The 227,470-nt window shown below is 70.0% G+C and carries 194 protein-coding genes, 2 tRNA genes, 10 pseudogenes and 1 riboswitch (1 of these 207 cut by a window edge); of the genes and pseudogenes, 93 read left to right on the forward strand and 113 right to left on the reverse strand.

Annotated features, from left to right (window positions below; all coding sequences use genetic code 11):
* From ACZ32T_RS20060 to ACZ32T_RS20070, 3 genes are all read left to right on the forward strand, one after another.
* Positions 1–237 (forward strand): hypothetical protein (locus tag ACZ32T_RS20060; RefSeq protein ID WP_467368057.1); only part of this gene is annotated, 237 nt, incomplete at its 5' end.
* A 252-nt stretch (positions 238–489) separates the two neighbouring features.
* Positions 490–1,389 (forward strand): alpha/beta fold hydrolase, encoded by a 900-nt coding sequence (locus tag ACZ32T_RS20065; protein WP_467368542.1) that lies wholly within the window; start codon positions 490–492, stop codon positions 1,387–1,389.
* A 24-nt stretch (positions 1,390–1,413) separates the two neighbouring features.
* On the forward strand, positions 1,414–2,289 hold the full coding sequence (locus ACZ32T_RS20070) for a Vgb family protein (protein WP_467368059.1): 876 nt from the start codon (positions 1,414–1,416) through the stop codon (positions 2,287–2,289).
* A 2-nt stretch (positions 2,290–2,291) separates the two neighbouring features.
* Here ACZ32T_RS20070 and ACZ32T_RS20075 read toward each other — a convergent pair whose 3' ends face one another.
* The 3 genes from ACZ32T_RS20075 to ACZ32T_RS20085 form a co-directional block, all read right to left on the reverse strand.
* Positions 2,292–2,762 carry a hypothetical protein gene (locus tag ACZ32T_RS20075; RefSeq protein WP_467368061.1) on the reverse strand — a complete coding sequence of 157 codons (471 nt, stop codon included), beginning with the start codon at positions 2,760–2,762 and terminating at the stop codon, positions 2,292–2,294.
* Between the two features lie 278 nt (positions 2,763–3,040).
* Positions 3,041–3,685: a LysE family translocator gene (locus tag ACZ32T_RS20080; protein ID WP_467273630.1), complete on the reverse strand. Its 645-nt coding sequence runs from the start codon at positions 3,683–3,685 to the stop codon at positions 3,041–3,043.
* Positions 3,686–4,228: 543 nt separating this feature from the next.
* Positions 4,229–4,894, reverse strand: a complete 666-nt coding sequence (locus ACZ32T_RS20085; protein WP_467368063.1) for a hypothetical protein — start codon at positions 4,892–4,894, stop codon at positions 4,229–4,231.
* 656 nt (positions 4,895–5,550) lie between these two features.
* Here ACZ32T_RS20085 and ACZ32T_RS20090 point away from each other — a divergent pair.
* The 3 genes from ACZ32T_RS20090 to ACZ32T_RS20100 all read left to right on the forward strand — a co-directional run bounded on the left by ACZ32T_RS20090 (position 5,551) and on the right by ACZ32T_RS20100 (position 10,014).
* Entirely contained in the window at positions 5,551–6,390 is an 840-nt protein-coding gene (locus tag ACZ32T_RS20090) for an SDR family oxidoreductase (RefSeq protein ID WP_467368065.1), read from the forward strand.
* A 111-nt stretch (positions 6,391–6,501) separates the two neighbouring features.
* On the forward strand, positions 6,502–8,076 hold the full coding sequence (locus ACZ32T_RS20095) for a hypothetical protein (protein WP_467368067.1): 1,575 nt from the start codon (positions 6,502–6,504) through the stop codon (positions 8,074–8,076).
* A gap of 372 nt (positions 8,077–8,448) precedes the next feature.
* On the forward strand, positions 8,449–10,014 hold the full coding sequence (locus tag ACZ32T_RS20100) for an MFS transporter (RefSeq protein ID WP_467368069.1): 1,566 nt from the start codon (positions 8,449–8,451) through the stop codon (positions 10,012–10,014).
* A gap of 179 nt (positions 10,015–10,193) precedes the next feature.
* Here the strand turns inward: ACZ32T_RS20100 and ACZ32T_RS20105 are convergent, their stop codons facing one another.
* From ACZ32T_RS20105 to ACZ32T_RS20115, 3 genes are all read right to left on the reverse strand, one after another.
* Entirely contained in the window at positions 10,194–11,003 is an 810-nt protein-coding gene (locus tag ACZ32T_RS20105) for a hypothetical protein (RefSeq protein ID WP_467273639.1), read from the reverse strand.
* 77 nt (positions 11,004–11,080) lie between these two features.
* Positions 11,081–11,728: an RNA polymerase sigma factor gene (locus ACZ32T_RS20110; RefSeq protein WP_467273641.1), complete on the reverse strand. Its 648-nt coding sequence runs from the start codon at positions 11,726–11,728 to the stop codon at positions 11,081–11,083.
* A 124-nt stretch (positions 11,729–11,852) separates the two neighbouring features.
* The gene (locus ACZ32T_RS20115; protein WP_467273643.1) at positions 11,853–12,812 is read right to left on the reverse strand and encodes a DUF1152 domain-containing protein; all 960 of its coding nucleotides are present in this window, start codon (positions 12,810–12,812) and stop codon (positions 11,853–11,855) included.
* A gap of 29 nt (positions 12,813–12,841) precedes the next feature.
* On the opposite strand from ACZ32T_RS20115, the pseudogene ACZ32T_RS20120 reads away from it, so the two are divergent.
* Positions 12,842–13,051 (forward strand): annotated as a pseudogene (locus ACZ32T_RS20120) (macro domain-containing protein); the annotation flags it as partial.
* A gap of 4 nt (positions 13,052–13,055) precedes the next feature.
* Here the strand turns inward: ACZ32T_RS20120 and ACZ32T_RS20125 are convergent.
* Positions 13,056–14,066, reverse strand: coding sequence for an NADP-dependent oxidoreductase (locus tag ACZ32T_RS20125; RefSeq protein WP_467273648.1), 1,011 nt, complete (start codon positions 14,064–14,066; stop codon positions 13,056–13,058).
* Between the two features lie 113 nt (positions 14,067–14,179).
* Here ACZ32T_RS20125 and ACZ32T_RS20130 point away from each other — a divergent pair, with 113 nt between their 5' ends.
* Positions 14,180–14,767, forward strand: a complete 588-nt coding sequence (locus ACZ32T_RS20130) for a TetR/AcrR family transcriptional regulator (protein WP_467273650.1) — start codon at positions 14,180–14,182, stop codon at positions 14,765–14,767.
* A 76-nt stretch (positions 14,768–14,843) separates the two neighbouring features.
* On the opposite strand, the pseudogene ACZ32T_RS20135 reads toward ACZ32T_RS20130, so the two are convergent.
* A pseudogene (locus ACZ32T_RS20135) lies at positions 14,844–15,738 on the reverse strand (purine-cytosine permease family protein); the annotation flags it as partial.
* 374 nt (positions 15,739–16,112) lie between these two features.
* Complete coding sequence (locus tag ACZ32T_RS20140; protein ID WP_467273652.1) at positions 16,113–16,964, reverse strand: sulfurtransferase; 852 nt, start codon at positions 16,962–16,964, stop codon at positions 16,113–16,115.
* Between the two features lie 410 nt (positions 16,965–17,374).
* Between ACZ32T_RS20140 and ACZ32T_RS20145 the strand changes: the two genes are divergently transcribed.
* Both ACZ32T_RS20145 and ACZ32T_RS20150 read left to right on the forward strand, forming a co-directional pair.
* A complete protein-coding gene (locus tag ACZ32T_RS20145; protein WP_467273654.1) occupies positions 17,375–18,394 on the forward strand; it encodes a helix-turn-helix domain-containing protein in 1,020 nt (339 codons plus the stop codon).
* A 124-nt stretch (positions 18,395–18,518) separates the two neighbouring features.
* Complete coding sequence (locus tag ACZ32T_RS20150) at positions 18,519–19,004, forward strand: rhodanese-like domain-containing protein (RefSeq protein ID WP_467368544.1); 486 nt, start codon at positions 18,519–18,521, stop codon at positions 19,002–19,004.
* Positions 19,005–19,187: 183 nt separating this feature from the next.
* On the opposite strand, the gene ACZ32T_RS20155 is transcribed toward ACZ32T_RS20150, so the two are convergent.
* The 5 genes from ACZ32T_RS20155 to ACZ32T_RS20175 form a co-directional block, all read right to left on the reverse strand.
* A complete protein-coding gene (locus ACZ32T_RS20155) occupies positions 19,188–20,090 on the reverse strand; it encodes an RNA polymerase sigma-70 factor (protein ID WP_467368071.1) in 903 nt (300 codons plus the stop codon).
* A gap of 57 nt (positions 20,091–20,147) precedes the next feature.
* On the reverse strand, positions 20,148–20,516 hold the full coding sequence (locus tag ACZ32T_RS20160) for a DUF1801 domain-containing protein (RefSeq protein WP_467273660.1): 369 nt from the start codon (positions 20,514–20,516) through the stop codon (positions 20,148–20,150).
* Positions 20,517–20,615: 99 nt separating this feature from the next.
* Complete coding sequence (locus ACZ32T_RS20165; RefSeq protein WP_467273661.1) at positions 20,616–21,089, reverse strand: carboxymuconolactone decarboxylase family protein; 474 nt, start codon at positions 21,087–21,089, stop codon at positions 20,616–20,618.
* A 92-nt stretch (positions 21,090–21,181) separates the two neighbouring features.
* Positions 21,182–21,919 (reverse strand): SDR family oxidoreductase, encoded by a 738-nt coding sequence (locus tag ACZ32T_RS20170; RefSeq protein WP_467273663.1) that lies wholly within the window; start codon positions 21,917–21,919, stop codon positions 21,182–21,184.
* A 103-nt stretch (positions 21,920–22,022) separates the two neighbouring features.
* Entirely contained in the window at positions 22,023–22,766 is a 744-nt protein-coding gene (locus tag ACZ32T_RS20175; protein WP_467273665.1) for a LamG-like jellyroll fold domain-containing protein, read from the reverse strand.
* A gap of 285 nt (positions 22,767–23,051) precedes the next feature.
* Between ACZ32T_RS20175 and ACZ32T_RS20180 the strand changes: the two genes are divergently transcribed.
* Together ACZ32T_RS20180 and ACZ32T_RS20185 are read left to right on the forward strand one after the other, a co-directional pair.
* Positions 23,052–23,549, forward strand: a complete 498-nt coding sequence (locus ACZ32T_RS20180; protein WP_467368546.1) for a cupin domain-containing protein — start codon at positions 23,052–23,054, stop codon at positions 23,547–23,549.
* A 106-nt stretch (positions 23,550–23,655) separates the two neighbouring features.
* On the forward strand, positions 23,656–24,099 hold the full coding sequence (locus tag ACZ32T_RS20185) for an SRPBCC family protein (RefSeq protein ID WP_356716878.1): 444 nt from the start codon (positions 23,656–23,658) through the stop codon (positions 24,097–24,099).
* Between the two features lie 104 nt (positions 24,100–24,203).
* On the opposite strand, the gene ACZ32T_RS20190 is transcribed toward ACZ32T_RS20185, so the two are convergent.
* Complete coding sequence (locus ACZ32T_RS20190; RefSeq protein ID WP_467368073.1) at positions 24,204–24,515, reverse strand: hypothetical protein; 312 nt, start codon at positions 24,513–24,515, stop codon at positions 24,204–24,206.
* Positions 24,516–24,683: 168 nt separating this feature from the next.
* On the opposite strand from ACZ32T_RS20190, the gene ACZ32T_RS20195 reads away from it, so the two are divergent.
* The 8 genes from ACZ32T_RS20195 to ACZ32T_RS20230 all read left to right on the forward strand — a co-directional run bounded on the left by ACZ32T_RS20195 (position 24,684) and on the right by ACZ32T_RS20230 (position 31,663).
* Positions 24,684–26,480: an ABC transporter ATP-binding protein gene (locus tag ACZ32T_RS20195; RefSeq protein ID WP_467368075.1), complete on the forward strand. Its 1,797-nt coding sequence runs from the start codon at positions 24,684–24,686 to the stop codon at positions 26,478–26,480.
* A 71-nt stretch (positions 26,481–26,551) separates the two neighbouring features.
* Positions 26,552–26,845: an ArsR/SmtB family transcription factor gene (locus ACZ32T_RS20200; protein ID WP_467273136.1), complete on the forward strand. Its 294-nt coding sequence runs from the start codon at positions 26,552–26,554 to the stop codon at positions 26,843–26,845.
* Complete coding sequence (locus ACZ32T_RS20205) at positions 26,842–27,231, forward strand: VOC family protein (RefSeq protein ID WP_467368077.1); 390 nt, start codon at positions 26,842–26,844, stop codon at positions 27,229–27,231. Before ACZ32T_RS20200 ends, ACZ32T_RS20205 begins: the two co-directional genes overlap by 4 nt.
* A gap of 409 nt (positions 27,232–27,640) precedes the next feature.
* Positions 27,641–29,683 (forward strand): sensor histidine kinase, encoded by a 2,043-nt coding sequence (locus ACZ32T_RS20210; protein WP_467368079.1) that lies wholly within the window; start codon positions 27,641–27,643, stop codon positions 29,681–29,683.
* Positions 29,684–29,690: 7 nt separating this feature from the next.
* Entirely contained in the window at positions 29,691–30,125 is a 435-nt protein-coding gene (locus ACZ32T_RS20215) for a roadblock/LC7 domain-containing protein (RefSeq protein WP_014152748.1), read from the forward strand.
* A 2-nt stretch (positions 30,126–30,127) separates the two neighbouring features.
* Positions 30,128–30,499 carry a DUF742 domain-containing protein gene (locus ACZ32T_RS20220; protein ID WP_467368081.1) on the forward strand — a complete coding sequence of 124 codons (372 nt, stop codon included), beginning with the start codon at positions 30,128–30,130 and terminating at the stop codon, positions 30,497–30,499.
* Positions 30,477–31,088 carry a GTP-binding protein gene (locus ACZ32T_RS20225; RefSeq protein ID WP_467273140.1) on the forward strand — a complete coding sequence of 204 codons (612 nt, stop codon included), beginning with the start codon at positions 30,477–30,479 and terminating at the stop codon, positions 31,086–31,088. The genes ACZ32T_RS20220 and ACZ32T_RS20225 overlap by 23 nt, the downstream gene beginning before the upstream one ends.
* Entirely contained in the window at positions 31,085–31,663 is a 579-nt protein-coding gene (locus ACZ32T_RS20230) for a GAF domain-containing protein (RefSeq protein WP_467273141.1), read from the forward strand. The genes ACZ32T_RS20225 and ACZ32T_RS20230 overlap by 4 nt, the downstream gene beginning before the upstream one ends.
* Positions 31,664–31,679: 16 nt before the next feature.
* Here the strand turns inward: ACZ32T_RS20230 and ACZ32T_RS20235 are convergent, their stop codons facing one another.
* Both ACZ32T_RS20235 and ACZ32T_RS20240 read right to left on the reverse strand, forming a co-directional pair.
* Positions 31,680–32,405 (reverse strand): TetR/AcrR family transcriptional regulator, encoded by a 726-nt coding sequence (locus tag ACZ32T_RS20235; protein ID WP_467273142.1) that lies wholly within the window; start codon positions 32,403–32,405, stop codon positions 31,680–31,682.
* 188 nt (positions 32,406–32,593) lie between these two features.
* The gene (locus ACZ32T_RS20240; protein WP_467368083.1) at positions 32,594–33,028 is read right to left on the reverse strand and encodes a TetR/AcrR family transcriptional regulator; all 435 of its coding nucleotides are present in this window, start codon (positions 33,026–33,028) and stop codon (positions 32,594–32,596) included.
* A gap of 23 nt (positions 33,029–33,051) precedes the next feature.
* On the opposite strand from ACZ32T_RS20240, the gene ACZ32T_RS20245 reads away from it, so the two are divergent.
* The 3 genes from ACZ32T_RS20245 (at position 33,052) to ACZ32T_RS20255 (ending at position 34,908) form a co-directional block, all read left to right on the forward strand.
* On the forward strand, positions 33,052–33,999 hold the full coding sequence (locus ACZ32T_RS20245) for an NAD-dependent epimerase/dehydratase family protein (RefSeq protein WP_467368085.1): 948 nt from the start codon (positions 33,052–33,054) through the stop codon (positions 33,997–33,999).
* A 112-nt stretch (positions 34,000–34,111) separates the two neighbouring features.
* Positions 34,112–34,185: transfer RNA gene (locus ACZ32T_RS20250), tRNA-Pro, on the forward strand.
* A gap of 297 nt (positions 34,186–34,482) precedes the next feature.
* Entirely contained in the window at positions 34,483–34,908 is a 426-nt protein-coding gene (locus ACZ32T_RS20255) for a hypothetical protein (RefSeq protein WP_467368087.1), read from the forward strand.
* A 233-nt stretch (positions 34,909–35,141) separates the two neighbouring features.
* Here the strand turns inward: ACZ32T_RS20255 and ACZ32T_RS20260 are convergent, their stop codons facing one another.
* The 4 genes from ACZ32T_RS20260 to ACZ32T_RS20275 form a co-directional block, all read right to left on the reverse strand.
* On the reverse strand, positions 35,142–36,368 hold the full coding sequence (locus ACZ32T_RS20260; protein ID WP_467368089.1) for an NAD(P)/FAD-dependent oxidoreductase: 1,227 nt from the start codon (positions 36,366–36,368) through the stop codon (positions 35,142–35,144).
* Positions 36,365–36,571 carry a ferredoxin gene (locus ACZ32T_RS20265; protein ID WP_467368091.1) on the reverse strand — a complete coding sequence of 69 codons (207 nt, stop codon included), beginning with the start codon at positions 36,569–36,571 and terminating at the stop codon, positions 36,365–36,367. The genes ACZ32T_RS20260 and ACZ32T_RS20265 overlap by 4 nt, the downstream gene beginning before the upstream one ends.
* Positions 36,572–36,614: 43 nt before the next feature.
* Complete coding sequence (locus ACZ32T_RS20270; RefSeq protein ID WP_467368094.1) at positions 36,615–37,535, reverse strand: pyridoxamine 5'-phosphate oxidase family protein; 921 nt, start codon at positions 37,533–37,535, stop codon at positions 36,615–36,617.
* A gap of 90 nt (positions 37,536–37,625) precedes the next feature.
* Positions 37,626–38,081: a VOC family protein gene (locus tag ACZ32T_RS20275; protein ID WP_467368096.1), complete on the reverse strand. Its 456-nt coding sequence runs from the start codon at positions 38,079–38,081 to the stop codon at positions 37,626–37,628.
* Between the two features lie 153 nt (positions 38,082–38,234).
* On the opposite strand from ACZ32T_RS20275, the gene ACZ32T_RS20280 reads away from it, so the two are divergent.
* The 6 genes and pseudogenes from ACZ32T_RS20280 to ACZ32T_RS20305 all read left to right on the forward strand — a co-directional run bounded on the left by ACZ32T_RS20280 (position 38,235) and on the right by ACZ32T_RS20305 (position 45,548).
* Complete coding sequence (locus tag ACZ32T_RS20280; RefSeq protein WP_467368098.1) at positions 38,235–38,819, forward strand: CGNR zinc finger domain-containing protein; 585 nt, start codon at positions 38,235–38,237, stop codon at positions 38,817–38,819.
* A gap of 387 nt (positions 38,820–39,206) precedes the next feature.
* Positions 39,207–39,431: pseudogene (locus tag ACZ32T_RS20285) on the forward strand (substrate-binding domain-containing protein); the annotation flags it as partial.
* A 297-nt stretch (positions 39,432–39,728) separates the two neighbouring features.
* Complete coding sequence (locus ACZ32T_RS20290) at positions 39,729–40,862, forward strand: glycoside hydrolase family 12 protein (RefSeq protein WP_467368100.1); 1,134 nt, start codon at positions 39,729–39,731, stop codon at positions 40,860–40,862.
* Between the two features lie 249 nt (positions 40,863–41,111).
* Complete coding sequence (locus tag ACZ32T_RS20295) at positions 41,112–42,218, forward strand: lytic polysaccharide monooxygenase auxiliary activity family 9 protein (protein WP_467368102.1); 1,107 nt, start codon at positions 41,112–41,114, stop codon at positions 42,216–42,218.
* A gap of 352 nt (positions 42,219–42,570) precedes the next feature.
* Positions 42,571–45,060: a molybdopterin oxidoreductase family protein gene (locus ACZ32T_RS20300; RefSeq protein ID WP_467368104.1), complete on the forward strand. Its 2,490-nt coding sequence runs from the start codon at positions 42,571–42,573 to the stop codon at positions 45,058–45,060.
* Positions 45,057–45,548: a hypothetical protein gene (locus tag ACZ32T_RS20305; protein WP_467368106.1), complete on the forward strand. Its 492-nt coding sequence runs from the start codon at positions 45,057–45,059 to the stop codon at positions 45,546–45,548. The genes ACZ32T_RS20300 and ACZ32T_RS20305 overlap by 4 nt, the downstream gene beginning before the upstream one ends.
* A gap of 69 nt (positions 45,549–45,617) precedes the next feature.
* Here ACZ32T_RS20305 and ACZ32T_RS20310 read toward each other — a convergent pair whose 3' ends face one another.
* The 3 genes from ACZ32T_RS20310 to ACZ32T_RS20320 all read right to left on the reverse strand — a co-directional run bounded on the left by ACZ32T_RS20310 (position 45,618) and on the right by ACZ32T_RS20320 (position 48,227).
* On the reverse strand, positions 45,618–46,508 hold the full coding sequence (locus ACZ32T_RS20310) for a DUF2510 domain-containing protein (protein ID WP_467368108.1): 891 nt from the start codon (positions 46,506–46,508) through the stop codon (positions 45,618–45,620).
* Positions 46,509–46,599: 91 nt separating this feature from the next.
* Positions 46,600–47,271 carry a response regulator gene (locus ACZ32T_RS20315; RefSeq protein ID WP_467368110.1) on the reverse strand — a complete coding sequence of 224 codons (672 nt, stop codon included), beginning with the start codon at positions 47,269–47,271 and terminating at the stop codon, positions 46,600–46,602.
* 2 nt (positions 47,272–47,273) lie between these two features.
* Entirely contained in the window at positions 47,274–48,227 is a 954-nt protein-coding gene (locus ACZ32T_RS20320) for a HAMP domain-containing sensor histidine kinase (protein ID WP_467368112.1), read from the reverse strand.
* 245 nt (positions 48,228–48,472) lie between these two features.
* Between ACZ32T_RS20320 and ACZ32T_RS20325 the strand changes: the two genes are divergently transcribed.
* Together ACZ32T_RS20325 and ACZ32T_RS20330 are read left to right on the forward strand one after the other, a co-directional pair.
* A complete protein-coding gene (locus tag ACZ32T_RS20325; protein WP_467368114.1) occupies positions 48,473–48,760 on the forward strand; it encodes a hypothetical protein in 288 nt (95 codons plus the stop codon).
* 142 nt (positions 48,761–48,902) lie between these two features.
* Positions 48,903–49,700, forward strand: coding sequence for a FadR/GntR family transcriptional regulator (locus tag ACZ32T_RS20330; RefSeq protein WP_467368117.1), 798 nt, complete (start codon positions 48,903–48,905; stop codon positions 49,698–49,700).
* Between the two features lie 14 nt (positions 49,701–49,714).
* On the opposite strand, the pseudogene ACZ32T_RS20335 reads toward ACZ32T_RS20330, so the two are convergent.
* Positions 49,715–51,402, reverse strand: a pseudogene (locus tag ACZ32T_RS20335) (L-lactate permease).
* 187 nt (positions 51,403–51,589) lie between these two features.
* Here ACZ32T_RS20335 and ACZ32T_RS20340 point away from each other — a divergent pair.
* The 3 genes from ACZ32T_RS20340 to ACZ32T_RS20350 are packed head-to-tail and all read left to right on the forward strand — an operon-like array spanning position 51,590 to position 54,536.
* Positions 51,590–52,357 carry a (Fe-S)-binding protein gene (locus ACZ32T_RS20340; RefSeq protein ID WP_467368119.1) on the forward strand — a complete coding sequence of 256 codons (768 nt, stop codon included), beginning with the start codon at positions 51,590–51,592 and terminating at the stop codon, positions 52,355–52,357.
* Complete coding sequence (locus ACZ32T_RS20345; RefSeq protein WP_467368121.1) at positions 52,354–53,904, forward strand: lactate utilization protein B; 1,551 nt, start codon at positions 52,354–52,356, stop codon at positions 53,902–53,904. Before ACZ32T_RS20340 ends, ACZ32T_RS20345 begins: the two co-directional genes overlap by 4 nt.
* On the forward strand, positions 53,901–54,536 hold the full coding sequence (locus ACZ32T_RS20350) for a LutC/YkgG family protein (RefSeq protein ID WP_467368123.1): 636 nt from the start codon (positions 53,901–53,903) through the stop codon (positions 54,534–54,536). The genes ACZ32T_RS20345 and ACZ32T_RS20350 overlap by 4 nt, the downstream gene beginning before the upstream one ends.
* 158 nt (positions 54,537–54,694) lie before the next feature.
* Here ACZ32T_RS20350 and ACZ32T_RS20355 read toward each other — a convergent pair whose 3' ends face one another.
* From ACZ32T_RS20355 to ACZ32T_RS20385, 7 genes are all read right to left on the reverse strand, one after another.
* Positions 54,695–55,357, reverse strand: coding sequence for a fascin domain-containing protein (locus tag ACZ32T_RS20355; protein ID WP_467368548.1), 663 nt, complete (start codon positions 55,355–55,357; stop codon positions 54,695–54,697).
* Between the two features lie 383 nt (positions 55,358–55,740).
* On the reverse strand, positions 55,741–57,633 hold the full coding sequence (locus ACZ32T_RS20360; protein ID WP_467368125.1) for a DUF2264 domain-containing protein: 1,893 nt from the start codon (positions 57,631–57,633) through the stop codon (positions 55,741–55,743).
* Positions 57,630–58,658, reverse strand: coding sequence for a hydroxyacid dehydrogenase (locus ACZ32T_RS20365; RefSeq protein ID WP_467368127.1), 1,029 nt, complete (start codon positions 58,656–58,658; stop codon positions 57,630–57,632). Before ACZ32T_RS20365 ends, ACZ32T_RS20360 begins: the two co-directional genes overlap by 4 nt.
* A 37-nt stretch (positions 58,659–58,695) precedes the next feature.
* Positions 58,696–59,571 carry a carbohydrate ABC transporter permease gene (locus ACZ32T_RS20370; RefSeq protein ID WP_467368129.1) on the reverse strand — a complete coding sequence of 292 codons (876 nt, stop codon included), beginning with the start codon at positions 59,569–59,571 and terminating at the stop codon, positions 58,696–58,698.
* Positions 59,568–60,569 carry a carbohydrate ABC transporter permease gene (locus ACZ32T_RS20375; RefSeq protein WP_467368131.1) on the reverse strand — a complete coding sequence of 334 codons (1,002 nt, stop codon included), beginning with the start codon at positions 60,567–60,569 and terminating at the stop codon, positions 59,568–59,570. The genes ACZ32T_RS20370 and ACZ32T_RS20375 overlap by 4 nt, the downstream gene beginning before the upstream one ends.
* A 47-nt stretch (positions 60,570–60,616) precedes the next feature.
* Positions 60,617–61,984 (reverse strand): ABC transporter substrate-binding protein, encoded by a 1,368-nt coding sequence (locus tag ACZ32T_RS20380; RefSeq protein ID WP_467368133.1) that lies wholly within the window; start codon positions 61,982–61,984, stop codon positions 60,617–60,619.
* 101 nt (positions 61,985–62,085) lie between these two features.
* On the reverse strand, positions 62,086–63,207 hold the full coding sequence (locus tag ACZ32T_RS20385) for a substrate-binding domain-containing protein (protein ID WP_467368135.1): 1,122 nt from the start codon (positions 63,205–63,207) through the stop codon (positions 62,086–62,088).
* Positions 63,208–63,353: 146 nt separating this feature from the next.
* On the opposite strand from ACZ32T_RS20385, the gene ACZ32T_RS20390 reads away from it, so the two are divergent.
* Positions 63,354–64,124: a sulfite exporter TauE/SafE family protein gene (locus ACZ32T_RS20390; RefSeq protein WP_467368138.1), complete on the forward strand. Its 771-nt coding sequence runs from the start codon at positions 63,354–63,356 to the stop codon at positions 64,122–64,124.
* Between the two features lie 22 nt (positions 64,125–64,146).
* On the opposite strand, the gene ACZ32T_RS20395 is transcribed toward ACZ32T_RS20390, so the two are convergent.
* Positions 64,147–65,676: an amino acid permease gene (locus ACZ32T_RS20395; RefSeq protein ID WP_467368140.1), complete on the reverse strand. Its 1,530-nt coding sequence runs from the start codon at positions 65,674–65,676 to the stop codon at positions 64,147–64,149.
* A gap of 78 nt (positions 65,677–65,754) precedes the next feature.
* Complete coding sequence (locus ACZ32T_RS20400) at positions 65,755–66,738, reverse strand: hypothetical protein (protein ID WP_467368142.1); 984 nt, start codon at positions 66,736–66,738, stop codon at positions 65,755–65,757.
* Positions 66,739–67,113: 375 nt separating this feature from the next.
* Between ACZ32T_RS20400 and ACZ32T_RS20405 the strand changes: the two genes are divergently transcribed.
* Genes ACZ32T_RS20405 through ACZ32T_RS20415 form a run of 3 tightly spaced genes read left to right on the forward strand, consistent with a single transcriptional unit; the run spans position 67,114 to position 71,260 of the window.
* The gene (locus tag ACZ32T_RS20405; RefSeq protein ID WP_467368145.1) at positions 67,114–68,547 is read left to right on the forward strand and encodes an FGGY family carbohydrate kinase; all 1,434 of its coding nucleotides are present in this window, start codon (positions 67,114–67,116) and stop codon (positions 68,545–68,547) included.
* Positions 68,544–69,965, forward strand: a complete 1,422-nt coding sequence (locus tag ACZ32T_RS20410; RefSeq protein ID WP_467368147.1) for an FAD-dependent oxidoreductase — start codon at positions 68,544–68,546, stop codon at positions 69,963–69,965. The genes ACZ32T_RS20405 and ACZ32T_RS20410 overlap by 4 nt, the downstream gene beginning before the upstream one ends.
* Positions 69,962–71,260, forward strand: coding sequence for an FAD-dependent oxidoreductase (locus ACZ32T_RS20415; protein ID WP_467368149.1), 1,299 nt, complete (start codon positions 69,962–69,964; stop codon positions 71,258–71,260). The genes ACZ32T_RS20410 and ACZ32T_RS20415 overlap by 4 nt, the downstream gene beginning before the upstream one ends.
* On the opposite strand, the gene ACZ32T_RS20420 is transcribed toward ACZ32T_RS20415, so the two are convergent.
* From ACZ32T_RS20420 to ACZ32T_RS20430, 3 genes are all read right to left on the reverse strand, one after another.
* The gene (locus ACZ32T_RS20420) at positions 71,250–71,609 is read right to left on the reverse strand and encodes a hypothetical protein (RefSeq protein ID WP_467368151.1); all 360 of its coding nucleotides are present in this window, start codon (positions 71,607–71,609) and stop codon (positions 71,250–71,252) included. The genes ACZ32T_RS20415 and ACZ32T_RS20420 overlap by 11 nt on opposite strands.
* Positions 71,610–71,670: 61 nt before the next feature.
* The gene (locus ACZ32T_RS20425; RefSeq protein WP_356715627.1) at positions 71,671–72,093 is read right to left on the reverse strand and encodes a DUF350 domain-containing protein; all 423 of its coding nucleotides are present in this window, start codon (positions 72,091–72,093) and stop codon (positions 71,671–71,673) included.
* 105 nt (positions 72,094–72,198) lie between these two features.
* Positions 72,199–72,741: a DUF309 domain-containing protein gene (locus tag ACZ32T_RS20430; RefSeq protein ID WP_467368154.1), complete on the reverse strand. Its 543-nt coding sequence runs from the start codon at positions 72,739–72,741 to the stop codon at positions 72,199–72,201.
* Between the two features lie 107 nt (positions 72,742–72,848).
* Between ACZ32T_RS20430 and ACZ32T_RS20435 the strand changes: the two genes are divergently transcribed.
* Both ACZ32T_RS20435 and ACZ32T_RS20440 read left to right on the forward strand, forming a co-directional pair.
* Positions 72,849–75,503: an ATP-binding protein gene (locus ACZ32T_RS20435; RefSeq protein ID WP_467368156.1), complete on the forward strand. Its 2,655-nt coding sequence runs from the start codon at positions 72,849–72,851 to the stop codon at positions 75,501–75,503.
* A gap of 48 nt (positions 75,504–75,551) precedes the next feature.
* Positions 75,552–75,625: transfer RNA gene (locus ACZ32T_RS20440), tRNA-Pro, on the forward strand.
* 118 nt (positions 75,626–75,743) lie between these two features.
* On the opposite strand, the gene ACZ32T_RS20445 is transcribed toward ACZ32T_RS20440, so the two are convergent.
* The 5 genes and pseudogenes from ACZ32T_RS20445 to ACZ32T_RS20465 all read right to left on the reverse strand — a co-directional run bounded on the left by ACZ32T_RS20445 (position 75,744) and on the right by ACZ32T_RS20465 (position 82,042).
* On the reverse strand, positions 75,744–76,961 hold the full coding sequence (locus ACZ32T_RS20445; RefSeq protein ID WP_364945889.1) for a site-specific integrase: 1,218 nt from the start codon (positions 76,959–76,961) through the stop codon (positions 75,744–75,746).
* Positions 76,961–77,293, reverse strand: coding sequence for a helix-turn-helix transcriptional regulator (locus ACZ32T_RS20450; RefSeq protein WP_386304306.1), 333 nt, complete (start codon positions 77,291–77,293; stop codon positions 76,961–76,963). The genes ACZ32T_RS20445 and ACZ32T_RS20450 overlap by 1 nt, the downstream gene beginning before the upstream one ends.
* Positions 77,294–77,997: 704 nt before the next feature.
* A pseudogene (locus tag ACZ32T_RS20455) lies at positions 77,998–79,213 on the reverse strand (IS256 family transposase).
* Positions 79,214–79,472: 259 nt separating this feature from the next.
* Positions 79,473–80,492: an alpha/beta hydrolase gene (locus ACZ32T_RS20460; RefSeq protein WP_467266942.1), complete on the reverse strand. Its 1,020-nt coding sequence runs from the start codon at positions 80,490–80,492 to the stop codon at positions 79,473–79,475.
* The gene (locus ACZ32T_RS20465; RefSeq protein ID WP_467266944.1) at positions 80,489–82,042 is read right to left on the reverse strand and encodes a flavin-containing monooxygenase; all 1,554 of its coding nucleotides are present in this window, start codon (positions 82,040–82,042) and stop codon (positions 80,489–80,491) included. The genes ACZ32T_RS20460 and ACZ32T_RS20465 overlap by 4 nt, the downstream gene beginning before the upstream one ends.
* A 101-nt stretch (positions 82,043–82,143) precedes the next feature.
* Here ACZ32T_RS20465 and ACZ32T_RS20470 point away from each other — a divergent pair, with 101 nt between their 5' ends.
* Positions 82,144–83,184 carry an AraC family transcriptional regulator gene (locus tag ACZ32T_RS20470; protein WP_467266946.1) on the forward strand — a complete coding sequence of 347 codons (1,041 nt, stop codon included), beginning with the start codon at positions 82,144–82,146 and terminating at the stop codon, positions 83,182–83,184.
* Positions 83,185–83,196: 12 nt separating this feature from the next.
* Here the strand turns inward: ACZ32T_RS20470 and ACZ32T_RS20475 are convergent, their stop codons facing one another.
* The 4 genes from ACZ32T_RS20475 to ACZ32T_RS20490 all read right to left on the reverse strand — a co-directional run bounded on the left by ACZ32T_RS20475 (position 83,197) and on the right by ACZ32T_RS20490 (position 89,990).
* Complete coding sequence (locus tag ACZ32T_RS20475; protein ID WP_467266948.1) at positions 83,197–84,084, reverse strand: SDR family NAD(P)-dependent oxidoreductase; 888 nt, start codon at positions 84,082–84,084, stop codon at positions 83,197–83,199.
* 619 nt (positions 84,085–84,703) lie between these two features.
* The gene (locus ACZ32T_RS20480; RefSeq protein WP_467266950.1) at positions 84,704–85,384 is read right to left on the reverse strand and encodes an SDR family NAD(P)-dependent oxidoreductase; all 681 of its coding nucleotides are present in this window, start codon (positions 85,382–85,384) and stop codon (positions 84,704–84,706) included.
* 66 nt (positions 85,385–85,450) lie between these two features.
* On the reverse strand, positions 85,451–88,291 hold the full coding sequence (locus ACZ32T_RS20485; protein ID WP_467368158.1) for an FAD-binding and (Fe-S)-binding domain-containing protein: 2,841 nt from the start codon (positions 88,289–88,291) through the stop codon (positions 85,451–85,453).
* Entirely contained in the window at positions 88,278–89,990 is a 1,713-nt protein-coding gene (locus ACZ32T_RS20490; RefSeq protein ID WP_467266953.1) for an IlvD/Edd family dehydratase, read from the reverse strand. Before ACZ32T_RS20490 ends, ACZ32T_RS20485 begins: the two co-directional genes overlap by 14 nt.
* Before the next feature lie 49 nt (positions 89,991–90,039).
* On the opposite strand from ACZ32T_RS20490, the gene ACZ32T_RS20495 reads away from it, so the two are divergent.
* The 6 genes from ACZ32T_RS20495 to ACZ32T_RS20520 all read left to right on the forward strand — a co-directional run bounded on the left by ACZ32T_RS20495 (position 90,040) and on the right by ACZ32T_RS20520 (position 97,497).
* Positions 90,040–90,870 (forward strand): IclR family transcriptional regulator, encoded by an 831-nt coding sequence (locus tag ACZ32T_RS20495; protein WP_467266955.1) that lies wholly within the window; start codon positions 90,040–90,042, stop codon positions 90,868–90,870.
* The gene (locus ACZ32T_RS20500; RefSeq protein WP_467368160.1) at positions 90,867–91,754 is read left to right on the forward strand and encodes an SMP-30/gluconolactonase/LRE family protein; all 888 of its coding nucleotides are present in this window, start codon (positions 90,867–90,869) and stop codon (positions 91,752–91,754) included. The genes ACZ32T_RS20495 and ACZ32T_RS20500 overlap by 4 nt, the downstream gene beginning before the upstream one ends.
* A 27-nt stretch (positions 91,755–91,781) precedes the next feature.
* Positions 91,782–92,642, forward strand: coding sequence for a fumarylacetoacetate hydrolase family protein (locus ACZ32T_RS20505; protein WP_467266959.1), 861 nt, complete (start codon positions 91,782–91,784; stop codon positions 92,640–92,642).
* Positions 92,639–93,673 carry a zinc-dependent alcohol dehydrogenase gene (locus ACZ32T_RS20510; RefSeq protein ID WP_467266961.1) on the forward strand — a complete coding sequence of 345 codons (1,035 nt, stop codon included), beginning with the start codon at positions 92,639–92,641 and terminating at the stop codon, positions 93,671–93,673. Before ACZ32T_RS20505 ends, ACZ32T_RS20510 begins: the two co-directional genes overlap by 4 nt.
* Positions 93,674–94,456: 783 nt before the next feature.
* Positions 94,457–95,071 (forward strand): TetR/AcrR family transcriptional regulator, encoded by a 615-nt coding sequence (locus ACZ32T_RS20515; protein WP_467266962.1) that lies wholly within the window; start codon positions 94,457–94,459, stop codon positions 95,069–95,071.
* A 197-nt stretch (positions 95,072–95,268) separates the two neighbouring features.
* Positions 95,269–97,497 carry an MMPL family transporter gene (locus tag ACZ32T_RS20520; RefSeq protein WP_467368162.1) on the forward strand — a complete coding sequence of 743 codons (2,229 nt, stop codon included), beginning with the start codon at positions 95,269–95,271 and terminating at the stop codon, positions 97,495–97,497.
* 801 nt (positions 97,498–98,298) lie between these two features.
* On the opposite strand, the gene ACZ32T_RS20525 is transcribed toward ACZ32T_RS20520, so the two are convergent.
* Positions 98,299–98,922 (reverse strand): GDSL-type esterase/lipase family protein, encoded by a 624-nt coding sequence (locus ACZ32T_RS20525; protein ID WP_467266966.1) that lies wholly within the window; start codon positions 98,920–98,922, stop codon positions 98,299–98,301.
* 369 nt (positions 98,923–99,291) lie between these two features.
* Complete coding sequence (locus ACZ32T_RS20530) at positions 99,292–100,077, reverse strand: IclR family transcriptional regulator (RefSeq protein WP_467266967.1); 786 nt, start codon at positions 100,075–100,077, stop codon at positions 99,292–99,294.
* Between the two features lie 347 nt (positions 100,078–100,424).
* On the opposite strand from ACZ32T_RS20530, the gene ACZ32T_RS20535 reads away from it, so the two are divergent.
* Positions 100,425–102,926 carry a glycoside hydrolase family 2 TIM barrel-domain containing protein gene (locus tag ACZ32T_RS20535; protein WP_467266969.1) on the forward strand — a complete coding sequence of 834 codons (2,502 nt, stop codon included), beginning with the start codon at positions 100,425–100,427 and terminating at the stop codon, positions 102,924–102,926.
* Between the two features lie 915 nt (positions 102,927–103,841).
* On the opposite strand, the gene ACZ32T_RS20540 is transcribed toward ACZ32T_RS20535, so the two are convergent.
* From ACZ32T_RS20540 to ACZ32T_RS20575, 8 genes are all read right to left on the reverse strand, one after another.
* The gene (locus tag ACZ32T_RS20540; protein ID WP_467368164.1) at positions 103,842–106,019 is read right to left on the reverse strand and encodes a DUF6351 family protein; all 2,178 of its coding nucleotides are present in this window, start codon (positions 106,017–106,019) and stop codon (positions 103,842–103,844) included.
* A 473-nt stretch (positions 106,020–106,492) separates the two neighbouring features.
* Positions 106,493–107,077, reverse strand: a complete 585-nt coding sequence (locus ACZ32T_RS20545; RefSeq protein WP_467266974.1) for a TetR/AcrR family transcriptional regulator — start codon at positions 107,075–107,077, stop codon at positions 106,493–106,495.
* A 108-nt stretch (positions 107,078–107,185) separates the two neighbouring features.
* Positions 107,186–108,463 carry a glycoside hydrolase family 1 protein gene (locus ACZ32T_RS20550; RefSeq protein ID WP_467266975.1) on the reverse strand — a complete coding sequence of 426 codons (1,278 nt, stop codon included), beginning with the start codon at positions 108,461–108,463 and terminating at the stop codon, positions 107,186–107,188.
* Between the two features lie 63 nt (positions 108,464–108,526).
* Positions 108,527–109,840, reverse strand: a complete 1,314-nt coding sequence (locus ACZ32T_RS20555; protein WP_467266977.1) for a glycoside hydrolase family 1 protein — start codon at positions 109,838–109,840, stop codon at positions 108,527–108,529.
* A gap of 79 nt (positions 109,841–109,919) precedes the next feature.
* Positions 109,920–110,981: an alpha/beta hydrolase gene (locus ACZ32T_RS20560; RefSeq protein WP_467368165.1), complete on the reverse strand. Its 1,062-nt coding sequence runs from the start codon at positions 110,979–110,981 to the stop codon at positions 109,920–109,922.
* Positions 110,982–111,054: 73 nt separating this feature from the next.
* A complete protein-coding gene (locus tag ACZ32T_RS20565; RefSeq protein WP_467368167.1) occupies positions 111,055–113,547 on the reverse strand; it encodes a glycoside hydrolase family 78 protein in 2,493 nt (830 codons plus the stop codon).
* A 40-nt stretch (positions 113,548–113,587) separates the two neighbouring features.
* Complete coding sequence (locus ACZ32T_RS20570; RefSeq protein ID WP_467266982.1) at positions 113,588–114,880, reverse strand: MFS transporter; 1,293 nt, start codon at positions 114,878–114,880, stop codon at positions 113,588–113,590.
* Positions 114,877–115,644, reverse strand: a complete 768-nt coding sequence (locus tag ACZ32T_RS20575) for a GDSL-type esterase/lipase family protein (RefSeq protein ID WP_467266984.1) — start codon at positions 115,642–115,644, stop codon at positions 114,877–114,879. The genes ACZ32T_RS20570 and ACZ32T_RS20575 overlap by 4 nt, the downstream gene beginning before the upstream one ends.
* Positions 115,645–115,869: 225 nt before the next feature.
* Here ACZ32T_RS20575 and ACZ32T_RS20580 point away from each other — a divergent pair, with 225 nt between their 5' ends.
* The gene (locus ACZ32T_RS20580; protein ID WP_467266987.1) at positions 115,870–116,307 is read left to right on the forward strand and encodes an ABC transporter permease subunit; all 438 of its coding nucleotides are present in this window, start codon (positions 115,870–115,872) and stop codon (positions 116,305–116,307) included.
* Positions 116,308–116,484: 177 nt separating this feature from the next.
* On the opposite strand, the gene ACZ32T_RS20585 is transcribed toward ACZ32T_RS20580, so the two are convergent.
* Positions 116,485–117,261, reverse strand: coding sequence for a FadR/GntR family transcriptional regulator (locus ACZ32T_RS20585; protein WP_467266988.1), 777 nt, complete (start codon positions 117,259–117,261; stop codon positions 116,485–116,487).
* Positions 117,262–117,366: 105 nt separating this feature from the next.
* On the opposite strand from ACZ32T_RS20585, the gene ACZ32T_RS20590 reads away from it, so the two are divergent.
* The 7 genes and pseudogenes from ACZ32T_RS20590 to ACZ32T_RS20620 form a co-directional block, all read left to right on the forward strand.
* Positions 117,367–117,567, forward strand: coding sequence for a hypothetical protein (locus ACZ32T_RS20590; protein WP_467266991.1), 201 nt, complete (start codon positions 117,367–117,369; stop codon positions 117,565–117,567).
* The gene (locus ACZ32T_RS20595; protein WP_467368169.1) at positions 117,564–117,770 is read left to right on the forward strand and encodes an SDR family NAD(P)-dependent oxidoreductase; all 207 of its coding nucleotides are present in this window, start codon (positions 117,564–117,566) and stop codon (positions 117,768–117,770) included. The genes ACZ32T_RS20590 and ACZ32T_RS20595 overlap by 4 nt, the downstream gene beginning before the upstream one ends.
* Positions 117,760–118,251, forward strand: coding sequence for an SMP-30/gluconolactonase/LRE family protein (locus tag ACZ32T_RS20600; protein ID WP_467368171.1), 492 nt, complete (start codon positions 117,760–117,762; stop codon positions 118,249–118,251). Before ACZ32T_RS20595 ends, ACZ32T_RS20600 begins: the two co-directional genes overlap by 11 nt.
* Before the next feature lie 188 nt (positions 118,252–118,439).
* The gene (locus tag ACZ32T_RS20605) at positions 118,440–118,739 is read left to right on the forward strand and encodes a hypothetical protein (RefSeq protein WP_467266997.1); all 300 of its coding nucleotides are present in this window, start codon (positions 118,440–118,442) and stop codon (positions 118,737–118,739) included.
* Between the two features lie 223 nt (positions 118,740–118,962).
* Entirely contained in the window at positions 118,963–120,720 is a 1,758-nt protein-coding gene (locus tag ACZ32T_RS20610; RefSeq protein WP_467266999.1) for a CocE/NonD family hydrolase, read from the forward strand.
* A gap of 33 nt (positions 120,721–120,753) precedes the next feature.
* A pseudogene (locus ACZ32T_RS20615) lies at positions 120,754–120,957 on the forward strand (transposase); the annotation flags it as partial.
* Positions 120,958–121,046: 89 nt separating this feature from the next.
* Positions 121,047–121,198: pseudogene (locus tag ACZ32T_RS20620) on the forward strand (IS5/IS1182 family transposase); the annotation flags it as partial.
* Between the two features lie 166 nt (positions 121,199–121,364).
* Here ACZ32T_RS20620 and ACZ32T_RS20625 read toward each other — a convergent pair.
* Positions 121,365–122,486 (reverse strand): annotated as a pseudogene (locus ACZ32T_RS20625) (IS630 family transposase).
* A gap of 87 nt (positions 122,487–122,573) precedes the next feature.
* Here ACZ32T_RS20625 and ACZ32T_RS20630 point away from each other — a divergent pair.
* On the forward strand, positions 122,574–123,092 hold the full coding sequence (locus tag ACZ32T_RS20630) for a proline dehydrogenase (RefSeq protein ID WP_467368173.1): 519 nt from the start codon (positions 122,574–122,576) through the stop codon (positions 123,090–123,092).
* Positions 123,093–123,292: 200 nt separating this feature from the next.
* On the opposite strand, the gene ACZ32T_RS20635 is transcribed toward ACZ32T_RS20630, so the two are convergent.
* Together ACZ32T_RS20635 and ACZ32T_RS20640 are read right to left on the reverse strand one after the other, a co-directional pair.
* Positions 123,293–125,959, reverse strand: a complete 2,667-nt coding sequence (locus tag ACZ32T_RS20635; RefSeq protein ID WP_467368175.1) for a family 78 glycoside hydrolase catalytic domain — start codon at positions 125,957–125,959, stop codon at positions 123,293–123,295.
* Entirely contained in the window at positions 125,956–126,405 is a 450-nt protein-coding gene (locus ACZ32T_RS20640) for a glycosyl hydrolase 2 galactose-binding domain-containing protein (protein ID WP_467368177.1), read from the reverse strand. The genes ACZ32T_RS20635 and ACZ32T_RS20640 overlap by 4 nt, the downstream gene beginning before the upstream one ends.
* A gap of 302 nt (positions 126,406–126,707) precedes the next feature.
* On the opposite strand from ACZ32T_RS20640, the gene ACZ32T_RS20645 reads away from it, so the two are divergent.
* Positions 126,708–127,967, forward strand: a complete 1,260-nt coding sequence (locus ACZ32T_RS20645; RefSeq protein WP_467368179.1) for an alpha/beta hydrolase — start codon at positions 126,708–126,710, stop codon at positions 127,965–127,967.
* Between the two features lie 386 nt (positions 127,968–128,353).
* On the opposite strand, the gene ACZ32T_RS20650 is transcribed toward ACZ32T_RS20645, so the two are convergent.
* The gene (locus ACZ32T_RS20650) at positions 128,354–129,979 is read right to left on the reverse strand and encodes an ISAzo13 family transposase (protein ID WP_328723344.1); all 1,626 of its coding nucleotides are present in this window, start codon (positions 129,977–129,979) and stop codon (positions 128,354–128,356) included.
* A gap of 99 nt (positions 129,980–130,078) precedes the next feature.
* Between ACZ32T_RS20650 and ACZ32T_RS20655 the strand changes: the two are divergent.
* Positions 130,079–130,384 (forward strand): annotated as a pseudogene (locus ACZ32T_RS20655) (helix-turn-helix domain-containing protein); the annotation flags it as partial.
* 256 nt (positions 130,385–130,640) lie between these two features.
* Here the strand turns inward: ACZ32T_RS20655 and ACZ32T_RS20660 are convergent.
* From ACZ32T_RS20660 to ACZ32T_RS20680, 5 genes are all read right to left on the reverse strand, one after another.
* Entirely contained in the window at positions 130,641–133,058 is a 2,418-nt protein-coding gene (locus ACZ32T_RS20660; protein WP_467368183.1) for a hypothetical protein, read from the reverse strand.
* 152 nt (positions 133,059–133,210) lie between these two features.
* Positions 133,211–133,852 (reverse strand): hypothetical protein, encoded by a 642-nt coding sequence (locus tag ACZ32T_RS20665; RefSeq protein WP_467368185.1) that lies wholly within the window; start codon positions 133,850–133,852, stop codon positions 133,211–133,213.
* A 33-nt stretch (positions 133,853–133,885) separates the two neighbouring features.
* A complete protein-coding gene (locus ACZ32T_RS20670) occupies positions 133,886–134,533 on the reverse strand; it encodes a hypothetical protein (RefSeq protein WP_467368187.1) in 648 nt (215 codons plus the stop codon).
* A gap of 506 nt (positions 134,534–135,039) precedes the next feature.
* Entirely contained in the window at positions 135,040–137,097 is a 2,058-nt protein-coding gene (locus tag ACZ32T_RS20675) for a serine/threonine protein kinase (RefSeq protein ID WP_467368189.1), read from the reverse strand.
* Positions 137,098–137,649: 552 nt separating this feature from the next.
* Positions 137,650–138,945 (reverse strand): MFS transporter, encoded by a 1,296-nt coding sequence (locus ACZ32T_RS20680; protein ID WP_467368191.1) that lies wholly within the window; start codon positions 138,943–138,945, stop codon positions 137,650–137,652.
* A 452-nt stretch (positions 138,946–139,397) separates the two neighbouring features.
* On the opposite strand from ACZ32T_RS20680, the gene dacB reads away from it, so the two are divergent.
* The gene (gene dacB / locus ACZ32T_RS20685) at positions 139,398–140,678 is read left to right on the forward strand and encodes a D-alanyl-D-alanine carboxypeptidase/D-alanyl-D-alanine endopeptidase (RefSeq protein ID WP_467368193.1); all 1,281 of its coding nucleotides are present in this window, start codon (positions 139,398–139,400) and stop codon (positions 140,676–140,678) included.
* Between the two features lie 157 nt (positions 140,679–140,835).
* Positions 140,836–141,369: a GNAT family N-acetyltransferase gene (locus tag ACZ32T_RS20690; RefSeq protein WP_467368195.1), complete on the forward strand. Its 534-nt coding sequence runs from the start codon at positions 140,836–140,838 to the stop codon at positions 141,367–141,369.
* A gap of 139 nt (positions 141,370–141,508) precedes the next feature.
* Here ACZ32T_RS20690 and ACZ32T_RS20695 read toward each other — a convergent pair whose 3' ends face one another.
* Complete coding sequence (locus tag ACZ32T_RS20695) at positions 141,509–142,075, reverse strand: DJ-1/PfpI/YhbO family deglycase/protease (protein WP_467368197.1); 567 nt, start codon at positions 142,073–142,075, stop codon at positions 141,509–141,511.
* Between the two features lie 113 nt (positions 142,076–142,188).
* On the reverse strand, positions 142,189–142,650 hold the full coding sequence (locus ACZ32T_RS20700) for a DUF5709 domain-containing protein (protein WP_467368199.1): 462 nt from the start codon (positions 142,648–142,650) through the stop codon (positions 142,189–142,191).
* Between the two features lie 337 nt (positions 142,651–142,987).
* Here ACZ32T_RS20700 and ACZ32T_RS20705 point away from each other — a divergent pair, with 337 nt between their 5' ends.
* The 6 genes from ACZ32T_RS20705 to ACZ32T_RS20730 all read left to right on the forward strand — a co-directional run bounded on the left by ACZ32T_RS20705 (position 142,988) and on the right by ACZ32T_RS20730 (position 151,640).
* Positions 142,988–143,614 (forward strand): alpha-ketoglutarate-dependent dioxygenase AlkB, encoded by a 627-nt coding sequence (locus ACZ32T_RS20705; protein WP_467368201.1) that lies wholly within the window; start codon positions 142,988–142,990, stop codon positions 143,612–143,614.
* A 113-nt stretch (positions 143,615–143,727) separates the two neighbouring features.
* On the forward strand, positions 143,728–145,044 hold the full coding sequence (locus tag ACZ32T_RS20710) for an ATP-grasp domain-containing protein (protein WP_467267046.1): 1,317 nt from the start codon (positions 143,728–143,730) through the stop codon (positions 145,042–145,044).
* A gap of 39 nt (positions 145,045–145,083) precedes the next feature.
* Positions 145,084–147,114 carry a CocE/NonD family hydrolase gene (locus ACZ32T_RS20715; protein WP_467368203.1) on the forward strand — a complete coding sequence of 677 codons (2,031 nt, stop codon included), beginning with the start codon at positions 145,084–145,086 and terminating at the stop codon, positions 147,112–147,114.
* 180 nt (positions 147,115–147,294) lie between these two features.
* The gene (locus ACZ32T_RS20720; RefSeq protein ID WP_467368205.1) at positions 147,295–149,508 is read left to right on the forward strand and encodes a catalase; all 2,214 of its coding nucleotides are present in this window, start codon (positions 147,295–147,297) and stop codon (positions 149,506–149,508) included.
* A 131-nt stretch (positions 149,509–149,639) separates the two neighbouring features.
* Complete coding sequence (fes, locus tag ACZ32T_RS20725) at positions 149,640–150,908, forward strand: enterochelin esterase (protein WP_467267053.1); 1,269 nt, start codon at positions 149,640–149,642, stop codon at positions 150,906–150,908.
* A gap of 75 nt (positions 150,909–150,983) precedes the next feature.
* Positions 150,984–151,640, forward strand: a complete 657-nt coding sequence (locus ACZ32T_RS20730) for a maleylpyruvate isomerase family mycothiol-dependent enzyme (RefSeq protein ID WP_467267054.1) — start codon at positions 150,984–150,986, stop codon at positions 151,638–151,640.
* A gap of 10 nt (positions 151,641–151,650) precedes the next feature.
* Here ACZ32T_RS20730 and ACZ32T_RS20735 read toward each other — a convergent pair whose 3' ends face one another.
* Both ACZ32T_RS20735 and ACZ32T_RS20740 read right to left on the reverse strand, forming a co-directional pair.
* Positions 151,651–152,430 carry a hypothetical protein gene (locus ACZ32T_RS20735; RefSeq protein ID WP_467368207.1) on the reverse strand — a complete coding sequence of 260 codons (780 nt, stop codon included), beginning with the start codon at positions 152,428–152,430 and terminating at the stop codon, positions 151,651–151,653.
* A 137-nt stretch (positions 152,431–152,567) separates the two neighbouring features.
* Positions 152,568–153,029: a MarR family winged helix-turn-helix transcriptional regulator gene (locus ACZ32T_RS20740; RefSeq protein WP_467267058.1), complete on the reverse strand. Its 462-nt coding sequence runs from the start codon at positions 153,027–153,029 to the stop codon at positions 152,568–152,570.
* 90 nt (positions 153,030–153,119) lie between these two features.
* On the opposite strand from ACZ32T_RS20740, the gene ACZ32T_RS20745 reads away from it, so the two are divergent.
* The gene (locus ACZ32T_RS20745) at positions 153,120–153,491 is read left to right on the forward strand and encodes a VOC family protein (RefSeq protein ID WP_467267060.1); all 372 of its coding nucleotides are present in this window, start codon (positions 153,120–153,122) and stop codon (positions 153,489–153,491) included.
* A gap of 24 nt (positions 153,492–153,515) precedes the next feature.
* Here ACZ32T_RS20745 and ACZ32T_RS20750 read toward each other — a convergent pair whose 3' ends face one another.
* The 8 genes from ACZ32T_RS20750 to ACZ32T_RS20785 all read right to left on the reverse strand — a co-directional run bounded on the left by ACZ32T_RS20750 (position 153,516) and on the right by ACZ32T_RS20785 (position 163,226).
* On the reverse strand, positions 153,516–153,704 hold the full coding sequence (locus ACZ32T_RS20750; protein WP_467267062.1) for an MbtH family NRPS accessory protein: 189 nt from the start codon (positions 153,702–153,704) through the stop codon (positions 153,516–153,518).
* Positions 153,701–157,639: an amino acid adenylation domain-containing protein gene (locus ACZ32T_RS20755; protein ID WP_467368209.1), complete on the reverse strand. Its 3,939-nt coding sequence runs from the start codon at positions 157,637–157,639 to the stop codon at positions 153,701–153,703. The genes ACZ32T_RS20750 and ACZ32T_RS20755 overlap by 4 nt, the downstream gene beginning before the upstream one ends.
* Positions 157,636–157,863, reverse strand: a complete 228-nt coding sequence (locus tag ACZ32T_RS20760) for a phosphopantetheine-binding protein (RefSeq protein ID WP_393762582.1) — start codon at positions 157,861–157,863, stop codon at positions 157,636–157,638. The genes ACZ32T_RS20755 and ACZ32T_RS20760 overlap by 4 nt, the downstream gene beginning before the upstream one ends.
* A 5-nt stretch (positions 157,864–157,868) precedes the next feature.
* Entirely contained in the window at positions 157,869–158,501 is a 633-nt protein-coding gene (locus ACZ32T_RS20765; RefSeq protein ID WP_467368211.1) for an isochorismatase family protein, read from the reverse strand.
* Between the two features lie 47 nt (positions 158,502–158,548).
* Positions 158,549–160,198: a (2,3-dihydroxybenzoyl)adenylate synthase gene (locus ACZ32T_RS20770; protein ID WP_467368213.1), complete on the reverse strand. Its 1,650-nt coding sequence runs from the start codon at positions 160,196–160,198 to the stop codon at positions 158,549–158,551.
* Positions 160,195–161,394, reverse strand: a complete 1,200-nt coding sequence (locus ACZ32T_RS20775; RefSeq protein ID WP_467368215.1) for an isochorismate synthase — start codon at positions 161,392–161,394, stop codon at positions 160,195–160,197. Before ACZ32T_RS20775 ends, ACZ32T_RS20770 begins: the two co-directional genes overlap by 4 nt.
* A gap of 63 nt (positions 161,395–161,457) precedes the next feature.
* A complete protein-coding gene (locus ACZ32T_RS20780) occupies positions 161,458–162,246 on the reverse strand; it encodes a 2,3-dihydro-2,3-dihydroxybenzoate dehydrogenase (RefSeq protein ID WP_467267072.1) in 789 nt (262 codons plus the stop codon).
* Entirely contained in the window at positions 162,243–163,226 is a 984-nt protein-coding gene (locus tag ACZ32T_RS20785) for an ABC transporter substrate-binding protein (protein ID WP_467368217.1), read from the reverse strand. Before ACZ32T_RS20785 ends, ACZ32T_RS20780 begins: the two co-directional genes overlap by 4 nt.
* Positions 163,227–163,386: 160 nt before the next feature.
* On the opposite strand from ACZ32T_RS20785, the gene ACZ32T_RS20790 reads away from it, so the two are divergent.
* Genes ACZ32T_RS20790 through ACZ32T_RS20800 form a run of 3 tightly spaced genes read left to right on the forward strand, consistent with a single transcriptional unit; the run spans position 163,387 to position 166,375 of the window.
* Entirely contained in the window at positions 163,387–164,472 is a 1,086-nt protein-coding gene (locus tag ACZ32T_RS20790; RefSeq protein ID WP_467368219.1) for a FecCD family ABC transporter permease, read from the forward strand.
* Positions 164,473–164,495: 23 nt separating this feature from the next.
* Positions 164,496–165,551, forward strand: a complete 1,056-nt coding sequence (locus ACZ32T_RS20795) for a FecCD family ABC transporter permease (protein WP_467368221.1) — start codon at positions 164,496–164,498, stop codon at positions 165,549–165,551.
* Positions 165,552–165,559: 8 nt separating this feature from the next.
* Positions 165,560–166,375 (forward strand): ABC transporter ATP-binding protein, encoded by an 816-nt coding sequence (locus tag ACZ32T_RS20800; protein ID WP_467368224.1) that lies wholly within the window; start codon positions 165,560–165,562, stop codon positions 166,373–166,375.
* A gap of 41 nt (positions 166,376–166,416) precedes the next feature.
* Here the strand turns inward: ACZ32T_RS20800 and ACZ32T_RS20805 are convergent, their stop codons facing one another.
* From ACZ32T_RS20805 to ACZ32T_RS20815, 3 genes are read right to left on the reverse strand one after another with little or no spacing between them, the layout of a single operon-like run.
* Positions 166,417–167,775, reverse strand: a complete 1,359-nt coding sequence (locus ACZ32T_RS20805) for an MFS transporter (protein ID WP_467267081.1) — start codon at positions 167,773–167,775, stop codon at positions 166,417–166,419.
* Positions 167,776–167,819: 44 nt separating this feature from the next.
* Positions 167,820–168,740, reverse strand: coding sequence for an amidohydrolase family protein (locus ACZ32T_RS20810; RefSeq protein ID WP_467368226.1), 921 nt, complete (start codon positions 168,738–168,740; stop codon positions 167,820–167,822).
* A 58-nt stretch (positions 168,741–168,798) separates the two neighbouring features.
* Positions 168,799–169,824, reverse strand: coding sequence for an amidohydrolase family protein (locus tag ACZ32T_RS20815; protein ID WP_467368228.1), 1,026 nt, complete (start codon positions 169,822–169,824; stop codon positions 168,799–168,801).
* Positions 169,825–170,004: 180 nt separating this feature from the next.
* Between ACZ32T_RS20815 and ACZ32T_RS20820 the strand changes: the two genes are divergently transcribed.
* Positions 170,005–170,712, forward strand: a complete 708-nt coding sequence (locus tag ACZ32T_RS20820) for a GntR family transcriptional regulator (RefSeq protein ID WP_467368550.1) — start codon at positions 170,005–170,007, stop codon at positions 170,710–170,712.
* 40 nt (positions 170,713–170,752) lie between these two features.
* Here ACZ32T_RS20820 and ACZ32T_RS20825 read toward each other — a convergent pair whose 3' ends face one another.
* The 5 genes from ACZ32T_RS20825 to ACZ32T_RS20845 all read right to left on the reverse strand — a co-directional run bounded on the left by ACZ32T_RS20825 (position 170,753) and on the right by ACZ32T_RS20845 (position 174,621).
* Positions 170,753–171,247 (reverse strand): FBP domain-containing protein, encoded by a 495-nt coding sequence (locus ACZ32T_RS20825; RefSeq protein ID WP_467368229.1) that lies wholly within the window; start codon positions 171,245–171,247, stop codon positions 170,753–170,755.
* A 50-nt stretch (positions 171,248–171,297) separates the two neighbouring features.
* Positions 171,298–171,798 carry a nucleotide triphosphate diphosphatase NUDT15 gene (locus tag ACZ32T_RS20830; RefSeq protein ID WP_467267089.1) on the reverse strand — a complete coding sequence of 167 codons (501 nt, stop codon included), beginning with the start codon at positions 171,796–171,798 and terminating at the stop codon, positions 171,298–171,300.
* Positions 171,799–171,862: 64 nt separating this feature from the next.
* Complete coding sequence (locus tag ACZ32T_RS20835) at positions 171,863–172,762, reverse strand: diacylglycerol kinase catalytic domain-containing protein (protein ID WP_467368231.1); 900 nt, start codon at positions 172,760–172,762, stop codon at positions 171,863–171,865.
* Positions 172,759–173,766, reverse strand: coding sequence for an SPFH domain-containing protein (locus tag ACZ32T_RS20840; RefSeq protein WP_467267093.1), 1,008 nt, complete (start codon positions 173,764–173,766; stop codon positions 172,759–172,761). Before ACZ32T_RS20840 ends, ACZ32T_RS20835 begins: the two co-directional genes overlap by 4 nt.
* 207 nt (positions 173,767–173,973) lie before the next feature.
* A complete protein-coding gene (locus ACZ32T_RS20845) occupies positions 173,974–174,621 on the reverse strand; it encodes a TetR/AcrR family transcriptional regulator (RefSeq protein ID WP_467368233.1) in 648 nt (215 codons plus the stop codon).
* Between the two features lie 166 nt (positions 174,622–174,787).
* Here ACZ32T_RS20845 and ACZ32T_RS20850 point away from each other — a divergent pair, with 166 nt between their 5' ends.
* Together ACZ32T_RS20850 and ACZ32T_RS20855 are read left to right on the forward strand one after the other, a co-directional pair.
* Positions 174,788–175,600, forward strand: coding sequence for a phosphatase PAP2 family protein (locus tag ACZ32T_RS20850; protein WP_467267095.1), 813 nt, complete (start codon positions 174,788–174,790; stop codon positions 175,598–175,600).
* Positions 175,597–176,592: a DMT family transporter gene (locus ACZ32T_RS20855; protein ID WP_467368235.1), complete on the forward strand. Its 996-nt coding sequence runs from the start codon at positions 175,597–175,599 to the stop codon at positions 176,590–176,592. The genes ACZ32T_RS20850 and ACZ32T_RS20855 overlap by 4 nt, the downstream gene beginning before the upstream one ends.
* A 433-nt stretch (positions 176,593–177,025) precedes the next feature.
* On the opposite strand, the gene ACZ32T_RS20860 is transcribed toward ACZ32T_RS20855, so the two are convergent.
* Together ACZ32T_RS20860 and ACZ32T_RS20865 are read right to left on the reverse strand one after the other, a co-directional pair.
* Complete coding sequence (locus ACZ32T_RS20860) at positions 177,026–177,622, reverse strand: PadR family transcriptional regulator (RefSeq protein ID WP_467368238.1); 597 nt, start codon at positions 177,620–177,622, stop codon at positions 177,026–177,028.
* Between the two features lie 34 nt (positions 177,623–177,656).
* On the reverse strand, positions 177,657–179,672 hold the full coding sequence (locus ACZ32T_RS20865) for an oxidoreductase (RefSeq protein WP_467368552.1): 2,016 nt from the start codon (positions 179,670–179,672) through the stop codon (positions 177,657–177,659).
* 207 nt (positions 179,673–179,879) lie between these two features.
* Between ACZ32T_RS20865 and ACZ32T_RS20870 the strand changes: the two genes are divergently transcribed.
* Positions 179,880–180,416, forward strand: a complete 537-nt coding sequence (locus ACZ32T_RS20870; RefSeq protein WP_467267104.1) for a DoxX family protein — start codon at positions 179,880–179,882, stop codon at positions 180,414–180,416.
* A gap of 42 nt (positions 180,417–180,458) precedes the next feature.
* Positions 180,459–181,307 (forward strand): DUF1206 domain-containing protein, encoded by an 849-nt coding sequence (locus ACZ32T_RS20875; protein WP_467368240.1) that lies wholly within the window; start codon positions 180,459–180,461, stop codon positions 181,305–181,307.
* An 18-nt stretch (positions 181,308–181,325) separates the two neighbouring features.
* Here ACZ32T_RS20875 and ACZ32T_RS20880 read toward each other — a convergent pair whose 3' ends face one another.
* The 3 genes from ACZ32T_RS20880 to ACZ32T_RS20890 form a co-directional block, all read right to left on the reverse strand.
* Complete coding sequence (locus ACZ32T_RS20880; protein ID WP_467368242.1) at positions 181,326–182,705, reverse strand: cryptochrome/photolyase family protein; 1,380 nt, start codon at positions 182,703–182,705, stop codon at positions 181,326–181,328.
* Complete coding sequence (locus tag ACZ32T_RS20885) at positions 182,702–184,213, reverse strand: SDR family oxidoreductase (RefSeq protein WP_467368244.1); 1,512 nt, start codon at positions 184,211–184,213, stop codon at positions 182,702–182,704. The genes ACZ32T_RS20880 and ACZ32T_RS20885 overlap by 4 nt, the downstream gene beginning before the upstream one ends.
* Positions 184,214–184,321: 108 nt before the next feature.
* Entirely contained in the window at positions 184,322–184,561 is a 240-nt protein-coding gene (locus ACZ32T_RS20890; protein WP_467267111.1) for a twin-arginine translocase TatA/TatE family subunit, read from the reverse strand.
* 341 nt (positions 184,562–184,902) lie between these two features.
* Between ACZ32T_RS20890 and ACZ32T_RS20895 the strand changes: the two genes are divergently transcribed.
* From ACZ32T_RS20895 to ACZ32T_RS20915, 5 genes are all read left to right on the forward strand, one after another.
* Positions 184,903–185,397, forward strand: coding sequence for a MarR family winged helix-turn-helix transcriptional regulator (locus ACZ32T_RS20895; RefSeq protein WP_467267113.1), 495 nt, complete (start codon positions 184,903–184,905; stop codon positions 185,395–185,397).
* Between the two features lie 95 nt (positions 185,398–185,492).
* On the forward strand, positions 185,493–187,625 hold the full coding sequence (locus tag ACZ32T_RS20900; RefSeq protein WP_467368246.1) for an MMPL family transporter: 2,133 nt from the start codon (positions 185,493–185,495) through the stop codon (positions 187,623–187,625).
* Between the two features lie 87 nt (positions 187,626–187,712).
* The gene (locus ACZ32T_RS20905) at positions 187,713–188,381 is read left to right on the forward strand and encodes a TetR family transcriptional regulator (protein ID WP_467267115.1); all 669 of its coding nucleotides are present in this window, start codon (positions 187,713–187,715) and stop codon (positions 188,379–188,381) included.
* Complete coding sequence (locus ACZ32T_RS20910) at positions 188,378–189,154, forward strand: SDR family NAD(P)-dependent oxidoreductase (protein ID WP_467267116.1); 777 nt, start codon at positions 188,378–188,380, stop codon at positions 189,152–189,154. The genes ACZ32T_RS20905 and ACZ32T_RS20910 overlap by 4 nt, the downstream gene beginning before the upstream one ends.
* 64 nt (positions 189,155–189,218) lie before the next feature.
* The gene (locus ACZ32T_RS20915; protein ID WP_467267117.1) at positions 189,219–190,259 is read left to right on the forward strand and encodes an NAD(P)-dependent alcohol dehydrogenase; all 1,041 of its coding nucleotides are present in this window, start codon (positions 189,219–189,221) and stop codon (positions 190,257–190,259) included.
* A 59-nt stretch (positions 190,260–190,318) separates the two neighbouring features.
* Here ACZ32T_RS20915 and ACZ32T_RS20920 read toward each other — a convergent pair whose 3' ends face one another.
* Positions 190,319–191,803, reverse strand: coding sequence for a SulP family inorganic anion transporter (locus tag ACZ32T_RS20920; RefSeq protein ID WP_467368248.1), 1,485 nt, complete (start codon positions 191,801–191,803; stop codon positions 190,319–190,321).
* 260 nt (positions 191,804–192,063) lie between these two features.
* Entirely contained in the window at positions 192,064–192,456 is a 393-nt protein-coding gene (locus tag ACZ32T_RS20925) for a hypothetical protein (protein WP_467267119.1), read from the reverse strand.
* Between the two features lie 729 nt (positions 192,457–193,185).
* Here ACZ32T_RS20925 and ACZ32T_RS20930 point away from each other — a divergent pair.
* Together ACZ32T_RS20930 and ACZ32T_RS20935 are read left to right on the forward strand one after the other, a co-directional pair.
* Positions 193,186–194,382 carry an AAA family ATPase gene (locus ACZ32T_RS20930; RefSeq protein WP_467267120.1) on the forward strand — a complete coding sequence of 399 codons (1,197 nt, stop codon included), beginning with the start codon at positions 193,186–193,188 and terminating at the stop codon, positions 194,380–194,382.
* A 19-nt stretch (positions 194,383–194,401) separates the two neighbouring features.
* Positions 194,402–196,024 (forward strand): VWA domain-containing protein, encoded by a 1,623-nt coding sequence (locus ACZ32T_RS20935; protein WP_467368250.1) that lies wholly within the window; start codon positions 194,402–194,404, stop codon positions 196,022–196,024.
* Between the two features lie 4 nt (positions 196,025–196,028).
* Here ACZ32T_RS20935 and ACZ32T_RS20940 read toward each other — a convergent pair whose 3' ends face one another.
* From ACZ32T_RS20940 to ACZ32T_RS20975, 8 genes are all read right to left on the reverse strand, one after another.
* Positions 196,029–196,895, reverse strand: a complete 867-nt coding sequence (locus tag ACZ32T_RS20940; RefSeq protein WP_467368252.1) for an energy-coupling factor ABC transporter ATP-binding protein — start codon at positions 196,893–196,895, stop codon at positions 196,029–196,031.
* The gene (cbiQ, locus tag ACZ32T_RS20945) at positions 196,892–197,641 is read right to left on the reverse strand and encodes a cobalt ECF transporter T component CbiQ (protein WP_467368254.1); all 750 of its coding nucleotides are present in this window, start codon (positions 197,639–197,641) and stop codon (positions 196,892–196,894) included. The genes ACZ32T_RS20940 and cbiQ overlap by 4 nt, the downstream gene beginning before the upstream one ends.
* A gap of 6 nt (positions 197,642–197,647) precedes the next feature.
* Positions 197,648–197,998 carry an energy-coupling factor ABC transporter substrate-binding protein gene (locus ACZ32T_RS20950; protein ID WP_467267126.1) on the reverse strand — a complete coding sequence of 117 codons (351 nt, stop codon included), beginning with the start codon at positions 197,996–197,998 and terminating at the stop codon, positions 197,648–197,650.
* Entirely contained in the window at positions 197,995–198,705 is a 711-nt protein-coding gene (locus ACZ32T_RS20955; RefSeq protein WP_467267127.1) for an energy-coupling factor ABC transporter permease, read from the reverse strand. The genes ACZ32T_RS20950 and ACZ32T_RS20955 overlap by 4 nt, the downstream gene beginning before the upstream one ends.
* Before the next feature lie 30 nt (positions 198,706–198,735).
* Positions 198,736–198,918: riboswitch (cobalamin riboswitch) on the reverse strand.
* Positions 198,919–198,972: 54 nt separating this feature from the next.
* The gene (locus ACZ32T_RS20960; RefSeq protein WP_467368257.1) at positions 198,973–200,313 is read right to left on the reverse strand and encodes a protein kinase domain-containing protein; all 1,341 of its coding nucleotides are present in this window, start codon (positions 200,311–200,313) and stop codon (positions 198,973–198,975) included.
* A complete protein-coding gene (locus ACZ32T_RS20965) occupies positions 200,310–201,047 on the reverse strand; it encodes an FHA domain-containing protein (RefSeq protein ID WP_467267131.1) in 738 nt (245 codons plus the stop codon). Before ACZ32T_RS20965 ends, ACZ32T_RS20960 begins: the two co-directional genes overlap by 4 nt.
* 146 nt (positions 201,048–201,193) lie before the next feature.
* Positions 201,194–202,216, reverse strand: coding sequence for an ABC transporter permease (locus tag ACZ32T_RS20970; protein WP_467368259.1), 1,023 nt, complete (start codon positions 202,214–202,216; stop codon positions 201,194–201,196).
* On the reverse strand, positions 202,213–203,199 hold the full coding sequence (locus ACZ32T_RS20975) for an ABC transporter ATP-binding protein (protein WP_467267136.1): 987 nt from the start codon (positions 203,197–203,199) through the stop codon (positions 202,213–202,215). The genes ACZ32T_RS20970 and ACZ32T_RS20975 overlap by 4 nt, the downstream gene beginning before the upstream one ends.
* A 165-nt stretch (positions 203,200–203,364) precedes the next feature.
* On the opposite strand from ACZ32T_RS20975, the gene ACZ32T_RS20980 reads away from it, so the two are divergent.
* The 3 genes from ACZ32T_RS20980 (at position 203,365) to ACZ32T_RS20990 (ending at position 207,781) form a co-directional block, all read left to right on the forward strand.
* Positions 203,365–204,564: a sensor histidine kinase gene (locus ACZ32T_RS20980; RefSeq protein WP_467267138.1), complete on the forward strand. Its 1,200-nt coding sequence runs from the start codon at positions 203,365–203,367 to the stop codon at positions 204,562–204,564.
* Positions 204,561–205,217, forward strand: coding sequence for a response regulator (locus ACZ32T_RS20985; protein WP_467267140.1), 657 nt, complete (start codon positions 204,561–204,563; stop codon positions 205,215–205,217). The genes ACZ32T_RS20980 and ACZ32T_RS20985 overlap by 4 nt, the downstream gene beginning before the upstream one ends.
* A gap of 161 nt (positions 205,218–205,378) precedes the next feature.
* Positions 205,379–207,781, forward strand: coding sequence for a beta-N-acetylglucosaminidase domain-containing protein (locus tag ACZ32T_RS20990; RefSeq protein ID WP_467368261.1), 2,403 nt, complete (start codon positions 205,379–205,381; stop codon positions 207,779–207,781).
* Positions 207,782–208,035: 254 nt separating this feature from the next.
* Here ACZ32T_RS20990 and ACZ32T_RS20995 read toward each other — a convergent pair whose 3' ends face one another.
* From ACZ32T_RS20995 to ACZ32T_RS21030, 8 genes are all read right to left on the reverse strand, one after another.
* Positions 208,036–209,226, reverse strand: a complete 1,191-nt coding sequence (locus ACZ32T_RS20995) for a hypothetical protein (protein ID WP_467368554.1) — start codon at positions 209,224–209,226, stop codon at positions 208,036–208,038.
* A gap of 73 nt (positions 209,227–209,299) precedes the next feature.
* Positions 209,300–210,334, reverse strand: coding sequence for a 2-hydroxyacid dehydrogenase (locus ACZ32T_RS21000; RefSeq protein ID WP_467368263.1), 1,035 nt, complete (start codon positions 210,332–210,334; stop codon positions 209,300–209,302).
* Positions 210,331–210,954 (reverse strand): histidine phosphatase family protein, encoded by a 624-nt coding sequence (locus tag ACZ32T_RS21005; RefSeq protein WP_467368265.1) that lies wholly within the window; start codon positions 210,952–210,954, stop codon positions 210,331–210,333. The genes ACZ32T_RS21000 and ACZ32T_RS21005 overlap by 4 nt, the downstream gene beginning before the upstream one ends.
* On the reverse strand, positions 210,951–212,447 hold the full coding sequence (locus tag ACZ32T_RS21010; protein WP_467368267.1) for an FGGY-family carbohydrate kinase: 1,497 nt from the start codon (positions 212,445–212,447) through the stop codon (positions 210,951–210,953). Before ACZ32T_RS21010 ends, ACZ32T_RS21005 begins: the two co-directional genes overlap by 4 nt.
* Complete coding sequence (locus tag ACZ32T_RS21015; protein ID WP_467368269.1) at positions 212,444–213,955, reverse strand: FGGY family carbohydrate kinase; 1,512 nt, start codon at positions 213,953–213,955, stop codon at positions 212,444–212,446. The genes ACZ32T_RS21010 and ACZ32T_RS21015 overlap by 4 nt, the downstream gene beginning before the upstream one ends.
* Positions 213,956–213,958: 3 nt before the next feature.
* A complete protein-coding gene (locus ACZ32T_RS21020; RefSeq protein WP_467368271.1) occupies positions 213,959–215,209 on the reverse strand; it encodes a sugar ABC transporter permease in 1,251 nt (416 codons plus the stop codon).
* Complete coding sequence (locus tag ACZ32T_RS21025) at positions 215,206–216,054, reverse strand: ATP-binding cassette domain-containing protein (RefSeq protein WP_467267153.1); 849 nt, start codon at positions 216,052–216,054, stop codon at positions 215,206–215,208. The genes ACZ32T_RS21020 and ACZ32T_RS21025 overlap by 4 nt, the downstream gene beginning before the upstream one ends.
* Positions 216,055–216,087: 33 nt before the next feature.
* A complete protein-coding gene (locus ACZ32T_RS21030; protein ID WP_467368273.1) occupies positions 216,088–217,155 on the reverse strand; it encodes an ABC transporter substrate-binding protein in 1,068 nt (355 codons plus the stop codon).
* Between the two features lie 270 nt (positions 217,156–217,425).
* On the opposite strand from ACZ32T_RS21030, the gene ACZ32T_RS21035 reads away from it, so the two are divergent.
* Entirely contained in the window at positions 217,426–218,208 is a 783-nt protein-coding gene (locus ACZ32T_RS21035; RefSeq protein WP_467368275.1) for a DeoR/GlpR family DNA-binding transcription regulator, read from the forward strand.
* Positions 218,209–218,416: 208 nt separating this feature from the next.
* Here ACZ32T_RS21035 and ACZ32T_RS21040 read toward each other — a convergent pair.
* Positions 218,417–218,615 (reverse strand): annotated as a pseudogene (locus ACZ32T_RS21040) (FAD-dependent monooxygenase); the annotation flags it as partial.
* Between the two features lie 157 nt (positions 218,616–218,772).
* Positions 218,773–219,291 carry a lytic polysaccharide monooxygenase auxiliary activity family 9 protein gene (locus ACZ32T_RS21045; protein WP_467368277.1) on the reverse strand — a complete coding sequence of 173 codons (519 nt, stop codon included), beginning with the start codon at positions 219,289–219,291 and terminating at the stop codon, positions 218,773–218,775.
* A 492-nt stretch (positions 219,292–219,783) separates the two neighbouring features.
* Between ACZ32T_RS21045 and ACZ32T_RS21050 the strand changes: the two genes are divergently transcribed.
* A complete protein-coding gene (locus tag ACZ32T_RS21050; RefSeq protein ID WP_467267158.1) occupies positions 219,784–220,341 on the forward strand; it encodes a DUF2165 domain-containing protein in 558 nt (185 codons plus the stop codon).
* A 389-nt stretch (positions 220,342–220,730) separates the two neighbouring features.
* On the opposite strand, the gene ACZ32T_RS21055 is transcribed toward ACZ32T_RS21050, so the two are convergent.
* Positions 220,731–220,991 (reverse strand): hypothetical protein, encoded by a 261-nt coding sequence (locus ACZ32T_RS21055; protein ID WP_467267160.1) that lies wholly within the window; start codon positions 220,989–220,991, stop codon positions 220,731–220,733.
* 196 nt (positions 220,992–221,187) lie between these two features.
* Here ACZ32T_RS21055 and ACZ32T_RS21060 point away from each other — a divergent pair, with 196 nt between their 5' ends.
* On the forward strand, positions 221,188–221,556 hold the full coding sequence (locus tag ACZ32T_RS21060; RefSeq protein WP_467368279.1) for a hypothetical protein: 369 nt from the start codon (positions 221,188–221,190) through the stop codon (positions 221,554–221,556).
* A 227-nt stretch (positions 221,557–221,783) separates the two neighbouring features.
* On the opposite strand, the gene ACZ32T_RS21065 is transcribed toward ACZ32T_RS21060, so the two are convergent.
* Entirely contained in the window at positions 221,784–223,412 is a 1,629-nt protein-coding gene (locus tag ACZ32T_RS21065; protein ID WP_467368281.1) for a chitobiase/beta-hexosaminidase C-terminal domain-containing protein, read from the reverse strand.
* Positions 223,413–223,754: 342 nt separating this feature from the next.
* Between ACZ32T_RS21065 and ACZ32T_RS21070 the strand changes: the two genes are divergently transcribed.
* The 4 genes from ACZ32T_RS21070 to ACZ32T_RS21085 form a co-directional block, all read left to right on the forward strand.
* On the forward strand, positions 223,755–224,519 hold the full coding sequence (locus ACZ32T_RS21070) for a GntR family transcriptional regulator (protein ID WP_467368283.1): 765 nt from the start codon (positions 223,755–223,757) through the stop codon (positions 224,517–224,519).
* A 135-nt stretch (positions 224,520–224,654) separates the two neighbouring features.
* Positions 224,655–225,779 carry a TIGR03364 family FAD-dependent oxidoreductase gene (locus tag ACZ32T_RS21075; RefSeq protein WP_467368285.1) on the forward strand — a complete coding sequence of 375 codons (1,125 nt, stop codon included), beginning with the start codon at positions 224,655–224,657 and terminating at the stop codon, positions 225,777–225,779.
* Positions 225,776–226,483, forward strand: a complete 708-nt coding sequence (locus ACZ32T_RS21080) for a phosphonatase-like hydrolase (protein WP_467267169.1) — start codon at positions 225,776–225,778, stop codon at positions 226,481–226,483. The genes ACZ32T_RS21075 and ACZ32T_RS21080 overlap by 4 nt, the downstream gene beginning before the upstream one ends.
* Positions 226,480–227,470: the 5' portion of an ABC transporter ATP-binding protein gene (locus tag ACZ32T_RS21085; RefSeq protein WP_467368287.1), read on the forward strand. 107 nt of this gene lie beyond the right edge of the window; 991 of the gene's 1,098 nt are visible here — the first part of the coding sequence; it begins with the start codon at positions 226,480–226,482; its stop codon lies beyond the right edge, outside the window. Before ACZ32T_RS21080 ends, ACZ32T_RS21085 begins: the two co-directional genes overlap by 4 nt.

Here is a 227,470-nt window from a genome sequence, read left to right on the forward strand (position 1 = left end):
CTCGCTCCGCACCCGTGGTCGGAGCCCGGGGAGTGGATGCAGGACGCTGCCGACGAGGTGGGGCAGGGGGTGGCGTTCCCCCGTCCGGGCGAGCCCTTCGATCCGGCGGGGGATCTTCCCTCGGAAGCTTGGTGGCGAGCGGTGTCGGCGCCGATCGCGCAGCCGTGGCGTCGCCCGGTGGTGGCGGATGCGGCACAGGTGCACCGGGAGGAAGTCGACCTCGCGGGCGAGCGGTGACAAGGAGCGAGGGGGGATCTCGAGCAGCTTGCTCCGTTGTTTGGCGACGGGCCGCGCGAGGAGCGGAACGGTCTGTGGGCGGCTGACGAAGGGCGCGCTCGCTACGGCAGGGGCTCTGTCGCGGTACTTACGGTATCCACTGCGGCAGGAGCGTGGTGTGCTCTCGGCGGCCTGAAGGCTTCCTCACCCCGCGTCGGCCTCCTCTGAGAAAAGCGGTTGCGCTTGTCGGCTTCTGGTTGTCAGGGTGCGGGGGTGATCGGAACGGATATCGAACTCCCCGTCGTGGACGGGGTCCTCTCGGGTGTGGACTTCGGAGGCCACGGTCAGGGGGTGCTGCTTGTCCACGGCAGCGGACACAACGCCGCGGCCTGGGCGGATGTGGCGTTCCGGCTGGTGAGCGAGTGTCATCCGATCGCCATCGACCTGCGTGGCCATGGCCAGACCCGGCTCGACTCCACCGGCCCCGAGCAATACTGGCGAGACATCGGTGGCGTCGTCACCGCGCTGGGCTGGGACCGCCCCGTGCTGGTGGGCCATTCCACCGGCGGGTACGCGGTGACGGCTGCCACTGCCGGTGGCCTCGTGGAACCGGCCGCCCTGTGCATCGTGGACGGCGTGGTGCTCGATGACCGTAACGCGTCACTGGCCGAGCATGCCGCTGCGCGGACCGCCGAGGCGGCGGACCGTTTGCGGACGATGTTCCGCTACGGCTGGGAAGCGAACGACGATCAGATGCACGCCTATGTCGAGCAGTGCGGGCGGGAGGCCGGAGGGGACTGGCTCAACGCCGGAGCACGGCACGAACTCGTCGAGGAGGTCACGCGGCGCTCCTTCCTGTACGGCGGCCACCGGTGGGTACGGCGACCGGCCATCGAGGAGATCGTGACCGTCACCGCCGTGGAACCCGATGCGGAAGTCTTCCCGAGCATCGGGGTGTACGACCGCGTCACCTGTCCGATGACGATCGTGCTGGCCGACAATGGTTTCTACGCCTCGCGGCGCGACGAAGTGCGTGCCGTCGTCGATGCCGTCCCCGGCCGCCGACTGATCGATATCAGCTCGAACCACAACATCCCCATGACCCGGCCTGCTGACCTTGCCGCGATCATTCTCGACCTGGTGCGGGACCGAGCCGCGGCATCGATCGATTGATTCCCACCCCTCCAAGGAGTTGCTGTGGCCGTAAGCGAGATGTCCGTCGCAGACAAGGGCGCTGGGCCGTACGGCATCACGGCCGGCCCTGACGGCGCACTGTGGCTCACCTTCGTGCACAGCGGCCGCATCGCGCGCCTCACCCTCGGCGGCGAACTCGACGAATACCCCCTGGAATCGCCCGAGTGTCGCCCTACGGTCATCACCCCCGGGCCCGACGGAGCACTGTGGTTCTCCCGGACCCAGGACCACCGGATCGGCCGCATCACCGCCGACGGTGACGCGGAGTCCTTTCCCGTGCCCACGCCCGACAGCGGGCCCTTCGGGATCACCGCCGGTCCGGACGACGCGATGTGGTTCACGGAGATGAACACCGACCGGATCGGCCGCATCACCAGCACGGGAGAGATCACCGAGTTCGTCCTTCCCTGTACGGGCGCCTATCCCTCGGCGATCACCGCAGGTCCTGACGGGGCCCTGTGGTTCACCCTCAACCAGGCGAACGCCATCGGCCGCATGACTGTCCACGGAGACACCGTCATCCACCCGCTCCCCACCCCGAGCGCCGCACCCGTGGGCATCACCAGCGACGGCACCGCCTTGTGGTTCGTCGAGATCGCGGCGGGCCAGATCGGCAGGATCTCGGTGGACGGCGCGGTCAAGGAGTTCCCGCTCCCTGACCGCACGGCCAAACCGCACGCCATCGTCGCGGCCTCCACCGGTGACTGCTGGTTCACCGAATGGGGAGCCAACAGCATTGGCCACATCACCGGTAGCGGCAAGATCACCGAGTACGGCCTGCCGTCACCGTCGTCCGAGCCGCACGGCATCACCCTGGGGCCCGACGGCGCTCTTTGGGCGGCCCTCGAAGCGGGAAGCGTCGCGCGGCTTGAACCGTAGCCTCAGGACGAAGAACCTCCCACTCCGGAGCACCGCGCCCACGTTTCGAGCACGCGGGACAGCTTGGGCACCGTGTCGTTGAGCAGGGTCAGCTCGGCCGTCATCTGCTCGCGCAGCTCGACGACGAGCACCCCGGCGTCCAGCGGCTTGCGCAGTTCCCGGTAGTTCTCCTCCCGCCTCGCCTCGCAATCCTGCGGCAGGTCCTCGTTCGGATAACGCCACTTGTCGGCGCCGATCACCCAGATCTCCTTGCACTTGAACTGAGCGCGCAGGGCCTGGAAGATGTCGACCTCGTAGACCATGCGCATCACGCGGCGCCGGCCCAACTTGTCGGTGCGGTGCACGGCCTCTGCCCAGTCCCCGCCCACGGCCTTGGGGCCGGGACCGTCTCGCCAAGGGGGGTAGGTGGTGTTCCCGGCGTTCGCATACCGGGCCACCGGCGCCGTGAGGACACCACGGATGGTCAGAATCATCAGTCGTGCGACACGACGGCGGCCGCACCCGGCACCCTTGTGGGTGAGTACGGCATGAACGCGGTCAGTGCGGCATCCCGAACCGCACGAGGGCCGGGCAGGCCGGAGCGAAAGGCACAGAAGGCGGTCCGGGAGATCTTCGGCTCACACGCCCGTTTGACGCTGTGGCCCGCCTGCTTCCCCGCCTTGAGGAACGGGTGCACCGTCACCGGCTCTCCTTCGCGAAGAAGGCTGTGGCCCGATCGAGGACGTCGACATCCTAGCTCCGGCCACCAGTTTCAGGCCGAGCCAGGCGTACGCGTCAGGGCCGTGCGCAGCGCGAAGAACCCGAGCAAGCCGCCTGACGCGAACCGCTGAGCGGTCATCACGCGGGGTCGAGCGGCCAAGTACCCCGACACCCGTGCTGCGCCCAGCATGATCAAAGCATTCACAGTGATCCCCACGATGATCTGCACACCGCCGAGCTGCAGCAGTTGTGCCCAGTCCGGGCCTGCCTGAGCGTCCATGAACTGGGGCAGAAGAGCCGCGTACATGAGAGCGATCTTTGGGTTGAGCAGGTTGGTCAGGAGTCCCATCGAGAACAGCCGGAGGTCAGAGGCCGGAGGTAGGCCTTTGGCCAGAGCGAACGGCGACCGGCCACCGGGCTTGAGCATGTCCCAGGCCAAATAGGCCAGGTAGGCGGCCCCCGCGAGCTTGACCACCGTGAACGCCAGCGGGACGGCCGCGAACAAGGCAGACAGACCTGCGGCCGCGGCCAGGAGGTAGCACAAGAATCCCACGGCGGTCCCACTCAGGCTGACCAGGCCCGCTCTGCGGCCTTGGGTGATCGCGCGAGAGGCGAGGTGGATCATGTTCGGTCCCGGGGTCAGGGCCATGCCCAGTTCCACCAAGGCCACTCCCCCCACCGCAGCCAGACTGATCAACCGTCAACTCCTGATCCCCTGCCGGTACCTGGCACCCGGAGTTGGACGCGGTGCTCCGCTCCGACGGGCGACTGCGATGCATCGGCAGTGCCTGCAACGCCTGCTTCAGCATATGGCCCTGCGGTTGGGTATCTGCGCGCCCGGCCTGCACCAGTCCACGACCTCGACGACCGAGCCGGATTGCCGACATGTGCCGGCGATCCTGCGATGACGTTGAGGCCGGCACGTGACCACCCCGATGGATCCCGCCGCCAGCCCGGCATGCGGCTTCACACCGGGTGACGACCCGGCACCGAGACCGGGGCGAACGCCCCGTTTGGCGACAGGCGTTGGAGCGGCGAAGCGCTGAATCGGGATGGTTCGCTGCTCCTGGGGCGCTATCCCAGTAGCACCACGGCAAGTGCTGCTCCCGCTCATCAGCCGAGCGCCGTACCTGGCCACCGAGGCAAGGACGGCGCTCAGTCACGACACGGCTGTGATTGAGCGCGACAGGTGGCCCGTCCGGCGAACTGGATGCTCGGACCCGCAGGCGCCCCCGAGCGGTCAGCCGCCGTGGAGGCCCCACTCGTCGAGGCCGCCGTAGATGTGAGCTTCAAGGCATTGAGGTGCGTCAAGACCGACGGCCTCGCCGCGGTACAGGGCGATGAGTGAGTCCGTGCCCCGCCACCAGGTGTCAGTCACGCCCTGCACTTCAGGCACTTGCTCGTACCCGTCGAGGCCAAGGGAGGCGACGGCCTTGCCGGTGATCCTCGTGATGGTCTTGGCCCAGCGTCTTGCGTGGGTGGCCAGCGCCAGCGATTCCACCCAGCCGTCCGTACTGGTATGCAGCGGTGCCCAACGGGACCCGTGGATCCCGAAATCGCCACGAGGGCCGATCATGAATCCATAGGCCATGGACACCCGGCACTCCCCGGCCGGAATCCACCAGCCCTCCGAGGCCGAGCCTTCGGGAACGTCCGCGTCCAGGACACGCGGGCCGCTCTCATAGAACGGGGCCGGAGGCAGCGCGAGACCGCCCCAGCGATCTTGAAAGGCTTCAGCACGGTCGATCTCCGCGACCGGGATCCCGTGCGTGATCCAGGCATCGCGGTGGCGCCCGATTTCCTGGCGAGAAACGCGAATGCCCTCCACCTCCACGAACCTCTTGGCTCTCCGGGTCAAACCGGCAGGCGCGACCGGGATCGGCGATATGGGAGGGGTGGCGGGCATGAAACCGGAGTCTAGTGGCGGGCCCGGCCGTGCCGCCGTCGGCACCCCCGCCTGCTTTCATCCACATGACGAAGAGCCGTCCGACCTGCGGGGAGGCCGGTGACCCTGCCCTGATCGGCGATCTGGGGTCGGCCGAACCAGTTCGGGGTGCCGGTCAAGAAGCCGTACAGGTCGCTGGGCCTGAGATGGTTGGCGCGTGCCGGGCGGCGGATGTGGGAGTCGACGGTTCGCCGAGTCGCGGACGGACCTGGACCGGGAGCCGATCCAGCCGCTCAGCGGGTGCGTCGGATGTGCCGTTCATCGCCGTTGGGTGCAGCTCCTCACAAGGGATAGGCTGGGCGGTGCATTTGCCTGACCGGCGGGGCTGAGGACCGCATTGATCGTCGAAGCAGGGTTCACCGGCCCGTGAACCGCGGAATACTGCCTCCGTGGCCACAGCCCCCCGAACCCAGCCTTCGGGCCAGATGGCTGCGCGCCGGCACCGCGGCTGCTTCGGCACCGCGGCTGCGCCGGCCGGGGGAAGCCGCTCCGGCGAATGGCCCAACAGGTGCCCGCCAGGTACGGCACCGTACCCCTACGGTGGTTGCCTGAGACCCGCTTGCCGGGGCGATCGGCAGGGCGGGGGCCGCAGTCGCACAGCGAGGAGACAGGGCATCATGGATTCCCACGTCGAGGCAGTGCGGGGCGCTCTGCCGTCCGGCTTGCTCGAAGGCCAGACAGCACTCGTGACCGGTGCCAACTCCGGTATCGGCAAGGCCACCGCCATCGCGCTGGGCCGGGCGGGCGCCGATGTCGCGGTGAACTACGTGAGTGACCGGGACGCCGCCGAGCAAGTGGTCGAGGAGATCACGTCGTTCGGGGTGCGTGCGGTGGCCTACGAGGCGGACGTGTCGCAGGAGCCCCATGTGGTCGCGATGACGGACCGTGCGGTCCAGGATCTCGGGACCCTCGACATCCTGGTCGCCAACGCGGGTCTGCAGCGTGATGCCGAGCTCACCGAGATGACTCTCGCCCAGTGGCAGAAGGTTCTCGACGTCAACCTCACGGGTCAGTTCCTGTGCGCCCGGGAGGCGGTCAAGGAGTTCCGCCGGCGTGGGGTGGTCCCGGAGGTGTCCCGGGCGGCCGGGAAGATCATTTGCATGAGCTCCGTCCACCAGCTCATCCCGTGGGCGGGGCACGTGAACTACGCCTCGTCCAAGGGTGGCGTGCAGATGATGACGCGGACCCTGGCCCAGGAGCTCGCACCGGAGAAGATCCGGGTGAACGCCGTTGCCCCGGGGGCGATCAGGACTCCCATCAACCGCGGTGCCTGGGAGACGCCGGCGGCCCGCGAGGACCTGCTGCGACTGATCCCCTACGACCGGATCGGAGACCCCGAGGACGTCGCCCACGCCGTCGTGCTGCTCGCGTCCGACCTCATGGACTACGTCGTGGGGACAACCCTCTACGTCGATGGCGGGATGACGCTCTTCCCCGGGTTCGCCACCGGCGGCTGACGTCGGAAGGCATCCCGCAGCGTCCGTGCGGAGTTTCCCCGTCACACCCCTCCTGTTGGCCGGGCCCGGCTACCTTCGCCTCGCCCGGTCCGGTACAGGAGAGGTACATCCATGAGCACCCCGATCCACGGCACCTCGGCCCGGCAGTCCGCAGCCGTCCTGCCGGCGGCCCGGCATCGTCGGACGGGGAGCCGGACCGCGATCACGTCCGCGCGCTCGACGGAGCACGCCCTCCTCGACATGCAGTCCCGCGCCGGTAACCGGGCCGCGACCGCGGTGGTGCAGCGCGCCCGGGAAACCGGGAAGGGGAAGGCGGCGGAGAACGGGAGCGCGCCCGCCGGAGCGAAGAAGAACTACCGCGACCGGATCGCCGGGCTCCTCGACAGGTTCAAGAAGAACCTGGAGCCCATGGACACCTTCATCAAGGGCTTCCAGACCCCCACCAACGCGGCCTTCACCCAGCAGGCCGCCGCCGCGGCCAACGAGGGTCTCAAGCACTCCGCCGCCGCTTCGGGCACCTCCGCAGCGTCGGGGAACCTCCTCACGGAGTCCGCCGGCGCCGTGGTCAGCGGGATGGACGCGTACAAGAACATGAAGGACGCCAGGAAGCACGAGACCGGGGCCGGTCACCACACGGCGAACAAGAAGGCCAAGACCAAGGGGGCCGACGCCGTCGTCGGCGCCGCCGGCTCGGGGAGCTACAGCGCCGCCATCGCCAAGGAGGTGACCAAGCTCCAGAAGGCGTCGGACGCCGCGGTGGCGTCCGAGGCGAGCGGTATCGCCAGTGCCGCCGTCGGCGGGATCAAGGGCATGCGGTCCGCCTTCCGCGTCGGGGGAGCGGCCCGCAAGTACAGGCAGGTCAAGGAGCTGGGGGATCCCCACCTCGTCCACGCCGGGTCACTGGCCCGGCTCAACGAGTCGAGGGAGCAGGCCAACTGGGCCGCGGCGGAGGCTTACGTCGCGCTGGACGCCTACTGGAAGCAGGCGGGCGAGGGAGGGCTCGAGTTCGTCTCCGAGGCCGTCGACGCCGCCTGGGAGGCGATGGGCGAAGCCCGTGACGCCGCGGAGACCCTCCAGCGCGCCGAGAAGGACGTGGAGAAGCTCAGCACGGCGCAGGGGTACGCGAAGAAGAAGCAGCTGACCAAGATCGGCAAGGAGACGGTCAGCGGCGGAGGTGAGTCGGCCAAGGCCGCGGCCGGCATCGTGACGGCGGTCGCGGCGGGAACAGCCGGGCTCGCGAGCAACCCGGTCGGATGGGGCCTCGCGGGGGCCGGGGCCGGCCTGGTCCTCGGCGTCACCATGTACAAGGCGCTCCGCGCCGCCACGAAGCGCTACGAGGAGGTCCGCCACCCGGAGCGCTGGGGGCCGGAGGGCGGGACTCCGGAGGAGGCCGCGTCCCGGAAGGAGTCGCTGCAACACGCCCTGAAGTTCTGGAAGAAGGTGTCGAAGGGCGAACGCCAGGCCATGGCACGCGAGATCTACTCCCTGGCGGCAGGTCCCGGCATCGCGGGGAGCGGGAGCACGACGGCCGAGATGCGGGAGTCCGCCAGGGCCCTGCTCATCGCACTCAAGTCCGGCCCGGCCCAGCACAAGCTTGAGCCTGAAGCGTGGGCCGAGACACTCGACGACCCGGCGAAGACCGCGGGCTGGATCCAGGAGATTGCGGAGCAACTGGCCTCGGGCTGACCGGTAGGCACACGGCGGCAGCCATCACCTCGTGCGACGCGCCGCCCGTCCGAGGCGAGCACGGCGAACCGGGCCCAGGCCGAGCACGAGATCGTCGTGGACGTCCTCTCGGCGGGTCTGCGTCACCCCCTGAGGGCTGCTCACCGGAGGGCATGAAATCCGCCCGGTCGAAACCCTCCGGAAGTCATAAAACCTGCCACTCGTGCATTCGTCGGAGGGCACAAAATTATTCAGTCCGCAAATCCGGCAGAGGGCATACAGTCCTTCCGTGCGCAACGATATCGACAATAAAAATTCGAGCTTGACGGCGTCGTCCGGTCTGCTTATGGTCCAGTCGTTCAGGTTTCCGCCGAGCGATATCCGAAGGTGTTCATGACCGCGCCTCCAGCGTTGCCGAAGTTTAGGCAGCAGCTAATTCTTTCCTTTCTCATGGTGTGTTCGCTGCTGATCTGGCTGGACAACACCGTCCTGAGTGCCACGCTGGAGACCCTCGCGGATCCGGTCCGTGGGCTGGGGGCCGACCCCGGTCAGCTGCAATGGGCGACCGGTTCGTACACCCTGGCCTTCGCCACATTGATGTTCACCGCGGGCACGCTGGGCGATCGCTACGGTCACCGGACCGTATTCTCCGGCGGGCTGGTGATCTTCGCCGGGTCCTCGCTGTGGGCGGCGTACGCGAGCGATGCGAGCCAGCTCATTGCCGCTCGAGCGGTGATGGGGGTAGGCAGCGCGCTGATCACACCCGCCATGTTGGCCATCCTCATGTGGACCTTCACCGGCCCCGCACGGGCCGCCGCGATCGGTATCTTCTCGACGTCGGCCGGTGTCGGAATGGCCGTCGGGCCGGTGCTGGCGGGATTTCTCCTCGATCGTTTCCGGTGGGGCTCGGTCTTTCTGATCAATGTCCCGGTCGCGGTATTGGCGTTGGTCGGGCTCGCCGTGCTGGTCCCGAATTTCCGCAGTCGCACGCCGCGGCCGCTGGACCCCGCTGGGATGGTGTTGTCCATCGGTGGGCTCGTGGCGTTGGCCTACGGGCTGATCCGGGCGGGGCAGGTGGCTGCGTGGAGTCGTACGGATGTCTGGGCGCCGATCGTTGTCGGTCTCGTCCTGCTGGCCGCTTTCGTACTCGCCGAACTACGTGCCGAGGTGCCCGGCTTCGACCCCCGACTGCTCGCGCGACGCACATTCGGTGGCGGCAACGTGGCGCTCGGACTGCTGCTCTTCGCGGTGGCCGCCATCACCTTCTACAACGCGTTCTACCTGCAAGGCGCACTCGACTTCTCACCGATGCAGGCGGGTCTGGCCAATATCCCGACCGCGTTCGGCGCTCTCGCGGGGGCGCCCCTCGGCTCGCGCCTGGTGCGCCGCCTGTCGCTACGCCTTGTCACCGTGCCGGCGTTGGCCGTGGCAGCGCTGACCATGGGCGGGTACGGATTCCTCGGACTGCACACTCCACTCGTCCGGTTCGAGATCCTGTTGTTGGTACAGGGTCTCTCGATCGGGATGGTGATCGGCCCCGTCACCGCGGCGTTGATCAGCAACCTGCCGTTGGAACAGGCCGGTGCGGGATCGGCCGTCACCAACACCGTGCGACAGACCGGCAGCGTCATCGGGATCGCGGTAGGCGGCACGATCATGTCGATCGAGTACCGGCGTGCGATCGAACCTTCGCTGGAGGGTGTGCCCGGCCCGGTGCGGGATCAGGCACGCATTTCCGCCGAACAGGCCCGCCACGTGGCCGCCGCTGCCGACCGGCCCGCCCTTTCCCGCGCCGCTGATGATGCCTTCATCCACGCCATGCACGTGGGCGCGGGCTGGATCGCGGGCATCGCGTTCATCGGAGCAGTCGTGCTGCTGATCACCTTGCCCGCTGTCGGAAAGAAGAAGGTTCCGGTACCGAGGTGGGATCACGAACAGGAGGCCCCCAGCTCCGTCTGAACCGAACCTGTGGAGTGACTCCGCCCATGAACGAAGTCATGGGCGGAGTCGTACGGCATCGGCCCGCTCACGGTGCGTCCCTCGCCGCGCGCGGCGCCACGCTCACGAGGACGGGGGCGGTGGCTGATCCACCGCGGAACACGAGACCGTCGGCGGTCCGCACCGGGCGAAAGGCGGGCTTATCGCTCGTCGCTGAACTGCGGATCCTTCTTCTGGTTGTAGACCTCCTCGCCGGATGCGTCGTAGGCATGGACGTAGGGGCTGGGGCCCGCGTAGTGCGGGTCGGGGTCGTCCGTGGAGAGAGCCGCCGCGTAGACGAACGCGCCACCTGCCATGGCTGCCGGGTACTGCTTCGGGTCGTCGCCGTAGCTGATGGTGATCTTGACGATGTCGGAGGTGTAGTGCCCGGCGCCCAGCATGAGGTATTTCCCCTTGCCGGCCGGTTCGCGGATGGAGTCGAAGTACGCGATCGTGCGACCGGTGCCCCACAGACGATCGTTGATGAACGTGGGCGGGGAGTTGGGAGTGGTGCCCTTGTCGCCCTTCGCCTGGCACTGCACGTATTGACCGGTGGAGTCGACGGCGACGACCACGCCGTCGGAGTCCTGCGAGGTGATGGGGGTGCGGACCGCGACCACCGGTTCGAATCGCGATGCGTCCGAACCCAGGCAGGAGGCAAGGATCCTGGTGGCGGTCCCGGCGTCGATCGGGGTCGTCGTCCCGCTGGTGATGGTGGACGCATCCGCGCCGGCACTCGCGTCGGCCGAGGACGACGCCGAGCGGGTTGCCTCCGGCGCGCTCGGACTCGGTGGCGCTGCGGCGCTCGTCGGGTTGCCGGCGGGGCCGGCGAGAAGAGGCTCGGCGTCCCCGATCCCGTTGAACACGGCCACGGCTGCCACGCTCATCCCGGCAACGCCGGTGGCGACGCCCAGCGGCACTCCCCACCTGCGTCGCAGTGAAGCACGGTTGTTCTCCGGGCCGATCTTCATCAGTAGCTCCTCTCGGGTCCGCCGGTGGTCCGGCAGATCACGATCGGAAGGAGCCGCAGGAATGCCTTGCGTGCGATTCATCGTGCGACCTCTTCCGCGTTGACGGGACTCCTGGAACTGAACGACTCCGGAACCGCAGCCGGGCCGACGAGGTCGGCCCCCAGCCGCCGCCGCGCCCGGTGCAGTCTGGACTTCACCGTCCCGACCGCCACCCCCAGCGCTGCGGCGGCCGCCTGCTGATCCAGGCCCGACCACACGCAGAGCTCGACGACGTCTCGTTCGTGACGCGGAAGCCGGGCCATCGCCCGGTGGATCTCCGACATGCGACGCTCGTCGTCGACCAGTCCGGCGACGCGGTCCGCGTGGTCGCCCGCCGGCTCGTCATGCGAGACGAGCCGGCGGAGCAACGCCTCGGCCCGCCTGAGCCGCCGCCTGGTGTTCGATACCAGGCCGTCGGCGATGCCCAGCAGCCATGGCAGGGCCGAGTCGCGGTCCAGTACCGTCTCCGATCGCCTGCGCCAGGCGTGCAGGAACACGGTCGAGGTGAGGTCCTCAGCTTCGGACCAGTCGGCCGTGCGCCGGAACAGATGGTTGTAGACGGTCTTCCCGTGGCGGTCGAAGATTCGGCCGAAAGCCTCCTGGTCGCCGTTGACGGCCCTCGCCCACAGTGCGCGGTCGGACATCCCTCCGACCGGTACGGCGGGATCAGCGTCGTTCAGTTCCATGCTCTATACGTGTCCGGCACCCGGCCCAAGGTTCCCGCCGGGCGATCTCCGTTCGCACCGGCCGACCGGGCCGCGGCCGGCGCCGTCGGCAACGGCTTCCGCAAGCGCGTCCGCACGTCATGCCTCAGTGCGGGAAGCTGCGGGGCGGGCGGGTCACCATGGATTCGCGGAACTCGGCTATGCGTGAATGCACTTGGCGCATCAGAAAGGTGTCCTCGATCCGGTCCAGGTACAGACAGCGGGCAGCCAGGCCCGGGAGGTCGAAGGCGAAGTACAGGGACATCAGCGGGTTCACGAACAGCTCGCTGTCCCGGGTGCGATCGGTGAACCGGACATCTCCGAACGAGCCGCGCACGGCCGCCGCGATCGAACCGTTCACGATGCTCGGGTGGTGTGGAGTGTGATGCTGAGCGTGCTCCACCGCCTCAAGGTAGAGAGCGCCCTCGCGGGTGGCGCGCGGGATCGAGAACGCACCGAGGTACGCGCCGTCGCGCTCCAGCGCGGCGATGTTCTCCAGTACCTGGGAGTGGTTGACACCGTGGTACGCGTCCACACCGAAGCCGACCGACACGACCAGACGCGTCGGTACGTCGTCCAGCGCGGCCAGCGCGGCCACGCTGGCCAGGTCCTCCTCGGGAGTGCCCAGACCGGCTTCGTCACCGCACATCAGGATGTCCGTGCCGCCGTCGACCAGCACCACTGCGTCGATCCGGTGCAGCTCGACCAGCGCCCGGTAGGCGGCGCGCAGCGGACGCACCCCGGTCTGGGGGAAGGCGTACACGGTGGACGGGTAATCGTGCTGACGCAGCCACTGGGCAAGGGTCCGCTCCGGGAAGTAGCTCTGGTGCGGAGCGGAGCCGGGAGTGACGGCGGCCAGGTCGGGGGCGGCCCAGTCGTCGGCCGGAAGACCTTCGAGTGCGCTGAAGGAGAGGTTCGCGAGGTACACCTGCTTGCCCTGATGGAGGAGGGAGAGAGCCAACGGCAGGCCGGAGTAGATGTCGAAGCCGCCTCCCGCGCCCGCGACGAGGATCCGTTCGGCATCGGCGAGCCGGGTGAAGAGCGGGTTCGAGTGCAGGGACGTCATGTCGGTCATTGTCCCGGGCCCGGCACGGCTGCTACAGCCGGGTGGCCTCGGAGCTCGGAGCCCGGACGGTCGCCTTTCCGGCCGTCTCGACGGGCGTCTACGGTTGGCCGCTCGACGACGGGGCCCGGATCGCCGTGCGTACGGTCCGGGAGGCAGCGCTCCCCCCGATCACCGAGGGCCGGTTCGTACTGTTCGACGACGAGGCGTACGCCCGCTTCGACCAGGTGCTGACGGAGTAGGCCGTCAGTCGACGGTGAGCACGATCTTGCCCTGGATGTGTCCCTGGGCGGCGCGTTCGTGCGCGGCCTGGGCGTCCGCCAGCGGGAACGTGCTGTCGATCGCGACGCGGACCGTGCCCTTGTCGAGCAGTCGTCCCAGCTCGGCGAGCTGGGCGCCGTTCGAGCGGACCTGGGTGCCCGTGACCGTGACGCCCAGCCTGGCGGTCTCCTCCTCGTCGAACTCACCGAAGAACACCGGGAACTGGGAGCCGCCGCGCTTGAGTGTGCGCAGGAGGCGGCTGCTGTGCGGGCCTCCGACGGTGTCGAGGACGAGGTCCACGTCGCGTACGGACTCCTCGGGACGGCCCCTGGTGTAGTCGATGAACTCGTCGGCACCGAGCTCGCCCAGGAACGATTCATGGGCGCCCGACGCCACGGCGATGACACGCGCGCCCTTCCACTTCGCCAGCTGCAGCGCCAAGTGCCCCACGCCGCCCGCCGCGCCGTTGATCAGCACCGTGACGCCGGCGTCGAGCGGCACCGGGCGATGCCGCGCCGCCTGGAAGGGCGAGGGGTGATCGTGGCCGAGCTCGATCAGGAACTGCCACGCGGTGAGCCCGGCCATCGGCGTCCCCGCCGCGTGCACGTGATCGATACCGGCCGGCTTGAGTGCGAGGTCCGACGCGGGGGCGGCCACGTACTCGGCGTACGTGCTGCCGTCGAAGCTGGGGAAGCGGAGAAGCCCGAAGACCTCGTCGCCGACGGAGAAGCCGTCCACATCCGCGGCGACGGCCTCGACGACACCCGACAGGTCCGTCCCCGGGATCACGGGCAGCTCGAACTTCGGCCTCGTCTCCGGAGGCAGGTCCGACATTCCGTCGCGCAGGTACCAGTCGGGCGGATTGACGCCGACCGCGTGCACACGGACGAGCACCTCGCCGGGCCCCGGCGCGGGAATCGGCACCTCGTCGTAACGCAGTACTCCGGGGCCGCCGTGCTCGTGGAGCCGGATCGCCCTCATCGTCTGTGTCGGCATCGTCTTCTCCTCTGCCCGCGCTGCGGGATAGGCTTATCCGGATCAGCGATCCGCATAACCGGATCACTGGTACGAATATATGGACCACTGATCCGAATAGTCAAGGGGAACAGATGCGGGCCGACGCCAGGAAGAACCGCGACCACCTGCTCGCAGTGGCGGGCGCCGCCATAGCCGAGCAAGGCGTCGACGTGTCCCTGCGCGACATCGCGCGGAGGGCGGATGTCGGGCTTGCGACGCTGCTGCGTCACTTCCCGACCCGGGAGGCCCTGCTCGACGCCCTGCTCCGGACCAGCTTCGACGAACTGACGGCCCAGGCGGCCCGGCTGGAGACATCGAGCTCGTCGGCGGACGCTCTCGTGTCGTGGCTGCGCGACTGCGTCGCGTGGACGACCGAGTACCGGGGCGTGACCGTGCTGATGGCGGCCGCCATCGAGGACACCGAGTCCGCCCTTCACGCCGCGTGCGTCACCCTGCGCGCGGCCGGCGCACGGCTCCTCGCCCGCGCCCAGGCCGCGGGCGTGGCACGGACCGACATCGACGGCGCCGACTTGTTCGCGCTGGTGGCGGCGCTCGCCTGGCTCGGCGATCAGCCCTCGCTCGCGCCGCGCGCGGACCGCCTCTTCGGGGTCGTCGCGAGCGCGATCCTGACGGGCGTGGGGAGCGGCGAGGCAGGGGAGGAACGAGGCGCCCGCAGCTGACGGGCCGGCGACCGGCGGCTTCCGGGCTCAGTGCTCGTGCGGAGAGGCCGGCGTGTACCGCGTCTCCTCCGGGGCATGGGTCGTGTTTCCCGGCGGGCCAGCAGCCAGTACAGAACCGCCGGGACCACCAGGCCCACGATCCAGGAGATGTCCGCGCCGCCCAGCGGATCCACCAGCGGCCCCGTGCAGAAGTGCGTGACGAGGAACGGGAGCTGGGCGAGGATCCCCACCACGTAGACCGCGAGGGCGTCCCAGCGCCAGGCGCCGTAGCGCCCCTCGGGGTCGGACAGCGCCGGTATGTCGTACCGCTCCCGGGAGATCAGGTAGTAGTCGACCAGGTTGATCGCCGACCACGGCGTGAAGAACGTCAGCAGGAACAGCAGGAAGTCCTTGAAGGACGTCAGGAAGCTGTCCTTGCCCAGGAGAGCCACCACCGTCCCCGCCACCATGATGAGCGCGATGTACGCGGCCCTGCCGCCCTGCGCCAGCGTCTTCCGGCCGCGGAACCCGCTGATGCCGGTCACCATCGACATGAAGCCCCCGTAGGTGTTCAGCACGTTGATGGTCAACTTGCCGAGTGCGATCTCGAAGTACAGGAACGACGCGATCAGCCCCGTGCCGCCCAGGGCGGCCACGTAGCCGACCTGGTTCGCGAGGAAGGCCTCGCCCGCGCTCGCCGCCACGAGCACACCGAACGTCATCGACCACTGCGAGCCGACGGCCGACCCCGAGAGGGTCCACCAGAACGTGGCCCGCCCCGACGTCGTACGCGGCAGATGGCGCGAGTAGTCCGCGACGTACGGCCCGAAGGCGAGTTGCCAAGATGCCGCGAGTGACACGGCGAGCAGGAACACCGGCAGGTCGAAGTGCGCGTCACCGAGCGGCGCCGACAGGTCCGCCCGGTCCAGGAGGCGGATGCCCAGGTAGACGAACGCGAGGGCGCAGACCACGCTCGCCACCCGTCCCAGGACTTGGACCGCGGCAAACGAGAAGTAGTGTCCTCATGTCCACCGTCCCGCCCGAGGCTCCGCACCTGACCGTCGAGCAGATCTTGGCCTCGCCCGTCCGCGCCGGCGCGTCGAGCTCGCCGGACGGCACCAGAATCGCCTACCTGGCACCGTGGCGTGACCGGCTCGACGTGTGGGTGGAGGGCATCGACTCCGACGAGCGGGCGCGTTGCGTCACGGCCGACGACAACCGCAGTGCGCACGTCTACCACTGGACGGACGATCCGCGGTGGCTGCTCTTCGAGCAGGACGGCGACAGGGACGAGAACCGGCACGTCTGCCGCGTCGACTTGGAGAACCCGGAGGCCGGGGCGGTAGACCTCACCCCCTTGGAAGTCTCAGCGAGCGGGCCCAGTCTCTACCGGGCGCGACTGGTCACGGCTGTAGGCGGACCAGCCGCCGACGAAGAGTCGGCCGTGGCCGAGACCTGTGTACTCGAGGGTCAGGAGGTTATGACAGGCCGTCACTCCTGAGCCGCAGTAGGAGACGACCTTCGACGCGTGGTCCTGGTCCACTCCGGCAGCGGCGAAGTTGTCCCGGATCTTGTGCAAAGGCAGGAGGCGTCCCTGGCCGTCCAGGTTCTCCCGGCAGGGGACGTTCACCGCACCGGGGACGTGGCCCGGTCGCGGGTCGACCGGGTCCTGCTCTCCGACGAAACGGTCGCGGTTGCGGGCGTCGACCGTCAGGACGTCCGGACCCACTACCTCATCGGCCTGCACCAGAACATCCGCCGGCCAGGGGCACACCGAGAAGTCGCCGTCGGCGCGCGCCGGTTCGTCCGCTGTCAGTGAGGCGGGATGTGTTTTGACGTAGGCGGAGAGTCCGCCGTCGAGGATCGCCGCTCGACGCCCGGTGGTCCGGAGCATCCACACCAGACGGGCGGCGATGACCCCGCCCTGGTCGTCGTAGGCAACGACGATGTCGCTGTCATTGATCCCCAGGGCGCGCATGCCCTCGGCGAACACCTCCGGTGATGGCAAGGGGTTCCGGCCGTCCATCAGCGTGGCGGGCCCCGTCAGCCAGAGGTCGAGGTCCACAAACACCGCGCCCGGCAGGTGTCCTCCTTCGTACGCTGCTCGCCCGGAACGGCCGTCCAGATACCACCTCGTGTCTGCCAGGACCACCCGCCCCGGCAAGTCGTCCAGCTCTTCAACCCGCGCGAACGGCGGGACATCCAAGAGTTCGCTCATGGCGCGACCCTATCCATCTGTCCAGAATGTGAATCAAATGGTTTCGCATCATGAGACTCCAGGCATCCTTCCGCCTGGTGCGGCCCGCAGGTCGGAAGGGTAGGTAGGGAGATCCGCAGGCAGGTCTGAGGCGAACCAGAGCGAAATGTGACCCTTCTCGGCGAGCGCCATCACCCCTTTGACAGACACCACCGAAGCGCAAACTGAACGGCCTCGGAGCTAGCGGGGGCCGCGCAGGTGGACCTCGGGCACTCGCGCGATTTCACGCGCGGTCCCGCTTCGTCATCGGTCGGTTCCTCACCCCGTGACGGCCCCGGCCGGTCCCGGGCCCCGTCTCCGAGCCCAAGTCGCCCCCTACGGCCGCCCCGCGTCCATCATGGCTGGATCTTGATGGTTGTTAAGATCCAGCCATGGCGCAAGCGCACGTGGTGGCTGTACTGGCCTTCGATGGAATGGCGCCCTTCGAGCTGGGCGTGGTGGTGGAGGTCTTCGGCCTGTCCCGCCCCGAGCTGGGAGACCTGCCCTGGTACGAGCTGCGGGTGTGCGCCGAGGAACCCGGCCGGGATCTGCGGACGGTCGGCGGGTTCACGCTGCGCGCCGAGCACGGGCTCGATGCGCTGACCACGGCGGACACGGTGATCGTGCCGGGGGTGGCCAAGGTTGGGGCGGAGGTCTCGCCCGCCCTCGTGGAAGCGCTGCTGCGGGCCCATGCCAGGGGAGCGCGCATGGTGTCGATCTGTTCGGGGGCGTTCGCGCTGGCCGCGTCCGGCCTGCTGGAGGGGCGGCGCGCCGCCACCCACTGGCGCTATGCCCGCGCGCTCGCCGAGCGGCATCCCGGGATCGAGGTCGATCCCGACGTGCTGTACGTCGACAACGGCGATGTCCTCACCAGCGCGGGCAGCGCGGCCGGTATCGACCTGTGCCTCTACCTGGTCCGGGCCGATCACGGTGCGGCCGTGGCCAACACGGTGGCGCGCCGCTTCGTCGTCCCTCCGCACCGCGAGGGAGGTCAGGCCCAGTTCATCGAAGCGGCGGTGGGAGAGATCGGTGCAGAGGACGACGGCGTCACGCAGAGCATGGACTGGGCGCTGCGCCATCTGCGCACACCCCTGTCCGTGTCCGCCCTGGCCCAGGCCGCGTGTATGTCGGAGCGCTCGTACTTGAGGCACTTCACCCGCCGCAACGGCGTGAGTCCCATGCGCTGGGTCATCGCCCAGCGGATAGCCGCCAGTCTGCCGCTGCTCGAGTCCGGTGAGGGCACCGTGGACGAGGTCGCCGCCGCGGTCGGCTTCGACAGCACCGGGACGTACCGGCACCACTTCACCCGTCAGATGCACACGACGCCGACGGCCTACCGCAAGACGTTCACCCGCGTCCCGAGCACGCATGACGGTCACTCCGTACGACCTGCACGACTGGCGGAATCTTGATGGCTGGAGGCGTTTACGCCACTCGTGGGCCGGGCCCAGGGATCGGAAGATGGAGACATCGCCGACCGGGGAGACCCGGCACGGCCCACCGGCCGTCCCGACCAGCAAGAACAAGAGGCCCTCCATGTCCGCCACCGCTCCCGCCGAGATCACCAGCGCCGTCCTGAGCGTGCCCGCAGCCGCCCCGGCCGAGGGCGCCGCCCACTACGCCGCCCGCCTCGCCTTCGAGGCGGATGTCTCCGACGTCCACGCCGATCTGGCATCCGGCGCCCACGGGGTCGTGGTGGTCGACACCCGCAGCAGTGCTGCCTGGGACCAGGGACACATCCCTGGCGCCCTCCACATGCCCACCGCACAGATTGCCGACCTGGCACCGCAGCTGATCGACCCGGCCCAGACCGTGGTCACCTACTGCTGGGGCCCCGGCTGCAACGGCGCGACCCGCGCGGCGCTGGCCTTCGCCCGCCTCGGCTACCAGGTCAAGGAAATGCTCGGCGGCTTCGAGTACTGGGCACGCGAGGGCTTCGCCTACGACTCCGCCGCCGGCTCCGAGCAGCGCCCCGTCGACGATCTGACCGCCCCGCGCTCGGGCATCTCCTGCGCCTGCTGAGGACTCCGCACGGCCGGACCGACTGCTGTCCGCCGATGCCGCCTGCACGACCGGCGCCGTTCTGCGCGTCACCGTGGTGAGGTCGGCCGGCCTCGGCCCCGGAACGGGCCGGGATCAGTGCTCGGTCGGCACCCGCCCGACCGGGTCGGCGAGCCGAGGACCAGGCCCGCTTCGGAGCCCGGCTCAGCTGTCCAGGGAATCCACGTACGGAGACAGCTTGGCGGGGTTCATCACCCACATGATGTGTTCGATGCCTCGCGCGGACACGTCGATGGACAGGAGCGTCACCGCTTCCCCGCCGGCCGAGACAAGGACGGCCGGCCTGCCGTTCGCCTCGACCCAGCGGATGTCCGCCTCGGGCCAGAAACGCGGGGCGAAGGCGGCAAGGTACTTGGAGACGTGCGTGCGGCCGATGACCGGGATCCTGGAGGCCCCGCGCACTCCACCGCCGTCGGAGTAGCTGACGACGTCCGCCGTGAGCACGTCCTCGAGCACCGACAGGCTGCCCGTCCGCGCCGCGGCCAGGAACACGTGCAGCAGCCGCCGGTGCTCGTCGGGGCCGACGGGCTCCCTGCGTTCAGCCGACAGGTGCTTCCGTGCACGGCTCACAAGCTGGCGCGTATTGGCTTCACTCGTCTCCAGGATGTCCGCGATGCGTCTGTACGGATAGTCGAAGGCCTCCCTCAGCACGTAGGCAGCCCGTTCGACGGGGTTCAGCTTCTCCAGGAGGAACAGAACGGCCAGGTCGAGCGCCTCGGCCCGCTCCGCGCCCAGCTGCGGATCGGCACTCGTGTCGACCGGCTCGGGAAGCCAGGGCCCGGTGTAGGACTCACGGCGGACCCTGGCGGACCGGGCGAGGTTGATCGCCAGACGGGTGGTGACCGTAGCGAGGAAGGCCGCCGGTTCGCGGATCTCGGTGCGGTCGGCCTTCTGCCACCGCAGCCAGGCCTCCTGGACGATGTCCTCGGCTTCCGCGGTACTGCCTAGGACGCGGTAAGCGATGCCGAAGAGCTGAGGACGTGCTCCTGTGAACTCCCTGGTCGCGCGGTCGAGGTCCAGGGAATCGGGGTCATCCGCCGAGCGCATGGGCATCCTCCAACTCTGCCGCGCCGTGCCACGAGTCGTCGCGTCGGGCCGCGGCCCTCAGCAGACCGGGCCCGGGGGAGCCGCCGCGGTGGCCCTCAGCAGGTCGCGCACCAGGTCGAAGTCGATGCTTGCGGGCCTGCGGAACCTCAGACAGCCCCTGCCCATGTCCTGCCCGGCCAGCCGCTCCTCGAACGCCTCCCTGACGTCGCTCCGCATGAGGTAGAGGGAGATGTACTGCTTCTGACTGGCGAAGGCGATCTCCGCGGTGCCGCCCCGCCCGTACGCGGGCATGCCGTACGCCACGACCTCGTCGAATCCCTCGAGCTCCGCACCGCACAACTGCCGCAGCCTGCCCAGGGCGTCCCTGCGTTCCGCAGGGACCTCGGTCAGGTACCCGTCGACGTCTTCCGCCGTGCTCCTCACCATGAGCCGAGCCTACTCGGCCGGCAGACGCTGATCCTGACGGCTGGACCCTCCCCCGCCGGGTGGAGCCGGCGGGGGAGGGTCCCGTACGGACCGGGCAGGTCAGCCGAACTGGCCGGGCCGGTAGTCGCCGGCGGGCTGCTGATTGATGACGTTGATGCGGTTGTAGGCGTTGATGACGGCGACGAGGGAGATCAAGGCGATCAACTGGTCCTCGTCGAAGTGCTTGGCGGCGTCCGCCCAGGCCTCGTCGGTGACGCCGCCTGCCGCGTCGGCGATGCGGGTGCCCTGCTCCGCGAGTTCCAGGGCCGCGCGCTCGGCCTCGGTGAAGACCTTGGCCTCCCGCCAGGCGGCCACCAGGTTGAGACGCTGCACGGTCTCCCCGGCGTGCGCGGCGTCCTTGGTGTGCATGTCGGTGCAGAAGCCGCAGCCGTTGATCTGACTGGCGCGAATCTTCACCAACTCCTGGACGGCGTGGGGAAGCGTCGAGTCCGCCACCGTCCTGTTGGCCGAGTTGATGTGCTTCAGCACCTTGCCCGCGAGGGGATGGCCGAAGTAGTTGAGACGTGATTCCACGATGGGTCTCCTAGCCGTGTTGCGGATACACACAGCTGACCGGGAAGACCTCCGAAGTGTGACAGGACGCGGGGTGTGACGTGCGTCTCTCCTCAGCCTGCCGCCAGCCAGTCCGCGTACCGGGTGGGGGCGAGCGCGGCGTCGTCCTTGCCGGTGAGGACGTCTCCGTGAACCACGGCGAACATGCCGGCGGCGTCGTCCGTGGTGACCGTCCGGCTGTCCGAACCGGCCGCGAGAGTGATCCTCCCGAGTTCGTCGAGGGGGAAGACCTCGGGGCCCGCGATGTTGTGAATGCCCCGCAGCGGAGCGCCCACGGCGACGTCGGCGACCGCGTCGGCCACGTCCTGCGCGGCGATCGGCTGGATCGGGGTCACGGGCAGCCGGACGGTGTCACCGTCGGCCGTCCAGCTCATGACGGAGTCGATGAACTCCATGAACTGTGTGGCGCGGACGATGGAGTACGGGATCGGCCCCGCTACGAGGATCTCCTCCTGGAGAGCCTTCGCGCGGTAGTAGTCCAGTTCGGGTACCTGGTCCACGCCGACGATGGACAGTACGACGAAGTGGCGCACCGCGGCCTTCTGCCCGGCGCTCAGCAGATTGTCCATCGACTGCCGGAAGAAAGCCGGTGCGGCCTCGTCGAAGGTCGGGGAGTTGGTCAGGTCGACGATGGCGTCGGCGCCGGTCAACGCCTTCTCCAGGCCCTCGCCGGTGACGACGTCCACGCCTGTGGACTTCGAGTGCGGCACCGCCTCGTGCCCGTCGGCCTTCAGCTTCCTGACGACCTTCGATCCGATCAGCCCCGTGCCGCCGATCACTGCGATCCTCATGACGGGCCCTTCTGCCGGAGGACGTTCTCGCACCTGCTGCGATGCACCGATCCACTGAAACACGCCCGCCTCCGGACCGCACTCGCTCACCCCCGGCCGACGGTCAGCCGGCCGTCATGGCCGCATGGTGTTCCGCGAGACGTTCTCCGGACACTTCCCTCGGGTAGACGGCGACCTTGCCGACACCACCGAGGAAGAAGGAGCGCAGGGCCGCACTCCCGATGCGCAGGGGCGAGGTGGTGTTGCCCGGGACGATGTCGTAGTCGGCCAGCGCGTCCTGATCCCTCAGCCGCCCGTCCCGGTAGATCCTGGTGTGCCCCGGAGGCTCGGCGGGGCCGTCCGGGGCGGTGGTGATGACGAGGGCGTAATGGATCCACTCCCCGGGCCGGAGCGGGTCCTGGAAGTACGAGCCCGCGCCCAGTCCGCCGGGCGGATTGAAGGCGTAACCGGAGACGCGGTTGGCGCGCCCCTCGGTGTTGTCCGCTGAGTAGACGCGCGCGACCCATTCGCACTGGTTGACCGTGGCGTAGGTGAGCTTGCCCAGCCAGTGGACGTAGCCGGACCCTTCGGTGCGGGGGAACACCAGCACGTCCGGGCGCAGCCAGGCCTCGATGGTCAGTGCTCCCGTGGTGGAGACCGACAGGGCGTCGCTGTCCGGGACTTCGATGTACTGGTCGGTGGTGCCGTCGAACAGGGTGGCCGGGTCGCCGTTGGGCAGATGAGTGTGGCCGGGGGAGCCGCGGTACTCCGCAACTTGTCCGCCTGGGGACACCTCGGTGCCGGCTCCTCCGAGTCTCAGGAACAGCACCGGGTCGTCGACAAGGATCATCTGGTCGTAGCTGCTCACGAGCACCCTCCTTGCGTGTCCGTCGCGCGGTGGCGCCGGGCACTGGGAAATCGGCGGCGAACCGTCCCACTTTAAGGAGGTGAGGACCGCGGCGGTAACGGCGCTCGCGCCGACGTCACGAGGCGAGCGGAGTGCGCCGGAGCGTGGCCCGAGCCCGACGCGCCGTGCGCCGGGCACGATCGGGGCGACCGGCCGGAACTGATCGCGGACAAGCAGGATTGGCCCATGCCCTTCGTACCCAAGTGGCTCTCGGTACTGGGCATGTACGGCCATAGAGTCGTGCTCATGACCGAGAACAGGACCACCTTCCCCCCGGTACTCACCCGCCACGCTGACGCCGAGACCTGCGTCGACCCGAGCAGCACGATGCGGCTGCTCGGCGAGGGCCGCCGCACGGACGGGGGCTTCACGAGCTACCGGTCGACCTTCGCCGAAGGCGCTGTGGGGGCACCCGCCCACTTCCACACCAAGGCGACGGAACTGTTCTTCGTGCTCGGTGGTGCCCTGCGCGTGCTCGTAGGCGAAGAGGTGACTGTCCTGCGGGAAGGGGACTTCCTGTCCGTACCGCCCCACACCCCGCACGCGTTCGCCGCTGCCCCCGGCTTCACAGCGGACGTCCTGTTCGTGTTCGACCGGCACATGGACCGCTTCGCGTACCTGCGTCTGCTCGGCAGGGTCATGCGGGGGGAGGCGGACCCGAAGGAGATAGCGGAGTCGGCCGAGCGCTTCGACAACCACTACGTGGAAAGTGCCGCCTGGCGGGACGCGCTGAAGGTCGGGTGAGTACGGCCGGTGCGACCGGGAAGGCGGAGGTGCATGCGTACGCCGGCGGCCATCGGGCAGCCGGCAGCGCACGGAGTCACCGAGTAGAAAAAGGAGCTGTTCCACCATGTCCTCCTCCCTCGTGGAAACCGTCGACATCAAGGCGCCGGTCAGCGTTACCTGGGCTCTGTGGAGCGACGTGACGCAGTGGCCGAAGTTCCTGAGCCACGTTCGACGGGTGGATCCGATGGACGAGCGCCGGTTCTCCTGGCAGCTGTCCCTGCCTGGCGCCGACAAGAGCTTCGTCGCTGAGCTCACCGAGGTCGTCCCGCAGGACCGGATCGCCTGGAAGACGATCGAGGGGGTGCACCACGCGGGTGTGGTCACCTTCCACCGGCTCGACGACACCTCCAGCCGGGTCGCCCTGCAGATCGAGTACGACCCCAACGGGTTCGTCGAGCACCTGGGCGCACTGACGAATCTCGACTCGGCACTGGCCAACTACGACCTGGGCGAGTTCCAGAAGCTGGCCGAGTCCACGGCCGCGGGCGACGGTCCACGGGGGCTGTGACCACGGTCCTCGTGTGGTCCGCCGCAGACGGGAGCCGCCCGTGCGCACATCCGTGGTGCGCGCGGGCGGCTCCCGTCCGTGGCCGTCGCGGGCCTGACCGGCGGTCAGCGTCGTGGCGGAGCGGAGGAACCCGGCTTACCGGCCATCACCTGTTCCCCGCCGGTGCCAGTGCCCGTGCCGGTGTCCGTATCCGGTGCGTGCGGTGCCCCGTCCTCAGGGCCGGGCGCCGCCGCCTGCTCGCGGGCCGCAGCCGCCTGGCGCGCGGTACGCAGCGGTGACTGGGTCCACTCGGCGAACCACCACACGCCGGCCACCACACACGCCCACACGAGGCCGCCCAGTACGGCGCTCGGCCACGGCGCCTGCTCGGCCCAACGCTCCACGCCGGTCAGCACCGACCAGCCGACGAGCAGCACGGTCAGAACTCGTACACGCCTATATCTGAACATCCACGCCCGGTACCCGGTCGGCGGGCGGATACGCAGGGTGACCCCGAAAGATTTCCGCCGGTCAGGCCGACGTCCTCCGTCTCTTCCCGTGGAACGGGGGTTGTCGGCAGCGGTCGGAACAGGTGGGATGATTGCATGAAGAAAGCGCTTTCATCGCTCTCCGCCGAACCCCTGGCGTCCTTCGACCACCTGGATCACCGCTACCGCGGCGAGAACCCGGTCCGCACCCTCGGCCATCTCTTCCGACCCGACCGCGGCAAGCTGGTCCTCGCGGGCGCCATCTTCGTCGTGAAGCACAGCCCCATCTGGCTGCTGCCACTGATCACCGCGACCGTCCTCGACGTGGTCGTCCAGCACGGCCCCGAATCGGGGATCTGGAAGTCCACCGGAGTCCTGCTGTTCATCCTCGTGATCAACTACCCGCTGCACCAGTGGTACGTACGCCTGCTCGGAGGCAGCATCCGCCGCATGGGCACGACCCTGCGCTCGGCGCTCTGCCGTCGTATGCAGCAGCTCTCCGTCGGCTATCACGCACGGGTCAGTTCGAGCGTCCTCCAGGCCAAGGTCGTCCGCGACGTCGAAGCCGTGGAACAGATGGTCCAGCAGAGCTCCGACATGGGCCTCGGTGCCGTCGTCACGCTGATCGGCGGACTCGTCGTCATCGGCGTACGGGTACCCGAGTTCCTGCCCCTCTTCCTCGTCGTGGTGCCCGCGGCCGGCTTCCTCGTGATGAAACTGCGCAGCAGACTGCGCAGCCACAACGAGTCCTTCCGCCGTGAGGTCGAACACCTCTCCTCCCGCGTCGGGGAGATGACCACGCTGATCCCCATCACCCGTGCCCACGGACTGGAGCGGACCGCGCTCGGCCGGGTCGACGGGTCGCTGCGCCAGGTGTTCGCGGCCGGGCTGCGCCTGGACATGATCAACGGCCGTTTCGGATCGCTGGCCTGGGTCATCCTCAACACGCTCGGTGTCCTGTGCCTTTCGGGCTCGGCCCTGGTCGCCTACCACGGCTGGATGCCCATCACCGCCGGCGACGTGGTGATGCTCAGTGCCTTCTTCACCGTGCTGACCGGCTCCGTGACGACCCTGCTGGGCCTGGCTCCGGTCCTCACCAAGGGCCTGGAGTCGGTGCGTTCGGCGGGTGAGGTGCTGCAGGCGCCCGACCTGGAGAACAACGCCGGCAAGGCACGCGTCGAGAGCGTCGTGGGCCGCATCGACTTCGAGGACGCCGGGTTCGCGTACGAGGACGGGGAGCCGGCGGTCGACGGGTTCACCCTCTCCGCACGGCCGGGTGAGACCATCGCGCTCGTGGGGGCCTCGGGCGCGGGCAAGTCCACGGTGCTCAACCTGCTCATCGGGTTCATCAGGCCCACCTCGGGCCGCATCCTGCTGGACGGGACCGACATGGCCGGACTCGACCTCCGGACCTACCGGCGGTTCCTTTCGGTGGTGCCCCAGGAGTCGATCCTCTTCGAAGGCAGCATCCGCGACAACGTCACGTACGGAATGGGGGACACGGACGAGGAGATGCTGATACGCGCCCTCCGGGACGCCAACGCGCTGGAGTTCGTGAACGGTCTGCCGCGTGGTCTGGACACGGTCATCGGGGAGCGCGGCGCGCAGCTGTCGGGTGGTCAGAAGCAGCGGCTCGCCATCGCCCGGGCGCTGATCCGTGACCCGAGGGTGCTGGTGCTCGACGAGGCGACCTCGGCGCTCGACAACCGTTCCGAAGCCCTCGTGCAGGAGGCGCTCGCCAGGCTCGTGCACGGCAGGACCGTCTTCGTCGTCGCCCACCGGCTCTCCACCATCCGGGGTGCCGACCGCATCGTGGCCATGGAGGGCGGCAGGATCGCCGAGGTGGGGACGCACGAGGAGCTGCTGAGCACGGACGGGGTGTACGCGGGGCTCCAGCCCGCCCACCCGGGGTGAGGGGCCGCCGCAGGACTTCGCGCCGGGATCCGGGTTGATAGGCAAGTCGATACTTGCCTATGGTGGTGGTCATGGCGGAGGATGTCTTCAAGGCCCTGGCCGACCCCACCCGTCGGCGCATTCTCGACGAGCTGACGGAACGCGACGGCCAGACCCTGTTCGAGATCTGCGCGCGGCTGGTGACCAGGCACGGTCTCGGGCTGTCCCGCCAGGCGGTCAGCCAGCATCTGGCCGTGCTGGAATCCGCAGGGCTCGTCCTTGTGCGCCGCCAGGGCCGCTACAAGTTCCATGACCTGAACACCGAGCCCCTCGAGCACATCGTGACCCGGTGGCTCAGGCCCGACACGCCGGAGAGCACCGCATGAAGATCCATCTGACCAGCGTCTTCGTCGATGACCAGGAGAAGGCCCTGCGCTTCTACACGGAGGCGCTGGGCTTCGTGAAGAAGGCCGACGTCCCGCTCGGGGCGGACCGGTGGCTGACCGTCGTCTCGCCGGAGGATCCCGACGGCACGGAACTGCTGCTGGAGCCCGACGGCCACCCCGCGGCGAAGCCGTACAAGGACGCGCTGGTCAAGGACGGGATCCCGGCCACCTCCTTCGCCGTGGACGACGTGCACGCGGAGTTCGACCGGCTGCGCGGGCTCGGTGTGCGCTTCACCCAGGACCCGCTGGAGATGGGCCCGGTCACCACGGCGGTGCTGGATGACACCTGCGGCAACCTGATCCAGATCGTCCACAGCGCGCAGTAGTCCTGCGGCGGGCGCGGGCGGCCCGCCCGCGCCCGCCGCCGGCATATGCAAGAGGAGCGGTGTGCCCCGGAGGTTCCGGGGCACACCGCTCTTCGCGCGTACGGGACCCGGCGTGGCGGCCCCGCGCGCGTTCGCACATGAGGCCGACATGCGGCCACCCGTACGAAGTCGGTGGTGGAGGGATTCGGCTGCCCGTGCGAGGCGTCATACCAGAGCGGGACGCCTGACGGGCAACTTCGACAACTGCACGTCGAGCACGGGTGATTGGCGACTACCGTGTGTGTCCGGTGATCAACGGTGGGCTCATATCGGTCGAGCCTGCCCCGACCGTTGACCCGGGCCTGACCGACCACCGTAGGTGTCACCACACGAATGCCGATTCCTGGTGCCCCACGTACCGAGGACGATGATGTCTCAACTTCGCGCACCCAACGCGCGACCGGAACGCCGCGAAGGTGGACGGCACGGCCGTCCGGGTGGCCGTTCGCACTCGGCCGGGAGCCGGCCGCGCGCCACCCAGCCCGTTCCCGACAGCCGCCTGCGACCACAGCTGCTGCGCACCGCCCTCCTGCCGACCGTGGCCGCCGTGCTCAGCGGAGCGGCGGCCGTCATCTTCACCATCCGGGCCTCCGGGGTGCGCCCCTCCGGCAGCCTCCTCGCGGCACTCGGAGGATCCGGAGCACTCGCTGTTGCAGCCGTGGCCGCGGCCTTCCTCGGCTCCGGCCGTGTCGCCACCGGCGTGCTCGACCGCGCTCTTGCCCTCCGGCGCACCGGCGCCCAGCACCAGGCCGAGCTCAAGCGCGTCGTGGAACAGCTGCGCGACGGTGAGCCCCTGCCCGCCCGCCGACCGACCCCGGCCGCGGCCGACGACGCGGACGTCTTCGATCTCCTCGCCCACGAGATGGGCCGCTCGCAGGACGAGGCGGTGGCGGCGGTCGTCGAGGCCTCGCAGCTGTTCCGCGGCAACGGCAACGAACACAAGGTCGAGGTCTTCGTCAACCTCGCCCGGCGGCTGCAGTCCCTCGTGCACCGGGAGATCCAGATCCTCGACGAGCTGGAGCACGAGGTCGAGGACCCCGACCTGCTCAAGGGCCTCTTCCACGTGGACCATCTCGCCACCCGCATCCGCAGGCACGCCGAGAACCTCGCCGTGCTCGGCGGCGCCGTCTCACGGCGGCAGTGGAGCAATCCCGTGACCATGACCGAGGTGCTGCGGTCGGCGATCGCCGAGGTCGAGCAGTACCCCCGGGTGAAGCTGGTCCCGCCGATCGACGGCACCCTGCGCGGACACGCGGTAGCCGACGTGATCCACCTCCTCGCCGAACTCGTCGAGAACGCCACGGTGTTCTCAGCCCCGCACACCCAGGTCCTGCTGCGCGCCCAGCGCGTCACCGCCGGGCTGGCGCTGGAGGTGGAGGACCGGGGACTCGGCATGCCCGGCCCCGAGCAGAAGCGGATGAACAGCCTGCTCGCCGACCCCGACCAGGTCAACGTCGCGCATCTGTTGCAGGACGGGCGGATCGGACTGTTCGTCGTCGCCTCCCTGGCCCGGAGACACGGCATCGCCGTACGTCTGCAGAGCAACATCTACGGCGGCACGCAGGCGGTGCTCGTGCTGCCGGAGATCCTCCTGGGCATCGACATCGACGCCACGACACCGACCGGGGCCACGGGGGCCGGGACGACGGCGGCCCCGCCGTCCGGAGTCCGCGACTCATCGCCCGTCCCACCGCAGGCCACGGCCCAGCCTCCGCCGCGGCTGGACCGGACCCCGGGGGAGGGGCCGCCGTTGCCGCTGCGAGCCGAGCGGGTCGACCGGCCGAACCTCGCGGCGTCCCCGCCGGGTGTCCGGCCCGTCGAGACCGCCGTGCCCGCACCGTCGGGTGAGCCGGCGCCCGCCGCCGGGACCGCCCCCGCGGCCGTACCCGCCGCCCCGTCCGCCGCCCCCGCCCCGTCCGCCGCCCCCGCCCCGTCTGCCGCCCCCGCCCCGTCCGCCGGGTCGGTCGCTTTCGTCCGGGCCGCCGCGGACACCGGTGCCCCCGAGGCGCCCCCGGCTTCCTCGGACCGTCCCCAGCTCCCCAGGCGAAGCAACCAGGAGCACATGGTCCCGCAGCTCAGGGAGGCTCCGGTGCCCCGCGCCGAGGCCGGGAACGCCCTGCACGACCCCGGCCTGATGGCCGCCTTCCGGCGCGGGGTCGACCTGGCGGAGGCCCAGACCGCCGAGGAACAGCAACCGTCGGACGCATTCGCCGCACCGGACGCCGAGCCCGCCGCCCCCGCCCCCGGCCCCGCCCTGGCCGTCGGGGCCCAGCGCTCCCACGGCCTCGCCCCGCTGCCGTTCCGCTCCCCGGCGACCCACGCGACAGCCGGTGCCGAGCGGATGGACCCGGGGCGCCGCGGACCGCGGACGCCCGAACCGGACCCCCTAACTGAAAACATGTTCAAGGAGTAGATGAACCATGACGAGCGAAATGCCGTCCGGTCAGGTCTCGGACCTCGACTGGCTGTTGAGCGGCCTGGTCCAACGCGTGCCCTACACGCGCAGCGCCGTCCTCCTCTCGGCGGACGGCCTGGTGAAATCGGTACACGGCATGGACGCCGACAGCGCCGATCACATGGCCGCCCTGGCCGCGGGCCTGTACTCACTCGGCCGCAGCGCCGGTGCCAGATTCGGTGACAACGGTGACGTGCGGCAGGTCGTGGTCGAGCTCGACTCGACGCTCCTGTTCGTCTCCACCGCCGGCTCCGGCACCTGTCTCGCCGTCCTCGCGGGCCGCGAGGCGGACGCCGCCGTCCTGGGGTACGAGATGGCCATGCTGGTCAAGAGCGTGCGCCCGTACCTGATGACGCCGCTCCGGCAGCCGGCCGGAGCGCCGTTCACCCCGGGGCTGTGAGGATGCCGGCCCCGCAGGACGGGCCGTTGCTCGACGACGCGGCAGGCCGGCTCATCCGCCCGTACACCGTGAGCAACGGCCGGACCAGGCCGACCACCGTGCTCGACCTGCTCTCCCTGGTGATGGCCACGGGGAGCCTGCCCCAGGCCCACCTCGGTCCTGAGCACACCGTGGCCCTGGAGCTCTGCGGCGGGCCCACGTCCGTGGCGGAGATCGCCGCCCACCTGCGACTGCCCGCCGTCATCACCAAGGTCCTCCTGTCCGACCTGGTCGACTGCGGAGCGGTCACCGCGCACGCCCCCGCGTTCCATGACATGCCAACCGACCGATCCCTGCTGGAGGCAGTGCTCGATGGTCTACGACGACAGCTCTGACAGCTCCGAATACTTTCCCGTGGCCCTCAAGATCCTGGTCGCGGGCGGTTTCGGCGTCGGCAAAACGACGTTCGTGGGCGCCGTCAGTGAGATCGCACCGCTGAGTACCGAGGAGCTCCTGACGCAGGTCAGCGCGGCGACCGACAGCCTCGAGGGCATCGAGTCCAAGTCGGCGACCACCGTGGCCATGGACTTCGGCCGGATCACGCTGTCCGAGCAGCACGTGCTCTACCTCTTCGGTACCCCGGGGCAGGAGCGCTTCTGGTTCATGTGGGACGAGCTGTCCAAGGGCGCCCTGGGAGCGGTCGTGCTCGCCGACACACGCCGACTGGCCGAATGCTTCCCGGCCGTCGACTTCTTCGAGCGGCGCGGTATCGGATTCATCGTCGCGGTCAACGAGTTCGACGGTGCCTACCGTTACGAACCGGAAGAGGTGCGGGCGGCTCTCGATCTCGGCCCGGCGGTGCCGGTCGTCCTCTGCGACGCCAGGATCGCCAGCTCGGGAACGGGGGCGCTGGTCACACTCGTCCAGCACCTCATCAACGCCACCGCACCGGCGCCGCTCTCGGGCTTCGGAGCCCATCCGTGATCCCGTACGGGACGGGCCGGCCGCTGCTCACCCCCGTCGACCAGGACGGGGCGCGCAGGAGCGCACGGCTGCGGAGGCTCGGTCTGGGGGAGCGCGCCGACGCCTCGTTCGACAGCTTCGACGCCTTCGCCGACCGGGTGGCGGAGGTCACCGCGACGCCGTTCTCGATAGTCAACTTCATCGACGAGAACCGGCAGTTCTTCGCGGGGCTGCACACCCCGGCCGGCATCCGGGGCGGAGCGGACCTGGGCGCGGTCGCCGCGGCCGGAAACGGCGGCCGGTACCTGGCCAGGGACCACGGCTACTGCCCGCACGTGCTCGTGCGGCGCAAGGCCCTCGTGCTGGACGACGTCTGCGACTATCCGCGGTTCGCGGGCAATCCGGTGGTCGACGACATAGGCATCCGCTCCTACCTCGGCGCCCCGCTCATCGACCGTACGGGCATCGCGCTCGGCACCGTCTGCGCCGTCGATACCGTGCCGCGGGCCTGGGGCCGGGCCGGACTCGACGCCATCAAGCTGCTGGCCCGGGAATTCGCCGTACAGATCGAACGCCGGGAGGTCTCGCCCCCCTGACGCCGGATGCGGACGCTCAGTCCAGTGCGAAGGCGTCCGCGAGCAGGTGCAGTTGTGCGGCGAGGAGGGTGTCGCCGCTGTGCCCCATCCCGGTGAACTGCCCCGCCGTCTCCAGCCCCACGGAGCCGTGCAGCTGCGCCCATACGAGTACGGCGCCCGCCAGACCGCACGCCGCGCGGCGCGTGTCCGAAGCCGTGTGCGGGGCGTACCGGGCGACCCACTCGCCGACACCTGTGTCGGCCGTGAGCCAGGCCTCCATCTCGCTCACCAGGGCGGACGCGCTCGGCCCAGGTGACCCGGCCGCGAAGAGCGGCAGGAACGGGCCGAGCACAGCCCGGGCGCGGTCCCGGGTGTCGCCGGGGGCGACATAGCCCGGCACGGGGGCGCCCTGGATCAGCAGGTAGCGGTGCGGCTCCGCCGCCGCCCAGGCACGGTAGGCGCCGCCCAGAGCCTGCAGCCGGGCACGCGGGCTCCGCCCCGCCTCCTCCGCTGCGCCCGCCGCATCGGCGACCGCCGTGGCCGCGTCGTCGTAGGCGTCCCTGATCAGCGCGCTCAGCAGATCGTCGCGGCCCGCGAAATACCGGTAGAGCGCCGGCCCCGACAGGCCCATCTCCTTGGCGACCCGGGTCAGCGCGAGGGCGCCGGCTCCCGACTCGGCCAGCTGCCGCAGCGCCGTGTCCTTGATCTCCGACCGGGTCTGCTCCCGGTAGCGGGCACGGGGGCCCTCCTGGCCTCGGACCATCGGGGGACTCCTCTGCTCGCTCTGCTCGACGCCCACGACCGCTAGACGCGATCACTTCCGTTACGAAGCGTAACAAGGATGAGGCCACCCCTGCGTGCGGGTGATGCCGTCCATCAGCAGGTCGAGCAGTCGCTCGGCCTGTGCGCGCTGGCGTGCGGTCCCGGCGTTGAGGGTGACGCCCGCGAGGCTCATGAGGACAGGAGTGTGTCGGCCATGCCGTGCTTGGTGGCGACGTGGTCCGGCACCTCGGACATCCGGACGCGCAGTGCCTGGACGGCGGGCAGCTCGCCCAGGAGACCCGACGTCCGGGCGGAGGGGCGGACCGTCTCGTAGCGGTAGGTGGCGTCGACCAGCTGCTCGCGGGTCGGGAAGCGCCGGTACAGCGTGGCGATCCCGACGCCCGGGTCCTTCGCGATCTGCTTCAGGACCGCATCGACCGCGTCGTGGTGCCCGGTACGGCTCTCAACCCGGAGGGCGCGGGCTACGGAGCCGCGGTCCTGGCCATCCGAAGCGTCGCCGCGGCGGGCGGAAGTGAGCGTGGCTGCCCAGGGTTGTGGGGGCGCATTGCTACGACTCGTCGCGAGAGTTACAGTCTCTAACAGAAGTGAGGGGTCATAACCCAACGCTGAGTCGAAGGAGCACACCCATGCCCACCGCACCCGCTCTCCACACCGTCCTCGGCGCCGGGCCGGCCGGCACCGCCCTGGCCCGGGAGCTCGCCACCCGAGGCCACCAGGTCCGCCTCGTCGACCGGAACGGGCAGGGTCCTGAAATCAAGGGCGTCGGCCGCTTCGCGGCGGACGTGTCCACCCCCGAAGGCGCCCGCCAGGCCGTCGAGGGGGCGGCTGTCGTGTACCACTGCGTCAACGTCGCTTATCACCTCCAGGTCGAGGTGATGCCCCGCATACAGAAGGCCGTCCTCGCGGCGACCGAGGCGACCGGCGCGCGTCTCGTCGTCCTCGACACGCTCTACCCGTACGGAGAGACGCACGGTGCGGTGATGACCGAGGACACTCCGTGGAACGCGACGAGTGGCAAGGGCGTGATGCGCGCGGAGCTCGACGCGCGGTACCTCGCCGCGCACGCCGAGGGGCGGGTCCGCGCCGTGCTGGGCCGCTCTGCCGACTTCGTCGGGCCGGGAGTGCTCAACTCCACACTGGGCGGCGCCGTCTTCCCCGCGGCGCTCACCGGCGGCCGGGTCCCGGCCCTCGGAGACATCGACCTGCCGCACAGCTACACGTACATCGCCGATGTCGCGACCGGACTCGCCACCCTCGGCGAGGAGCCGTCCGGCGACGGACGCGTCTGGCACCTGCCCACGGCTCCGGCGCTCACCACGCGCCAGATCTTCGCGATGATCGAGGAGCGGGTCGGCCGGCCCCTGGACCTCACGGTCGTCGCCGAGCCGCGCCCGTTCGGACCCTTCGACGAGGTCTTCATGGCCGCGTACGCCGAGATGTTCTACCAGCACACCGAAGGCCAGACCGTCGACTCCTCCGCCATCGAGAAGGCCTACGGACTGTCGCCCACTCCGCTCTCCGACACCCTGGACGCCACCCTCGCCTGGTACCGGGCGTTCCTGGCCTCGCGCTGAGAGCAGTGGGCCGCCGGCGCCGGGGCCGGAAACGGGTTCGTGAGCACCGGTGCAAGTGCGGTATTGTTCTCATGCGCGTTCGGCCAGGGGAAACCCCAGGTCAGGCGGGCATCGGGACGTGGCGCAGCTTGGTAGCGCACTTGACTGGGGGTCAAGGGGTCGCAGGTTCAAATCCTGTCGTCCCGACTGGAGACAGTCGTAGGTCAGGGCCGGTTTCGGAGCAATCCGAAACCGGCCCTGACTCGTTTCTGGGGACCAGCTGGGGACCAGCCTCCTTGGCCGGCGTCAGCGGGTCATGACGACCGGGCCCGGCAGCGAACGCGGTGCGCGTAGCACGCTGTGCCGGCTGCCGCGATCTTGCGTACGTCCGGATGTCGGTAGCGCTGTGTGGTCATCAGGGATCCGTGGCCGGCCGTCCAGCGAAGGCCGTGCAACTGAACCCCGGCATCGGCGAACCATGTCAGTCCCGTCTGCCAGGCCTGGATGGAACTCGCCGAACTCTGCCAGAACGCCGACTTCCGTACCGCTGCACGGCGCATGGCTGAGGAACAGGCGGAAGCGTCTTCCCAGCAGGACGTCGGCAGCCTGCACGGCGGTCTCAACCAAGCCATGCGTGAACGAATCGACGAAGCCGTCTCCGCCGGCGTCCTTCCCCCGTCCTTCAAGACCGCACCCCTGGCCGACTCACTGGGCGGCCTCGCCGGCCACGCATTCGCGTGTGCCGGCGACGGCGATCTGCGCCGTTGGCTCCTCGCCCGCCTACAGATGACCGTTGCCCCACATGCCAAGCGCTACTGGCAGCTCCTGGCGACGATCAATGGATGGCCTGCATCACCGACACTCACTCCCGTTCACACCTGGTTCCCCACCGTCCTCAGCGGTGCTTCTGCTGAGGCGGCGACGTCTTGAGCTCTGGAGGGCATCGCACGAAGTACGACGGTCTGCAGATCCTTGGTGGGGCTCTCGTCGTCCTTGGAGGACAGGGCGCGATCCGCCAGCTCGTCGACCACGCCGACTCCGGCCTGCTCAGCTGGCTGCCAGGAGGATTCGCGGCCGGCATCACCATCTACGTCGTTGCCGCCGCCATCGCGCCTGGTCCTCCCGGCGCGTCCACCGGGCCGCCGCCTTCACGGCGCCCGGTGTCACACGGCGGTGAGATGCGCACGGGACGCTTCTGCCAGCGATCGGCGGTAGGCCGCGAGACGGGATGTCCGGCCGACCGTCAGGGCTCCGACCAGGCGTCCCGCCCGGTGGTAACTGGCTTCCAACCGCCGGGTGGAAAGGTCCAGCTCGTGGATCTTCACCGTGTCGGCGACGGCGGGGAGGCCCACGGAACGGATCCGGACGCCGTGCAGGTCGGACCAGAAGGACGGGACCTCGTCGAAGGCCGGGCTCTCCGCACCGCGCAGCAGGGTGCGCGCCGCCGTCGCCGCCTGATCCACCGCGTTGGTCCAGTGGCCGAGCGCCAGGGCGGCTCCGCCCGCCAGCGGCTGCGGCGCCCTGGCGACGTCTCCCGCGACGACGACGCCGGGCACGGGCGTGCCATCCAGGGCCAAGGCCAGCAGGCGGGTGTCGCAGTGCACGCCGCCGTCGGTGCGCAGGCCGGACTCCGTCAGCCAGTCGGTGGCGGGCAGGGCGCCCAGGGCCAGCACCGCGGTATCGGCGGCGACCTCGGTCCCGTCGGCCAGCAGCGCCCCGGAGAGGCCGCCATCGCCGGCGGTCCGGAATTCCGTCACCGTCGTGCCGGCCCGCAGGTGGATGCCCGCCTCCCGGTGCAGTACGCCGATGAACGCCCCCACCTCGGGACCGACGGCGCGCTCCAGCGGGACGGCTTCCCTCTCCACGAGCGTGACGTCGAGGCCGCGGGCCCGGCCGGCCGCGGCGATCTCGCCGCCGAGGAAGCCCGCGCCGACGACGAGCAGGGAGCGGCTCCGCGCGAGCGCGCCGCGGAGCCGGGTGGCGTCGTCGTGGCCGCGCAAGGTGAACACGCCCTTCGCCGGAGCCGGCGGACCGGCGGTACGACGGGCGGTGGCACCGGTGGCGATCACAAGACCGTCGTACGGCAGTCGCGTCCCGTCCGAGAACGCGACGGTCCTGGCCCGGACGTCGAGCGCGACCGCGGTCCGTCCAAGGAGCCAGCGGGCGCGAAGTTCGTCGGACAGCGGGATTTTCGTCGCCGGCGGATCGCCTTCGGCGGTGAGGAACCCCTTGGACAGCGGGGGGCGGTCGTAAGGGGCGAGGCGTTCGTTCCCGGCGACGGTCAGCGTTCCGGTGAAGCCTTCCGCCCGCAGTGTCTCCGCTGCTCTGACGCCGGCCAGGGAGGCGCCGACGATCAGGATGTCCCGGGGGTGGGGAGGGGCGGTGGTCACGAGGCGGCCGCCGAGAGGGAGCCGATGGTGATCGCGCGGACGGGGCAGGCGGTGGCGGCCCTCTTCACCTTCTCGCGCAGCGCGTCGTCGGGGGCGGCGTCGTGGACGAGGTATTCCTCGTCGTCGAAAGAGAAGACCTCGGGCGCCGCGAAGACGCACTGCCCGTGGCTCTCACACAGGTTCATGTCCACGGAGATCTGCATAGGGGCTCCTGCGATGGTCGGAAGTGAGGGGCACGGCGCGCGCTCAGGCGGCCGGCGGGTTGAAACGGGAGTAGGCGGGCGCGGTCCACCGCAGCGGGGAGAGGGCCGTGATCTCCCGTACGCCCGTGACGGCGAACTCGACGATCCGCTGGGCGCCGGGGATCGCGGCGGTTGCCTGTGCGTCCCAGACCGTGCGGGCGCTGCCGGTGACGTGCAGGGTGGTCCCCGTGTCCCAGCCGGGTACGAGGAGGCCTGCGGACGCGTTGCGTTCCAGGTTGCCGAGAGTCAGGAACATGGCATTGCCCGCGTAGTCGGGCCAGAACAGCAAGGTCGGGGAGAGGACGCGGACGAAACCGGGGTTGCCTCCCCGGTGGGAGGCGTCGGCGTCGCCCCGCTCCGAGGCGGTGGCGACGAAGAAGGTGTCCGCCTCGCGCAGCGTCCGCTGCTGGTCGGGGCTCAGTTCGGTGCCGTCGGTGACGGTGCGCTCGGCGGTCCGGTCGTCCGGCGCGAGCGTGCGGTGGTCGCGTTTCTGGATGTACTTGGGGCAGTTGGCGACCACCTGGTCGACGGTGACGTGCAACTGGTCACCGGTGCGGACGGCTCGTCCGTTGACACGCATCCTGCGGCGGGTGGCCGGTTCGATCGCGATCATGCCGATCCGGGCGGGGGCGTCGGCCCCGGCTTCGGTGAGTGGTCCGGCCAGCGGGTCCTCGGGGGGTGGCAACGCGCCGATGGTCAAGACGTCGCCCGCCGCTTCGAGGAAGCCGGGCGGGCCGGTGAGCTGGGTGGCCCAGATCCGGCCGTCGCGGTCCTTGCCGCCGATCACGATCATCGGCTGCTGGGCCAGGAAGCCCGCCGCCACGTCGGGAACGGTGTTCACGATGGCTCCGCGAGAGAGCTCCGCCTGCCGGGCGAGGCCGGCTCGCCCCTGCACGGTGATCTCGCCGCTGTGGTAAGCGATCACGGCATGTCCTTCCGGCTGTGGACCCGTGCGCACTCCGTGGGACGTGGCGTACGCGCGGGGGCGGGTGGTGGCTTCTCCGTTCCGCGGTATCTAGAAGAAGCCGCAGGTGGGGGCACCGGCGGTCGGGGCGGCGGACGGGTCGGCCCCGGTGGGCGCGTAGATCTCCAGGCGGGTGCCGTCGGGGTCGGTGAAGAAGATGCCGCCGGAGGCTCCGCTCTCGCCGTGCGGCACGACGCCCTGGTAGGTGAACTCCGCGCCCAGCGTGCGCAGGACCTCTTCCGTCGCCCTGACCTCCTCGATCGTGTCGACCTGGAAGGAGAGGTGGTGCAGGCCGGGCAGGTCGGTCGCGAAGGTGCCCTCGCTCTGCTGCCAGAGGGTCACGAGGAGCCGCCCACCCCGGCCGAGGAAGGCCCAGCGCCGACCGTCCTCCTTGCCTTCGGCCAGTACCTCGAAGTCGAAGACCTCGCGGTAGAAGGCGAGCGAACGGTCCAGATCGGTGACGTTGAGACCGATGTGGCCGGTCTGCAGGTTCTCCGCCTTGCTCATGACTTCCCCGGTTTCGTAGGGGCTGCGAGCGCTCTCGCAACCGTTGAAAGTGACTTTAATGGTTAGAGACAATCAAGGTCAACCGTTGATCTCCACTTGGCCGGTTAGTATCGACATGGCAACTCCGACTGCCGGCGACGGAAGGACCCAGCCATGCCGCATCCCATCGGCACCGACCCGCGGCCGCTCACCGGAGAACCGCTCGCGCTCGATCTGCTCAACACCCGCTGGATCGACGCCGACGGGCATCACGACCTGCTCGGCTCCGTCGACGGGCTCGGCGTCTGGCTGGCAGGTGCTTCCGTGCGGGCGGCGACCGGTCCCTTCACCCCGGCGGCGGACCACGCCACCCTCGACCCGTTGCTGCAGACCCGCACGGCGCTCGACACCCTGGTCCTGCGAAAGGACCCGCCCCCGGCGCGGGCCGCGGCTGCGCTCAACGAAGTCCTAGGAGCCGGCCGGATACGCTGGCGCCTCGGAGCCGCCGGAACGCCCGAGTCCGTGGTCGAGCTGACGCACCCGGCGTGGGCGCCCGCCTGGTACGCGGCCGAGAACTGGCTGCAGTTGGTGGCCGAGCGGCCGGACCGGATCCGCCCCTGCGCGAACGAGGCGTGCGTGCTGCACTTCTACGATGTGTCCAAGAACGGCACCCGCCGCTGGTGCTCCATGGCCGGGTGCGGCAACCGGGCGAAGGCGCAGCGCCACTACGCGCGCCGCAGCACTGATCGGCAGCACTGAAGATGCCCTGGCCGTCGGCACCGCCGCCAACGACACCGTGGCGGTCAGGGTGCATGTCCTCGCACATCAGCCGCACGACGACAGCGACGACTTCGACCACGTCGTCGAGGCAAGCCTCCGCAGGCCCTCGGGACGGCTCATCGTGATGGGCTGCACCGACTGCCTCGACGACGCGGCACGATTCGACGTGCCCGCAGGTTGGACCCGAGCCCGGGCCTCTCGCCGGAACCTGGCCGCTGCCGTCCGAATCAGACGAGGAGTCCGAGGCGACCGAGGAAGTCCGTCCGCAGACCTGGCCGGCTCCGTTCTCCGCGCCGCACATCATCAAGCGATGGCCCCAGCCGGAATAGCCTCAGCCTCCGACCGGCCACTTTGTCCCCACCGTGCCGTCGCACACCACAACGGGTGCCCGCGGACGTGGCGGTGGTCGGCTTCGACGACTTCGAGCCGGCCGAGCAGACGAAACCGCCGCTGACGACCGGCCGCCAGCAGATGGAGGAGATCGGCCGGTTCACGGAGCGGCGGCTGCTGCTGCTGGAGGAGATGGACCAGCCGGAGGTCGCCTGGCGTCATGTGATCCTGCGGATCCGGCGGGTGGCGCGCGAGTCGGCCTGGGCCGCCCTCGCGCACCCGGCCGCCGGCCAGCGGACCGGCCCGGTGCGGACGTGCCAGAGGTCCCCAGCGCGCCCCATCGGGAGCGCTCCCGAAGTCGCACGGCTCAACCCCTGCCCCTGACCTGCCCCTCCGGAATCCGTTTGCCGCATTCCGCCCCGATGGGTTGTCAGGGCACACCGACGCTCCTACAGTCCCCTACGAACCAGCGGGTGGGAGCGCTCCCAGCGGAAGGCGGCTGGGCGCTCCCGATTCCCTGATCGCCCCACCCGGTCATCCCTCCTGGAGAGGCCCCGCATGCGAGCGTCACCGCACCGCCCCAGAACCTCACGCAGCCTGCTCGGCGCGCTGCTCCTCGCTCTCGCCACCGTGGCGGCCGTCCTGGCCGCCGCTCCGGCGGCCCACGCGGACACCCTGGTCTGCGAGGAGTACGGTTCGACGACGATCCAGGGCCGCTACGTGGTCCAGAACAACCGCTGGGGCACCAGCGCCCCCCAGTGCGTCACCGCTACCGACAGCGGCTTCAGGGTGACCCGGGCCGACGGCTCCGTCCCCACGAACGGCGCCCCGAAATCCTATCCCTCGGTCTTCAACGGCTGTCACTACACCAACTGTTCGCCCGGAAGTAATCTCCCGGCGCAGGTCAGCGGTATCGCCAGCGCTCCCAGCAGCATCTCCTACGGCTATGTCGGCGACGCCGTGTACAACGCGTCGTACGACATCTGGCTGGACCCCACACCCAAGAAGGACGGGGTGAACCGCACCGAGATCATGATCTGGTTCAACAAGGTCGGCCCGATCCAGCCGATCGGCTCGCAGGTCGGCACCGCCTCCGTAGGAGGGCGCACCTGGCAGGTGTGGACGGGCAGCAACGGCTCCAACGACGTCATCTCCTTCGTCGCCCCGTCGGCCGTCTCCAGCTGGAGCTTCGACGTCATGGACTTCGTCCGGAACACCGTCTCCCGCGGCATGGCCCAGAACAACTGGTATCTCACGAGTGTCCAGGCCGGCTTCGAGCCGTGGCAGAACGGTGCCGGGCTCGCGGTGAACTCCTTCTCGTCGGCTGTGAACCTCGGGACTCCGGGCACCGGCGATCCGGGTGGGCCCGGGGACCCGGTGACGGCCTGCAAGGTGACCTACGCGACGAACGTCTGGACCGGCGGCTTCACCGCCGACGTCACGGTCGCCAACACCGGTGTGACGCCCGTCGACTCCTGGAAGCTGTCCTTCACCCTGCCCTCCGGGCAACGCGTCACCAACGCGTGGAACGCCACCGTCAGCGGGGCGTCCGGAGCGGTGACGGCGACCGGCCTCGCGCACAGCGCCCGGATAGCGGCCGGCTCCAGCCAGACGTTCGGTTTCCAGGGGACCTACAGCGGCACATTCTCGCAGCCGTCTGCATTCAGCCTCAACGGTGCCCGCTGCGCCTGAATCCAGCGCACGACGACGGCCCGCCCCACTCACCTCCCCGCACGTACGGGGCGGGCCCCGCGCTCCCCGCCCGCCTTGCCGCAGAGCCGCCTCGGACCCAGCGCCTCCCCGGGCCGCGCACGGCACTTTCAGATCCCTCGCTCATCAAGGCGGGCGCCGTCTCCGCCGAGCGAGGGTTCCCTCACCGGACGGTGACGGAAGGAGACAGGCGCAATCGGAAGAAGTCCCCACACAGGCACAGGAGACACCATGGCTCGACGCAAGAGACAACTTGTTTCCCTGGCGGCGGTGTTCGCGACCCTGCTCGGCGGAATCGCCCTGGCACTGCTGGGCCAGGGCAACGCGCAGGCTCACGGCGTGACGATGACGCCGGGCTCGCGTACCTACCTCTGCTGGCTGGACGCCAAGACCAGCACCGGCGCCCTGGACCCGACCAACCCGGCGTGCGAGGCCGCGCTCAGCGAGAGCGGCTCGACGGCGCTGTACAACTGGTTCGCCGTGCTCGACTCCAACGCGGGTGGACGAGGGGCCGGTTACGTCCCGGACGGAAAGCTGTGCAGCGCCGGTGACCGGTCGCCGTACAACTTCACCGGATACAACGCCGCCCGCTCCGACTGGCCCCGCACGCACCTGACGGCCGGCCGGACGATCCAGGTCAAGCACAGCAACTGGGCCGCGCACCCGGGCTCCTTCCGGGTGTACCTGTCCAAGCCCGGCTACTCACCCAGCACGGAGCTGGGCTGGGACGACCTGGACCTGATCGAGACCGTCACCAACCCGCCCCAGACGGGCTCCCCGGGCACGGACGGCGGCCACTACTACTGGGATCTGGACCTGCCCTCGGGCCGCTCGGGTGACGCGGTGATGTTCATCCAGTGGGTGCGCTCGGACAGCCAGGAGAACTTCTTCTCCTGCTCCGACGTCGTCTTCGACGGCGGCAACGGCGAGGTCACCGGCATCCGGGGCTCGGGCAGCACCCCGGACCCGACGCCCACGCCGGACCCCACGCCGACCCCGGACCCGACCCCCACGCCGACCGACCCGCACAGCGGGTGCATGGCCGTCTACCGCGTGACCAACTACTGGAGCGGTGGATTCCAGGGGTCCGTCGAGGTCATGAACCACGGCACGACGGCGCGTGACGGCTGGGCGGTGGAGTGGACACCCGGCGCCGGAGCCAAGATCAGCAGCGTATGGAACGGTGCGCTGACCACTGGGTCCGACGGCACGGTCACGGTCAGGAGTCTCGACTACAACCGGTCCATCCCACCGGACGGCAGCGTCACCTTCGGATTCACAGCGACATCGGCCGGCAACAACCTCCCGGTCGGCTCGATCGGCTGCGTCAACCCGTAGCCGCTGACAGAGGCAGCGCCGGCTCCCGCATCTCGGGGAGCCTGCGCTGTCCTGCTTCCCTGCTGACTGGCCCACCGTGGCGGCGGCCGGCGGGTGACACCGCCGCTACCACCGGACCATGTGCGTGAAGCTCCGCTGGACCCCGTAGACCAGGGCCGGTTTCAGGCAGATCCGGAGCCGGCCCTTGGTCGTTCCAAGGGAGAGCGGCGCGGACGAAACACGAGGCAGCGCCGGCCGGTGCCCGCGTGCCCGGGCCACTGCGGGCTGACGTGGAGCCGTTAGAGGAAGCCCGTTGCGGGTACCGATGAGCGGTCGGTGCAACCGGCGCCGCAAGCGCTGACGGGTGGTACGCATGGAACATTCGGTCGACCGGATCGCACAGCCGTGGGGCGGCCGCACTCCGTACGCCCGTGGCCAGGCGTGGCCGCCGCGCGTGGACACGCACCTGGCGGAGGGTGTGGAGCCAGGGAGCGTGGAGCGGTGGGTCCAGGCCGCTTCGATCCTGCACTCCGACGGTGACGCCATGGACATCGCGGTCAAGGACGGCCGGATGGTGGGGGTGCGCGGCCGGGTGGTGGACCGGGTCAATCGCGGCCGGCTGGGGCCGAAGGACGTGTTCGGCTGGCAGGCCAACGCCTCACCGGACCGCCTGACCAAGCCGCTGGTCCGTCGCGACGGGCGGTTGGTCGAGACGGACTGGGACACCGCGATGGAGCTGGTGGCCACGCGCTCGCGCGACCTGCTCCGGGAGCGCGGCCCCGGGTCGATCGGCTTCTACACCTCGGGCCAGCTGTTCCTGGAGGAGTACTACACGCTGGCCGTCGCGGCCCGTGCCGGTATCGGCACGAATCATCTCGACGGGAACACGCGCCTCTGTACGTCGACCGCGGCCGAGGCTCTCAAGGAGTCCTTCGGCTGTGACGGTCAGCCCGGTACGTACGACGACATCGACCACGCGGACGTGATCGCGCTGTTCGGTCACAACCTCGCCGAGACCCAGCCCGTGCAGTGGATGCGCGTCCTCGACCGGCTGGCGGGAGGTGATCCGCCCCGTCTGGTGTGTGTGGATCCCCGGCCCACCCGGGTCGCGCGTGCGGCCACCGTGCACCTGGCCCCACGGGTCGGGACGAACGTCGCACTGCTCAACGCCCTCCTGCACGAGGTCATCCGCACCGACCGCGTCGACCACGACTACGTCGAGGCCCACACCGTCGGTTTCGACGAGCTGGCCAGGACGGTCGAGGAGTGCACCCCCGAGTGGGCGTCGCGCGTCTGCGACGTACCGGCCGCGCGGATCGTGGAGGCGGCCGAGGTGCTCGGCACGGCCGACAGGCTCCTGTCCACCGTCCTGCAGGGTGTCTACCAGTCCCACCAGGCCACGGCCGCCGCGGTGCAGATCAACAACCTTCATCTGCTCCGCGGCATGCTGGGACGGCCGGGCGCCGGCGTGCTGCAGATGAACGGTCAGCCCACCGCTCAGAACACCCGGGAATGCGGCGCCGACGGCGACCTCCCCGGGTTCCGCAACTGGCAGAACGACCAGCACGTGGCCGACCTCGCCAAGGTCTGGAACGTCGAGACCACGACGATCCCGCACTACGCCCCGCCCACCCACGCCATGCAGATGTTCCGCTACGCGGAACAGGGCTCGATCCGCATGCTGTGGATCAGCGGCACCAATCCGGCCGTCTCCCTGCCCGAGCTGTCGCGCATCCGCTCCGTCCTCTCGCAGGACCGGCTGTTCGTCGTGGTCCAGGACCTGTTCCTCACGGAGACCGCACAGCTGGCGGACGTGGTCCTGCCGGCGGCGACATGGGGTGAGAAGACCGGCACCTTCACCAACGCGGACCGCACCGTGCACCTGTCCGACAAGGCGGTGGAACCGCCGGGCGAAGCGAGGCCGGACCTGGACATCTTCCTCGACTACGCCGAGCGCATGGACTTCCGGGACAAGGACGGCGCACCGCTGATCACCTGGAGCGACCCGGAGTCCGCCTTCGAGGCGTGGAAACGCTGCAGTGCCGGCCGCCCCTGCGACTACACCGGCCTCACCTACGGCGGACTCCGCGGCGGCAGCGGCATCCAGTGGCCGTGCACCGAGCAGGTGCCGGAGGGAACCCCCCGCCTGTACACCCAGGGCGTCACCTGGGCGGAACCGGACGTGTGCGAGACCTACGGCAAGGACCTCCTCACCGGCGCGTCCGTCCCGGAAGCCGAGTACCGCTCCTCCAACCCCGACGGCAAGGCGATGCTCAGAGCCGCCGAGTTCGTCCCGCCGCACGAGGCACCGAGCGACGCCTATCCCTTCCAGCTGACCACCGGGCGCACCCTCTACCACTTCCACACCCGCACCAAGACGGGCCGCGCCCCTCAGCTGAACGCGGCGGCGCCCGACGTGTGGGTGGAGATCTCCTCCTCCGACGCGACAGCCCATGGACTCGGCGAGGGCGACCTCGTGGAAGTCACCAGCCCACGAGGTGTCCTGCGAGGACGGCTGAGAACGACCGACATCCGGCCCGGCCTGCTGTTCGTCCCCTTCCACTACGGCTACTGGGACACGGACTCCGGCTCGGGTCCGGACGACAGGACCCCGCCGCGTGCGGCGAACGAGACGACCGTCACCGACTGGGACCCGGTCTCCAAGCAGCCGCTGTTCAAGACGGCCGCGGCTGCGGTGACCCTTCTCGAGAAGAGTGCGGGGCGCACTGCCCCCGCCCCCACGACCACCGCGTCGGCACCTTCGCGCAGGGGCAGCGTCAGACCCACCGAAGGCGGTGTCGCGGCGCGGGTCCGGGAGACGACCGGCATGTACGGGGACGACACCGACGGAGGCGCACAGTGAACGGAATCACCCTCACCCTGCGTGCGCTGCACCACGGAGAGCGGCAACTGGCCAGGGAACTGGTCGTCGTCGCCGAACGCCACAGCACCGAACACGAGGTCCACCACGTGGCGAAGGACCTGGTCACCTGGTCCGACGAGCACTGCGCCCGCCTGGCGGAGACAGCCGGCCACTACGGTCTGACTCTCGACGCTCCTGCGCACCGGTCCGCCTCGGGCCTCATGCCGACGATCCGCGGGAAATCCGCCGAAGCCATGGGCCATCGGCCCGAACCCGGTCTTCTCCTGCTCGAAGACCTCCGGGACCTGCACCTCGGCGCAGCCGGGAACTCGCTGTACTGGGAGATGCTCGCCCAAGCCGGACAGGCAGCGAAGGACACGCGGCTGCTGAACCTGGCAACGGCCTGCCACCCCCGCACGCTGCGTCAGATGCGCTGGACCAACACCATGATCAAGAACCTGTCCCCTCAGATCCTCACGAGTGCCTGACCGGCGCGCGGCTGTGAGAGAGGCCGTACCGGAACTTCCCGGTACGGCCTCCGTCCGTGATCGGATCACTCAGGCGGTCTCACCCGCGGAGCCGGAACCGCCGCCCTCCGCCTCCTTGATGCCCTTGGTGATGTCGTCCAGCACCGAGAGCTTCGGCGCATCGGCGTTGATGTCGAAGCCCGAGCGGACAACCACGAGCATGTCCTCGACGTTGGGGGAGGGGAACGCGAGCGACTCGACGTATCCGTCGTCGCCGTTCTTCGTCACCACCTTCCAGCGCACCTGATAGCCCTTCTGCCCGGCGACCGTGACGGCCTCGGACTTGAGCTCCTCGTGCGAGGTGATGCCGCCGTAGATCTTCTCGCCGTACGACTCCTCGGCGTTGGCCTTGATGTCGGCCTCCGCCGCGGCCTTCGCCGTGGTCGCCTCGACCTTCAGGGCCTGGGCCGGTGCGGAGAACACCCCGCCGCGCACACACTTCTCGGACGCGTCGCCGGGGCAGGCGTACTCGCCGGTCGTCACCCCCGCGCCGACCGGTCCGGACTGGCCGGTCCAGCCGTCCGGTACGGGAATGCTTATGCCGCTGGCCGCGTCGGTGGCGTATCCCTCCTCGGTCTGCGGCATCTGCTGATCGGGGATCCCACCCCCGCCGTCCTGGCCGCCGCCGTCCGGGGCGCCCGGCGGACGGGGACTTTCCGAAGGGGCGGGGCCCGTGGACACGGTCTCGGCGCGGTCGTCCGAGCTGTCGCCCAGCAGGTAGGCGCCGCCACCGACGGCCGCGAGTACGACGATGCCGGCGGCTATGCCCGCGCCGATGCGTATGCGGCGACGCCGGACGGTCGCGGGAGGTATCCGGAGCTGGTCGGTCCAGCGGCTCCCGTCCCACCAGCGTTCATGAAGGGGGCCGATTCCTGAGTGCCCGGGATCTGGATGCCAGCCGGGCGGGGTCGTCTGGGTCACGAGAGCACCGTAAGCGCACTGGGTGAGAATCCTATGAAACGCACAGCGTGGTCGTGGTCACCCAGGCCGCGGTGTCCGGAGGCGACGTGCGTCACGGCTCGATCAGTCCGGCCCGGATCGCGTACCGGGTGAGCTCCAGACGGTCGCGGAGTCCCAGCTTCTGCAGCAGATTGGCCCGGTGCCGCTCCACGGTCTTCACGCTGATCACGAGCATGCCCGCGATCTCCTTCGACGAGTGGCCCTCGGCGACCAGCTTGAGGATCTCCTCCTCGCGCTCGGTGATCGCCCTCTCCGGAACGTCGCCGCCGTCCCTGACCCGGTCCAGATAGTTCCGGATCAGAGCGGTCACCGCGCCGGGATAGAGGAACGGCTCGTCACGCATGGCCGCACGGCACGCCTCGACGAGATCCCGGTCGGCGACGGACTTCAGCACGAAACCCGAGGCGCCGGCCTTCAACGCCTCGAAGAAGTACTGCTCGTTGTCGTACATGGTGAGCATCAGGATGCGCAGGTCCGGCATGACCCGGGACAGCTCACGGGCCGCCTGAAGGCCCGTCAGGCGTGGCATCGCGATGTCCAGGACGGCCAGGTCCGGCCGCTCCGCGCGCGCCATCTCGACGGCCTCGGCGCCGTCACCCGCCTCGGCGACGACCTGGAGGTCCGGTTCGCCGTCGAGGATCAGCCGCACCCCACGCCGGACCAGGGCGTGGTCGTCGGCGAGCAGGATGCGGGTCTTCCCGGACCCGGCGGGGGAGTGGGACATGGTCACGCGCTTCCGTTCCGTACGGGCACATCGAGGCGTACGTCCGTGCCGCCCGTGGCACCGGTGCCGAGAGTGAGTGCGGCACCGATGAGCAGAGCGCGTTCGCGCATGCCGCGCAGGCCGGCGCCCTCCGGGGCGTTTCCGAGGCCGCGGCCGTCGTCACGGATGCGCAGCTCCACCCCGGCGGGGCTCCGGAGCAGGGAGATCTCGAGCAGGGTTGCCCGGGCGTGCCGGACGGTGTTCGTGACCGCCTCCTGGGCGATGCGGTAGACGACGAGCTCCGCCTCCTCGCCCAGCGGGGGCAGATCCTTCTCCGTCCGCCGTCTGATGGTCAGCCCTTTCGGCGTCGGGGTCTCGGTCGTCAGGGCCGTCAGCGCACTGACCAGCCCCAGCTCCTCCAGTACACCCGGGCGCAGCCTTCGCGCGATCCGGCGGATCTCGTCGAGGCTGCCCCGGGTGATCTCCTGGACCTGGGCGAGCTCCTCGCGCAGCGGTTCGGGCGCATGACCGGTGACCCGTTTCAGCTCCAGCAGGACCGCGGTCAGGGTCTGGCCCACCTCGTCGTGCAACTCCTGTGCGACCCGGCGGCGTTCGGCCTCCTGGGCCCAGAGAGCCCGGGCGCTGCTCGTCGCACGCTCCGCCTCCAGCCGGTCGAGCATGCTGTTGAACGTCTCGATCAGCGCCGCGACCTCCCCCTCGCCGGCGACTTCGGGACGCGGCCGCGGGCTCAGCAGGTCGATGGTCGTCATCGCCCTGGTGACCCGTTGCAGCGGAGCGAGTCCCAGGCGCAGGAGAAACGCGTTCGCGCCGAGCATCAGGGCCATTCCACCGGCCAGGATGAGGGCCTCGGTCAGCACAACCGGGGCGGAGACGGTGATCGGGCCGAGCAGCAGCAGCGCCCCGGCGGCCACCAGCACCGCGGCGTTGAGCAGGAAGATGCGCCAGAACAGGGACACGGCCGGCCGGGCCTCCTTCGTACGCTCGGGGAGTGCCTCCACTATGGCCGGTCCGCCCCCGGAGCCACGCGCAGGGCCACCGCCCGGGGAGCGTCTGCATGGTGCCGCCCCTTGAAGATGGGTGCCGGCCCTGATGGACCGGGACACCCCCTCGTACGACGATCGAAGTCCGGCGCACCGGCTGGAGCGGGACGCGGCGGGCACGCCGCCCGCGGCCCGGGGAATCGCCGAGGGAGGGAGACATCATGGCTCACCAGGACGAGCGGCTCCGGGACGGCACCAGGCCGGAACCGCCCCACGACTGCCCGGCGTCCGGCAGGAAGGTCCCGCGGGCGGCTCCCCGGGGGCGGCGGCCCCGGTCCGCCGCCGCCTGGGTGTGGCTGGTCGTCGGACTGGCAGCATTGACGACCGGGATCGCTGTCGGCCACGGGCTGCTCATCGCGGCCGGACTGGTCGCGGCCGGGGTGGGAGGACAGCTCTTCGACCCGGACCACCGCCGCGGGCGCCGCCCCGGTCACCGGACGGCCGCTTGAGCCGCGGCCCCGCCCGCGCCCGTGGCCGGGTGGGGTGCCCGGCGACCGGCGCCGGACATCTCCTCCGGCTTTCTCTGGTCCGACCACATGGTGTGTGTGACATAGTCGAGTTATGCATATCGGCCGGAACGGGGAGTAGCGGATGCCTGTCGAGTGGCAGCCCGTGCGGCAGTCCCGAACCCACGAACTCGTCCTGCAGAGCATCGAGGAGCAGGTCTTCGCCGGGAAGCTCAGGGCCGGTGACCGACTGCCGCCCGAGCGTGAGCTCGCCCCCGTCTTCGGGGTGAGCCGTTCCGCTCTGCGCGAGGCACTCCGGGTGCTGGAGACCATCGGCGTGCTGGTCGCGCAGCCCGGCCGGGGCCCGGACTCGGGGGCCCGCATCGTGCGTAACCCGGACGACGCCCTCGGCCGGCTGCTGCGCCTCCATTTCGCCCTGGGCAGCTACAGCCTGCACGACGTGATGGAGGCCCGGGTCGCCCTGGAGCGTTCCAGCTTCGCCGCCGCCGCGACACACGCCGTCGAGGCGGACCTGGACGAGGCCGGTGCGGTGGTCCACCGGATGTCACAGCCGGGCATCCTGCCGGAGGAGTTCAACGAACTCGACACCCAGTTCCACGTCAAGGTGGCCAGCAGTTCGGGTAACGCGCTCACCTCGACCCTGACCGCGGCGGTGCGGGAGTCCGTGCGTCCCCTCATCCTGCGAGCTCTCGAAGAGGTGGACGACTGGGACGCCACCCGGACGCAGCTCAACGCCCAGCACGCCGAGTTGCTGCGGCTGGTGCGCACCGGCGACGGCGAGGCGGCGGCCGACCTGGCCGAGCTCCACATCCGCGGGTTCCACGGCACGCTGGTCGACGAGGACCGGAGCGGTGCCGAAGACGGTGGTGCCGAGGACGGTGGTGCCGAAGACAGCGGTGCCGACGACGCCGGTACCGCGTAGCGGCAGAGCCTCGGTCACGGCAGCATCCAGGAGAGCACCGACGTGGACTGGAGATAGACCAGCACACACAGGACGGCCAGCATGCCGACGCTGTACCCGGCCACCTTGCGCAGCAGGACGCGCTCCGAGCCGGGCATCCCGACGGCGGTGGCGGCGATGGTCAGGTTCTGCGGACTCACGAGCTTGGCCACCACACCGCCCGAGGTGTTCGCGGCGACCAGCAGCGTCGGATCGATCCCGGCGGTCCGGCCGGCTGTCTGCTGGAGGTTGGCGAAGAGAGCGTTGGCGGAGGTGTCGGAGCCCGTCACCGCGGTGCCCAGCCAGCCGAGGATCGGCGAGAGGAGGGCGAAGAGTCCGCCCGCTGTCGCCAGCCAGGTGCCGATGGCCACGGTCTGGCCCGACTGGTTCATCACGTAGCTCAGCGCGAGCACCGTGGCGACCGTCATGATGGCGCCCCGCATGTTCTTCAGGGTGCGGCCGGCCGCGGAGAACGCCATGGCGCCGGTCATCGGACAGGCGTCGCGGTCCTTCGCGTACCGGTAGATCAGTGTGACCAGGACGCCCGAGATGATCAGCAGGGTGTCCGGGTTCCCCAGGACCTCCAGCTTGTAGACCGCGCTGGACGAGGGGGCTCCGCCGGAGGTGAGCAGCTCGCCGTGGAGGCCCGGCCATTCGACGGTGAGATTCAGGTGGCCGAGGAGCTTCGCCACGTCGACCGCGCCGATGTCCAGCTTGGCGACGGCGGAGATCGCGATCACCAGGATGTACGGGAGCACGGCGTAGGTGACCCGGTGCGGCGTGAGCGCCTCGTTCTCGACCTGGGAGTGCTGGTCGTCGGGGGTGCGGGGCTTCCAGAAGCGCAGCATGAGCACGGCGGCGCCGAATCCGGCGAGCGAGGCGACCACGTCGGTGAGCTCATAGGCGAAGTGGCTGGAGCACCAGTACTGGGCCACCGCGAAGACCGCCCCGGTGACCAGTGCGATCGGCCACAGCTGACGGACGCCACGGGTGCCGTCCACGACGAACAGCAGCAGCAGGGGCACGAAGGGGGCGAGCGGCGGGGACTGGCGGCCGATGACCGCGGCGATGTCCTCCGCCGGGATGCCGGTCAGGTTGCCCGCCGTGGTGACCGGGATGGCCTTGGCGCCGAACGCGACCGGCGCGGTGTTGGCGAGAAGGACCGTCACGGCGGCCTTCACCGGGGGCAGGCCGAGCGCCATCAGCATCACGGCCGTGATGGCGACGGGAGCGCCGAATCCCGCCAGCGCTTCGAGCAGGCCGCCGAAACAGAACGCGATGAGCATCGCCTGGACGCGCAGACACCCCGGCCGACAGCGCTGAACGACCGGCGCAGGTCCTCGAACCTGCCGCTGACGACCGTGAGCTCGTAGAACCAGATCGCCGCGACGACGATCAGCATCACCGGGAACAGGCCGAACAGCAGGCCCTGGGACGCCGAGAGCAGGCCGAGCTCGACCGGCATGCGGAACCCGGTCACCGCCACGAGGAGGGCCGTGAGCACCGATCCCAGCGCGGACACCAGTGCCGAGCGCTTCGCCACCATCAGGAGCAGGAAGAACACGGCGAGCGGGATCAGACTGACCAGCGCGGTCGCCGGAAGGCTGTCCGCGATCGCATGTACATCCGGTGTATACGAAGCAAGCGCGGTGGCAGGTGCGGGAGCCACGGAACTACTCCTCATCGAGTGGTACGGGGCAGGGCGAACCGGAACGACTTCGAGGGCAAGTTCGGTGGAGGTGTAGGGGAAAGCGCTTGCTCCGCTGTCGGGCGGTGTCCACTGATGAGTGGGCGCACCCACTGCGCGGCCCCTTCCTCAAACGGACTGAGGGTAGTATGGTCCGACCACAACTTGCGATCGGGGAGGCCCCATGCGTATCGGACTCTTCGCCACCTGTCTGGGAGACACACTTTTCCCGGAGGCGGTTAAATCCACCGCGGTGCTGCTCGCCCGCCTTGGCCACGAGGTGGTCTTCCCGCCGGACCAGACCTGCTGCGGCCAGATGCACGTCAACACCGGCTATCAGCGCGAACCCGTCCCGCTGGTGCGCAACTTCGCCGAGCAGTTCGGGGACGCCTCGATCGACGCGGTCGTCATGCCGTCCGGATCGTGTGCCGGCTCGGTGCGACACCAGCACGAGATCGTCGCCGAACGGTACGGCGACGCGGCCCTCCGCGCCGGGGTCGCCACGGTCAAGGCCAAGACGTACGAGCTCTCCGAGCTCCTCGTCGACGTTCTCCAAGTCACCCAGGTCGGCGCGTACTTCCCGCACCGGGTCACCTACCACCCCACCTGCCACTCCCTGCGGATGCTGAGGGTCGGTGACAAACCGCTGCGGCTGCTGCGCTCCGTCGAGGCGATCGACCTCGTCGAGCTGCCGGAGGCCGACTCCTGCTGCGGCTTCGGCGGCACCTTCGCCGTCAAGAACGCCGAGACCTCCACCGCGATGCTCCAGGACAAGATGCGCAACATCTCCGCCACGAAGGCAGACGTCTGCTCCGCCGGGGACTCCTCCTGCCTGATGCACATCGGCGGCGGGCTCTCCCGCATCAAGTCCGGTACGCGAACCCTGCATCTCGCCCAGATCCTCGGATCCACCCGCGCCGCGCCGTACGCCCTGATGGAGGCCGCCCGATGAGCACGTTCCTCGGCATGCCCGCCGCCCCGCCCCGCTCGCCGTACGGGACCGGAAACCTGCGGGGGGAGCGCAAGTTCCCCGAGGCCGCCCACGACGAGCTGCGCAACGAGCAGCTGCGCCGCAACCTCGGCCGGGCCACCCACACCATCCGCGCCAAGCGCATCGGCGTCACCGGCGAACTGCCGGACTGGGAAGAGCTGCGTGACGCCGGATCGGCCATCAAGACCGACACCATGAACAGGTTGCCCGAACTGCTCGAGGAGCTGGAACGGAAGGTCACCGAGCACGGCGGCACCGTCCACTGGGCGCGTGACGGCGTCGAGGCCAACGAGATCGTCACCCGGCTGATCAAGGACACCGGCAGCAGTGACGTCATCAAGGTCAAGTCGATGGCCACGCAGGAGATCGGCCTCAACGAGCACCTCGAGGCCCAGGGCATCACGCCCTACGAGACCGACCTCGCAGAGCTCATCGTGCAGCTCGCCCACGACAAGCCCTCGCACATCCTGGTCCCGGCGATCCACCGCAACCGCGACGAGATCCGGGAGATCTTCCTCAAGGAGATCCCCGGCGTCGACCCCGCGCTCGACAACGTGCCCGCGCATCTGGCCGCCGCCGCCCGCGCCTATCTGCGCGAGAAGTTCATGACCACCAAGGTTGCCGTCTCCGGGGCCAACTTCGGCATCGCCGAGTCCGGGACCCTCTCCGTCGTCGAGTCCGAGGGCAACGGCCGGATGTGCCTGACCCTGCCCGACACCCTGATCACCGTGATGGGCATCGAGAAGGTCCTGCCGCGCTTCCAGGACCTGGAGGTCTTCTTCCAGCTGCTGCCGCGTTCCTCCACCGGCGAGCGGATGAACCCCTACACGTCGATGTGGACCGGGGTGACCCCCGGGGACGGCCCGCAGGAGTTCCACCTCGTCCTCCTCGACAACGGGCGTACGGCCGCGCTCGCCGACAAGGTGGGCCGCGAAGCCCTCAACTGCATCCGCTGCTCGGCCTGCCTCAACGTCTGCCCGGTGTACGAACGGGCCGGCGGACACGCCTACGGATCGACGTACCCCGGCCCCATCGGCGCGGTCCTCACCCCGCAGCTCGCCGGAATGCACGCCGCGAAGGACGACCCCAACAGCTCGCTGCCGTACGCCTCCAGTCTCTGCGGCGCCTGTTTCGACGCCTGCCCGGTCAAGATCGACATCCCTTCGCTGCTGGTCGAGCTCCGCCACCAGAACACCGAACAGTCCGGCACCACGGCGGAGAAGCTGGCGATGAAGGCCGCCGCCACCGTGATGAAGTCACCGAAGATCTACACGGCCGCGCAGAAGGCCGCCTCCCTCAGCCGCTCCGTCGGCGTCGGCGGACGCGACCGCACGATCTCCCACCTGCCCGCACCGTTCGACGGCTGGAGCGCCAGCCGCGACACCGCCGCCCCGCCCAAGCAGTCCTTCCGCTCCTGGCTCGCCTCCGCCGAAGGCGCGGCCACCATGCGGGACGCCTCCGAGGAGGGCGCCGCCCGGCGCGCCGACGACCACCAGGAGGAACAGTGACGACCACCGCGCGCGAGTCGGTGCTCGGCCGGATCAGGGATGCCCTGGCCATCGCCCCCGCCCCCGGCGTCGAGATCCCTCGCGGGTACCGCACCGGCCGCACCCTCCCCGACGACGCACGTCTGGAACTGCTCACCGACCGGCTCGTCGACTACAAGGCGCAGGTCCACCCCTGCGCCGCCGACCGTACGGCCGACGTGATCGGCGAGGTCCTGCGCGAGCGCGGCGCCCGCCGGATCGGCGTTCCGGACGGTTTGGACGAACAGTGGCTCACCGCCTACGACGGCGAGATCCAGCGGGACTCGGCGGACATTCCCGCCCCGAGCCTCGACGCGCTGGACGGGGTGGTGACGGCCTCCGCCGTCAGCTGCGCCGAGACCGGCACGATCTTCCTGGACGGCTCACCCGACCAGGGCCGGCGGGCCCTGTCCCTCGTCCCCGACCTCCACGTCTGCGTGGTCGACCTGTCCACCGTCGTGGCGGGCGTGCCGGAGGCGGTGGCCCGGCTGGTGCCTCAGAGGCCGACGACACTGATCAGCGGCCCCTCGGCCACGTCCGACATCGAACTGGAGCGGGTGGAAGGCGTCCACGGCCCCCGCACCCTCGCGGTGGTGATCCGCACCGACGCCTAGATTGCTCCGGACCACGCGGGGTGTCGTCGTCCTCGGCCCGGGCCCAGGCCGACCGCGCGCCGTCCGGCCGGGTCCGGCGGCCCTGTGCCGAAGGTGTCTCCGGGCCGGTGACGGCGACCCCGCACCCGCTCCCGCGGGCGCCGGGTCGCCGTCCCGTGTCAGGCCTCCAGGCCGTAGAGGGTGAACTCCTCCCAGGAGCCGGTGATCTCGGCCGAGCGAGCGCGCAGCGCGTACTGAAGGGAGCCGGTGTAGCTGTTCTCCATGGCGACGAAGAGCCCGTTCAGCGTGGACTGCAGCGCGAAGCGGTCCAGGCTCTCGTTGTAGTAGAGGAAGAACTGCTCCCAGCCGCCCACACTCGTCGAGCGGGCGCGCAGGATGTTCTGCGCGTTGCCGGTGTAGTTCTTCTCGACCGCCACATAGCGGTCGTTCGCCAGCGACTTCAGCGCGACCGTCTCGGTGGCCTCGTCGAATTCGAAGGCGAAGCCTTCCCAGCCGCCGCCCACCTGGGCGGAACGGGCCCGCAGGGCACCGGTGTTCGGGGCCGCGTAATTGACCTCGGTGGCGACGAACTTCTCGTTGCGGGCCGACTGCAGGGCCAGGAGTTCCGGCTCGGCAGCCGCGACGGAGGCGCTGCGGCCCGCGGTGAGCGGGGCCCGCAGGGTGTCCGCCGTGTCGGCGATGTGCCGCAGTCCGGCACCGTCCACAGCGACCCAGCCACTGGGTACCGGAGCCGCATCGGCCTGCGGCGCGGCTCCGGCCGCCGGTACGGCCAGCGCGGAGGCCGCAACAAGGGCGCTCAGGGAAAGAATAACGGACGTGATGCGTCGCACAGGTCTTCCTCACTTGTCGTCGAAGAATTTCGGGCCTGCGGGACAAAGGGTTCGCCATGGTGCACGCCCGTTTTCGTTCGGCGGAATCGTCGAATGAACGGCACGGCTCCCGGCGTGCGCCGTCAGCCGTCTCCACGGCATGACGGAGCAGCAAACCCCCTGAATTCCCCACCCCGAAACTGCTGTCCACGCCCCTCCCTGGGCGTTTCGGCAGCCACTCCGCCGCTCGGCGAAGTGGGCTCAGCGTAACGGTGCGACGTGATCTCTGGAAATGAATTCAGGGGATTATGTGCGGTTCTGGAAAAGGCCCCACTGAATTACCGATTCCGCGGCATTCCGTTAAGGTAGGTGAAACTCTCCGTTTGCCGAGTGGCTCATGGTGCGTGGGTGACCTCCAGCGGCGCGAAGCCGATGCGGGTCGTCGCACCGTCCTCGGCCCACCGCACCGCGACCTTCTCCCCGTCCACGTCCACCCCGCTCACCGCCGCGCCGAGAGGCCCGGGATCCGCCTCTCCGGTGAGCGAGGCCAGCGCCACCAGCACCTCGGTCCCCTCCACGTCGGCACCCAGTCGCGGCAGCACGGCCCACCGCGTGAACGCCGTGCCCTGCGGAGCCCGTACGTCCTCCTGCTCCGGCCAGCCGTACAGACCGTGCAACGCGGAACGCACCGGACCCTGGGGGTCCGTCGCCCAGCCCGTCAGTTCGGCCCGGGTGCCGGCGGGCGCGCCCAGGACCCGGTGCACCCGCAGTTCGTACCTGCCCCGGACGACCGTGACGCTCTCCACCCGCAGCCCCGGCACCGTCGGCGGGCCCTCGGCGAAGACGGGACGGTGCCAGGACGCGGCCCAGCCCCAGCCCTCGCCGTGCCCCGCGCCCAGCGGACGGATGCGGACCCGGCTGCTGCGGGCCCCACCGACCCGTACCGACAGATGGTTGTCCGCGGTGTTCGCGGCCGCCGTCGGACCGGTGGCCGTCGAGTACGCGAGGCGCGCGTAGAGCGGGTCCGACACATCCGCCGTCTCGCCCTCGTGCGGCCGGACGTGGTCACTGCCGTGGTTGTGCAGCCGCACCACGCCGTCCGCCCGGGTCGACTGCACCAGCAGTCCCGGCGACGGCAGCGCCAGCACCCGGTCCGGGCCCTCGCTCGGGGCGGGCTCCTCGTCCGCCGTCCACAGCGGGTGCTCCGCCGGGGCGAGCAGGGCGACGAACGCCTTCGACGCCCAGTACGGCGACGACGGCCCCGAGTACACCTGGAGCGTCGCCTCGTGCGGGCCGTGCCATCCCAGGCTCAGCAGGCCGTCGTCCCCGGCCGACCCACGCTCCAGGAAGTACCGCAGCGAACCGCTGACCAGTCGGCGCGAGACACCCGGCGCCAGCGGGGTGTGCCCGGACACGGCGCCCATCGCGACCGCAGCCCCCGCCGCGAAGCGGTAGGTGAGGGAGCGTCCGAAGTGCAGCGGGGAGCCGTCCGCGCCGAACATCAGCGAGAAGCTCTCCAGATGTTCGCCCAGCCGTGCCCCGTAGTGCGCGGACAGCTCCGCGTCGCCCGACAGGTACGCGTCCAGCACCGGATACAGGTGCAGCGCCCAGCCGTTGTAGTGGTCGAAGGCGCGCCCGTCCCCGTCGGCGTACCAGCCCTCGCCGCTGTACCACCCCTCCAGCAGGTCGAGTGCCCGCTGCCGGGCACGGGCCGTCTCCGCGTCGCCCCGGCCCACCGACTCCAGGAACCCGGCGACGGAGAAGGGGAAGAGATACCAGTTGTTGGGTGCGGGCGTGTGCCGCAGCGCGCCCCGCAGCCACTCCTCCGCACGGTCCTGCGTGAGGGCGTCCAGCCGGTCCCACAGCCACGGCCGGGTGAGCCGCAGCCCGATGGCCACCGAGGCCGACTCCACCATCGGCTGGCCGAAGACGGTGTGGTCCAGGATCAGCGGCCAGGACTCGGCGTCGTCCCGCCCGGGCGAGCGCGTACCGGCGGTGAGCCCGTCGGCGTACCGCTCCAGCCAGTTGTGCGGGTCCTTGCCCTCCGCGCCGGCGACCCGGAACGCGGCGGTGAGGAACGAACGGGCATAGCCCTCCAGGCCGTCGGACCGGACTCCGGAGCGGGAGGGGCGGCCCGGCAGGTCGAGGAGGGCCCGGCCGGGGGTGGCCCACTCCCAGGCGGCAGCCAGCAGCCCGTCCGCCACGGCTTCCCAGTGGCCCCGGGTGTAGCCGGTGTACGGGCTCAGCGCGCGGTCCTCGGAGGGGAGCTGAAAGGGGGTGGTGGTCATGCGAGAAACGCCAGCCTTTCGCGTCGTACGGGATGGATGAAGCCGTCGCCGGCGGCCCACCGGGCGACCTCGCCGACGGCCAGATCGGCCAGCCGCCGCAGCTCGTTGCCCTGCGAACCCGCGAGATGGGGGGTGATGAGCGCGTTGTCGCAGTCCCACAGCGGATGGCCGGCCGGCAGCGGGTCCGGGTCGGTGACGTCGAGCACCGCCCGGATCCGGCCGGCACGCAGTACGCCGGTGAGCGCGTCCTGGTCGACGACCGCGCCGCGGGAGGTGTTGATCAGCACGGCGTCGGGCCGCATGGAGGAGAGCAGCCCGCGGCTGACCAGCCCTGTGGTCGTGGGCAGCAGCGGGGTGTGGACGCTGACCACGTCGCTCTCCGCGAAGAGTCCGGCCAGGGAGACGGGGCGGACACCGAGCCCGGCTGCCTCCTCGTCCGTGACGTACGGGTCGTGGAGCAGCACCTGAAGGTCGTACGGCCGGAGCAGTTCGATCACCCGTCGGCCGATCAGGGAGGCGGACAGGATGCCCACCGTGCGCCGGTAGTTGCCGACACCGTGCGGCATCGCGAGCCAGTTGTCGCGCATGCGGGAGGCCCGGTACTCCCCGGCCCGCTCGATGACACGCTTGCCGGACAGCAGGATCATCGCGACGGTGTACTCGGCGACCGGGAGCGCGTTGGCCGCCGCGGCCGACGACACCTCGATGCCCCTGTCCCAGCAGGCGTCGGTGACATGGCCGCGTACCGAGCCCGCCGTGTGCACGACGGCCCGCAGCGCCGGAGCGGCGGCCAGGACACCCGCGTGGACCGGCGGGCACCCCCAGCCGGTGATCAGGACCTCCGTGTCCGCGAGTACGGCCCTGGCCTCCTCGGTCGTGAAGTCGTCGATCGCGGGCAGAGGCGCGAGATCGCACACCTCGGCCAGCGCCGCCAGGGCGTCGGGGGAGAGCACCGCGGCTGCGGCTTCCGCTCCCATGGCGAGCGCGGCGCGCGGCCGGCGGGGGGCGGGGGGAGTGCTGGGCATGGTTCTCCTGTGCGGTGGTCCGGGCGGGGCGGCACGGTTATTTGACGGCACCCGCCGTCAGTCCGGACCGCCAGAATCGCTGGAGCAGGGCGAAGGCGAGGATCAGGGGCAGCACCGCGAGCAGCGAGCCCATGACGACGACGGGGTAGTACTCGGGGGACACGGACGCGGCGCTGTTCCAGGAGTACAGGCCGAGGCTGACCGGATACAGGTCCTGGTCGGAGAGCATCACCATGGGCAGGAAGAAGTTGTTCCAGATGGCGGTGAGCTGGAACAGGAACACGGTGACCAGCCCCGGCCCCAGCATGCGGAGCGCCACCCGGAAGTAGGCGGCCAGCTCGCCCGCGCCGTCCATCCGCGCGGCCTCGAGCACCTCGTCGGGCACGTACCCCTGGCTGAAGATCCGGCCGAGATAGACACCGAACGGATTGAACAGGACGGGGATGAACACCGCCCAGAAGGTGTTGACGAGACCGGCGCCCGAGGCCATCAGGTAGAGCGGCAGGGCGAGCACGGTCTGCGGCACCATGACGGCGGCCAGCACCAGGCCGAACAGCTTCTCCTTGTGGGCGAAACGGTACTTGTCGAAGGCGTAACCGCAGGCGACGCTGATCAGCGCGCCCAGGGCCGCGCCGAGTACCGCGTACAGCAGGCTGTTGCCGTACCAACGGCCGTACAGCCCGCCGTCCATGGCGAAGAGGTCCTTCATGTTCTGGACGAAGGAGAAGCCGCTCGTCGACAGGATGTCGCTGCTGAACAGGGCGTCCCTGTCCTTGGTGGAGGCGAGCACCAGCCACAGCACCGGCAGCAGCGTGTAGAGGACGGAGACGAAGACCACCAGGTTGACGACGGAGCGCCCGAGGAGCCGGGGCCGCAGGGGCGAGGCGGTGCGGGACACGGTCGGCGCGCTCATCGGGAGCCCCCATCGGCGGAGTTGGCGCGGTTGGTCCAGCGGGTGACGCCGTAGGAGAGGGCGATCGTGCACAGCAGCAGGATGACCGAGGCGGCAGCCGCGAGACCGTAGTTGTTGCGGGTGAAGGCCGCGTCGTAGATGTACATGCTGGGTGAGAAGCGCGAGTTGATCATCGGGGTCGACTGGCTGAGCAGCATCGGCTCGGTGAAGAGCTGGAGCGCGAAGATCAGCGTGAACATCGCGACCATGACGATCGACGACCGCACCAGCGGGGCCTTCACCTGCAGTGCCGTGCGGACCGGGCCCGCGCCGTCGACGACCGACGCCTCGATGACCTCGCGGGGGACCGCCTGGAGGGCGGCGTAGAACACGACCATGTTGTAGCCGAGGTTGCTCCACAGCGCGATGTTCACGATGGACGGGAGCACCATGTGCACTCCGAGGAAGTCGACCGTGATGTCGGCGCTGCCGAGCAGGTCGATGACCGGACTGATGCCGGGGGTGTACAGATACAGCCAGATCAGAGCCGCGATGATGCCCGGCACGGCGTGCGGCAGGAACAGGGCGAGCTGGACGGTGCCCCGCAGGCGGACCACCCCGGAGTCGAGCAGCAGCGCCAGCACGAGGGCGCCGATCACCATCAGCGGGATGTAGACCACGCAGTACAGGGCGACGACGCCGAGACCGCTGAGGAACGTCGGGTCCGCCAGTACGGCGACGTAGTTGCGGAGCCCGGCGAAGACCGTCCGCTCCGGGCCGAAGCCGAGCCCGGGCTGGTCGTCGCTGAAGAAGCTCAGATAGACGGCCGTGCCGACCGGGATCAGGAAGACGGTCGCCAGAAGGACGAAGAACGGGGTCATCAGGACGCCGCAGGCGCCGAGTTCACGACGCCGGGCGGACCTGCGGGAGCCGGGCGCCGGCGCGGCGGCGGCCGGGCTCGCGGGCGTCGGCCGGGCGGGGGCGTCCGCCGGTACGGACACAGGGGTGGCGCTGGTCATGGTGTCACCTGCCTCTCTGCTGCTGGGAACGGGATGCTGATCGTCTGTCAGGTGGAGCGCCGGGTGGTGGAGAGACCGAGCGCCCTGAGGTCCGGCATGGTGCCCTCCTCCGCCGCCCGGACCGCTCCGAGGATGGATCCCTGGCCACCGCTCGCCCGCGCCAGTCCGTCCTTCATGAGCCTGCCGGTGGCCGTCATGCGGGGGCCCCAGATCCAGCCCGGGCGGATCTTTTGCGCCTCCTGCTCGAAGAGGGTGTAGATGTCCTGCCCTCCGTAGTAGGCCGGTTCGAACGCCTTGCGGCCCACCTCGACGAGGCCGGGCGCGGCGGGGTACTGACTGCTCGCACCGCTGGAGAGCCGGGCCCGCAGCGCGTCCGGGTGCGAGACCTGCCACTCGATGAACTCCATGGCGGCCTCCGGGTGCACGCTGTCCTTGGTGATCGCGAAGGTCGAGCCGCCATGGGTCCCGACACCGGGATCGGCCGGGTCCCACTGAGGGCTCGGCGCGAGTGCCCACTTCCCCGTCTGCTTCGGCCGGGCCTTCATCTGGGCACCGGCGTCCCACGCGCCGCTGAGCCGGCTGAGCACCAGGCCGTCGCCGATCTGGACATCGCTCTGACGGCTCTCCACCGCGTTCATGAAGACCAGGTCCTGGTCGGTCAGCCGCTGCCAGAAGGCGGCCACCCGCCGGGTGGGCGCGTCGGCGAGCGAGACGTTCCAGGCGCCGCCCGCCGTCTCGAACCACTGGGCGCCCGCCTGCCACGCGAACGCGGCGAGGTGCGTGTCACCGTCCGTCGGGAAGAGCGCCATACGGCGGTCACCGCCCTTGTCCCGTACGGTCCTCGCCGCTTCCTCGAAGTCTTCCCAGGTACGCGGGACGCTCAGCCCGTACCGCTCGAAGAGGTCGGTGCGGTAGTGCAGCACCATCGGTTCTATGTCGAGCGGGACGCTGAACACCCGTTTCTCGAAGGTGGTCAGCCCCAGGGCCTGCGGCAGCAGTTTCGACCGCAGCCCCTCACCGACCAGGTCCGTGATGTCGCGGCAGACCCCGTCGATGGCGAACCCGGGGACCTGCGGGTATTCGAGGGTGGCGATGTCCGGGGCGTTGCCGGCCCGTGCGGCGCTGCTGAGCTTGGCGTAACCGCCCTGCGTACCGGACGGGACCTGCTGGTAATCGACCTCGATGGTGTCGTGCCCGCGGTTGAACGCGTCCACGACCTCCTGACCGCCCCGCAGGGCGGACCAGAAGGTGATCCGCGTCTTCCTGCCGGTCCTGCTGCTTACGTTCCTGCCGGTACTGCTCGTACCGCCCGATCGTGTGTCTCCGTCACCACCTCCGCAGGCGCTGAGCGCGCCCGTCAGAGGCAGTGCGGCGATCGTGGCGAGCACGGATCGACGGCTCTGTCGACCAGGCATGTGCGCCTCCTGCGGCTCCTGATTCGAGACACGGGAATACTGATCGGCTGATCGGTACCGGTCAATAGATCGATCAAAAGAAGATTGAAGTGCTCAAACGATCAGTCATCGGTGCGGGGCAACTCCCGCGTCGAACCGCGAACTTCGAGGCGGGGAAGCAGCTCCACCCTGCGCACCGGACCGGGCGCGCCGGCCGGCTGCGCCAGCCGGTGCAGGAGCAGCTCCGCCGCCGCCCGTCCGATCTCCGCCCTCGGCGGAGCGACCGCGGTGAGGGCGGTGCTGCCCAGCGCCGCGACGACGTCGTCGTACGCCACCACGGAGCAGTCCCGCGGCACCCGGATCCCGTGCTCCGCCAGCCGCTGCACCAGCATCAGGGCGTCCTCGTCACCGTGCAGGACGGCGCCGGTCACGCCGCGCTCCCTCAGCAGCGCGGTGAGATCCGGGACCGCTTCCCGTGTGCCGGGCTCCCCGGGGCCCGCGTTCGGGGAGCTGAGCACCACCGACCAGTCCTCCACCTCGGGCCGGGAGGCGGCTATGTCGGTGAAAGCCGCCCGTATCGAGCGCGCCGTCGGGCTGTCGTTCCTCGCGGCGAGGACGAGCCGGCGGTGGCCGAGCGAGATCAGGTGGTCCACGGCGAGGTGGATGCCGTACCAGTGGTCGGAGCACACCGAGTCCAGCGCGTGCAGCGCGCTGCCGGGCCGGGGCCGCCGCTCCATCAGGACCGTCGGCACCTCCAGCTCGGCGAGCCAGCCGTAGTCCGCCTCCTCGCCTGCGGCGCTCCGCCACCGGGGGGCGATCAGCAGGCCGCGGGCCCCGCCTGCCAGCGCCCGCTCCACCTGCGGCCGTTCCGCGCCGGCCGCCTGCGGGGCGATGTGCAGGGTGATCCGCGACCCGGCCTCCTCCAGGGCCGTCCTGGCGCCGTAAAGGGTCTCGTAGAGATACGAATGCCGCTCCGGGACGACCAGGGCGATCGCGGCCCCTTCCCCGGCCGGCTCCCCGCCGCGGGCGGCCGGCACGGCCGCGGCCGTGCCGTCGTCCCCCACCGGCCGGACCACCCCGTGCCCGCGCCGCAGCATCCCCGTCCTGGCCAGCTCCTCCACGTCCCGCCGGAGCGTGACCGCCGAGACGTCCAGCTCGTCGGCGAGCGAACTCACCTTCACGGCACCGCGTGCGTGCACCACCGCGAGAATGCGCTTGCGCCTCAGCTCAACCGGCTCCCGCATGCTGGCCCCCTTGCCTACCGCTGTGCGATGTTCGTTTGAACGTTTCTCTGAGTGATCGCAGCATAGCGAGGGACCACTGCTCGGGGCGCTCGCGGAAGGGAACGATGATCGGCCGAGAGGAAGATGCGTCTACCATCTGATCCGGAATGGACACCATCACACTGTGGCCAATGGCCGCGCTCGCGGCGGCCTCCCTGCTCGTCGGCTTCTCCAAGACGGCCGTCAGCGGCGCCAACACGATCAGCCTCGCGGTCTTCGCGGCCGTACTGCCGGCCCGCGAATCGACCGGAGTGCTGCTCCCGATCCTGATCGCCGGTGACATCCTCGCCGTGCTGGTCTACCGTCGGCACGCCCACTGGCCGACGCTGCTGCGGCTCTTCCCCGCCGTCGCCGCGGGTGTGGTGGCGGGCACCGTCTTCATGCTGTGGGCCGACGACGAGGCCGTGGCCCGCTCGATCGGCGCGATCCTGCTCTTCATGGCGGGCGTCACCCTCTGGCGCCGGCGTGCCCGCCCCGAGGCTCCCGCCGCGGAGGGGGAGGACACGGACGAGCCCTCGCGCGGGGGGCGCCTCAAGGCCCGGACCTACGGGGTGCTGGGCGGCTTCACGACCATGGTCGCCAACGCGGGCGGCCCCGTGATGTCGATGTATCTGCTTTCCGCGGGATTCCGGAAGCTCGGTTTCCTGGGCACGTCGGCGTGGTTCTTCCTGATCGTCAACACGTCCAAGGTGCCCTTCAGCGTGGGACTCGGCCTGATCGACGCCCAGTCGCTGATGCTGGACGCCGCCCTGGTGCTGTTCGTCGTCCCGGGCGCCTACCTCGGCCGCGCCTGCGTCGGCCGGATCAACCAGAAGCTCTTCGACCGCATCGTCATCGGGGCCACCGTCCTGGGCGGCCTCCAGCTGCTGCTGCGCTGAAGACCGCCCGGGGGAGCGGGCGTCAGACGATGCCCTCGGCGATCTCCGCCTGCTCACGGGCGTTCCCGTACGCGGCCGGGGTGCTGTACGAACGGCGCGCGACGAACCACCACACCGTGGCCAGGACCAGCACGGCGACCAGGGCGATCGACGCGTAGTTCATCGAGTCGATCGTCACCGGCGAGGACTGCGGCAGCAGGAACAGCACCGTCACCACGGCGACCCACCCCACGGCGATCCAGCCGATCGGCTTCGACCAGCGGCCGAGGTGCCAGGGTCCGCGCTCGAAGCGGTCCCCGGCGCGCAGCTTCAGGTAGATCGGGATGGCGTACGCGGGCGTGATCCCGATGACGTTGATCGCCGTGACCGCGCCGTACGCGGTCGCGGAGTACAGCGACGGCACCGCCAGCAGCGCCGCGACACCGACGGAGAGCCACACGGCGGGCACCGGGGTCTGCGTACGGGCGCTCACCTTGCGCCACAGCGCCGAGCCCGGCAGCGCGTTGTCCCGGCTGAAGGCGAAGACCATCCGGCTCGCCGCCGCCACCTCGGCGTTGCCGCAGAACAGCTGGGCCGCGATGACGATCAGCAGCATGGCCGTGGCGCCCGCCGTCCCCAGCGAGTCGATGAGGATCTGGGCGGGCGGGACCCCGGTGGCACTGTTCTGGGTGCCCGCGTAGTCCTGGATGGCGAAGGTCAGGCCTGCCAGCAGGACGAACCCGGCGATCCATGAGACCCAGATCGCGCGGACGATGCCCTTGGCCGCCGTCACCGAGGCGTTCGAGGTCTCCTCGGACAGGTGGGCCGAGGCGTCGTAACCGCAGAAGGTGTACTGCGCCAGGAGCAGACCGATCGCCGCCACGTAGATGGGGTTCTCCCAGCCGGTGTCGTTGACGAACTCGGTGAAGACGAAGGACGGCGACTGGTGGTTCGCGGGCACGATCGCCAGCACCGTCACGATCACGGCGACACCGGCCAGGTGCCACCAGACGCTGATCGAGTTGAGGACACTGACCAGGCGCACCCCGAAGAGATTCAGCACGGCGTGCAGCAGCAGGATGCAGAGGAAGATCACCATCGTGGAGCCCGGGGTGGGATCGAACCCCCACTGCAGGTTGAGCAGAGCGCCCGTGAACAGTGCCGCCCCGTAGTCGATGCCGGCGATCGCGCCCAGCAGACCGAGCAGGTTCAGCCACCCCGTGTACCAGCCCCACTTACGGCCACCGAGCCGGTCGGCCATGTAGTAGAGAGCCCCGGACGTGGGATACGCGCTGGTGACCTCGGCCAGGGCCATGCCCACGCAGAGCACGAACAGGCCCACGCCGGCCCAGCCCCAGAGCATCACCGACGGGCCGCCGGTCGACATGCCGAAGCCGTACAGCGTCATGCAGCCGGACAGGATCGAGATGACGGAGAAGCTGATCGCGAAGTTGCCGAAGCCGCCCATGCGACGGGCCAGCACCGGCTGATAGCCGAGCTCGCGCAGCCGCTGCTCTTCGTCCTGGTGCGGCGTGGACTCCGTGCTCGACGGGGTCGAGGCGGATATGGACATGGAGACGACCTCCAGGTGGGGGGAAGGGGGACGGGATAGTCGTGCGGAGGGGTGCGGTCCGGTCAGCCGTGCGGCTGGCTAGGGCCCGGCGGCCAGACAGCGGTTCCGGGCCCGGAGGAAGACGTCCTCGGCACCGGCCGGGTCCCGCGGCGTACGGGTGCGGTGAGCCCAGGGGACGGACGTGTAGTACGGGCCCATCGCCCGGAACACCGGGGCGGCGTCGGCGAACCGGAGCGAGCCCCACAGCGCGTGCGCCAGGTGATTGAGGTCGAGCAGGGCCCGGGCGGCCGGGTCGGCCGCGTCGAACCAGACGCGCAGGGCGCGCCGGGCGTCCCGCTCGCCGTCCTCGGTGACCCAGTGCAGGTCCAGTGCTCGCTCGTTGCCGTGCTCGCGCCGGTAGCGCTCCACCCGGACGTACAGCGGCAGCACATGGAGCGCGGAGCCCTCCGGGGCGGAGGAGGCGGCCCACTGGACGAAGTTGACCGCCTCGGAGAGCGTGCCGCCCGGCTGTCGCGCATAGACGAACTGCAGCATCCGGTGGTAGGCCTCACGATTGAACGGATCGCGCTTGTCCGCCTCCGCCAGCAGACCCCACGGCCCCGGGAACAGCATCGGGCCCGGCGGCAGCAGGCGGTGCTCCTCCAAGCGCTGGCCCTCGTCGAGCTGCGACAGGGCGAGGAGACAGACCCACGGCACAGGATCCGCGGGCGAGGCGTGCGCGGCGGAGCGGCACCCTTCCCACGCCTCCTGCCACAGCTCCTGGGCCCTCGGGTGTCTCTCCCGGTGGGCGCGGACGGCGCGTTCCACCGTCACCCGGGCGTGCATCACTGCCGCCGCCACGCTCCGGGGCTCCTCGGCCAGCCAGGCGTGCACGGTGTCGGAGCCCGCCGCGACGGCCGCGAGGACCTGGGTCCGCTGGGTCCACAGCGCCCAGTCCGGTGTGCTCTCCAGCAGATTCCGCATGGCGAGCCAACGGCCGGTGCGCAGGTCCTGCAAGGCCACACGCAACGCGTGGTCGTGCCCCGCGGGGTGGTAGACCGGCCGGAAGTCACCGGTAGCCATACAGGCGCCCCGCCCCCGAACGCGTGGTGAGGGCGGGGCGGTGAGCCGGGCACAGCGGCGCGGCACAGGTTCTTCTCGTCATGAATCCTCAAGAAACGTGGGGGGTTGGGCGCTTCGGTCATGAACTACCGTTGGTCATCGTCCGGTTGTTCACTCGGCCGTGAGTGTAGAGCGCCGCGGGCACGCCTGCCGACGACTGTGCGGATCTTACTCAAGTGGCCCACTTCGACCGGATGTTGATGTCCTCCGGCGGCTCCGGGCAGGATGGCCCGGAAGGGGTTGACGCGGGGCCGTGGTCTGCACGACTGTGGGCCCAGGGATCAAATGATCACGATTCCGCCCGGATCCGGGCGGCCGGCACGGCTGGAGCGTGCGTTGACAGAGCCGGTGCTCGCCATCGACCAGGGGACGTCCGGGACCAAAGCGCTGGTGATCTGCCCCGAGCGCGGTGTGATCGGTTCCGGTTCCGCCCCCGTACGCCCGCGGTACGGCGCAGGAGGCCTCGTGGAGGCCGACCCCGCCCAGCTGCTCGGGTCGGTCCTCGACGCCGGCCGGCAGGCGGTCGCGGACGCCGCCGAACCCGTGGCGGCCGTCGGGCTCGCCAACCAGGGCGAGACGGTGCTGGCCTGGGACCCCGCGACCGGCCGGCCGCTCACCGACGCCGTCGTCTGGCAGGACCGGCGTGCGGAGGGGATCTGCGGCGCCCTCGCCGCACACGGTGACGAGCTGAAGCGTCTCACCGGGCTGCCGCTCGACCCGTACTTCGCCGCGCCCAAGATGGCGTGGATCCGCCGCGAGCTGACCCGGGAGGGTGTCGTCACGACCAGCGACTCCTGGCTGGTCCACCAGCTCACCGGAGCCTTCGTCACCGACGCGGCCACCGCGGGACGCACCCAGCTGCTCGGCCTCCACGACGTCGGCTGGTCACCCGACGCCCTGGAGGTCTTCGGACTGTCCGGCGAACGGCTGCCCACGGTCGTCGACTGCGCCGGACCGGTCGGCACCACCACCGCGTTCGGCGGAGAAGTCCCCCTCACAGGCCTGATCGTCGACCAGCAGGCCGCCCTGCTGGCCCAGAACGCACTCCGACCCGGCCAGGCCAAATGCACCTACGGCACCGGGGCGTTCCTCCTCGCCCAGACCGGCCGCCGGCCCAGCACCGGCTCCACCGGCCTGGTCAGCTGTGTCGCCTGGCGCCTCGGCGGGCGGACGGACTACTGCCTCGACGGACAGGTCTACACGGCGGCCTCGGCCGTGCGCTGGCTCACCGGCCTCGGGGTGATCTCGGGAGCCGAGGACCTCGACCCGGTGGGCGCCTCGGTCGACAGCACCGGGGGAGTCACCTTCGTCCCCGCCCTCGCCGGCCTCGCCGCGCCCTGGTGGCGCAGCGACCTGCGCGGCTCCGTCACCGGCCTCGGCCTGGACACCACCGCCGGCCACCTGGTCCGCGCCCTCTGCGAGGGCATCGCCGCACAGGTCGTCGCCCTGGCGGACGCCGTCGCCGCCGACCTGGACGCCCCGCTGACCACGCTGCGGGTCGACGGCGGCCTGACCCGCTCCGCCCTCCTCATGCAGACCCAGGCGGACCTGCTGCAACGGCCGGTCGAGGTGTCGGCGCTGCCCGACGTGACCGCCCTCGGCGCCGGCGTCGTGGCCAGGCTCGGGCTCGACCCGCGGCTGGCGCCGGGCAGCGCGACCCCCGAGTGGCGGCCCTCCGCCGTGTACGAACCACGTATCCGCCCCGAAGAGGCGTCGGAGCGCCTCGCCGGCTTCCGTTCCGCGGTGGACAGCCTGCTGGAGCGCGCATGACCGTCACCCTCACCACCACCGGCCCGCTGCCCACGGGGCAGGACACGGAGGACGCGTACGACGTGACCGTCGTCGGCGCGGGCGTCGTGGGCACGGCCATCGCCCGCGAACTCGCCCGCTACCGCCTGCGCACCGCCCTGGTCGACGCCGCCGACGACATCGGCAACGGCACGTCGAAGGCCAACACCGCGATCCTGCACACCGGTTTCGACGCCGTCCCCGGTTCGCTCGAGGCCCGCCTCGTACGCGAAGGCCGGGACCTCCTCGCGGACTACGCCGCCGAGACCGGCATCCCGGTCGAGCGGGTCGGCGCCCTCCTGGTGGCCTGGGACGAGGACCAGCTCGCCGCGCTGCCCCGCCTGCGGGCCAAGGCCGAACGCAACGGCTACCACGCGTCCCGCCTCATCGGCGCCGACGAACTGCGTGCCGCCGAACCGCATCTGGGACCCGGAGCGCTCGGCGCCCTCGAAATCCCCGACGAGAGCGTCATCTGCCCCTGGACCACCCCGCTCGCCTTCGCCACCCAGGCCGTACGGGCAGGCGTCCACCTGCACCTGAACTGCCGGGTGCGGGACATCGTGAGCGACGCCGGAGGGCACACGCTCACCACCTCACGCGGCCCGCTGCGGACCCGCCACCTCGTCAACGCCGCCGGGCTGCACGCCGACGAGATCGACCGGCTCCTCGGCCACGACGTCTTCACCGTCACCCCTCGCCGAGGCCAGCTCATCGTCTTCGACAAGCTCGCCCGCGGACTCGTCGGCCACATCCTCCTGCCTGTCCCCGGCCCGGCGGGCAAGGGCGTCCTGGTCGCCCCGACCGTCTTCGGCAACGTCCTCCTCGGCCCCACCGCCGAGGAGCTCGACGACAAGACCGCCACCGGGTCCACCGCCGACGGCCTGGACCTCCTGCGCGAGAAGGGCCACCGCATCGTGCCCGCGCTCCTCGACGAGGAGGTCACCGCCGTCTACGCCGGCCTGCGCGCCGCCACCGGACAGGAGGACTACCGCATCCAGGAGTACCCCGGACTGCGCTACGTCGTCGTGGGCGGTATCCGCTCCACCGGTCTCACCGCGTCCATGGCGATCGGCCGCCACGTCATGGGCCTGCTGGCCGCCACCGGCCTGGACCTCACCGAGCCCCGCCCGCTGCCGCCGCTCACGATGCCCAACCTCGGCGAGGCGCACCCCCGCCCCTACCGCGATGCCGCCCTGATCGCCGGGGACCCGGCGTACGGCACCCTCGTGTGCCACTGCGAACAGGTCACCCTCGGGGAGATCCGGGACGCGCTGTCCTCCACGGTCCCGCCGCACTCCCTGGACGGCCTGCGGCGCCGCACACGCGCCCGTGGCGGCCGGTGCCAGGGCTTCTACTGCGGCGCCGCCGTCCGCGCCCTGTTCGAGGAGACGCGGCCATGACCGGACCCGCACGCGACATCGACGTCTTGATCATCGGCGGAGGCCCCGCCGGCCTCGCGGCCGGAGCCGAGCTCGCCGCGGCCGGAGCGGGCCGGGTGGAGATCCTGGAACGCGAGCAGGAGGCGGGCGGGATCCCCCGCCACTGCCTCCACGGAGGATTCGGCGGACGCCTCGAACGGGCCGCCCACGCATGGGCGTCGGCCACCGGAGCCGCGTACGCCCGGGCAGGGACGACCGGACCCGCCTACGCCCGGCGCGGTGTGGCCGCGGCCCTGCACGCGGGCGCCGAGCTGCGCACCGGAGTCACCGTCACCGGCTGGGCCGGGCCCCGCACCGTCGAGACCACCGGGCCCGCGGGGCTCGAGCGGATCACCGCACGGGCCGTCGTCCTCGCCACCGGCGCCCGTGAACGGCCGCGCAGCGCCCGCCTGATCCCCGGCACCCGGCCGCCCGGCGTCTACACCACCGGCGAACTCCAGCAGGCCGTCCATCTGTACGGACAGCGGATCGGCACCAGGGCCGTCGTCGTCGGTGACGAGCCCGTCGGGCACGCGGCCGCCGCCACCCTGCGCGCCGCCGGGGTCCACGTCGTCGCCATGGTCACCGACCGACCGCCCCGGCCCGTCCGGCTGCGGAGCGGGCACACCCCGCTGCTCACCGCCGCCACCGTCACAGGGCTCACGGGCAGGACCCGGCTCTCCGGGGTGGCCCTGCGGCACGACGACGGCCGCACCACCACGCTGCGCTGCGACACCGTCGTCCTGACCGGCGACTTCGTACCCGACCACGAACTGGCCAGGCGCGGTGGCATCCTCCTCGATCCCGGCACCCGGGGACCCGCGTACGACGCCGCCTTCCGCACGTCCCGGCCGGGCGTCTTCGCCGCCGGGAACGTGCTGCACGCCGTCGAGCGCGCGGATTTCGCGGCCCAGGAGGGGCGGGCCGTGGCCGTGCCCGTGCTGCACCGCCTGGCCGGCACCGACGAACCGGCGGGCGGCGGCCGACGCCTGGTCGTCGACGCGCCCCTGCGATGGATCGCCCCCAACGTGACCGGTCCCCACGGCGCGCGCCCGCAGGGGGACCGGTTCGTCCTGCGCACCGCACGACGGCTGTCCCGGCCGCTGCTCGTCGTCTCGCAGGACGGGCGCGAACTCCACCGGCAGCGGCTCCTGTCGTCCGCCGTCCCGGGCAGGCCGTTCCACCTGGCGGCCGACTGGACCGACCACGTCGACCCGGACGGGACGTCCGTACGGATCAGCGCGCTGACGGCAGGCCGGGGCTCGCTCAGGGAATGAGCAGCCAGTCGGCGCCGACGGCCGCCACCAGGCCGACGCCCAGCAGCCAGCTGCCGAGCCGGGTGCGGCCGTTCCTGCTGAGCTCGATCACCACACCGCAGAGGATGAGCGCGAGCCCGTACACCCCGACGACCAGGACCGACGAACGGCTGGCGATCCGGAGAGCCAGGACGACGGCCATCGCCGCCATGCCCACCGAGGAGAGAACGATGCGCAGCCGCCGCGCCTGACGCGGAGTGAGTCTCCGCTCCCGCGCCGCGGCCCCCGGTATCGCCTCGGGGCTCTCGCCCGGCTCCTGGTCCTGCTCTTGCCGGTGGTCCTGTTCCTGGTCCTGGTCAGAAGTGCTCATGACGCCGGATCGTAATGGCTGCGCACCGTGGTGTTCGCCGGACCGGGGGATCCCGGGGCGGTCAGGCGATCGACGCCGACACGATCGCGGACACCGCCAGGTTGCAGGCCGCCGTCACCCACACCGCCGGGTGCGGCTCCCGCTCCACCAGCGTGGCCCCCAGCTTTCCGGGCGTGACCAGGTCGACGACGAGGAAGGCCACCGCCATCATGATCAGACCGAGCAGCCCGAAGGCGGCCGTCGAGGCGAGCCCCTTGCCGAAGTCCTCGTACGTCGTCCAGATCGACGTGAACACGATGCCGCCGATGCCCAGCAGCGCCGAGCTGAGGAGCAGCGCCGCGTTGCGGTTGCGCTCCTCCCATATCTGCCGGCCGAGCTTGCCCGGTGTCAGGGCGTCGATCAGAAATATGCCGAGAACGAGCAGTACGACGCCGAGGGCCCCGTACGCGGTGGCACGGCCGAGGCCGTTGATGATGTCGGTCATCGGGGCGTCCGTTTCCTGAGCGAGTGGTCGAAGAATGGAACGTGAACCTGACCGGCGTGATCGACACGCCGTCAAGAAGTAGCAAAACCTACCCCATTCGGGTTCTCACTCCCCGGGCCGGTCTCCCCGCCGCAACCGGGGCGCCTCAGCGGCCGCGTCCACGGCCGGTGCGCCCTCCTGGGGACCGCTGGACCCCTCCGCGCCCCCGGGACGGGCGGGGTCCACCCGGCCCGCCAGCTCCCGCGCCCAGCCGATCAGCCCGTCCACCCCGATTTCGTGCGGATCCGACGCACGGAACCCGTCGACGGCCGCCGCACCCCGCCTCAACAGCCGTGCCCCGCCCGCCGTGTTGCCCCGAGCGGCATGAGTCAGCCCCACCGCCATCTGCGCGAGGCCACGCCACAGCTCGCGCTCCGCGTCCGGACCCGACTTCCAGGCGTCCTCGAACACCTCATGGGCATGGAACGGCATGCCCGCGTCCAGCAGCCGCTGGGCCTCGCGCACCGTCTCGTCGGGGGAGCGCACCACCCCCTCGGGTTGCCGCTCCACCCCCGGAGCCCCGTAGGGCAGGGGGCGCCCCAGCCCGTCCCGGGGGCGCGCATTGCGCGCCCGCCCTTCCTCGTCGCGGTCCCTGCGAGATTCGTCCACCCCCCGATTGTGCCTCGCACCTGCGGAGAACCGCGGGAACCCTGTTCTCCCGCACCCGCGCACGGTTAGGCTCTGTGCTCTTCACAACCACCCTGGGAAGGGGAGGCATGAAGCCGTCCCGGCCGTTGTACGAGCGCGAACCGGAACTCGCCGCAGCCGCGAAGGCGTTGGACGCCCTCTGCGGCGGACAAGCAGCAGGCGGACTGCTGGTCTTCAGCGGAGAGGCCGGCATCGGCAAGACCGCGCTGCTCGGAGAGATCCAGGCCATGGCAGCCGACCGCTGTACCGTCTGGTCCGCGCGCGGCGGGGAGACGGTCACCTCGGTACCGTTCCACGTCGTACGCCAGCTGCTCCAGCCCGCACTGGCCCGATTCCCCGCCGACGAGACCCGCGCCCTGTTCGGCGACTGGTTCGAGATCGCGGCACCCGCACTGGGCCTTGCCGATCCCAGCGGACCGCAGCCCGACCCGCAGGGTGTCAGGGACGGCCTCGACCACGTCGTGTCCCGGCTCGCCTCGCGCCTCAGCCACCGCCCGCTGCTCCTCATAGTGGACGACGCGCACTGGGCCGACGGCGAATCCCTCGCCTGGCTCGCCGGTTTCACCGCGCGGCTCTCCGAACTGCCGGTGCTGGTCGTCCAGGCGCACCGCCCCCAGGAGCTCGCCGACCGCGACGCCGACTGGGCCATGGCCCGCACCAAGGAGAGCGGCACCACAGGCCACCCGGCGCTGACCAGGGTCGCGCTGCGCGCGCTCACCCCCGAGGCCACGGCCGAGCTGGTGCGCGCCGGCCTGGGCGACCACGCGGACGACCCTTTCTGCCGCGAGGTCTGGGCCGTCACCGGAGGCAACCCGTACGAAGCGGTCGAACTCGTCGCCAAGGCGCAGGACCGCGAACTGGCGCCGGTCGAGGAGTCCGCCGGCCTCCTGCGCGAGCTCGGCGCCTCGGCCAGGGGCAGCGGGCTCGTCGCCCGCCTGGAGCGCCTGGGCACCAACGCCAACCGCTTCGCCTGGGCCGCTGCCGTGCTCGGCACCGAGATCTCCCAGGAGCTGGCCGCGACACTGGCCGGAATGAGCTCGGCGGAGGCCGCCGACTGCACGGCCCGGCTGCGGGACGCCCGTATCGTCAGCGGCTTCGACCCGCTGGAATTCGTCCACCCCCTCATCGCCACCGCGGTCTACCGCTCGATCCCTCCGGCGACCCGCACAGCCATGCACGGACGGGCGGCCTGGGCGATCACCCAGGCCGGGCTCGGGCCGGCCGCGGCCTCCCGCCATCTGCTCGAAGTCCACCCGGACGACGACCAGGAGCTGGTCGCGCAGCTCCGCGAGGCGGCACGGCAGCACCTCGCCGTCGGCGCGCCGGAAGCCGCCAGGCGCTGTCTCGAACGCGCCCTGGACGAACCGCCGCGCCCCCAGCACCGGGCGGCGCTGCTGTACGAACTGGGGTGCGCCACCCTGCTCTCCTCGCCCGCCACCACGGTGCAGCACCTGCGCGCAGCGCTCGACACACCTGGGCTCGACGAGACGCTCCGCATCGACGCCACCTTCCGGCTCGCCTCCGCCCTCTCCCACAACAACCAGCTCAAGGACGCCGCGCTCTCGCTGGCGGCCGAGGCCTCGCGAACCGCTCCCGGCCCCGGCTTGATGCGTCTGCAGGCCGCGCACTTCCTGTGGGAGGGCATGCAGGCCACCGAGGACGACGGGCCCGCGCGGTCGGCCCGTCTCGCCCGCAACGCCGACCACCTCAAGGGCCGCGACAACGCCGAACGCGCCCTGCTCATCCTGCGGGCCTTCGACGCCATGCTCCGCGGCGAGAACGCCCAGCTCGTCGTCGGCTTCTGCGAACGCGCCCTCGTCGACGGGAGGCCCGCACGCGGACTCGGCTGGACGGACTCCGAGTGGGGCTTCGAACTCCCCACCAGGGTGGGCATCACCTACGCGTTCACCGATCAGCTCGACCGGGCGGAGGAACTCTTCGGCGAAGCCGTCCGTGCCTTCGAGATCTCGGGCTGGAGCGGTGCGCACCTCGCATTCGCCCACACCCTCCTGGGCCTCGTCCACCGCCGACGCGGCCGTCTCGCCGAGGCGGAGGGCTTCCTGCGCGAAGGGCTGCGCCTGGCCGACCGGGCCGGCAGCGGACTGCCCGTCCACTGGGACGCCACCTGTCTCCTCGTCGACACCCTGCTCGCCCGCGGCCGGACGGCGGAAGCGCGGCTGATCGCCGACCGGTACGACTTCGGTCCGCCGTATCCCAGCGCGATGGTCCTGCCGGACGCCCCGTGCGTACGCGGACGGCTGCTGCTGGCCGAAGGGCGCACGGAGGAGGCCGTGGCCGAGCTGGAGGCGGCGGGAGCGGCACTGGAGCCACGGGGCCGCTTCAACGGCGTCTGGGCGCCCTGGGCCGGGGATCTCGCCCGCGCCCTGGCCGACACGGACCCGGCGCGGGCCGCGCGGCTGGCCGCCGGGGCGCGGGTCCACGCGGAGCGTTTCGGCACGGACACGGCGATCGGTGAGGCCCTGCGCTGTGTGGCTCTGTTCGAACCGGAGGAGGAGGCCACCCGCCTGCTCGCCGAGTCCGTACGACACCTGGAGGCGTCCTCGTCGGCGTACGAGCACGCAGTGGCCCGATTCGAGTACGGCACCGCGATCCGCTCCCGGCAGGAGCTCGCCCGGGCCGGGAAGCTCGCCACCGCCTGCGGCGCCGAAGGGCTGGCGATCCGCGCGCAGCAGGTAGGGGCGTCGATGCGGTCCTCGGAGTGAGGTAATGTTTGTCCTGCGCGGTCACCCGGGAAGCCGGGGGAATCGCATCGGGACGTAGCGCAGCTTGGTAGCGCACTTGACTGGGGGTCAAGGGGTCGCAGGTTCAAATCCTGTCGTCCCGACTGGAGACAGTCGCAGGTCAGGGCCGGTTTTGGAGAAATCCAAAACCGGCCCTTGATCATTTTTGGGGACCAGTTGGGGACCAGCTGGAGGTCCGGCGTCCTTGACCGGGTCAGCGGGTCAGCGGGTCATGACTATGGGGCTCGGCAGTGAGCGTGGTGCGCGCAGCACGTTGAAGTGGGCCGAGAGCGCCGCCCCGGCGGCCGTGATCTTGTGGACGTCCGGGTGTAGATAGCGCTGGGTGGTGGTCAGTGAACCGTGGCCGGCGATTCTGCGGAGGACGTGCACTTGGACCCCGGCGTCGGCGAACCAGGTCAGTCCCGTGTGTCGGAGGTCGTGGCGGCGCAGATGCTCGTAGCCGAGCTTGGTGACGACGTCGTCCCAGTGCGTGGCGTCGCGCAGGACGGCGGTGGAGATTCGTCCGCCGCGCGGGCCCGTGAACAGGCGCGCGTCCGGATTGGGGCCTGCGGACAGGATGCGCTGGGCGACGAGGGGGCGGATCTCCTCGACGATAGGAACCTTGCGGGCCCGCTTGCCCTTGGTGCCCTTGTCGGTCAGCCCGCCGGGCGCGGGTGTGGTCTGACGCCGCACGGTCCAGATCCACTGGGTGGTGTCGATGTCTCCGACGCGGCAGCCTGAGATCTCGCCGATCCGTGCGGCGGTGCACGCGGCGAAAATGACTACGTCTCCCCAGCCGCGGTACTCGTCGTGGGAGGCGGCCACGAGCGCGTCGGCCAGTGCGAGGAGTGTTTCCCAGTCGGGCAGGGCGAGCGCGCGTGGGTCAAGAAGTTCGTCCTCGGCCTGCTTGTAGAGCTTTTGCCACCCGGTGACTCGGGCGGGGTTGACCTTGATGATGCCGTCGCGGACTGCCTGCTCCATGACGCGGACCAGGACGGCGATGGTGTTCTTGACCGTTGAGCGGCTGAGCTCGTCGGCGATCCAGTTCTGTACGGTGCGGTCGACAACGCCATTGGTGATCATCCGGACCGGGACGTGGCCCAGGGCGGGCACGACGCGCGTCCGCCAGCCTGACAGGTAGGGGTCGAGTGTTTTCAACTCCAGGCCGCGCAGGGCGAGGTCCATGTTTGCGTTGCCGTATTCGGCGAGCTTCATGGTGGCGAGCGACGGGGACAGCCCTGCCTCAGCCGCTTCGATGATGGACTGGAGCCACTCCTGCGCTTCATCCTCGTCCGCCTTCCCCTCCGACAGGGACAGACGCCGCTTCGCAGCCGGGTCGAACCAGCGGACTCGCGCGCGGTACGGGTTGGGGCGATCAGGCCGGTACTCGATGTCGGTGGTGAGTCGGACACCTACCGGCACAATGGCCTTGTCGGCCATCAGGCTTCTCGGCGCGGGACGGTCCGGTGGCGACGCAGCCATTCCTCAACGTCGAGCGCGCTGTACATGATGACGCGTTCCGAAACGGAGACGAACGGCGGGCCCTGGGGTGGCCGAGCGGTGCGCCAACGGCGCAGAGTCGAGGTGTTTACTCGCAGGCAGGCGGCGAGGTCTCGCGTCGAATACCAGGTATTGGTCAGGAGAGACGAGCGGCTGTCATTTTGGATAAAACGGGCACCGCCCTCATTCTGTGTGTGTGTCTGACTGTCTGTGTAGTCTGCTATCGGTTCGGTGGGCAAGGGTGGTGGATCTCCGGGGGTACGGAGCACCATAGGGATACAGAAGGCGGTCGGCGACAAGCGGGGCGGCCCGCAGGTGGAGAACCGTGGGGTTCTGCATACACAGAAGCGGTTAGTCCCTTCTGTTGGAACTGATCCGCAGTGGTGCTCTGGGCAAACGGTGGACAACAATCGTCTGCAGAAGCGCCGGTTTGGCTAACCGGCGATGTGCGGCTATGTTGCCCTCATTTGCGACGCGGTGAGCGTCACGTACTGTGCCGATAAATGCTTCTCGATGACACACCGCGTGGAGTGCGTCGCCAGCCTCGAACCGGCCGTGAGGGCTCCTGACCTGTGGATTTGCCCGTGTGCATTATGTGCGGTGTGGCCGTTACAGGCGATATCTTGACGCTGAAATGACGCTCCTGACGCTCATTCTGATGGGGTGTCAGGCACACGTTGGGCAGGTCAGGGGGCGTCAAGGCTGCGAGTGACGAGGTGACGCCGAGGGCTGATGACGCTCAAAGCGGAGTCGTCGGGTCCTGCAGATCAGATGTCGCGGAAGAGACCAGCCAGCGCGGTGACCTGCGGCGATGTGAGGGATTCGGTCGCTGGCCTGGCAGAATGGTCTTTCAGTTGTTTCACGCTCGTGCCAGTTGATGAAGCCGAAAGTCCCAGAAATGTCCCAGAGCGCTTCCACGGCTGACGGAGGCTCTTTCGGCTTCACTCGGGCATGTCCCTTCTCGTGGTGTAGGCGATCAGTCGTCTGACGTGGCGGGCAGGACGGTCGGGGCCTCGGGGTAGAGGGTGTCCATGCTCTCGTTGGAGAGGTAGCGGCGGGGGGAAGGCGATCCATTCGTCGTGGAGTTCGGTGAGGGCCGCGGTGGCCAGGCGGAGGACGGTGGCTGGGTTCTGGAAGACCTGGACGACGTTGGTGCGGCGTTTGATCTCCCGGTTCAGCCGCTCGAGCGGGTTCGTGGACTGGATTTTCTTCCAGTGCTGGTGCGGAAAGTCTGCGAACGCCGTCAGGTCTTCCTTTGCTTCCAGCAGCATCTCTCTGACCGCGGGGAACTGTCGGCCGAGCATGTCGGCGACGGTGTCGAGCTGGGTGCGGACCGCGTCTGCGCTGGGCTGGGCGAAGACGGTGCGGATCGTCGCGGCGATCATCTCCGCCGAGCCTTTCGGGATCACGGCGAAGATGTTTCGGACGAAGTGGACCCGGCAGCGCTGCCAGGCGGCGCCGAGCATGACCTTGCGGATCGCATTGACCAGGCCGCTGTGACTGTCGGAGATGACCAGGCGGACGCCGCTCAGGCCGCGTTCTCGCAGGTGACGCAGGAACTGGGTCCAGAAGGCCTCGGTCTCGCTGTCGCCGACCATGACGCCGACGACTTCGCGGCTGCCGTCCTGGGTGACGCCGGTGGCGATGACGATGGCCTGGGAGACGATGCGGTGGTCGACACGGGCCTTGACGTAGGTGGCGTCGAGGAACAGGTAAGGGAAGCGGATGTGGTCCAGCGGACAGGACCGGAAGTCGTCCAGCTGCTCGTCCAGGTCCGCGAAGATCCGGGAGACCTCGCTCTTGGATATCCCGGTGTCCGAGCCGAGCGCCTTCACCAGGTCGTCGACCGAGCGGGTGGCGACGCCGTGGACGTATGCCTCCATGATGACCGCGTAGAGGGTCTGGTCGATGCGCTGCTGGCGCTCCAGCAGGCTGGGGAAGAAGCTCCCGACCCGCAGTTTGGGGATCGCGTGCTCGAGGTCGCCGGCCTGCGTGGTCACCGTTTTCTCGCGGTGCCCGTTGCGCCAGGTGGTGCGGGTGTCTGTGTGTTGGCCCCACTCGGCGCCGATCTTTGTGGTGGCCTCGATCGGTTCCTGCAGCAGCCGTTCGGCGACCTCGCGGACGAGTGCAAGACCATCGGCCGAACGTAGTGACTCAAGCAGGCGAAGTAGGTCATGCTGGAGCAAGGACACCGTGCACCCCCCCAGGGTCGAACTGCCCGTTCGCTCGGGGCAGTTGCACGGTGGCCTGCCAGCTGAGCAGGGAGCACTCACCGGCAGACGGGTGCACCTCAGGGAGCAGAACCCGCGCACTCAACCGCGAAGATCCCCTACACCACACAGCGGGACGCCATCCTCAGTGCCAGCCTCGACGCTCATGGCGCCTCCCAGGGCCCCACCATTCCGTGGCTCCGTCGCCGTGGGCGAGCAGATGTGGGTCAGGTCGCGGGCGTCATTGAGAGTGCCCGATGTGGTTCTTCAACCAAGCGCCCAGGTTCGCGTACGCCAGCGCACGGGCTGGGGCGAGAGACAGAAAGACGTCATGCCGGGCGTCTGGCACCGGAATGACCGTGGTGTGGTTCCCCAGGCACCCCGACCATCGGGCGATCTGGGTGACGTCCAGGACTGTGTCCGCCCGGTCACTGGCTTCCGTGTACTTCCGCGAGTAGTGAGTCTTGTCGGACCGCAGGACGAGTGAAGGGACACCGACCTCCAGGCCACGGTGCAGACGTGCGTGGCCTCGGCGGACAGCGTTGAGCCAGCCGACAGTGACGGGAAAGCCCTCGCGCGGCTTGAGGCCGAGGTCGTAATCCCACTCACCGGTGCCGCTCACGTGCAGAGAGTCTCCGTAGACGGTGCTCGGCGGGAGGCTGAGCCGGCGCAGAGGCTGAACCTTCGTGAGCCCGCGCATCGCCCAGGTGACCGGCCCGCGCATCGTGGCGGAGCCCTGCAGGTCGAACCAGGGGCTGTTGAGTATCAGCCCGGTCACCGGTGCCACCTTGCTCTGGCGTCGGCGGCGGTCCAGCCACAACGGTGTGATCAGTCCCCCTGTGGAGTGCGCCACGACGAACAGCGGGACGTCCCCGCGGTCTTCGCCGATGAGCCGGAGGGAGCGTTCCAGTTCCTCGTCGTACATCTGGAGGCTGGTGACGTAGTGCGCGGTTTGGCCGGGCTGTCGCGCCCGCCCTGACTTGCGCAGATCCAGGCCGTAGAAGGCCAGTCCGCGCTCGGCGAAGAAGTCGGCCAGGGCGGTCTGGAAAAAGTAGTCCGCGAAGCCGTGCACGTAGAGGACTGCGCCGGTGCATGCCTCGCCGAGTCGGGTGGCACGACGTACGAGAACGGCTCGGATGCTGCCCTCGCCGTCCGGGTCTTCGCCGAGATCGATGACATTGCGGGCATAGCCGTCGCCCAGGATGTCCGGCTCCCAGCCGTTCGGGGGGCCTGCGGGCACGGCTGCGGCGGGGTGTGTCACACGGCCTCCTTGGTTCGGATTTCGTCGCCACCGACCCGGTCGCTGAGCTTTCGGGTGCCGGTGAGGGTCCGGTCCAAGTTGGTACGCAGGGTGCTCAGGGAGTCGAGTACGTAGTTCTGCCGTACCCGCCAGGGGGCGCGGTCGCTCTGGCGGGGGAAGGCGCTGATCGAGCGCTTGACGTATCCAGCGGCCAGATCCAGCAGGGGCCGTGCGGCGAGGTCGGCGTCGGGGCGGGGCTCCACAGCGGTGTATCCCCGACGGTCCATCCACGACAGGACGTTGCAGACCAGCCGGTGGGTGAGATCGGCGCGGAGGGTCCAGGAAGCGTTGGTGTAACCGATACACACCGCGAAGTTCGGGACTTTCGTGATCAGCGCACCGTTCCATACGAACTGGTCGGACAGTTCAACCGTGCGCCCGTCGACCTGCGGGGTGATGCCACCGAACGCGAGCAGACGCAGGCCCGTGGCTGTGACGATGATGTCGGCCTCGATGACCTGCCCTGACTCGAGCCGGACGCCTTCGGGGACGAATCGGTCGATCCGTTCGGTCACGACCGATCCACTGCCGGACTTGATGGCGCGGAAGAGGTCACCGCCGGGTACCGCGCACAGCCGCTGGTCCCACGGGTCGTACGGCGGCGTGAAGTGCTCGGCGACCAGGCCGGCGTCACCCAGAATCTTGCTGTTGGTGCGGGTGAGCAGCCTGCGGGCACTCTGCGGACGGCGGCGGCAGAACTGGTAGAAGGCGGTGCTGACGGCAATGTTCTTCACCCGCACCGCGCGGTGGGCGACAGTGGGTGGAAGCAGCGCCCTCAGCCGCTCGGCAATCCGGTCCCGGGACGGCACCGCGCTGATCCAGGTGGGCGTGCGCTGCAACATGGTGACGTGGTCGGCGGCATGCTCGCCCTTGAGCAAAGAGGGAACGAGCGTCACAGCGGTGGCACCGGAACCGATCACCACGACCCGCTTTCCGGAGTAGTCGAGGTCCTCAGGCCAGTGCTGTGGGTGCACGACGGTGCCGGTGAAAGTTTCGGCCCCGGTGAACTCGGGCGAGTGCGGGTTGTCATAGTCGTAGTAGCCGGCGCAGGAGTACAGGAAGCCGCACGTCATGCTCCGACGGCTGCCATCCTGCGGGTCCTCGACCTGGACGTGCCAGCGCGAGGTGGCGGTGTCGAAGTCGGCGGCCACCACCTTGCTGGAGTACTGGATGCGCCGGTCGATGCCGAACTCCGTCGCTGTCTCATGGATGTAGGACAGGATCGAGTCACCGTCGGCCAGCGATTTCGTCCCTCGCCACGGCTTGAACAGGTAGCCCAGGGTGAACATGTCGGAGTCGGAGCGAACTCCTGGATAGCGGAACAGGTCCCATGTGCCGCCGAGGTTCTGGCGAGCTTCCAAGATCGCGTATGTCGCACCGGGACGTTGGCTCTGCAGCCGGTAGGCGGCGCCGATGCCGGACAGACCGGCCCCGACGATCAGCACGTCGACGTGCTCGGCCTGACGGCTCGCGGGTGATGCCGACGGAACAGGTGCACTAGGTATCGCCATGCCCTCAGCCTTGCCCCCGGCGATGCAATACCCTTGCCCCTCAGCGACATCTTTTTACCTCTGGACGACAGCAGGATTGCGTGGAAGTCAGGAGAGGTCCCGTGGATTACATCCGGTCCGCAGCCGTGCGGGGGCTGCGCGCGGTAGTCGCAGAGCTGGGAGGAGACGCTGAACGGTACGCCCGGCGGGCGGGGTTGATGCCTGCGGTACTGGACCGCGACGATGTCATGATTTGCAGCAATGCGATGACTGAGCTGCTGGAGTCGGCTGCAGCGGATCTCGACTGCCCCGACCTCGGCCTGCGGGTGGCGGCGCGACAGGACCTGGCCCTGCTCGGTTCGTTGGCAGTGGCGATCCAGCACTCTCCGACGCTGAGGGATGCGCTGGAGTGCACGTCACGTTACCTGTTCGTGCATGCCCGCGGTCTGAGTCTCACCATGGGCGACGATCCGCGAGGCAACCCGGATGTCGCGGGGCTGTACTACGGTCCCGTCGACACCGCCAGTCCGGTGCAGGGGGCCGACCTCGGACTCGGCTTCACACACCGGGCAATTCAGTATCTCCACAAGGGGGCTTACGGGCTGTACAGCGTGGAATTGCCTTACCGGCCCCCGGCTTCGGGCCAGGTGTACCAGAAATTCTTCGGGGCCCCGGTACGTTTTGGGCAGTCCTCTCACGGCGGCGCGGTGCTGCGTGTGCCCCGGCATCTGCTCGGCTTCCAGCTCAGCGATGTCAACGACAATCTACGGCGGCTCGCGCTGGCGTTTCTGGCCGAACAGGCACCCTCTCTGGGGACTGCAGTGCTGCGGCCCGAGTTCGCTCCGCGCGTCCGCGCCATCGTCCGGGAGTCCCTTGGCACGCGGCCGATCGAGGTGGCAGCGATCGCCCGTCTGCTCTCCATGCATCCGCGCACTCTGCAACGGCGGTTGGAGGAGGAGAACGTCCGGTTCGCCGGCCTGGTCGACGAGGTCCGCCGTGAGAAGGCCCTCAGCCTGCTCACGACGACCGACCTTCCACTGAGCCAGGTTGCAGGGATGGTCGGCTTCGCTGAGCAGTCGGGACTGTCCCGCGCTGCCCGGCGGTGGTGGGACGCCTCCGCGCGGGATGTGCGCGCACGTCGCCCCGGTACGGAGAGCCGCTGACTGCAGTGGCGCTCAGCGACCGGTGGAGGTGTTGGGGATCGAGCCCGGTGCGGCTGTCGCGGCGCGGCGAGGGCGGCCCTGCAGGATATGCAGTGCTGCAGGATAGCCGGTGGGCAGGAGGCGAGAGAGGAAGTCCGGTATGACGGCCGACGCCGCAATGAGGACACGGGGCCTGCGCTTACGAACACCTTCGAGAATCAACGTGGCCGCCTTGTCGGCGGGATAGGTCAGAAGCTTCTCGAACGCCTTCTTGCCCTGCGTCTCTTCTTCTGCCGTCCCGCTGGCCGCCATGCGCGCCGTCTCGGCGATGCGGGTGCGGATGCCGCCCGGATGCACCGTGGTCACGCCGATGCCCTCGGTCGTGAGTTCCTGGCGCAGCACCTCCCCGAAGCCGCGCAAGGCATACTTGCTGGCCGAGTAGGCCGACTGTCCCGCTACACCTATCAGTCCGAAAACGCTGGAGACGTTGACGATGTGACTGCCGGGAGACTGCCGCAGGGACGGCAGCAGGCCACGACACAGGGCGACCGGCGCTTCGAAGTTGATCGCCATCACCCAGTTGAACTCCTCCATCGTGACGTCGGAGAAGGCGCCCCCCAGTGCGACGCCCGCATTGTTGATCAGCAGGTCCACGGAAGGTGAGGCGGCCAGGATCCGGCCGACGAGATCCGGGAGTGCTCCGACATCGGCCAGATCTGCCACCTCGGTGTGCACCGCAAGGTCGGGACGACGCTCACGGGCCTTGCGCGCCACCGCCTCGAGCCGCTCGGCGTCGCGGTCGATGAGCACCATGTGGCTGCCGAGGTCGGCAAGTTGGTAGGTCATCTGCTCGCCCATGCCGCTTGCCGCACCAGTCAGTACAGCATGCGCGCCTTCGAAGCCGAACGAGGGGAGAGACATGCGGGATCCTTTCGAGAGGAAGCCCCATCATGGTTCGAGCAGCCGGTGAGTTACTTGCCGCCGGACGACCGAAAGTTGCCTTGAAATGACAACCAGGCTGCCTGGCCCGAGCCTGCGGGACCTGCCGCCTGCACCGTGCCGCCCTCTATATCGCCCCGGCCCGGGGGCAGCGGACCATGGCTGTGGATCCATTGGTCAGCCACGTTCGCAGTCGTCGGATCGGCTGATGCGGTGGGGAAGATCTGCGAACACCGTCAGGTCCTACCTGGCTTCCAGCAGCATCTCACTGACCGTGGTGGCGCTCGCACGTGACGGGCGGAGACGTAGCCGAATGCCATGACGGGACCGATGCTGTTCCCGTTGGACGGGAAGTGGCCAGCCATCACGTAGGCCTGGTCGCAGCCCGCCGCGCACAGGTTGGGGACCGTCTCGCCGCCCACGCGGTTTGACGAAGGCGCGGCATTGCCGTCAATCAGGGCGCCCTGAGAAAGTCAGCAAGAGCCCGAGGTCAGTCCGTCGCCGACCATTCCCCGAGCAGCTCGCCCGCGGCATGGGCACCTGTACCAAGCCGTGCAGCTGCGGCCGGCCCATGCGCTGCCCGTACCTCGTCTCGGGTCAGTCAGTAGGTTGCCCGGCCACCGCTGATGTCGTAGACGGCGCCGGTGGAGAAGCTGACCCGGTCGGAGGCCAGGAAGGCGACGAGTTCGGCCACTTCTTCCGGTCGCCCCACTCGCTTCATCGGTATGAGGCTCGTGATGTGCGCCAGGACGTCGGGAGCTGTGCTGTCGTTCATGGGTGTCGCCACGACGGCCGGCGCGATGACGTTGACCAGGACGCCGCTGGTGGCCAGTTCCTTGCCGGAGGACTTGGTGAGCGCGATCACTGCGGCCTTGGAGGCGGAGTAGATCGAGAGGTTGGGGTTGCCGTCCTTGCCGGCCATGCTGGCGAAGTTGACCACGCGGCCCCAGCCCCGGTCACGCATGCCGGGTACGAAGGTCCTAATCGTGTTGACGGTGCCCAGGACGTTGACCTCGATGACGCGACGCCAATCGTCCGGGCTGGTTTCCAGGAGCGGCTTGTTCGGGCCGACGATGCCGGCCGAGTTGACGAGTACGTCCACCGGTCCGATCTGGTCGGCTATGCGGAGCAGTGCCTGTTCGTCCGTCACGTCCGCGCACACGTCAGCGCCTTCGATGTCGAGGGTGGTGACGTGCAGGCCGTCAGCCCGGAGCCGCTCTGCCGTGGCAGCTCCGAGGCCGCGCGCCCCGCCGGTGACGAGGGCAGTCCTGGTGGTGGTCATGTCTCTCCTGTGATCTGGTGCCGGGTGGGGATAGGGCAGGGGAGCGGGTGGGGTGCCTGCTCCGCTTCACGACGGGAGCGGTCGGCTCACCTGCTCGAGGACTTCGAGAATGTGTTGGTAGGGGTTGCCGGTGGCGCGGGTCATGCCCAGCTCGCAGGTGCGGTTGACCGAGGCGTAGGCCGATGCCGGGTTGTTCTTGACGGCTGTGGACTCGGCCTGTGTGGCGGAGGCGGTCAGTTCGGGGTGCAGCAGGCCGCGGTCGCCCGCGAAGGCACAGCAGCTCCAGTTCTCCGGTACGACGACGTCTTCGGCGACGGCGTCGGCGAGGCGCAGCAGAGTGGGGTTGAGGCCGAGCTGGGTGCTGGAGCAGGTGGGGTGGACGACGAGTGAGGCGAGACGGCGGGTGACGGTGAGGCCGGGCAGGACGAAGTCGGCGACGAAGGTGACGGCGTCCACGACCTCGGTGTTCTCGTCGGTGCGGGCGAGCATCTGGGTGAGGCCCTCGGTGCAGGAAGCGGCGTCCACCACGACGGTCGGGGTTTCGTCACTCGTCGCCTCGCGCAGCGCGTCAACGACTTGGTTCCGCATGACCGCGTAACCGTCGGTCAGTCCCTTGGACTTCCAGGGTGTGCCGCAGCAGAGAGAGGCGATCCCATCGGGCACCCGGACCTCGACGCCCGCCCGCTCGCAGAGCGTGAGGAACGCTTCCCGCACGCCGCTACCGGTCTGCGGATCGGCGGGTCCGAACATGGTGGAGATGCAGGCGGGGAAGTAGACCGCACTGGGCGAGCCGGCTTCGCGGCCACGGCGCTTGGTCCCGCCCCGGGGCAGTTCGGGTGACCATGCCGGCACGGTGTCGGCGCGCAGGAGCGCGCGTCCCAGTGCCGTGACGCCGGTCGGTAGAGAGCTGGGCACGGCTTGGGCGACGGTGAGAGCGCCGGCGGCTGCTGTCGTGACACCGGCCCAATGCCGGGCCGCGGAGGCCCACACCTTTTGTTCGGTCCGGCCGCGTTGTTCCGCGCGGAGCCGTCGGGTCAGGTCGCCGGTGTCGATCAGTACGGGGCAGGCGGTCTGACACATGCCGTCCACGGCGCAGGTGTCGACGGCGTCGTACTGGTACTCGTCCTCCAGCCGGGCGAGCAGTCCGGTGTCACCGTCAGCCCGCGCCCGGGCGATCTCGCGGCGTAGCACGATGCGGCGACGGGGGGTGGTGCTGAGGTCCTTGCTGGGGCACACCGGTTCGCAGTAACCGCACTCGACACAGCGGTCCACCTCCTCCTCCACCGTGGGCGTGGACTTGAGGTGGCTGATGTGGAGGGTGGGGTCCTCGGTGAGGAGAACGCCGGGGTTGAGAATGCCGTGGGGGTCCAGGAGTTGCTTGGTGGCGCGCATGACGTCGTACAGCTCGTCGCCGTACTGGCGACGCACGTAGGGCGCCATGATGCGTCCGGTACCGTGTTCGGCCTTGAGTGTGCCGCCGTGTCCGAGCACGACATCGGTCATGGCTTCGGTGAATTCCAGGTAGCGGGTGACCAGTTCGGGGTCGTCGAAGTTCTCGTTGAGCAGGAAGTGGATGTTCCCGTGCTTGGCGTGGCCGAAGATGACACTGTCGGTGTAGCCGTGCCGCTGGAACAGCGCGGTCAGGTCGGTGCAGGCGGGCAGCAGCCGGTCCACGGGAACGGCGATGTCCTCCAGCAGGGCCGTGGTGCCCGAGGGCCGGGCTCCGGCGACCGTCGCGTACAGGCCCTTGCGGATGTGCCAGAGGGCGGCGCGTGTGTCCGGTTCGGTGCTGAGGCCGGCGGCGGCCGTCAAGGGGAGACCGGCGAGGACTTCCGTCGCTGCGCCGATCCGTTCCTCAAGGGCTTCCGGGGTGGCCTCCTGGTGCTCGACCAGGAGGGCGGAGTGGGCATGGACGTTCAGTGCCCGCAGGTCTGCCGTGGCCTTGGGGTCCCGCTGGGCGACCCGGAGGCTGGTGGCGTCCAGCAGCTCGATGGTCGCAAAGCCGGCCGCGACGAGGTCGGGCAGGGCGCCGGTGGCCGCGGCGAGGTCAGGAAAGAGGAGCAGCCCGGTGGCCGCGTGCGGGTGGGCGGAGACCGTGCGAAAAGTCGCCTCGGCGACGAAGGCGAGTGTGCCCTCGCTGCCGATCACCAGGTGGGTGAGGATGTCGACCGGGCGGGTGTGGTCGACGAAGGAGTTCACGCCGTAGCCCATCGTGTTCTTGATGGCGTACAGGCGGCTGATCGTGTCGAGCGAAGCCGGGTTGTCGCGCACGCGGTCCCGCAGCCGTGCCAGGCCGGCGTGGAGGTCCGGTTCGAGGGCGTGCAGGCGGTCGTCGGCGTCGGGGGCGCCGGTGTCGAGGACGGTGCCGCTGGGCAGGACGATGACGGCCGACTCCAGGGTGTGGTACGTGTTCAGTTCGGTGCCACAGGCCATGCCACTGGAGTTGTTGGCGACGACGCCGCCGATGGTGCAAGCGGTCTCGCTGGCCGGGTCGGGACCGAGTTTGCGGCCGTACCTGGCCAGCCGGGTGTTGACGGCACGTACGGTGGCGCCCGGTTGGACACGGACGCGGGCCCCGTCGTCGAGGACCTCGATGCCGCGGAAGTGCCGACGGGTGTCGACCAGGACTCCATCGTTGGTGGCCTGCCCGGACAGACTGGTGCCACCCGAGCGGAACGTCAGGGACAGGCCATGGGCGGTGCCCGCTTTCAGCAGCGCGCTGACCTGGGCGGCATCGCGTGGGGTGACGACGGCTTCGGGCACCAGCAGGTAGTGGGAGGCGTCGTGGGCGAAGGAGAGACGGTCGGAGGCGCGGGCAGTGACCGCGCCGGGTGCCGCCTTCTCCAGGCGGGCCAGGAGCAGGGGGTCGGCGTCGCGGTACGGACTGCGCTGGTCAGTGGGACTCACGGCTGACCTCCGAGCCGCTGGAGCCGACGAGGAAGTCCAGGTCGGCGCCGGTGTCGGCCTGCAACACGTGGTCGACATAGAGCCGTTCCCAGCCCCGGCGCGGGTTGGCGAAGCCGGCGAGGGTGGCGTCGTTGGGTGTCCTGCGGGCGAGTTCTTCCGCGGGTACGTCGAGGTTGATGCTGCGGGCCTCGACGTCGAGGTCGATGATGTCCCCGGTCCGGACGAGTGCCAGGGGGCCGCCGGCCGCGGCTTCCGGTGCCACGTGCAGGACGACGGTGCCGTACGCCGTGCCGCTCATCCGGCCGTCGCAGACGCGGACCATGTCGCGGACGCCCTGGGCGAGGAGCTTCTTGGGCAGCGGCATGTTGGATACCTCAGGCATGCCGGGGTATCCCCTGGGGCCGCAGCCGCGCAGGACCAGCACGCTGTCGGCGTCGACATCCAGGTCCGGGTCGTCGATGCGGGCGTGGAAGTCCTCGACGGAGTCGAAGACGACGGCCCGGCCACGGTGCTTGAGCAGGTGCGGCGAGGCCGCCGCGGGCTTGATGACCGCGCCGCCGGGGGCGAGGTTGCCACGCAGGACGGCGATGCCTCCTTCCGCGACCAGGGGTTCGGCGCGGGTACGGATGACCTCGGGGTCCCAGATGGGAGCGTCGTCGAGGTAGGCGACGAGCGGTGTTCCGGTGACGGTCGACGCGTCGCGGTCGAGCAGGTCGCGGACCTCGCGCAGGACGGCGAGCAGACCACCGGCGCGGTGGAAGTCGTCCATCAGGAAGCGGCCGGCGGGCTGGAGGTCGACCAGCACCGGGACGCGGGAGCCGATGCGGTCGAAGTCCTCGAGGCTGAGGTCGATGCCGAGGCGGCCCGCGATCGCCAGGAGGTGGACGACGGCGTTGGTCGAGCCGCCGACGGCGGCCAGCGCCACGATGGCGTTGTGGAAGGACGCCTTGGTCAGGAAGGAGCCCGGCCGCCGGTCGGCGGCGACCATGTCCACGGCCAGCCGGCCGGTGCGGTGCGCCGCCTCCAGTAGTCGGCTGTCGGGCGCGGGGGTGCCGGCCACACCGGGAATCACCGTGCCCAGGGCTTCGGCGACCAGCGCCATGGTCGAGGCGGTGCCCATGGTGTTGCAGTGCCCCGGGCTGCGGATCATGGAGCTTTCGGAGCGGTTGAACTGTTCCTGTGTCAGGGTGCCGCCCCGCACTTCCTCGGACAGCCGCCACACGTCGGTGCCGCAGCCCAGCGGTTTGCCCCGGAAGGTGCCAGTGAGCATCGGGCCGCCGGGGACGACGACGGCGGGCAGGTCCACCGAGGCAGCGGCCATCAGCAGGGACGGGATCGTCTTGTCGCAGCCGCCCAGCAGCACGACGCCGTCGATGGGGTTGGCCCGGAGCATCTCCTCCGTGGCCATCGCCGCCATGTTGCGCCAGAGCATGGCGGTGGGCCGGACCTGGGTCTCGCCCAGTGACACCACGGGCAGGTCGAGTGGGATGCCGCCGGCTTCGTAGACGCCGTTGCGGACGGAGGCCGCCACCTCGTTCAGGTGTGCGTTGCAGGGGGTCAGGTCGGAGGCCGTGTTGGCGATGGCGATCTGCGGACGTCCGTCGAAGGCGTCGTCCGGGGCTCCGCGGCGCATCCACGCCCGGTGAATGTAGGCATTGCGATCCTGACCCGCGTACCACTGAGAACTACGGAGCTTCACCAGCTGCTCTTTTCAATAATCGGTACGTTGGTCTAGAGTTTGGAACGCTATGAATCATAAGCAGATGTTCGACGGATCGAAAGCCCTCAACGGCCAGGCGCCCCCGGAAGAGGGCGTTGACACCAACCGACTGGTGGGGTCGGACCGCGTGCTCGCCGTCCTCAAGGAGCTCGCGAACTACCCCGAGGGTGTGGGGCTGGATGAACTGACCCGGGCGATCGGCAGTCCCAAGCCCACCGTGCACCGTGCACTGGGTGCCCTGCGCCGGGCCGGACTGGCCGACCAGGACGCCCGAGGGCAGTACCTGCTCGGAGACGAGTTCCTACGGGTGGCCTTCGCTCATCACGAGGCCCGCCCTGAGCACATCCGGGTACAGCCCTCCCTGCAGGCACTGGCCGAGAGGTTCGGCGAGACGGTCCACTACGCCGTCCTCGACGGCCGAGAGGTCGTCTACCGCGCCAAGGTCGACCCGCCCACCGGCGCCGTCCGACTCACCTCGACCGTGGGTGGCCGCAACCCCGCACACGCCACCGGTGTCGGAAAACTACTGCTCGCTCACCGGCTGACCACCCTCGACGAGGTCGAGGCGTGGATCGGCGACGCCACCCTCGAACGCCGCACACCACAGACTCTGTGCACGGCCGCCGACCTCCACCGTGACCTGGAGGCCACTCGCGAGCGCGGCTACTCCCTGGACGACCAGGAGAACGAGACCGGCGTCAACTGTCTCTCCCTGCCGGTGTACGTGACATCGCCTGCCATCCCGTCCGGTGCCATCAGCGTCAGCGCCCTGACCTATCGGACCCCGCTGCGCACCCTCGTCGACGCCGCCGACGAGATACGCGCCCTGCTCGGCCCCCTTGGAGAACCGCACCGATGAACGCCCTGACTCCCGCGACGGCGGAGACCTTCCGCCTGGCCGAAGGACCCCTCTGGGACGCCGCACGGCGACGCCTGCTCTGGGTCGACATCGTCGCCGGACACGTACTCGAAGGCGCCTTGGACGGAGGCCGCATCGAAGTCACCCGACGTCACACCTTCGACAGCATGGTCGGCGCCGTCACCCTCGCCGCCGACGGCACGCTGCTCGTGGCGGCACAGGAGCACCTCGTCGTCCTGAGCCCGGACGGCACCCGCCGGGACGGCCCCCGCATCGTCCCGGCGGGGGAGCGGCGCCGGCTCAACGACGGAGCGACGGATCCGATGGGCCGCTTCCTGGTCGGCACCCTGTCCCTGGAGGGCCCTTCGCGGCGCGAGGTACTCGTCCGTCTGGAACGTGACGGCCAGGTCACGCGGTTGGACGACGACTTGACTCTGTCCAACGGGCTCGCCTGGTCCACAAACGGCCACACCCTGTACAGCGTCGACACGGAACGCCGTACCGTCTTCGCCCGCGACTACGCTCACCCGTCCCGGCGACGTACGCATCTGATTGTCGACGATGGCTGGCCCGACGGCATCGCCCTGGACGCGGACGACCACCTCTGGGTCGCCATCTGGGGAGCGGGGGAAGTCCGCCGCTACGCCCCGGACGGCACGCTCGTCCACCGCCTGACCGTGCCGGCCCCCCACACCAGCAGCGTCGCCTTCGGCGGCCCCGATCTGCGCACCCTCGTCGTCACCACCGCCACCGCGGAACTCGGCGACGAGCAACTGCGTGCCCACCCCGACTCCGGCCGACTGTTCACCACCCGCGTCGACGTGCCGGGCGCTCCCGTATCCACCTGGTCCGGCCTGTCCCAGTCACTGCCCGCCACTTCCTGACAGCACCCTCACCTCGGAGAAACTCCCGTGTTCCTCATGCGCATCGGCGCCCCCGGCGCCGAAAAGCCCGTCGTTCGCATCAACGACGAGACCTACGTCGATGTCTCCGACACCGTCGCCGACTTTGACGAGGGGTTCTTCGGAGCGGGTGACATCGACCGGATCCGCCCCATCGTCACCGAGCGCACCGCCGCCGGCCAGGTGTCCCGCTTCGCAGGGGAACGCATCGGCGCCCCCATCGCCCGCCCGCACCAGATCCTGTGCATCGGCCTCAACTACCGTGACCACGCAGCCGAGACGGGTCAGGCCGTACCGGATGAGCCGATTCTCTTCACCAAGTCCCCCAACACTCTCATCGGGCCCCATGACGACGTGCGCATCCCGCGCGGCTCCACCAAGCCCGACTGGGAGGTGGAACTCGGCATCGTGATCGGCAAGCGCGCCAGCTACCTGGACTCCGTGGGGGATGCGCGCGACGCCATCGCCGGCTACGTGCTGGTCAACGATGTGAGCGAGCGGGCGTTCCAGATGGAGCGCGGCGGGCAGTGGGCCAAGGGCAAGTCGGCGGAGACGTTCAATCCGGCCGGTCCGTGGCTGGCCACGCCCGACGAGATGGATGATGTCCTGGCGCTCGGCATGTGGCTCGACGTCAACGGCGTACGCCGCCAGGACGGCAACACCAAGACAATGATTTTCGATCCCTGCTTCATCGTGCACTACCTCAGCCAGTTCCTGGTGCTGGAACCCGGTGACCTGATCAACACCGGCACCCCGCCCGGTGTCGGTATGGGCTTCACCCCGCCGGTGTGGCTCCAGCCCGGTGACGTCATGGAACTGGGGGCGGACGTCCTCGGCACGCAGCGACAGAACGTGCTCGGCCCCCGATGAGCGCACGTCCCGGCATGCGCGCATTCGTCCTGACCGGACCCGGCGAGTACACCGTTCAGGAGGCTCCTGTACCGGTGGCGGCGCCCGGAGAGGCCGTCGTCGACATCGAGCGGGTCGGCGTCTGCGGAACGGACGTGGAACTCTTCACCGGTGACATGGCCTACCTCCAACAGGGCCTCTCCGCCTACCCGATGCGTTTGGGCCACGAGTGGGCAGGACGCGTGACGTCAGTCGGTGACGGCGTCGATCCTGCCTGGGTCGGCAGGCGTGTCATGGGAGACACCATGCTCGGTTGCGGCACCTGCCGCCGCTGCCGCAAGGGCCACCAGCACGTCTGTGAACAGCGGCAGGAGCTCGGTGTACGGGGGAACCGGCCCGGCGCCCTGGCCGAACAACTGGCGGTGCCGGTCTCCTCGTTGCACGCCCTGCCTGAGTCGGTCGACCCCCTTCTCGGCGCGTTGGTGGAACCGGGCGGCAACGCCCTGCGGGCTGCACGGGCTACCGAGGCGCTTCCCGGTGAGCGGGTGCTGGTCCTGGGACCCGGAACCATCGGCCTGCTTGTCGCGATGTTCCTACGCGCCGGGGACGCGGAAGTGCACTTGATGGGTCGGACGGAGGAATCCCTCGGCTTCGCCCGGCACCTGGGATTCGATCGGGTGTGGACCGAGGACTCGCTCCCCGGCCTGCCGTACGACGCCGTCGTCGACGCCTCGAACGCCGTGCACCTGCCCGGCCTGGCTCTGGACCTGGTCGAACCGGCAGGGCGGGTCGTCTACGTGGGCCTCGCGGGCGAACCCAGCGCGGTCGACACCCGCACACTCGCGCTCAAGGACGTCACCGCGGTCGGTGTCCTGTCGGCCTCGCCCGGACTCGACGCCACCATCACGGCGTACGCCGAGGGCACGGTCGATCCTCGGCCGCTGGTCGCTGCCACCGTGGGCCTGGACGAGGTCGGGGCAGTTTTGGCGGGAGAACGCCCGGCAGCGGCGGGGCCAGGGCCCAAGATCCACGTCGATCCGCGCCTGGGCTGACAGGAAGAAGACAGCGGGGGCAGCCTGGACGGGCGGGTACCGAGGCAGCACACCTAGACCGTGGCGGAACACGCCAGATGGTGCATGGGCTTTGCGCTGGTCGCGGTACGGCTCGTGCGTGGCACGAGCCGTACCGGCAGGCGCGCTCGCGGCCGGCCGCCGCGCCTGCAACGCGGGCTCACCGAGCATGATGGAAGGCGCCGGCGGCGCTCGTCGGCGTTACTCCGAGCCGATTCCACTGGAACCTGCCGCACCGCTTCAGCGTTCGGATCTCTTTCCGGACGAGCCGGAAAACGAAGGCCAATGATCGACGCCCTCAACGAGCACAACTGAGTGCGTCCCCCTCCGTCGCGCCGTACTGTCAGGGAGGTACGGCCCACATGGCGACCGCAGCGGCAATCTCCTCGATACCGCGACCGGCGATGACGCATCGCCGAAGCGGTGATTCGGCTTGGCAGTAGCCGGGTGTCGAGGCGTCTCTCCCGTGTTGGCCCATGGACACGGCGGTGCGGCCCGGGGCCGGTGCGCCCAGCCGGGGCCCGGGTCGCGGCATCCGATCGCGGACAGGGCCGTGGCGGCCGGTCCGGGGCCGAGAAGTGCGGCCCGCTCGCCCGGCGTCCGCGCCTGAGGCTGCACCTGAGGCTGCATAGGTCAGTGCGCTCGGACCTCCGCTGAGCAAAGCCGCCGAGAAGTCATCGAAACTGCGAGTTTCGAAAATTTGCTTTTCGCTTTGCGTAGTGGCTACAGTTTCGACGTCAGCTACGAAGCGGATCAGGGGCAGTCATGGCCGAGGCAGCATCTAACGGGTCGCGCCGCCGCAAGCTCACGCCGGAGCGAGAGCGTGAACTGCTGCGTGTAACGGCCGAGCTCGTCGGCGAGGTCGGCTACGAGCAGGTGACCATGGCGGCGGTCGCGCAGCGGGCGAAGTGCAGCACGGCGACGCTCTACCGGCAGTGGGAGAGCAAGTCGCGTCTGGTGGTCTCGGCATGGAAGGCTCTTGCTGCGGAGGCCAACGACCTGTCCCGCGTCGACACTGGGAGCCTGCGCGGTGACCTGCTGAAGGTGGCGCAGCATCTGGTGGCGGAGGACCCGGTGAAGGACTCCTTCGTCTCTCTACCGCCTGTGATCCTGCAGGACGAGGGCCTCTTCAAGGCCATGCGCGAGATTGTGATCCGCCCCCTTATGCATGATTTCGAACAGATTTTCGATCGTGCGGTGGCCAGGGGAGAGATCGAAGCCGGAAACCCGGTCATTGCCCTGGCAGACCAAATTCTCCTCGGCGCGTGGCTGTCACCGTGGGCTTCTCACGGCACCCCGGCGACCCAGGAACTGCTGGAAGCCATCGTCGAGCTGGTGTTGATGCCCGTCCTTACTGGACAGCCCGCCACCACCGCCTGACCGCAGCACTACAGCCAACTCCCTTTCAGCCCCGACTCCCTTTCGGCCGCGTTTTCCGGCCGCGCTGACGACCTCGCACACCTCACAACGGCGTGACGCCGCTCGTCCACTTCTGCATGCCTTCATGTGGCCCGCCCCAGCCGCGCGCCGGGCCAGGGCACCGCACGTCCAAAATCCTCGAATCGGAGCGTTCCTCCATGGCCACCTTCCTCCACCGGATCGGTAGGGCTGCGTTCACGCGGCGCTGGCTGGTCGTCCTCCTCTGGGCGCTCTTCCTGGGCGCCGTAAGTATCGGGGCCGCCAACAGCTCGGGCCCCGCCAGCACCAGCATCACCCTGCCCGGCACGGAGGCCCAGCGCGCACTCGACCTCTTGAGCGAGAAGTTCCCGGCTGCCAACGCGGACAAGGCCACCGCCCGTGTGGTGCTGCGCGCCCCCAACGGCGAGAAGATAAGCAGCCCGGAGAACAGGGCAGCCCTCGAAGCCACCCTGGCCGACGCCAAAAACTCCTCCGCCCGCATCGGGCAGGTGAGCGATCCCTTCATGGCCAAGGCGCTGAGCGCCGACGGCACCACCGCCTACGCCCAGGTCAGCTACACCGCCAAGGATGTCGACCTGACCGACGGCGACCGCACGGGCCTGGACAAGGCCCTCGAGTCGGGTCGTGACCAGGGGCTGACGGTGGAAGCCTCCGGCAACGCGCTGGCAGCCCCGGAGGAAAGCCACTCCGCCGAGGCCATCGGCTTCGTCCTGGCCGCTGTCGTCCTCTTCCTCACCTTCGGCTCTCTTATCGCCGCCGGTCTGCCCCTGGTCACCGCACTCGTCGGAGTGGGCGTGAGCATTGCCGCCATCACCGCACTCAGCGGTCCGCTCGGCCTGAGCAGCAGCACCCCAGCCCTGGCCACGATGCTGGGCACGGCGGTCGGCATCGACTACGCCCTGTTCATCGTTTCCCGCTACCGCTCCGAGCGCGCGGACGGCTACGCTGCCCGTGAGGCCGTCGCTCGCGCCAACGGCACAGCGGGATCCGCCGTCGTCTTCGCCGGCCTGACCGTCGTCATCGCCCTCGCGGGCCTCGCGGTGGTGAACCTGCCCGTCCTTACCGCGATGGGCCTCGCCGCCGCCGCCGCCGTCGTCATCGCCGTCCTCGTCGCCACTACTCTGGTCCCTGCCCTCCTCGGCTTCGCAAGCGAACGCGTCCGCGGCAAGACACACAAGAAGGCCGGCACCGGTGCCGACATGACGAAGCCGGGCAAGCCGGGGCTGGGGCAGCGCTGGATCTCCTACGTCCTGCGCAAGCCGGCCCGGATGTTCCTCCTGGCCGTGGTCGCCCTCGGCGTGGTCGCCCTCCCGGCCACTCAGCTGAAACTTGGGCTGCCGGACGACAGCGTCAAGGCCCCCTCGTCCACCCAGCGCAAGGCGTACGACATGTTGACCGAGTCCTTCGGACCCGGCTTCAACGGCCCCCTGACCGTGACTGTCGACGACCAGCACCCCGCCGACGCGCGCAGCAGCGCCAAGGACTTGAGCCGGTCCCTCGCTGCCCTGCGGGACGTGGCCGCCGTGACCCCGGCCGTTTTCAACGACAGCGGCGACACCGCGATCCTCACCGTCATTCCTAAGAGCGCACCGGGCGATGAGGCAACAAAGAAGCTCGTCTACGAAATCCGCACCATGGCCGGTGACCTCCGTCACTCCGACACCGGCTCCCAGACCCTCGTGACCGGCGCCACGGCTATGAACATCGACATCTCCGATAAGTTCAGCGCGGCGGTCGTGCCCTACCTGGCGCTCGTGGTCGGCCTGGCCGTCCTCGTGTTGATCCTGGTCTTCCGATCGATCCTGGTTCCCCTCAAGGCAGCCTTCGGGTTCCTGCTCTCCGTGCTGGCTGCCCTCGGCGTCCTCGTCGCCGTCTTCCAGTGGGGCTGGCTGAAGGATCTGATCGGCCTAGAGCAGCCGGCTCCCATCATGAGTCTGATGCCCATTCTCATGGTCGGCATCGTGTTCGGTCTGGCGATGGACTACCAGATATTTCTGGTGACCCGTATGCGCGAGGCGTATGTTCACGGCGCCGACGCCCGCACCGCGGTAGAGACGGGCTTCCGGCACGGCGCCACCGTCGTCACTGCTGCGGCCCTCATCATGATCAGCGTCTTCGCCGGCTTCGTCGGTTCCCACGACGCCATGATCAAAGCACTCGGCTTCGGCCTGGCCGTCGCCGTTGTCTTCGACGCATTCGTCGTCCGTATGACGCTCGTGCCGGCGGCCCTCGCCCTCCTCGGCAAGCGCGCCTGGTCTCTGCCCGCCTGGATTGACCGCATCCTGCCCAACGTCGACATCGAGGGCGAAAAACTTGCCCGGCAGACCCCGGTCGCTCCTAAGGCCTTCGAACCCAGCTACTCCGGTTCCACAGAGCACGACCACTGACATCACTCGTCCCACGGGCCCGCGGACGCCACGGCACCGCGGGCCCGCTCCCTGCTTCAAGGACGCCCCATGCACCGAGTACTCCTCGCGGGCGGGCCCACCTTCGTCCGAGATGCATACGCGCACGTCATCGCCGCGCCCTCCGCCTTTATCCCCCAGGATCAGACCGCCACCTTGACGGACGTTCTGGCCGGCCTGACCCGCGCATCGTGCGACATGCTGGTCATTGAGACCCGCGAACTCGCCAGTACTTCGCCGGGAGCGACTCAGGCAGCGCTGCTCCAAGCCGCCGGACTTGACCAAGCGTGTCCAAGGGCTGGAACGTTGACCTGTCAGCGACGTGTCAGCGCGGCCACAGAAGGGCACCACTTCACGGCTGCTCCAACTGGAACTGGTTTATTCAGTAGGTGAACGGAAGCGGACCGGTTCCTCCGTCGTAAGGGCTCGGCGGAGCCGGCCCGCCGACTGCTACGCCGAGGTTGCTGGGGCTCACACGTGCTTCCGGGCCGATCGCCTGCGGCCGGTGGACCCCGGGCTGCCGGCGGTCAGCGCGTCACCTCCACGACGTCCAGCACCAACCGAGATTCTTCAGCGGCAGCGCGGGTCGTCCCCCGAGGCGTACGTGAAGTTCGCGGCATCGGTCGCTGTGTGGCCGTCGCCGGCCCTACGCCGTGGCCGGCCTGGCCCGGGGCGAGCCCGTCGCCGGGATCGCACAGGTGCTGAGCCTGCGTATGACGTCGGGGTGATCGTCGCCGTGCTGTCTGTACACGGGCCGTGTGCTGTGTGCCTCGTCGGCGTTGCTCACGCGTCTGGCTCCTCGGGTGTCCCAATTCGGGTGCGCGACGAGGTTGTCACTTTGTCCAGAACGGGGCGGAGGACGCCGACCCAGGCCTGGTAGCCGGCGCCGTTGAGGTGCAGCCCGTCCTCCGTAAACGTACTCCTGAGCTGGCCGCGCTCGTCGGCCAGAGCCGGCCAGAGGTCGATGTAGATCGCGTCGGCACCGGCCGCGATCTCGCGGTAGTGCTTGTTCAGCTCGCACACCCGGGACGCGTACGCCCGCTGACGGGGCATCACGCTGTTGATCAGCAACGGCGCAGTCGGCGCCAACTCCCGAAGGTGGCCGACCAGGTGGCGCATCTGCTGCGCGATGTCCGCAACATTCCTCGAGGTGCCGAGGCCCGAGAGGTCGTTCGTGCCGATGAGCAACGAGATGGACGTCGGTTGGTTGACCGTGTGGTCCAGACGGGCCAGCACACCGTCGATGGTGTCGCTGCCGATGCCCCGGTTAAGGGTCGGCAGCTCGGGGAACCACTCGCTCCACACACCCTGTTCGGTGATGCTGTCGCCCAGGAACACCACGCGGTCGGCGGGTACTGGGAACTGCTCCAACTGGGTGCGCCGCATCTCCATGGCCTTGAGCAGCATGGGCCTGATGGCACGTAGGACGAGTCGATACAACATGGTGTGTTCTCCGTAGAAGGTCTGGTGCGGGTGCTGGAACGCCGCGTGGAGCGGCCCGTCCTGTTGGATCAGTGCGGAGCGATCGTCGGCAGAGCACGTCAGCGGTGTGCGACGAGCGGTACCGGACGCCACGGGGGCCGGCTGGGCGCTCCCGGGCGCAGTGCGAGCAATCTGCCGCTGCGGTCGGTCCGGGTCACGGCAGTGCACCGTACTTGCATGGCCCGGGCGGATGGGGGCGCCATCCACTTTCCGACCACTAGAACGGGGTGTCGTTTAACGGAACCATCTCAGAGTAGGTGACAGCGAGCAAGGACTTCCCCGTGCGAGGGCGGGTCAGGCGGCAGAAGTCTCGCGGGCGAGGGTGAGGATGGTATGCACCTCGCGCTCGAGGGCGGCCAGAGGAGTGCGGTATGCGAGCCCGGAGACGCTGACGGCGCCGCCGATGGTCAGACCGGGGCCGCGGCGGACGGCAACGGCCACGCAGTTGATCCCGACCTCGTTCTCCTGATTGTCGACCGCGTAGCCGAGTTCCCGGATTTTGGCGATCTCGGCGACGAACGCATCCGGGTCGGTGAGTGTGTGTTCGGTGCGGCGCGCGAGAGCGTGCGTGGTGGCCCAGGTGTGTGCTGCTTCATCGTCGGGCAACTGCGCAGCGAGCAGGACCTTGCCGATGCCGGTGCTGTGTGCGGGGTTGCGGCCGCCGATGGTCGAAGTCAGCCGCACGGCTCCTGCGGACGGGTCGACTTTCGCCTGGTAGACGATCTCGGCCCCGTCGAGGACCCCGTAGTGCGCGGTCTCACCGAAACTGTCGGCGAGGGCGCGCAGAAGTGGAAGTACCCGCATGTGTTGAGGTCGTGCCTCGTGGTGGGCGAAGGCCAGGCGCAAGAACTCGTCACCGAGGACGTAGCGCCCGACCCCCTCCTTCATCGCGAAGCCCGCGCGGGTGAGAGAGCCGAGGGCTCGATGCACCGTTGGCTTGGGGCTGCGCACCGCCCGGGCCAGCTCCTCGAGGCTTGCTCCGTTCGGCCGCTGTGCCAGCTCGATGAGCACCTGTAGAACACGGTCCGAGCCGACGAGGCGGTCGCGAGTGATCTTGTCCGGAATCGGAAGCTCAGACATGGCGCCGATGCTAGCAGTGCGTTCCGACTGGTGGAACGCGATTGCCCTGCTAGGCGGCTCCCGCTCGCCGCGGCCTGCGGGGCGGTGGTGGAGGCCTGCGGGCCTCTTGGTCTGAGAGCTGCCTGAAGGCCGTCGATGCCTCGATTTTCGGATCGCCTGGACGGTCGAAATGTACGAATGACGGGTCGCCGTGATTCCGACTATCAGAACGCTATGCTGAGATATGGAATACACGCTAGGCTGCGCCCTGTCTGGATCGCGTCGACACGACTGCCGATCAGGCGACACGCCGGCTCGATGGCGAACCGGCGCGCAGAGCCGCGCGCCTGACACTCGAGGAGTGACCTGTGATCCGAGAACCCTTCAACGAGGGATGGCGCGTCTCGCGCCTCACGTCCGTCTTCGAGCAGCTCGGAGGCGCTACCGATGTCGAGGAGGTGACCCTTCCTCACGACGTGATGCTCGCGGGCGGGCGCTCCGCCGAAGGCTCGGATGGCTCCCACACCGGGTACTTCCGGCCCGGCAGCTGGCAGTACGAGAAGTCGTTCGAAGTGCCCGGGGAGTGGGCGACCCGACGGGTGACGTTGGAGTTCGAAGGCGCCTACCGGGACGCGATGGTCTATATAAACGACGCCTTCGCGGGCCAGTGGGCCAACGGGTACTCGACGTTCCACATCCCGGCGGACCCCTTCCTGCGATACGGGGCCGTGAACACCGTCCGGGTGGAGGTCCAGGCGCACGAGGACTCACGCTGGTACAGCGGCGCGGGCCTGTACCGACCGGTGAACCTGCTCGTCGGCGACCTCGTCCACGTCACGCCCACGGGGCTGCGGATCAGCACCCCGGAGGTGGACGAGGAGATCGCCGTGGCCGCGGTGGCGACCGAGCTGGTGAACCAGGGCATCTCGACACGAACAGTGGAGGTCCTCCTCGAGGTCCGCGACGCGACGGGCGCGATCGTGGCCATGGACCACGCCCAGGCCACCGCGCTCGCCGGTGAGCGGGTGACGGTCCGGCAGCGCGCCTACATCAACCGCCCGGCCCTCTGGAGCGTCGACGAGCCGAACCTCTACTCGGCGACGGTGCGCCTGACCGACGGTGACACGCAGATCGACGAGGCGACATCCACGTTCGGCATCCGCACGCTGTCCCTGGACCCCGCACGGGGCCTGCGGATCAACGGCCGCACCGTGAAGCTGCGCGGAACCTGCATCCACCACGACAACGGCGTGCTGGGCGCGGCAGGATTCGCGCGAGCGGAGGAGCGCCGTGTCGCCCTGCTGAAGGACGCCGGCTTCAACGCGATCCGGTCCGCGCACAACCCGATCAGCACCGCACTGCTCGACGCCTGCGACCGCCTCGGCATGCTCGTCATGGACGAGACCTTCGACATCTGGACCCGGTCCAAGACCCACGACGACTACTCACGCCGGTTCCCGCTGTGGTGGGAGAAGGACGTCGACGCGCTCGTCGCGAAGGACTTCAACCACCCCAGCGTCATCTTCTACTCCGTCGGCAACGAGATCCCCGAGATCGGCACGCCACACGGGGCTCGCTGGGGACGACTGCTCGCCGAGCGGGTGCGCGCCCAGGACCCCACCCGGCTCGTTACCAATGCGATCAACGGCATGATGACAGTGTTTGAAAAGATCCCTGAGCTGATGGCGCAGGCGCAGGCTGCCGGTCTTGTGGCCGACGACGGTGGTTTCAACACGGCCCTCGGGCAGCTGAGCGGCTTGATGGCCGGGCTCATGACGCTGCCCGAGGTGGGCGAGCGGATCGCCGAGTCGGCCTCGGTGCTCGACGTCGTCGGCCTCAACTACGCGAGTTCGCGCTACCTGGCGGACAGGGAGGAGTTCCCGAACCGTATCGTGGTCGGCTCCGAGACCTTCCCCGCTGATATCGCAGACCTGTGGAGGCTCGTCACCGAGAACGCCCACGTCATCGGGGACTTCACCTGGACCGGGTGGGACTACCTGGGTGAGGCAGGCTTTGCTCGTCCTGTCTACCCGGGGCAGGACACCTCCTTCGCAGGGCCGTTCCCCTGGTTGACCGCTGACTGCGGGGACATCGACATCACCGGCCGGCGCCGCCCGATCTCCTATTACCGCGAGATCGTCTTCGGGCTGAGCCGGAAGCCGTACCTGGCGGTGCAGCGCCCGGAACACCACGACCACGCCCGTGACCCTCAGGCATGGAGCTGGACCGACTCGGTCGCCAGCTGGACCTGGGACGTTTCGGCAGGATCACCGGCCGTGGCGGAGGCGTACACGGATGCCGACGAGGTCGCGTTCGTGCTGAACGGCACTGAGGTCGCCCGCGTCGCCGTCGGCGAAAAGACCCCCTTCGTCGCTCGCGCCGAGGTGCCGTACGAGCCGGGCACCCTCGAGGCGGTGGCCTACCGTGACGGTGTGGAGGCGGGGAGTACCCGGCTGTGCACCGCATCGGACGCCACGCGGATGGACCTCACCTGCGACCGGGACACGATCAGCGCGGACCGGCAGGACCTCGCTTACCTGCGCATCGCTGTCGTGGACGAGCAGGGCACGGTGCGGCCGGTCGATGACCGGACGATCAGCGTGACGGTGTCCGGGCCCGCGACCCTGCAGGGTCTGGGCACGGCGCGCTCGGCGACGGAGGAGTCGTTTCTCGCTTCGTCCTGCACCACCTACCAGGGCGAGGCGCTGGCGGTCGTCCGGCCGACCGGGCTGCCGGGGACGATCACGGTGGCCGTCCGCGCCGAGGACCTGCCCGAAGCGACGTGCACCGTGGAGGTCGTCGTCGGCGACGAAGCCACATCGCCGACCACGGCTCGAACCACCGTCCAGGTAACTGGTTCCGCGCACTGACGCGCACGTCCCGGGCGTCGGACAGCGGGAAGCGGCCTCGTCTGCCACTGAGCTCTCTGACACCTGCAGGAGTTCCCTCACCACGAAGCTCATGCGACTCGGAGCACCGGGCGGCCGCCCCGCCTCCCACTCCACGCCGTTGTCGGCCACATGCCGGACCGAGTTCGACATCACACGGTGGAAAGCGGCATGGGTGAAGTTACCTTTGCTTCCTCGGATCCGGTCGTGTTGGTGTGACATGGCGTGGTCGACGGCGTTGCCGATGCCGTCGGTGCTGGTCTGTGCGCGGGTGGGATAGTCGGATAGTCCTGGTACTTCGTCTGCCGCCAGACGAGTTCCATGTCGTTGAGGGGCCTTGACCCAAGGCCGGGTAGTTAACGTTTTCGCAGGTCAGGCATGGCAGTTGAGGATGTTCGCGGTAACGAGCAACGGAGCTCGTTGGTACAGGCAGTCGACCAAGACAGCTTGTACGTGAGGAGCTCCGTTGTCGTTTCATCGTGCCCTGTCCGCCCCGGTGATGACCATCACCCGTTCGGTCACCGTCGCGGCGGGCCGTTTGCGCGTCCCGCACCCACCAGCCCACCGCCACCCCCGCCGAGGTGGTGGCCTGGATAAGCCGGCGATGTACTACTGCCCGGCGGCGACGATAGAGACCCCCTCACGCAGCGGCGTGACCGAGCGAGGTCGCCACTCCTCGACCCAGCGGACCGGCGGCGCCGGTTGCCAGGTCGGCGTCGGTGCGGTGACGGGAACGACCTGGACCGGTCGGCTCTCGACAGGTCGGACTGGCCGGAGATCTCGGCGAACTGGTTGGCCTCCGGCCAGAACCCCAGCCGTGGTTGAACGAGGTGCGCTGCATGGGGATGGTGCTCTCTTCTGGATCTGGGGTGTCTGGTGCTGGTGGGGTCGCGCGGTTCAACGCGAGACCGGTGGGTCGCCGAGTGGGGTGCCGCCAGGCCCGTCGGCGTAGCTGAGCCAGGGGAGGGAGGGCTCGCTGTCGTCACCGGGTCGCGTGAAGTCGCAGACGCCGTCGGGGAAAATCGAGCGCAGGGTGGCCCACTGGGCGTCGGTGAGCGGACGGCCGTAGGAGTCCCGTTCGAGCGGGATCAGCCGGCACTTCAGGACGTCGTCGGTGAATGGTGCGCCCGCGGCGATGCGTGGGTCGGCGTAGTAGGGGTAGGCGGTCCGGCACCGGTCGGTGTCGGTCACCCAGGCCGAGTTCACCAGGCAGGCGTCGACGGCGTCGCCGGGCCGATGCTCGATGACCTTGGCGGGCAGCGGATCGTCGGTGTCGTCGGCCTCGATGCCGGCCAGCCAGCGGTCCATCACGTCGAAGGCGCGCCAGTGGATGGCGGTGTTGTTGTCGCCGAGACCGTAGGTCCAGATCACCTGGTTGGCGTGGGACCCGTTGGCCTGGTCGAGCCGGGCGCGCATCGCGTGGCTGCGGAAGTCGTTGTGGATCTCGGTGTCGGAGGAGGCGCGCAGGTCGATGATCGGGACGCGGTCGAGCGCTCGGACGTCGTTGACGCCGGAGGACCGGTACGCGGCGCCGACTCCGGCAGCCTCGGCACGAGTGCGTTCGGGCTGCCAGTGCCGGTCGATGTCGTAGCTGCCGATGCGCTGGTTCAGGTCGACGAACTGCTGCGCGCTGATCCGGCCGGCCTCGAACGCTTTCAGGCCGTACTGGACGCCGGTGTTGTCGTAGGGGCGGTTGGCGAAACCATGACCGAGCCGTTGCTCGACCGGTCCCCAAACCTCGGCGGGCCGTTCCCCGAGCACTGCCCGTTCGTAGTCCTGCAGGGTGCAGCGGGCACCGTCGGGGTTCCGCTCGGGGTCGTAGACCCAGTCGGCTTCGCGCACTCGAGGGATCGTGTTCGGCGACGTCAGGCAGCCGATCCGGGGGTCGGCCGCGGTGTCGTCCATGTTGAACAACGTCTCCCACGCAAGGCAGGAGCTGGGTCGTTTGTGGCCGTTGACGGCGGCACGCTCGGCCGGATTTAGCCACGACAGAGCCGAGCGGGCGTAGTAGCGATCCAGCAGTGCGCAGTCGGTGATCTCGGTGGCCGTGGTCCACAGGTCCATGTAGCTGGCGTCGGGTATGAGACCGTCGATCAGCCCGGGATAGGCGTTGGCGATGGTGTGTTGCTGGACGGAGCCGCCGGACCCACCGAATCCGATGGTGTAACGGATAGCGCCGAACTCCTCGGCGAGGTGCTCCTTGAGCATCATCGTGGTCTCGGCTGAGGTGACCGTGTTCGTGTTCTGGCCGAACGTGTTCAGTGTCGCCGAGGCCACCGCGAACCCGCGGCCGAGCGCGTGCTCGTCCAGTACGTCCGCGGTGGGGGTGCCCTGGCGGTGGTTGGGGCCCAACCCGCCTTCGAACTTGTAGAACAGCTTGTGGTTCCACGGGCCGGGGTCGGTGGGTGTGGGATCGTGGCCGGGGTCGACCAGGACGGCGGTCTGGAAGATCGCCCGGTTCAGCGTCCCGGTCTCGCGCCGGACGACGTATGGCACGGTCTGACCCTGGTCGGTGGTGGTGGCGGCGATCGCGTCCCACCCAACGTCCGCAGTGTAGGCCCGCAGCGGCCCGCCGCTCGCGGGCTCATAGAAGTACTCGACCTTCGTGGGTGCGGAGCAGGCCTTGTCCTGTGCCGGGCCGAGGCCGGCGGCCTCGGTCTCGCAGGTCCACGGCGTCACCTGCGGACCGGAGAGGACCGGACCGCTGAGGGGATGGTTGCGCACCTCCAGCGAGGCGGTCTCCTCGCCGGCCTGCGCGGTCAACGTGGTGGTGCCGACGGGCAGTCCGTCGACCAGTCCGACGAGGCCGTCCTCGGCGGTTACGAAAGCGTCGGTGACGTCGTCCTCGCCGGCGTGGACGGTGACCGGGGTGTCCTGGTCGGAGGCGGGCGGTCGGACGCGGACGAGCACATCGCCGCCGGTGACCAGATCGGCTCGGGCGGAGACCGTCTCGATGACGAGCGGGTCGTCCGGATCGGAGGGCATCGGTGACGCCGATGCAGATGGGGCGATCGTCGCCGCGATCACCAGGGACGAGACCGCAGCCAGGGCACTGCGGCGGAGGACGGTGGGCATTATTGCGTCACCTCTCATGTCGGTTGTCGTGGTCGGTCAGGGGGAGGTTGGTGTGGATCCGGGTGCCTCCGGCGGTCACTGCGCCGGATCCAGGTGGATGGTGCGGGTCAAGGTGCGTATTGCTCTGCGGACACAGGGTTGAGGCCCCTGAACTGCGGAAGCGTAGGTCAGAGGCCTCAGTCGTGCGGGTAGTGCACTGCCGGTGAATGCGCTGGCAGCACGTACTCCGGGCTGATTGATCCCGTCGTTCCTGACTGCCCTTGGCCGATGTCATCCGTCGCGATCCGGCTGATCGAGACCATCGACTTCCGACATCTGGTACGTAAACGGCCTCGTAATCTCCGGTCGCCTCAAGGCGCCCTTGACGCTCCCGAGATAGCCCTTGGTGATGGCTTTGTCCTAGGTCAGGCGGTTGAGGCTCCACACGACGTCGTCGACTGTCAGCAGCGGGCCACGGACCTCGGAGGCAGTCGTCACGAAGTACGCTGCGTCAGCACGGCCCACATCCGCCGGACGTGGGCCGCCATGTCGACCGACCGGTCCTGCAGCCACTGGACCTGTATGCCGTCTGCCGCCGCGAACAAGGCGGATGCTGTGAACTCCGGATCGAGCGTCGAGGCGAGCTGACCTTCCGCCTGGCGGTCGCGGATCCACTCGGCCAGGACCCGGACCCCCATGGCGTAGCGTTCGCGCATGTACTCTGCGGCAGGATGTGCAGGGTTCGCCGCCTCCGCCAGCATGGCGACGTAGAGGTGGGCGCGCGCGGGTTCGGTCGCGTTCAGCGCCATGACGTCGGCCAGGTAGTCACCCGGCCTGAACGCCGCCCCCGCCTCGAAGAGCTCCTCGGCCACGTGGTCATCGATGTCTCTGAGCACAGCCAGCATGAGCTCGTCCCGGGTCGGGAAGTAGTGCATCAGGCCGGTGAGACTGAGGCCGCTCTCCTTCGCGATGGCGCGCAGTGAGGCCTTGTAGCCGTCACGGACGAGGACCTTCATGGTGGCCTCCAGCACCTCGCGCCGCTTCATCACGCCCTTGGCGTACGTCCCAGTCCGGGTCATGGTTTCAAGCCTAGACGTCGCAGTGACCACGGGTTGGGGGGCTGCCACCCCCCGTGCGGCACAGACGATTACGTCGTCGTGCTCTGTTACTGGTCTCCCTCTCGGTGGTCAGACGGCATTCGCACGTGCGACAGACGCGAAGACCTCGGCACTCGGCTTGGCAGTACGGGCGAAGGTCTCGCGGTCGACCGAGAACAGCCCGTACTGGACGTCGTAGCCAAAAGTCCACTCGTAGTTGTCGAGCAACGACCAGTGCAGATAGCCCAGGACCGGCACGCCCTCGTCCATCACCGCGCGAAGCCCGCGCAGTGCCGGCTCGATGAACGCGGCCCGAAGCGTGTCGTCCGAACTTCCCACGCCGTGCTCAGTGACCAGCACCGGCACCCCGGCCACCTCGTGGGCGTACCTCACGGCATTGGCGAGGGAGGGCGGCGCGAGAACGGTCCCCATGTGGCCCGTCGCTGCACCCTCGGGGGGTGGTACGACGCCGTTGCCGTCGAAAGGCACCTGTTCGTAGTTCTGGACACCGACGAACTCGTCCTCGCGGGCCAGCTCAAGCCAGTGCTGGTAGACCTCGGCGCGCTTGCGGTCGCGCACCGAGGGGTCGTCGCCGACCACCACGTCGTCCATGACGGCGAGCGAGAATCCGACCGGGAGGTCGGCGCGGCGGGCCTTGATCGCGGTCCGTGCGGCCCTGTGCCCGGCGGTCATGCCCTCGACGAAGCCCTGGATCTCCTCGGGCGCCACGATGAACGCAAGCCGGTATCTCGGCACCCCGGCGGCTTCGCTCGCCGCTGCGAAGGTCGCACGGGCGAGGTCGATAACGAAGTCGGGCAGGTCGGCCCAGGTCAGCAAATGCGCGAGGTTGGGCTCGTTCAGGGTGAGGGCATACGCCATCCGATCGCCGAAGCGCTCCACGACGCGGTCGCAGTAGCGGGCAAAGATCTCTGCCGCTGCAGGGTCGAGCCAGCTGCCGCGCTTGGCGAACCAGTGCGGGCACGTGAAGTGGTTGAGGGTGACGACAGGGGCGAGGCCGAGCTCGACACAGCGGTCCACGATGGCTTCGTAGTGGTCCAGCGCATCGTCGGAGAACTCGCCCTCCTCTGGTTCCACACGGGCCCACTCCACCGAGAACCGATAGGCGTTCAGCCCCATGTCCTTCGCCAGCTGGATGTCCTCCTTCCACAGCTCCCAGTTGTTGGCCGCCTTCCCGGAAGGCTGCGAGAAGATGGTGGGACTGACGTTCTCGACGAACCAGGTGTCGCTGTCGACGTTGTCGCCCTCGACCTGGTGACCGGCGTGCGCGACGCCCCACAGGAAGTCGGACGGGAAGGCCGACACCGCTTGGCCGTCCGTTTGTGCCGTGCTCGATGCGTTGCTGTTCATGGGTTCCTCTTCTCGTTCGTGGAGCTGATGGACGGGCCGCAGGTCTCTGGCGGCGCTGCTTGCTCAACCACGACCTGCCTCGGCGGCCGGGTCGGGAAGCAGGTGGTTCGCGGCTGCGACCGCGCCGTACCAACGCGCCGACGGCTTGACGCTGCGCTCCTGCGTCTGTCGGTCCACCGCGAGAAGCCCGAACTTGGGTCGGTAGCCGTCCCACCACTCGTAGTTGTCCATCAGGGTCCAGTGGATGTAGCCCGTGACCGGCAGACCGTCCTGGACCATGCGGTGCACGGCCAGCAGCGCCTCGTGGACGAACTCGATCCGCTCGGGATCGTTCTCGGTCCCGACGCCGTGCTCGGTGATGAGGAGCTCCTTGCCAGGGAACTGGGCCGCCATGCGGCGCGCCGTCACCTCGACTGCGGTGGGCGCCCACAGCCACCCCATCTGGGTTCGGCGCTCGCCGGTGGCAGACGAACCCTCCGACTCCATGGTGGCGCTGGTTCGACGCAGCAACGGCAGCAGGATGGCTTCGGTGAGGCGCCGGCTGCGCAGGACCAGTGCGGTCAGACCGCGGGCGGCGGCCGGGGCGTCGACGTCGAGCCGCGTGTAGGTCTGGATGCCGATGAAGTCGTCGTCGGCCGTCTCGGCCAGGAACCGGTCCTCGTGGAGCTCGCGCGCCCATGCCATGACGTGGGTCCCGCCTGCGTTGGACTGCCAGTCCTGCAAGGCATGTGCCATCCCGACCCGCGCATGGGGGAACGCCGCCCTGATCACCTCGCGAGCGGCGCGGTGCGTGCGGTTCACCGCGGCTGCAGCCATGTCGAAGGAGTCGAGGTCCTGCACGAAGGGCGGCGTGGGGAAGGTGCCCAGGTACGCCCGCGTGATGAGGTTGCCCGGCTCGTTGATGGTGCAGAAGTACGGGACGCGATCACCGATGCGCTCGACGACCTTTGCCGTGTACCGAGCGAAGTAGTCCGTGATGTCGCGGTTCAGCCAACCCCCGGCACGGGCTACCCAGGCAGGGAAGGTGAAGTGGTGCAGGGTGACCACGGGTGTCACGCCGACCTCGAGGCAGGCGTTCACCACGTCCGAGTAGTGGTTGAGGGCGGCATCGTCGAACTCACCGGACCGCGGCTCGATCCTGGCCCACTCCACAGAGAATCGGTACGTGTTCAGCCCCAGCTCGGCCAGCAGGGAGATGTCCTGCCGGTAGCGATTCCAGTGGTCGCACGCGATGCCACTGCGGTCCGCCACGCGTACAGGCGCCGCGGGGTCTGTCTCCCACTCCCAGAAGTCGCTGTGGATGTTGTTCCCCTCGACCTGGTGGGCGGCGGTCGCGGCACCCCAGAGGAAGCCGTCGGGGAAAGTCAGCTTGGTCATCGTCTTCTCCGGGTCCTCGTGGCGTTCGTGGTCTTCGTTCTCGTCGACGTGTCCCGGTCGTGTGCGGTGGGTGGTGCGGTCACTGGCCGCCACGCTCGATGAGCCAGTCAGCCATGCGATCCAGCGTGTTCCGCCCGGGATCCGTGAACGGCTCGTTGAGGCAGCCATGCGGCGCGTCGAGCTCGAGGTGGACGGTGACATCGACGCCACTGGAAGCCAGCTGTTCGGCGTACGCTTCACCGGAGCTCCGAAGCGTGTCGATCTCGCAGTTCAGGATGAGCGTCGGGGGTACTCCGGACACGTCGCCGTTGGCCGCAAAGGCGTACGGATCAGCGAGCGCGCTCACCTCTCCGACGTGGTGCAGCGCCATGTCGGCGAACCACTCCGGCGAGAAGTACACCGCGCCGGCCGCCGACCGAACGGCTCCGACCAACGCAGGATCCAGGGACGGCAGCTCAGGATGCACCGCCGGGTAGGCCAGCACCATGGAAGCGGGGATGGGACCTTCGCCGTCGCGAAGTCGCTTGGCCACGCCGGCAGCGAGATTACCTCCAGCGCTTGCTCCGCCCAGGTGCAGCTGGTCGGAGGTGACGCCCCAGGCGGTCGAGTGCTTGGCGGCCCAGTGCCATCCGGCCATGACGTCATCCGCGGACGCTGGAGCGTGGACCCCGGCGAGTGACTTGCGGTAGTCCAGCGACAGCACCGGGACGCCGCGTGCGGCCAAGGCCAGGCCGACCCAGTGAGCCTCGGCCATGTCGAGCGTTCCCAACACGTAGGCACCGCCGTGCACCCAGACCAACGCGCTACCGCTCGGAGGTACCCCAGGAGCCCGGTAGAGCCGAGCCGGGACACGTCCGGCTGGGCCGTTGACGACAGGCTTTGACACCTCGACGGCCCTCAGCTCGGGGGAGTGGGCCAGCAACTCCTCGTCAGGAAGACGCAGGTCCGGGAGTCCGCCGCTGACCTCGAGCATGCGCACGAGGTCGGGGACGTCCGGCAGGTCACCTTCTGCGAGCCGTTGCATGACCGCCCTCTGGGCAGAGGACGGAAGCGCGCGCACCAACCGGACGACGAGGCCCAACACAGTTGCGCTGCGTCGGGCCGGACGCAGCTCCCGGCGCACAAAAGGAGGAACGGTCATTCGACGACCTCCGGTAGAGGACGCGTCGTCAAGCACTGCGCACGTCGCGGTGCCTGCGAACGGTTGCCGCGGCTCATGCCTGGAGCTGGTTGCGGTCGAGGATCGCGCGCAGCTCGCGCTCGAGCTGCGGCGCCTGGTCCGGTGCGAACGCGACAACGTCCGACAGCGGCGAGTCGCCGAGGAGGTTGAGGGCCGCGTCCACCGACACGTCAGGGAAGTAGCGCACCAGCAGGTCCGCCACCGCCGGGCCCACCACCGCGTCGCCATGGACGTCGCGGAACGACGAGTCGAGGGTGTGGGTGCTGGCGACACCGAACCCGGAAGGCAGCTCGTACTCCCAGCTGTGGTCCCCGGCCCCCACCTCCTCGGTCCGCTCAGCAGGGTCGACAGGGAGGACGACGGTCGCCGACGTGCCGGCGGGCACGCGCACGTCGACGCGCATGCGCCCGTCGGCGATCCGCCACTCGCAGCTGACCCGCCCGTGCACGGTGTCGTGGGCCACGCGTGCCGAGGTCAGTCCGCCGCCGGGCTGGGGTGCGATCCGCAGGCGTCGCCAGCCCGCCTCGAGACGCTGTAGTCCGCCCACCACTCGGTGCAGCCAGTCGGCGACCGCTCCGAGCGCGTAGTGGTTGAGGGAGGTCATGCCGGTCGAGTTGAGCGTGCCGTCGGGGTGGACGGCGTCCCAGCGTTCCCAGATCGTGGTCGCGCCCTGCGTCAGCGGGTAGAGGAAGGAGGGGCACTTCTCCTGCAGGAGCAGTTGGTACGCCGTGCTCAGGTGTCCGGTGCTGCTGAGAGCCTCGGTGAGCAGGGGAGTGCCGGCGAAGCCCGTCTGGATGGTGTGGCCGTCGCGCTCGACCAGATGAGCCAGCCGGTCCCCCGCACGTGATCGTTGGTCGTCGTCGAGGAGATCCATCACGATGGCGAGGGCGTAGGCGGTGGCCGACTCGCTGACGAGTCGGCCGGACGGCGCGACGTACTCACGCCGGAAGGCGTCCAGGATCCGACCGTGCAGCTCGTGAAAGTGTTCGGCGTCGGCCGACTCGCCGAGGAGGTCGGCCGTCTGGGCCATCTGGGAGGTCGTCTGGCAGAAGTACGCCTGGGCGACGAGGTAGCGGTCGGTGCGTCCGCCAGCGGGGTTGTCAGCAGGGGCGCTGGGGTCGAGCCAGTCACCGAACTGGAACCCGGTGCTCCACAGGGACGTGTTGTCGAGGAGGCCCTCGACCTGGCGGACGAACGCTGTCATGGACGGGTAGGCAGCGCGGAGGATCGCCGGGTCGCCGTACTCCTGGTAGAGCTGCCACGGCAGGTTCACCGCAACGTCGCTCCACAGGGCCGTGGCCGTGTTCGCGGCCATCTGGAGGTCGGGGACGACCCACGGGACGGTGCCGGTATCGGCCTGCTCCACGGCTAGGTCGCGCAACCACGAGCCGAGGACGTCGCGCACGTCGTAGAGGAAGACGGCGGTAGGGGCGAAGGCGTTGAGGTCTCCGGTCCAGCCCAGCCGCTCGTCGCGCTGCGGGCAGTCGGTCGGGATCCCCACGAAGTTGCCGCGCATGGACCAGACGGTGTTCGCGTGGAGCTTGGTCACGAGAGCCGACGACGTCTCGAACCACCCCGTGCGCGCCATCTCGGAGTGGACGACCACGGCGCCGACGTCGTCGGCGGTGACCTCGCCCGGCCAGCCCTCGACCTCGACGAATCGGAAGCCGTGGAAGGTGAAGTCCGGCTCCCACGTCTCAGGCCCGCCCCCACGCAGGACGTAGCGGTCGGTCGCCTCGGCCGTGCGGTTGGTCTCGCGCTCGAGCTCTCCGTCGGGAGTGAGGAGCTCGGCGTGCCGCACCGTCACCGTGGTGCCGCTCGGGCCGGTGACACGAAGACGGACCCAGCCGGTGATCACCTGACCAAAGTCGAGGACGTGCGTTCCCTCGGCGGTCCGCCTGATCTCGACCGGTGCGAGCTCCTCGTGGCGGCGGATCGGGGGCGCGATCGGCTCGCGCAGGGTCCCCAGGTCCCACTCGTAGGGGTCGGCGGGTGACCAGTGGGCATCATCGAAACCGGCCTGGGTCCAGCCATCGGGCTCGAGCGTGGCGTCAAAGGTCTCTCCTGCGTAGAGGCCGTTGCCGCGGACGCCGCCGGCCCCGACGCGGAACCGGTCGTCGGTGGCGATCACCTCGGTGTGATCGGCGTACTCGAGCTCCAGCTGGGCGAATAGTGCCGGCCGGTCCGAGTAGTTCGTCCGTCTGTTCTCCCAGGTCAGCGCGCCGGATGCCCAGCCCTCGCCGACGATCGCGCCCAGAGCGTTGGGTCCGGCGACGAGGAGGTCGGTGACGTCGTACGACCGGGCGTCGACGTGGTGCCGGTAGGAGGTCCAGCCGGGGGAGAGGACGTCGTCGCCGACGCGAAGGCCGTTGAGGCGGGTGACGACGATCCCCAGTGCCGTCACCGTCAGCCTGGCCCGGCGAGGCAGCTCGGCGAGGATGAACTCACGCCGGAAGTAGGTCGCCGGGTCGCCGGCCGCGGTCGGCTCAGCTCCACTGATGAACGTGCCCTGCCAGTGTGTCTTCACAGGTTTCTCTGCCTCTCGTGTGCTGCGGGCCGGGCCGCGGTCAACGGATGTCATCGCTGATGTACCGGACAGTGAGGGCGCCGAACGTGACCGAGATCGCCATCAGGATGAACAAGGAGCGGAACGACCCGGTCGCAGCGACTAGGCCGCCGGCGATTGCGGGCCCGAGGATGTTCGGGAGCGTGTTGGCGATGTTGATGAGTCCCAGGTCGGCCCCGGCGTTGTCCTTGTTGGGCAGGACGAGCGCCACCAGCGCCTGGTCGACCGACAGGTAGGTCCCCAGCGCCAGGCCGAGGATCGCTGCCGACACGTACATGCCGGTCATCGTCGGGAGGAAGAAGAGGACGAGGGCCGCCGGGACGAACAGGAGGCTGGAGATCACGACGAAGATCTTGAGCCGAGCGAAGCGGTCCGCGAGGTAGCCGCCGAGGGCTGCGGAGATCAGGGTGAAGACACCGTTGACGGCAGAGATGGAGACCAGCGCCTTCGCCGCGTCTTCGGTGGAACCGTCGCCGACCCCGATGTAGTCGCGGAGCATGAACAGGAGGAAGCCGAGGACGGCCTGGGCGCCGAACAGGATGAGGAACCGTCCCGCTGCAGCCATGTAGAAGTCGCGCGCGGTGCCCCACGGCGGCAGGTGACGCTTCCGGCTGGCGGACGGGGACGGTGCCTCGACTGCCTGCTCGCTCCGCCCGCGCGATGGGTCGTGGGCCAGGAAGGCGAAGGCTGCTGAGGTGCTGAGGAACACCAGCAGCACCGACACGTAGCCGACGAAGATGCTGTTGGATCCCGCCAGGGCGACCCCGGTGAGCATGCCGAGGATCTGGGCCACTCCAAGGAGTCCGGACATCGAGCCCCGCCGGGACACCGGTACCCGCTCGGGCAGTGCGGTGGACAAAGCGAGCGCCACCGCACCGGTGGCAACGTTCGCGACCGCGAAGAGCACCCCGACCAGGACGATGTTGGAGGAGACCGCTGTCGCCATGATGAGGGGCGCAGCAGCAGCCGCGCCGCCGATCACCCACGTGTTCCGTCGGCCCAGCCATCGACCCGCGCTGCGATCGCACAGCGCGCCCCACACGGGTTGAGAAATAAGGCTTGCCACTCCTGCGAGGGCCAGGATGGTGCCGAGCACGCCGACGGAGTCAGCGTTGGAGTACTGCAAGGACACCTGCCGACCGAGCAGGGCTCCTCCCACGGCGCCCGTCATGACGAAGAACCCGAAGATGCTCAGCGGCATGAGGAACCAGAGGCGTCGCGACATCTCACGGGGTGAGTCCGCTGACGGACCCGTGACGAGGTCGTCCGAGGTCGGCGTGACAGGAATCGTCATCGGGTCGCTCTCCTGTCAGATGACTTCGTCGTGGCGCGTGACCTGTTCTCGGCGCCGGCGCCAGCCAGGGCGCGCGCGACGTGGGGTCGCAGGACGTCGACCCAGGCGGCGTAACCGGCGCCGTTCAGGTGAACACGGACGCCTTCCTCGGTGAGCTCTTTGCGGAGCCTGCCGTCCTCGTCTGCCAGGGCTGGCCAGAGGTCGAGGTACTCCACGTCGTCATTGGCCTCGGCCACCAGGGCCTGATAAGCGCGGTTGAGCAGATGGAGGTCCTCGCGGTAGCGCGGCGTCCGAGGCATGACGCTCTGCACGACGACCCTCGTCCCGGGCGCACGTCGCTCGATCTCCGCGAGCAGTGCGCGTACGTTGCTGATGATCTCGCGCAGCGACACGCCGAGCGTCAGGTCATTCGTCCCGATGAGGAGGAAGACGGCCGCCGGCCGGCCGATGGCCGTGTCGAGCCGACGGAGGAGGTCTGCCGAGGTCTCCCCACCGATGCCGCGATTGAGCACAGGCATCCCGGCGAACCACTCCTGCCAGATCCCCTGTTCCGTGATGCTGTCGCCGAGCATCACGACCTGGCCGGCGGGGGTGGGGAACTGGGCGAACTGGGATGCCCGCGAGACCTGACCGGGCTTCATCATCTTCTTCGTGGGGGCCGGGAGCAGCGCCTCGATCAGGAGTCGGCGGGCCAGGTCCGGCGCGAACCGCGCAGTGAGGGCGTCGTCGGACGCTCTCCTGGTTCGGGGAGTGTCGTGGGTCATGGACGCCTCTTCGGAAGGGAGATGGACGTCACAAACAGTACGGAGCACGGTTTTGACAGGTCAAGGGTTCGGCCAGAAACATATCTGACAAGTAAGAATGCACTTGATAGTGCTATGGTGCGCGCCACCCCCGGCGCCGCCCAGATCGCTGGCAGTGCCAGCCGTCCCAACCCTCGACGTCGGAGCCGGTAGTGTCGACGAGGATCGCATCGTCCGGATCACCTCGTGGCCGTGGTCCTGCGGGTGCGCGAGTTCGCCTACCTGCTCGCCGACGCCCGTGGGCTGCCGATCGTCGGTCTCATCGTGTTCGCCCTCATCACCGTCTACACCCTCGTGATGACAGGCATGGCGGTCGGGCGCCAACTGCACGCCATCGGCGGGAACGTCGACGCCGCCACGAGGTCGGGCGCTCACACCAAGCGCGTCGACTTCCTCGTGATGGCCAACATGGGTCTGCTGGCGTGGCTGGCCGGCCTGGTCGCGACCGCGAACTCGGGAGCCGGCGTCAACTTCGAGCTCGACGCCATCGCCGCTGCGTTCATCGGCGGCGCGGCCGTCACTGGGGGCGTGGGCGCGGTGGTGGGCGCCATCATCGGCGGGCTGGCCATCGGCATCCTGAACAATGGGATGTCGCTGATGGGCGTCAGCATCGACTGGCAGTAGGCCATTAAGGGGCTCGTCCTGCTCGCCGCCGTCGCCTTCGACGTGGAACAAGAAGCAGGTGGGCACGACAGGTGGATCCGGCGCCACAACGGACACGCCGCCGCCTGAGCTCGCACCGGTCGAGGACGTCGACGAGGTCGCAGTGGGGGTCTCGGTCTCCGGCTGTGGCCCGTCGCGTCAGGCGGAGGCGGTTATGCCGTCGTCCTGACGGCCGCCGCCCCGATTCGCGGCGAGCGCGACGTGGAGGTCGCGTGCGGTGGAGTTCAAGTGGGCCCGCATCGCCTCGCCCGCCGCCTCGTCGTCGCGGTCCCGGACCGCGTCAAGGACGGCTCGGTGCTGGTCGACGACCCGACGGAGATCCTCGCCGCTGCGCCGGTGGCCCCGGTAGGACTCGCGGCGACTCTGCATGAGGGGCTCGGCGAGCTCCGCGATGATCTGCCGCACCATGCTGTTCCCGCTGGCGTCGGCGAGTGCCTCGTGGAAGCGCACGTCCGCGGCGTGGAAGGCCTGCTCGTCCGTGAGGGCGGCGTCCATCTCGCGCACGGCCTCTGCCATGGCAGCGAGGTGGTCCTTGGTCGCAGCCGCACACGCGAGCCGCGCCGCGTGCACCTCCAGCGCCATGCGGACCTCGAGTAGCTCCAGCAGCGCCTGGCGGTCGCGCCGTACGGCTCCGCTGAAGTAGTCGGACAGGAGCGAGCCGTTCGGCTGGAGGACCAGGGGTCGGCGGCCCTGACGGACCTCCAAGTACCCCTTGGCGACCAGGGATCGCGTGGCCTCCCTGATCGTGAGCCGGCTCACCCCGACCATGGCGGCCAGCTTCGCCTCCGAGGGAAGGAAGTCCCCGGGGCGCAGGTCCTCGAGCGTGAGCTTCTCGAGGGCAGCCAGCGCCTGCTCGATCGCCGACGTGTCCGAGAGCCGAGTGGTGGTTCCGTCGTCGAGGTGTCCCTGTGTCACCACCTCACGCTAGCAGTCAGACATGTCAGCGCTGACCGTTCATGCCGAGAAAAGGTATCTGATAAGTTTGGGACGTTCGTTGTCGAACCGACAAAAGAGCGCATCATGAGACGAGCCTTCGTCACCGGCGGGTCGAGCGGGCTGGGAGCAGCAGCGGCGGACGGGCTCCGCGACGAGGAGGTTGAAGTGGTCACGGCCGATCTCTCAGGCCCGGCCGACGTGGTGCTCGACGTTACGGATGCCGGCGCCGTCGAGCGAGCCGCCGCCGAGGTGGGGGAGATCGACATCCTGAGACCCTCGACTTGAACGTCTGCGGCACGGTCAACACCATCCGGGCCTTCGCGCCCGGGACGACCCGGCGCGGCTGGGACGGCGTGGTCAACATCGCCAGCATGGCCGGCAAGGACGGCAACCCGAACCTGGCCGCGTACTCCGCGTCGAAGGCTGCGGTCATCGGCCTGACGAAGTCGCGGACGGTTCCTCGTCGGGTCACTCGCCATGACGGATGAGCCCGCGGGCGGAGAGGTGCTGCTGCGCTGGAACGGAGGCGAGGGGGTCGAGACGCTCGACGACGAATCCGTCATGTTCCACGTCGACTCGCTGGTCGGCGTCGTCTACCGCAGGACCTACGACGTGTGGACCGGAGCCGCAGGCCCGCGGGCCGTCCACGTGCGGGTGAGCGGCGGGCTGCCGGACGGGATCGCCATGGATGCCGACGACCATCTGTGGGTGGCCGTCTGGGGTGCCGGGCAGGTTCGCCGCCACGACCCGAGAGGTGTCGTGGTCGGGCACGTCCAGCTGCCGGTGCCGCACGTCACCAGCGTCGCGGTCACGGGCGTGGACCTCTGCGAGATGGTCGTCACTACGGCGCGAGACGAGCTGACGGCGCAGGAGTGTGAGGCACATCCGAACGCTGGCGCTCTCTTCCATCGCCGGGTCCACACGCCCGGCCATCCGTTGCCGCCCTGGCGCCCGGGAGCGGCGCGATGACACCCGAGGGCCGAGAGGTAGCAGGCCACCCGCAGACCGTCACCTCCCGTGTGTTCCGGCCGGATCGACCCACGTGTCAGTCCGACGCCATCCGCAACTCCCGTCAGTCCACGCGGTGCGAGCCGTTCTCGAACCGAGCTGAAGGATCATCATGAAGACGAACGACCGGCACGATGCCGCCACACCCGATGAGGCCGGACACGAGCCTGCGCCTGCGCATTGCCGCCGCAGTCGTGGCGGCCGTACTCGGGGCGCTGATCAGCTACCTCGCGCTGGGCAACATCGTCCCCGCAGGGTCGGATGTGTTCCGCCTCGCCCCGACGTACGTCTGGGCGAGCCTGGGTCCGCACCTCATCCTGCTCAGTGTGATCGCCGCAGGGCTGTGCGCGCCGTTGTGGCTAGCCGGGCGCCGCCTCCTGCTGCGACGGCTCGCAGCGGTCTCTCCGCGTTCGCACTCCTCGCTTCCGCCACGATCGTCGGGATCATGATCAGCTCGGCGGCGCGGGAGGGTGGATCAGTAGATCTCGTGCGAGCACTCACGATGCCGACTCCTCCACAGGCTCCCGACGACATCACCACTTACCTGTTCGTGGACGGCGTGGCCCAGGAGGCGCGCATCTACGAGGCTGAGGGAGGCGCAGAAGGAGCACCTGTCTTGATGTACCTCCACGGTGGCGGCCTCGACCACCTGTATTCGGAAAGGACACCCTCATGAGCGGACGAACCGAATCTGTGCCTGCACCCCGGTCCCACGGCCGCCGCGCGACGGACGCCATCCTTGCGCGGTTGCTCAAGCTGCCGGGGGGAGCCACCGACTACACGATCACCACGGATCTACGAATTCCTGCTCGTGACGGCGCGGTGCTACTGGCGGACCACCTAGCCCCGATCGGCGAAGCCAGGGGGACGATCTTGATCCGGGGGCCCTACGGGTTCGACGGCGTGGGATCGTTCGTGTCCGGCGGCCTGCTGGCTCGCTACGGCTACCACGTCGTGCTTGCTCGGACCCGAGGAACATTCGGGTCGGGCGGCACCTTCGAGCCGTTCGTCCGTGAGGTCGACGATGCCGCAGACACTGTCGCGTGGCTGCGCCGGCAGCCCTTCTTCCGCGGTCGGTTCGCCACCTACGGTGGCTCCTACCTCGGATTCACGCAGTGGGCGTTGCTGATGGACCCGCCGCCGGAGCTCGCGACGTCCGTCATGCAGACGGTGCCACACGACTTCAGTCGCGCTGCCTACGCCGACGGTGCCTTCAACCTCGACCTCGCGCTGGGCTGGAGCGACCATGTCACGCACCAGGAAGACCTCTCATTCCTAGGCGCGCAGCGACGGGGCGCCACGTCGGTCCGTCGCCAGCGACCAGCCAACACCACGTTGCCCGTCGCTGCTGCCGCCGACCAGCTCACCCAAGGACGCGCGACCTGGTTCCGCGAGTGGGCGATGCGCCGGGATCTGTCGGATCCCTACTGGTACCGCACCCAGCTCGGGGCAGCGCTGGAGAAGGTGGACGTCCCGATCCTGCTCCAGACCGGCTGGCAGGACCTCTTCCTGGACCAGACATTGGACCAGTACGCCCACCTGCGAGATCGCGGTGTGGATGTCGGACTGACCGTCGGGCCCTGGACGCACCAGAGCTCCGTCATGCAGGGCTATGCCACGTTGATCCCTGAGACCCTGCACTGGTTGGCCGAGCACCTGGAGGGCGTTGATGGGGGCCGTCGCCCGACGCCAGTCCGCGTTCAGGTCACCGGCACTGACGAGTGGCGCCAGCTGCCGGCCTGGCCCCCGGCAGCCACGCAGGTCGTGCTGCACCCTCGCCCTGGCGGCGTCCTCGGCGCCGATCCTGCTCCTGCAGCCGCGGCGCCGGCCACCTTCACCTACGACCCTGCCGACCCGACGCCGAGCCTTGGAGGGCGGCTGCTGCCTCCGAAGGCGAGTGGCTACAAGGACGACACCGACCTCGCGAGTCGTACGGACGTAGTGACCTTCACCGGCTCGCCTCTCCTCGCGCCGCTGGAACTGATTGGTGTCCCGTTCGTCGTCTTGGTGCACCACAGCGAAAACCCCCACGCCGACCTGTTCGTCCGAGTCAGCGAGGTGGACGCGAACGGTCGCTCCCGCAACGTCACCGACGGCTTCACCAGGCTCGATACGGCCGACAGCGGCGAGCCAGTGGAGCTGGAGCTGGATGCTGTCGCCCACCGCTTCGCTCCGGGCAGCCGCATACGGCTCTCGGTTGCCGGAGGGTCTTTTCCTCGATTCGAACGCAATCTCGGCACTGGCGAGAACCCGGGCATCGCCACGACAATGGCTACCTCAGCCCACGCTGTGCATCTCGCAGGCTCTCGGCTCGTGTTGCCCGTTTCCGTCACAGACGGTCATCCACCCCGGCACGATGCTGTCCGGAGTCCCGAACCTGTCCCTGACCATCGGCTACACCCAACTACTCCAAGGGGTCGTCTTCAGTGATCAAGTTATGAGAGATCATGTTTGTCGTGGTGCGTGGGTCATGAGCTTTCCGATGCCGAGTGGGCTGTGCTGTCGCGGTTTTTGCCGAATTCGGAGACTGCCGGGCGGCCCCGTTCGGACGACCGGGTGGTACTGAACGGGAGCGTGTGGAAGCTGCGCACCGGATCGGCCTGGCGTGATGTTCCGGAACGCTATGGCTCGTGGCAAACCTTGTATACGCGTTTCCGTAGGTGGGCACTGGACGGCACGTCTCGCGGATGCTGCGTGCCATCCAGGCGGAGAAAGACGCGGCCGATGACATCGACTGGCTGGTGTCGTCGACTCCACGCGTGCGGGCGCACCAGCATGCAGCCGGCGGCGAAAGGGAGCAGTCGACAGGGACGAAGCGGGTGATCACGCCCTCGGTCAATCCCGTGGCGGACTGAGCACGAAAGTTCACCTGGCCTGTGACGGACTCGGCCGCCCTCTCGGCTTCGTCTGATCGGGCGGAAATGCCAACGACTGCACCCGCTTCGAGCAGGTGATGGGCTCGATCACCGTGCCCAGAGTCGGGTCCGGGCGTCTGCGGACCCGGCCCGACCATAGTCGGCCAGAATGGTGCCCGCGCCCGTTTGCTCCGCTCGTCATCTGCTCCTAGTGCCGCATCAGGCAACGTTTGCCCTGGTGACGACTTCTCGCAGGCGTTCGTCGGCGGCGTGCTTGTTCCGCCAGATGATGTAGCGGCGGATCATGCTGCCTTGGGCCTTGTGGCTGGGATGGTCGGTACCGTCGAGGGCGAAGTAGCGCAGGGCGGTGAACTGGACCTCGATGTGGTTGCGCCGGGAGCTGTTGGTCGGGGTGTAGGCGATCTCCACGTTGTTCGCCGCGGCCCAGGTCCCGACCCGCTGGCACCGCCTGGTGGTCAGGTGGGGCGAGTAGTTGTCGCAGACGATCGCGATGCGCACGTCCGCCGGGTGCAGCGAGCGCAGGTAGCGGCAGAACTCCGGGAACTTCGACTGGTTCTTGGTCTTCTTGATGTGACCGTAGAGCTGATCCTTGGCGAGGTCGTAGGCGGCAGGTGCCGGACGCCGTGCGGGCGGGTGTAGGTCGCCCGGCGGCGGGGTCTCGGCTCGCGGTCGGGGTCCTTGTGCGTGACGCCGCGTTCCGCCCACTGCTTCCCGGGGTGGGGTTGGTGGTTGAGCGGGCCGAACTCGTTCATGTAGAAGACGACTTCGGGTTCGCCTTCCTCGGGTATGACCTCGCCGTCGGCGATCGCGTAGAGGTGCTCGACTCTCGCCTTCTTGGCCGCGTAGTCGGGGTCGCGGGAGGTCTTCCAGGTCTTCACGCGTTGAAAGGAGACGCTCTTCTCACGGAGCAGGGCCCGAAGGCCCTCGTGGCTGATGTCGTCGACCACCCCCTCGGCGACCAGAAAGTCGGCCAGCTTGGCCAGGCTCCAGGTCGAAAAGGGCAGCCCGTGCTCGGCCGGCTTGGACTTAGCGATCTTCTCGCCGCTCGGGCAGGGTGAAGGTCCTGGGCCGTCCACCCTTGTACGTCGGGTAGAGCGAGTCGAAGCCGACGGCGTTGAAGTTGTGGATCACGTCCCGAACCCGGTCCGCGCTGGTGAACGTCACCTCCGCGATCTTCGCCATATCCATGCGTTGAGCCGACAGCAGCACCATCTTGGTCCGTCGCCAGGTCACCACCGCCCCAGTCCCCCTGCGAACGATCCGCAGCAGTCGTCGCCCCTCGTCGTCGTCTATCTCACGAACCTGCACACGTTCAGCCACGTGATCATTCTGACCGCCCAGTTCCAGACCACGGCAGGCCGCAGACCTGGCTGCTGACGAATCAAAAGGGGAAGGCAAAATGAGATCATGGATGCTGGACTCGCCGCAGTGCTCGGCGCCACCGTAGGCTCCCTCGCCACCATCGGCGCGGCGATGGTGAACGGGCGCGCGACCGCACGCTCGCAGTTCGGCCAGTGGCGCAGGCAGCACCGCAGGGACGCCTACGCGAACTACCTTGGTGCTCTTCACGACCGAGACATCGCCATGGACGCCGTGTTGGGCGCACTCCAGCCGGAGATTCCTGAGCTGCGGGATGTGGACGAGAAGGTCCACCATTTCGTCGCACTGGCTCGGGATGTCCACCGTGCCGTTGAAGTCGTCATCCTTGAAGGTCCGCCTGCGATAGTGGAAGCAGCCGACCGTGTGGCTCACGCATCCGGCGACGTCTCCAACGTGATGCGGCGGATGGTGAAGAACGCCCATGCAGGAGACTCCTCCCAGAAGGCGGCGGACACCGCTCTCGCCGCCGAGCGAGAGCGCGCCCTTTACCAGGCCGTGAAGGGCTTCCGCACCGCAGCCGGTGATGTCCTCGGCAACACGAACTGACCACTCCGCCATTGCACCACCAGGGCGACCGCCTCATCGCGGTGTCGTTCGGCATAGTCCGGTCACCAGGTCGGTGCCGCTCACCACGGCAACCGGACGGTAGAGGCCAAGTCGGGGCAAACATCGCCTGATGCGGCACTTTCGTGTCGTTGCCTTAATAATCGAACGATGTCGTCCAGCCATCCGGTACCCGCCAGGCCTCAGGCGGCGGACACGACCCACGAGTGCGTGTGCCGCCCGGACCCCACGGCGTGCTGCTGCCCGTCGGGCAGGTGCACCTCGGCGGTGGTGCCGGGCGGCACGGTCACCGCGAGATGGCCGGTGTCCCCCTCGAGACGCCAGCCCAGCTCGATGATTCCGAACGGGGTCTGGACCGTGCCCTCGGCCCAGGTGATTTGGCCTCCGACGACGGGGGCGATCCGGATGCGGCGGTACCCGGGTGCGGCGGCGGTGACGCCGAGCAGTCCTTCACGCAGCCATCCGGCCACGGCACCGAAGGCGTAGTGATTGTGGCTGGCTTCGGCGTGCCCGTCGTCGTCGTGTCCCTCCCACGTCTCCCACACGGTGGTGGCACCGCGCTCGATCTGGTGCAGCCACGAGGGGGCGCTCGTCTGCAGCAGCAGTCGGAATGCGACATCGGCTCGACCCGCCGCGACGAGCACGGGCAGGAGCAGCGGCGTGCTGAGGAAGCCGGTCTGCAGGTGGTCGCCGGCTGCCTCGACCAGCGCGACGAGGCGAGCGGCGGCTGCGGGTCGCTGCTCGGGGGCCAGCAGGTCGAACGCCAGGGCACGGACGTAGTCGTCCTGCCGGTCGGTGCCGATACGCCCGTCGTCGCCGACGAAAGCGGCCTGCCACGCGGCAGTGACGCGAGCAGCTAGATTGCTGTACCGACGGGCGTCGCCGTGATGACCTAGCACGCTGGCCACCTGTGCCAGAACCGTGGCCGAGTGCGCGAAGTAGGCGGTGGCGACCGGTGCGCCGTGCAGCGTACCTTCGAGGAGGTTAGCGGGGAAACGCTCGCCGGGGCGCAGCCACTCACCCCAGTGGAAGCCGCTGTCGAGCACGAACCGCTCGGCGTGTCCGGCGCGGCGGTGTGAGAGCCGTCGAGCCAGTCCCCGGCGGGTGCGCGCGCGGAGCTCCATGTAGTCGACCCAGGCTCGCATGCTGTCGTACTGCCGCTCCAGCACAGTCTCGTCGCCGTAGGCCTCGTAGAGGGCCCACGGCACGAGCACCGCCGCGTCACCCCAGCCGGCCGAGTTGGCCAGAGTGCGGCCCAACGCCCGGGTGAGCCGGCTGGTCGAGTGCTGCGAAATCTCGGAGGGTATGAAGGGTGGGACACGACCGTCCTCGAACTGGTCGAGGGCCAGATTGCGCAGGTAGCGGCGCAGGAACGCCTGGACATCGACCATGCCGGTGGCTGTCGAGGCGAAGACCTGGATGTCGCCGGTCCAGCCCGAACGTTCACGAGTGGGGCAGTCCGTAGCGGTGTCGGTGAAGTTGGCGCGGGTGCTCCACGCGACGTTGGCCCACAGCCGGGTCAGCCGGTCATCGGAGCAGCTGAAGGACCCGGCCTCGGGCAGGCGTGAGGAGAGGACCACGGCTTCGATGTCCTCTCGTTGCACGTCCTCGGCGAGGCCGTCGATCTCGACGTAGCGAAAGCCGTGGATGGTGAACCAGGGCTGGTACCGAACCTCGTCGCCGGCCAGGACGACCTCGTCACGTTGCTGGTGGCCGTCCTTGCGTCCGGGATGGACGTAGACGGTGTCGAGCTCCCCGTCGAGGGTGAGCACCTCGCTGTGCGTCAACCGCACCGTGCTGCCGGCCGGTCCGGCCAACCGGACGTTCACGACACCGGCGATGTTCTGGCCGAAGTCGACCAGCTGTCGACCCTCCGGGGATCGCCACACGCGCGTGGCGGGCAGCCGCTCCACGTCCGCGACAGCGGGGACCTCCTCGGCGATGAGGACTCGCGGGTGGGCAGGCAGGACCTCAGCCGGTCGAAACCGGAGCGGTGTGGTCGGGCTGGTGAGCCAGTCGGTGTCCGCGACACGCAGGTCCACCCGCTCGCCGTGCTTGGGGTCGCTGCCGATGATGCGGCCGGTGCCGGCGACCCAGCCGCGATCGGTGGTCCAGGTCAGCGAGGTGCCATCCATGAGGTCGAGCTCGACCTGCAGGAATGCACCCAGCCGATCCCCGTACACCCGGCGTACGTCCCGGACACCGAGCCGGCCGCGGTAGCGACCGTCACCGACCGCCAGACCGACGGTGTTCGTGCCGGCACGAAAGACCTCGGTGACATCGTGGGTCTGGTACTCGACGACCTGGTCCAGCGGCGTCCACCGGGGTACTAGCGCCGGCCCGGTTAGATCGGTGCCGTTGACGAAGAGGCGGTACCAGCCCAGCGCGCTGGCGTAGGCGCGGCCGCGGGAGACCGGCGCCGGCAGGTCCAGCTGCCCACGCAGGTAGAGTACGGCGTCGTCGTCGGCCGACGAAGGCGGCGGGCCGCTGATCCACTCGGCCCGCCAACGGGCCGGGTCCAGGACGCCGGTCTCGAAGCTGGCAGGCTCACTCCACCCGCCGCTGCCCCCCACGGCGTCCCAGACCTGGACCCGCCAGCTGTAGTGGCAGCCCGACCGCAGCGGCGTCCCGGCGTAGCGGACACCGAAGGGCACCTGACGATCGAGCCGACCGCTGTCCCAAACCAGTACACCTTCGGGGTCGTGCACCTGGATGGCGTATGCGGCCTGGACGACGTCATCGGTTTCGGCGGTCAGCTGCCAGGAGAACTCAGGTGCCAGGTCGTCGAGCCCACGCGGCTCGGTGAGCGCGTTCGTGCGCAGTTGGACCGGTCGGATGTTGGAGCTCACGTGATCACCTGCAACTCAGGGAACGGTGCACCTGGGCTCGCACCGGGCAATGGATCCGAGCCCACGTACCAGCGGCTGTTGGGCCGGTCGCTGTTGTCGGCGACGGCCTCGATCTGGCGTTGTACCTCAGCGCGCGCGGCGTCAGTCACGTCCACCTCGAACTCGCGGTAGGAGTTCGCTGTGCCACCCACCTCGACGTCGTCCACCCGCACCGTGGACACCCGCGAGACAGCCTTGAACCGGAGGATTGCTCGGCATCCGTCGCCGACCGGGGGCAGGCTGCTGGTCTTGCGGTAGGTGCTCGGCGCGTCCGCCTCGCGCAGCTCGCTGTGCATCTCGTCGTGGGGCAGCTCGACATCGACGGGCTGGACGCCGTTGTGGGCGACGGACTGCCCGTCGCCGAAGGACGTCCAGCTGAACGGGGAAGGGATGCCGGTCTCGCTCATGGTTTCTTCTTCATCACTGCCGGTTCTTCCTCACTGCCGCTCGCGCTAGTCCGACGATGCTCTCGTCGACCTTGGTTTGAACTTATCAGATAGGTTTCCTAGGATCGCCGCAGCGGATGGGAAGCCCGTGGAGTTCTGAGCAACTCGACCCGTCTCTGCCACCTGGATGTCCTTCGGCGCCGCCCACTAGACCCTCGACACTCCACTCACCTCAGGAGCCCCGCAGTGCCGAACAACCTGATGCCACTGATGCCGGCGGACTACCGTCCCGGCAGCGGCCCCCCGCGCATCGGAGCCTCCCTGTGAGGGGTGAGGGGCGACCCGACCACATCCAGCGGGAGGTCACCGACGAGAGCCGGACGATGGGTCGTCGTCGGCGGTTCCTCGGTCTCCGGACGACAGCGGCGGTGCTCGCCACCGTCATCGGGGCCCTGATCAGCTACCTGACGCTTGGCAACGTAGTTCCTGCGGGCTCGAACGTCCTCACGTTGGGTCCGGTCTTCGTCTGGGCAACGGTCGGGCCGCACCTCGTCCTGCTTAGCGTGCTCGCGCTCCTGCTGTGCCTGCCTTTGTGGCAGGCCCGCCACCGACGCGTCCTGTGCCGGGTCGCCGCTGGGCTCGCCGCCCTCTCCCTGGTCTCCTCGGTGGCGATCGTCGCGACCATGCTCCATGCGGGACGACAGGCGGGGGCGTCGATAAGCCTGGTCCAGGCCCTAACCCTGTCCGCGCCGTCGGGAGCCCCGGACGACATCACCAGCTACGTCACGGTCGGCGGCGAGGCGCAGGAAGCGCGTGTCTACCTGCCCGAGGGAGGCACGGCGGGCGCGCCCGTCCTCATGTACGTCCACGGAGGTGGGTGGTACGGGGGCTCGGCCGCGGATTCCGACGCCATGGCCCGGTGGTACGCCAGCCAGGGGTGGTACGTCGTAAACGTCGACTACCGCCTTGCCGACGCCGAGCGAGCCACATGGGACACCGCGCCCGCAGACGTGGCATGCGCGCTGACCTGGACCGTCCAGCAGGCCGACGCGGCCGGGGCGGACTCCAAGCGGCTGATCGTGGCCGGTGACTCCGCGGGCGGACACCTCGCGACGCTGCTGGGGTGGTCGTCCGCGGCGCAGGCCGTGACGTCCTCCTGCCCCAACCTCGGTGCCGTGCCGGTCCCCGACGCCGTCGTGGCCAGCTATCCCGTTGACAACATCACCTACACCTACGACAACGGCACCGCACCCCTCGGTGTGGATCCGCAGGAGTTCACTCGCTTCTTCCTGGGCGGGTCCCCCACCGCGCAACCCGAACGGCTCGAGGCAGTCTCGCCCTCGAACTACCAGTCACCCTCCGTGCCGCCCACCCTCGTCCTCCAGCCCGAAGGGGACAACTTCATCCCGGCCGAGGGCAACTACCGCTTCGTCGAGCAGGCCCAGAACGAAGGGGTCGACCTGACGATGGTCCGTATCCCCTTCTCCTGGCATGGGTTCGACGCGGCCCCGGGGTCGCTGGGTGGTCAGATCAAGTACTCGGTGACCCTCAACTGGCTGAGGGGACTCGGCCTCGCGCCGTGAGACCACCAGTCGGAGCGCCACCACCGGAAGAGACCATCCAGCGAGGTGAGCTGCGACGATGAGAGGGAACTGGTTCGCTGACCTGGGGGAATGGCCTTTCAGTTGTTTCATGCTCGTGCCAGTTGATGAAGCCGAAAGTCCTAGAAAAGTCCCAGAGCGCTCCCACGGCTGACGAATTTTGGACAGCAACTACAAGTCATACGACCACATCGCAAGTGCGAGCCGGATCAAGGAGTACTTGACGGGTACCCAGGGAAGCTACGGAGAAGTCAAGGAACTACCCGACCGAGACAAGCTCACTTTCTCGAACGGTTTCTACGCAAACTGCTCGGCGATCTTCGTCGATATTCGCGGCTCTTCGCAGCTCCCTTAGGGCTTGCAGATCATTAACACGTCGTCTTGATCTTGTTGTCCTCGCTGGTCTGTGCCTGGACCCGGTCCTGAAGGGCGGCGAGGGCCGTGGGTGGGGTTGTCGCCGGTGGGATGGTGATGCCGTGTGCCTCGAGCAGTCGCCGGTTCTTCAGGAGGGTGCGGTGCATCGCGGTGCGGCTGGTGCCGAACAGCACGGCGAGGGGTTCTGCGGCCAGGGCGTCCCGCAGGTGGAGCACGGTGGCCAGGACCTGGTCGGCGAAGGCCAGCCGAGGCGGCCGACCGCGCCGGGTATCCCCGTCCGGGGCCAGGGTCTCGGTGAGGTCGTTCAGTTGCTGGCGGGTCATCCCGGTCAGTGCTGAATCGGAGAGCAGGGCCTGGTCCCACTCCGGGTCCGGCGTCTTCGGGGCCCGGGCCGCCGGGATTCCCGGTGATGGTTGGGGGTGCAGTGCGTAGTTCCAGGCGCCCTGGAACGCGTGCCGGGTCAGCGGTAGGGCGGCCATTGCCGCGTCTTTGATGCGGACTCCGGTCGGGTAGGTGTTGGTGTCGAGTTCGGCTCTCACGCGCAGTCCGGTGCGGGTGGTGGTCGCGGCGATCGACTGCACGATGACTTCGTGACTGGTCAGCGGGCGGCCGTTCCAGTTCATGGTGATGTGCGAGAAGAGCCGGTGCTCGATCTTGTTCCACTTCGATGTGCCTGGTGGTAGGTGACACACGGTGATCGTCAGCCCGGTTTCAGCTGCGAGTTGGGCCAGCTCGAGCTTCCAGGACCGGGTGCGGTAGCCGTTGGATCCGCCGGCGTCGGCGGTGATCAGCAGCCGTGTCGCCCGCGGGTAGGCAGCCTGGCCCTGGCCGTGCCACCAGCGGCGGATCGATTCCACTGCGAACGCGGCGGTGTCGTGATCGGTGCCGACGTTGACCCAGCCGGTGTTCGCGGTCAGATCGTAGATCCCGTAGGGGACGGCTTTGCCCAGCTGCGGGTCGGCGAAGTCGTGGACGCTGACCGGGACAGGCTCGCCGGTAGGACGCCACTGGCGGCCGCTGTTCTTGAAGACGCCGACGAGCTCCTTCTTCTTGGTGTCCACGCTGATGACCGGCTGGCCGGCGTCCCGGTAGTTGCGGGCCTGCTCGTTGAGGTAGCGGAACTGGGCGTCCCGGTCCGGATGCTGACTGCCCTCGAGCTTCTTCGCGTTGGCCTGAAGACTGAAGCCTTCCTGCCGCAGCAGGTCGCCCACGGTATCGGCGCTGATCCGGTGCCCGGCCCGGGCCAGCTCCGCAGCGAGCGTACGGGTCGATTTCACCGTCCACCGCAGCGGCGACATCGGGTCGCCTCTCTCCTCGGGCTCGACCAGCGCCAGTAGTGCCGGCCGCAGCCCCGGATCCAGATCGGCGACCCGTTTGCGTCCTCCGCCGGGACGCCGGACCCGCCCCAACGGCTCCTCTCCGGATTCCAGCTCGAACACGCCGTTGCGGACCGTCGTCTCGCTGACCTGGGCCGCCCGGGCGACAGCGCGGATGCCACCATGCCCCAGCAGCCGGGCCTCGGTTCCTATCAGCAGCCGTCGCTGCCGCTCGTCCAGATGTGGGAACAACACCGCGAACTTTGCGAAGAGTTGGTCACGGGTCTCGTCCGGGATGCGCATACCAGACCAACGAGCCCCAGGTCGGAAAGCAACACCTTGATGATCTGCAATCCCTAAGGGCTGTCCCGTAAGTGATCTTGCTCTGCGATGATCTTGACCGTGTCAGGTGTGATCACGGCGTCCGAGCCGTCCTGGATAGCCCCGTTTACCGGGCTGAGCCCGCGCGCCTTCCGCAAGTTGGTGACCGCGCTGCGCCGTGGGGGCGCCGGCTCCCCGGGCCAGGGCCGGCCGTGGGGACTGCCACTGGAGGACCGGGCCCTGTTGGTCGTCGCCTACTGGCGCACGAACCTGACGACGCGCCAACTCGCCCCGCTGTTTGGCATCTCGAAGTCGGCGGCCAACCGCATCATCGACCAGCTCGGCCCGCTCATCGCATTCCAGCCGCGGCGCCGGTTCGCCAAGGACGCCGCCGGCACCTGAGGTTCGCACGCCACTGGCCCTGGAGCGACGTGATCACCGAAGCCCTGGCACGGCTCGCAGCCCTCCCGAACCCCGGCTGACCAGCCTGTTCCCGTTCCTGCGAGCAGCACCCCCCTGACCGGAGCCGTGGAACCCGGCGCCCGTCGGACGCGACAGTCGGGTCATCAGCCTGGCCGCCAGCACGCCGAACAAGCGAAACGGCCCGCCGAAGAAACCGACGGACCGTCACAAAGGAGCGAGGTTAGTCGTCATACAGGTCGCTGCGAACCATTAGCTCCGCGTTAGGCAATTGACTCATGCGCTCCTTGAATTCCTCTGAAACACTCTGCGTCGTTGCAAACACGATCCTTGCTGGATTCCTGAGAGGCTTGCGAACGAGTGCTTCGAACTTCTCTACATCCTTGAGCTTCAAGGTCTCTGTCTTGCACTCACCAAAGATGATCTGGCCATCGAGGATACAGGCGACGTCCATCTCACGGCTCTGCCCCGGTTTAGAAAAGTTGAGTAGATCAATCTCAGGGGCATAATGGAACGCCGAACTCGACTGCGACTTGAGCTTGTAGAGCACCTGCGCCGTGAGGTGTGAGTTCTTCTCGAAAAACTGGTAGACCGTCTCCGCGAGTTTGTAGCACCACTGCGGCTCCACCATCCCGTTCTTCCAATGTTTTTGGGTAAACTGCTGCCGGAATGAACACCGGTTACAGGTGAACATCGACGAGAGCGCGCCAAGGCCGTACCAAGAAGACAGACTGCACCGCTCACACTTCAAAATATAGCCGCGTTGGAGTACGTCCTTTGTTAGCAGTTCGTCTACAAGATTAGCGGCAGCCTCTCGACTGCCGACGCTCGCCGCAAAGGCGTCGAGGTCCAGATACGCCCTCTGATCCGTACGTACATAGAAGACGCCATCATCCGCGTTCTTCCCTGTTTGCATGAACTTATCCAACACGGATCTGGTCGCCTTGGCTTTGACGAAGGCCCCAAGCTCATCGAGGCCGCCAAATCGGCTCACCGTGTCATTGAAGAATTTTCCCTTGTCGGAATACTGGGTTGTGATATCACTGGCCGCGAAGTAGGAATCGAACAGGGTCATTACATCCGGCATCTCGATCTTTGGTCGAACCAGGATTGCATCCAGCTCGTTTCCAAAAATCATGGCATTGGGGCAGAGGTAAACGACACCATCATTTGCGACTCGGGATTCAGTCGTTGAGCTGCCCCGGAAAAGCTTCAGAATCTCGGGACCAAGAGTCGGAAGGGACGGCGGCTGGTAGCCCTCGATCTGAAGTGATGTCAGCCAGTAGTGCTCACCTAGCCTGATCTCGTTGAAGTTCTTAGGCCTGGGCGTATCGAAGGGACTCACACTCTTGCCCTCGATGAACCCCATGCTTTTGTAATTGGCGTAATTGGCCTGTTCGAACACTCGTAGCGTGCAAGAGGTCGAGATCGATTCAACATCGATGCAGTCTGTGGCAGCATTGAAGCGCGACCCTTCACCCACGCTCCGGGCCATCTGGCTCTTATGAGCTGCGAGCTGTCTCTTATTCAAGCTCATGCTACAAAGCTGGATACGCTTAGGGTCGTGACCGTACTTGACGAGACCAAAGGCAACACTCACAAGTCTGCGCGCAGCTTCCTGGTTCACGGTAAAGCTCGGAAGATTCGTCTCGCCCATCTCACGCAACTTGCGTCTCTGGTTAAGTACCGAGACATACCTCCTCAGCCAAGTAAGTGGAATCCAGATAACGCCTTCGTGCATCCGTGATAGAGAGTAATAAAGGCAAAAATCATCCACCGTGTCGCCAAGAATCATGATGACTGGCTCTTTGTGCGTTCTGTGGCGGTCGACTCTGTAATATTGGCCAAGATGCAGCATGCTGACATTGAAGGGGAGGTTCTCAGCGTAAGACAGTGGCTTGTTCATTAGCTGTTTTTCGCCGAGCATCTGAGCGAGCAGTGCCAGAGAATCCGAATCGTCCGCGAGCGGGCGACATGGAAAGTTGGCCTCAAGGATATCCGTTTGATATTGATCACTGGCCGAACCAGTTTGCGAGTGGATCAGGAGGGATAGAGTTGGATCATCCTCGGCTTTGGGCACAAATACCCGGCCGATGTTCTTAGCGGCATACGCGGCGATCCTTGCGACCTTCGTATACGGATAGCCAAATCCTGAGCCGTGACGCAGGTATTGATCAATCGCGCGTACATCGTGATGGAAAGGGCTGAGACGGTAAATGAGCTCTTCTTGGAGGTCATTTGTGACTTCGAAATCGTCCAGCCGCGACATGGAAGAACTCTCAGAAAAGAACCTTTCGAAGTCTTCGATTGGGTGTCCGTCCTTCTTCCATGACTCCTGGTAACGCTCCTGAGTCCTGCGATATGCCTCCGGATCGGCACTTTTAAGGTCAGAGAAGCTGAGATTGTAGACAGCTAGATGATCAGGGCTATACGCTTCGAGAACTTCCCAGTACTTGTCTCCAATAGAGAGGCCGTCGGTTGGAATGATCAAAAAATAGCGCCCGCCCCAAACCTCCGAAGCGCACGTAATAGCGCCGTCAGCTGCGGCTTGCCAGTACGGACTGTTCCTATTGATAAAGATGGCGCAACGGGGTGGGCGCACTGTGGCGGTGATATTCTGATGGGTGAGCTCTCCGCCCATTTCGGGTCTCCGTTCTAGAGATAAAGATTATCGTTGAATGTGGGCCACGTCTGAGGTGCTTACCTCCCGTCCGGATGGGCCACGGTATTTTCGCTGGTCAGGACGGCTATAGGTACAGGGGTACTGGTCCACCCCTGGCCTAGGGGGTACACCTATGCCGGGTACTTCTTCATGAAAGCCTGCACACCATCAAGGAGGCGCCGCACCTGGGCATGGTCATAAGCGCCGTAGTCGCCATGCGCAGCGCTGTTGCGCAGGCCCATCCAAGCGGTGACCTCTTTCTCCTGAAGCCCGTCGTACACGTCGGCCTTCTTGAGGTCGGCGTTCATGGTGGTGGCTTTCTTTGGCCTGCCGGCCACTGCGGTAGTTACGCCGTTCTTGACGCACAGCGCACGGATATGAACTTCGAGGGACGTCCCCGTGATGACGGCCGCCGGGTCCTTGTAGCCCTTGCCGAGAAGCGCATCCGCCATTTCCAAGTAGTCGCTGTAAGTGTCTGCGTGCACCAACTCGACGACGGTCTCTGTCCAGCCCGCTTGAATGTCGTCTCTCAAGGTGAGGGTAACTTCCAAGTTGTGTATCAATCTGCGTTCGGAGGAAAGCTCGCTACCTCTCTTGAGCTGTTCACGGTAAACAGACCGATTCACTGACAAACGTGTAACCGAGGCTTCGAGCCGATTCGCCAAAATTCCCGCTTCTATACTACTTATGCTAGACTCCCTTTCTTTTCCTATGAACTTTTCGGTTTTACTGAGCAGGTCATTGAGCTGTTTTAGCATGTCTGCAACCACCACTGCCGCCTCCAATGTTGAACTGAGTCAGATGAACTATGCCGGGTACTTGAGCATGAAGCCACGCACACCCTCGATGAACAGTCGCACCTGCTGTTCGTCGTAACCGGCATAGTTGCCGTGCGCCGCCTTGTTCCGGAGATCCATCCAGGCTGTGATTTGTTTCTGCTGCAAGCCGTCATAGGCTCCGGCCTTCTTGAGGTCGGCGTTCATAGCGTCAGCCTTCTTGGGGCCACCGGTCGAAAGCTCTGTGTCTACGCTGTGCTTGGCACATAGTGCTCGGACGTGAACTTCGAGCGTTGTCCCCGTAATGACGGCCGCTGGGTCTTTGTAGTGAGCGGCCAACAGGTCGTCAGCCATCTTCAGGTAGTCGCCGTAGGTGTCTGCGTGAACCAGTTCCATCACTGATTCGCTCCACCCGGCCTTGAGGTCATCGCGCAACCCGACAGCGATGCTGTAGACGTCGTGGATTTTGTACTTGGTGCGCTTCTCGCGGTGCAGGTCGAGCTGTCTGATATAGGTGCTGCCCGGCAAAGAAATCCGCTCGATGGCAGATTCAAGTCTGCTCACCAGGAGGCGACCCGTGTTTGATGCTTCTACGTTCTCAGGGCGGGGCGGTTTCAGCATGTCCTTGTACTGCGCAATAAGTTCGTCAAGCTGAGCCACCATCTTGTCGACGTTCAACGTCGTGCCTCCGTTGCGAGTTGGTGAGAGCAGAACAGGCGATCGTACAACCTGACGACCACCGCAGGCAGATGGTTGTAGAGACTTACGCCTCCAACCCTTCCATCTGGGAGCGTCAGGCTTCGGCGGTACGCGTCGCGGCGTCGCGCTGGTGCTCATCGCGGCCGACCACTGGCGGGTTTCGTGCTCGATCATCCTTCAAGCAGCGGGTCGTCATGGTGACGCCGACCAAGCCGCTCCGCGACGGCTTCGACGTCGTGGAGGACATCTTCGAGGTATTCGATGCTTCGCTGGAGGTACGCCAGTTCCGCTAGCAGGCGTAGCCGACCATCATGACTATGCCAAGACTGTGGCGTCGTACCTCATGCTGGACGAGATCGCGGTAGTGAGCGTGGCGTGCCGGACATACGCATCTGCCCATCAACAGGGTGACTTCAATGCGATTGTTGACTTCGTCCGCAAGGAGGTTGGCGATCGACGGTAGCCAGCCACGACCTTCAAGAGGCTCATGGGGCGCATGTGCCTGACCCGATGAACTGGCGGGTGCCGGCGTACGCGTCGTAGACGGCGACTGCCCAGCGAGTGTATTCCCAGCTCTTGTTGCTGTGGAACTCGAGCGTGAGCTTGCGGCAGACAGCCTCCTCGACGGCTCCTGTGAGGTTGGACTGGGAGGCGCGGCTGGTGAAGCGGTTATTGGGGTCGTCGGTCCAGATGTAGGCGGCTTTTTCGACGGGGTCGAAGCCGAGGCTGATGCCGTCGTTGAGCGCGATGGGGTCGTCGTTCGTCTCGGTGGTGTTGGTGTTCCAGGTTGCGACGATGGCCTTGACCGTGGCGTCGGCGACGCGGGTCTCCGCCTTGTCGCTGCTGGGTATCTCGGCCGTGGCCATGCCGGACTCGTCTCCATGCCACTGGCCGGCTGTTTCTGAGATGCAGCCGTCAGTGGCCTCGCCATAGCCGAGGGCTGCCGCATCGACATCGCCGTCGGACGTCTTCCAGTAGATGGCGAAGCGGCCGTAAGGCCAGGTGGCCGGGGCGTTCTTAAGGCGGTGAGCGAGGGCGGAGCAGGCCGCCATCTCACCGGCTCTGCGGAACACCTCTTGGTAGTTATCGGGCAGCTGCGGCACCGGCCCGCCGGTCACCATTACGGTCTGTGCCCTCTGGTTGAAGGTGATTGTGGGCTTCATGAAGTCCATGTCCTTGGTAGCCAGCATGGACGTCATTCGGTCCCGAATTGCTTTCTCGGCGTCACGGTCTTCGGGGCTGCCGGCGATGGTGCTCGCACTCCACTCGTCGGCAAGCGGTTGCGTTTCGTCGCCGGATCGCGTGTAGGCGGGGTTGGCCACCCCGGCGAGTGGGTCCTTGGGGATTCTGGTGGTCCGCGGATCGACCACAGGCGCGGGCGGGGTTACCGCAGGCGTGCCGGCAGCTGTGGTTCCAGGAGCGCTGATCGGGGCGGATATCTCGGTGGAGGGTGTCGAAGGGGCGGCGTGGACGGACGTGGGGCTCACGTCCGCCCGGTCGTCAGTGTTGTAGACGACGATTCCACCCGAGGCGGCTGTGATGGCGATTGCGGTGACAGTGGCGGCGACAAGCGCGCGCCTGCGCTTCGAGGGCGCGGGAAGGCTCCAGGCAGGATCTTTGAGGCTGGGGAGATTCCACGCAGTGGTGAGGCAGTCAATGATCTGCGGCGGCTCAGGTTCGGCTGCTGTGCCGAGGACCTGGGTCCCCTGACGGGTCAGGAGCAGCGCGCATCGCTGCGCTGCCTCTTCGGCGCTGATTCGCTCGGCAGGGTTCTTCGCTAGCGCCTTCGCCAGGGGCTCACGCAGCTCGTCAGGGAGGCCGTCGAGATCGGGTTCCTCGGACATGACGCGGTAGGCGACCACGTCGGGAGCTCCGGTCCCGAAGGGCAGGCGCCCCGTGGCGGCATAGGCGACGAGAGTGCCCCAGGCGAACATATCCCCCTCGGGGCCAGCGGTACCTGTGCGGTAGTGCTCGGGGCTGATCCAACCGGGAGTACCTGTTATGACGCCGGTCCGGGTTACGGAGGTGCCGTCGGCGGCATGCGCGATGCCGAAGTCCAGGACCCGGGGGCCGGCCGGGGTGAGGATGACGTTCTGCGGCTTTACGTCGCGGTGGACGACGCCGGAGGCGTGAATCGCGGCGAGGGCCTGGGCGGTGCCGGTGGCGAAGGCGTACAGGGTGGCGCCGGTGAGTGCTCCATGCGAGGCGAGATGCCGGTCGAGGGTGAGCCCGGGCGCGTATGCGGTGGCCAGCCACGGGGTCTCGGCATCAGGGTCTGCTGCGAGCAGAGGAATGAGGCACGGCCCGTGCACACGCGACGAGAGCTGGACTTCTCGGCGAAAGCGGGCCCGGAACTCAGGGTCCTCGGCTTGCGCGGGGTGGATCACCTTCACAGCGACTCGGAGCCCCGCTGAATCGAGACCGGCGTGGACGGTGCCCATGCCGCCCGAGCCGAGACGGCCGATGATCCGGTAGGGGCCGACCAGCTTCGGGTCACCGGAGCGGGCAGGCTGTACCCGCCCGTCTACGCGAGCGATGCTCACAGGGTGTTCGTTCCTCTTCTGCCATGGAGAGCCATGAGGCTGACACACACCCATGAATGGAGTCCCCAGCCCAGAAACGAGATGGTATCGGCAGACTGCCCCCATGGGCGGGGCAGTTCGCTGCATCGTTGTCTCTCTCGCAAGCATCACCGAAGGGCATGAGGCTGGGTCCGGACTTGAGTTGGGGACCATTTGGGGACCACACGGCATGCTCGATGGTGCACGACGGGCCATCACGTGCACGAAGCTCACCCGTATTAAGTCTGCTATATCCAGAAAACACCCCCGGCCCCTACTCCTGGGGGTCAAGGGGTCGCAGGTTCAAATCCTGTCGTCCCGACTGGAGACAGTCGCAGGTGAGGGCCGGTTTCGGAGAAATCCGAAACCGGCCCTCCGCCGTTCCCGGAGAGCAACTGGGAATGGTGCCCGCTCCGCCACGACCGGTCGGACACCGGCACCGATCCGGACCTGCCCGGAACGCCTGGCCGTCGACGGCGGTTCGGCGCCGCGCCACGTACTACCGCCAGGAAGCCCCGCAGGAGGGTGCCGGAGTCAGTCCGCGGTCTTCGTGAAGTCCAGGTCGGCATGGCGGACGGCGTGGGAGGCGGTGGAGACCGTGGCGCCGAGCATGCTGATGCAGCCGAAGAGGAGGAAGGTGGGGCCGGCGCCCCACCCTTCCACCAGGAGGCCGAAGAGCGGGAACATCACGGGAGTGATGCCGACCGCGCTGAGCGCCTGGACGGAGGCGACCCGGCCCTGGAAGGCGAGGGCGGTGTTGGCCTGCATCAGGGCGAGGGCCAGACCGCCGCAGAGGCCGGAGACCAGGCCGGAGACGAGCGCCACCGCGACCGCGAGGGCGAGGTTCGGCATGACGCCGATGAGGCCGATGCCGGCGGAGGCGACGAGCAGGGCGATGTTGTGCCAGCGGCCGGCCCGGGGGAAGCGGCCGCGCACGACGAGCAGGAGCGAGGTCGTGCAGACGCCGGCGCTGAGGGCGGCGTTCACCCAGGCACCGCCGGAGGGGCCCCAGCCGCGTTCCTCGGCGAGCATGATCACCCCGATCGCCATCGGCGGGATGCAGCCGATCATGGAGAGCAGTCCGGAGAGGACAAGCGGGCCGACGACGGGCTCGTGGCGCAGGTAGACGAGGCCGTCGACCAGGTCGCGGCGGGCGGTGGAGTCCGCGGCGGGCTGTTCCTCCGGCGGCAGCGGATTGAGCCGCACCGCGACAAGGAGGAACAGCGAGAGGGTGAAGAGGACGCCGGTCACGGCGAAAGCGGCGGCGGGGCCCCCGAGCCCCATCGAGAACCCGGCGAGTGGCGGACCGGCGATGTGGCCGGACCGCTGCACCAGATTGCGCAGGCTCTGTACCCGCATCAGCTGGTCGCGGCGGGTGAGCCGGGGCGGCATGGCTCCGACTGCCGGCATGAACAGGGCGTCCACGACGCCGAAGACGAGGGCGAGCGCGACAAGCAGCCAGAGGCCGGGGTCGCTGAACGCGAGCACTGCGGCGGCCACGAGGATCACCACGGCGCGGACCGCGTCGGAGGAGATGACCACCCGGCGCGGGCCGAGGCGGTCGGCGATCACTCCGCCGCCGAGCATGAGGATCGCCCGGGGTATCGCACCGACCGCCATCACCAGGCCGACCTGGGCCGGTCCGGCCACCTTCTGCGCGGCCCAGCCGAGAGCCACGAAGTAGGCCGCGTCGCCGACCACGGAGAAGGTGTAGGCGATCAGCCAGCGCAGGACGTTGCCGTCCCGGTGCACCGGGGTGGAGGGGACGACGGCCACGGTGGGGGCGGGCGGGGCCGTGTCGTGGACGGGTTCATCTGCTCGTGAGGTCACAGACGCGCATGATCTCCCACAACGTCTGCCCCGTACAACGGAATTGCCGACCGGGCGTTGTGCCCGTCCGGTGGCGGACCGGGGCCACCACCGTCAGCCGCTCCCCGGAACCCCGGTCCGGACCCGGAGCCGGAGGGCACGCCCATCGAGTGGTCCGCGCACCGTCACCGCGCGGACATCGCGACCGTGACGGTCACCGGCAGCCGCAACTCCCGTACGGCCGGAGCCCGGTCCGGACACCGGATCCGTCACCGATCCGGTCTCCACACCGTCACCGAATCTGCACAGCGAGCGGCTCCGTGCCGCCCTTGTGAACAGGGTGGCTGCCACTAGGTTTATGTGCGTTCTCTCGCCCCTAGTCGTCATGTGTGTGACGTGGAGTCCCTGTGATACCCAGTTCTGACGCCGCGCCCGTATCCTCCACCGGAGGCCGTCACCGAAAGGCCCAGCCCGTGAACAGAGCCGTCCGCCGGACGCTCGTCGCCGCGGTTCTCACCCCGGTCGCCGGCGCGGTCATGGCCGGTCAGTCCGCCTTCGCCGCCGACCAGCCGGCGGCGAGCAAGGAAAGCGTCAGCAGACTCGACTCCACCGACCAGAAGCTCGTCGACAACCTCGACGCCCGGTCCCAGGACAAGAACATCGGCGCCACCTTCAGCGGAGTGGTGCTGGACGCCGAGTCCGACGAGGTGATCTGGGGTCACGACGCGAAGACCGCGCTGATGCCGGCGTCCAACACCAAGCTCGCCACCGCGACCGGCGCCCTGACCCTGCTCGGCCCCGACCACACGTTCACGACCAAGGTGGTCTACGGCGACGGCACACTGACTCTGATCGGCGGGGGCGACCGCACTCTGACGACCGCCGATCTCACCGAGCTCGCCAAGAGCGCGGCCGCAGGTCTGAAGAACGCCGGCCTCGGCTCGGTGAAGGTCCGCGTCGACGACAGCCTCTTCGCGGCGCCGACGCTCGCCGAGGGCTGGAACAGCAGCTACTACGACGACCAGATCGCTCCCGTGCGCTCCCTGGTGGTGGACGGGAAGCTCGTCCAGGACACCGCCATCGACGCGGGGAAGGTCTTCGCCGCGCGGCTCGCCGAGCAGGGCATCGGGGTGACGGGGGACGTGACGCGCGGCCAGGCGGCTTCGACGGACTTCCCCGTGGCCGAACACCGGTCCGCGGAGCTGTCCGTGATCGTCAAGCAGATGCTCAAGACCAGTGACAACGATATCGCCGAGACGCTGCTGCGGGCGACCGCGCTCGCCTCCGGCCGAGCGGCCACCTACGAGGGCGGCACCGCGGCCGTGCGTGACGTCCTCACCGGCTGGTACGGGATCTCGGTGTCCAACTTCGAGATCCACGACGGCAGCGGGCTGTCCCGCTCCAACCGCATCACGGCCCAGACCGTCGCCGAGATCCTCGATCTCACCACCGACCCCCGGCACACCAAGCTGAAGTCCATCTCCGAAGGCCTGCCGGTCGCCGGTGAGACGGGCAGCACCCTCGGGCCCGAGTGGGGCCGGTTCGACACCGCCAACTCCGAGTGTGCCGTGGGCCAGGTCAAGGGCAAGACCGGCACCCTGACAGGGGCCACCGCTCTGAGCGGGCTCACCCAGGGCAAGGACGGCCGCTGGAAGATCTTCTCCTTCATCGAGAACAACTCCACCGCGGACGGCGCCGCCATCAAGGACTCCCTGGACGGACTCGCCGCCACCGTGAACGGCTGCTGGGCCTGATCCGATGACCCGGTGACACATGGGGGAGTGCCCTGCCACCCGCTGTGACGGGAGCTGCCGAAGCTTCCCGTGCACGCGATCGGCAGGGCACTTCCACGCGTGCGCGGCAGGCGTGAAACCGGGTGGCCCCTGTGAACCCGCTGAGTAGGGTGGGGCGATGTCCGAGCTGAAGCGGTTGCATGTCAGCCACGCCCCCGCGGTCCTGGCCTTCGAGTCGGCGAACCGCGCCTACTTCGCGGCAGCGGTCCCCGACCGCGGCGACGACTTCTTCGCCCGGTTCACCGACAGGTACCACGCCTTGCTGGCCGAACAAGAGGCGGGAGTCTGCGCCTTCCACGTGCTCGTCGACGAGGACGGCTCGGTGATCGGCAGGTTCAACCTGGTCGACATCGAGGACCACACCGCGGAGCTCGGCTACCGGGTCGCGCGGCACGCCGCCGGCCGCGGCGTGGCGACCGCGACCGTGCGCGAAGTGTGCCGCCTCGCGGCGGCCGACCACGGGCTGCGCACCGTACGGGCGGCGACGACGCATCAGAACACCGCCTCCCGGAAGGTGCTGACCCGAGCCGGTTTCGTCCCCGTCGGCCCCGCCGACCCGGCCCACATCGGCGGTCAGCCGGGCACCTGGTTCGCGCGCGACCTGAGCGCTCCGGCCCCGACGCCGCTTCCCGGGTCCGTCAGAAGCCGCTGAGGTAGCCGTACAGCTGCGGGACATGACGACGACGGGGCCGACCGTGGAGACCCAGGGCGCGCGGACCGACCGGCTGGGGCTGGGTCCCCCCGGGCTCGGGCGGAAGGTAACGGCTTGTCCCGCGGGGCACTGCCGGCGGTCAGGGGCGCGCCGCCAGTGCCGTCCGGATCTCGCCCACGAAGGGCTCCAGGTCGCCCGGGTTGCGCGAGGTGATCAGTGTCCAGGCGCCGGAACCGTCCGTCACCACCGGCTCGTCCACCCATTCGCCGCCCGCGTTGCGGATGTCGGTCCGCAGCGAGGCGTATGAGGTCAGCCGCTTGCCCGTGACGACGTCCGCCTCGACCAAGGCCCAGGGGCCGTGGCAGATGGCCGCCACCGGGCGGCCGGATTCCGTGAAGGAGCGGACGATCCCTGTGGTGGCGCTCTGGAGCCGGAGCGTGTCGGCGTTCAGAGTGCCGCCCGGGATGAGCAGCAGGTCGTACGCCGTGGGGTCGACGTCGTCGAGCGTGAGGTCGGGACGGACGCTCTTCCCCGGGTCCTTGTCGCCGACCAGCGTGACGATGTCGTCCGTCGACACGGCCGCGACGTCGACCTGGACGCCCGCACCGCGGAGTCGGTCGACGGGCACCACCAGCTCGTCCTGTTCCACGCCGTAGTTGGTGACCACGGCCAGTACCTTGCGCTGCTTCTTGCCGTTGTCGGTCATCGCTTGTCACCCTTCCTGCGCGCGGTCCACCTGGTTGTGGCCCGCGATCGTGAGGTTCCCTGATCGGGCCGCCGGAGCATGTGCCCCGGGGGCCGGCGGCGCATGCCCGCGGCTCAGGCCCCGTCGTCCTCCTGGACGTGGACCGCCGCCTCCTCGGCGGAGGCCGCACCCCCGTCGATGCCGACGTCCCGGCCCAGCACCCGGTTGTTGCGCGCGGGCCCGGGTTCCTCGTCGGCGGCGGCGACGCGTCCGGCGCGCTCGGCCCCGGCGTCGTCCTCCTCCGGGCCGTTGCCCTCCGGCCCGTCGTCGTCCTCGCCGACCGGCAGCGGGTCCTCCTCCGGTACCTCCTGGGCCAGGCGGCGGTCGAGGGACTCGCCCTCCCTCTGCTCCTCGCCGGTCGTGCCGTACTTCGACACGCCCAGGGGCTTCTCCGGCGGGGAGTACCCCGTGTCCAGGATGTCGTCGAGGTCGGGTTCGTCGATCACGTTCTCCGGGTCGAGGTCGTCCGTCGGACGGTTGTCCGCGTCCGAACCGTCCGGCTGGTAGACGTCGTCACCGCGTCCTTGCTCGGACATGGGGGCGCTCCTTCCCTTGAGGTCTGCCGTACCCCGCCGCCGACCGTACGGGGGCCGTGCGGCGTCGCCGCTCTCCTGCCCGCCCGCGCGCATGTCAGTGATACGGATTTCCGGGTGGCCGCCTGGCCTCCCGGGTGTGCGGTCCGGCTGCCGGGCGCAGCGGAACCCCTGGTCAGACCCGTCGCGGTCGTATCCCGTCGGCCCCGGCAGCTTATGACCGATCCCCGGCCGGTGCGACCGGGGCGGGCCGCGGGCCCGGGACGCGGTGACCATGCGCGTATGCGTGCCCGCATCCCGCACGGGAACACTTGTTCTAATTGCCGGGTAGGCTTGACCCATGTCCGTTCATCTCCAGGGTTCGCTGTTCGACCAGGCCGACCGCCCGCACCTGGGCCCCCTCACCGGAGCACGCAGGACGGTCCTGGGTGACGGGGCGTGGATCGACCTGCTGCCCGGCTGGCTGAGCGGTGCCGACGCGCTCTTCGCCGAGCTCGCGGAGGAAGTGCCCTGGCGGGCCGAGCGCCGGCAGATGTACGACCGCACCGTCGACGTGCCCCGGCTGCTCGCCTTCTACCGCTCCGAGGACGCACTCCCGGACCCCGTGCTGGACGAGGCCCGCGACGCGCTGTCCTCCCACTACGGTGACGAGCTGGGCGAGCCCTTCACCACGGCCGGGCTCTGCTACTACCGGGACGGGCGCGACAGCGTCGCCTGGCACGGCGACCTGACCGGACGCGGCTCCCACCAGGACACGATGGTCGCGATCCTCTCCCTCGGCGCCCCGCGCGATCTGCTCCTGCGCCCCTGCCGCGGCGGCGACACCGCGCGCCGGCCGCTCGGCCACGGCGACCTCATCGTCATGGGCGGCTCCTGCCAGCGCACCTGGCAGCACGCCGTCCCGAAGACCGCGCAGGCCCGCGGGCCGAGGATCAGCGTCCAGTACCGCCCTCGTGGAGTGCGCTGACGCACCGGTGGAGGACCGGGCGGCTGCCCGGGAGAATGCTCCTGCATGCCGGCCGCCGAGGGAGGGCAGGCGCTTCGGTGTACAGGAGCACTCCCGACGGAAGGGCCATCCACATGCCGCAGGCGCAGCGCAAGAACATCTTCGTCGTCGGCCTCGACGACGCGAATCTGCCGATGCTCGAGGCCGTCCCGAACGCCGGCTCCTACCGGTTCCACCGTCTGCTGACCGTCGGGGAGCTGCAGGAGGGCGAGGTGTCGGTGCCCGCACTGATGGACCGTGCCAGGGCTGTGCTCGACGCGCACGACGGCAGCATCGACGCCATCGTCGGATACTGGGACTTCCCGGTGAGCACTCTCGTCCCGATGCTCGGCAAGGAGTACGGCGTGCGGACGACGAGCCTCGAGTCCGTCGTCAAGTGCGAGCACAAGTACTGGAGCCGGCTCGAACAGCAGAAGGTCATCGACGCGTATCCGCGTTTCGGCCGGGTGGACCTCGAAGCGGACGACCCGAAGCCCCCCGAGGGCGTGAACTTCCCCATGTGGCTGAAGCCGGCCCTCGCCTACTCGTCCGAGCTGGCGTACGGGGTCTCTGACATGGAGGAGTTCCGGGCGGCCGTCGACAAGATCCGGGCGGGCATAGGCCGGGTCGGCAGGCCCTTCGACTCCGTACTCGCCCTGCTGGACCTCCCCCCGGAGATGGAGGGCGTGGGAGGCCAGGTCTGCCTCGCCGAGGAGTCGATGACCGGGATCCAGGTCGCCGTCGAGGGCTACGTCCACCGGGGCAGGGCGACCGTGTACGGCGTACTCGACTCGATCAACTATCCGGCCTCCCCCTGCTTCCTTCGCCACCAGTACCCGAGCAGCCTCCCCGCCCCGGTGATCCGCAAGCTCCACGAGGTCAGCGAGCGGACCATGGAGCAGATCGGCATGGAGTCGGCCACCTTCAGCATCGAGTACTTCTACGACCCGAAGACGCAGGACATCAGCCTGCTGGAGATCAACCCCCGGCACTCGCAGTCCCACGCCGAACTCTTCGACTACGTCGACGGCGCGCCCAACCACCACCGCATGATCAGCCTGGCCCTGGGCCGGGACCCCTCGCTGCCCGGCGGTCTGGGGCCCTACGCCATGGCCGCCAAGTGGTACTACCGCTGGTTCGGCGACGGAAAGGTGCACGAGGTGCCCACCCCGGAACGCATCGCCGCCATCGAACGCGAGATACCCGGAGTGCGCATCGACGTCGTGCCCGACGAGGGGCAGAAGCTCTCCACGGTCTCCCAGCAGGACAGCTACAGCTACGAGGTGGCCCACATCTTCACCGGGGGCGACGACGAGGAGGACCTGCGCGGCAAGTTCGACCGGTGCGTGGCCGCCCTCGGCCTCACCTTCGACGAGACGGAACCGGGGAGCCGCGGCACGAAGACCCGGTGACCCGTCCGGTCCAGCACGACGAAAGGAGGTCGCACAGGTATGCGCCACGTCGACCAGCTGCCCTTCGCGATCCAGGAAGAGAAGCACGTCACGATCCCCATGGCGGACGGAGTCGGGCTCTCCGCGCGGATCTGGCGTCCCACCGCGTCGGACGCGGAACCCGTGCCGGCCGTCCTCGAGTACATCCCGTACCGCAAGAACGACCTCACCTCCACACGTGACGCCATCCACCACCCGTACATCGCCGGCCACGGATACGCGTGCGTGCGTGTCGACCTCCGGGGGACGGGTGAGTCGGAGGGGGTGCTGCTGGACGAGTACCTGGAGCAGGAGCAGAGCGACGCCGAGTCGGTCCTCGCGTGGATCGCCGAGCAGCCCTGGTGCGACGGGAACACCGGGATGATGGGCATCTCCTGGGGCGCCTTCGCCGCCCTCCAGACGGCCGCACGCAGGCCGCCGAGCCTGCGCGCCATCTGCATCGCGTCGTTCACCGACGACCGGTACGCCGACGACATGCACTACCTCGGCGGCGCGATGCTGTCCGACAACCTGGCCGAGGCCGGGACCATGTTCGCCTACGCCACGTGCCCGCCCGACCCCGCCGTCGTGGGGGAGCGCTGGCGGGAGATGTGGCGGGAGCGGCTCGACGCCGCACGCCCCTGGGTCCTGGAGTGGCTGCGCCACCCGAACCGGGACGACTACTGGCGCCACGCCAGCCTGAGCGAGGACTACTCGGCCCTGCGCTGCCCGGTGCTCGCCTCCAGCGGCTGGGCGGACGGCTACTCCAACGCCGTGACCCGCCTGCTGAGCCACGTCGACGTACCGCGCAAGGGCCTGATCGGCCCCTGGTCGCACAAACTTCCGCACCTCGGTGAGCCGGGACCCGCCATCGGCTACCTCCAGGAGGTCGTGCGCTGGTGGGACCACTGGCTCAAGGGCGTCGACAACGGCGTCATGGACGGCCCCATGCTCCAGGCCTGGATGCAGGAGAGCGTCCCGCCCTCGACCTCCTACGAGGAACGCCCCGGCCGGTGGGTCGGTGAGCCGTCCTGGCCGTCGCCGAACGTCGGCGAGACCGTCCTCCCGCTGCGGGACGGCGGACTCGGGCAGCCGGACGACCGGGAGAACCACGAGGACCGCGTCCACACGGTGCAGTCACCGCTGTCCGTCGGCCAGTTCGCCGGCAAGTGGGCCTCGTACAACGCCCCGCCCGACCTGCCCTACGACCAGCGCGAGGAGGACGGCGGCTCGCTCGTCTTCCAGACCGCGCCGCTCGACGCACGCGTCGAGATCCTCGGCGCCCCCGTCGTCGTGGCGGAGGTGTCCGCGGACGCCCCGGTCGCACAGCTGAACGTCCGGCTGTCCGACGTCGCCCCGGACGGACGTTCCACCCGGGTGACGTACGGCGTGCTCAACCTGACCCACCGCGACAGCGAGGAGTTCTCCGAGCCCCTGGAGCCGGGCAGGCGCTACCGCGTCCGCGTACCGCTGCACAGCGTCGCGCAGGCCTTCCCGCCCGGCCACCGCATCCGGCTTTCGCTGTCCACCTCGTACTGGCCGCTCGTGTGGCCGGCGCCCGGACCCGCCCTCCTGAGCGTGTACGAGAAGGGCAGCAGCCTCACTCTGCCCGTCCGCCCCGACGACGTACCGGAGGACAAGGCCCTGCGCCCCTTCGGGGAGCCCGAGGGCTGCGCGCCCCCCGAGGTCACCCGGCTGAGCGAGCCGGAGCAGGCGTGGACCGTGACCAGGGACCTGGTGGACTACCGGTCCGTGCTGGACATCGTGAAGGACCGCGGACTCCAGCGGTACGAGGACAACGGGATCGAGACCGGGCTGAGAGCCTGCGAGAAGTACAGCTGGGTCGGCGAGGACTTCGGGTCGGTGCGCGGTGAGTCGGCCTGGGAGATGCGCTTCCGCCGGGCCGGCTGGGACGTCCGGGTCGAGACACGCACCGTGCTGACCTCGGACGCCGAGGCCTTCCACGTGGACGCCACGCTCGACGGTTACGAGGACGGCCGCCGGGTCTTCTCCCGTACGTGGAACGAACGGATCAGCAGGCAGAACGTCTGACCCACCCACCGCGCGGACCGGCTGCCACGCCCACAGGACGCTGCCGAAGGAGTGACGGCCAGGCGCCCGGCGTGGCACGCGGGTCCGGCGGCGGGAGGTATACGCATGCCCCCCGCGGCTCGGCGCGTCAACCCACCCCCACGTCGGTCCGGCGACGAGCTACATGTCAGGAGACGAGAAGTGACGACGAAACCAGGACAGCAGCCCATCCCGGGCGCCCCCAACAGCATCCCCGCGTCGAAGGAGGAACCGACCGGACCCCGCGAGCCGCTGCCGCCCAAGGACGACCAGAACGGCCCCGAGACCGTCAGCCCCACAGGCCAGCCCACGGGTGCCGATCAGGCGCGGAACGCGCAGAGCGGCGCCTACCTGACGACGGCGCAGGGAGCGCGGCTGTACGACACCGACCACTCCCTGAAGGCGGGCCCGCGTGGCCCGGTCCTGCTCCAGGACCACCACCTGCGCGAGAAGATCACCCACTTCGACCACGAGCGCATCCCGGAGCGTGTGGTGCACGCGCGCGGCGCAGCGGCCCACGGCATGTTCCGCGGGTACGGGTCCGCGTCGAAGATCTCCAAGGCGGCCTTCCTTGCCAAGGACGTGGAGACGCCGGTCTTCGTCCGGTTCTCCACCGTGCTCGGCTCCCGCGGATCGGCCGACACCGTGCGCGACACCCGCGGCTTCGCCACCAAGTTCTACACGGAGGAAGGCGTCTTCGACCTGGTCGGGAACAACATCCCGGTCTTCTTCATCCAGGACGCCATCAAGTTCCCCGACATCATCCACGCCGGGAAGCCGCACCCGGACCGGGAGATCCCGCAGGCGCAGAGTGCCCACGACACGTTCTGGGACTTCGTCACCCTGCACTCCGAGGCCACGCACCACACGCTGTGGAACATGTCCGACCGCGGAATCCCGCGCTCGTACCGCACGATGGAGGGCTTCGGCGTCCACACCTTCCGGCTCGTCGACGCCGAAGGTGCCTCCACCCTGGTGAAGTTCCACTGGAAGCCCAAGCTGGGTGTCCACTCCCAGGTCTGGGAGGAGGCCCAGATCACGAGCGGTGTGGACCCGGACTTCCACCGCAGGGACCTCGCCGACGCCATCGAGGCCGGTGCCTACCCCCAGTGGGAGCTGGGCATCCAGACCTTCCCGGACAACCCCGAGCAGATGTTCCAGGGGATCGATCTGCTGGACCCGACGAAGATCGTGCCGGAGGAGCTCGCACCGGTACAGCCGATCGGCCTGATGACGCTCGACGCCAACCCGTCGAACTTCTTCGCCGAGACGGAACAGGTCGCCTTCCACGTCGGCAACATGGTGCCGGGCATCGACCTCACCAACGACCCGCTGCTCCAGGGCCGCCTGTTCAGCTACGTCGACACCCAGCTCACCCGGCTCGGCGGCCCCAACTTCCCGCAGCTGCCCATCAACCGGACCCACGCCCCGGTCAACGACATGCTGCGCGACGGCATGCACCAGACGGCGGTCCACCGGGGCGTCGCGCCGTACCGGCCCAACTCCCTGGACGGCGGCTGCCCGTTCCTGGCGGGTGCCGACACCGGGGCCTTCGTCGAGGTGCCGGCCGAGGTCGCCGCGAGCCGGAAGGTGCGCGAGGCCCCCGAGTCGTTCGACGACCACTTCAGCCAGCCTCGCCTCTTCTGGCTCAGCATGACTCCGGTGGAGCGTGAGCACATCATCGCCGCCTACACCTTCGAGCTGGGCAAGTGCTACGAGCAGGCGGTCAAGGAGCGCGGGCTGAAGGTGCTCGCCCGGATCGACAGTGAGCTGTGCGAGCAGGTCGCCGCCGGCCTGGGACTCCCGGCGCCGGAGGCCGACGGCCCTCTCGCGAACCCGGAGCCCAGCCCGGCGCTGTCGCAGGTCGGGCAGGTCTGGCCGCTCGACGGCCGGATCATCGGCATCGTCGCCGACAAGGACGCCGACCTCGACGGTGTCCGGTCGGTACGCGCCGCCGTCCAGGCCGCCGGCATGGTGCCGCTGGTCATCGCGCCCGCCGGGGGAGTCCTCGACGCGGACGGCGACCCGGTCACCGTCCAGCGCACCTACGCCACCGCCCGTTCCGTCGAGTTCGACGCCGTCCTGCTCGCCGGTGCCCCCGGAGCGGGAGCCGACGCGATCGGCGCGCGGGACGCGAAGGCGGGCGCGGCCGGTACCTCCGTCGATCCCCGGGTGCTCCTGCTGCTGAACGAGACGTACCGGCATGCCAAGGCGATCGGGACATGGGCGGGCGGAGACGCGGTCCTCGTCTCCGCGGGCGTGACCGCGGACGCGCCTGGTGTGGTCGTCGCCGGCACCGGCGAGGAGGTGCTGGAGGAGGTCAAGCAGCTCCTCGGCAAGCACCGTGTCTGGGAACGTTTCCCCTCCACGGTCTGACACCACAGCGCGGACACCGGCCGGAGGCGGCGCCCGGGGACGGGTGCCGCCTCCGGTGCGTCCTGGGGTCACGGACCCCAGGAGGTAAGGTGACCCTTAGTTCCTGCCCCGCCTGCTTCGGAGTTCCCCTCGTGATCACCTCAGTGCCGCCGCAAGACACCCCGCGCCGGCCGCCGCGGGCCGTGCGCCCGGACGAGGTGCCACGGCTCCGGGAGCCGGCGTTCCGGCTGCCGGCACCGGGGGAGACCGAGGAATTCTGGGCAGCCGTCAGCGGCAGCGGCACCCCCCTCGTCTCTCCGGACCCGCAGGGCAGCGCCGAGCACCGGGCCGTGACGTTCCTCTGGCGCGGCACGGCCGGCACCCGGGCCGTACAGGTGCTTCCCAACAAACTCGGCGACCCCCGCACGCCCGAGGACAACCTCATGCAGCGGGTGCCCGGAACCGACGTCTGGCACTGGTCGCTGCGCCTGCGGCACGACTGGCGGGGCACCTACGACTTCTACGTGGACGAGGGCGACGGCCCGGAGCCCGGCAGCGCCGACTACTGGCAGTGGCTGCGTACCAGGCGTCGGCACGACCCGCTCAACGCCCGCGCGCTGCCCCGCCGCTGGGGCGGCGGACCGGTCTCCTACACCGAGCTCCCGGCGGCCCCCGGCGGGCAGGACTGGCAGCCGAGGCCGGGCGTGGCCCGTGGCCGGGTGACCGCCCATCAGGTGGCCACCGAGAAGCTGGGGGGCGCCACGCGCCGCGTCTGGCTCTACGAACCGCCCCTGGGGCCGGGGCACCCGTCCGAGCTCCCTGTCCTCGTCCTCCTCGACGGCGAGCACTGGCAGCCGCAGCTCGGGGTCGCGCACCTGCTGGACAACCTGATCGCCGACGGCCGGATCCCGCCGCTCGTCGCCCTGTTGCCGGATTCCGTGGACATCGGTACCAGGTGGGCGGACCTGGCCTGCCGCCCGGAGTTCGCGGCCTTCCTCGCCGACGAACTGCTCCCCTGGGCGGCCGCCCGTCTCCCGGTCACCGACGACCCCGCTCGCACGATCGTCGCCGGGCAGAGCCTGGGCGGCCTCACGGCCGCTCACGCCGCGCTCTCCGTGCCCCGCCGCTTCGGCAACGTCCTCGCCCAGTCCGGCTCGTTCTGGTGGCCCGACGGACCCCGGGCCGAGTGGCTCACCGACCGGATCGCGCGCGCCCCCCGCCTGCCTGTCCGTTTCTGGCTCTCGTTCGGTGAACAGGAGTGGGTGGCGCTGCCGGCCGCCAGGCGCCTGCGTGAGGTCCTGGCGGCGGCGGGGTACGACGACGCCTCCTACCGCGAGTTCAACGGTGGCCACGACTACCTGTGCTGGCGTACGGAGCTGGCCGACGGCCTCGTGGAGCTGCTGGGCCCTGCCGCTTCCTGAACTCGTCCTCCGGTCGATGAGTTCGGACGGCGACAGGAGTCCGATGGATGACACCCGATCCCTGGAGGCGGCCCCATGGCTGAACCACACGTTCCGGAAGACCGCGAATCTCTGGAAAGAGCGATCCACGTCGAACGGTCCGCGCTCGCTCACGACCTCACCGGGCTCAGTGAGGCCCAGTGGGCGACAGTGTCACTGTGTGAACGCTGGACCGTGGAGGAGGTCGTGGCCCATCTGACGGCCGGGGCCGGTACGAGGATGTGGCGCTGGCTGCTGAGCATGCTGGCCGCTCGGTTCGACCCCGCTCTGCACAACGACCGACGACTCGCGGAGCGCCTGGGGGCCACACCTGAGGAGACCTTGCGGCGTTTTCGCGAGGTTGTCGCCGGTCCAGCCGGTCCGTCACGGCATACTGCGGCCTGGCTGGGCGAAATCGTCGTCCACGGCGAGGACATCCGTCGGCCGCTGGGCCTTGCACGGACACCCCCGGTGGCCACGACGACCGCCGTGGCCCGGTTCTTCGCGAGCCGCGACTTCACCGTCGCGAGCAGCACCGCGGTCGCGGGTCTGCGGGTCGAGGCCACGGACGGACCGTTCGCCACCGGCACGGGGGACCTGCTCAGGGGGCCGACCCTCTCGCTGGTGATGGCGATGGCGGGCCGCGCGGCGGCCTGCCAGGACCTCGATGGGGACGGTGCGGAAGTCCTGCGCGCCCGACTGCGCTCAGGCTGAAGGACAGGCTTCAGCCGGCCGAAGCGTTCTGTGCCGCCTCGCGTGCTTCTGTCAGGGCTCGCTGCCTGAGGCCGCCGCCGAACAACTGAATCGTGGTCGCGGCCAGGACGTCATCCCGGCCGATGGTCCGCCCGGCCTTCCTTCGGCTGTACGGGGAGGGGAGGGGATCGTCGAGGGGTGGGGGCGGGGCCGGTACGCCCGGTATCAGCAGGGTGACCGAACCGAAACGCTTGATCCCGCCCTCGCGGACGACCATGGCCGCGTCCCGGGCGAGGTCCGTCAGGAACACGCTCGCGATTCCGTCCAGGTCGCGGACCAGCGCCGGGACGGCCGTCGCCCCCTGGCTCCGCAGCAGCTTCCTGACCCCGGCCTCGAACCTGTGGGCGCCGGCCACGGCACTCGGTCTGCGCGACCTGCTGCGCTTGCGAGAAGGTACGAGGACGCCCTCGGCGTCGTAGAGGTCACCGGTCAGGCCGTGGAACGTCGGGCTGTGGTCGTACCACGCGCACCCCACCTCCAGCTCGACGTTCCGGTCGATCGCCGAGACGAGGTCCCCGGGAACCAGCTTCTTCCGGGCCTCCTCCGCCGCCGCTCTCGTCGCGCCTTCGATGATCGCCGTCAGCACGGTCCGCGTCACCGACGCGGCGGCCCGGGCGGCCGGCCGGGAGACGTCCATCGTGGTCACGTCCCTGAACACCGCTCTGACGAGAGCAGGCTTGAACGGCGGGAGGTCCACGTCCGAGGCGGTCCCGGGACCACCGCGCCCAGGGCGTACGGGCTGTGCGGTCATCGGAGGAAACGCTCCTTGCTGTCGTCGGAGGGGTCACAGGCCCGCACTGCGTCGCGCGGACCCGCGATCTTCCCCCATTCTCCGTCGAAGCGGCACCCCGTCATACGCCTGGCGGGCCTGGGTGCCGTCCCGCGTCATCACTCGCCGAGTGCCTCGGTCATCGTGTCGAGGTCGGCCAGGAGGGCCGGCAGCCGCCCCTCGGGAAGGCTCCTGATCATGCGTTCCTCGATCGCGTAGACCGCGCCGCGTGCGGCCCGCAGGCGTCGTTCCCCGGCCGGGGTCAGATGGGTCGGGAGGGCGCGTCCGTGGTCGGTGGTGAGCGGCCGGGTGATGAGGCCGGCCTCCTTGAGGCCACGCAGGACGACGTTGGCCGACTGCCGGGTGACGAAGGTGCCGCGGGCCAGGTCGGCGTTGGACAGGCCGGGCCGTTCGTCGAGGAGTTCGAGGCAGGAGTACTGCGGGACGGTGAGGCCGTGCTCGCGCAGGGCCTTGTCCATGGCGCCGCGCAGGGCGGCCGAGGCGCGTTTGAGGCGGTAGCCGACGTGTTCGGTGATGTCCTGGGCCGGGTGGGGGGCGGGCACGGGCGCGCGGTCTTCCATGTCAATATTTTGACATACCTGGGGGCCGATGCCTATGGTCTGCTATGTCAAAACCCTGACATGGAAGTGCCGCACCGCCCAGGAGGAACCATGACCGCCACCGTCGAAGGCCCCGACTTCATCGCTCTGCAGGTGAAGGACGTGCCGGGCGCCGCCGCCTTCTTCGAGGAGCGGCTCGGGCTGCGCCGGGCCCCCGCCGCGCCGCCCGGTGCGGTCGTCTTCGCGACCACCCCGATCCCGTTCGCCGTCCGTGAGCCGCTGCCGGACGTCGACCTGGACGGCGCCGCCCGACCCGGTCTCGGCGTGGCGCTGTGGCTGCGGACCACGGACGCCGGCATGCTGCGCGAGCAGCTCGTCGCGGCGGGTACGGAGGATGTCACCCCGCTGCAGGACAGCCCGTTCGGGCCGGTGTTCTCCTTCACCGGGCCCGAGGGCTACCGGCTCACGGTCCACGGAGGCTGACTTCGAAGGACGCGTCCTGGCACCTCAGGACCGGCCCGGCTCCAGCGCGACGGCGCACGCCGCGTGCGGAGCCGGGCCGAACCGGACGGACCATCCCGCCGGCACCTCGCGCCAGACCGGCCACAGGGACAGCTGACCTGCGGCGTTCTCCAGCACCAGGTGCGTGGCGCGGTCCTCCGGGCCCGGGTCGAACGGGCCGTTCCTCGCGCTCATGCGTCCAGCTCCGTCAGGCGGGCGGACAGGACGGCCGCGATGTCGTCGAGAAACCTGTCCCGCATCAACTGCGGGTGGGTGCAGTCCAGATCATGGTTGTCTATGGACCCGGCCACATGGGCGCGCCACGCCTCGCGGGTGAGCCAGTCCTCCGCGCGGGGCGCGGCGGCCGTGAAGAACAGCAGATCGCCGTCGTAGCCCCGGTGCCGGTGCTCGCGCATCATGCGGGCGTGGTTCGGCACGATGTCGACGATCCTCGACAGCGCGCGGTCACCGATCCCGGCGAGCGGGCTGCCCGCCCGGCGCAGCGTCGCCAGCACGTCCTCACGGTCCTGCTCGTGCGTACGCTCGAAGCCCGCCATCCGCAGCACCGCGGTCAGCGCGTCACCCTCCTCGGGCGCCGCCCGTTCCTGCCACTGCTCGGCAGGGAACGAGTCCAGCAGCGCGAGCAGCTCGACCTTCTCGCCCGCCTCCTGGAGCAGCACGGCCACGGTGTGGGCCAGAACCCCGCCGACGGACCAGCCCAGCAGCCGGTAGGGGCCGTGCTCCTGGACCGCGCGGATGTGCCGGAGGTAGTCGGACGCCTCCTCCAGCAGGGTGCGCGGCAGCGGCTCGTCCCCGGTCAGCCCGCGGGCCTGGATGCCGTACACCGGCTGCTCAGGACCGAGGCGGGCCGCCAGCCCGGCGTAGCACCACGCGATCCCGCCGGCCGGATGGAACGCGAACAGCGGTGTACGCCCGTCCCCGCCGCGCAGCCGCAGGACGACGTCCAGCGCGTCCTCGGACGCCCTGTCCGTGGAGCCGAGCCGTGCGGCGAGCGCGGCCGGGGTGGGCGACTCGAACAGCGAGCCGATGGTCAGCTCCGCGCCCAGCTCCTCCCGTACGCGCGCCACGAGCCGCACGGCCAGCAGCGACGTGCCGCCGAGGTCGAAGAACGCGTCGTCCGGGCCCACCCGGCCGACGTCCAGCACCTGCGCGAACAGTCGCGTCAGCGCCTCCTCCCGCGCGTCCGACGGGCGCCGCGCACCCGCGCCGCCGCTGAACACCGGGGCGGGCAGGGCACGCCGGTCCAGCTTGCCGTTGGGGCTCAGCGGGAAGGCGTCCAGGGCCACCACCGCCGCCGGCACCATGTGCTCCGGAAGCTCGCGCGCCAGCGATGCCCGTACGGCCACCGGATCGGCGCGTCCGGTGAGGTAGCCGACCAGCCGCTGTTCGCCCGGCCGGTCCTCCCGTACGACGGCGCAGGCGGCGTCCACCCCTTCCCGGGCCGTCAGTGCCGTCTCGATCTCGCCGAGCTCGACGCGCTGCCCGCGGAGCTTGACCTGGTCGTCGGTGCGGCCCAGGTGGAAGACCTCGCCCTGGCCCGTCCAGTGCGCCAGGTCGCCCGTGCGGTACATGCGCTCCGCGGGCCGGCCGAAGGGATCGGCGACGAAGCGGGACGCCGTCAGCTCCGGGCGGTCCAGGTATCCGTCGGCGAGCTGACGCCCCGCCAGGTAGAGCTCCCCGGGGACCCCCGGCGGGCACGGCTGCAACGCCGCGTCGAGCACGTACAGGCGGGTGTTCCAGACGGGCCGGCCGATCGGCACCGGCCCGGTGGTGTCAGCGGCGCACGCGTGGGAGGTGACGTCCACGGCCGCCTCGGTGGGCCCGTAGAGATTGTGCAGTTCGATGCCGGGCATCACGCGCCCGAACACGTCGGCGGTCTCGCGGGGCAGGGCCTCACCGCTGCAGAACACCCTCCGGAGGCTCGCGCAGGTGTCGGCGTCCGCTCCCGGCTCCGCGAGGAAGACCTGGAGCATCGACGGCACGAAGTGGCAGGTGGTGACGGACTGTTCACGGATCAGCCTGGCGAGGTAGGCGGGGTCCTTGTGGCCGCCCGGTTCGGCGACCACCAGCACCGCGCCCTGGCGCAGCGGCCAGAAGAACTCCCACACCGACACGTCGAAGGACGAGGGTGTCTTCTGCAGCACCCGGTCGTCCGCGGTCAGCCCGTAGGTGCTCTGCATCCAGCGCAGCCGGTTGTCGATCGCGCCGTGCGACACGACGACGCCCTTGGGGCGGCCGGTCGAGCCCGAGGTGTAGATGACGTACGCCGGATGCGCGGGGGTGAGGGGCCGCGACGGGTTCACCCAGAGGTACTCCGAGACGTCGAGGCCGTCCAGGACCACCAGCGGCGTCCCGGTGTCCTCGGGGAGCCGCCCCGCCCGGTCCGTCACCGCGCACACCGGCGCCGCGTCCCGCAGCATGTACGCGAGACGCCGCTCCGGATAGTCCGGGTCCAGCGGCAGATACGCGGCCCCCGCCTTCAGCACGGCCAGCAGCGACACCACCAGCTCCACCGAGCGCGGCACCGACACCGCCACCACCGCGCCCGGCCGGGCGCCGAGCGTCCGCAGATGCCGGGCCAGCCGGTTGGCGCGGGTGTTCAGCTCCTCGTAGGTGAGCGAGGTGTCCCCGCACACCAGGGCGGTCGCGTCAGGGGTGCGGGCGGCGCGCGACTCGATCGGGCCGATCAGCGTCGTGGGCGGCAGCGCCCGCTCGGTGTCGTTGAACGTACGGAGGACCAGCTCGGCCTCTGCCTCGGTGGCGATGCCGAGCGCCGCCGTCGGGACATGCGGGTCGGCCCGGCTCAGCCGCTCCACCAGATACAGGAAGCGTTCCTGGTGGGCGGCCAGCTCCTCCTCGCCGTACAGCGCGGGATTGCCGTCGTGGTCGATGCGCAGACCGCGCCCGTCGGAACGGTCGTAGATGTTCACCGTCAGGTCGTCGACCGGCCCCGCGGACAGGTTCCGGGCGCGCGCCGGGGCGCCCGCGAAGTCCACGTCGTAGTCGAAGGGCATGACGTTGACGAGGGGGCCGGCCAGTCCGCGGTTCGCCCCGAGGAGCCGCAGGTCGCGGCGGATGTCCTCGTAGCGGTACCGCTGGTGGCGGCGGACCTCGCGGATGCCGAGCACCACCCGGCGGACCAGCTCGGCGAAGGTGGCGTCGGGGGAGACCTCCAGCCTCAGCGGAAGGACGTTCATGACCATCCCCGGCACCCGCAGCGAGACGGAACCCACGCGCCCCATCATCGGCAGGCCGAGCACGACCTCCTGACGGCCGGTCGCCCGCGAGGTGTAGAGCGCCTGGGCGGCGATCAGGACGTCCGGCCACGAGGCACGGAGCCGGTCGGCCAGGTCCCGCACGCCCTCGGTGGCCTCAGGCCCCAGATGGGCGGTGCGGCGGAGGAACGTCCGCGAGGGCAGCGCACCTCGGCCACCGAGCCGGGGCACCTCCGGACGGTCCGCGAACGCCTCGGCCCAGTGGGCGCGGTCGGCGGCGAACGCCTCCGAGGACCGGTACGCCCCGTCCTCGGCGACCAGGTCCGCGAGTGCCCCGAAGGCATGGGGCCCGGGCCCCTCGCCCCGGACGAGCGCCGTGTAGACCTCGGCCGTCCGGCGTACGAGGAGCGAGTAGCCGAAGCCGTCCATGACCAGGTGGTGGATGCGCTGGTACCAGAGCCAGCGCTCTTCACCCACCCGGAAGAGGGCGTGCCGGAAGAGCGGGCCGGTGGCCAGGTCGAAGGGCTCGGCGAGATCCGCGCGCATCCACTCCTCGGCCCGCCGGCCGGCGTCGGAGGCCTCCCGCAGGTCCTGTGTGGTCAGCGGCAGCCCGACCGAGGGCAGGACGCGCTGACGCGGGCCCTCCGGGGAGTCCTCGACGCACACGCGCAGGGCGTCGGCCTCGGCGGTCACGCGGCGCAGAGCCGCCGCGAACAGCTCCGGGTCGAGCGGACCGTCGATCTCCAGGCACTCCGCCGTGTTCTGCGCGGGGCTGAGCGGATCGAGCGACTGCGCGAACCACATGCCCGACTGGGCGGCGGTGAGCGGCAGTACCACGGACGGGGCGTCCTGGCCCGGCCCGGCGCCGTCGGGATCGGTGAGCAGGACGGTCACGCCGCCTCCAGCAGTGGTGCCCAGACATCGATGGCGGGCTGCTCGGCGAGGTCGGCGAAGTCCGCCACGACACCGTGGTCCCGGCGCCAGCGCCCCAGCAACGACATGATGCGGACCGAGTCCAGGCCGTAGTCCAGGAGGTTCTCGTCGAGGGGGATGTCCGCGGGGTCCTCACCGAGGGCGTCGGCGACATCGTGACGGATCAGTTCAAGGGTGAGCGCCACGGTCTTCAGACCCCCTTGAGCAGCTTGTCGGCCGAGGTGACGACCGCGCAGCGGCCGGCCGCCCAGCGCAGGGCCATGTCGTGGTCCTCGCGGGAGAAGTCCGCCACGGCGTCGGCGACCACGAAGGCCTGGATGTCGCGCATCCACGCGTCGCAGGCGCTCATGAGCACCCCGATGTGCGCGTAGACGCCGGTGATCACCAGCTGGTCGCGGCCGGACTCCCGCAGTAGGGACTCGAGTTCGGTGCGCACGAAGGCGCTGTACTTCCATTTGGTCAGCACGGTGTCGCCGTCCGCCGGCGCGACGGCACCGGGAATCGCCAGCGCCTCGGGGTCGTCGGCGGCACCGGGGCCCCAGAAGTCGAGCTGGAGACCGCGCTCCTTTGCCGTCTGGCCGCCGCGCTGCACCGAGTAGACGACCGGCACACCGAGGCGGCGGTACTCCTCGATGACCCGGGACGTGTTCTCGAGCATGCCGGTGAGCGGCTGCTCCCCGTGCGGGAACGCGCCGAGGAAGTGGTTCTGCAGGTCGTGGACCAGGAGCACGGCCCGCGTGGGGTCGACGGTCCACTCCACGCGGTTGGCGGGCAGTTCGGCTTCGGTCGGCAGGGCGTACGGAGCGATGGCGGGAAGAGCCATGGGGTGGGACCTTTCGGTGCCGCTCTGGGCGGAACTCGGTGCTGATCTCAGTGCTGACCGGGTACGGCGGGGCCGGGCGCCGCGTCGGAGCGCAGCCCCTTCTTGCTGACCTTGCCGATCCCGGTCTGCGGGAACGCCTCGACGAACTCGACGAGGTCGGGGACCTTGTACGCGGCGACACCGCGTTCCCGCACGAGGCGTTTGACCGCAGCCGGCTTCAGCGGCTCGGCGCCCTCGCGCAGGATGACGTAGGCCAGGGTGCGTTCGCCCAGATAGGCGTCGGCGACCCCTACGACGGACACGTCGTGCACCGACGGATGGCCGAGGATGATGTTCTCGATCTCCTCCGGCGCGACCTTCTCACCGCCCCGGTTGATCTGGTCCTTGGCGCGCCCCTCGACGACCAGGTGGCCGGTCGGGGTGCGGCGCACGATGTCCCCGGTGCGGTAGAAGCCGTCCTTGGTGAAGGACCTCAGGTTGTGCTCGGGCGCCCGCCAGTAGCCGCGGATCGTGTACGGGCCGCGGGTCAGCAGATGCCCGAAGCCCCCTTCCGGCACGTCCACGTCCGAGTCGTCGACGACACGGACCTCGTCGTCCTCGGAGATCGGCCGGCCTTGCGTGGTGACCACGGTCTCGTGGTCGTCGTCCAGACGGGTGTAGTTGACGAGACCTTCGGCCATGCCGAAGACCTGCATGAGCTTGCAGCCCAGCGCCGGCTCCAGCCTGCGGGCGGCCGCCTCGCTGTACTTTGCGCCGCCGACCAGGATCAGCTGCAGGCTCGACAGGTCGTGTGCGGAGCCCGGGGCGGCCTCCGTCCAGATCAGCGCGAGGGGCGGGACCATCCCGGTCATCGTGACGCGCTCGCGCTCCACGAGCGGGAAGGCCGTCGCCGGATCGGGCCGGGGGCACAGGACCACGGTCCCTCCGGCGTACAGCGTTCCGAGCCAGCCCGGGGAGCTCATCGGGAAGTTGTGCGCGGCGGGGAGCACGACGAGATAGCGGGTGTCCCCGTCGACGCCGCAGATCTCGTTGGATCCGCGCAGCGAGTAGATGTAGTCGTCGTGCGTACGGGGGATGAGCTTGGGAACACCCGTCGTGCCGCCCGACAGCTGGAGGAACGCCAGATCACCCGGATCCGGCTCGTACCCGCTTCCGGCGGCCGCGCACGGCACCTCGGACAGTGCGGTGTGCTCGCCCGGCGTACCGACGACGAAGACGTGCTTCAGGCTCGGCGTACGCTCCTTGATCCTCGACGCGAGCGCGAGGTGGTCGAAGCCGGCGTGCCGGTCGGGGACCACGTAGGCGACGGCCTCGGTGAACGAGCAGAAGTACTCGATCTCCGTCTCCCGGTGCGCGGGGAGCGCGTAGACCGGCAGGGCGCCGATCCGGAAGAGCGCGAAGACGACTTCGATGAACTCGGCGATGTTCGGAAGCTGGACGACGACCCGGTCGCCCGCGGAGATGCCGCGCGCCGAGAACCCGGCGGCCAGCCGGGAGGCGCGCTCGTCCAGTTCGCCGTACGTCCACTCCCGGCGTCCGGGGGCCGGGTCGACGACCGCGACGCGGTCCGGATGCGCGGCGGCCCGCTCGCGCAGCACACCGCCGAACGTCTCCCCGCGCCAGTGGCCCGCGGCGCGGTAGCGGTCGGCGAACTCGGCGGGCCAGGTGGGCGCGTCGGACGACTGGAGGGCGGTCACAGGGCGGCTCCCACAGCGCTCAGGAACGTACGGAACTTGGCTCCGGTCTCCGCGGTCTCGGCGGCCGGCGAGGACTCCGCCACCACCCCCGCGCCCGCGAACAGCCGCAGGGTGCGTCCCTCGGCCTCGGCGCAGCGGATGGTCACCACCCACTCGCCGTCGCCGTCCGCGTTCTGCCAGCCGACCATGCCGGTGTACGCCCCGCGGTCGAAGGGCTCGGACTCCGCGATGACCTGCCGGGCCACATCGGTCGGGGTGCCGCAGACCGCGGGGGTGGGGTGCAGGGCCGACGCCAGGTCCAGGGCGGTGGACGAGGGGTCGCGCAGCTCCCCGGTCAGGGTCGTCGACAGGTGCCACATGGCGGCGGTCCGTACGAGTGTGGGGCGTTCGGGCACGTCCAGGCTCACGCAGAACGGTGCGAGCGCCTCGCGGATGGCGTCGACCACGACCGCGTGCTCGTGGAGGTCCTTCGGCGAATCCAGCAGCGCGGCCGCCCTGCGGACGTCCGTGGCCAGATCGCCGCTGCGCTGCGCGGATCCGGCCAGCGGGTTGGCGACGAGCCGGCCGCCGCGCCGGGACACGAGGAGCTCGGGGCTCGCGCCCACGAGCGTGCGGCCCGGACCGCTGGGCACGGCGAAGGTGTAACCGTCCGGGTCACGGCGTGCCAGCCGGCTCAGCATGGCGGGCAGATCGAGGTCGCGCGCCGAGGTCAGTTCCAGGGTGCGGGCGAGGACGACCTTGTCGAACTCACCGGCACGCATCCGCTCGACCGCCGCGGCGACCGCCGCGGAGTACTCCTGTGCGGCCGGCACCTCACGTATCTGCCAGGAGTCCTGCTGACCGGCGTCGGAGCCGTGCAGTGCGATGAGCGGGTCCTCGCGCAGGGCGGTCGCCCACCGGACGGTCTCCGGGACGGCCAGCGCGGCCGCGCCGTCGGGCGCGAACGGTACGGAGCCCACGACGACCGGGGCGGGGTCGCCCGCGTGCCGGGCGGCGTCCAGGGTCTCCAGCACCCGCAGCGGGAGGGGCCGCGAGTCGTGCGGCACCAGTGCGGCCGCGCCGGAGCCGAGCAGGGTGTGCCGGGGTGTGGCGAGGAAGCGGTCGGTGCCGGGGCGGTAGGCCTCGAGCAGGGCCGTGGCCGCGCCGGGGGAGTCGAGTGGGGGCGGAGCGGCGGGGACGCGCAGAGAGGCAGACATGGATGGTCTCCAGTGGGGAAGGCTCGAGCGCCGGCAGGATGACGGGGCGGGGCGGGGCGGGGTTCAGGCCCGCAGGGTGGCACCGCCGTCGACGTACAGGTCGTGCATGGTGATGTGACGCGCGCGGTCGGACACCAGGAAGGCGACCGCGTCGGCTATGTCGGAGGGGTCCGCTATCCGGCCGAGCGGGATACCGGTGCGGAACGTCTCCGCGTCCCCCTCGACGACCCGGCGGGCGGCGGCCTCCTCGTCCCCCGCCGCCCACATGCCGCGCTGCATGTCGGTGAGGGTCGAGCCGGGGGAGACGGTGTTGCACCGCACCCCCAGGGGTGCCACTTCGAGGCCGAGACACTTGGTGAACATCACGGCCGCGGCCTTGGAGGCCGCGTACGCAGCCATGTTCGTACGGGGGATGCCGGCGGCGTTGGAGGCCACGGTGACGATGCTGCCCGAACCCCGGCCGGTCATCCGGCGGGAGACCGACCGCGACACATGGAACACCCCATGGGTGTTGACGGCGAAGGTGGCCGCCCACTCCTCGTCGAGAAGGTCCGCGACCGGCGAACCACGGAGAATTCCGGCCACGTTGACCGCGATGTCCAGCGGGCCGAGCGTGTCCTCGGCCTCCGCGACGAGGTCTTCGACGGCCGCGGGGTCCGACACGTCGAGCGTGCGCGCGATCACCTGTCCGTCGTACGTCTTCTCCAGTGCGGCGATGCCGTCCGGGGCCAGGTCGGTGGCGAGGACGCGCGCACCGCGGCCGGCGAGTGCGTGCACGACCGCCTCGCCTATGCCGCGTCCGGCTCCGGTCACGAGGGCGAGCCGGCCGGTCAGTTCCTGCTCGATGCTCACTTGACCATCGCCTTGCGGATGTCGTCGAGCACCGAGACGGCTGCCTGCGCACCACCGAGGCTGGTCCACTTGGTCCCGTCGACGACCGTCGCGTGCTCGTCACGCACGGCGCCCAGCTGCTGGTAGGCGGGCTTCGCAGCGAGCTCGGCGAGGAGGTCGGCGTCGTTGCCTGCGTCGAGGGAGCCGATGAACAGCCAGTCGCCGTCGATCTCCTTGAGGTTCTCGTCGCCGAGCGGCGTCGAGTGGCCCTCGCCCTTGTCGTTCTGGATGCCCGGGCGCTCGAAGCCGAGGTCCTTCAGGACGTCGCTGATGAAGACGCCCTGCTGCATGACCGCGGTGCCCTTGGCCGAGTGGCGGGCGACGGACACGCTCGCGCCGGCCTGCGAGCCGAGGCCGGTCCTGAGGGAGGCGGCCTTCGTCCGGTAGTCGGCGAGGAACTTCTCGGCCTCGTTGGACCTGCCGAGCACCGTGCCGGTGAGTCCGAGGGCCTTCTTCCAGTCCTTGGTGCCGTCGATGGTGACGACCGTGGGCGCGACCTTCCGGAGCTGCGCGAGCACCTGCTCGTCGGCGAGCTGCCCGGCGAGGATCACGTCCGGCTTCGCCTGCACGACCTTCTCGATGTCCGGGCCGGTGACGGCGCCCACCACGGGGATGCCCTTCGCCTGGTCCGCCAGGTACTGCGGGGCGCCCTTCTGGCCGCGCCCCGCGGTCAGGCCCACCGGCTCGACGCCCAGGGCGAGCGACGCGTCCAGGTCCATCTCGCTGAGGACGACCACGCGCTCCGCGGCGGCCGGCACCGTCACCTTCGTCCCCGTCGCGTCGGTGACCTGGGTCGTCGTCGCCTCCGCGCCCGAGTCGGCGGACGCGGCTTTGTCCTCGGATCCGCAGGCACTCAGGGTGAGAGCGCCGAGTGCGAGCAGGGCCGCCGATATGACGGGACGTGCGTTACCGCGGGGCGAGGGGGGCGAATACGGCGCCATGGCCTTGGATCTCCGTTTGCGTTCAGACGAATCCGGTTCCGGCCGGGCGCCCTCCGAAGCCTCAATCGGAGAGAAGCGGTACACATCGCGCCACTTCAGGACACAGGTGTGCCCATGACCCGCCAGAACCGGACGAGTGCATTTAGGTTAGGCTAACCTTATGTCCATCGCGCAAGGGGGTCGGCCAAGGTCAGCCGGAACCCGCCCATCCGAAACTCCCCCTTCCCGGAGGAGCTCAACCCCCTGGGTCACCACGGGACTTCTGCTTCTCCTGGTGACCCTCGTGCTGCTCTCCCTCGTCATCGGCAGCGGTGGAAGCCCCGCGAAGCGCGCGTTGGACTTCCTCCTCGGTGACCCCGCCGCCCGGGCCGACGCCCAGATCCGGCTGGCCGTCATGGACGTACGCCTCCCACGCACCCTCGCCGCCCTCCTCGTGGGCACCTGCCTCGGTGCGGCCGGCTGTCTCCTCCAGGCCGCCACCCGCAACCCGCTGGCCGAAACCGGTCTGCTGGGCGTCAACTCCGGAGCAGCATTCGCCGTTGTCCTCGGGCTCACCTTCTTCGGCGCCGACTCGCCGGGCGCCCTGCTCGTCTGGGCGCTCGTCGGCGGCATGGCCGCGAGCGCCGTCGTCCTGCTCTTCGCCGGCTCGGGGCGCACGGCCGGCTCACCGCTGCGTCTCGTCCTGGCCGGATCGGCGCTGGGTGCCACCTTCCACGGCTGCACCTCCTACGTCCTGCTCGGCACACAGTCGACCTTCGACACCTACCGGTACTGGACGATCGGCTCGCTCGCCGGAGTGAAGACCTCCGATCTCCTCCCCCTGCTGCCACTGGCGGCATTGGGTCTGCTCACCGCGCTCGGATGCGCCCGCCCGCTCTCGGCGCTCGGCCTCGGCGACGACGGAGCACGCTCGCTCGGGCACCACCCCGGCCGCATCCGTCTCGTCGTCGCCGGAGCGGTCTCGCTGCTCGCCGGCTGCGCGGTCGCCGTGGCCGGGCCCGTCGCCTTCCTCGGCCTGCTGGCCCCGTACGCCGCGAGGGCGCTGACCGGGCCCCGCATGACGGCCCAACTCGTCCTCTCCGCGCTGATCGCCGCCGACATCATGATCCTGGCCGACATCCTCGCCCGGGTCGTCATCCGCCCCTGGGAGACACCGGTCAGCGTCCTGCTCGCTTTCGTGGGCGGCCCGCTGCTCGTCTGGATCGCCCGCTCCTCCCGCCTCTCCACCGCGGGGGCCGAGGCGTGAGCGACCTGAGGAAGACAGCCGATGTGACATCACCCGACGTGACGCCCCCCGACAGCACCGTGCTGCGCAGGGGTACGTTCTCCTGGCTCCTCCCGCGCCGCGGCGCGCTCACCGCCGCGGCCCTTCTGCCGGTCGTCGCCGTCCTCATCGCCCTCGCGGTGATGGCGAGTTCGACCGGAATGAGTGTGTCCGACACCCTCTCCGGGCTTCTCGGTACGGGCGACCCGGGCACGGTCATGATCGTGCGCGACTTCCGGCTGCCCCGCGTCTTCGCCGGCCTCCTCGTCGGTGCCGCGCTGGGCATCGCCGGCTGCCTCACCCAGACCCTGGCGGGCAACCGCCTCGCCACCCCGGACCTCGTCGGCGTCAACGACGGTGCCGCCGCCGCCGTCGTCGCGGCCGCGGCGGGTTCCACCACCGGCATGGTCGGCGACTGGTGGCTGGGCCCGATCGGCGCCGTCGCGGCAGCCGCGATCGTCGTCCTGTGCGCGGGCGGAGCCGGGAGCGCCGGCTACCGCGTCCTCGTCACCGGCATCGGTGTCTCCACCTTCCTGGGCGCGGTGGGCGACCTGATCATGTCCCGCGAGAACGACAACACGGCGGGCGGTGTCTTCCTCTGGGCCGTGGGCAGCCTCAACGGCCGTGACTGGGGCGTCGGTACGCCACTGGCACTCGTCCTGCTCGTCCTGGTGCCGCTCACCCTGGCCGCGGGCCACAGGCTGCAACTCCTGCGCTTCGACGACGACGTGGCGTCCTCGCTCGGCGTCGACCCGCGCCGGCTGCGCGCGGGCGCACTGGCCCTCGCCGTCGCCCTCGCGGGCACGGCCGTCGGCGTCGGCGGCCCGATCGCGTTCGTGGCACTGGCCGCCCCGGTCCTGGCCCAGCGGATGGCCGGACCCACCCGGGTCCCGGTCACCGGCTCCGCGCTGACCGGCGCGGCCCTGATCGCCGCGGCCGACGCCCTGGGGCGGGTCGCCGCCCCCGTCGAACTGCCCGTCGGTGTCGTCACCAGCGTCCTCGGCGGCCCCTTCCTGCTCTGGGTCCTCTTCCGCCCGGACCGTGCCACCGGAAAGGTCTGACCAACCCCATGACCGACGTCCCACGCGAGACCGCACCCGGCCTCGAAGTCACCGCGCTCCACGCCGGATACCCCGGCCGCCCCGTCGTCGAGAACGTCGGCCTCACCGTTCCCGCCGGTCAGGTCGTCGCGATCGTCGGCCCCAACGGCTGCGGGAAGTCGACGCTCCTGCGCACCGTCGCGCGCCTGCACCGGCCCGAGTCGGGGACCGTCAGGGCCGGCGGCGTGGACATCTGGGAGCTCAGCAGGCGCCGGGCCGCCCACCGCGTCGCGCTCCTGCCCCAGTCGCCGCGCGCCCCCGAGGCCGTCACGGTCGCGGGGCTCGTCCGCTACGGCCGCCACCCCCAGCAGGGCCTGCTGCGCCAGTGGTCCAAGGAGGACGAGAACGCCGTGCGCGACGCGCTCGAGGCCACCGGAACGACCGGACTGGCCGCGGAGCGCCTGGACAGGCTCTCCGGCGGCCAGCGCCAACGGTGCTGGCTCGCGATGGTCCTCGCCCAGCACACCCCGGTCATCCTGCTCGACGAACCCACCAGCGCCCTCGACCTCGGCCACGCCGTGGAGGTCCTGGAGCTGGTGAGGGAGGTCGCCGCGGCCGGCCGAACGGTCGTCATGGTGCAGCACGACCTGGCCGCCGCGGCACGCTACGCCGATCTCCTCGTGGCCATGAAGGACGGCCGGGTCGTCGCCCGGGGCGAGCCGGCCGCGACGGTCGACGAGGCTCTGGTGAAGGAGCTCTACGGGGTGGACGCCGACATACTCAGCGCCCCGGGCGACGCGTCACCGGTCGTGGTGCCGAGGAGCCGGCTCACGACGCGGATGTGAGTGGGCCCCGGCTCACGACGCGGATGTGAGTGGGCCCCGGCTCACGACGCGGAGGTGACGGCCTTCGGCTCACGTACGGCCTGCCGGGACGGCCGGGTCCGGGGGCCGAACACGGCCAGGGCGACGGCGCCCACCATCCAGACACCCGCGATGAAGTAGAAGACGCTCTGGTAGCCGGTGCGGTTGTAGAGCGCGGCGATGATCAGCGGGCCGGCGGCGTTGGACAGGCGGCCGATGCCGTAGGTGATGCCGGTACCCAGGGAGCGGCTGCGGGTGTCGTAGAGCTCGGGGGAGTAGGCGTAGGCGAGGGCGGTGTAGCCGCGCTCGAAGAGGTTGACCAGGAAGCCGAAGATGACGATGAGGACCGGGTCGAAGGTCAGTCCGTAGAGCAGGCCGCACAGTGCGATGACGGTGCCGAAGGCGACGAGGCACCACTTGCGTTCGAAGCGGTCGGTGACCAGGGAGGCGAGGTACGAGCCCAGGGGTGCGCCGACCGTCGTGAGTGCGATGTAGAAGACGGACTTCTCGACGCTGAAGCCCTCCTTGGAGAGCAGGGTGGGGGCGAAGCTGGAGTAGCCGAAGAAGCCGATGGTCTGGGTGACCCACAGGACGGTGAGCAGGAGCGTCGGCGCGAGGTACCTCTTACGCAGCAGCAGACGCAGCGGGGCCTTGACCGCCGGGGGTTCCTCGACGGGTTCGGCCGGTTGGGCCAGCGGTCCCTTCTCGGCGCTCACCGTGGCCTCGATCTCCCGCAGGACCGCGTCGGCCGCGGCATGGTCGCCCCTGCTCTCGTGCCAGCGGGGGGACTCCTTGAGGTGCCTGGAGAACAGGACGAGCAGGACGCCGAGTGCGCCCCAGAGGTAGACGAGCCGCCAGGACCAGTCGCTGAGCGGGACGACGAGACTCGCGATCAGGTTGGTGGCCGGTGTGCCGCAGATGCCGATGACCATGGCGTACGCCTGGTACTTGCCGCGCACGGAGGCCGGGTACATCTCGTTGACGTAGATGACCGCCACGACGGTCATCGCCGACAGGCCGGCCGAGGTCAGGACCCGGAAGACGCCCAGGGAGAGGACGTCCCAGGAGAAGACCGAGACGAACGAGAAGAAGCCGAAGAACAGGGTGGTGCGGAGCAGGGTCTTCTTGCGGCCCCACCGGTCGGCGACGGCGCCCGCGACGACGGAGCCGATGAACATGCCGACGAACGACAGCGAGGTGACGTAGGCGACCTGGTTGACCGTCACGCCCCAGAGGTCGATGAGCTTGGGGGCGGTCGTCGCGAAGCTGTTGATGTCGGCGAACTCGAAGAAGTACGCGAAGGCCACGGCCAGCAGGGTGGTCTTGTGGAAGCGGGAGATCGGCAGCCGGTCCAGCCGGTTCGCCGCATTGGCGTGCTGCATGGGGACGGTCCCTGTCGGAGTGCGGGTGCGGGCGGGGAGGGGCCTCAGACGCCTTCGCCTGGCCAGTACAGGCTCATCGGGTTGTCCACGAGGAGCCGGTGCTGTTGCCCGGGGGTGACGGCGATGTGCGGTACGTGGTCGACGAGGAGGCCGTCGTCGGGCATGTGGCCGGTGAGGTTGGGGTGGGGCCAGTCCGTGCCCCACAGCACCCGGTCGCCGAACTCCTCGACCACGCGGCGGCCGAAGGGTACGACATCGGCGTAGGCGTGCCTCTCGCCGTCGAGGGCGGGAGGGCCGGTCAGGCTGAGGCGTTCGGGGCAGCTCACCTTCACCCATACGTCGTTGGAGTCGACGAACCTGAGGAAGCGGGAGAACTGCGGGCCGTCCACCGGCAGGGACACGTCCGGCCGGCCCATGTGGTCGACCACGAGGGGAGCGGGCAGGGAGGCGAAGAAGTCGCCCAGTTCGGGGAGATCGGCGCTCTCGAAGTAGAGCACGATGTGCCAGCCCAGCGGGGCGATCTTCGCCGCGATCCTGGCCAGGTCCTCCTTCGGGGAGGTGCTGACCAGGCGCCGGAGGAAGTTGAAGCGGACGCCGCGCACGCCCGCCGCTTCCAGCCCGCGCAGTTCGGCCTCGGTGATGTCCGGCCGGACGGTGGCGATGCCGCGCGCCCGGCCACCGGCCGCACGGACCGCGTCCGTCATGGCAGTGTTGTCCGCACCGTGACAGGTGGCCTGGACGATGACCGCGCGGCTCACGCCCAGATGCTCGTGCAATGCGGTCAGCTGATCTCTTCCGGCGTCGCAGGGCGTGTACTTGCGCTCAGGGGCGAAGGGGAACTGGTCCTGGGGCCCGAACACATGGCAGTGGGCGTCGACGGTGCCGGCCGGCAGCCGGAACGCCGGTACGGACGGATCCTGGTCCCAGTCCAGCCATCCGGGGGTCTTGGGGGAACGCACACTCATGGAATCTCCTGGCAGCACAGGGGGAAAGGGCCGGGGCGTGGGTCGGCGGCCTGCGTGATCAGCGGCCCTGACGCTTCAGCAGGGCGTCGAGGCGCGGGTACACGGAGCGCGCGTTGTGTTCCTGGACGTCGGCCAGCCGTTCCGGGGAGAGCCCGGCGGCGTCGGCGTAGCGGCGGGTGTCGTCGAAGTGGTGGCCGGTCCGGGGGTCGATGTCACGGACGGCGCCGATCATCTCCGAGGCGAAGAGGATGTTCCGGGTGGGGACGACGTCGAAGAGGAGGTCCGATCCGGGCTGGTGGTAGACGCAGGTGTCGAAGAAGACGTTGCCCAGGACGTGCTCCTCCAGCGGCGGCTTCCCGAGTGCCGTCGCCAGGCCGCGGAACCTGCCCCAGTGGTAGGGGACGGCGCCGCCGCCGTGGGGGATGATCAGCCGGAGCGTGGGGAAGTCCCTGAACAGGTCGCCCTGCACGAGCTGCATGAACGCGGTGGTGTCGGCGTTCAGATAGTGCGCCCCCGTCGTGTGGAACGCGGGATTGACGCTGGTGCTGACATGGATCATCGCCGGCACGTCGTACTCGACCATCTTCTCGTACAGGGGGTACCAGGAGCGGTCGGTGAGGGGCGGGGAGGTCCAGTGCCCGCCGGACGGGTCCGGATTGAGGTTGAGCGCGACCGCGCCGTACTCCTCGACGCACCTGGTGAGTTCGGGCACGCAGGTCGCGGGATCGACGCCCGGGGACTGCGGGAGCATGGCGGCGGGGACGAAGCGGTCCGGGTAGAGCCGGCTCACGCGGAAGCAGAGCTCGTTGCAGATGGCCGCCCACTCGGCGGAGGTGTCGAAATCGCCGATGTGGTGCGCCATGAAGGACGCCCTGGGTGAGAAGACCGTCATGTCGATGCCGCGCTCGTCCATCAGCCGGAGCTGGTTCGGCTCGATGGTCTCGCGCAGCTCGTCGTCGCTGATCCTCGGACCGGCCCTGCGTGGGGCGGCGGACGGGTTCCCGAGCCCCTCGATCTGCTGGTTCCGCCAGACCTCCAGCGAGGGCGGGGCCGTCGTGTAGTGGCCGTGGCAGTCGATGATCATCGCTGTTCCTCTTCGGAGTGCCTGCGTGTGGTGCCGGGGGACACGCGGCCGGAGGTCTGCTCGCCGACGCGTCCTGCCCGTTCGTCCACGACACCGTAACCGTCGATGAAATTGTTGACAATATGCCTGACGAGAAAGTTTCAGGCATCATCACTGATGTCCCCGCGTGCGCGGCGCGCGATGGTGAGGACGTCCCGACGATGTACGGAAGGCGGAGGGGTGACGGCGAATCAGGTCACCGGCCGGGCAGGCCGGAGCGCGGTCTCCAGCGGTATCCGGGAGGCGCTCGCGACAGGCGACATGGTGCCAGGGCAGCGCCTGGTCGAGCAGGAGTTGTCCGAGGTCTTCCGCGCCACGCGGAGCTCGGTGCGGGAGGCGCTGCAGGACCTGGCCGCCGAGGGTCTGGTGGAGCTGATCCCGCGGCGGGGGGCGCGGGTGCGGGTGATCTCCGTCGAGGAGGCGATCCAGATCACCGAGTGCCGGGCCCTGCTGGAGGGCCTGTGTGCCAGGCGGGCGGCGGAGTGCGCCTCGGACGAGGTGCGCCAGGAGCTGAAGGGCATCGGCTCGGCGATGAGCCGGGCCGTGGAGGACGGCGACCCGGACGCCTACTCGGTGCTGAACCGCAGGCTGCACGAGTGCATCGGCGAGGCCGGGGGCCAGAAGGTCGCCCAGGCCCTGCTCGAGCGGATGAACGGCCAGATGGTGCGATACCAGTTCCGTCTCGCGCTGCGCCCCGGGCGCCCGGCGCAGTCGCTGCCGCAGCACCTGGCGATCATCGACGCGGTCATGGCCGGCGACCCGGAGGCGGCCGAGGCCGCGGCGCGGGCACATGTCGACAGTGTCGTCGTGGCGCTCAGGGAGACTCCGGCTCCGGTCCGCCTCGGCTGAGCGGGAGTGGCCGGGGCCGGTCCGCCCCGGCCCCGCCCCGTCAGCCGGCCAGCAGGTCCAGGAACGCGGTGAGCTTGTTCCTGGTCCGCTCGATCTGCTGCTCGACGGTCAGCGACTCCTCGAAGCGGCCGCCGGGGGCCGGCGTCTTCCTGCCGCGTACGTAGAGCGAGCAGTCGAGGTCGGTGCAGAGGTAGATGCCCACCGAGTTGCCGTTCCTGCCCGCCTGTCCCCGCTTGCGGGCGGTCATCAGCGAGACCCCGCTGCCCGGGTGGGTGGTCAGGCAGACCGAGCACATGCTGCGGTGCAGGAAACCGCGCTGCTGCGACGGGAAGCGGAGCGTGATGCCGGTGAGCTCGCCGCGCAGCTCGGTGACGATGTAGCTCCGGTCCGGAGCCGAGAGGTCGCGCCAGCCGAGGAAGTCCAGGTCGTCCCAGCGGCGCTCGTCCAGGTCGCGGGGGAGCGGCAGACGCTTCGCCTCTCCCTTGGAACAGTTGACGAACGACGCTCGGATGTCCTGCTCATTGACGGCTCTCATGGAATCGACGCTAACTCTGCCTATGAGGCCTAGGCAAATGTTTATCTGTTCTAGGCCGGATCCTGGGCTGATGAAACCCGCAGATGATGGGCCGGCGGGTGTCCGACGGCGAGGTCGGGGCGCCAGACGGCCAGGATCTGCGCCGACGGGTCGAACAGGGGACGCGGCAGCTCCTCGGGGTCGGTCCACCGCCACTCGCTGACGAGATGCGGCTCGGTGACCTGCGGGACGGCCGCGTTCACCCTCACCAGCGCGGCCATGCTGATCCTGTTGATGCCGCCCACCACGTCGTGCACCATCGCGAAGACGGTGACGGCGTCCACGGACACCCGCAGTCCCGTTTCCTCGCGCAGCTCCCGGGCGGCGGCCTCCGCGACCGACTCGTGGGTCGGGTCGATCTTGCCTCCGGGCAGCTCCCAGGTGCCGCCGCGGTGTCTTCCCAGCAGGATCCTGCCGGCCTCGTCCTGCACGACCACGCCCACGCCGAAGGCGGCCTGGGCGAGCGGCGGGCGGGCGTTCCGGGCCGGGACGTCCATGGAATCGGTGGTCATACGCTGCTCTGCCCCCAGCTGGTCCGTCATGTGTGACGCGGTTCCCCTCATCGTCACACGGCGCTCACGCCACCAGGTTGAGGGTGGTGCCCGCGACGCCGAGGCGGACGGACTGACCCCACGTCAGCTCCAGTGCGTCCGACTCCATCCCGTCACCGAACACCACCATCCGGTCCGACTCGACGGTGAGTCTGAGGCCGTCCGCGCGCCCGAGTTGGCCCGCCGTCATCGAGGTGCCGGTGGCAGGCGAGGGCCAGGCCTCGCGCACGAACCAGACCAGCCGTGGGTCGGAGGGGGCCGGCAGCCGCACGGGGCTGCCGCGCTCGAGCCAGAGCGAGCGCAGCCAGCCGGTGGAGCCCGTACCGGTGCCCACCAGGACGCCCGACGAAGCCTGTGACTCCACGGCGTCCGGGGAGCCGTCGGGGCCGATGCGGTAACGGGCGGTCTGATGGCCGGGCGGTCCGAGGTAGATCTCGTTGAGGGCGAGGAGCCGCTGGGTGTCGTCGGCGACGGCCTCGGTCATCGTGAGGGCGTCCACCTGTCCGCCGGGGGACGCGGCGGCCTTGCAGAGCGCCGCCGTGTCACGGGCCCGGTGGCGTACGAGGACTCCGGGATTGCGGCCCGGGTCGGTGTCGATGCCCACCACCGGCTGCCCGGACAGGTACTTGGCGGCGTTGGCGACCAGACCGTCCTGACCGACCACGACGACCACGTCCTCGGGTCCGAACAGGAAGCGGTCGAGGTCGGCCCGCTCCACCCGGGTCCGGCGCCACCGGAGCGGCACGGCCGCCGCCACCTCGGTGAGCGCCCGCTCGTGGCGCCGGTGCCGCTCGGCCACCTCGTCGAGCGACCGGCCGCGCCCGGCGAGCACGAACGCGGCCTGTCCGTGCGTCCCGTGCCGGGCCAGGAGCTCCTCGTACTCCGTCGTCCGGTGGACCAGCACCGCCCGCGGGGCCAGGCTCACGCCCCCGCCTCCGGCCTGCCGAGCTTGGCGAGCAGGCCGGTCAGGACGTCGGGGGACAGGGTGAGGCTGTCGATGCGGGGGAGATTCTCGGCCAGCCGCGTCGCGGCCAGGGCGTGCAGCGTGCCGGGGTCGACGTCCGCGTGGGCCCGTAGCCAGGCCGCCTGCGCCTCGGCGCGGGCCGCCCCGACATCGCGGGCGGCCTCCGCCTCCGCGCGGGCCAGGCGCACGGTGCGGGCGGCCTCGGCGGCCGTACGCACTCCGTCGGCCGCCGACTTCTCCTCGGCCTCCCGGCGGGCGTTGGTGCCTCGCTGGTCGACCAGTTGCTCCTCGCGGCGCGCGAGCTCGATCTTGCTGGCGAGCTCGTTCTCGGCGATCGTGCGTTCGCGCTCGACCGCGACCGCCCGGCGCTCGTACACCGAACGGTCCGCCTCCTGCTGGATCTGCTCCCTGGCCGGAGTGCGCAGGGCGCGTTCGACCTCTGCCTCGGGGCGGATGGCGACCACGCGGACGGCGACCACGTCGATGCCGGTGGCGGGCAGCCGAGGCTCGGCGGCGAGCCCGGTGGCGACCCGTTCCCGCACGGCGGCGACCCCGTCCACGAGGGCGGTGGCGAGAGGGGTGCGGGCCAGGACGTCCAGGGTGTGCTGCTGCGCCGTCTCGGTCAGCAGGGTGGCGATCTGCTCCAGGGGCGCTCCGCGCCAGATCCCGGTGTCGGGGTCCACCGAGAAGTCGAGCCGTACGGCCGCCTCGGCGGGGTCGCTGATCCGGTACGTGACCGTGGCCTGCACGGTGACGTCCTGGAAATCGGCCGTACGGGCGTGGAACGCCATCGCCAGCTCACGGTCGTCGACCGGGACCTCGGAGAGCGCGGCGGAGAGTGAGCGGTACCAGAAGCTCAGACCGGGGCCGTCATGGATGAGCGTGCCGCGCCTGTGGTGGCGGATGTGGGCGGTGGGCGCGGAACGCAGGTGCCGCCAGCCGAAGCGCCGTGTGATGTCGGCCATCTCGGGACCCCCTCTTTCTCGTCATGACGACGATAAAGAGTCGGAGGAATATCGTCAAGAGGACGAGAAGGGGGGCGGGTATGAAAAACCGTCCGGCCGGCGGCCTCCTCGGAGACCACCGGCCGGACGGTCGTGCGCCGACCCCGTCCCCACGGTGCGGCGCGCGGGTGGACCGCCGTCATCCGCTCGGACGGCGGTCCACGTTCATCAGGTCCCGCTCCCCTGGGGGGCGGGCGGGGAGGAGGGGAGTCCGAGTGCCGGAAGCACGGCGCACTCGATGAAGTGGGTGAGGAAGGCGGCGTCGTCGGGGTGCCGTCCCTCGAGGAGCGGCCGGACGCGCATGATGCCGAGCATCTGGGCGGCCACGTAGTCGGCCGCGGGGTTGTCGGCGTCGATCTCGCCGCGCCGGACGGCCCGTTCGACCATCGCGTCGAAAGCGGCGATGGCCGGGGCGATCAGTGTGGAACGCAGCGCGCAGAGCAGGTCGGGATTCTGGAGCGCGGCATGGCTGAGGGCGTGCATCAGGGCGGTGTCCTCGCCGGACGCCGCGTCCACCACTCGCGCCGCCTCGTACAGATCGCCGCTCAGGCTGCCGGTGTCGATGTCCGAGAACCTGGTCTTGCGGCTGCCGTGCAGCGCGGCGACGACCAGCTCCGGCTTGGATCCCCACTGGCGGTAGAGCGTGGACTTCCCGCACCTGGTGCGCGAGGCGACGCCCTCCATCGTCAGTGAGTCGTAGCCGCTCTCCCGCAGGAGTTCCAGCACGGCGGTGTACAGCTCCTGCGCCCGTTCCGGTGTGATCTTCGACCGGCGTGAGGCGGGTACGGACTCCTGTGCTGAACCGGGCGACGGCATCTGCTTCCCTCTCTGCGACTCTGCGGCTGGGGACCCTCGATACGCCAGTGTACCGATACGCGCGTGTACCGATACGCCGACGTATCGGTACACTGGCGTATCGATACGGTGTGGAATGGCCATGCCGACGTCGTAACAGCGCACCGTCAGCAAAGGGGCACGGGTGATGCACACCCGCAGCGAGCCTGCGGAGCGGGAGCCGGACGCCTCAGCCCGACCGCCCCTCGTCCGCGAGCTGCTTCTGATAGCCGGACTCTTCCTGGCCTACAAACTCGGCCGCCAGGCCGCGAACGGCCATGTCGAGGCGGCCTTCCACAACGCCGGACACGTCTGGAGCTTCGAAAGGGCTCTCGGCCTTCCCGGCGAAGGAACCGTACAAGGCGTTCTGCTGCACAGCGACACGCTCGTCGAGGCGGCGAACACCTACTACGCGACCGTGCACTTCCCGGCCACGGTGGCGTTCCTGGTCTGGCTGTACTGGCGCCGCCCGCGCCACTACGTCTGGTCACGCCGCGTCCTGGCCGCGCTCACCGGCGCCGCGCTCGCCCTTCACCTGCTCTTCCCGCTCGCCCCGCCGCGCATGCTGCACGCGGCAGGGCTCGTCGACACCGGACAGGTCTACGGGCCGACGGTCTACGGGGAGACGCCCGCGACCGACTCGATGGCCAACCAGTTCGCGGCCATGCCCTCACTGCACTTCGGCTGGGCCCTGGCGGTCGCCGTCGGACTGATCGTCGCCACACGCTCCCGGTGGAGCCTGCTGTGGCTGCTGCACCCCCTGCTCACCCTCTTCGTCGTCGTGGGCACCGCCAACCACTACTGGCTCGACGTGATCGTGGTCTCCGCCCTGCTCGCCGTCGCTTACGCCGCGCTCAGGCTGCCGCGCACCCCGGTCCGCACGCACCTGCCGTGGCCGGCCGCCGTCCCGGCCCAGAACTACGCGTCCCCGGCGTACGCACGATCCGGAGCGCGTCGATGAACGCCACACTCATAGCCGTCGCACTCTCCCTCGTCTCCGCCGGCGCCTACGCGACCGCCGCGGTCGCCCAGGCCCGGCTGGCCGGCCTGACCGACCCCTCCGCCGGGGCGCTGCGCCTGATGGGCCAGGGGGCCTGGTGGTCGGCGGTCGGCCTGAACGCCGGCGGGGCGCTGCTGCACGTCGCCGCGCTGAAGTACGGACCGCTCACCCTGGTCCAGCCGCTCGGCGCGCTCACGCTTGTCGCCGCCGTCCCGCTCGGCGCCCGTTCCGCCGGCCGAAGGGTCAGCCGTACGGAATGGCGCGGCACGCTCCTCACGCTCGTCGGCCTCGCCGCGCTGCTCCTGGCCGCCGGCGGCGCCGCGCCGCACGACACGCTGAGCCTCCCCGAGGCGCTGGGCGTCGGGGCGGTCACCATGGCGCTCGTCGCCGCGCTCAGCCGCCCGGGCACGCGGCCCGGACTCCGGCACGCCGCCGCCTCCGGTATCACGTCCGGGGTGGCTTCCGCCCTCACCCAGACCCTCACGGTCGCCGCGACCGACCACTCGGGCCCGCTGCTGAGCTGGCGGCTGGTGACCGTGGCGGTACTCGTCTCCTTCTTCGCCCTGGGCGGCCTGATGCTGTCCCAGACCGCCTACCGGGGCGGCCTCGGCGCCCCGCTCGCCGTGGTCACCCTCGCCAACCCGGTCGCGGCCGCCGCGATCGGCCTGATCCTGCTCGGCGAGCGCATCCAGGGCGGCCTGCTCGGCCTGCTCCCCGCGCTCATCGGCGCCGGGGCCGCCGTGGAGGGCGTGATCCTGCTCAGCCGTGCGCAGGCGCGGAGCTCCGCCGGGGCCGTTACCGCGCCGCTCGGGACGGCTCCGGCGCCGCCCACCGTCACCAGGCAACCGTCGAGAATCGTCATCACCGGTGGGGCCGTCACCGCCCCACGCGCCGCGGAGCCGCTCACGCTGCGCCCGGAACCGGTCGGCTCCCCGGGCGGCGGGCCCAGTTAGGCGCCGCACCTCACGGAGCCGCCCCACACGTCCCCGTGCAACGCCGCACGGAACACGACCGGTGGGCTGCTCGTGCCGAGGATCCGCCTGACGGGTACCGCTCCCGGCGGCCACACCAGCACCGAACGGTCGGTGGACATCGACGTCACCGGGACGCCCGGCTCAGGGACGAGACCACGGACACTCTCCTGACGAGCTTCACCCAGATCGCGGCGATCAACGCGGACAGGCAGGAGCAGCAAGGCGGAACCACACACATCATGACCGAGTACACGGTCGCCTCCGGACCCCGGACGGTCCGGCTGCACCTGATGTTCGTCCTCACCGGCGGCAGGATCACCAACGCCGAGGCCGGCGGCACCGACAGCAACGGCGCGACCCGGATGCGCGCTCTCAAGGTCCGGGACCAGGCTCCGAGCGCCGGGCGGTCACATCAATGGCCGGACACGACCTGGGAGGCGCCGTCAGGCCGGGGCGGCCGTGCGCCGCCTCCCGGCCCGGAGCCCTCCAGGTCGTCGATCGCCCTGGTCAGCCAGCTCGTCCAGAACGTCTCCAGATCGATGCCCCCACGCAGCACCAGATGACGCAGCCGGTCCTCCTCGGTGGTCCGCTCCGGAGGGAAGTCCCGCTTCTCGATCTCCAGGTACTCCGCCAGCCGCTCCTGGTGCAGCGCCAGATGCCTGCGCAGCTCCCCGGCCAGCCCCGGGGCGCCGACCACGGCGGCCGCCCGCATTCTCAGCAGCAGGGGGTCGCGTACCGGCCGCGGATCCTCGGCCAGCGACACCCACACCGTCAGCGCCTCGCGGCCGGCGGGCAGCACCTCGTACTCCTTCTTCTGCCCACGCGCCGGCTGTGCGGCCGGCAGGACCCTGATGTGACCGGCCTCTTCCAGCTTTCCCAGCTCGCGGTAGATCTGCTGGTGCGTGGACGGCCAGAAGTAGCCGATCGACCGGTCGAACCTGCGGGTCAGTTCGAGACCGGACGACGGCTTCTCGAGCAGGGCCGTGAGGATCGCGTGCGGGAGTGACATGCAGTGCATCCTAGAGACGGCGCGAGCGGGGTGATCACAGCTTCGCGGCGAGCTCCGTGCCCTGACGGATCGCACGCTTGGCGTCCAGTTCCGCTGCCACGTCGGCGCCGCCGATCAGATGCGCCGGACGGCCCGCGGCGAGCAGCTCCTCGTACAGCTCGCGCCGCGGTTCCTGACCCGCGCACAGCACCACGGTGTCGACCGGCAGCAGGTGCTGCTCGCCGTCCACGGTGAGGTGCAGGCCGTCGTCGTCGATCAGGTCGTACGACGCCCCCGCGATCATCGTCACACCGCGGTGGCGCAGCTCGGTCCGGTGGATCCAGCCGGTCGTCTTCCCGAGCCCTGCCCCCACCTTGCTCGCCTTGCGCTGGATCAGATGGACCGTGCGCGGGGACTTCGGGCGCTCCGGGGCCCGCAGCCCGCCCCGGTCCGCGTACTCCGTGTCCACGCCCCACTGCCGGAAGAAGACCTCCGGGTCCAGACTGGCCGCGTCGCCCCCGTCGGTCAGGAACTCGGCGACGTCGAAGCCGATCCCGCCCGCCCCGACGACCGCCACCCGGTCACCGACCTGCGCGCCGCCCCTCAGGACGTCCAGATAGCTCACCACGCTGGGGTGCCCGACGCCGGGGATCGCTGGGGTGCGGGGCTCGACCCCGGTGGCCAGGACGACCTCGTCGAAGCCGTCGAGCGCGGCGGACGTGGCCCGGGTGGCGAGCCGGAGCTCGACCCCCTCCTCGGAGAGGCGCGTACGGAAGTAGCGCAGCGTCTCGTCGAACTCCTCCTTGCCGGGGACCCGGCGCGCGACGTTCAGCTGGCCGCCGATCTCGTCGGCCGCGTCGAACAGGGTCACCGCGTGCCCGCGCTCGGAGGCCGTGACCGCGCAGGCCAGTCCGGCGGGCCCGGCGCCGACCACCGCGACGCGCTTGCGGACCCGGGTCGGTGAGAGCACCAGTTCGGTCTCGTGGCAGGCGCGCGGATTCACCAGGCAGGAGGTGATCCGCAGGCTGAAGATGTGGTCCAGGCAGGCCTGGTTGCAGCCGATGCAGGTGTTGATGGCGTCGGCGCGGCCTTCGGCCGCCTTGGCGACGAAGTCGGGGTCGGCGAGGAAGGGCCTCGCCATCGACACCATGTCCGCGCGGCCCGAGGCGAGGATCTCCTCCGCCAGCTCCGGGGTGTTGATGCGGTTGCTGGTCACCAGGGGCACGGAGACCGCGCCCCGCACCTTCTCCGTCACCCAGGTGAAGGCGCCACGCGGCACGGAGGTCGCGATGGTCGGGATACGGGCCTCGTGCCAACCGATCCCGGTGTTGATGATGGTCGCCCCGGCCGCCTCGATCTCGCGGGCGAGACGGACGACCTCCTCCAGCGTGGAACCACCGGGCACCAGGTCCAGCATGGACAGCCGGTAGATCAGGATGAAGTCGGGGCCGACCCGCTCACGCACGCGGCGCACGATCTCGACGGGGAAGCGGATGCGGTTCTCGTACGAACCGCCCCAGCGGTCCTCCCGGTGGTTCGTCGCCGCGACGATGAACTCGTTGATCAGATAGCCCTCCGAGCCCATGATCTCGACGCCGTCGTAGCCCGCCCGGCGCGCGAGCTCCGCGGCCCGGACGAAGTCCTCGATGGTCTCCTCGACCTCGTCGTCGTCGAGCGCGTGCGGGGTGAACCCGCTGATCGGGGCCTTCAGCGCGCTCGGCGCCACCAGGTCGGGGTGGTGGGCGTAGCGCCCGAAGTGCAGGATCTGCATCGCGATCCTGCCGCCCGCCGCGTGCACGGCCGCCGTGACCTCGGAATGCTGCTCCGCCTCTGCCTCGGTGGTCATCTTGGCGCCGCCGGGGAAGGAGCACGCGCGCTCGCTCGGCGCGATCCCCCCGGTGACCATCAGCCCCACCCCGCCGCGTGCGCGCGCCGCGTAGAAGGCGGCCATCCGCTCGAAGCCGCGCTCGACCTCCTCGAGACCGATGTGCATCGACCCCATCAGGACCCGGTTGGGGAGCGTGGTGAAGCCGAGGTCGAGCGGGCTCAGCAGGGTGGGGTACGGGCTCATCCGGGTCTCCTCGCAGGTGTCGTCGAGCCAGTTGTAGACCACCCGAGCGTCATTATGCAACTAGTTGCACAATGACGTACGTCGCAGTTCCCGCAAGGCCCGGCGCACGGATGGAGTAACACCGGCGCCCCCTGCGGCCCGCCCCGGACGAGAGTGGTTTCGTACGGCTCACCGCCGCTGCTCCTCCTCGTCGACAGGAGACACCCCATGGCCTGTATCAACCGACGCGACGTCGGCCTTCTCGTACTCAGGGTCGGCACGGGAGCCGTCCTGGCGGCCCACGGCAGCCAGAAACTGGGCGGGTGGTTCGGCGGCGGAGGCATCCAGGGGACCACCGCGGCGATGGAGGCCATGGGCTTCCACCCGCCGAAGCACAGCGCTCTGGCGGCCGGACTCGGCGAGGCCGGAGGCGGGATCCTGCTGGCGCTCGGCCTGGCCACCCCCGCGGCGGGTGCCGCCGCGGCGGGCACGATGGCGGGCGCCGTCGCCGTGCACGCACCCGCGGGCTTCTTCGCCATGGGCGGCGGCTACGAGTACCCGGCGTTCCTCGGCTTCGTCGCCGCTGCGATCGGAGTGACGGGGGCCGGCCGCTACTCCCTGGACCATGCCACCGGGCACGTCCTCGACCGTCCGTGGGTCATGGCACTCGCGTTCGCGGGCAGCGCCCTCGGGGCGGCCGCCGTGGTCGGCCGCCGCGCCAAGGGCCAGGCCGCGCAGGGCGAGCCGGCGGACGAGGGCGCGTAACTCCTCCGCATCGATCGGCGATTCAAGGGCACCAGGCAGTGCATGAATACGAACGCGCTGTCGATGAACGCACGCGGCAAGGCGAGACGGGCCTCGCGAAGCCGGGCCATGGACGTGGGCGCCCGCGCCGGCTTCGTGGCGCGCGGGGTGATCTACCTCCTGGTGGGAGTCCTGGCCCTGCGCATCGCCTTCTCCGACGGAGGCGAAGGCGGGAAGCAGGCCGACCGCGGCGGCGCGATCGCGGAAATTGCCGGGAAGCCCTTCGGGAGCGTCCTCCTCCTGGTGCTCGGTGTGGCCCTGGCGGGGATGGCGGTGTGGCGGCTCTCCGAGGCGTTCTTCGGGCAGGCCGGTCCCGACGGTGACAAGCCCGGCAAGCGCGCCATGGCCGCAGCGCGCTCCGTCTTCTACGCCTTCGTGTCCTACTCCGTGCTCTCCTACGCGCTCGGCGACAAGGGCAGCGGCAGCGGATCGAGCGACCGTCAGACCGACGACGTCACGGCGCGGGCCCTCCAATGGACCGGCGGTCAGTGGATCGTGGGAATCGCCGGTGCCGTGGTGGTCGGCGCGGGTCTGTGGATGGCCTACCGCGCCCTCGCACGCAAGTACCACAAGCACCTGAAGATGGGTGGCATGACGAAGAGGACCCGTCAGGCCGTCGACATCGTGGGCGTCCTGGGCGGGACCGTCCGCGGCGCGGTCTTCGTCACAGCGGGCGGGTTCGCCGTAGCCGCCGCCGTCCGGCACGAACCGGGCCGCGCCAAGGGCATGGACGACACCCTGCGTTCCTTCACGGAGACGCCCGTCGGGCCCTGGCTGCTCGTCCTCGTCGCCGTCGGGCTGGCCGCCTTCGGTCTCTTCTCCTGGGCCAACGCCCGCTGGCGCAAGGTGTGAGCGGGACGCCGCCATGGCTCAGTCCAGTCCCCGCGCCTCCTTGAACCTGGCCAGCCCCTCGGGGAGCGTGAGGACCGGCTCCGGATAGTCGTAGCGTCCGCGCTCCTGCCCGGGGAGTTTCCACGGCTCGTGCACGGCGGGCCCGGAGACCTCGGCCAGCTCGGGTACCCAGCGGCGTACGTACGCACCGTCGGGGTCGTACCGCTTGGCCTGCGTCACCGGGTTGAGCACCCGGTTGGGCCGGCTGTCCGTGCCCGTGCCGGCCACCCACTGCCAGTTGAGCTGGTTGTTCGCGATGTCCCCGTCCACCAGCAGCTCCAGGAAGTGGCGGGCCCCGGCCCGCCAGTCCACGTACAGCGTCTTGGCGAGGAAGCTCGCCGTCAGCAGCCGCCCGCGGTTGTGCATCCAGCCCTCGTGGAGGAGCTGGCGCATGGCGGCGTCCACCACCGGATAGCCCGTGCGGCCCTCTTTCCAGGCGGCCGTGTCGTCCTCCGCCGCCCGCCCGGCCCGCCAGCGGTCCTGCCGAGGACGGTAGTCGGCGCGGGCGGCAGCCGGGCGGGCGGCCAGGACCTGCCGGTGGAAGTCCCGCCAGCACATCTGCCGTACGAAGGCGTCCGCACCCGGTCCGCCCGCGGCGCGGGCACGGTGGACCACCTCGGTGGGGGAGAGCGTGCCGAAGTGCAGGTGCGGCGAGAGCCGTGAGGTGGCGTCGCCCGCGAGGTCGTCGTGACGGTCCTCGTACGACGCGAGGCCGTGACGGCGCCACGCGGCGAACAGCCTGCGTCCCTCGCCCTCGCCGCCCCCGGCCAGGCCCGGGGACAACCCGCTCAGGCCGGAACGCGAGGGCAGCGCGGCGGACGCCGGGCCCTCCGGCACGCGCACGGTGCGAGGCGCCCGGAAGGGGGAGCGGAGCCCTTCCTCGGACCACCGCCGGAAGTACGGGGTGAAGACGGCGAAGTGATCCCTGCCCGCCCCGGAGGGGATCACCGCACCGGGCGGGACGACGTCGGCCGTGGCGTCGTGCACGCTCAGCCGGCAGCGTACGGGAACGAGGGCCTCGCGCAGCCGTTCCTCCCGCCGCTGCGCGTAGGCGCTCATGCCCGCCGCCACGTGGACCGCCTCCGCCCCCGTCTCGGTGACGACCCGGCCGACCTCGTCGGCCACGTCCCCCTCGCGGACGATCAGGCGCCCGCCGCGCTCGCGGAGCCCCGCGTCCAGGTCCCGGAGACAGTCGGCCAGGAACGCGCGCCGGTTCGGAGCGCCGAACCCGGCGGCCTCCACGCCCTCGTCGAGAACGAAGAGGGGGACCACCTCGTCCGCCGAAGCGAGCGCCGAGTGCAGCGGCGGATGGTCGTGCAGCCGCAGGTCCGAAGTGAACAGGACGATCGCCACGGTCACGCCGGGCCACTCCCCGTGCCGCGGCCCGCCGCCAGCGCGATGTTGCGGGCCATCCCGCCGAAGACCACGGCGTGGAAAGGCGACACGCTCCACCAGTAGGCGTGGCCGAGGAGTCCTGACGGGTGGAAGACGGCCCGCTGCCGGTAGTGCGACCGGCCGTCCTCGCCCTTCTCCGCGTACATCTCCAGCCAGGCCAGGCCCGGCAGTCGCATCTCCGCGCGCAGCCGGAGCAGCCGGCCGGGCTCGATCTCCTCGACCCGCCAGAAGTCCAGCGAGTCCCCGACCCGCAGCCGTTGGGCGTCCCGCCTGCCCCGGCGCAGGCCCACGCCGCCCACCAGCCGGTCCAGCCAGCCCCTGACCGCCCAGGCCGGCGGGAACGAGTACCAGCCGTTCTCACCGCCGATCCCCTCGATGACCCGCCACAGGGCCTCGGGGGAGGCGTCCACATCGCGCTCGCGCACATCGGTGTAGAGGCTCCCGCCCGCCCAGTCCGGGTCGGTGGGGAGCGGATCGCTGGGAATGCCCGGGGTGGAGGCGGTGGACCACCGTGTCGTCACCCTTGCCTCGCGCACCCTCTGCAAGGCGAGCGAGAGGGCGGTGGCGAAGGAGAAGGGCTGCCCGGGGCCGTCCGGCACATGACCGGCGATGTCGTGCTCCTGGCAGACGACCTCGTAGCGCAGGGACTCCGCGAGCGGGCGGGCGATGGACGCGGGCACGGGGGTGATCAGCCCGACCCAGTGGCTGGACAGGCCCGGCGAGAGCATCGGCACCGGCAGGATCAGCCGGTGGGGGAGCCCGGCGACCTGGGCGTACTTCTGCATCATGTCGCGATACGTCATGACGTCGGGTCCGCCGACGTCGAAGGCGCGGTTCACGTCGGCGGGCATGTGCGCACTGCCCACGAGGTAACGCAGCACGTCCCGCACGGCGATGGGCTGGATCCGTGTCGACACCCAGCTGGGGGTGACCATGACGGGCAGCCGCTCGGTGAGATAGCGCAGCATCTCGAAGGATGCCGAACCGGAACCGATGATGACCGCGGCGCGCAGCACGGTCGTCGGCACCCCCGAATCGAGCAGGATGCGCCCGACCTCGGCGCGCGAGCGCAGATGCGGGGAAAGCTCCCGCATGGGGACGTCAGGGGGTGTGAGCCCGCCCAGATAGACGATGCGCCGGACGCCGGCCGCTTTCGCCCGCTCGCCGAAGTTCCGCGCCGCGTCGCGGTCGGTCTTCTCGAAGCCCGGCCCGGCGGCCAGCGCGTGGACCAGGTAGTACGCGACGTCGATGTCGCGCATGGCCGCGCCCAGGGATTCCGCGTCGGTCACGTCCCCCTTGACCACCTCGGCCTCGCCCGCCCACGGGTAGTCCCGCAGCTTCTCCGGGGTCCGCGCCAGGCAGCGCACCCGGTGGCCTGCCTCCAGAAGTGCGGGCACCAGGCGGCCTCCGATGTAGCCCGTCGCGCCCGTCACCAGGCACCGCAGCCCACCGCTGTCGTCCTTGCTCTCCATGGCGCCTCGCTCCGGCTCGGGTCTCCTGCGTCCACCGTCTCCCCGTAGGGGCGGATCCGCCCGCGGGCACGCCGAGGCCGGCCCCCGCGGGTGCAGGAGCGGCGGGGATCAGCGGGGCCCGGGCTTCTCGGTGGCCGTCCCCCTGATGACGCGCGGGTCGTGCGCGCCGTCGGCCGGCGGGTCCGCGGGGACCGTGGGGGAGATGCCGTCGGACTTCAGGGCCCGCGCCTCGCTCTTGAGGATCCGGGCCGACTTGCCGAGGGATCGGGCGAGTTCGGGGAGCTTCCTGGCACCGAAGATCAGGATCGCGATGACGAGGAAGATCGCGATCTCGCTGATTCCGAACATGACGGCTGTCTTCTCCCTGGTGGGTGTGAGGAGCTCTCCCGGCAGCCCGGGACTCCCCGGTCCGCGGCGGCGCGCCAAATCTACAGCACTGTAGAAGCCCGCGGCAGGGCGTCTTCCGGACCGGGGGCTCCCTCCTGTCCGGCGACCGCGGCCCGGTCGTGCGCGTCCAGGGCCTGTCGTTCGGGTCATGCTGGGCTCGCGTGCCCTGGCACGGCACCTCGCGGCGTCGTCGTCAGTCGCCATGGCTCCGCCATTACTCCCTCCTCCGCCTTGCGGTGCACGGCACCGGACCCCGCTCCCTGGTCCAGCCTGATCCAAACGAAAGACCCTAGTATGGGGCGGTGGACAGTGCAGACGGCCCTCACGACGGATCGGGCGTTGATACGGCCGGGGTGTCGGATCTCCAGGCTCTCGCCGCGCAGTTGCGCCGGATGAACGGTGAGATCAACCGACTGGTCCATGCCTTCGCCCACGCGCAGGGCCTGCACGCCACGGACGTACAGGCGCTCGGGGCGATCCTCGACGCGGACACGCCCCTGACCCCGGGGCGGCTGCGTGAGCACCTCGGACTGACGTCCGGCGCGGTCACCGCGTGTCTGGACCGGCTGGAGCGGTCGGGTCACATCAGGCGCGCACGCGAAAGCTCCGACCGTCGGGTCGTCCATCTCTACTACGAGTCCGGGGCCAAGGCGGCGGCGCGCTCGTTCTTCATGCCCCTCGCGGAGGCGGCGGCAGGCGCGCGTTCCGCCTCGGCGCCCCAGGAGTTGGAGGCCACGCTCCGCTTCCTCGGCCGGATGAACGGTGAACTCGCCCGTATGCAGGTGCCTCGGCGCTGAACCGCCGTGCCGGTGGGAGGCTGGACTGTGGAGCATGTAATCTCAATCATTGAGATACATCATGATTGAGAGACCGCGGCCGACCCAGGAGTGCCATGTCCACCGCATCGAGGCCGGTCCGCCGGCTGATTCTTGTCCCTGTGTTCTTCGTCCTCGCCTGGCTCGTCGTCGGCGGTGCCTTCGGTTCGTACGCCGGGAAACTCGGGGAGGTGGCCACGAACGACCAGGCCGCGTTCCTGCCGCAGAGCGCGGAGTCCACCCGGGTCATCGAGGCCCAGAAGGCGTTCAGCAAGCAGGAGACCGTGCCCGCCGTCGTGGTCTGGACGTCGGCCGAGGAGGGGGAGAAGCTCGGCCCCGAGCAGCAGAAGGCGGCCACGGCCGCCCTGGCCTCGGCGAAGGACGGTCCCGGAGCCACCGGCCAGGTGAGCCCGGCGCTGCTGTCCGAGGACGGCGAAGCGCTGGAAGGCGTGGTCCAGCTGCGGCCGGACCTGGGGGACGAACTCCCCGACGCCCTCGCGCATGTCCGGGGCCTCGCGGAGGACGTCCCGGGGACGGTGGCCGGGCTCGCGGGCCCCGCGGCCTCCCAGGCCGACCTGTCCGACGCCTTCGCCGGAATCGACGGACTGCTGCTGGGCGTCGCCCTGGTGACCGTGCTCGTCATCCTGCTCCTGGTCTACCGGAGTGTCCTGCTCCCCCTGATCATCATCATCGGCGCGGTCTTCGCGCTCGGCGTCGCCTGTGCGATCGTCTACGTACTGGCCGATCACGACATCGTCCGGGTCGACGGGCAGGTCCAGGGCATCCTGTCGATCCTGGTCATCGGAGCCGCCACCGACTACGCGCTGCTGCTCACCGCACGGTTCCGCGAGGAGCTCGGGCGGAAGCCCGACAAGTGGACCGCGATGCGCGCGGCACTCCGTGAATCCGCGGGCCCGATCACGGCCAGCGCCGCCACCGTGGCGCTGGGACTCCTCGCTCTCCTGCTCAGCGACCTGACCAACAACCGCGCCCTCGGACCCGTGGGTGCCATCGGCATCGTGTGCTCCGTCCTGAGCGCTCTGACCTTCCTGCCCGCCGTCCTGGTCCTGCTGGGCAGGGCCGCGTACTGGCCGTCGGGCCCGAAGAAGGGCGAGGCCGGGACCGAATCCGGTTCGAAGGGGATCTGGCCGAGGATCGCGGCGCTGGTCGACCGCTCCCCGCGCAAGGTGTGGGCCGTCACGCTGGTCGGCCTCCTCGCCTGCGCCGCCTTCATGCCGACGCTGAACTCCAAGGGGGTGCCCCTCGAGGAGATCTTCGTCAACGACGCGCCGTCCGTCGCCGCGCAGGAGACCCTGAGCCGTCACTTCCCCGGCGGATCGGGCAACCCCGCCGTCGTGATCGCCGCCGCGGACCGGTCGAAGCAGGTCGTCGCGGCTGCCGAGGAGGTCCCCGGAGTCGCGGGCGTCTCCGTCATGACCGCCTCCGGACGTCCGGGCGGCGGGGAACCGCTCGTCGTGGACGGGCGCGTCCGTATCGACGCGACCCTCGCGGACACGGCGGACAGCGACGCCGCCAAGGAGACGGTCACGCGGCTGCGCGACGCGGTCCACGCCGTACCCGGCTCCGAGGCGCTCGTCGGTGGTTACACCGCACAGCAGTACGACACCCAGAGGACCGCGGAGCACGACCGGAACATCATCGTGCCCGTGGTGCTGGTCATCATCCTCGTCATTCTCATCGGCCTGCTCCGCTCGCTGCTGATGCCGCTGCTGCTCGTGGCCACGGTGGCGCTCAACTTCCTGGCCACGCTGGGTATCTCGTCGCTCGTCTTCGAGCACGTCTTCGGCTTCAGCGGCACCGACTCCTCCGTGCCGCTGTACGGATTCGTCTTCCTGGTCGCCCTCGGCGTGGACTACAACATCTTCCTGATGTCCCGCGTCCGCGAGGAATCCCTGATCCACGGCACCCGGCAGGGTGTGCTGCGTGGGCTGACCACCACGGGCGGGGTCATCACCTCCGCCGGTGTCGTCCTGGCGGCCACCTTCGCCGCCCTCGGGGTCATTCCTCTCGCCTTCCTCGTCCAGATCGCGTTCATCGTCGCGTTCGGCGTCCTGCTCGACACCCTCGTCGTGCGCTCGCTCCTGGTGCCCGCGCTGGTGAGGGACATCGGCCCCGTCGCCTGGTGGCCGGGCGCGCTGAGCCGGAGCCGCGAGGACGCGCCGGGGGGAGAGACGAAAACCCTGGCGTGACGGCGGCGTGGCACGCGCCTCCAGAGGTGTTCATGTCCCGGTGGGGCAGAAGTCCCACCGGGACATTTTAAGGTGTACGATGCATCTATGAATGCGACAGGGAACGTCCCGGAACGGCGCAGCCGCAAGGCGCGCAGGACCCGGGACGCGCTGGCGCGGAGCGCGTTCGATCTCGTACTCGAACGTGGTCTGCGGAGCGTGACGGTCGAGGAGATCGCGCAGGCGGCCGACGTCGACCGGCGCACTTTCAGCCGGTACTTCCCGAGCAAGGAGGCCGCCGTCCTCGACGCAGTGCGGGGCGACGGCGACAGGATCAACCGAGCGCTCCGCGAGCGCCCCCTGGCCGAGCCGCCGCTCACCGCCTACCGCCGGGCCGTCCTCGACTGGCTCGACGACCCGGAGGCCGAGCCCTGGCACGTGCGGCCACGCATCTTCGACCTGCTGCGCATGGCCGAGGAGGAACCCACTCTGTACGCGGCGTACCACCACATCCGGGTGGACGCCCAGGAGGAGTCGGTGGCGATTCTCGCGGAACGGCTCGATACCGACCCACGGCAGGACCTCCGTCCCGCCGTGGCCGTCGCCGCGGGAGCGGGAGCGCTCCTCGCGGCCCAGGCGGCCTGGGTGCGGGGCGGCCGGCCGGCCGCCTTGCCCGAGTTCGTCGTACACGCCTTCGACGCCCTCTCCGCGAACCTGCTGGAACCCCCGCAGGACGGGCCGGCGCCCCACAGCACCACGCAAGGAAGCACACCATGAGCACCACCCTCCCCACCGCCTACGAAGCGGAGTTCGCCGGCAAGGTCGCCCTCGTCACCGGCGGGGCGTCCGGCATCGGCCTCGCCCTCTCCCGGAGGCTCGCCGCGAGCGGCGCGGCCGTCGTCGTCGCCGACTACAACGAGGAGAGCGCCCGCAAGGCCGCCGACGAGCTCGGGGCCACCGGCGCCCGCGCCGCCGCGGTCGCCCTCGACGTCACCGACCCCGCCTCCGTCGAGGCCGGCGTGCGCTTCGCCGTCGACACCTTCGGCGCCCTGCACCTCGCCGTGAACAACGCGGGCATCGGCGGCCCGTCGCAGCCCACCGGGGAGTACGGGATCGAGGACTGGAACAGGGTCGTCGCCACCAACCTCAGCGGCGTCTTCTACTCGATGCGCCACGAGCTCCCGGCCATCCTGGCAGCGGGCGGCGGCGCCGTCGTCAACGTCTCGTCGATCCTCGGCACCAACGGCTTCGCGAACTCTCCGGCGTACGTCGCCGCCAAGCACGGCGTCGTCGGCCTCACCAAGACCGCGGCACTCGAATACGCGGCGCAGAACGTCCGCATCAACGCGGTCGGCCCGGGCTTCATCGACACCCCGCTGCTCCGCGACACCGACGGGCCTGCCCGCGACCACCTGATCTCCCTGCACCCGGCGGGCCGTCTCGGTACGTCGGAGGAGGTCGCCGAACTCGTCGCCTTCCTGCTCTCCGACCGCGCCTCCTTCATCCACGGCAGCTATCACCTGGTGGACGGCGGCTACTCCGCGCCCTGATCCCCCGAGTGGCGCACCGCCACCACGAGGGTCACAAAGGAAGTACGGAGAACGAAGGAGAGACATGAAAGCCGTCCAGTACCGCACCGTCGGCGCCGCCCCCGAGGTCGTCGAGATACCCGAGCCCGTCGCGGGGCCCGGCCAGATCCTGCTGAAGGTCAGCGCCGCCGGTGTCTGCCACTCGGACATCGCCGTGATGAGCTGGCCCGCCGAGGGCTTCCCCTACGAGCTGCCGCTCACACTCGGTCATGAGGGCGTCGGTACGGTCGCCGCCCTCGGCGAGGGCGCCGAAGGCGTCTCGGTGGGAGACGCGGTCGCCGTCTACGGCCCGTGGGGCTGCGGCACCTGCGTGAACTGCGCGGAGGGTCGGGAGAACTACTGCCTGCGCGCCGCCGACCTCGGCATCAACCCGCCCGGACTGGGCAACCCGGGCGCCATGGCCGAGTACATGATCGTCGACGACGCCCGTCACCTGACGCCCATCGGTGACCTGGACCCGGTCAAGACCGTCTCGCTCACCGACGCGGGTCTCACCCCGTACCACGCGATCAAGCGCTCGCTGCCGAAGCTCACCCCCGGCGCCACGGCCGTGGTCATCGGGACCGGCGGCCTCGGTCACGTCGCCATCCAGCTGCTGCGCGCCATGACCGCCGTCCGGGTCATCGCACTGGACGTCACCGAGGAGAAGCTGGCACTGGCCCGCACGGTCGGCGCCCACGAGGCGGTGCTGTCCGACGAGAACGCCGCCGCCAGGGTCCGCGAACTCACCGGCGGCATCGGTGCCCAGGTCGTCCTCGACTTCGTCGGCGCCGAGCCGACCGTGAAGACCGCCGGCGCGGTCGCCTCCGTCGACAGCGACGTCACCATCGTCGGGATCGGCGGCGGCCTGCTGCCCGTCGGCTTCGGCGTCCTGCCGTTCTCCACGTCGGTCTCCGCGCCCTACTGGGGCTCGCGCAGGGAGCTCGCCGAAGTCATCGAGCTCGCCCACGCCGGTGCCGTCGACGTCCACGTCGAGACGTACTCCATCGACGAGGCCCCGCTCGCCTACGAGCGGCTGCACGCGGGCAAGATCAACGGCCGCGCGGTCATCCTGCCCAACGGCTGACCGCGGGAGACGACCCGCCGGGACGCCCGAGGAGGGCGCCCGGCGAGTCGTCCGCGCTCTCAGGGAGCGGCCGTGACCACGTCGGACCGGGTCAGCCGCACGGGTTCGGTGCCCGACGAGCTGTGCCGCTCGGCCCAGTTCTCCAGAGCCGTACGGCAGGCGTGGTCGAGGTGGTGCAGACCGGAGAGGTCCAGCGAGATGGGCCGGTCCTCGGGAAGGGCCTCGAGGCTGTCGAGTATCTTCGGCAGCCGCAGGAAGGTCGCGTTGCCCGACAGGCGGGCCCGGACTCCGTCGGGAGTGCTGTCGACGATCTCCAGCTTGATGTGCGAGGCGTCCCAGGCAGCCTTGGCCACCGACAGGGCCAGACCGGTCAGAACTCCTTCGAACATGTTCACCGTCACGATCCCCACCGCTGTGACGACCAGGATCATCGCCTCACCACGGTGCCCCCGCCACAGCGTCACGAGCGCGCGCCGCGGGATCAGCTTCCAACCGGCGTGGATGAGGATGCCGGCGAGTGCGGGCAGGGGGATGAGGCCCAGCGCGGACGGGAGGAGAGCCGCGAACAGCAGGAGCCACACACCGTGCAGCACCCGGGAGGCCCGTGTCCGCGCACCCGCCTGCACGTTGGCCGAGCTGCGCACGATGACCGCGGTCATCGGCAGTGCGCCCAGGAGTCCGCACACGGTGTTGCCCGTGCCCTGGGCCATCAGCTCCTTGTCGTACTGGGTACGCGGACCGTCGTGCAGCCGGTCCACCGCGGCCGCGCTGAACAGGCTCTCCGCTGAGGCGATCAAGGTGAACGCCGCCACGGTCCCGAGCAGGCTCAGGCTCGCGAGCCCGCCGAACTCCGACAACGCGGGGCTCTGGACGGCGTCCACGAGCCCCTGGACCTGAACGGTCTCGACCGGAAGCCCGAACGCCAGCGAGGCGAGGGTGGCCAGTGCGACCGCGGCGAGTGCGCCCGGGACGGCCCGCACCCGCTTCGGCATCCTGTTCCACCCCACCATCAGGGCGATCGTCCCGGCGCCCACCGCGAGCGAGGCGAGAGCCGCGGGACTGGTCACGCTGTCGGCCAGCAGCCCGGGGATGCCGGCCATCTTGCCCGTGCCGGAGAGCGGTGCCTCGACACCGGCGGCGGCGTAGAGCTGTCCTGCGATCAGGACGAGTCCGATGCCCGCGAGCATGCCCTCGACCACCGAGACCGAGATCGCCCGGAACCAGCGGCCCAGCCGCAGCGCGCCCATGGCGAGCTGGAGCAGCCCCGCCGTCAGCACGATGACTCCGAGCGCGGGCAGCCCGAAGGACTGAACGGCTTCGAAGACGAGCACGGTGAGGCCGGCGGCCGGCCCCGACACCTGGAGACTGCTGCCGCGCATGAGGCCGGTGACGAGACCGCCCACGATGCCGGTGATCAGCCCCAGTTCCGCCGGGACCCCCGACGCGACGGCGACGCCCACGCACAGCGGCAGAGCGACGAGGAAGACAACGAGTGACGCGGCGAAGTCCTGCCGCAGATGGGGGAACTTGGAGAGCTTGTCCATGGCGGCCCTCATCCCGTGCGGAAGGGGGCCGAGCGCACGTCGCCGGGCGGGGGTGCCCAGGCGACGCTGTCACTGATGCGTAGGACATCTGTCCGGGAGTGATCGACGAGAGATTGCATACCGGTGGTTCCTCCTGGCACGCCCGAGGGCGGCGCGTCGGCATATACGTACGAGAACTGGAGCCCGGAGGGCAGGGCGACATGGCCCGTCGTCCCGCGGCAGCGGGCCGGGGGGCAGGTCACCGGACGCCCGGGGTCAGCTCAGCAGCGGAACACCTGGAGCAGGGTGGGGCAGTGGGCGGTCGAGGATCTGGAGGCGTGGTGAGCGTCGCCCCTCGCGGCGACAGCCGCCGGGGCGAGCAGCCCGCCCGCGTCGATCGCCAGGACCGAGCGTGAAGGAGTCTCCGGAGCGGGGACGCTCGCGGAGCGATGCCGGTCCCGGTGGCGCAGCGCGCCGTTCGACTCACCGCCGCGTTCGGAGGTGCCGCACGTGCCGTACTCGCCGTGCGCCTTGCCCGTGGTCGCTTCCGGGGAAGCGGCTGCCTCCCATCCGGGCGCGGACGCCTGTGCGTCCCCTGACGGCGTGCCGGAGTACGGCGCCAGGAGGAAGCCCATCAGGATCGCGAGTACGAACCGGACCGCCGCTGCTCGCACGCTTCACCTCCTCCTGGACTTCACCCGTCCTTCGGGACGCTAACAGGCCAAGGGGATTATGGAGTTAACCCTTTGTGAAGAGTCCGAAAGTCGACGCCTGACGAGTCGGATTATGTGGCGGCGTCCCCTGGGTCTCCGGAGCCGGCCGAACCGCCGTTCTCACTATTTGAGATCATCTGCGCCTGTGTGGGGGGTGCATATGCCGGGCGACCGTCAATCGTCATATTCGCACAGTGGTTCGGTCGAGGGTCCGGCTAACCCGTTGGAAACACGGCCAAGGTTCACTGGATCGTTTCCGTCCTCCGCGTGGTCGCTACCCGGAGTGAGCGGCTCCGGGGGCATGGGCTGGGCACTCCCCGGCAGACCGAGATGCACGACAGTGCGGAGAAGGCCGAGTCCGGCGAAAGCCGACGGCTGGGTACGGGAAATCAATTCCCCCTTCCGGACGCCGCGGGCGGGAAAGGGCGGCCGGTCAGGTCCGGCCCCCGCGACCGTAATTCCCGGAGCGTGGTCGTGTTCTGCGAATCAATTTCCTCGTGCGGCGGTCGCCGCGGTTACGGGCTTGGCTGCCCGAGGGTGCCGAGGCGGAAGACGGAAGGAGTTCGTGCGGTCCCCGGGCGGCGTGTCGGGACGTGCGAAATCCCACCTGCTCCCGGTCGGCATAATGATGGCCGCGGGCCGGCCGGCACCGTAATCCGCCGGTTCCGGGCAGAGTCCTCGAACAGGGAGATGGCGATGGGCGCACAGGACACGGCGAAGCGACTGCGAGCGATCACCGGTGAACTTTCAGGGCTGTTCTACGAGCGGGACGACGTCATACGGACGCTGACGGTGGCGATGCTGGCCGGTCAGCACTCACTCCTGCTCGGTCCTCCGGGCACCGCGAAGTCGGAACTGGCGCGGGAACTGACGGGCCGTATCGAGAGCGCGAACTACTGGGAGATCCTGCTGAGCAAGTTCACCGCGCCGACCCGTATGTTCGGTCCGATCGACGTGGGGGCGCTGAGCCGGGGCGAGTACCGGCAGATATTCGACGGCCGGGCGACGACAGCACACATCGCGTTCATCGACGAGATCTTCAAGTGCTCCACGGCGGCACTGAACGAGACCCTCGGGCTGCTCAACGAACGCCTCTACCACCCGGAGAACGGCGGCGAGCCGATCCACTGCCCCCTGATCAGCGCGATCACCGCCTCCAACGAACTCCCGGCCGGTGAGGACAGCGCCGCGATCTACGACCGGCTGCTGGTGCGGCTGGAGGTCGGGTACCTCGCCGACCCCTCCAACTTCGCCGGACTGGTGCGCTCCGCCGTCACCGCCCCGGCCGTCCTCACCCGGACGACGGTGGAGCTGACCGAGCTGCGGCACGCCGTGACCGAAGCCGTGCCGGCCGTAGGCGTCCCGGACACGATCGTCGACGCCTTGTGCACGCTGCGGGCCGCCCTGCGCCGCAAGGAGCTGATCTCCTCCGACCGCCGCTGGCGGCAGTCGGTCCGGCTGCTCCAGGCGAGCGCCTTCCTGGACGGCCGGGACAAGGTGGGCCGGAACGACCTGTCGGTGCTCACCCATGTGCTGTGGGACTCGCCCGCCGAACGCCCGGCCGTCGAACGGGAGGTGCTCCACCTGGTCAATCCCGACGCCAAGGAGGCGCTCGACCTCGCCGACGCCATCGAGGAGCTGGAGGCCCAACTGGACGCCAAGGCCGGGCAGTCCCGCGAGGCACTGGGCGACTGGGCGATCAGGGAGGCGATCACCAAGCTCAACATGGCGGGAAAGAAGCTGGAGAGACTCCGCAAGGAGGCCGAGACGGCCGGACGCTCCACCGCCGCCGTCCAACGCGTGATCATCCTTCGGCGTGCCGTACACGCCCGCGTCCTGACCGAAGCGCTCGGAGTGGACGCGAGTATCGTCCAGGCCAGGCTATGAGCGGCGGGGGGACACGGCCATGGAGGAGAGAACCGGCGGGATCACGGATCTGACGGACCGTGCCGTCAGGTGGCCGGTGCCGCCCGCGGAGGTCCGCCGCCCGGAGGCGCACGCCGCGGTGTTCGGCGACCGGTTCGACACGATGGCCTGGCGCGACACCTACGCCCAGGCCACCGGACTGCAGCGACTCGCGAAGGATCTGAACGAACGCTACGACCACACCGAGGACCTGCTCGCGGACGTGTTCCTGGCCGCCTACAAGGTGAGCCCGCAGGTGCGCGAGCGGGCCGAGATGGACCCCTCACGGCTGGTCAACCACCAGGTTCTCACGGCCATGACGGGCAGCCCGGAGTTCGCCGAGCTGCACCGCGAGACGTCCGGCGACCCCTACGCCGCCGCGACGGCCGTGCTCGCCCAGTCCGACACCCTGCGCCTGATGCTGGAACTGGCCAAGGAGGCGGCTGACCGGGCCGGGCGGGCGAAAAGCGCGCGGGAGCGGGCCGAGCACGCGGCGGCCGCCGCCACCGTTGCGCTCCAGCAGGCCGCCGGGGAGGCGGAGGAGGACGGCACGGTGCCGGACACCACGGCCGACGCCCTGACGCGGGCCGTCGAGACGGCCGAGGCCGCCGACGCCGCAGCGCGGCAGGCGGCCCAGGAGGCCGGGCAGGCACTCGCCGCCGCGGCTCCGGGTATCCGCGCAGCCGCCCGGAGCGGCTCGGGCAAGGCCGCCGGGCAGTCCCGCGAGGAGGCCGAGCTGATGCGCGCGTGGGGTGTGGGACCGGGCGAGCTGGAGCGGATGCCGTTCGACCGCCGTGCCCGGCTCGCCGAGCGGCTGCGCTCGGGCCGGCTGGGGCGGTTCGCGGACCTCATCGGCCGGTTCAGGCAGATGGCCGAGGGGGAACGTGCCCGCAAGGTCGAGCAGGGCCCGGGCGAACTGGTCGGAATCACCCTGGGCGACGACCTCTCCCGGGTCATCCCCTCCGAGCTGGCCAACCTCGGCGTGCCGGCCATGAGAAGCGTGTTCGCCGCGAGGTACGCCGAGTCGCGGCTGATGCTCTACGACAGCCGGGGGGAGCAGACCACGGGAAAGGGCGCCATCATCGCCTGTGTCGACTGCTCGTACTCGATGCTGGAGTCCGGCACCGGTGGTGTCACGCGGGAGGCGTGGGCCAAGGCCTGCGCCCTGGCGCTGCTGGACCAGGCCCGCCGGGCGCGCCGTGACTTCGTCGGGATCCTCTTCTCCTCGTCCGACTCCGTGAAGGTGTGCCGTTTCCCGGGCTCGCAGCCGGCCGGCATCGCCGGCGTCCTCGACTTCGCCGAGCACTTCTTCGGAGGCGGTACCGAGTTCAGGACCCCGCTCGCGGCGGCCGTCAGGCTGCTGGACGAGGAGTTCAACTCGGACGGGCGCCGACGCGGCGACATCGTGATGATCACCGACGGGGAGTGCGACGTCAGCGAGCAGTGGATGCGCAGCTGGAACGACGCCAAGCACACGCTGGGCTTCCGCTCCTTCGGTGTGGCCGTCGGGGCCACGAAGGCCGCCGCACCCGGCACCGTCCTGGACGCGTTGTGCGACAACCTCCGCACCATCGAGGACCTCACCGACGTCCATGCCGCCGGCGACCTCTTCCGCCTCATCTGACCGCTCACCGGCGGGTGTTGGCCTGCCCCCCGCCGTCGGCGGACGAGGCGAAACCCGCGAGCTCCTCGGGGGTGCGGGGGCCGGGCGCCGACGCGTCCAGCAGGCCGTGCGCGCGCAGCAGCCGGGCGGTCGCGACGCCCCACGGCAGCCGCAGTCCGGCCTCCTCCAGGAGATCCGTACGGGCGAGCATCGCCGGAGCCGGCCCGGCTCGGACGCCCGAGGGAGTGAGGAGCGCGGCGTCGTCGGCCCAGCGCAGGGCCAGGTCGACGTCGTGGGTCGCCATCATGACGGTGGTGCCGCTCTCCCGGAGGGTGCCCAGCGTGGCGAGCAGCCGCTCCTGACCGTCCGGGTCCAGACCGGCGGTCGGCTCGTCGAGGATCAGCATCCGGGGCCTCATCGCGACCGCGCCCGCGATGGCGGTCCGCTTGCGCTGCCCGTACGAGAGCAGGTGGGTGGGCCGGTCCGCCAGCGCCATGATGTCGAGCGCGCCCAGCGCCTCGTCCACCCGGGCCCGCACCTCGCTGTCGGAGAGCCCGAGATTCAGCGGCCCGAAGGACACGTCCTGCGAGACGGACGCGGCGAACAACTGGTCGTCCGGGTCCTGCCCCACCAGCTGGACCGTCGTACGCAGCCGGGTCAGGCCCTTCCGGTCGTACGTGACCGGGTGGCCCTCCACCGTCAACTGGCCCTCGCGGGGGCGCAACCCGCCGCTGAGCAGACGCATCAGCGTGGTCTTCCCACTGCCGTTCCGGCCGAGCAGGGCGAGCGCACGCCCCGCCCGCGCCTCGAAGTCGAGGCCGCTGAGCACGGCAGGCCCGTCCTCGTACCCGAAGGACGCGTCCCGGAGGGCGAGCAGTGCGGATGCGCTCATGAAAGGGGCCTTTCCAGGACGAGGGTCAGCGCGGTGAGGGCCGCGAGCAGGGCGATGCTCACGGCCACGAACCGGCCGGAGACACGGGCGTCGGGGACCAGGACACGCAGGGTCCCGTCGTGACCGCGCCCGGCGAGACCGGCCTGGAGCCGTGCCGCGCGGTCGAAGGCCCTGACGAACGCGGTGGCCCCGAGCCCCGCCAGCGACCGCCAGGCGGCGGCCCGAGTGGTGTGCCCGAGCCGGGCGGCCTGGGCCTCCCGGATCCGGCGCACCGAGTCCAGGAGCAGGAAGCTCATGCGGTACGTCACCAGGGCGACGTCCACCACAGGCGCCGGCACCCCCGCCTTGACCAGGCGGGGCAGCAGGTCGGACATCGGGGTGGTGAAGGCGAACAGCAGGACCCCGAGCGATGCCGCGGAGGTGCGCAGCAGCAGCTCACCGGCACGGGCCGGCCCCCCGTCGGCCAGGGTCACGAGTCCTTCCGGCCCGCCCACCTGGACGAGCAGCGTGGCCGCCCCGGTGACGCAGAAGCCCAGGGGGACCCGGTAGGCCCGCCAGAGGTGGCGGGCGGGCACACCGGCAGGCCCCAGCAGCACGGCGACGGCGGTGAGGAGGATCAGCGCGGCTCCGGGCCAGGGCGGCAGCGAGATCGCCAGGACCGTGAGTCCCAGACCGAGTACGGCTTTGTCCACGGGATGGCGGCGGCGCCAGCGACTGCTGTGCGCCGCCGCGTCGATCGGCAGCACGAGCGCTCAGTTCTCCCGGGCCGCCGGCTCCCCGGCGCTCTCCTGCCGCGTGGCCGCGCGCAGCTCGCCCTGACGGCGCCCGCGTCGCAGGCCGAAGTAGTAGGCGAGTACGCCCGCGCCCAATGCGGCCTGGAGGGCGAAGAGCGCCGACTCGATCTCGCCCGACGGTGGTTCGTACAGCGGGGAGAACCAGGGTTCGTACCCGGGATCGATCTCGGTGATCGCGGTCTCGGCCTGGGCATCGGCTCCCGCGAAGGGCTCCTTCTCGTCGTCGCCGAGGCCGAGGGCCAGCGGCAGGACGGCCAGCGCGGCCACGACGAGCAGCAGAAGGGCGTTGATCCTCGTGTTCCTGTTCATCGGGCCACCGCCTCGGTTCCGTCCGTCCTGGTCCGGTCCCGCCTTCCGGCGAGGAACACGCCGAGCCGGGTCAGATCTCCCTTGCTGGACTGCACCAGGAGCCGCATGACCAGGACGGTCAGGAGCCCCTCGCTCACCGCCAGCGGGATCTGGGTGACCGCGAAGATGGAGCCGAACTTGCCGAGCGCGCCCAGGAAGCCGCTGCCCGGGTCCGGGAAGGCGAGCGCCAGCTGCACGCTCGTGACGCAGTACGTCGACAGGTCGGCGACGAACGCGCCGAAGAACACCCCCACCATCAGCGGCACACCGTACCGGCGCAGCAGCCTGTAGACGGCGTACCCCGCCCAGGGCCCGACGATCGCCATCGAGAAGACGTTGGCACCCAGCGTGGTCAGCCCGCCGTGGGCGAGCAGGAGCGCCTGGAACAGCAGGGTGATGGTGCCCAGGACCGCCATGACCGGCGGGCGGAACAGGATGGCACCCAGCCCCGTGCCCGTGGGGTGGGAGCAACTCCCGGTCACGGAGGGGATCTTCAAAGCGGAAAGAACGAACGTGAAGGCCCCGGAAGCCCCCAGGAGCAGTGTGCTCTCGGGGTTCTCCCGGACTTCACGCGTGAGTGAGCGGACTCCGTGGACGACGAACGGCGCGGACGCGACACCCCAGGCGATCGCGTGCGCCGGAGGCAGGAAACCCTCGGCTATGTGCATGGCTCAGCAGACCCTCTCCAGCACCTCGTGGATGGTTGAAGTGCCTTGGCCGGTCTCCTGGCTTACGGGTAACACCGCCCGAACTCCGCCTTCCCGGGTCACAAGGACCCAGTGGCTGCCCGTGAGGGCCGGAGCCGGACTTCCCGATCACAGTGGCGAGGGCCGCACCGGCATCACACCGATTTCCCGATCACCAAGGCGTGGCGACAGTAGTGCCGGGCGGGGGGCGATGACAAGCGGGCCCGAGGCCGCCGAGGGCGGCCACCGTCACGGTTCTTCCGCCTTGCGGAGGGCGCGCCAGGTCTCCGGGCCGACCGTCCCGTCCGCGTCCAGCCCTGCCCGTTCCTGAAAGGTGACGACGGCTCCATGCGTCATGGGCCCGAAGTCGCCGTCCACCTCGCCGACCTCGGTGATGCCGTGCAGGTGTCTGAGCAGGCACTGGGCCTCCCTGACCTGGCTGCCTCCGTCTCCCCGCCTGATGCTGAAGTCCCAGGTGCCGCTGTGGCCCGCCATGTAGCCGCGGCCGTGCGTGTCCTCGTACACCACGGGTCTCTCACAGGTGGGCGGGGCCGCGCTGGGCTCCGCGGTGTCCGGCAGGAAGGTGTACGCGGCTCCCCCCAGCAGCGCCGCCACGAGTGCCGCCGCGACGGGCAGGCGCCGCCACCGTCTCGGCCGCAGTCTCGGCAGCCTCGCCGAACGGGAGGCGCCCGCGAGCCGCTCCACCCGGCGGAGCAGCGCGCCGGCGTCCGCGAGACGTCGCTCGTGCGTGGGGGCCAGGCACTCCCGCACGATGTCACGCCAGCCGTCGGGGAGGGCGGGGGACAGGCGCAGTTCCGCACCACCGCGCGCGTACTGCGTCGCCGCGTCGGCCCGGGCCTCAGCGGTCGCGCCCGGCAGCGGGAACGACCCGGTCAGGACGACATGGGCGAGGACGCCGAAGGCCCAGATGTCGCAGGTGGGGCGGATGCGCGTGCCGCGCTCGTCGATCTCCGGCCAGAACAGCTCGGGCGGGGTGTAGTCGGGGGTGGCGAACGCCGGGGCGTAGGCGTGGGTGCCTTCCAGTTCGGCCGCCATGTTGAAGTCGGCCAGCCGGGCCGAACCGTCCTTCAGGAGCAGCACGTTGGCCGGCTTCAGGTCTCCGTGCACCCATCCCGCGTGGTGCAGCTGGTGCAGACCCTCACAGATCTGCGCGAGCAGGGACGGTCCCGCCTCCGGGACCGGGGTGCGCTCCAGGAGCTGGTTCAGATCGGCCTCGGCCCGCTCCAGGACGAGGACGGTGGAGCCGTCCAGCTCCGGGCGGCCCGGGTCGTCGACCGTCAGCGTCTCGTACATGCGGATGAGGCGGGGCGTGCGGAGCCTGGCCAGCAAGTCGATCTCACGCTCGGTCAGTTCGCGCAGATGGCTGAGCTGACGTGGAGTGCGGGTGCCGGTGGGCAGGAACTTCAGCGCGGCCCGCTCGGGCAGATCCGGCTCGGTGACATCGCCGGCGCCCACGCGCCGCCCCGTGTAGACGGTGGCGAACGCCCCGGAGGCGATGGGTCCGCCGACTTCCCAGGAGCCCACCCGGTAGCCCTTGGGGACGGAGACCGCGTACAGCTGCCCGCTCATTGCGCCACCTTTCCGACAGGTGTGAGCACCACGAGGTCGTCCTCCCGGACCAGGTCGAAGCGGAGCGCGAGCGCGACGAGGGACTCCTTCTTCCCGTGGACACGCTGACCGGGTTCCGCGGCGATCCGGTCGGGGCGCAACCGCAGCTTCACGGACAGATAGTCGATGTTCCAGTAGACGGCCGACCGGCTGACCGTGGGCCAGGTCGGACGGAGCCGGTCCATGAGCTGTTCGACGGCCGGCAGCGGGGCGCTGGTCGTACCGCGCAGCCTGGGTTCGCACAGTGCCGCCAGCACGGCGAAGTAGCGCTTGGTGCGGTCGAGTACGAAGGCCGGGACGGTGGCGGACCCGTCGAGTCCGTGGCGCGGGACGCTGCGGAACGCGTGTCGAGGCGCCCAGACGTCGAAAGTGAGCAGATCACCCGAGGCCGGCAGGACCACACGCCCGAACTCGAAGGGCACGGGCGCCTCCAGCCGGCCCGGCGCGACCTTGATGTGCTCCCCGGCGCCCTCCGGGTTCTCCACCACGTACGTCTGGTCCTCGCTGAAGTTGCTCAGCAGCCAGAAGGTCCTGTGCGCGACGATCTCCCCGGCGACCCTGGCCACCCCCGCGTGTACGACGGCGAAACCTCCGTCGCTCCCGGACCGGCCGAAAGTCACGCGCTCGCCTGCGGTGATCCTGATCTGATCCTTGACGTCGCCGCACGACGGCGGCACGACGATGACGCTGTACATGAGGTCCCCCTCCCCGATCCATCGGGGTCAACTCTCCCCAGTTCAACGCCGGAAAGCCTACGCAGGTGGCGGAGCAGAACCCAGCGGTGCGGCCTGCTCGGCGGGTCGGCGTACACCGGCGGCGGCTGCGGCCCGGGGACCAGGGGTCACAGGAGCCGCTTGCGCCCCCAGAGGATCACGAACGTGGCGACGGCGGCGGTGACCGCGAGCATGACGCCGGCTCCGAGCCACTGCATCGTGTCCATCTGCGTGACGGGGAGGTAGTCCAGGGACCAGCCGATGACGTGCTTGGACTCCAGGCAGGCGGTGTGCGCCCGGTCGTCCTCGATCCGGTCGAGACAGGTGGTCCAGTCCAGGCGGTCACCGGAGCTGGTGAGGAAGTAGGTGCCCTGCCCCAGCTGCTCGGCCTCGGTGGGCAGCTCCGGCGGTGCCGCACCGGGCCCGACGCCCTTGTCGGTGGTGAGCGACATGACATGCCCCAGACTCCGCCAGAGCTCGTCCCAGACGAAGCCGATCGCCACGACGATGCCCAGCGTGACCACCATCGACACCAGCGTGCGGCGCAGGATCAGGCCGGCTGCCACACCCACCGTGAACGTGAGCAGGGCGTAGGCCACCGGTGTGACCCCCGTGACACTGAAGAAGGAGGTCCAGATGAGTCCGCTGGACAAGCCCTTGACCGGGTGCCACCACCAGGTGAGGACGGCGCTGAGCACGCCGGTGGACAGGGCGAGCATCACGGCGGGAACGGCCAGTTTCGTGATGAGCCACCGCAGTCGGCTGACGGACTGCGAGGTCACCAGTTTGGCCGTGCCGCTCTCCAGGTCGCCGGCGATGAGCGGGGCCCCGAGGAAGACACCGGCCAGGACGGGGACGTAGCCGAGGTAGTTCCCGATGCTGAACAGACGCTGGGCGTGCGCCTCGAACTCGGGCGGCAGGCCGCCGGCCCTCCGCGAGGTCGGGTCCTGGGTGGCCAGGTAGTCCATCATCTGCCCGCGCAGGTGAACCATGACGACCACGCCGAGGAGAGTGACGGCGATGAGCGTCCAGAACGCGGCGCGGTGCTGGCGCCAGACCAGCCAGACCGGCCCGCCCAGCCGGGGGATCCAGTGGTTGCGTGCTGACCGGGTGGGCGTTGTGCGGGCCGGGTCGTGAGTGAGCGTGGTCATGCGGTCACAGCCTTCGTACGGTCGTGGGTGATGATGTCGTGGATGTCGCCGACGCGGGCGCTGGGGGCGATCAGGGAAGGCGCGTCGGGTGACCGCAGGTAGGCGAGCAGGAGCTCCTCCAGGGTGGGCGGCTCGGCGGCCGGACTGCCGTTCCCGACCGGTCCGCCGAGGCGCACCAGGACGCCCGGTCGGCCCTCGTTGTGAGGCTCGACGACCCGGTGCGCCGCGAGGGCGGGGGAGGTGCTGCCTCCCGGGGCGTCGATCAGGGCGTGAGCGGCGCGTAGTTCGTCCACCTCGCCGGCGAGGCGCAGCCCCCCGTTCGCGATGACGAGGAGGTAGTCGCAGATGTGCTCCAGCTCGGCAAGCATGTGCGAGGAGACCAGCACCGTGGTGCCGTGCTGGGCGGCCTCCGCCGTCAGGGTGGCCATGAGCTCGCGGCGGACCAGCGGGTCCAGATCGGCCATCGGCTCGTCGAGGATGAGCAGGTCAGGGCGCTTCCCGAAAGCCAGGGCGAAGGCGACGCGGGTGCGCTGCCCCCCGGACAGTGTGCCGACCTTCGCCTTCAGCGGCACCTGGCCGGCGCGGACGATGCCCTCGGCGACCTCCTGGTCCCAGCAGGGGTTGAGCTCGTGGCCCAGTCGCAGGGTCTCCGCGACGGTGAAGCGCCGGAACAACGGCTTCTCCTGGGTCAGGAACGCGGTCCTCAGGACGGCCTCCGCCGACCCCGGCGCCGCGCCGAACACCCGCAGGGCGCCGGTCGTCGGCCGGATCATGTGGGTGGCCAGGCCCATCAGTGTGCTCTTGCCGGCGCCGTTCGGACCGACCAGGCCGCACACCCGCCCGGCAGGCAGCTGGAAGGAGACGTCCCGCAGCGCCCAGCCGCGCCGGTACTGCTTGCCGAGCCCATGGGCCTCGATCGCAGCCGCGCCGACGGGCCGCCCGAACCCCGGCCCGCTTCCGTGGTGCACCTCTGCGTGGTTCATGTGACTCCTGTGCGTGTGGGAGGGTCGGCTATGACACGCCGCCCCGGTGGACACCACTCTTCTCCGCCGTGGCCTGCGGCGGATCAGGCAAAAGACAGATCATGCGCGGCCGACTCCGACTTTCGGCCGGTCGGCGGGAGGACGGTGAGAGAGATGCCGGCGAGGTTGGCCGCACCCACAGCCACACGGGCCAAGGACCATCCGCAGCTGCTTGTCACGGTCCGGCTGGTTCTGGTCGTGGCCCTGACCGGCCTCGTCGTGATGGACTGGGTGGGCGGCGATTTCTACCGGATCGGGGGACCCGGTGACTCGGTGCTGGGCACCGTCAAGCTGGGGGGCGCCCTGCTGGCCATCGCTCTGGTCGTCGCTTCGCCCCGCCTCGGCAGCAGGGCGCTGCCGGCGGCCGGCTGCACGCTGGCGGTGATGTCGCTGTGTCTCTCGGTGTCGCTGCACCTGGAGATGAGGGTCGGGGCGGAGGCGCTGGGATACGCCGAACCGGCGGCTCTGGTGTGGATCCTGCTGGTCGTCGCCCGGCGCGGGGCGCCCTCGTGGGCGGCGGTGGCCCTCCCCGTGCTCCTCATGGCGATCGTGCTGCGGCCGGTATCGGTCTCGGTTCGGCAGTCCACCACCATCTTCGCGCTGCTCTTCGCGCTGGCAGCGGTGACGGCACTGGGCGTCGGCCTGGGTATGCGCCTGCTCCTGGCGGACCGGCGACGGCAGGCCGCGGCCCTCAGGCTGGAGCAGCGGACGGAGTTCGCCAGGGATCTGCACGACTTCGTCGCCCACCACGTGACCGGCATCGTCGTCCAGGCACAGGGTGCCCACGCGATCGCGGACCGGCGGCCCGAACTGGTGCCGCCGGCGCTGCGGAGAATCGAGCAGGCGGGCTCCGAGGCGCTGACGTCCATGCGGCACATGGTGGGGATGCTGCGCGACGCCGACGGGGAAGTGGCGCTGACGCCGCTGGCGGGCATCGGCGAAGTGCGTTCCCTGGTGGAGGAGTTCTCGGCCGTCGGAGGCGCCCGGGCGCGGCTCGAAGTGGAAGGGACCTTCGACGACCTGCCGGTGGAGGTGACCACCACCGCGCACCGTGTGGTGATGGAGGCCCTCACCAACGTACGCAAGCACGCCCATGGCTGCACCGAGGTGCGGGTGCGTGTGGACCGCTCGGGAGAACGGCTCACCGTGCGGGTCAGCGACGACGGGCGCCCGCGCCAGGTCTCCCGGAGCGGCTTCGGGCTGAAGGGCCTGGCCGAGCGGGTGGGCCTGATCGGCGGACGTGTCCAGGCGGGCCCGGTGACAGCGGGCGGCTGGGGCGTCGAGGCGACGCTTCCCGTGTCCACGGCGGAGGTGGCGGCCCGATGACGATCCGTGTGCTGATCGCCGACGACCAGGCGATGGTCCGTGCGGGGTTCGCGATGATCCTCGCCGCGGAGGACGACATCGACGTCGTGGCGGAGGCCTCGGACGGGGTGTTCGCGGTGGAGCTCGCCGAGCGCCACCGGCCCGACGTGGTGCTGATGGACATCCGCATGCCCCGCATGGACGGTCTGGAGGCGTTGCGCAGGCTGACCCGCCCAGGCACCGTGGACCCGCCGAAGGTCGTCGTGGTCACGACGTTCGACGACGACGAGTACGTCCAGCGGGCCCTGGGCGAAGGCGCCTCCGGGTTCCTGATCAAGGACTCGGGCCCTGCCCTGCTCGTCGAGGCCATCAGGGCGGCCGCTTCCGGCGAGGCGCTGGTGAGCCCGGCCATCACCGTACGGTTGCTGCGGCGCCTCAACAGCGCGACGCCCGCGCACCGGGAGCCGCACACCGCGCTCTCCGCACGGGAGAAGGACCTGGTGCGTCTGGTGGCCAGAGGACTGACCAACGCCGAGATCGCCGTCGAGCTGTCCATCTCGGTGGGCACGGTGAAGACGCACCTCGCCAACGTCCAGATCAAGCTGTCCGCCCGCAACCGTGTGGAGATCGCCGCGTGGGCCTGGGAATCCGGTCTGGTCGACGGTCGGCAGTGAGCTGGGCATGCCAAGTCGGGGCCGTTGGTGGCCGTGTTGGCCAGAGTAAAGGGGAGTGGTGAAGAGGTCTAGACCCCATACGTCTTACCTCTTGGCTCCCGACGCCGCACCATCCATGAGAGCAAGGGCAATTGATGGTCTAGACCATGCTTGGAGAGCTCATGGGAAGAAACCTGAAGGCCGCCACGGTGCTCGGGGTGTGCTTCGCACTCGCAAGCACCCTGGCGCTCGACGCATTCCCGGCCGCCGCCGACGAGACCACCCCCCGCGCTGCCGCAGCCGTGCCGTCGGTCTCCCCGGCCCCGCAGTCCCTCGCCCGGGCAGGCGCGGACGCCGTCGTGACGGGCCGGGTGCTCGTCGTCGCGGACAAGGACACGGACGCCGCCGCCCGCGACCGCCTCGTCCGCGAACTGAAGGCACACGGCGCCCACCGGGTGGACATCGTCGCTCCCGGAAAGGTTCCCGGGGCCGCCGCCGGACTGCTCACCGTACGGCTGGGCCCGGCCGCACGCTCCGACATCGCGGCGGGACTCGCCGACACGGCGGTTCCCGACCACGCGGAGGGCTACGCGCTGCGCGTCTCACGCACCGGAGCGGGCTCCCGGATCACCCTCGGCGGCAAGGACGGCGCCGGCCAGTTCTACGCCGTGCAGACCCTGCGCCAGCTGTTCGTCCGCTCCGGACACCACGGCTGGAAGGTGTCCGGTGTACGCGTCAGCGACTTCCCGTCGATGCCGCTACGGGGCACCATCGAGGGCTTCTACGGCCAGCCCTGGACCCCCGCCGAACGCCTCGACCAGATGGACTTCTACGGGGACGTCAAGGCGAACACGTACATCTACGCGCCCAAGGACGACCCCTACCACCGGGGTGAATGGCGCGAACCCTATCCGGCCGACAAGCTGGCGGAGCTGGGCGAGCTGGTGGAACGGGCCACGGCGAACCACGTCCGCTTCACCTTCGCCGTCTCCCCCGGGGAGTCGATCTGCTACTCCGACCCCGCCGACCGCAAGGCGCTCAAGGACAAGCTCCAGGCGCTGTACGACCTCGGGACCCGCGCCTTCTCCCTCCCGCTCGACGACATCGACTACGCCGCCTGGAACTGCGAGGGCGACCGGGAGGCGTACGGAGAGCCGGGCAGGGGAGCGGCCGGAAAGGCCCAGGTCGACCTGCTCAACGACGTACAGCGCGACTTCATCGCCACCCACGAGGGCACATGGCCCCTGCAGATGGTGCCCACCGAGTACTCCGACCTCTCGGAAACGGCCTACAAGAAGGCGATACGGGACACGCTGGACCCCGCGGTCGAGGTGATGTGGACCGGCGTGGGCGTCGTGCCGGAACGGATCACCAACGCTCAGGCGGAGCAGGCGGCGACGGCCTTCGGCCGCAAGGTCTTCGTGTGGGACAACTACCCGGTCAACGACTTCGGCAACACCGGCGGACGGCTGCTGCTCGCACCGTACGACAAGCGGGAGGCGGGCCTGTCCGAGCACATCTCCGGCATCGTGGCCAACCCCATGAACCAGCCGTACGCGAGCAAGGTCGCCGTCTTCGGGGCCGCCGACTTCACCTGGAACGACCGGGCGTACGACGCGGAGAGGAACTGGCGTGACGCCATGTCCTATCTCGCGGGCGGCAACCGCGAGGCCACCGAGGCCCTGCTCGTCCTCGGCGACCTCGAACACATGGCCCCGACCTTCGGCGCCACTCCCTGGCAGCCCCAGGCGCCCGAACTCGCCCGGCGCACGGCGGAGTTCTGGAGGACATGGGACGAGGGCGACCGTGCCGGCGCCGTCAAGGCCCTGCGCACCTACGCCCATGCCGTCGAGCGGTCCCCGGCCACGATCCGCGGCGGATCCGTGGAAGAGGGTTTCACCGTCGACGCGGCACCCTGGCTGGACGCGACCGAGCTGTGGGGCAAGGCGATGGTGACGATGCTCGACGCACTCCAGGCCCGGCAGGCAGGGGACGAGGAGACCTCCGCCCGGCTGCTGGCCGAGTCCGACGAGCTCCAGCAGCGGGCCCGCGCCGTGCGGGTCGACCCGCCGCGCAACTCCTGGGGAAAGGTCCAGCCCAAGGTCGGCGACGGGGTGCTCGACACCTTCCTCGTCCAGGCCGGTGTCCGGCTGCAGCTCTGGGGCTCCGCCGGAGGCGGGGAGAACCTGGCCCTGAAGGGCACGGCATCCGCGTCCGGCGTGGAGCAGGACCTCGACCGGCTGGCGCCCGGACATGTGAACGACGGGCTGATGGGCACCCGTTGGGCATCCGACTACTCGGACGACGCATGGGTGCAGATCGAGCTCGCCGCCCCGGCGAAGGTCGCCGCGGTGACCCTCGCCTGGGAGAGCGCCTGTGCGACGGAGTACACCGTCCAGACCTCCCAGGACGGGAAGGAGTGGAAGACCGCGTCCACGCGGCGCCCGGACGCCTGCGGCAACGACGTCGTCCGGCTCGCCGCCGACGAGACCGTGCGGTACGTCCGCATGCAGGGGGTCGAGCGGAAGACGACCTGGGGCTACTCGGTCCACGAGATGGGCGTCTACGGAGCCACCGCTTCCTGACGGCCGATGACACCGAGGGCGGGCGGTTGCGCGGCAGCCGTCCGCCCTCACCGGTCGTGGCGCCCCCGCGGTCCTCTGACCGGCGGTAGCCGCTCCAGGCACCAGGCGACGGCGGCCCAGCCGTGTCGTTCCGGTGACTTCGCGCGGAACGGCACCATCGGGCTTCGTCGACCCCCTTCAACCGTTCCGAACCGGGGCGTTGTCCGTCGCGGTCCGGCGGGTGCGAGTTGTGGACCGTACCGGCCGTCCCGCGCTCACCCGCTGGAGTGGGAGCCCGATCCGGACGAAAGCCCCTGGCCGAGCGGCTCGAAGGGGCCCGGGGGCTCGCCCGTCCAGCGGTGCAGGCGGATCTCGCCCTCCTGCCCGACGACACCGTCCTGCTCCACGGCCCGGCCCTGTGCGACGTAGTAGCGGCCGTCGCCCAGAGCGTCGAACCCGTAGCTGCCGTGGAACTCCCAGCCGCGGATGCCGGTCGGCTCGTCGCGCAGGCCGGCCTCGCGGAGGGTGAGGAGCTTGCCGGTCTCCCGTGCGGGCTGGCCCTCGATCTCTCCGCGTACCGGCTCGACGGAGCCGTCGACCGTGAAGAACGAGTAGTTCGGGAACCCCTCCTTCCTGCCCTTGTAGACCGCCATGATCCAGTTCCTGGTGTACGGGTCGTACTGGAGGTTCTGCACGCCGTAGGTGGTGTTGCCGGTGCGGACGAAGAACTTGCCGTCGTGGCGGCGGGGGCCGCTGTGGTGCGGCGCGTCCTGGGAGAGCGGCCGCGCGTACCTGCCCCAGATGCTGATGTCGTACTGCAGGATCACCTGGTGGTCGTTGTCTGTCCTGCCGGTGTGGGAGTAGACGCCGTACGCGACCTTCAGCGTCTGCCTTCCGCCCCGCTTGCCGAACTCGGGGCCGAACGACACCCCGTCGATGCCGCTGCACCCGTAGCGGTGGTCGGGGGTGTCGGCGGTGTCGCCGTCGAAGACGCCGTTGCCGTCCATGTCGGCGGTGAAGTCCTCGGCCACCTCGTCGAGATGGACCGCGGTCATGACGCCGTCCCGCTCCGCGTTCATTCCGACCCGGTCGATCTTCCGGGCGTCGAACACGGCGATGTAGAAGGATTCCGCCGACTTGTACTCGAGCGATCCGTAAACCCTGCCGTCCCGGTCGTCGACGTCGATGTCCCCGAGGTGGCCGGTGAGCCCCTCGACGGTCCCGAGGACCTTGCCGGCGAGGTCGGTCCTGACCAGCTGCTGGGTGAACGACCAGTAGACGGAGTCGCGCTCGCGGTCCACGGTCACGCCCTGCAGATGGCTGGTCGGCCACGTGCCCCCGTAGACGTAGGACGGCAGTCCGGGCGGCCGGGCGGCGCCGTCGCTCCCGGCGGCGATGCCGGGGGAGGGAGCGGCGAGGAGGAGGGCCGGGACACTGATCCCGGCGACGAGCACGGTTCGGAACATCCGGAGCCTGTGGCGCACGCGGTTTCCTTTCCAGGGGAACGTGAGACTTGCTCCAACTCCCTTCGTACGTCCGTCATGACCAGGTCCGCAGCACCTCCGGATTCGCGCAGTGCGCGGGGGCGCGGCCGGCCAGGAAGCGGGCGACCTCGCCGGCCACGAGGGCGGACGCGTTGTGGGCGGTCTGCTTGCTGGCGCCCGCCAGATGCGGGGTCATGACGACGTTGGCGGTACGCCGGAGCCGGGAGCCGGACGGCAGCGGCTCCTGCGGATAGACGTCGAAGGCCGCGCCGAAGAGGCGGCCCTCGTCCAGGGCGTCGCAGACGGCGTCGTAGTCGAGCAGGGAGCCTCGGGCGCAGTTGACGAGTACGCCGCCGGGCGGCATGAGCCCGATCAGCTCACGGGAGAGCAGACCCTCGGTCTTCGGGGTGGCCCGGGCGTGCACGGTGACGAAGGACGAGCGGCGCATCAGCTCGGGGAGGCCCACCCGCTCCGCCGGCCCCAGGCCGGCGTCGTCGGCGTACGGATCGGCGACCAGGACGCGCGCGCCGAAACCCTGGACGATCCGGGCCACCCGGGACCCGATGGCGCCGTATCCCACGATGCCGACCGTGCTGCCCTCCAGTTCGGGTCCGACGCTGTCGTAGCGGTAGTAGTCACCCCGCCAGACGCCCGCCGTGAGGTCCTGATGAACGGCGGGCACGCGGCGGGTGGCGGCCAGCATCAGGGCGACCGTGTGCTCGGCCGTGGCGGTGGCGTTGCGGCCGGGGGCGAAGGTGACCGCGACACCGTGCCGGGTGGCCGCCGCGAGATTGGCGTTGACCGGGCCGCCCCGGCCGACGCAGAAGAGACGGAGCCCTGGGCTCGCTCCGAGGACCCGCTCCGTCAGCGGTGCCATCTGGGTGACACAGATGTCCACCCCGTCCAGGGCCTCGATGAGCTGGTCCTCCGTGCCGGATGCCTCGTGGACCTCGGCCACCGCCCCGAAGGGCTCCACGGGCCAGGGCAGGGTGAGTTCACGGAAGGTGGCCTCGGGTGCGACCGGCCTGAGGTGGCCGGTGAGGAGGGAGTTGCGGACGAAGTGGTCGCCGGCCGCGAGGATGGTGGTCACTCGGATACTCCCGGGGTCACGTGCTGGTTCAGCGCCAGCAGCGAGGGTGTGCCGTCTCGGAGGATCAGTTCGTTCAACGCGCAGTTGGCCAGGTACGGGAAGACGCGGCGGTAGTCCCGGAGCGGGATGCCGAGCAGCCGGCAGAGGACGAGCCGGATGGCGGTCGAGTGGGCCACGACGAGGACACGGCCCTCCTGGTGACCGGCGCGCAGACCGGCGAGGAAGCCGGCACAGCGTTCACCGACGGCGACGGGGTCCTCCCCCTCCGGGAAGTGGCTCCCCACCGGGTCGGCCTCGAACGCCTTCAGCGCACCGGGCAGGCGCTCGCGCATCTCGGCACGGGTCAGCCCCTCGGCGATGCCGAAATCGAGCTCACGCAGCCGAGGTTCGAGATTCAGCGGCAGACCGGCGCGGGCCGCGCTCCCCTCCGCGGTCTGCCGGCAGCGCCGCATCGGTGAGGACCACACCGCCGTGAGATCAGCCCGGCCCGCCCAGGAGGCGAGCCCGGCGGCCTGGGCACGGCCGTGCTCGGAGAGATCGATGTCGGAGATCCCGGCGTAGCGGTTCTCGGCGTGCCAGACGCTCTCCCCGTGACGTACGAGGAAGACATGGAGGCTCATGATGCGGTCCCTTCTCGTGCGTGTGCCGCGACGGTCTCGGGCAGCCAGCCGCGCTGGACCAGCAGACCGAGCAGCCGGACATAGCCCTCGTCATGCGCGGACCGGTCCGAGGCCCGCGGCTCAAGCACCCGGTCGGGCCGCACCATCGCGGCGGCCGCACCGTCCAGACCGCCCGCGCACCCACAGGCGGAGGCGGCGAGAACAGCCATGCCGAGGGCGGGCTGGGCATGGCGGGGCAGTGACACGGGCCGGCGCAGCACATCGGCGCGGAGCTGGTTCCACACCGGGTTACGGGTCGCGCCGCCGGTGAGGACGACGGCTCCGTCGGTGGGGGCGCCGAGCAGGTCCACGTAATCGAAGCAGAGGCGTTCGAGATACGCGACGCCCTGCATCAGCGCGGCGAAGTCCTCGGCGCGGCCCGCCGCCTCCCGGCTGCGGAACGCCACCGCGTCCGGAGCGACGAAGGGGAACCGCTCCCCGGGTGAGACCAGTGGATAGCGCAGCAGCCCGGTGGGCAGCAGAGGCCCCGCCTCGGCGGTCAGCAGGTCAAGTCCGACGCCGGGGAACTCCCGGGGGATCAGGCCCGCGCCGGTACTGGAAGCCCCGCCGGGCAGCCAGTGGCCGGAGGGCGAGCGGTGGGAGTAGACGACACCGGCCGGGTCGTGCAGCAGTTCCTCGGTGACACCCTTGAGCACGAGCGTGGTGCCCAGGACCGAATTCCAGCTGCCCACCGCGGTCGCCCCGGAGCCCAGCTGGGCCGCACAGCCGTCCGTCATCCCGGCGACCACGGGAGTCCCCGGGACGAGTCCGCACTCCGCCGCGGCGCCGGCGCAGATCTCGCCGATCACGGTGCCGGGCAGCACCAGCCCGGGCAGCACCCCGGTGGGGATCGCCAGCGCGGCGAAGACCTTCTCCGGCCAGGACACCGCCGCGGCGTCGGCCCCGGACTTGAGGGCGTTGCTGGTGTCCGTGGGCACCTCGTGCCCGACGAGCCTGCGGTTGACCACGTCGTTCTGGTGCGCGAGGCGCCAGCCGTCCGCGACCGCGTGCGGATAGCGGTCGAGCAGCCAGCGGAGCTTGGGAAGCCCCCAGGAGCGCTGCATCCGCCGGTAGCCGGCCTTGGCCCACTGCTCCTCGCCGAGCGCGTTGACCTGCTCCGCCTCCACGGTCGCGCGGCCGTCGTCGTACATGAGGCCGGGGGCGACGCACCTGCCGTGCCGGTCGGTCAGCGTGACGGTTCCGGAGGTCGCGTCGACGGCCACCGCCCGGACGCGGCGCGGGTCGGCGCCCGCCGCGCAGGTCTGCACCACGGCCGAGCAGACCGCGCGCCACCACTGCTCCGGGTCCTGTTCATGGCGTTCGCCCCGCCGGTTGCTGGTCAGCGGCGAGGACCCCGACCCGAGCAGTCGGCCGTCCGAGGTCACGGCGACCGCGCGGACCCCCTGGGTGCCCAGGTCGACGCCCAGCCAGACGTCCTGGCCGGCGCCGCTCACGCGCCCGCTCCACCGACGATGCCCGCGCTGTCGCGCCCGAGCGCCCAGATCGGCCGGTGCAGCTCGCGCAGCTGGACGAACTCCTCGTAACGGGCACGCACGGACCTGCCCTTGGCCGGGTCCGGCTCGCAGGTCGCGGAGATCCGCACGTGCCCGGCCGTCGCCGTCGCGAAGTCCGGCTCACGGCCGGTGGCGACCATGCCGGTCAGCCAAGCGCCTCGGGCGCCGGTCTCCGCGTCGGCGGGGATCGCCACGGGCAGGCCGGTGACATCCGCGATCAGCCGCGTCCAGTACGCGCTCCGGGCACCGCCCCCGCTGAGGGTCAACACCTCCGGAGCGGCCGCTGAGGCGGCCAGACAGTCGCGGATGGCCATCGTGGCGCCCTCCACCACCGCGCGGGCCACGTCCTCCCGGCCGCTGTCCAGGGACAGGCCGGACAGGGAACCGCGAGCTCCCGGGTCGAAGAACGGGGCGCGCTCCCCGGCCGAGGACACATAGGGGAGGAACCGCACTCCGGCCGTGTCCTCGGCGCCCCGCTCGGCCAGTGCCATCAGATCCGCGACCGAGTCGAGCCCGAGCAGCCGTGCGCCCCAGTGCAGCATGTCGCCGCCGCTCATCGTGGGGAAGGCGCGCAGATAGTGCCCGGGGACGCCCAGGGTGACGGTGATACCCACCGGCTCGTCGGTGAGCACACAGCGGGCCGAGTCGGTGACGATCTCGGTGGACAGGGTGGTGCCGAGCACGGTGCAGGCCCGGCCGGTGCTGACGGCGCCGGACCCGATCGCGGTTGCGCAGATGTCGTAGGGGGCCAGCACCACCGGGATGCCCTCGGGCAGTCCGGTCCCCGCGGCGGCGGCGCCGCTGAGCGCGGTCACACGGTGGTCGTCGTCCCGCAGCTCGGGCAGGAGCTCGCGGGCCCACTCCACGCCGTACAACTCGAACAGCCGGTCGGACCAGGTGCGTCGCCCGATGTCCAGGAAGGGCGCCGACGCCTCCGACTCGTCCACGGCCGCCTCCCCGGTGAGCTTCAGGAAGAGCCAGCCGCCGCAGGTCAGCAGGTGGCGGGAGCGGCGCGTCCGGTCCGGGTCGTGCTCCCGCATCCAGGCCAGCACGGCGTTGGGCATACCGGTGGACAGCCGGGAGCCGCAGATTCTGAAGGCCTGCTCCAGGGTGCCGTCGCGCTCCCATCCCGTGACCAGGTCGGCTGCCCGGCCGTCGTTCCACAGCACGGCGGGCCCGGTGGGCCGGCCCCTGTCGTCGACGAGCCACGCCCCGTCGCCCTGACCGGTGACGGCGACCATGTCGGGCGGCTCCGGCAGCGCGGCCACGACCTCGCGGACGGCGGACACGACCGCCTCCCAGACCTGGCCCATGTCCTGCTCCGCCAGACCGGGCCGGGGCCGCAGCACCCGCGCCGGCCGGTGACCGGCCGTCAGCTCCGTCCCGTCCGGGCCGTATCCGACCACCTTGACCGTGGTGGTGCCCGCGTCGATGGCCAGCGACGTCATGCCTCAGCCCCTTCCGTGTGCCTGCCGCGAACGGCGGGCGGCGGAGTCCAGGGCGACGGCGACCAGCAGCACGCAGCCCGTGATGATGAAGCGGTACGAGGAATCGAGATTGAGCAGGGTCAGCCCGCTGGAGATCGACTGGATGACGAGCACCCCGAGCAGGGCGGCGAACGCGGAGCCGCGGCCGCCGAAGAGGCTGGTCCCGCCGATCACCGCCGCGGCGATGGCGTTCAGGTTCACGTCCGCCGTGCCGGTGCTCTGGTTGGCCGCCGCGAGACGGGCGGCGGCCAGCACCCCGCCGGTCGCGGCGAGTGTGGAACACATGACGAACGTCGCGGTGTACACCCCGCGTACGTCGATACCGGCCCTGCGGGCGGCCTCCGCGTTGCCGCCCACCGCGTACAGGGACCGGCCGAACCCGGTCCGGGTGAGGACGTAGTGCAGGACCAGGACCAAGGCGGTGAAGAGCACGAACATCCACGGCACGCCACGGGTGCGGTTCAGGTAGTACGCGGCGAACAGCAGGGCCGCCGCCAGGGCCAGAGCCTGCACCGCCAGCCACCGCGGCGAGACGGACGACAGCCCGGCACGGCGGCGGCTGCGCGACCGGGCCAGGCCGACGGCGAGGAAACCGCCTGCGGCCAGGAGCATGAGGGCGTAGGCCAGCGCGTCGGGGACGAACCACACCTGGGCGAACTTCACCAGGGCGGAGTCGTACGGCAGATTGATGGCGTTCTGGCCGCGCAGCAGCCAGAGCTGGGTGCCGAGGAAGGCGAGCAGGCCGCCGAGGGTGACGACGAAGCTGGGCACGCCGAAGCGGTTGAGCACCTGCCCGTAGACCCAGCCGATCAGCGCGCCGACGCCGGCCGCGACCAGGACCGCCAGCCACACCGACTGCTCGTGCCGGACCATCACCACACCCGTGGTGGCGGCGGCCACCCCGCTCACCGAGCCGACCGAGAGATCGATCTGGCCGACCAGCAGGACGCACACGATTCCGAGCGCGATCACGCCCAGGGACACCATGTCGAAGGACAGGTTCACCAGATTGGTGCTGGACAGGAAGGTCCGGTTCAGCGACTGGAAGATCGTCCAGATCACCACGACACCGGCGACGACCGGCAGCATGCCCAGGTCGCCGGCCCGGGCCCGGCGGACCGTGCCGCGGACGCTGTCCCGGAAACCGTGCCGTGCCGCCGGAGGCCCGTCCTGCGGGTCGGTGGCCGCCGCCACCGGAGAACCGAGTGAGGTCACGGCTGTCCCTCCTCTTCCCTGGGGGCGACCGCGCGGCGCGCGGCACGCTGCGAAACGGCATTGTCGGTGGCGCCGGTGATCGCGGCGACGACCTCCTCGGAGGAGACCTCCCGCGCGTCGAACACCCCGTTGTCGCGCCCGAGCCGCAGCACCGCCACCCGGTCGGCGACCGCCCTGACGTCCTCCATGTTGTGGCTGATCATGACGACGCCGAGCCCCTTGTCCCTCAGCCGCTCGATGAGGTTGAGCACCTCCGCGGTCTGCGCGACACCGAGGGCGGCCGTCGGTTCGTCGAGCAGGACGACCTCCGGACGGCCGAGCAGAGCCCGGGCGATCGCCACCGTCTGCCGCTGACCGCCGGACAGAGCGGCCACCGGGACGTCGAGCGTGGGAATCCTGGCCCTCAGCTCACGCAGCAGCTCCCAGGACCGCTTCTCCATGGCGACGTCGTCCAGCATCCAGGGCCGCAGCTCCTGACCGAGGAACAGGTTCGCCTTCACATCGAGGTTCTCGCACAGCGCCAGGTCCTGGTAGACCGTCGCGATGCCCAGCGCGTGGGCGGCGCCCGGGGAGTCGAACGAGACCTCGCTGCCGTGGAAGGAGACCGTCCCCGCGTCGGGCGCGTACACCCCGGAGAGGATCTTCACGAGCGTGGACTTGCCGGCGCCGTTGTCCCCGACCACGGCGACCACCTCACCCGCCGCCACGTCGAGATCGATGCCGCTGAGCGCGGCGACCGCGCCGAACTGCTTGCTCACACCCCGCAGCGACAGCACGGCCGTCCCTTCGGCTCCCCGGCCCGCCCCAGGCGAACCGGAGGCCGCGTGGATCGCGGAACTCGTCATGGATACCCCCTCTCGCTCCGGCTCAGGACCCCGCTACTCGATGCCCAGACGCCGGCAGGCGTCGGCGTACACGCGGGTGCAGACATCCGCGGGCTCGAGCACCCCGCCGGGGCCGAAGACGACCTCCTTGACGTTCTCCCGCGTCACCACCGTCGGTTCGAAGAGCTGCGAAGGCGTGTCGAAGAGCGTCGAGTCCCCCTTGGGAGTCTCACCCTCCATCAGCTGGTGGGCGGCCTCCGCCGCAGCCTCCGCGACCGTCTTGATGGGCTTGGAGATGGTGTTGTACTGGTCACCCGAGATGACGCGCTGGACCGCCGCCAGCTCCGCGTCGTTGCCCGTGACCGGAGGGACCTTCACCTCGGCGCCCTTGAAGGCCGCGATCACCCCGCCCCCGGTGCCGTCGTTGGCGGCGACCACACCCGCGATCCGGCCGGGGTACTGGGCGATCTGCCCGCTCGCCCACTGCTGCGCCTTCTCCGGTGACCAGTCCGGCGTGTCGTACTCGGCGAGCAGTTCGAATCCGCTGTCGTCGATCGCCTTGTGGACGCCCTTCTTGATCAGCCCTGCGGCGGCGTCGGTCGGAGAACCGTTGACCTGGAGCAGTCCGCCCTTCGCTCCCGTCTCCTCGAGGCGGCCGACCAGCGACCTGCCGATGGATTCACCGATCGCCTCGTTGTCGAACGAGACATAGAAATCCGCGGCCTTCTTGGTCACCGGGCGGTCGTAGGCGATCACCTTGACGCCCTGGGAATGCGCCGTCTGCACGATGGTGGACGCGGAATCGGAGTCGACCGGGTCCAGCACGATGACTTCGGCACCCTGCGCCATCGCCGAGTTGGCCTGCTGCTGCTGCAACGAGGCGTCGCTGTCGGCGTTCTGATAGATGACCTCGCATTCCTGGCAGAGCGCCCCCATGCGCTTCTTGAAGAGGGGGGCGTCGTACTGCTCGTACCGGGTGGAGGCGAGGTCGGGCATCAGGAACGCGACCTTGCCCGGGCCGCTGCCGCCGGGGCCGGCTGTGCCGCCGGGCTCCTCCGCGCACGATACGAGCGCGCCCATGGCGAGGATGCCGGTGAGAGCGAGACGTGCCGGTCTTCTCATGTTCCACTCCCTGCGCATCGACACTGAAGGCAACGCTCAGGAAACTCAGATGTTTCATTTGTGTCAACGGACCGCAGTAATTGAACAATTGCTGTGCCGTATCCCCGGCATTCGATGTTCGTTCGGAGTTCGGGGCCCGGCACGCGGGACGCGGACCCCGTCCGACAGCCCGCGTTCAGCAACGGGGGCTCCAGCGGCTGCAGGAGATGTGCACTTCACAGAAAAGGAACAGGAGCGTCTGTGGGAGCAGAGGACCGGCAACCGGCCGACATGAGCGGAAGGAAACCCCGCGAGCGGAGGGAGCGGATCAAAGCCCGCGTCGTGGACAGGGGTTTCGTCCGGATCGAGCAACTGGCGGACGAGCTGGGCGTGACGGCCATGACCATCCGCCGGGACCTCGACCACCTCCAGGACCGGGGCTGGCTGAGAAAGGTCCGCGGGGGCGCGACCGCGCAGCCCTCGACCGCCTTCCACGGCGACGTGCGCCACCGTGCCCGCGCCATGACGACGGCCAAGGAGGCCATCGCCCGCGCCGCCCTGCCTCTGGTCAAGCCCGGCCAGGCGGTCGTCATCGACGACAGTACGACGGCTCTGGCGCTCACCCGGCTCCTGGACCGGCACGCCCCGTTGACCGTCATCACCAACTTCGGTCCCGTCACCCAGACGCTGGCCGGCAGCCCGGGCATCGAGCTCATCTCCCTGGGCGGCACCTACTACCCCGCTTACGACGCCTTCCTCGGACTGCGCACGGTGGACGCCGTGTCCAGTCTCAGCGCCGATCTGCTCTTCGCCTCCACGACCGCCATCACCCGGGGCCACTGCTACCACCAGTCGCAGGAGACGGTGGCGGTGAAGCGAGCTCTGATGGATGCGTGCGCGCGCAAGATCCTGCTGGTCGACCACACGAAGTTCCGCCGGCGAGGGCTCTACCAGCTCGCCCCCGTGACCGCCTTCGACCTCGTCGTCGTCGATTCGGGCATCCCGGCCTTCGACCTCGACGCCCTCCAGGCGGACGGCGTCGAGGTACTCGTGGCCCGTCCGGAAAGGCCGTAGCCGACGCGACGCGACGCGACCCGACCCGACCCGACCCGACCCGACGTGGCGTCCGCGGCCCGGTCCTGGTACGGCGGCGGGGCCGGCCGAGATCGGAGAAACGGCGGTGACAGGGCGCCTGGACCTCAGAGCCGGCCCTGTGCTGCCGCCTCTCCTTGGGGACCGCCGGTGAAGAAGTCGATGAAGCTGGTGGGGGCGTTGTCACCGAGACAGATGCGGTGGACGCGTGGCTCCGGTCCACGTCATGGAGGTAGGTCTCGACGAACGTTGTACCTGTAGGCGGGCATGGCGTCCGAGAGCAGCGGCCGGACCCTGGACCAGGCACCGTCGGCGCCGACGAGGAGGCCGGTGGTGAGGGTGGTGCCGTCGGCGAAGGTCACTTCGGTATGCCCGCCGGACGCGGCGCGTTCGGGGACGTGCCGCATCCGTGAGCCGGCTGCGCGAGGACGTGGCGAGTGGGAGCCCGGGAGGGGCTTGTCGTGGAAGCCCCTCCCGCTGAGGGGGAGGAGGCGGGCAGACCCGGGACGGGGCCGCCGCTCTCCCGGCCTCGCTCCACTCGATGGGTCAGGCGCCGACGTTGACGTCGATGCAGGCGTAGAACGCGTTGTCGGTGTCTGCCACGTTCCACACGGCGAGCACCTTCTGCTGCCCGGTGAGGCCGCCGAAGTCGACCGCGTGGTTCACCACGGCGCCGGGCTTGGCGCCACCGTCGTCGAACAGGGCGATCTGCTGACCGCCGACGTAGTACTCCCAGGTGCTGGTGGAGTGCTGAGCGGTGAGCTTCCAGGAGAACGTCGCGTTCTTCGGGACCGGGGTGACGGCCCAGCCCTTGCTGTCGTCGTCCAGCTCCGCGAAGCGGCTGTTCCCTCCGCTGCAGCTGGTCAGGCCCTTCGGCCCTTCGACGCTCTGCGGCTCGTACGTGATGTCACCGCAGGACACCGTCCCCGCGGCGCACTGCGCCTGCCGGCTCGGCGGATCCGAGATGTAGCCGTGGGCGCTCGCCGAACCGGCGGGCAGACTGATCGCGATGACGGGAGCCAGGGCCGCACCGATCAGTGCGGCTGTCTTCCTGCTGGCGTGCATACGTAACTCCTTCACATCAGGCCGCACCAGGGCATGAGCGGTCATGTGTGGGGATGACCGCACGGGCCGGCACGGCCTCTGGGTGGGGGGCCAAGAGGCGCGAAGGTCACGCGCACTCACCGTCCTCGTCGGCGTGCAAAGACACCGGCAAGGCTCAACTCCTGAAGCGGAGCGGCGAGTTCTGTTGGACTAGACCATACAAGCGGGCGTGTTCGTGTCAAGCCTCCGTCCCGGCATTCGCCGGGTGTCTGCGGAGGTGCCGAGCAGTTCGAGTTCGATGGCTGAGTAGAACGACTCCGCGAGCGCGCTGTCCTGGCACCGGCCGGTGCGGCCGACCGGCAGCCGGACTCCGGACCGGGCAGTTCGAGCGGCCAATCGCCGGCTGGGCGCCGAGCCCGGCGCGTGCGTCGATGTCGGCCTGCTTCGAAGCGGATCAAGCCCACGTTGCCATGGGATCTTCCCAGCGGGCTCCGCCCGGACCATAGTCGGATCATGAGCCATTCATCGGATGCGCCGCCGGCTTCCCCCGGGCGAACGGCACCACCACCTACACGCTTATTCGGAACACACGAGGTCGCCGCCGCGTTACTCACCGCGACGGTCGCAGTCCTCGTCTCTCTCGTCGCCTTCGGTAACATCACGGACTTCGGCACGAACCGGGACTTCGTGCGTCATGTGCTGGCGATGGACACCACGTTCCAGGACAAGGACCTGATGTGGCGAGCGGTCACCTCGCGCACCCTCCAGGACGCGGCGTACGTCGCGATCATCGCCTGGGAGACCGTGGCCGCTCTTGTCCTGCTCGCCGGCACCTGGCTCTGGGCCCGCCGGAGGCCGAGGGCCCGGCAGATCTCCACCGTCGGCCTGGTGATGGTGCTGCTTCTGTTCGGTATGGGGTTCCTCGCGATCGGCGGCGAGTGGTTCGCGATGTGGCAGTCGGACGACTGGAACGGCCTGGAGGCGGCCACGCGCAATGTGGTCCTCAGCGGATTTGCTCTGCTGGTGGTGCTGGGGGCCGGCCGGCGGGACCGTGGCGCACCCGCTCCGTGACCTCCACGGCAGCCACAGTGGAACCGCCTGTGGCGAGGGGCCAGGTGTCTTGGCTGTACTCGGTGGGCGACGGCAAGCTGGACACCAAGTAGCCGGGAGGGGGCTGAGACTACTCCGGCTGGGGTCGGCGCGCATCGAATCGCCGCGTCGTCGAGGTGGTCGCCGCAGCCCCTCGCGGTGAGCCGTCCCGAGGGCGTGTGGAGGCTCGCCTCGACGACGTGGTCGAAACCGTCGCTGCCCTCGTCCGCTGATCTTCGAGGACATGCACACCGACCGCAACGGTGTGGTCGAAGGCGGTGCCGCCAGGAGTCGGCAGCAGGCTGGCCGAACGTCCATCCCAGAGCCCCGTGCCCGTCACACAACACCTTGCGTTCGAAGATGCGCGGTGATCAGGTGCTGGTCGCCCCGTCGCGCGCCGCCACCGCGTCGGCCCCCTTCTGCACGAGGCCCATCACCGCCGGGACCTTCTTCGCGACTCCGGTCCGTTCCGCCACTCCATGGGCGGCTGTGCCTGTCCGCTCGCCGGCGGTGCCGGCGGTGAGAACGGTGTCGGTCAGTGCCGGGGCGAGATTGTCGGCCTGGGCAGTGGGGGCCGCGGCCAGCAGGAAGCATCCGGCCGTTGCGACAGAGAAGATTCGGCATACGTTCATGGCCGGTACAACGCGCCACCCGCCCGCAGGGCACGCCTTCGGGGTGCGGCTGCGACTCCACGACGAGGCGGCTCCCTGAGGCTGGGTGAGTGGCGGGCCGCTTTCCGTTGTGGCAGGGCGGCGGTGGAGGAGCCGTGGTCACCGTCACGGGAGGCGTCGGGTGACGGTGATCACCAGAGCTCGTGAGGGGAGCGCTGTGTACACCTGTGGGGGTCGCGTCTTCGCTGTCGCCGACGGCGACGAGTGGGTCGACAAGAGCTGCAGCGGCACCTTCGACTCCACCCTGGTGACGCCCTCCTGGCCGGTCCGGGGCGGCTCGACGGCGGTGCTGCGTTACACCACGTACTACCGTCAGGAAGCCCCGCAGAAGGGCGAGGTCCTCGTTTTCCACGACGGCGGAACTCCCGTAGTCGTGAAGACGTACACCGCCGACACCTCGTCGAGGACCGAGAGCATCACGCTCCAGGTGCCGGCGGGAGCGACCACCGCGCGTATCCGTTTCCGCTACACCGGGGGAAACAACTGGTTCTGGACCGTCGACGCCGTGTCCCTCACGGCCTCCTGATCACGGGGACCCGCGTGGTGTGCCCCTACCGCCCGACGCGGGGCTTCGCCTCTTCAGCGCCCGGTGGCCGGGCCGGGTCCCGGCCGGTAAACCCTGCTCTGCGCCCGCACGTCAGTCAGTCGAGGCGTTCCGGCTGACCGACGGCGAAGGCCCCCGTATCCCGACGTGTGCTCTTCACTTCGGCCACGAGTCGCCGGTGCGTGTCTTCGCCGAGGCCGCTCCCGGGGTCAGCGGTCGAAGGTCAGCGAGGCCGTGGGGGAGGCGTTGCCGTACGCGTCGACGGCGATGACCCGAGCGGTGTACGAGGTGCCGGCGGCACCGGTGGGAACGGGGACGTCGAGGGTGTTGGGACGGGGCATGAAGTAGTACTCGGAAAGGACCTTGGCGGAGAGGACCTTCGCACCGGTGGCCCTGTTGGTGATGTCCACGTCGTAGTGGTGGACCATCTGGTCGTCCGCGGCCTGCTGGACCCGCAGTGCCGTGTCGCCGCTGGCGGCCGTGACCGCCTTCAGGGGAGTGCGCGACGTGAAGGCGGGTGCCACGGTGTTCCGGGCGGCACCGGTGTACCGGAAGTTGTTCTTGATCTCCTGGTCGGTGCTGCCCTTGAGCTGCACGGTCCAGGTCGGCCCGCTCAGCGTCCCGGCGCTGGCGTACGGAGGCAGCGGGTTCGCCGACCACACCCCGCCCTGGTAGATGTCGTGCTTGTCGGCGGCCATGTTGACGCGTGCGATCTCCGTGCGGTCCTTGTAGACCTCGACGAAGAGGGCCTGGGCGGTGGTCGCCTCGAAGCGGTCGGCGAGGCCGGTCCCGGTGACCGCCTGATAGCCGTGGTCGACTTCGACGTAGGACATCGAACCGTCGTTGACGGCGGTGAAGTCCTGCTGTGCGATCGACCGTTCGTCGTTGATGTTGAGATGGGAGTGGCCGCTGAAGTAGACGGCCTGAGGGAAGGCCGCCAGGTCCTTCGTCAGCAGCGGGTTGGACGACTGCTGGCCGTCCATCACGGTGCCGGGCGCCGGACGGTGGCCCTGGATGAGGATCGGCTCGTTGCGGCGGGCCGGGTCGGCGGTGATCTCCGCGAGCCTGCCCTTGAGCCAGGTGCGCTGCGCCGTGTCGGAGTTGTACGTCTCGGTGTTGATGGTGAAGAGGTGGACGCCGTTGATGCTCGACTCGTAGTGGCCGCCACCGTTGTCCGGGAACCACTCTCGCGGGTAGCCGGCGCGTATCGCGGCGAGGCCGGCATCGTGGTTGCCGTTGGAGACGAGGAGCTGAGTGTCGGTCATCCCCTTGCGGGCCAGGTTCGCCTGGAAGATCTCCGCCACGGCCTTGTGGTCGGGACCCCGGCCGTCACCGTTGTCGTTGATCATGTCGCCGTTCGACAGGATCGCGTCGGGCCGCGGAAAGATCGAGCCGATGGTGTCGAAGAAGCTCTTGTAGCGCGCGTCGCCGTCCGCGTGGCTGCCCGTGTGCACGTCGGACATGACCACGATCTCGGCGACCGGCTGCTCCTTGCTCCTGATGAGGTAGCCGTACGAGACGGCGGGGCTCGCCTGCTGCCCGTCGAAAGCGGCGGCGGTGACGTTGGTGTCCTTGCGGATGAGCAGCGGCTTTCCCGGGACGTACGCGCGGCTCCTGTGCGTGGGGGTGGTCCCGTCGAGCGTGTAGCGGACGGTGGTACCCCGCTCGGACTTCAGCGTGATGGAGACGGCCTTCTGGTAGCGACCGCCCGGCACGCTGAGGGTGGGTGCGTCGAGTGCGCGGTTCGCGGACCGCGTGTCGGCGTGTGCGAGAGCCGGAGCGAGGAGCGCGGCGGACACCGCGGCAATCGCGAGCGGGGTGAACTTGGCGAATCTCACGAGAGGTCCTGTCGGTGGTGCGGTCACCATAACGAAGTGGTAACCGGTCTGAACCGAATGGTAGGTAGCGCACACCAGCGCCGAGGGAACGCACCGGTGGTCCTGCGATGAAGCGCTCATGAACCTCCGCAGCCCCGTGGTCCCGTGGCTGCGCGGAAAGGGGCCTCGGCTCGCCCCCTTTCGGGCGGGACGAACCGGACCTGCTGTCCCCTCCCGCCGACGGAACTGGCATATAGCACCCTGATGCAACGGGCGAAGCCCTCCTCTCGCGCCGGCGAAAGGGTGGTCGCGTCTCGCGTTCGCCGGGGGAGTGGTGCCGGCGCTTCTGCCACCATTGATGTCGTGGACTTCCCGACCGACCAGGCACCTGGCGCACCGATCCGTTCCGGCATCCCGGAGCACGGCCGTATTCCTAAGTACTACGTGGTGAAGGCGCATGTCTCCGCTCTGATCGACGAGTTGGGCGAGGGTGGCACCCTTCCCACGGAGCGCGACCTCGCCCTGCGCTTCGCCGTGTCGCGCGAGACCGTACGGCAGGCGCTGCGTGAACTGCTGCTGGAGGGGCGGTTGCGCCGGCAGGGGAGGGGCACGGTCGTGGCGGGCCCCAAGCTCGAACAGCCCCTCTCCCTCGCCAGCTACACCGAAGGTGTACGCCGCCAGGGCCGCACGCCCGGCCGTCACCTCATCGGGCTCGACCGCTTCCCCTGCCCCGAGGCCCTCGCCGCCGAAACCGGCATCGTGTGCGGCGAGCCCGTCTGGCACCTGGAGCGGGTGCTGCTCGCCGACGACGAGCGGGTCGGACTGGAGAGCACCTACGTCTCCGTCGCCCGCGTCCCGCACCTGGGTGAGGAGTTCGACCCCGACTCGTCGTTCTACGCCTACCTCAACGACCGGCTCGGGATCACCTTCGGCGGGGCGGACGAACGCATCGAGACCGTGCTGGCCACCCCCCGCGAGGCGCTGCTGATCGGCACCCCGCCCGCACTGCCGATGCTGCTGCTCCACCGGATCTCGCGGGATGCCGACGGGTTGCCGCTGGAGCGGGTGCGGACCCTGTTCCGGGGTGACCGGTTCTCCTTCACGACGCAGCTGGGCGCGCGCGTCTGATGCCGGATCGGGAGGGGCCACCGGACATGCGTATCACGGAAAGGTAACGGGTCTGGTCCAAGCTTGGGTGGTCGTTCACCTTCCCGTTGCTGCGCGGATCGATACCGGTCACCCGCCCCCAGGAATGTGACCGGCGTGAGAGTCATCGTCGTAGGAGCCGGCGTGGTGGGAACCATGCACGCCTGGCACGCAGTGGACCGCGGCCACGAGGTCGTACAGATCGAGCGCGAGAGCGAGGCGCGCGGAGCATCGCTCCGCAATTTCGGACAGATATGGGTCAGCGGCCGAGCCGGCGGCGAGGAGCTGGAGACCGCGCTCCGGGCCCGCGAGCTGTGGGAGTCCATCGGCGAACGGGTGCCGGGCCTCGGCTTCCGGTCCTGCGGGTCGCTCACCCCGGTCCGCGGCGCACTGGAGCTGGCGGTCGCCGAGGCGGCCGTCGCCCGCCCCGACGCGGCGGCCCGCGGCTACAAGCTGCTCACCGCCGAGGAGGCCCGGGCGGTCAACCCCGCCCTGCGCGGCGACTTCGCCGGCGCACTGTGGTGTGAGCGGGACGCGGCCGTCGAACCACGCACCGCCCAAATCGCCCTGAAACAAGCACTGCTGTCCTCCGGCCGGTACACCTACCTCGGTGGCCGTGAGGTGCGCGAGGTGATCGGTACGTCCTCCGTCCGCGACGACCACGGCGACGTGCACACCGGCGATGCCGTCGTCCTTGCCACCGGCGCATGGCTCGGCGGCCTCGTGCGCGAACTGGCCGGGCCGGACCTGCCCGTACGCCGCGTCCGCCTGCAGATGATGCAGACCGATCCGCTCGGCGAGACCCTGCCCACCTCGGTCGCCGACGCGGACAGCTTCCGCTACTACCCGGCCTACGCCGGTGAGGCCCTGGACGCGTTCAACGCCGGCCAGGCCCAGGCACCGATCGCCGCCGAGCACCGGATGCAGCTCCTGATGGTGCAGCGACGTGACGGCGGACTGACCATCGGGGACACCCACGAGTACGAGCACCCCTTCGCCTTCGACACCGTCGAGGAGCCGTACGAGCACCTCGCCCGGGTGGTCGAGTCCTTCCTCGGCCGCCCGCTGCCCCGCGTCCGTCACCGCTGGGCCGGCGTCTACGCCCAGTGCACCGACACGAGCAGGGTCGTCCACCGCGAGCAGGTCCGCGACGGCGTCTGGCTGGTCACCGGGCCCGGTGGCCGAGGCATGACCTGCTCGCCCGCCATCGCCGAAACAACCGCCGACGAACTGAACTGGTGAAAACGTTGACCCACGACACCAAGCTGAATCTGATCGTCCTCGACATGGCGGGCACCACCGTCGCCGACGGCGGCCTTGTCGAGCAGGCGTTCTCGGCCGCCGCCGGGCGCCTCGGCGTCGAACCGGGCTCCGCCGACCACGCCGAGAAACTCGGTTACGTACGCGCCACCATGGGAGAGTCCAAGATCTCCGTCTTTCGGCACCTCTTCGGCGAGGAGGACCTGGCCCAGCAGGCCAACACCGCCTTCGAGGAGGCGTACGGCACGCTGGTCGACAGCGGCCTCATCGCCCCGGTCCCCGGCGCCCGCGAAGCCGTCGAGCGGCTCAGGGGCGAGGGCCGGACCGTGGTGCTGTCCACCGGCTTCGCCCGCACCACCCAGGACGCCATCCTCCGTGCCCTCGGCTGGCAGGACCTGGCCGACCTGACCCTCTGCCCCGCCGACGCGGGCGGCCGGGGCCGCCCCTACCCCGACATGGTCCTCGCCGCCTTCCTGCGCACCGGCGCCGTGGACGACGTCCGGCAGACCGTGGTCGCGGGCGACACCGCCTACGACATGCTCAGCGGCGCACGCGCTGGAGCCGGCGTCGTCGCCGGCGTCCTGACCGGTGCCCACGACCAGGACCGGCTCAGCGGGCACGGTGCCACGCACATCCTCGACTCCGTCGCCGGACTGCCGGACCTGATAGCGAGGGCCGAGGCATGACGGGCACGGCGGCCGGAGGCATCAGGTTCGACGGGGTCAGCGTCGCGTACGGCCGGAACACCGTCCTGGACCGGCTCGACCTGACCGTCGAACCCGGCGAGGTCATGGCCCTGCTCGGCCCCTCGGGGTCCGGGAAGACCACCGCCCTGCGCGCGGTCGCCGGCTTCGTGCGGCCCGCCTCCGGGCGGGTCTACCTCGGCGACCGCGACGTCACAGCGCTGCCCCCGCACCAGCGGGGCATCGGCATGGTCGTCCAGCAGTACGCCCTCTTCCCGCACATGCGCGTCCGCGACAACGTCGCCTTCGGCCTCAAGGCCCGCAAGGTCCCCAAGACCGAGATCGCCGCCCGGGTCGCCGAGGCGCTCGAACTCGTCGGCATGTCCGCCTACGCCACGCGCTATCCGCGCGAACTCTCCGGCGGCCAGCAGCAGCGCGTCGCCATCGCCCGCGCGCTCGCCGTACGCCCCGCAGTCCTGCTGCTCGACGAACCGCTGTCCGCGCTCGACGCCCAGCTCCGCTCCGGCATGCTCGCCGAACTGGCCCGCCTGCACCGCGAACTCCCCGACGTCTCCATCCTCTACGTCACCCATGACCAGGTCGAGGCCCTCACCCTCGCCGACCGGATCGCCGTCATGGACCGGGCCCGGCTCCAGGACTGCGGCACCCCGCAGGAGCTCTACCGCACACCCCGGACGGAGTTCACCGCCTCGTTCGTCGGCAACGCCAACCTGCTGCCGGTCACGGTCGGTTCAGGATCCGTCGTCTTCGCCGGGCACCAGCTGGAGGTCTCCACGGGGGAGGCCGCCGCCGGGACCACGGCCACGCTCTGCGTCCGCCCCCACCTGGTCGGGCTCGGGGACGGCCCCAACGCCCTCACCGGCACCGCCGTGGAGGTCCAGTGGCGCGGCTCCACCCACCGGCTGTACGTCGAGATCGACGGCCACCGTGTCAAGGCCGACCTCCGCGAACTCCGGGAGCCCCCGGCAA

The sequence above is a fragment of the Streptomyces sp. NPDC023573 genome, assembly GCF_055559735.1.

Coding starts and splice junctions, on each gene's coding strand:
- ACZ32T_RS20075 (WP_467368061.1), bottom strand. CDS start 2,762: ATGATTCTGACCATCCGTGGTGTCCTCACGGCGCCGGTGGCCCGGTAT.
- ACZ32T_RS20085 (WP_467368063.1), bottom strand. CDS start 4,894: ATGCCCGCCACCCCTCCCATATCGCCGATCCCGGTCGCGCCTGCCGGT.
- ACZ32T_RS20090 (WP_467368065.1), top strand. CDS start 5,551: ATGGATTCCCACGTCGAGGCAGTGCGGGGCGCTCTGCCGTCCGGCTTG.
- ACZ32T_RS20095 (WP_467368067.1), top strand. CDS start 6,502: ATGAGCACCCCGATCCACGGCACCTCGGCCCGGCAGTCCGCAGCCGTC.
- ACZ32T_RS20100 (WP_467368069.1), top strand. CDS start 8,449: ATGACCGCGCCTCCAGCGTTGCCGAAGTTTAGGCAGCAGCTAATTCTT.
- ACZ32T_RS20105 (WP_467273639.1), bottom strand. CDS start 11,003: ATGAAGATCGGCCCGGAGAACAACCGTGCTTCACTGCGACGCAGGTGG.
- ACZ32T_RS20110 (WP_467273641.1), bottom strand. CDS start 11,728: ATGGAACTGAACGACGCTGATCCCGCCGTACCGGTCGGAGGGATGTCC.
- ACZ32T_RS20115 (WP_467273643.1), bottom strand. CDS start 12,812: ATGACGTCCCTGCACTCGAACCCGCTCTTCACCCGGCTCGCCGATGCC.
- ACZ32T_RS20125 (WP_467273648.1), bottom strand. CDS start 14,066: ATGCCGACACAGACGATGAGGGCGATCCGGCTCCACGAGCACGGCGGC.
- ACZ32T_RS20130 (WP_467273650.1), top strand. CDS start 14,180: ATGCGGGCCGACGCCAGGAAGAACCGCGACCACCTGCTCGCAGTGGCG.
- ACZ32T_RS20140 (WP_467273652.1), bottom strand. CDS start 16,964: ATGAGCGAACTCTTGGATGTCCCGCCGTTCGCGCGGGTTGAAGAGCTG.
- ACZ32T_RS20145 (WP_467273654.1), top strand. CDS start 17,375: ATGGCGCAAGCGCACGTGGTGGCTGTACTGGCCTTCGATGGAATGGCG.
- ACZ32T_RS20150 (WP_467368544.1), top strand. CDS start 18,519: ATGTCCGCCACCGCTCCCGCCGAGATCACCAGCGCCGTCCTGAGCGTG.
- ACZ32T_RS20155 (WP_467368071.1), bottom strand. CDS start 20,090: ATGCGCTCGGCGGATGACCCCGATTCCCTGGACCTCGACCGCGCGACC.
- ACZ32T_RS20160 (WP_467273660.1), bottom strand. CDS start 20,516: ATGGTGAGGAGCACGGCGGAAGACGTCGACGGGTACCTGACCGAGGTC.
- ACZ32T_RS20170 (WP_467273663.1), bottom strand. CDS start 21,919: ATGAGGATCGCAGTGATCGGCGGCACGGGGCTGATCGGATCGAAGGTC.
- ACZ32T_RS20180 (WP_467368546.1), top strand. CDS start 23,052: ATGACCGAGAACAGGACCACCTTCCCCCCGGTACTCACCCGCCACGCT.
- ACZ32T_RS20185 (WP_356716878.1), top strand. CDS start 23,656: ATGTCCTCCTCCCTCGTGGAAACCGTCGACATCAAGGCGCCGGTCAGC.
- ACZ32T_RS20195 (WP_467368075.1), top strand. CDS start 24,684: ATGAAGAAAGCGCTTTCATCGCTCTCCGCCGAACCCCTGGCGTCCTTC.
- ACZ32T_RS20200 (WP_467273136.1), top strand. CDS start 26,552: ATGGCGGAGGATGTCTTCAAGGCCCTGGCCGACCCCACCCGTCGGCGC.
- ACZ32T_RS20205 (WP_467368077.1), top strand. CDS start 26,842: ATGAAGATCCATCTGACCAGCGTCTTCGTCGATGACCAGGAGAAGGCC.
- ACZ32T_RS20210 (WP_467368079.1), top strand. CDS start 27,641: ATGTCTCAACTTCGCGCACCCAACGCGCGACCGGAACGCCGCGAAGGT.
- ACZ32T_RS20215 (WP_014152748.1), top strand. CDS start 29,691: ATGACGAGCGAAATGCCGTCCGGTCAGGTCTCGGACCTCGACTGGCTG.
- ACZ32T_RS20220 (WP_467368081.1), top strand. CDS start 30,128: ATGCCGGCCCCGCAGGACGGGCCGTTGCTCGACGACGCGGCAGGCCGG.
- ACZ32T_RS20225 (WP_467273140.1), top strand. CDS start 30,477: ATGGTCTACGACGACAGCTCTGACAGCTCCGAATACTTTCCCGTGGCC.
- ACZ32T_RS20235 (WP_467273142.1), bottom strand. CDS start 32,405: ATGGTCCGAGGCCAGGAGGGCCCCCGTGCCCGCTACCGGGAGCAGACC.
- ACZ32T_RS20245 (WP_467368085.1), top strand. CDS start 33,052: ATGCCCACCGCACCCGCTCTCCACACCGTCCTCGGCGCCGGGCCGGCC.
- ACZ32T_RS20255 (WP_467368087.1), top strand. CDS start 34,483: ATGGAACTCGCCGAACTCTGCCAGAACGCCGACTTCCGTACCGCTGCA.
- ACZ32T_RS20265 (WP_467368091.1), bottom strand. CDS start 36,571: ATGCAGATCTCCGTGGACATGAACCTGTGTGAGAGCCACGGGCAGTGC.
- ACZ32T_RS20275 (WP_467368096.1), bottom strand. CDS start 38,081: ATGAGCAAGGCGGAGAACCTGCAGACCGGCCACATCGGTCTCAACGTC.
- ACZ32T_RS20280 (WP_467368098.1), top strand. CDS start 38,235: ATGCCGCATCCCATCGGCACCGACCCGCGGCCGCTCACCGGAGAACCG.
- ACZ32T_RS20290 (WP_467368100.1), top strand. CDS start 39,729: ATGCGAGCGTCACCGCACCGCCCCAGAACCTCACGCAGCCTGCTCGGC.
- ACZ32T_RS20295 (WP_467368102.1), top strand. CDS start 41,112: ATGGCTCGACGCAAGAGACAACTTGTTTCCCTGGCGGCGGTGTTCGCG.
- ACZ32T_RS20300 (WP_467368104.1), top strand. CDS start 42,571: ATGGAACATTCGGTCGACCGGATCGCACAGCCGTGGGGCGGCCGCACT.
- ACZ32T_RS20315 (WP_467368110.1), bottom strand. CDS start 47,271: ATGTCCCACTCCCCCGCCGGGTCCGGGAAGACCCGCATCCTGCTCGCC.
- ACZ32T_RS20325 (WP_467368114.1), top strand. CDS start 48,473: ATGGCTCACCAGGACGAGCGGCTCCGGGACGGCACCAGGCCGGAACCG.
- ACZ32T_RS20330 (WP_467368117.1), top strand. CDS start 48,903: ATGCCTGTCGAGTGGCAGCCCGTGCGGCAGTCCCGAACCCACGAACTC.
- ACZ32T_RS20340 (WP_467368119.1), top strand. CDS start 51,590: ATGCGTATCGGACTCTTCGCCACCTGTCTGGGAGACACACTTTTCCCG.
- ACZ32T_RS20345 (WP_467368121.1), top strand. CDS start 52,354: ATGAGCACGTTCCTCGGCATGCCCGCCGCCCCGCCCCGCTCGCCGTAC.
- ACZ32T_RS20360 (WP_467368125.1), bottom strand. CDS start 57,633: ATGACCACCACCCCCTTTCAGCTCCCCTCCGAGGACCGCGCGCTGAGC.
- ACZ32T_RS20365 (WP_467368127.1), bottom strand. CDS start 58,658: ATGCCCAGCACTCCCCCCGCCCCCCGCCGGCCGCGCGCCGCGCTCGCC.
- ACZ32T_RS20370 (WP_467368129.1), bottom strand. CDS start 59,571: ATGAGCGCGCCGACCGTGTCCCGCACCGCCTCGCCCCTGCGGCCCCGG.
- ACZ32T_RS20375 (WP_467368131.1), bottom strand. CDS start 60,569: ATGACCAGCGCCACCCCTGTGTCCGTACCGGCGGACGCCCCCGCCCGG.
- ACZ32T_RS20380 (WP_467368133.1), bottom strand. CDS start 61,984: ATGCCTGGTCGACAGAGCCGTCGATCCGTGCTCGCCACGATCGCCGCA.
- ACZ32T_RS20385 (WP_467368135.1), bottom strand. CDS start 63,207: ATGCGGGAGCCGGTTGAGCTGAGGCGCAAGCGCATTCTCGCGGTGGTG.
- ACZ32T_RS20390 (WP_467368138.1), top strand. CDS start 63,354: ATGGACACCATCACACTGTGGCCAATGGCCGCGCTCGCGGCGGCCTCC.
- ACZ32T_RS20395 (WP_467368140.1), bottom strand. CDS start 65,676: ATGTCCATATCCGCCTCGACCCCGTCGAGCACGGAGTCCACGCCGCAC.
- ACZ32T_RS20400 (WP_467368142.1), bottom strand. CDS start 66,738: ATGGCTACCGGTGACTTCCGGCCGGTCTACCACCCCGCGGGGCACGAC.
- ACZ32T_RS20410 (WP_467368147.1), top strand. CDS start 68,544: ATGACCGTCACCCTCACCACCACCGGCCCGCTGCCCACGGGGCAGGAC.
- ACZ32T_RS20415 (WP_467368149.1), top strand. CDS start 69,962: ATGACCGGACCCGCACGCGACATCGACGTCTTGATCATCGGCGGAGGC.
- ACZ32T_RS20420 (WP_467368151.1), bottom strand. CDS start 71,609: ATGAGCACTTCTGACCAGGACCAGGAACAGGACCACCGGCAAGAGCAG.
- ACZ32T_RS20425 (WP_356715627.1), bottom strand. CDS start 72,093: ATGACCGACATCATCAACGGCCTCGGCCGTGCCACCGCGTACGGGGCC.
- ACZ32T_RS20435 (WP_467368156.1), top strand. CDS start 72,849: ATGAAGCCGTCCCGGCCGTTGTACGAGCGCGAACCGGAACTCGCCGCA.
- ACZ32T_RS20445 (WP_364945889.1), bottom strand. CDS start 76,961: ATGGCCGACAAGGCCATTGTGCCGGTAGGTGTCCGACTCACCACCGAC.
- ACZ32T_RS20450 (WP_386304306.1), bottom strand. CDS start 77,293: ATGGTGCTCCGTACCCCCGGAGATCCACCACCCTTGCCCACCGAACCG.
- ACZ32T_RS20465 (WP_467266944.1), bottom strand. CDS start 82,042: ATGGCGATACCTAGTGCACCTGTTCCGTCGGCATCACCCGCGAGCCGT.
- ACZ32T_RS20475 (WP_467266948.1), bottom strand. CDS start 84,084: ATGTCTCTCCCCTCGTTCGGCTTCGAAGGCGCGCATGCTGTACTGACT.
- ACZ32T_RS20480 (WP_467266950.1), bottom strand. CDS start 85,384: ATGACCACCACCAGGACTGCCCTCGTCACCGGCGGGGCGCGCGGCCTC.
- ACZ32T_RS20495 (WP_467266955.1), top strand. CDS start 90,040: ATGAATCATAAGCAGATGTTCGACGGATCGAAAGCCCTCAACGGCCAG.
- ACZ32T_RS20500 (WP_467368160.1), top strand. CDS start 90,867: ATGAACGCCCTGACTCCCGCGACGGCGGAGACCTTCCGCCTGGCCGAA.
- ACZ32T_RS20510 (WP_467266961.1), top strand. CDS start 92,639: ATGAGCGCACGTCCCGGCATGCGCGCATTCGTCCTGACCGGACCCGGC.
- ACZ32T_RS20515 (WP_467266962.1), top strand. CDS start 94,457: ATGGCCGAGGCAGCATCTAACGGGTCGCGCCGCCGCAAGCTCACGCCG.
- ACZ32T_RS20520 (WP_467368162.1), top strand. CDS start 95,269: ATGGCCACCTTCCTCCACCGGATCGGTAGGGCTGCGTTCACGCGGCGC.
- ACZ32T_RS20525 (WP_467266966.1), bottom strand. CDS start 98,922: ATGCTGCTCAAGGCCATGGAGATGCGGCGCACCCAGTTGGAGCAGTTC.
- ACZ32T_RS20530 (WP_467266967.1), bottom strand. CDS start 100,077: ATGTCTGAGCTTCCGATTCCGGACAAGATCACTCGCGACCGCCTCGTC.
- ACZ32T_RS20540 (WP_467368164.1), bottom strand. CDS start 106,019: ATGCCCACCGTCCTCCGCCGCAGTGCCCTGGCTGCGGTCTCGTCCCTG.
- ACZ32T_RS20545 (WP_467266974.1), bottom strand. CDS start 107,077: ATGACCCGGACTGGGACGTACGCCAAGGGCGTGATGAAGCGGCGCGAG.
- ACZ32T_RS20550 (WP_467266975.1), bottom strand. CDS start 108,463: ATGAACAGCAACGCATCGAGCACGGCACAAACGGACGGCCAAGCGGTG.
- ACZ32T_RS20555 (WP_467266977.1), bottom strand. CDS start 109,840: ATGACCAAGCTGACTTTCCCCGACGGCTTCCTCTGGGGTGCCGCGACC.
- ACZ32T_RS20560 (WP_467368165.1), bottom strand. CDS start 110,981: ATGACCGTTCCTCCTTTTGTGCGCCGGGAGCTGCGTCCGGCCCGACGC.
- ACZ32T_RS20570 (WP_467266982.1), bottom strand. CDS start 114,880: ATGACGATTCCTGTCACGCCGACCTCGGACGACCTCGTCACGGGTCCG.
- ACZ32T_RS20575 (WP_467266984.1), bottom strand. CDS start 115,644: ATGACCCACGACACTCCCCGAACCAGGAGAGCGTCCGACGACGCCCTC.
- ACZ32T_RS20590 (WP_467266991.1), top strand. CDS start 117,367: ATGAGACGAGCCTTCGTCACCGGCGGGTCGAGCGGGCTGGGAGCAGCA.
- ACZ32T_RS20600 (WP_467368171.1), top strand. CDS start 117,760: ATGACGGATGAGCCCGCGGGCGGAGAGGTGCTGCTGCGCTGGAACGGA.
- ACZ32T_RS20605 (WP_467266997.1), top strand. CDS start 118,440: ATGAGGCCGGACACGAGCCTGCGCCTGCGCATTGCCGCCGCAGTCGTG.
- ACZ32T_RS20610 (WP_467266999.1), top strand. CDS start 118,963: ATGAGCGGACGAACCGAATCTGTGCCTGCACCCCGGTCCCACGGCCGC.
- ACZ32T_RS20630 (WP_467368173.1), top strand. CDS start 122,574: ATGGATGCTGGACTCGCCGCAGTGCTCGGCGCCACCGTAGGCTCCCTC.
- ACZ32T_RS20640 (WP_467368177.1), bottom strand. CDS start 126,405: ATGAGCGAGACCGGCATCCCTTCCCCGTTCAGCTGGACGTCCTTCGGC.
- ACZ32T_RS20650 (WP_328723344.1), bottom strand. CDS start 129,979: ATGCGCATCCCGGACGAGACCCGTGACCAACTCTTCGCAAAGTTCGCG.
- ACZ32T_RS20660 (WP_467368183.1), bottom strand. CDS start 133,058: ATGGGCGGAGAGCTCACCCATCAGAATATCACCGCCACAGTGCGCCCA.
- ACZ32T_RS20690 (WP_467368195.1), top strand. CDS start 140,836: ATGTCCGAGCTGAAGCGGTTGCATGTCAGCCACGCCCCCGCGGTCCTG.
- ACZ32T_RS20695 (WP_467368197.1), bottom strand. CDS start 142,075: ATGACCGACAACGGCAAGAAGCAGCGCAAGGTACTGGCCGTGGTCACC.
- ACZ32T_RS20700 (WP_467368199.1), bottom strand. CDS start 142,650: ATGTCCGAGCAAGGACGCGGTGACGACGTCTACCAGCCGGACGGTTCG.
- ACZ32T_RS20705 (WP_467368201.1), top strand. CDS start 142,988: ATGTCCGTTCATCTCCAGGGTTCGCTGTTCGACCAGGCCGACCGCCCG.
- ACZ32T_RS20710 (WP_467267046.1), top strand. CDS start 143,728: ATGCCGCAGGCGCAGCGCAAGAACATCTTCGTCGTCGGCCTCGACGAC.
- ACZ32T_RS20715 (WP_467368203.1), top strand. CDS start 145,084: ATGCGCCACGTCGACCAGCTGCCCTTCGCGATCCAGGAAGAGAAGCAC.
- ACZ32T_RS20730 (WP_467267054.1), top strand. CDS start 150,984: ATGGCTGAACCACACGTTCCGGAAGACCGCGAATCTCTGGAAAGAGCG.
- ACZ32T_RS20735 (WP_467368207.1), bottom strand. CDS start 152,430: ATGACCGCACAGCCCGTACGCCCTGGGCGCGGTGGTCCCGGGACCGCC.
- ACZ32T_RS20740 (WP_467267058.1), bottom strand. CDS start 153,029: ATGGAAGACCGCGCGCCCGTGCCCGCCCCCCACCCGGCCCAGGACATC.
- ACZ32T_RS20745 (WP_467267060.1), top strand. CDS start 153,120: ATGACCGCCACCGTCGAAGGCCCCGACTTCATCGCTCTGCAGGTGAAG.
- ACZ32T_RS20750 (WP_467267062.1), bottom strand. CDS start 153,704: ATGAGCGCGAGGAACGGCCCGTTCGACCCGGGCCCGGAGGACCGCGCC.
- ACZ32T_RS20765 (WP_467368211.1), bottom strand. CDS start 158,501: ATGGCTCTTCCCGCCATCGCTCCGTACGCCCTGCCGACCGAAGCCGAA.
- ACZ32T_RS20775 (WP_467368215.1), bottom strand. CDS start 161,394: ATGTCTGCCTCTCTGCGCGTCCCCGCCGCTCCGCCCCCACTCGACTCC.
- ACZ32T_RS20785 (WP_467368217.1), bottom strand. CDS start 163,226: ATGGCGCCGTATTCGCCCCCCTCGCCCCGCGGTAACGCACGTCCCGTC.
- ACZ32T_RS20790 (WP_467368219.1), top strand. CDS start 163,387: ATGTCCATCGCGCAAGGGGGTCGGCCAAGGTCAGCCGGAACCCGCCCA.
- ACZ32T_RS20800 (WP_467368224.1), top strand. CDS start 165,560: ATGACCGACGTCCCACGCGAGACCGCACCCGGCCTCGAAGTCACCGCG.
- ACZ32T_RS20805 (WP_467267081.1), bottom strand. CDS start 167,775: ATGCAGCACGCCAATGCGGCGAACCGGCTGGACCGGCTGCCGATCTCC.
- ACZ32T_RS20810 (WP_467368226.1), bottom strand. CDS start 168,740: ATGAGTGTGCGTTCCCCCAAGACCCCCGGATGGCTGGACTGGGACCAG.
- ACZ32T_RS20815 (WP_467368228.1), bottom strand. CDS start 169,824: ATGATCATCGACTGCCACGGCCACTACACGACGGCCCCGCCCTCGCTG.
- ACZ32T_RS20820 (WP_467368550.1), top strand. CDS start 170,005: ATGGTGAGGACGTCCCGACGATGTACGGAAGGCGGAGGGGTGACGGCG.
- ACZ32T_RS20825 (WP_467368229.1), bottom strand. CDS start 171,247: ATGAGAGCCGTCAATGAGCAGGACATCCGAGCGTCGTTCGTCAACTGT.
- ACZ32T_RS20830 (WP_467267089.1), bottom strand. CDS start 171,798: ATGACCACCGATTCCATGGACGTCCCGGCCCGGAACGCCCGCCCGCCG.
- ACZ32T_RS20840 (WP_467267093.1), bottom strand. CDS start 173,766: ATGGCCGACATCACACGGCGCTTCGGCTGGCGGCACCTGCGTTCCGCG.
- ACZ32T_RS20845 (WP_467368233.1), bottom strand. CDS start 174,621: ATGCCGTCGCCCGGTTCAGCACAGGAGTCCGTACCCGCCTCACGCCGG.
- ACZ32T_RS20850 (WP_467267095.1), top strand. CDS start 174,788: ATGCACACCCGCAGCGAGCCTGCGGAGCGGGAGCCGGACGCCTCAGCC.
- ACZ32T_RS20855 (WP_467368235.1), top strand. CDS start 175,597: ATGAACGCCACACTCATAGCCGTCGCACTCTCCCTCGTCTCCGCCGGC.
- ACZ32T_RS20860 (WP_467368238.1), bottom strand. CDS start 177,622: ATGTCACTCCCGCACGCGATCCTCACGGCCCTGCTCGAGAAGCCGTCG.
- ACZ32T_RS20865 (WP_467368552.1), bottom strand. CDS start 179,672: ATGAGCCCGTACCCCACCCTGCTGAGCCCGCTCGACCTCGGCTTCACC.
- ACZ32T_RS20870 (WP_467267104.1), top strand. CDS start 179,880: ATGGCCTGTATCAACCGACGCGACGTCGGCCTTCTCGTACTCAGGGTC.
- ACZ32T_RS20875 (WP_467368240.1), top strand. CDS start 180,459: ATGAATACGAACGCGCTGTCGATGAACGCACGCGGCAAGGCGAGACGG.
- ACZ32T_RS20885 (WP_467368244.1), bottom strand. CDS start 184,213: ATGGAGAGCAAGGACGACAGCGGTGGGCTGCGGTGCCTGGTGACGGGC.
- ACZ32T_RS20890 (WP_467267111.1), bottom strand. CDS start 184,561: ATGTTCGGAATCAGCGAGATCGCGATCTTCCTCGTCATCGCGATCCTG.
- ACZ32T_RS20900 (WP_467368246.1), top strand. CDS start 185,493: ATGTCCACCGCATCGAGGCCGGTCCGCCGGCTGATTCTTGTCCCTGTG.
- ACZ32T_RS20905 (WP_467267115.1), top strand. CDS start 187,713: ATGAATGCGACAGGGAACGTCCCGGAACGGCGCAGCCGCAAGGCGCGC.
- ACZ32T_RS20910 (WP_467267116.1), top strand. CDS start 188,378: ATGAGCACCACCCTCCCCACCGCCTACGAAGCGGAGTTCGCCGGCAAG.
- ACZ32T_RS20915 (WP_467267117.1), top strand. CDS start 189,219: ATGAAAGCCGTCCAGTACCGCACCGTCGGCGCCGCCCCCGAGGTCGTC.
- ACZ32T_RS20920 (WP_467368248.1), bottom strand. CDS start 191,803: ATGGACAAGCTCTCCAAGTTCCCCCATCTGCGGCAGGACTTCGCCGCG.
- ACZ32T_RS20930 (WP_467267120.1), top strand. CDS start 193,186: ATGGCGATGGGCGCACAGGACACGGCGAAGCGACTGCGAGCGATCACC.
- ACZ32T_RS20935 (WP_467368250.1), top strand. CDS start 194,402: ATGGAGGAGAGAACCGGCGGGATCACGGATCTGACGGACCGTGCCGTC.
- ACZ32T_RS20940 (WP_467368252.1), bottom strand. CDS start 196,895: ATGAGCGCATCCGCACTGCTCGCCCTCCGGGACGCGTCCTTCGGGTAC.
- ACZ32T_RS20950 (WP_467267126.1), bottom strand. CDS start 197,998: ATGAACAGGAACACGAGGATCAACGCCCTTCTGCTGCTCGTCGTGGCC.
- ACZ32T_RS20955 (WP_467267127.1), bottom strand. CDS start 198,705: ATGCACATAGCCGAGGGTTTCCTGCCTCCGGCGCACGCGATCGCCTGG.
- ACZ32T_RS20960 (WP_467368257.1), bottom strand. CDS start 200,313: ATGAGCGGGCAGCTGTACGCGGTCTCCGTCCCCAAGGGCTACCGGGTG.
- ACZ32T_RS20965 (WP_467267131.1), bottom strand. CDS start 201,047: ATGTACAGCGTCATCGTCGTGCCGCCGTCGTGCGGCGACGTCAAGGAT.
- ACZ32T_RS20970 (WP_467368259.1), bottom strand. CDS start 202,216: ATGACCACGCTCACTCACGACCCGGCCCGCACAACGCCCACCCGGTCA.
- ACZ32T_RS20975 (WP_467267136.1), bottom strand. CDS start 203,199: ATGAACCACGCAGAGGTGCACCACGGAAGCGGGCCGGGGTTCGGGCGG.
- ACZ32T_RS20985 (WP_467267140.1), top strand. CDS start 204,561: ATGACGATCCGTGTGCTGATCGCCGACGACCAGGCGATGGTCCGTGCG.
- ACZ32T_RS20990 (WP_467368261.1), top strand. CDS start 205,379: ATGGGAAGAAACCTGAAGGCCGCCACGGTGCTCGGGGTGTGCTTCGCA.
- ACZ32T_RS20995 (WP_467368554.1), bottom strand. CDS start 209,226: ATGTTCCGAACCGTGCTCGTCGCCGGGATCAGTGTCCCGGCCCTCCTC.
- ACZ32T_RS21005 (WP_467368265.1), bottom strand. CDS start 210,954: ATGAGCCTCCATGTCTTCCTCGTACGTCACGGGGAGAGCGTCTGGCAC.
- ACZ32T_RS21015 (WP_467368269.1), bottom strand. CDS start 213,955: ATGACGTCGCTGGCCATCGACGCGGGCACCACCACGGTCAAGGTGGTC.
- ACZ32T_RS21025 (WP_467267153.1), bottom strand. CDS start 216,054: ATGACGAGTTCCGCGATCCACGCGGCCTCCGGTTCGCCTGGGGCGGGC.
- ACZ32T_RS21030 (WP_467368273.1), bottom strand. CDS start 217,155: ATGAGAAGACCGGCACGTCTCGCTCTCACCGGCATCCTCGCCATGGGC.
- ACZ32T_RS21035 (WP_467368275.1), top strand. CDS start 217,426: ATGAGCGGAAGGAAACCCCGCGAGCGGAGGGAGCGGATCAAAGCCCGC.
- ACZ32T_RS21045 (WP_467368277.1), bottom strand. CDS start 219,291: ATGCACGCCAGCAGGAAGACAGCCGCACTGATCGGTGCGGCCCTGGCT.
- ACZ32T_RS21050 (WP_467267158.1), top strand. CDS start 219,784: ATGAGCCATTCATCGGATGCGCCGCCGGCTTCCCCCGGGCGAACGGCA.
- ACZ32T_RS21055 (WP_467267160.1), bottom strand. CDS start 220,991: ATGAACGTATGCCGAATCTTCTCTGTCGCAACGGCCGGATGCTTCCTG.